This is a genomic window from Terrabacter sp. Ter38 (assembly GCF_024519435.1).
GTDB lineage: Bacteria > Actinomycetota > Actinomycetes > Actinomycetales > Dermatophilaceae > Terrabacter.
In genome coordinates this window covers 285,357-516,042 of the sequence record NZ_JALJRZ010000003.1, presented here as the reverse complement: position 1 = coordinate 516,042, position 230,686 = coordinate 285,357, and the positions used below count along the sequence as shown (strand labels likewise).

The window sequence follows — 230,686 nt, the reverse complement described above, 5'->3', positions numbered from 1 at the left end:
GAGGGCCACCCGGTCGTCGCCGATGAAGTCGGCACCCAGCACGAAGGCCTGGGCGAGACCCTCGGGACGCGGCTGGACGGCATACGTGATCGCCATCCCCCACTGCGAGCCGTCGCCGAGGAGACGCTGGAACTGCTCGGCGTCCCCCGGGGTCGTGATGACGAGGACCTCGCGGATGCCGGCCATCATGAGCGTCGACAGCGGGTAGTAGACCATCGGCTTGTCGTAGACGGGCATGAGCTGCTTGCTGATGCCGCGCGTGATCGGGTGCAGCCGGCTGCCCGTGCCGCCCGCGAGGATGATCCCCTTCATGGTCGGCCAGCGTATGCCGTGTGCGACGTCGCCGTGCACGACTCCGTCACGCGACGGCGCGCCACGTCTCGAGGTTCGTGTCGGATCGCCACGTCGCGTCGGCGACGGCCAACCAGCCGCCCTGGTCGACGACGCTGATGGAGACCTTGCCGTCGGCCCCGTCGAGCGAGGTCTTGACGCAGGCGACCTTCGAGGCGGCCGAGCCGGAGACCTTGGCGACCTCGACGCCGGCGCAGTCGTCGGTGGCCCGCGCGACGTAGATCTGGGCCGCACCTGCGCCGTCGCGGGCACCGACGGCGAGGGCGCCCTTCACGGTGGCCAGGGCGGTCCACTTCCCGCCCCCGTCGGTCGAGCGGACGAGACGGCCGTCCGCGCAGACGACGACGGCGCGGGTGGCGCTGACCCGGGCGAGGTCGACGACCGTGGTGGGGCCGCACGGTCGGGCGTCAGGACGTGTCGGTGTGATGACCCGGGTCGGGTCCCCGCCGGGACGGCGCGACCAGCCCCCCTCGACGTCGCGCGGCCCGCTCCACGACGCAGCGTCGTCGTCGGTGGCGTACTCTCCCACGGCGCACCCGGCACCCTTGGCGCCGATGACGAAGCCGCGGTCGGCGTCGACGGGCTGCACGCGCCCCATGGCCTGGACGGGTGGGGTACGGGTGGTCCACGTGCGTCCGCCGTCGGTGGTGACCGAGAGGGTCGCGCCGCCGTCGCGGCACGTGCCGAGCGTCCCGCGCCAGGCGCGTCTGTCGTCGACGGCCGCGATGACCTGACGCACCGGGGTCACGCCGACGACCGTCGCGGGCGAGGTCGTGGGCGTCGCCGCAGCGGTGGACGGCGTGGACACGGGCGTCTGGGGCTCCGCGGACGCCCCCGCATGGTCGGGCCGGAAGGCGAGCACGACGAGGAGCAGGTCCACGACGACGAGGGCCAGCAGGCCCACGAGCGCCAGCCGACCCACCGATCTGTCCGACATCCACCGAATCACGAGCGTCACTCTACGGACCCGCTGGACTCGATCCGCGCATTCGGGACGTCTCGCACTAGGATGCGCGGGAAGTGAAGTGTCGGATTGTCCGGCGAGGAGCCGTGTCACCGGGCGCGGCCGATGAGAAATGATGGCGATAGTGGAGCTGCAGGACTACCTCAACGTGATCCGGAAGCGGTGGATGATCATCGCCGCCGTCGCTCTCGTGACCCTCGGTCTGGCGGCTGCCTACACCGCGCTGACACCACGCACGTATGCCGCGACGACGCAGTTCTTCGTGTCCACGTCCGGCGACGACACGACATCCTCCCTCGCGCAGGGCAACACGTTCACGCAGGCCCGGGTCAAGTCCTACTCGCAGCTGCTCGAGTCGCCGAAGGTGCTCGACCCGGTCATCAAGAGGGTCGGCATCGACACGTCTGCCGACCGGCTTGCCGCACAGGTGACGTCGACGATTCCGCTCGACACCGTCATCATCGACGTCACCGTGACGAGCGGGTCCCCGGCCGGCGCCCAGCGCATCGCGGCGGCCATCGGCGACGTCTTCCCGCAGATCATCCAGGAGATCGAGCGCAAGCAGGGACAGGAGAGCCCGGTCAAGGTCACGGTCGTCAAGGAGGCGGCGGTCGACCCGACGCCGGTCAGCCCGAAGCCGGCCCGCAACCTGGCGCTCGGTCTCATCCTCGGCCTGCTGCTCGGCTTCGGCGTCGCGCTGCTGCGCGACGTGCTCGACAAGTCGGTCAAGTCCCAGCGGGACCTCGAGGCGGTCACCGACCGCACGATCCTCGGTGGCATCGCCTACGACAGCGACGCCTCTGCCCACCCGCTCATCGTCCAGGTCGACCCGCGTTCGCAGCGGGCCGAGGCGTTCCGCTCGCTGCGCACCAACCTCCAGTTCATCGACGTCGCCAACCCGCCCAAGTCGATCGTCGTCACGTCCTCGCTGCCCGGCGAGGGCAAGTCGACGACGACGGCCAACCTCGCCCTCAGCCTCGCCGAGACCGGTCTCAAGGTCGTCGTCATCGAGGGTGACCTGCGCCGACCGCGCCTGCTCGACTACCTCGGCTTCGAGGGGTCGGTCGGCCTGACCGACGTCCTCGTCGGACGCGTCGCGGTCGACGACGTCCTGCAGCCGTTCGGCCGCACCGGGCTGCGGCTGCTCGGGGCGGGCCCCATCCCGCCCAACCCGAGCGAGCTGCTCGGCTCGTCCAACATGGAACAGCTCGTCGAGGACCTCGCCGAGCGCTTCGACTACGTCCTCATCGACGCACCACCGTTGCTGCCCGTCACCGACGCGGCCGTGCTCAGCACGATCGTCGACGGAGCCATCGTCGTCGTCGGCGCCGGTGTCGCCCAGCGCGAGCACGTGCGCCGTGCGCTCGACTCGCTCGAGGCCGTCAACGGCTCGGTGCTCGGCCTCATCCTCAACCGGGTCAAGGCCAAGGAGGGCGGCGCCGGATACGGCACCTACGAGTACGACTACCGGCCGGAGAGCGAGCGCCAGCGCGCCAAGGGACGCTCCATCCGCCGCCAGCGCCGACCGGTGGCCTCCGAGGACGACCTCGGCCCCGTCACCCCGCGCCCGTCCACGACGGGCGCCCGCGGCGTCGCTGAGCCGGGTGCACCCGTGCCCGGCATCGCACCCACGGCCGCGGTGCCCGCAGGCCCTGCGGCTCCTGCCACTGCGCCGGCGCCGGCGCCGGCGGGGACGTCCCGTGCTCCGCACGCCGAGCACCAGCCCGGCTACCCCGCGGGCGACTCGATCTACCGGTGAGCCAAGCGGTCACCGTCACCGGCTGACATGCGCAGAGAAGGACCCCGTGACCATCCGGTCACGGGGTCCTTCTCTGCGTCTCAGCCCAGGGACTGTGCCCTGGAGGAGGCGGCGACCGTGCCGAGCGCGGCCACGACGACGGCGAGGAATTCCTCGATGCGGTCGAAGGCCTCCGTGTGCGTCTTCGCGGAGCGTCCGTAGGGGTCGACCACGTCGACGTCTCCCGCCTCGTGCGGCGCGACGGTGCCGCGGGCGGCGGAGGCCTCGGCGACGACCTGCGGCAGCCACGGGTGGGTCGGGACGATCGGCCGCCACAGCTGGGACGAGCGGCACAGGTCGGCGAAGTCGCCGAGGGCGAAGATCCGGCGCATCGCCGCAGGGTGGAGGCGCGCCACGTCGCCCCGGTGGGCGCGAGTCAAGGTCAGGACCAGCTCCGACCCGTCGAGGATCTGCGGGGTGACAGACCGCGCCGCGAAGTCAGTGACGTCCGCGCCGAGGCGTCGCAGCTGCTCGCTGGTCTGGGGCTCGATGTCTGAGCCGACGACGGCGCCGGTACCGGCGCTCGTGATCGGCACGGCGGCACTCGGGAGCAGCTGACGCAGGCGCCGCTCGGCATAGGGCGACCGACAGATGTTGCCGGTGCAGACGAAAAGGATGCCGCGGTCGCGAGGGGTATCCCCGGGCATCATGCCCTCATGTTTCTCTCGGCGTGGTCGGGTGAGACTCGATCCTAGATGTCGCTCCTGTGACGCACGTGGCCAAACGGCCGCATTGGCGGGTTTGTCTCAGGAACCTGACAGCCGGTGCCGAGGCTACGCCGCGACCTCACCAGATCGAGCTGGATCGTCGCCCCATGCCCCGGTAGTCCCAGCCCGCGTCCGTCCACGCGTGCGGGTCGAGCACGTTGCGCCCGTCGATGATCCGCGGGGTCGCCACGAGCGTCTTGGCGTGGGCCGGGTCTAGATGCACGTAGTCCTGCCACGCCGTGAGGAGCATGACGAGATCGGCGCCGCTCAGCGCCTCCTGCACCGAGTCCACGATGTGGAGGTCCGGCCGGGCCAGGCGCACGGCTTCCGTGCCCGCGGGGTCCGTGGCGACGACGTTGGCGCCGCGCCCCCACAGGCGGCCGGCGATGTCGAGCGCCGGTGAGTCCCGCACGTCGTCACTGTCAGGCTTGAAGGTGAGGCCGAGGACGGCGACCTTGACGCCGACGAGACGGCCGCCGGCCATCTCGGACGCCAGGTCGACCGCGTGGTCGCGCCGGCGCATGTTGATCGAGTCGACCTCGCGCAGGAAGGTCAGCGACTGGTCGACGCCGAGCTCGCCGGCGCGGGCCATGAAGGCGCGGATGTCCTTGGGCAGGCAGCCACCGCCGAATCCGATGCCCGCCTGGAGGAACTTCGAGCCGATGCGGTCGTCGTGGCCGATGGCCTCGGCGAGACGCGAGACGTCCGCTCCGGACGCGTCGCACAGCTCGGCCATCGAGTTGATGAAGGAGATCTTCGTGGCGAGGAAGGAGTTGGCGGCGACCTTGACGAGCTCGGCCGTCGGGTAGTTGACGAGCAGCCGCGGGATGCCGGCCGCGATGATCGGGGCGTAGACCTCGTCGACGACGGCGCGGCCGATCTCGCCGCGGTCGCGGTCGTCGGGCAGGCCGTAGACCACGCGGTCGGGGCGCTGGGTGTCCTGGACGGCATACCCCTCGCGGAGGAACTCCGGGTTCCAGACGACGACGGCGTCCACGCCCGCCTCCGCGAGGCGGTCGGCGACGCCCTGGGCCGTGCCGACGGGGACGGTCGACTTGCCGACCACGACGATGGGGCCGTCGGACGACGGAGTCGCGTTGGCGATGATGTCCTCGACGGCGCTCCACACGTAGCTCATGTCGGCGGCGTAGCTGCCGCCGCGCTGGGGGGTGCCGACCGCGATGAAGTGGACCCGGGCACCGGCCAGGGCCGTCTTGTCGGTCGTGAAGCGCAGCGAGCCGTCCGCGACGCCCTGGCGCAGCAGCGGCTCCAGGCCGGGCTCGTGGAACGACGGCACGCCGGCCGCGAGCTTGGCCACCTTCGCCTCGTCGATGTCGACGCCAACGACGTCGTGGCCGAAGTCGGCCATGCACGCCGCGTGCACCGCTCCGAGATATCCGCATCCGATGACCGAGATCTTCACGCCGGGCAGCATATCGAGCCCGCGAGAACGGCTGGTGGCCGTGAAGTCGCCCGCGCTTGGTTACCCTCGGCCTCATGCGGGTGCTCGTGACCGGCGGAGCCGGCTTCATCGGATCGAACTTCGTCCTGCGCGCCCGCGAGGTGCGGCCCGACTGGGGCCTGACCGTCATCGACTCGATGACGTATGCCGCCAACCGCCGCTCGCTCGCGCCGGTCCTCGCGGACCTCGGCGGTGACGGCTCGGTCGAGCTCGTCGAGGGCTCCGTCGCCGACGCGCCGCTCGTCGACCGGCTCGTCGCCGACCACGACGTCGTCGTCCACTTCGCCGCCGAGTCGCACAACGACAACAGCCTCGACTCACCGTGGCCCTTCGTCGAGTCCAACGTCGTCGGCACCTTCACCCTGCTCGAGGCGATCCGGCGGCACGAGAAGCGTCTGCACCACATCTCGACCGACGAGGTCTACGGCGACCTCAAGCTCGACGACCACGAGCGCTTCACGGAGTCGACGCCGGTCAACCCCTCCTCCCCCTACTCGGCCACCAAGGCCGGGGCCGACCTGCTCGTACGGGCCTGGATCCGGTCGTTCGGCATCAGGGCCACCGTCTCCAACTGCTCGAACAACTACGGCCCGCGCCAGCACGTCGAGAAGTTCATCCCGCGCCAGGTCACGAACGTCCTCGACGGCATCCGCCCCAAGGTCTACGGCTCGGGGCTCAACGTGCGCGACTGGATCCACGTCGACGACCACAACGACGCCGTCATCGCGATCCTCGAGCAGGGCCGCCTCGGCGAGACCTACCTCATCGGCGCCGACGGCGAGCGCGACAACCTCGAGATCGTCGGGATGATCCTCGAGCTGCTCGGCAAGCCGGACGACTGGTTCGAGCACGTCGACGACCGACCCGGCCACGACCTCCGCTACGCCATCGACGCGACGAAGCTGCGGCGCGAGACGGACTGGAGGCCGCGCTACGGCGACGTGCGCGCCGGCCTCGAGGCGACGATCGAGTGGTACGCCGCCCACCGCGACTGGTGGGAGGCCGCCAAGGTCGAGTCCGAGCGCACCTACGCGAGACTCGGGCGATGAGCGTCGCGGCCGGCGCCGGCCGGGCGCTCGTCACGGGCGCGGGCGGCATGCTCGGACACGACGTGGTCCCCGCCCTGCGTCGGGCGGGTTGGGTCGTCACGGCCATGGACCGAGCGGACCTCGACGTCACCGACCCGTCCCAGTGCGTGGCCGCGATCGACGGGCACGACCTCGTCGTCAACACCGCCGCCTACACGGCCGTCGACGCCGCCGAGACGGACGAGCCGAGCGCGTTCGCGGTGAACGCTGTCGGAGCCGCCAACGTGGCCCGGGCGTCCTCGCGAGCCGGTGCGCGCCTCGTCCACCTCTCGACGGACTACGTCTTCGATGGGACGGCCACCGAGCCGTATGCGGTGGACCACCCGCTTGCACCGCGCTCGGCCTACGGCCGCACCAAGGCCGCCGGCGAGTGGGCTGTCCGGGCCCTCTGTCCCGAGTCGTGGGTGGTGCGGACCGCGTGGCTCTACGGAGCCGCCGGCCCGAACTTCGTGTCGACGATCCTGCAGCTCGCCGGCGAGCGGGAGACCGTGTCGGTCGTCGACGACCAGGTGGGCCAGCCGACGTGGACCGTCGACCTCGCCGACCTCGTCGTGCGTCTCATCGCCGCCGACGCCCCATATGGCATCCACCACGGCACGTCGAGCGGGCAGACCACGTGGTTCGGGCTGGCGCGGGCCGTCTTCGAGCTGAGCGGGCTCGACCCCGCGCGAGTGCTCCCGACGACGACCGACGCCTTCCCGCGGCCGGCGCCCCGGCCGGCGTGGAGCGTCCTGTCGCACGACAGCCTAGAGCGTGCTGAAGTCGCCCCCCTCGCCGACTGGCGGGCTGGACTGGCGACCTTCAGCGCGTAATGTCGGGTTCGTCGTGACGTGCCCGTAGACTCACGGTGCCACTTCCGACGTAGACGAGGTTCTTGATGTTCGTGCACGACAGCGCCGACGTCGCTGCCGACGCAACGGTGGGTGACGGCTCGAAGATCTGGCACCTCGCCCAGGTACGCGAGGCCGCGCAGATCGGCGCCAACTGCATCATCGGCCGCGGCGCCTACGTCGGCGCCGGCGTCACCATGGGCGACGGCTGCAAGGTCCAGAACTACGCCCTGGTCTACGAGCCTGCGATGATCGAGGACGGCGTCTTCATCGGTCCCGCGGTGGTCTTCACCAACGACCACTTTCCGCGGGCCGTTGACCCTGACGGCGCGGTGAAGACCGGGTCGGACTGGGAAGCAGTCGGCGTGACGGTCCGTCGCGGTGCCTCCATCGGAGCCCGTGCAGTCTGCGTGGCGCCAGTGACGATCGGCAGCTGGGCGATGGTGGCCGCCGGAGCGGTCGTCACCAAAGACGTGCCTGACTTCGCGCTCGTCGCCGGGGTGCCTGCACGCCGGATTCGATGGGTGGGACGAGCGGGCGTCCCTCTCGAGCCGGACGCTGACCTGTGGCGTTGTCCGAAGACCGGGGAGACGTACGTCGAATCCGACGGCGTCCTCACCGCCACCAGCCGTTGACCACGAAGCAGATCAGAGGAACCTCCACGTGAAGATCACGACCGTCGGACTCGGCAAGATCGGCCTGCCCTTGGCAGTGCAGTTCGCCTCGATGGGCCACGACGTCCTCGGCGCCGATGTCAATGCATCGACCGTAGAGCTCGTCAAAGCGGGTTCAGAGCCCTTTCCGGGCGAGGCACACCTGCAGCAGAAGCTCAAGGAGGTCGTGGCGGGCGGACGGCTGGTCGCCACCACCGACACCACTGCGGCGGTGCGCCAGAGCGACGCCGTCGTGGTCGTGGTGCCCCTCTTCGTGGATGTCGAGGGCGTCCCGGACTTCGGCTGGATGGACTCAGCCACGCGCGACATCGCGAAGGGACTCCGTCCTGGCACCCTCGTCGCCTTCGAGACGACACTCCCCGTAGGCACCACACGTGACCGGTGGAAGCCGATGCTCGAGCAAGGCTCTGGGCTCACGGAGGGGGTTGACTTCCACCTCGTCTTCTCCCCCGAGCGCGTTCTCACGGGGCGCGTCTTCGCCGACCTCCGCAAGTACCCCAAGCTGGTCGGAGCCCTCTCCCCCGAGGGGGCGAAGGCGGCCATCGCCTTCTATGAGTCCGTGCTGGAGTTCGACGAGCGACCTGACCTCGAGCGCGGCAACGGGGTCTGGGACCTCGGCTCCGCCGAGGCCGCCGAGATGGCCAAGCTGGCCGAGACGACCTACCGGGACGTCAACATCGGCCTGGCCAACCAGTTCGCGGTCTACGCACAGAAGGCCGGTATCGACGTCTACCAGGTGATCGAAGCCTCCAACTCCCAGCCGTACAGCCACCTCCACCGCCCCGGCATCGCCGTCGGCGGACACTGCATCCCGGTCTATCCACGTCTCTACCTGTGGAACGACGGGGACGCCAGCGTGGTGCGTGCGGCCCGTGAGGCGAACGCCGCGATGCCCGCCTACGCCGTGGGCCTGGCACGAGGTGCTTTCGGGGATCTCACCGGAGCCCGGGCGCTGGTCCTCGGAGCGAGCTACCGGGGCGGGGTGAAGGAGACGGCTTTCTCAGGAGTCTTCGGGACGGTCGAGTCCTTGCGTGCAGAGGGTGCCGTCGTCACGGTGCACGACCCGATGTACAGCGACGCCGAGCTCATCGCACTCGGTTTCACACCACACACGCTGGGCACACCCGTCGACGTCGCCATCCTGCAGACGGACCACACGGAATACCAGTCCCTGACTGCCGACGACGTGCCCGACGTCCGGGTCATTGTCGACGGTCGCAACATGCTGTCCCCGGATTCCTTCCCGGACGCCGACCTACTCACCATCGGCAAAGGCCTGACCACCACATGACAGGGAACACCATGGAGTTCATCCCGCCCGCCAAGCCGATCATCGGCGACGATGAGCGCGGCGCCGTTGACCGCGTGCTGCGCTCGGGCATGATCGCTCAAGGCCCTGAGGTCGCCGCCTTCGAACAGGAGTTCGCGGATCACTTCCGGCTTGGTCGTCCCTGCGTGGCGGTGAACTCCGGCACCTCGGGCCAGCACTTGGGGCTGCTGTCATGCGGCGTCGGCCCCGGCGACGAGGTCATCGTCCCGTCCTTCACGTTCGCGGCGACGGCGAACTCCGTCGCGCTGACCGGCGCGACGCCCGTCTTCGCCGACATCGACGCCGATGACTTCTGCCTCTCGCCTGCCGCCGTCGAAGCCGCCATCACGGAGCGAACCGTGGGCGTCATGCCCGTGCACCTCTACGGCCATCCGGCGAAGATGGACCGACTGCTGGAGATTGCCCGGCGCCACGGCATCCAGGTCTTCGAGGACGCCGCTCAGGCGCATGGTGCCTCACTGCATGGCACCCCCGTCGGGGCCTTCGGCTCGTTCGCCATGTTCTCCCTGTATCCCACGAAGAACATGACGTCTGGTGAGGGCGGAATGGTGTCCGTGGCCAACCCCGAGATTGAGCGCCTCATGCGTCTCTACCGCAACCAGGGCATGGAGAGGCAGTACCACAACGAGGTCGTGGGCTTGAACAACCGCATGACCGACATCCACGCGGCCATCGGCCGTGTCCAACTGACGAAGGTCGACGCCTGGAACGAGGCACGCCGAAGCAATGCTGCCTTCTTGACCGAGAACCTCGAAGGCGTGATCACCCCGACCGTGGCCGACGGCGCAGTGCACGTCTTCCATCAGTACACCGTGCGGGTGCCTGAGGTCCGGGACGGCCTGTCCCGAGCCCTGCGAGAGGAGCACAACGTGGGGTCGGGCATGTTCTATCCGGTGCCGAACCATCGCCTCGCCCCCTTCAGCGTCGACGTGGACCTGCCGGAGACCGAGAAGGCGGCCGAGCAGTGCCTGTCGCTCCCCGTCCATCCGTCGCTCACCCCCCGTGATCTGGAACGCATCGTGACCGGCGTGAACGCCCTTGCGAAGGCGGGTGTCTGATGTCAATCCTCCGAGCTGGACTCATCGGTCTCGGGATGATGGGTCGTCATCACGCTCGGGTCCTGTCCTCGCTCGACGGCGTGGAGCTTGTCGCAGTCGCAGACCCCGGTGGCGATCCCCATGGCGTGTCGGGTGACCGACCGGTCCTCAGGGGAGTTGAAGACATCATCCGCGCGGGGGTGGACTACTGCGTCGTCGCCGTTCCCACCGCGTATCACGAGGAGATCGGCCTCGCCCTTGCCGATGCCGGCGTGCATGCCCTCATCGAGAAGCCCTTGGCTCCGGATGTGGCTTCCGCGCAGCGCCTCGCGGATGCGTTCGAACGTGCTGGTCTCGTGGGCGCTGTCGGCCACATCGAGCGCTACAACCCCGCACTGCAGAGCGCGAGGGCCCGCATCGAGGCCGGCGAGCTCGGCCGGGTCTACCAGGTGGCGACCCGCAGGCAAGGACCGTTTCCCGCGCGGATCGCGGACGTCGGCGTGGTCAAGGACCTGGCTACCCATGACGTCGACCTCACCGCGTGGGTGACGCAGCAGGAGTTCGTCCGCATCAGCGCCAACGTCGCATATCGCAGTGGGCGTGAGCACGAGGACCTCGTTGCGGCGACCGGCATGCTTCGGGACGGGACGGTGACGAACCACCTCGTCAACTGGCTGTCGCCCCTCAAGGAACGGGTGACCACCATCACGGGCGAGCGCGGGGCCTTCGTGGCGGACACACTCACAGCAGACCTCACGTTCTACGCCAACGGCTCTGTGAAGGTCGTCCGCGAAGAGATCGCGCAGTTCCGAGGTGTGTCTGAAGGCGACATGATCCGGTATGCGATCGCCAAGCCCGAGCCACTCCGAGTCGAGCACGAGCAGTTTCGCGACGCGATTAACGGCGTGGAGGCGGACATCGTCACCATGCGGCAGGGCCTCGAGACAGTGAAGGTTGCCGAAGCGTGTATTGAGTCAGCGCGCAGTGGCTCGATAGTGTCGCTGGTGTCCTTGTCGAGCCTCTGAAGAGCAATGAGATCAAGGATGAGACCGCGACGGGCTCTAGTGACGACCACGATCGCGTTGTCGGCGGACAAATTCCATCGAGAGCTAGTTAGACAACTCCAGTCGGACGGCTATGACGTCTGTGTCGTATCGTCCCCAGGACAAGGACTCGAGAACCTGCGTCGAGACCTAGGAGTTCGGACACGGGAACTGCGCATGACGCGCGAGATCTCCCTGTGGGCAGACGTCTGTGCGCTTGCGAAGTGGATGCGGCTCTGCCTGGCAGAGAGACCACAGCTCATCGTGGCTGCCACACCCAAGGCCAGCCTGCTGAGCATGATGGCCGGTAGGGCCACGGGTGTACCTCGCCGGCTCTACTCCGCGGTGGGCCTGAGGCTGGAAGGAGCCCGCGGAAACCGTCGGCGCCTGCTGGCGGCCGTCGAACGTGCCACGACGAGCGCCGCAACCGAGGTTGTGGCCAACTCCCCGTCCCTAGCGGCGCGCTACCGCGAGCTGCGTCTCGCGCCCGAACACAAACTCAGGCAGACATTGCCTGCGAGCAGCCACGGGGTCGACTGCTCGCACTTCCAACCCGGCCCTCCCGACCCAGACCTCGCGCAAGGCCTGGGGCTAGATCTGACGAGGCCTATCGTGGGCTTCGTTGGTCGGTTGACCCACGACAAGGGGATCCAGACTCTTTTAGACGCCATGGCGGAGCTGGCCGACGCTGGCTCCCAGGTTCAGCTCCTGGTAGTTGGACCGCAGGACGAGGCAGACTCCGATGACTATCTAGAGAAGTTGGCGACAATCGGGGGCTGCGTAGTAGCGGTCGGGGCAGTGGAAGATATCCGCCCATACTTCTCGCTCATGGACGTGCACGTTTTGCCGACGTTACGGGAAGGTTTTCCCAATGTCGTCCTAGAGGCGAGCGCTATGGAGATTCCCACGGTCACCACTGACGCAACGGGCTCGGTGGACAGCGTCCTGTCCGGACGCACGGGTCTGCTCGTGCGTCGTCAAGAGCCTGACGCCCTGGCGAAGGCCTTGCGCACCCTCATTGATGACCCGGAGACTGCAGAGCAGTACGGTCGTGAGGCCCGGCAATGGGTTGCGGAGGCGTTCCGACCTGACGCGGTGGTCCGATCACTGCTGACGTGCCCGGCCCCACGGTCCCGTCCGGAGGAAGGGCTGGGGACACCATGCGCATCTTCCTGACCCGCCTCACGGCGGCCAGCTTGGCGTTCTACCTTTTGTTCGGGCAGCGGCTGACCGTTGCCGCGTCGACGGGCGGCCGCGGAGCAGTGAGCCTGCCCGAGATGATGTTCTTGGGGCTATCGGCGCTCCTCTGGTTCACGCTCAAGATCCGAGTCGACGGCCCCCAGGCCAAGGGACTCTTCCTTTCCACGGTCGGGCCGCTGTTCACCCTCTTGGTGTTGCTGCCTTTCATCGGAGTGCTCGTCGGGGATTACGAGTTGCGAGCCCTCTACGGCTTCGTTGTCGTTCTGGTCCCCGTCTCCATCCTGGTGCTCGGGACGGCGGCATCGCGATGGCAGGTCGACCTTCGGGGACCTGTCTTCATCGCCGTGGTGGGGCAGGGCGTCTATGGACTAGGACAGCTGCTCGCGCGCGTCGGAGTTATGCCTGCAGGGCTGTGGAGCTCCGCCCTCAACTGGGACGCCGAGACCCAGGCGGCGTACAGCGAGTCCTACGTGATCTCGTCGCGGAGCACAGGCTTGTTCGTGAACCCGAACGAGTTCGGGTTGTGGAGTGTTCTGGCGGTCATCTTTGGTGCGCTTTACCTGCAGGGACGACGAAGGGCGATCGCGATAGGGCTTGGCACCATCGGCGTCTTTGCCTCCCAATCCAGAACGGCATGGCTGGCTTTCGCCCTCCTTCTCCTCACGATGATGGTGGCGAACCTCCTTCGGCCGCGAACCGCCAAGTTGAGCCTCGTCGCGATGGCGCTGGCTGCTGTCACTGCGGGCCTTGTGGCCCTTTTCGGGGGCTTTTCCAGGCTTGTCGAGGCTGGAGCCGTGAACCGCTTCAACTCAGGGCTGGGCGTTCTCACAGGAGCGGGCGCGAGTGAAGACGCCAACCTATCTGGGCGCTACGTCGGATGGGAACGGGCCAACGATTTCGTCAAGGACTATGTGTTCGGAACGCTTGGGCCGCCGCAGCTCAAGTTTGGCGGCTCGATCGACAACCAGTTCGTCAGCTACTACCTCCAGGGGGGTCTGCTGTTGGTGTGTGCCTACGTACTCGCGTTGGCATCACCGTTCATCGTCCTGCCGCGAGCGATTCACCAAGCATGGAAGCTAATGCTCGTCGCGGCCGCTCTCGCAATCTTCTCCTACACCGCCAGTCCCATGGACAGCCCCGCAGCCAGCTCACTCGCCTGGGTCTGCGTCATACTCACCGTCCAGTCCTCGCTGTTTCGCGGTTCGACACTCGCCAAGAACGACGGCGCCGAGTCGGCAGATCCAGAAACCGAGCCACCACCCGGCGTCAGGATCGGAAGGCAATTGTGAAGATGCATCCCAAGTACGTGCTGATCGGACAAGGCGGTTGGGTTCGAAAACTCTCAGCCGGTTTGCAGGATGTAGGTTTCAGGGTCGAGGGTGTGCCATTGGACTCCGCGCGAGAGGCCCTCAGCCCGACCACATGGGCGCGAGTGCAGGCGGCGGACGTCCTAGTGCGAGTGGGCTTCCGGCCTGGGGCACGGACGTGGCGAGGACTTGCCTTCGACTGGGCACTCAGACTCTTCGGTCGGGGAGCGACAACCGCCTGCTACTGGATCGGCAGCGACGTCCTGCATCTCACCTCAGACCTCGCGCGGGGATCTCAGGTGGCCGCTTGGCGGACCCCCGCACTGGGAGTGGACCACCACCTCTCAGGCTCGGAGCCCCTCCGGTCAGAACTCGCCCGGGCCGGGATCTCTGCACCGGTCGTCGGATTTCCCTGGCGGACGGTGCAAGCGCCAGACGTGCTCCCACCATTCCCGCCACAGTTCACAGTTCTGACGTACGTTCCGGACTCGAGATCGGACTTTTACGGTGGTGCCATCATCGTGGCTGCGGCTCGACAACTTCCCGAGGTCCGCTTCGAGGTCATGGGCGGCACAGGAAGTTGGGTGGAGGAACCTCCGCCCAACCTTCACTTCTTGGGATGGGTCGAAGACCCGGCTACCGCCTATGCACAAGCGACATGCGTGTTGCGGCTCGTTCAGCACGACTCCATTGGAGGCACGGCGGTCGAGGGGCTGCTCTTCGGGCGTCCAGTTCTCTATTCGCAGGCGCTAAAGCACACGCTCAACGTCGAATTAGACAGGGACGCCGTCTGTCGAGCGTTGGCCAAGGTGGCGCGGGAGTGGGCCGCCGGGCGACTCAAGCCCGACGAAGGCGCTGCCCGATGGGCACGCACGACCTTCGATCCAACCACGCGGTTCCAGAATCTCGCCCGTCACCTGTCCATGTTGTCAGACGAGCCGCCTGCCCCGCGCCTGACCTACCTGACGCTTCAGGCGACGAACGAGGGACAAGCCGCACATGCCCACGTGCATGAGATCGTCCGCGGCCTGGCCGCCGGTGGGTGGTCGGTTCGAGTTGTCAAGCCGGTCTATGGGCCAAAGCCGCCCTCCGTCATCACTCGCTTGGCACAGTTCGCACAGATCCAAAGGCGGGCGCTGGCAGGGCTCAGCCGCAGCGATGCCTTTTATGTGCGCTCGCACTTCGCCGCCTTCCCAGCCGCCATCGTCGCGAGACTGATCCGAACTCCAGTTGTCCAAGAAGTCAACGGACCACACGACGACGCGCTGGTCGCCTGGCCGGGGCTGCGCAGGATCCGATCTTGGGTCGAGAGGGCAGATCGAGTGCAGATGCGATCTGCCGATGCCGTCATCACCGTCACACCGCAGCTAGTGCAGTGGCTCAGGGCCGACGCCGGTATCGACGGGGGCCATCTGGTCTCCAACGGTGCTGACGTCGAGCTCTTCCGACCTGGCGCCGCGCCACCCACTGGCCTGCCCGACCGCTACGTCGTCTTCTTTGGAGCCCTCGCGCCCTGGCAGGGCATCGAGATCGCTTTGGAGGCGGCAAGCTCGGCCCCTTGGCCTTCCGACGTCGCGTTGGTGATTGCCGGCGACGGGCAGATGCGCGAAGAGGTCGAGCATAGAGCTGACGGCCTTCACGTCGTCTACCTCGGTCGACGTCCCTACGCCGAGATTCCCGGGCTCGTCGCAGGGTCCTTGGCCTCCCTCCTCCCAATGGCGGCCTCGGCGCAGGACCGTGGACAGAAGAGCACACGCGACCACACCTCAAGCGGTCTCGCGCCGCTGAAAATGTTCGAGTCCATGGCGTGCGGAGTCCCGGTCATCGCATCTGACCTGCCCGGCATGGCCGAAACGATCCGAGATGCAGACTGTGGACTACTCGTGCCTCCAGGGGACGTACCCGCTCTGGCTGAGGCTGTCCGGTCCATCGCAGCCGACCCCCAGAGAGCCGCTCGACTGGGAGCCCGCGGCCGTCAGAGCGCTGTCAAGGAGCATTCGTGGCGCAGCCGAGCTGACGACACCGCCGAAGTACTGAGGTCCGTCGTCGCTCGTTACGACAAGTTGCAAACCCCGTCTGAAAGGCCCCTTTAGACGGTATGGGGTGACCGCCCGGAATGGCTGAGGGGTCAGTCAATACGGGCTAGGCCGAGACCGGCACGCCACGAAGGCGCACTATCGTCCCCCATTGGTGCCGGAAAATCCATATGACGACCGGGCCCAGAACGGCCCAGCCGACGGCGTACCAATACCCGCTTGCTGGTCCCAAGACGACCGTCGCCAAGGCGCCCGCGACTGCGAAGCCTGTTACCGCGTATAGCCGCTTTCGTGGAAAATGACGCCACGTGTGTACCGACGCTTCCGTACGCGCTACGAAAAAGGCGAAGTATGCAAGAGTATTTGCCACAACGGCGCCCTTCGCACCGAGCGCCGGTGTCAGCGCGAGATTGAGACCCACGCTGACGATGAGGGCGAAAAGGGTGCACCACACCGACCACACTGTGCGCCTCGTGATGTTGATACCGATACCCGTCGCTTCCGACAGGGTGTAGAGCAGTGGCTGGAGGATGCTTCCGATCACCAGATACTTGACGCCGTCGTACGTGGGCGGCAGCACGACGTCCGTGAGCCAGGAAAGTGACCCGACGAGGACGAGGACGGCCGTGACAACAGCGAGAACCTGGTGCGTCACGACATCTACCCGTTCGAGATCGGCCCCCTGAGCCACCCACCGATACACGATCGGCGCCCAGACCACCGAGAAGATCGTCTGCACGACGATGGCTGCACCGGCAAAGGTGAGCGCGACGGAGTACACCCCTAGTTCGCTGAGGCTGGACAGGTAGCGCAACGCCATCGCACTCGTGGCCGTCAACGCCCAGTACGCAAGCCCAGCGAAGATGAGGGGGGCGCTGTAACGGATCAAGGACCGGACAAGGTCGCGGTCGGTCCGAACTCGAACTGCCTTCTGCCAGTGCGTTCTCGTGCTCCAGCCGGTGACCGCGGCGACTGTCACCCAGGAGGCCAGAAATGCATACGAGAGGGTAAGGAAGTCGCGCCGAACGACGAATATCAGGAGCAGTCCAATGGCGACGAGGAAGACGGCCTTGGGGATTAGCTGGCTCGCCGAGAACGCGAGAGCCCGCTCCTCCATGCGCAGGATGAGTGACAGAAATCTGGAGATTATTGCCGCTGCGGCACAGGCGATAGCGATAGGAAAGACTCTGGCGTCTGAACTGCCGAGCAGGAGGTCGGCGAGGGGGCCACTTGCAATTGCCGCCGGCACTGCCAAGGCGGCAAAGAGCAACGCACTGGGAAGAACGCAGCTTCGCAGAAGCACCGCCCTGTCGTGGGCCTCGTGGAAATGGCGTACGTATCCTTGGTCCAATCCGAGCGTCACCAAGAGAACCGCGAACGAGACGAAGATCTGCAGCAGGTTGTATCGTGCTACGTCTTCGGGGCTGAATGCCCAAGCTACGATCGGTACCGCGACCAGACTGATCAGTGCCGTTGTGACCGGGCCCACGGCAAAGCCGAGCGCAGTCCGCGTTCTCATCCGTCTTCCTCGGGTCGAGCGGTGGTGAGCGCACCGGACGGGATGGACATCGGGGTTACATGGTCAACGTTGCTGTCGGTCAGTTTGCGCGTCAGCAGCGGCATCGTGTCGTGGTCCGGCGCACTGATCCCCTGGCGCCGCCCCACCGACATGACGGTTCTCCAGAGGATGCTGACGTCGAGGGCAAACGACGCCCGATCGACGTATTCGACATCGAGCCGCAGACGGTCGTCCCACGAGATTGCGTTTCGCCCAGACACCTGGGCCAGCCCGGTGACACCGGGCCGGACGTCGTGGCGCCGGGCTTCCGTCGGCGTATACAGCGGTAGGTACGCCACCAACAACGGCCGTGGCCCGACGAGCGACATGTCGCCGCGGACGACGTTCCAGAGCGTCGGTAGCTCATCGAGACTGGTCGACCGGAGCCAACGCCCGCAGTCGGTCATCCGGGCACCGTCGTCGACCAGCCCGAGTGCCTCGTTCACGGGAACCATGGTGCGGAACTTATAGAGCGTGAATGGCTCACCCCCCAGTCCCGGCCGCTGCTGGCTGAAGAGGACTGGCCTCCCAAGTCGGCGTGCGACGACGGCCGCGACAACCAACTGGGCCGGCAGCGTGACAAGCAGCAGCGGCACGGCGACCACAAGGTCGAAACCGCGTTTGGCACGACGCCAGCGCACGGTTCAACCCTCCAGATGCGCGACCAGCGCGACGATGACCCTGTCGAGCTCGTCATTGCTCAGACCTGCACCACTCGGAAGCGTCACCCCCGTGCGGAAGAGGTCGTCGGACACTCCGTTGACGAACGAGCGGTGCGGCGCATAGACCGGTTGCAGGTGCATCGGTTTCCAGACGTGGCGCGCCTCGATGTCTGCGCCGTTGAGAGCCGACACGGCCTTGTTCGCCACGTCGGTGCCCTCACGGTCGATGATGATCGTCGTGAGCCAACAGTTGTCTTCGTCATCGGTGTCGGCGCCGGAGCGACCCAGCAGCCGCACGTCTCCGTGGGGCGCTAGCGCCTTGGCGTACCGGTCGCGGATCTCGCGGCGTCGGGCGATCATGGCGTCAAGCCGTTCAAGCTGTCCTCGACCCAGTGCCGCGAGGATGTTGGACATCCGGTAGTTGTAGCCGACGTCGGTGTGCTCGTACCAGGGCACAGGCTGGCGCGCCTGGGTGGAGAGGTAACGCGCTCGGTCCAGCAGGTCGAGGTCGTTGCTCAGCAGCATGCCACCCCCCGAGGTGGTCATGATCTTGTTGCCGTTGAAGGACAGGGCGGCAGACCGGCCGAAGGAGCCAGCGGCCCGCCCTGCGTGCGACGCGCCCAGAGCCTCGGCCGCGTCCTCGACGACGAGGACGCCTCGCGCCTCGAGCTCGGGCAGCAGACGGGAGTAGTCGACGCAGCGCCCGAAAAGGTCGACGGGCACGACAGCAGGCACCGTCTTGCCCTCCGCCTGCAGCGTGTCGACGGCGTGGACCATGAGGTCAACGTCGACGTTGCCGTCGCTGGGCTGCGCATCGACGAGGACCGGCTCGGCGCCCGTGTAGAGGATCGCGTTGACTGTCGCGGCGAACGTCAGGCTGGAGACGGGGACGTGCGTGCCCGGGCCGACACCGGCGTCGAGGAGTGCCAGGTGCAGGGCGGCCGTACCGGAGGACAGGGCCAGCGCCCCGGCGACGCCCACCCGTTCGGCGATCGAGGCCTCGAAGGCGTCGACGTGCGGGCCCAGAGGTGCGATCCACCCCGAGCGCAGCGCGTCCAGGACGTATGTCTCCTCGACCTCGGTGACCTCGGCCTTCGACAAGTAGATGCGACTCATCATCGGGCCGATTCCGTGGTGAGCTGGGCGTCGATCAAGGCCTCATGACGCATCCACTCGCGACCGCTCTCGGCACCGGCGAAGGTGGTTCCCAGGACGGTCTCGGGCTGGATCGAAGGAACGTCGACGCTGTCGACCAGGGGATGCCCCGTGGTCCGTCGCCGCTCGTTGGGAGAGAAGAGCTCCTCGCCGAGCTTCTCTCCCGGTCGCAGACCGGTGAAGACGACGTCGATGTCGCGGCGTCCGCTCATGCGGATCAGCGTGTTGGCCACCTCGAGGATCTTCACCTGCTCCCCCATCTCGAGCACCATGACCTCGCCGTCGACGCCGATGGACGCGGCCTCGAGCACGAGCTGGCAGGCCTCGGGAATGAGCATGAAGTAGCGGCACACGTCGGGGTGGGTGACGGTGATGGGGCCGCCGCGCTCGATCTGTGCCGTGAAGGCGTGGACCACCGAGCCGCGCGACCCGAGCACGTTGCCGAAGCGCACAGAGACGTAGCGCCCATCGGCTCGACGGGCGAAGTCAGCGGTCAGTCGCTCGGCGAGGCGCTTGCTGTACCCGAGCACGCAGGTCGGGTTGGCGGCCTTGTCGGTCGAGATGTTGACGAAGGTCGAGACGCCGGCCGCCTCCGCTGCCGTCAGGACGTTGAGGGTGCCCACGACGTTGCTCTTCCACGCCTCGAGCGGGTGGGCCTCGAGCAGCGGCAGGTGCTTGAGGGCGGCCGCGTGGAAGACGACCTCGGGGCGCGCCCGTTCGAACGCGTCGGCCAAGGCCTTCGGGTCCCGGATGTCGGCCAGGATGAGATCGTCCGAGTCGAGGAGCCCGTGCCCTGACAGGGTCATCTCGGTGGCCTGCAGGCCGGACTCGTCTCGGTCGAGCATGTAGAGGCGGGAGGGGCCGAACCGGGCGATCTGTCGGCACAGCTCTGACCCGATGGAGCCCCCGGCACCCGTGACGAGCACGCGCCGCCCCGAGATCTGGTCGGCGATGGCGGTCGTGTCGAGCTGCACGGGGCGACGTCCGAGCAGGTCGGCGACGTCGAGGTCCCTCAGGTCGTTCGGCGTCGGTCGGCCGCCGATGATGTCCTTGAGCGGCGGCAGGCTGACGACGTCGAGGCCTGCGTCGGCGGCACGGGCCGCGAGGTCACGCAACGTGGCTGCCTCGGCGTTCGGCAGGGCGACGACGAGGGTGTCGGCCTCGTAGCGCTCGGCGACGGCTGCCAGGTCGGCCCTCGTGCCGCGCACGCGCAGCCCTTCCAGCCGCAGGCGGTGCTTCGACGGGTCGTCGTCGAGGAGGGCCACGGGCACGAAGTGCCCGGCGCCGTCGTACTTCATGCTCCGCAGGAGACGGCGGCCGGCTTCTCCGGCGCCGAGGATGATGGCGCGACGCTCGGCGGCGGTCTGCATCGCGCGGTGCGACCGGACGGTGCGCACGACGAAGCGGAGCGCAAACATCAGGCCGATGGCCAACGCGCCGGCCGTGAGCGGCACACCGCGCGGGATGACCGGAGGCTGAACCATGAGGGACCAGATGAAGAGCAGGGCGCCGACGATGGCCGTCGTCGTCATCAGCTCGGCGACCTCCTCGAACGAGCCCATGACGTGGCTGATCGAGTAGGGCCCGACGAGGTAGCCGACGAAAATCTGCCCGGCCATGGCCGCCAGGGCGAAGTACGCCGTACCCTTGAGATAGGTGTCGTCGAGACCGAAATCGAGGCGGATCCAGAGCGCGGCGAAGAGCATGACGACCCAGATCAAGGCGTCGACGGCTGCCCAGCCGAACCGCACCCACCGAGCCCTGCGTACCTGCGCTGTCACTCTGCACTCACCACAATCCCTGACGTGCCCTGATTCACGTACGCGTCAATGGGTCTGCAACGGATCATGACCTCGTCCGAGAGCCCGACGTGACTGGCGACTTTGTGCACCGATCGGTCAAACCACGCGCATGCCGAATGATAGCGGCCCATCGCGCGATCGCCGGACATGTCGGGATCGTGGACACGTCGGGCCGCGGTGCGCAGAGTCCACCGCCTCCATCGCGCCTACCCCGTCGTGGAGGTGACCGTCCACTACGCTGCGTGCACCGGGAGCCCCCCGGGCGGTTCGGCCCCGACGTCTCTGCTGGAGGAGCCCGATGTACACCCCCAAGATGAGCTCGCGCCTCGCGGTCGAGGCGCTCGGGACCTTCTGGCTCGTCTTCATCGGCTGCGGCTCGGCCATCTTCAACGCGAGGTTCACCGTCCGGACCCTCGACGGACAGATCATCGACTACGGCATCGGGTACCTCGGCGTCGCCATCGCCTTCGGCCTGGCGGTCACGACGATGGCGTATGCCGTGGGGCACGTCTCCGGGGCGCACTTCAACCCCGCGGTCACGATCGGCATCGCCGTCGCGAAGCGCTTCGAGTGGCGCGAGGTGCCGGCCTACGTCGGCGCCCAGCTCGTCGGCGGCCTGCTCGCCGGCGGTGCCCTCGCCGGACTGCTCTCCTCGACGGGACGCCCGGTCACCGGCAACCTCGCCGCCAACGGCTTCGGCGTCCACTCCCCCGGCGGGTTCGCGCTCGGTGGGGTGCTCATCGTCGAGGCCCTGGTGACCGCCTTCTTCGTCTACATCATCCTCGGCGCGACGAAGGACGACGCCCCCAAGGGCTTCGCCCCGCTCGCGATCGGCTTCGGCCTGCTCCTCGCTCACCTCGTGGCCATCCCGATCAGCAACGCCTCGATCAACCCGGCCCGCTCGACCGCCGTCGCCTTCTTCAACGGCAACGGTGCCCCCGGGCAGCTGTGGGCGTTCTGGGTGGCGCCGATCGTCGGTGGCCTCATCGCCGGGAGCACCTACGCGTGGATCACCGGCGAGCGCCGCGACGACATGGACATCAGCGGCTCGACCGACGTGGTCGAGAACGCCGCGGTCGACGACAAGGGCCGACCTGTCCTCGATGTCGACTCGGATGAAGGTCAACGCTCCATTTCCTGAATATGAAGATATGATCTTCACATGTCAGATCTGAAGGCTGAACCTTCACCGGTGGCGCTCATCGGCGACATCGTCGAGTCCCGCACCCACCGCGAGCGCCAGGCCCTGCACGACGCCTTCGAGGCGGCCGTCGCCCGGGCCAACGCCGAGGTGCCGATCGACGACCCCGCCGTCATCACCGTCGGCGACGAGTTCCAGGGGGTCTACCCCACCCTGGGAGCGGCGCTGCGCGCCAGCTTCGTCGTGCGCAGCGAGCTCTTCCCCCGGGCGGACGTCCGCTTCGGTCTCGGCCGGGGCGCCGTCACGACCCTCGACCCCGTGCGCGGCATCCACGACGGGCCGGCCTACTGGGCCGCTCGTGAGGCGATCACGGCGGCGGAGGACCGCGCGCAGCACGCGCAGACGCGCACGTCCCGGACGGCATACGTCGCCCCCGACGAGCCGGCGGAGACGGTCGCGGCCCTGCGCGCCGCCCTGGACTGTCTGGACTTCATGGTTGGCTCCATGTCGACCACCTCACGCGAGATCCTCGGAGGACTCATGCACGGCCACGCCCAGCACGACGTCGCCGACCGGGTCGGCATCAGCCCGTCCGCGGTCTCGCAGCGGGTGCGACGTGACGGCATCGGGGTCGCGCTCGAGGCGATGACGACGCTCGGCGGCCTGCCGTGACATGGCTGTCGATCGTCCTGGCCGGCATCGGCGTCGGCGACATCATCCGGTCGACGTCGTGGCGACCGGGCCGCGCCCTCGGTCACGTGGCCGCCCCCGTCGTCATCCTCGCGCTCGCGCTCGTCGCCGGGCTGCACGGGTGGGCCGACCTCCTCGCTCTCGCGCTCGCCGCGGCTGCCGGCGCGGCATGGGCCGAGCTCTCACGCCGCACCCAGATGACGGGACGGGGTGCTCTCGCGCCGCTGGCGGTCTTCGCGGCCCTCGTCGTCGGACTTCTCGCGTTCTCCGGGGCAGCGTCACCCGCGGGCGGCGCCCTCGCGACGTGGCTCGCCTGGGCCGACCTCCCGGGCACCGGTCCACTCCCTGTCGGGCGCGTCCTGCTCCTCGCCGGGCTCGTCCTCTTCAACGTCGCGACCGCCAACGTCATCGTGCGCCTCGTCCTGCTCACCATCGGGGCCCTGCGCCCGTCCGACGTCACCAACGCCAACGCCGCCGCCGCGGCCGCTGCGTCCCTCACCGGACGCGCCGCTCCCCCGACCAGCGGACAGCCGGCCGACCGCCTCAAGGGCGGGCGCCTGCTCGGACCCATGGAGCGCCTCGTCATCCTCGGCCTCGGCGTGGCCGGGGAGTTCGGCGCCGCCGGTCTCGTCATCGCCGCCAAGGGACTGCTCCGTTTCCCCGAGATCCAGGCGGCCGCCCGCTCGGCGAGCGGCGACCCCACGGGGACGGGCTCCTACCCGGGCGGCCCCGCCGGCATCGACGACGTCACCGAGTACTTCCTCGTGGGCAGCTTCGTCAGCTGGCTCATCGCCCTCGGCTCACTCGCCCTCACCGTCTGAAGCACCACGCCGCGCCACCGCGCGTGATCGTCGTCACGCCCGTTGCGTACGCATGCGGCGGGCTCGCGCTGAGCCCGGGCGCCCGTCCGGGCAGACACGTGGCCACTGATAGCGTCGGAACGTCCAGCGCCACACCGATGTGAAGGGCCTACCTGTGAGCACTACCCCCGTCAAGGTCGCCGTCACCGGCGCCGCCGGCCAGATCGGCTACAGCCTCCTGTTCCGCATCGCGAGCGGTGCCCTGCTCGGGCCCGACACCCCGGTGGAGCTGCGCCTGCTCGAGATCACCCCCGCGCTCAAGGCGCTCGAGGGTGTCGTCATGGAGCTCGACGACTGCGCCTTCCCGACCCTCGCCGGCGTCCAGATCGGCGACGACGCGGCGAAGGTCTTCGACGGCGTCAACCACGCCCTCCTCGTCGGCGCGCGTCCCCGCGGACCCGGCATGGAGCGCGGTGACCTCCTCGAGGCCAACGGCGGCATCTTCGCGCCGCAGGGCAAGGCCCTCAACGAGGTCGCGGCCGACGACATCCGCATCACGGTGACCGGCAACCCGGCCAACACCAACGCACTCATCGCGATGAGCAACGCCCCCGACATCCCGACCGAGCGCTTCTCGGCCCTGACGCGTCTGGACCACAACCGCGCGATCAGCCAGCTCGCCGCCAAGCTCGGCGTGCCGGTCACCGAGATCAAGAAGATGACGATCTGGGGCAACCACTCCGCGACCCAGTACCCCGACCTGTTCCACGCCGAGGTCGGTGGCCGCAACGCCGCCGAGACCGTCGGCGACCAGGACTGGCTCGCCGGCACGTTCATCCCGACCGTCGCCAAGCGCGGCGCGGCGATCATCGAGGCGCGGGGCGCCAGCTCGGCCGCATCGGCTGCCTCCGCGACCATCGACCACGCCCGCACGTGGGTGCAGGGCACGCCCGATGGTGACTGGGTGTCGATGGCCGTGCGCTCCGACGGCTCCTACGGCGTGCAGGAAGGCCTGATCTCCTCGTTCCCCGTCACCGTCAAGGACGGCGCGTGGAGCATCGTCCAGGGCCTCGACATCGACGACTTCTCGCGCGGCAAGATCGACGCCTCGGTCGCAGAGCTCGCCGAGGAGCGCGACGCCGTCAAGGGTCTCGGCCTCATCTGAGCCGACCGTGCACGTCGAAGGGCGCCGTCCACCGTGAGGTGGGCGGCGCCCTTCGCGTCGGCAGGGACGCGGCACACGGCATACGCGATGGGGCCGGGTGCCACGCGCGGCGGTGACGCAGCCCGCGGACCCGGACGGGGATCAGCGGAGGTGGCTGCCGATGGAGGTGCGGCCCGACACGTCGGCACGGACGTTGACGGTGGCTGACGCGATGAGCACGCCGATGCCCAGCGTCAGCAGGATGACGACGTCGAGGGTGCGGGAGCGGACGGTGAGCCCGCCCGCCTTGCGCGAGGGCCTGGCCACGAACCGGATCAGCGCGCCGAGGAAGAACGCCCCGGCCATGATGCGCCCACCCCACCGCACGTCGAGGAAGGCCATGAGGAGGACACCGACGGCGGCCAGCCCTGCGACGAGGTACCACCAGCCGAGGACGACGAAGCCGCTACCCCGCCACTGCATCGGGGCTGCTCAGGCGCCGGACGTGACCGAGGACTCGGCCGCCTCGACGATGTTGGTGAGCAGCAGCGCCCGGGTCATCGGGCCGACGCCGCCCGGGTTGGGGCTCACCCAGCCGGCGACCTCGGCGACGTCGAGGGCGACGTCACCGGCGATCTTGCCGTCGACGCGGCTGACACCCACGTCGAGCACGGCGGCACCGGGCTTGACCATCTCCCGGGTGACGATGCCGGGCACGCCGGCCGCGGCGATGACGATGTCGGCCTGGCGCACCTCGGCGGCGAGGTCCTTCGTGCCGGTGTGGCAGAGCGTCACGGTGGCGTTCTCGCTCTTGCGGGTCAGGATGAGGCCGAGCGGGCGGCCCACGGTGAGGCCTCGCCCGATGACGACGACCTTGGCGCCGGCGATCGGCACGTCGTGACGGCGGAGCAGCTCGATGCAACCCATCGGCGTGCACGGGAGCGGGGCCGGCTTGCCGAGCGCGAGCCAGCCGAGGTTCATCGGGTGCAGGCCGTCGACGTCCTTGGTCGGGTCGACGCGCGAGAGGAGCGCCATCTCGTCGAGGCCGGTCGGCTGCTGGACGAGGAAGCCGGTGCACGTGGGGTCGGCGTTGAGCTCGTCGATGACGGCCTCGACCTCGGCCTGGCTGGCCGTCGCGGGCAGGTCACGGCGCAGGCTCGTGATGCCGATCTCGGCGCAGTCCTTGTGCTTGGCGTTGACGTACCAGTGGCTGCCCGGGTCGTCGCCGACGAGCACCGTGCCGAGGCCGGGCACGACCCCCTGCTCGCGCAGTCGAGCGACCCGCTGGGTCAGCTCGACCTTGATCGCCTTGAGGGTGGCCTTGCCGTCGAGGATCTGTGCCGTCACGGTGGACATCCTGCCACCCCCGACCGGGGGCAGGTCACGTCAGGTCGGCGAGGGGGACGTCGGGGTCGGTGAGCCGGGCGCGGTCGACGACGGTGCGGTCGCGCACGAGCCGCTGGACGTCGTCGATCGTGTCCCAGACGTTGACGTGCATGCCCGCCAGCACGCGCACACCGTCGCCCTCGGGCACGACCCAGAACGCCATGAACTCGTTGCTCGACGGCTCGCCGCGCAGCAGCACCTCGGCGTCGGACCCGCGCGGGACGTAGCCGGCGTACTCGAGGCCGATGTCGTACTGGTCGGAGAAGAAGAACGGGATCGGGTCGTAGGTGACGTCCTGGCCCGCCATCGAGCGACCCGCCGCGAGCCCGCCGTCGTGGGCGTTGGCCCAGTGCTCGACGCGGACGTTGGTGCCGAGGGTGACGCTGCGCCAGTTCGCGACGTCGCCGGCGGCCCACACGCCGTCCACGAAGGTGCGCAACGAGGAGTCCGTGACGATGCCGTTCTCTGCCGGGATGCCGGCGCCCTCGGCGAGGCCGGTGTTCGGGGTGATGCCGACACCGACGACGACGGCATCGGCCGGGAGGGTCTCGCCGGAGGTGGTGACGACCCCGGTCACCGAGGTGTCGCCCTCGATGCGCTCGACGCCCTCACCGAACCGGAACTCGACCCCGTGGCCCCGGTGCAGCTGCGCGAACCAGCCACCGACCTGCTCGCCCATGACCCCGAGGAGCGGCGCGGCCTGGGGCTCGACGACGGTCACGCTGCAGCCGGCGTCGCGGGCCGCCGCGGCGACCTCGAGGCCGATCCACCCGGCCCCCACGATGACGATGCGCGCACCGTCGGTGAGGCGCGCCTTGAGCGCCTCGGACTCCTGCATCTCCCGGAGGTAGAGCACGCCGTCGAGGTCCGCGCCGGGCACGTCGAGGGCGCGAGCCGACGAGCCCGTCGCGATGAGGAGCCGCTCGTAGGAGAGCACGTCACCGTCGGCGAGCGTCAGCAGGTGCTGCTCGGCGTCGAGGGACGTGGCGGGGCTTCCGAGCCGCAGCTCGACTCCCTGCTCGTCGTACCAGTCCCGGTCGTGGGTGAACGCCGTCTCCATCTCGTCCTCGCCCTTGAGCACGGCTTTCGACAGCGGTGGCCGCTCGTAGGGCAGGCGGTCCTCCTCCGTGACGAGGACGATCGCGCCGTCCGTGTCGCTCTCGCGGATCCCCTCGATGGCCTTGGCCGCGGCGAGCCCTCCGCCGACGATGACGTAGGCCGTGCGCCCCTGCTGTCCGGTCGTGTCAGTGGTCATGTCCACACCCTCACATGCGAGCCCGTGCCCGTCGAGACCCACGCCACGTCCGCTCGGTTCACCAGGTGACGTCGCGGCCCAACTCCCGCATCGTGGCGAGCATCGCGTCGAAGCGGGCCCGACCGACCTCGGCCCGGAGCCGGTCCTCGGCCTCCGCGATGAGCGCGAGCGTCTGGTCGACGACGGCGTCCCCGGCCGGGGTGCGTGCCACCCAGCGGACCCGTCGGTCCGACGTGCTCGGGGTGCTCTGCACGAGGCCCAGCTCCTCGAGGGTGTCGACGAGCTGACCGATGGCCTGCTTCGTGACGCCGGCACGGGACGCGAGGTCGGTGACCCGCATGCCGTCGACCGGGATGATCTGGAGCAGCCGGGCCCGGCGTCCACCGATCGCCTCGAGGTCCGGCGAGGCGATGGCCTTCATCTCCCGGGACAGCCTGCGCCCCAAGGCATCCGACCAGCGAAAGAGGTGGTCGGGGAGGTCGTCGTCCGCACCCACGGGATCGGCCGGCATACCCAAGCTCTTGCCTCGTGCCATGGACCGACCCTATCCTCGAATTGGTCAAGTTGCTTTACTTTCTGAGGGGGAAGCATGGCTGTCGACATCACCGGTGTGACGGCACGGCTCGCTGGGGTGCCCGTCGACGCCGTCACCCTCTCGCCCTTCGACTACGACTGGGGCTCGCCCGCGACGGCGGGGCTGTGGCACGCCTCGGCCGCGGGTCCGGACGGCCGCGAGGCGGTGTGGTTCGTCAAGCTGCTGCGTCACCCGCGCCTGTGGCCCGGTCTCGTCCACGTCCCCGAGGGGCCCCTCCGCGACTCGTTCGTCGACTTCTTCCCGTGGCGCTTCGAGCTCGACATGACGCTGTCGGGGATCGACGAGGTGCTGCCACCCGGCATGCGGATGCCCGCCCTGCACCATCACGAGGTCTTCGACGATGACCACATCGGGCTCTGGTGGGAGTTCATGGACGAGCGCCGCGGCCCGTGGACGATCGACGAGCTCGCCCGTGCGGCAAGGCTGCTCGGGCGGCTGGCCGCCCGTCGCCGGTCGGGCGCACCCGTCAACGACCGTCTCCCGGAGACGTGCCGACTCCCCGACGGTGCGGCGCTGCGCTACCTCGTCGAGGGCCGCGTCCTGATTGGGGCCGGCGGCGACCTCGCCGACGACGACCTCTGGTCGCGGCCCGCTCTCGCCGAGGCCCTCCGTGACTCGGGGGACACCGGTCTACGGGACGAGCTGCGGGGGCTCCTCCCGCTGGTCCTGGACGTCCTCGCCGAGCTCGAGGCCCTCCCCCAGACCTATGCCCACGGTGACGCGAGCATCCAGAACATCCTCATCTGCCACGGCGAGGACGACCTCGTCGTCATCGACTGGGGCTTCGGCTCGCCGCTCGCCGTGGGCTTCGACCTCGGCCAGCTGCTCGTCGGACCCATGCATGCGGGGCTGACCCCGGCGTCCGACGTCGCGCCCATCGACGCCGCGATCTTCGACGCCTACCTGGGTGGCCTCGCTGACGAGGGCTACGCCGCCGACCCGGAGGACGTGCGCTTCGGCTACCTCGGGTCACTCTTCGCGCGCTCGCTCTTCACGGCGCTGCCGACCGTCGAGCTGCGCGGCCCCGACTCGGAGTCGCTCCGCCGGGCGGTGCGCGAACGGGTGGCCCTGACCCGCGCCATGCTCGACCTCACCGCTCCGGTCGTACGCCGCCGGCTGGCCCGCGTGGACGCCTGACCTCCCGGGGTCAGGAGGTCCAGGCGCGCCAGAGGGCGGCGTACTCCCCGTCCTGCTCGACGAGCTCGTCGTGGCTGCCGAGCTCGGCGACCCGCCCGTCGATGACGACCGCGATGCGGTCGGCGTCGTGCGCCGTGTGGAGGCGGTGCGCGATCGCGACGACGGTGCGCCCGGTGAGCAGGGCGTTCATCGAACCCTCGAGGTGCCGGGCCGTGCGCGGGTCGATGAGCGAGGTCGCCTCGTCGAGGACGATGGTGTGCGGGTCGGCGAGGATGAGTCGGGCCAGGGCGATCTGCTGGGCCCGGCCCGGAGTCAGCACCTGGTGGCCCGAGCCGAGCTTGGTGTCGAGGCCCTCCGGCAGGTGCTCGACCCAGTCGAGGGCGTCGACGGCGCGCAGGGCCTCGCGGACCTCGTCGTCGGTCGAGCCCTCGCGCGCCAGCACGACGTTGTCGCGCACCGACCCGATGAAGACGTGGTGCTCCTGGGTGACGAGGGCGACCTCGGTGCGCAGCTGGTCGAGCGGGAGCGACGTCAGCTCGACGCCACCGACCGTCACCGACCCCGTGCGGGGGCCGTGGATGCCCGACAGCAGGCGACCCAGCGTCGACTTGCCGGACCCGCTCGGACCGACGATGGCGAGGCGCTCCCCCGTGCTCAGGTCGAGGTCGATGCCGTGCAGCACGTCGTGACCGGCGCGGTAGGCGTAGCGCAGGTCGCTGCCGACGAGCTCGGGCCCGGTGGGCCGGTCGACGCCCGCCTCGCGGTCCGGCGGAACGGTCGCGATGCCGAGCAGTCGGGTCGTCGAGGCGATGCCGACCTGGACCCGGTCGACCGTGTGCACGAGCATGTCGAACGGCCCCCACAGCGCCTCGGTGTAGAGGATGGCCGTGGTGATCTGACCGAGGGTGGCCCAGCCCTGGGCGTAGCCGATGGCGCCGAGGAGCAGCACGATCACCCGCGGCAGGCTGAAGGCGATGTCCATGACGGCGAAGAGCAGGTTGCGCAGCGTCATGGTGTAGCGCTCTGCCTGCCCGGACACCTCGATGTCCTCGTCGCCACGACGCAGCCGGTGACGCGTCAGGCCCAGGGCCTCGACGGTGCGGGCGCCCTCCACGGTCTCGGTGAGCGTGGTGTTGATGCGCGAGTAGGTGCCGCCCTCGGTGAGATAGCCCTTCGGCGCGCGCCCGAGGTAGCGGCGCACCTGGAAGAGCGCGAGCGACATGAGGACGATCGACGGCAGGGAGAGCAGGGGCGAATTGCTCACCATGGCGACGAGGGTCAGCACGACGGTGATGCTCGCGATGATGGCCTCGGGCAGCGCCCAGCGCACGCTCTCGCTCATCGTGCCGACGTCGCGGGTGACCCGCGTGACGAGGTCGCCGGAGCTCGCGCTCTCGACGCGCGAGAGCGGCAGCCGCAGGATCGCGCGCACGATGTACTCGCGAGCCGTCGCGAGGACGCTCTGGCCGAGCACCGTCGAGGAGATCTTGGCCGCGAACGTGAACGCGCTCTGCACGACCACGAGCCCGGCGACGACGAGCGCCGCGGAGTTGGCCCCGGCCAGTGCCGCGTCGACCCGGCCGGCCTCGACGTCGGCGACCGTCGAGTCGACGAGCTCACCGAGCAGCCGCGGCACGAGCAGACCCGCCGTGGCCGCGAGCGCGTTGGCGAGGACGACGGCGACGACGAGCAGCCGCTCCTGCGAGAGGAGCCCGCCGATGAAGCGCACGACGCGCGCGTTGTCGGCGATGGGCAGGCCGGTACGGGCGTTCATCGTGTCGGCGACGAACTCCTGGGCCCGCCGCTCGCGCAGCAGGTGGCGCCGGTGCAGGGCGCTGAGCCGCTCCCCGACCGAGGCGGACTGCGGCGGCCGCAGCTCGTCGGGCACGGCGGGTGCGTGGATGGCGGAGTCCCACGTGCGGGCGGACTCGGCGGCGAGCTCGTCAGGCAGCGGCGAGACCCACGTGGCGTCCGTGACGTACGTGCTCTCAGCGAGGCCGGTGGCCGCCGGGGCGTCCGGGGCGTCCGGGGCACCGGTCGTCGCGACCGTGCTGTCGGCGCGGCTCATCGGGACTCCTCGGCGAGGTGGGAGAGGACGGACGGGTCGGCGTCGCCGCCGCGGACGACGACCGAGCGGTATGCCGGCGAGTCGGCGAGCAGGTCGGCGTGCCGGCCCTGGGCGGTAGCGAGCCCACCCTCGAGGAGGATGACCTCGTCGGCGTGGTGGAGCAGCAGCGGTGAGGCGGTCATGACGACCGTGGTGCGTCCGGCCCGGTGCTTCCCGAGACGAGCGGCGATGCGGGCCTCGGTGTGGGCGTCGACGGCTGACGTGGGCTCGACGAGCACCAGGATGTCAGGGTCGGCGGCGAGAGCGCGCATCAGCACGAGCCGTTGGCGCTGGCCACCGGAGAGCCCGCGACCGCGCTCCTCGAGCTCGCCCTGCCACCCGCCCGGGAGGGCGTCGAAGACGTCGTCGGCGGCTGCGGTGTGCAGCGCTCGCTCGGCCTGCTCCCGCGTCAGCCGGCCGAGAGGGTCGACGGCCGAGCGCAGGGTCCCCGCGAACACCTGGGGTGAGGTGTCGCTCACGAGGACGTGACGGCGCATCTCGTCGAGCTCGACGCGGGAGAGGTCGATGCCACCGATCGTGACGCCCCACGGCTGTCGAGCCCTCTCCTCGTCGCGGCGGGCCTGCGCCTCCCGGGCCCTGGCGCGCGCCGAGCGCTCCCGCTTGGCGGCGCGGCCCTTGAGCTCCTCGGGGATCTCGTCGCTGACGAGCGCACCTTCGTCGCTCGGCAGGTACCGGCCGAGCCGGTCGGCGAGGGCCGCGGAGTCGTCGGGCGCGGCCGAGACGACCATCGTGAGGATGCCGGGTCGGATGGTCGCGCCGGAGTTGCCGTCGACGATCTCGGCGGTCGTGTCGAGGTCGGCAGGCTCGTCGGGCTGCACCCACGGCGGGCGCTGGGACAGCACGGCGACGGCCTTGCGTGCGGAGACGACCGAGCGGGTCCACTTCTGGGCGAACTCGACGAAGGTGCGCATGGGCTGGACGAGGAAGAGGCCGTAGCCGAGGAAGCTGACGAGCTGGCCCACCGTGAGCCGGCCCTGTGCGACCTCGCGCGTGCCGAGCCACATCAGGGCGACGACGAAGCCCCCTGAGAGCAGGACGCCGACGGACTCGACGGCGGCGAGCCAGCGACCGGCCGAGACGCCGGACTGGCGCACGCGCTGGGACTGCCCGGCGTAGTTGCCGCCGAAGGTCCCCTCGCCGCCGATGCCGCGCAGGATGCGCAGGCCGCCGACGATGTCGGTCGCCATCGACGTCAGCTCGGAGTTGCGGGAGCGCTCGACGCCCTGCCACCGCTGCATCGGCCGCAGCAGCGGCGTCCCGAGGACGACGAGCAGCGGCGCCGAGACGAGCACGAGGACGCCCATGCGCACCGACGTGCTGAGCACGATGGCGGCCACGACGAGGTAGGCGGCGAGCTGCGAGATGGCCCGCGTGCCGATCTCCATGAGGGCGCCGAACTGGTCGCCGTCGCTGCCCGAGACCGACAGCACCTCACCGGTCGGCGTGCGCCGGGTCAGGACGTGGCCGAGCTGGAGCGCCTTGCGGGTGACGAGCTTCGTCGTGCCGTAGAGGGCGATGAGCCACTCGCGGACGATGACCGTGTGGAAGAGGATGCCGCTGCACGCGCCGAAGACGGTGACGGCGGCGAGCACGAGGACCCACTGCATCGTGGCCGCGGGGTCGCCCGCGACGATGCCGGTGTCGATGGCCCGACCCACGATCCAGGGCCCGACCGTCTGCGGCACCATCCAGATGAGGGCGGCGAGCAGGCCGGCCCAGAACAGCCTGCCGTTCTGCCGCACCATCCACCAGAGGAAGGCCCGCGGCGAGCGGGTGTCGGGCGTCTCGGCGCCTCGGTCGGTGTAGGCCCGGATCTCGGGCGGAAAGTCTCGCATGGCCTGTCCACCCTAGGTCGCGCCACCGACAGCGCCCTACTTCTTTTCTCCCTCGGCAGACGCGTGTCGGGTCGGGGGATGTCGGGCCGCGCGGCCGACGACGACCGCGCGGCCCGAGCTGAGGGGCCAGCTCCGTCAGCCCTCGCCCACGGCCGCCGCGAGAGCGGTCAGAGCCTGGGTGAAGCACTGCTCGGGCGGGTTCACAAGACCCGCGCCGACCTGGCCCGTGCCCGCGACGCGTCCCGCCATGCCGGTGTTGATCTGCGGCAGGATGCCGGTGCGCGCGACGGCTGCCACGTCGATGCCGGTCGGCGTGCCACGGAACTCGAGGATCGGCACCTGGTAGGCCGTGTGCTCGCCGACGGTGATCTCGTACATCGTCTGCGTGGCCCGCAGCGCGAACGGCACGTCGCCGCCGACGAACTTCACGATCGCCGGCGCGGCGGCCATCGCGAAGCCGCCGATGCCCGCCGTCTCGGTGATCGCGGAGTCACCGATGTCGGGGTTCGCGTCGTCCGGGCCGTAGGACCCGAGGAAGAGGCCCTCGGGCGTGTTGGCCGGACCTGTGAACCACGCGTCGCCCGTCCCCGACACGCGGATGCCGAAGTCCGTGCCGTTGCGCGCCATCGTCGTCACGACCGAGGATCCCGGGATGCCATGGGCCGCAAGGGTGCTCAGCTTGCACGCCGGCATACCGAGGTTGAGGAAGAAGTGCTCGTTGGCACCCGAGAAGCGGACCGCCTCGGCGATGTCTGCGGAGGACGCGTCGGCGGTGATCATCGTCGGGAGCAGCTCGCGCAGGAGCATGAGCGAGCCCGCGCGGTTGCGGTTGTGGCCCTCGTCGCCCATCTGGAGCATCTGGGCGGTGATCGCCTTGACGTCGATGGAGCCCTGCTGCTCCACGCGGGCCCGGACGGCCTGCTGGAGGATCGGACCGAGGACGGAGTTCATCCACCGCAGCCGGTCGATGACCTCGGGACCGTAGGCGCCGTAGCGCAGCACCTTGCCGAGGCCCTCGTTGAGCGAGCACCACGACGTGTTGTCGTGCACCTCGTCGCGCAGCTCGTAGACCCACATCGACGGGCTGATGACGCCGGCCATCGGGCCGACCGCGTCACGGTGGTGGCACGGCTCGAGCGTGATGCCGTCGCCCTTCTCGAGCGTGGCCTCGGCCTCCTCGGCCGTGTCGGCGAGCCCCTCGAAGAGCATCGCGCCGATGAGCGCACCCTTGAGCGGCCCTGAGGCTCGGGCGAACTCGATGGGAGGCCCCGCGTGCAGGAAGGTGCCACGTTCGAGCCCGAGCACCTCGTGCGCGGGGCGGACGTCGACGAGGTCGGCACCTGCCGCGGTCATCCGGCGCAGGGCCTCGGCGTTGGCGGCGTCGCGGCGGGGGGCGGCCAGGACCCGACCGAGATCGGCCGCCGTGCCTGCCATCGGCGGCTGCCACGAGGCCTCGGTCACCGACACCGCCTGCGCCCGGAGGGCGTCTGCGAAGAGCGAGACCCCGGCGGCCGCGACCGTGACGTCCGCAGCGAGCAGTCCGTGGAGCGGCTCGGCACCGACGTCGGTGGCCGTCCCGGCCACGAGGGCGTATGCCGTGTCGCCCGTCGCACGCTCCGGTGCCGTCCCGTCGTGGCCGAGCAGCTGCAGGGCGCGGCGCGTGGCTGCTGCGTTGGAGAGCAGGACGTCCGCGCCGGCGTCCACGAGAGCCTGCGCCGACCGGTCGAGCCCCTGGGGGTCGGAGGTCGTGCCGGTGACCGAGACGACGACGGGCAGCTCACGGCCGCTCGCGGCGGCGGTCTCGCGGGCAGCACGGACGGCGGCAGCGAGCTCGGGAGCGGGATCGGCGTGCGCGCCGTGGCCGAGCACGAGGTCGAGGAGGAGCACGCCGCACGTCGGGTCGGCGGCCTCGACGGTGATGCGGTCGAGGCGCAGTGACGGGTCGATCATCGGGTGGGCGCGCCCGCGGGTCATCGTGTCGTCGCCGAAGTCGATGACGACGTGACCAGGGTCGCGCAGGTCATGGCCGAGGGCCAGCTCTGGGCGCAGCGGGGTGTTCGACTTGATGTCACCCAGCACCTCGCCGGCCACGAGCATCGCCTCGTCGGCGAGGGTGCCGCCGCAGAAGAGGCCACGCAGGGACCCGGAGGACGTGGTGGCCGACCGGTCGCCCGCAGCCTCCCACGTCGGCCAGACCGGCGCGTCCGCGCCGACGGCGGTCAGCACCGACTCGACGGCCGCCGTGAGGTCCGGTCGCCCGGCACCGAGCGTGGCCCAGTGGACCGGCTTGCCCAGCCCGGCGGCATACGCCTCCAGGTCGGCGAGCACCTCGGGAGCGGGTGGCTTGGAGACGACGACGACCGACGTGGTGTCCGGGTCGGCCGCGAGCGCGGCGAGGGCCTGCTTCGTCGAGCGGGCGGCGACGGCGGACGACAGGTCGCGGCCACCGACACCGAGGCAGTGGCTGATGCCGACGCCCGCGGCGTCCAGGAGGCACATGACCTGCTGGGCGCCCGTGCCCGACGCCGCGACGAGGCCGACGGAGCCGGGTCGCACGACGTTGGCGAAGCCGAGGGCGACGCCGCCGACGACGGCGGTGCCGCAGTCGGGCCCCATGACGAGCACGTCGGCAGCGGCGGCGGCGTCCTTGAGGCGCACCTCGTCCTCGACCGGGACGTTGTCGGAGAAGACCATGACCGACACCCCTGCGCGGACGGCGTCGAGCGCCTCGGTGACGGCGTGCTCCCCCGGCACCGAGACGAGCGCGAGGTCGGCGCCCGAGAGGCGGATCGCGCCACCGAGCGTGCGAGCCGTCGGCGGCTCACCGAAACCGGTGGACGCGCCTGCGGCAGAACGGCTCTGGGTGAGCGCGGACTCCAGCGCAGCCTGCCCGGCAGCGATGCCGGCCTCGTCACCGCGGATGGCGACGACGAGGTCGTTGGGCGCCGAGTCGGGCACGGCGAAGCCCATGCCCCGGATGACCTCGAGGTTGAGCTCGGTCGCCATCGCGACCTGCGCGGCCTCGACGCCGGGAGCGGCGGCGACGGTGCGCGAGACCTGCATGAGGGTCACGGAGTCGAGGTAGGTGCCGGTTCTCAGCTCGACGTGGTCAGCCACGGTGGAGTCCTTCCTGGGATTCGGGTCGTGGGGCATCTCGGGGTGCGGGGCGGGGGACGGGCTCGAGCGCGTCGACGGCACGCAGCGCACCGCTGACTCCCGACAGGAGGTCGCGACCGGACGTGTGGCCGATGGCGAGCACCCGGTCGACGAGGTCGCTGAGGTCGGCGCGGTCGCTGAGGTCGGTGCGGTCGCTCCCCCCCGGCGGGTCAACCGACAGGCTCGACGGTGCACCGGCGCGGATCGGGCCCGTGGTGGCGACGGCCGACCTGTTGGTCGAGCCGGGTCCGGAGACCAGACGAGTCACGAGGCGCGCGACGTCCGGGACGGCATACCCCGCCCCCGCGGCGACGAGGAGTGCGGCCGAGAGGCTCGTCGTCCACGGGAGCACCGTGCGGACGGCAGTGCGCAGGGCCGACACGGCTCGCCGGGCCTGCGGAGCGTCCACCGCAGCAAGGGTGAGCAGGACGCCGCAGATCGCGTCGTCGCCGCTCGGGGTCAGGCCGCGCCCGACACCGACGAGTCCGCGGACCCCCGGGTCGGTCGAGCGTCCGGCGAGGGCCGAGGCGGCGAGGTCGTGGGCGAGGTCGCCGAGGACACCGGGCTCGGGGAGCCAGCCGTCACCAGCGGATCTGCGCGGCGCGGGGCGCACTCGCGCCGGCCGCAGCAGCCGGGCCGCGACGACGTCGGCGCGCGGCAGACGCACCCGCCCCTCCCCCACGACGACGTGCCCGCCGGGCTCCACACCCCAGCGGACCTCGGTCGACGGCAGCGTGAGGCGGACGCCGATGGGCAGGGCGACGGCGTCGGAGGCGAGCACGGCGAGGACGCGCTCGTGTGCCCCGAGATCGAGGTAGACGCACGTCGGGAAGGCGGCGAGCACCCGGCAGCGCCGCGGGGCGCCGGCCAGCTCGCCCGCCACGAGAGGCGACACGGCGGCGGGCAGCAGCGTCAGGTCGAGACCGTCGTCCATGCCCGCGCGCACCTCCGCCGTCAGCCGCTTCCGTCCGTGCCGTCCAGCCCGGACCGGCCCCGTGGCGCTCCGCCTGCCGCGGACCGCTGACGTGACGCTACCGACGGTGGGTAGGGTGCGCTCATGGTGAAAGTTGCCAACGATCCGGCCCTCCCCGAGGGTGACTTGCCAGCCGCGGGGGGCTCCGGCGTGCCCGAGCCCGAGGTGTCCGGCATCTCGCTCCGGCTCATCGCCGGCCTCGCCGCGACGGCGCACGGCGTCGTCCGTGCCGAGGCCGCACGCCTCGACGTCAGCGTCGACAGCACGACGCCGCTCCGCTCCGCCCTGCGCGACGACGCCCCGGCCCGGCTGACCCACCGGCTCGTCCTCGCCGACGCGGCGGCCCTCGCGGAGCAGGACGGTGACGCAGCGTCGCTCGCCGACACCGTCGCCGCCCTCGACCGGGCCGGAGCCGCAGGGCTCGTCGTCTCCGGGCTGTCGGGCAAGCCGCTCACCGCCCTCGTCAGGGCCGCCGACTCGACGGGGCTGCCGCTCATCGACGTCCCGCTCGACCACATCGCGACCTTCACGACCGACGTGCTGAGCGCGATGCTCGAGCACCAGACCGCGATCCTGCGCCGGCTCGAGGACGCCGACCGGGCCCTCGTGCAGATCGTGCTCGCCGGCGGCTCTCTGGACGACCTGTGCGAGCAGGTGGTCGGCTTCCTCGACGGCGCCGTGATGGTCACGACGACCGACGGCCGCGTCATCGCCCGTGCCGGTTCGCAGCGCGAGCTCGACCACGCGCTGTCCCTCGAGTGCTTCGACCGCACGGGGCGTCTGCTCACCGAGGCCGAGCCGATGGGACCCCGACCCGACGGCCCGACCGCCAACCGCTCCGCCGTGCGCATCGTCGCCGGCCACCTCGACCACGGCGTGCTCATGGCGTTCTGCAGCCACCGTCACCTGACGGTCGACGACGTGCGCCTGCTCGAGCGGGCCGCGACGGTCGCCGCGCTCGCCATCACCAAGGACCAGGCCGTCTCGGCGGTCGAGAGCAAGTACCGCGCCGAGTTCCTCCGCGACGCCCTCGCCGGCCGTGCCGGCTCCCCCGTCGACGCCGTCGCCCACGCCAGCTCGCTCGGCTGGGACATCGACCGGCCCATGGTCGTCGTCGTGGCCGAGACCGACGAGGACGACGACCGCTCGACGCGCGACGCCGACGAGGTGCGCTTCCTCCAGCAGCGCTTCGCCCGCGCCTGGACGCACGCCGTGGCGGTGCGCGACGCCCGTTCTCCCGTCATGGGGTTCAGCCGCGAGGTGGTCGCCCTCATCGGCGTCCCCTCCGGCGCCGAGACCGATCAGGTCATGCGGATCGTCGGCGAGTACGTCCGGGTCGTGCGGGGCGACGGCGGCGGCGGTCGGCGCAGCTTCTCGGCCGGAGTCTCACGGCCCATCACCTCGGTCGCCGGGCTGCCCCACGCATACGACGAGGCGCTCTCGGCGGTCACCGTCGGACGCCAGATGCACGGCGACGGCGCCACGACCCACGTCGACGGCCTCGGCATCTACCGCCTGCTCGCGCTCATCCCCGACGGCGCCGACCTCCGCCGCTTCGTCACCGAGTCGCTGCGCGAGCTGGCCACCGACGACTCAGCGGAGTACGCCGGCCTGCGCCAGACCCTGAGCATCCTCATCGACACCAACATGAACGTCGCCGAGACGGCGCGTCTGCTCTTCTTCCACTACAACACGCTGCGCTACCGCATCGGCAAGCTCGAGAAGATCCTCGGCCCCTTCACGACCGACCCCGACCTGCGCCTCACCCTCGCCCTCGCGCTCAAGATCCACCAGATGCGTGGCATCTGACCGCCGCACCCACGTGCTCGCGTATGCCGTGTCGCGCGGTTCGTGGAACATCGGACCCCCTGTTCAGGGCCTGATCTTCCACACGGCTCGAGCCTGTGGACGGCCGCCGTGGCGCTCCGTCCGGCGCCGCCACCATCGGCGGATGGACGCGCTGCTCCGAGCCCGAGCCGCGGGGCAGTCGGGTCTGGTGAGCCGCGCCCAGGCCCTCAGCGGGGGCATGACCCGCAAGGCCGTCGAGTGCCGGCTGACGAGCGGGCGCTGGATCGCCGTGCACCCAGGGGTCTACCAGACGATGCCCGGCCGTCAGGACTGGGAGACCCTCGCCGTGGCGGCGCTGCTCCACGCCGGCCGCGGCTCGGCCCTGTGCGGCAGCAGCGCCGGCTACCTCTGGGGGCTCGTCCGGGCGGCGCCGGACCAGATCCGCGTCGTCGTGCCGGCCACCCGCCGCGTCCGCGACGTGCCCGGGGTGGTCATCTCGCGGAGTCGCCACGCCTTGGATCGGGTCGACCCCGTGAGCTGGCCGCACCGCACCACCGTCGAGCACACCGTCCTCGACCTGTCCGACCGTCGCCGCCCCGACCGCGCGGTCGCCGTGGCAGCCAAGGCGATCGGACTCGAGCTCACGAGCACCGACCGACTCAGGGCAGCCTTGGCCGGGCGCCCGCAGCAGAGCGACCGGGCCCTGCTCCTCGAGATCTTCGCCGAGGTCGCCGAGGGCTGCGAGAGCCCGGCCGAGCGGCGCTTCATCCGTGACGTGGAGCGTGCCCACGGCCTGCCGTGCGGGACGTCGCAGTCACCGTTCGGCAAGGCCGGGCGCCGCGACCGTGAGTACGACCACGGCGTCGTTGCGGAGATCGATGGCCGCCTCGGTCACGGCGGCTGGCTCGACGTCCAGCGCGACGGGCGCCGTGACCGAGCCGCCGCGGTCGCCGGGCGCACCACGCTGCGCTGCTACTGGAGCGACCTCGTCCCGACGGCCTGTGCCCTCGCGCTGGAGGTCGCCCAGGTCCTGCGGGCCAAGGGCTGGGACGGCCGGCCCCGCGGCTGCGGCCGTACCTGCCCCGTGGGCTTGGCTGCCCCGTCGTGGAACTTCGGACCCCCATGAGGGGGTGCGAACCTCCACTGACCGATCGTCCGACGATTGCAGGAGCACCCGGCGGGACCCGACTAGGCGGGCGCCCGGCATACGTCATCTCCTGCCAGAGGGGCTCCCTCGGCGTGTATCAACGTTTGACGAACGCAATCCCGTGCGGTGGGAGTAGTTTTCGCCCATCCCGGAGTGGGACGTGACCCACATCACCGCATGTGGCAACCATAGGAGTCGGAATGGCTTTGGGCTTGGGCTGGAAACTGCACGGGGACGGCAAGACGATGGGCCCCGACGACGTCGTGGCACCTGACGAACGACTCGCGTGGGGCAGGACGATCGGTCTCGGTGCGCAGCACGTCGTCGCGATGTTCGGGGCGACCTTCGTCTTCCCGCTGGTCATGGGTCTCAACGCCCAGCTCGCGATCATGATGAGCGGGATCGCGACGATCTGCTTCCTGCTGATCGTCAACGGGAAGGTCCCGAGCTACCTCGGCACGTCGGCGAGCTTCGTCGGCGCCGTCGCGGCCATCCGGGCGCAAGGGGGCACGTCCGCCGACGTGACAGGCGCGATCCTCGTCGCCGGTGTCGTGCTCGCACTCGTCGGTGTGGCGATCCACTTCGCCGGGTCCGCGGTGCTGCACAAGGTGCTGCCGCCGGTCGTGACGGGCGCCGTCGTCATGCTCATCGGCTTCAACCTCGCGCCGGTCGTCGCCAGCATCTACTGGCCCCAGGACCAGTGGGTCGCGCTGCTCGTCATGGCGTTCACGATCATCTGCGCGGTCGCCTTCAAGGGCTTCGCGTCGCGCATCGCGGTCTTTCTCGCCCTGATCTTCGGCTACATCATCTCGTGGCTCTTCGACAAGATGTTCGGCCAGATCACGTCCTTCGACGCCGGCGCCGGCAAGGTCACGACGCACTTCCGCACGAACTTCGACAACCTCGCGAGCCAGCCCTGGTTCGGCCTCCCGCCGACGTCGACGACAGGCGCTGACGGCAAGGAGATCGTCGGCATCCACGCACCGTCGTTCTCGGTCGCCGCCATCCTGCTCGTCCTCCCGGCCGTCATCGCGCTCATCGCGGAGAACACCGGCCACGTCAAGGCCGTCGCCGAGATGACGAAGTCGAACCTCGACCCCTACATGGGGCGCGCCATCGCGGCCGACGGCATCGGCACCGTCATCGCCAGCTCGGTCGGCGGCTCGCCGACGACGACGTATGCCGAGAACATCGGCGTCATGGCGGCCACCCGCGTCTACTCCACGGCGGCCTACTACGTCGCCGCGGTCGTCGCGATCATCTTCGGCCTCTCGCCGAAGTTCGGGGCGCTCGTGGCCTCCGTGCCGGGCGGCGTACTCGGCGGCATCACCGTCGTGCTCTACGGCATGATCGGCCTGCTCGGCGCGAAGATCTGGAAGGAGAACGGGGTCGACTTCGGCAACCCGATCAACCTCGTGCCGATCGCGGCCGGCATCATCATCGGCATCGGCGGCGTCTCGCTCGTCTTCACGTCGGACTTCACGCTCGGTGGCATCGCGCTCGGCACGATCGTGACCATCGTGGCCTACCACGTCGCCCGCGCCGTGGCCCCCGCCGACCTGCGTGACCGGGCCGATGCCACGGGAGGCACGATGATCGCACTGGGCAAGGCGGAGTACGGCGACAGTGACGGCATCGACGACCTCTACCAGGACGAGCCCAACGGGCCTGACCTGCGCCGCCGCTGACGCCTCACGCACCACCGGCCCGTGGGCTCCCGATCTCGGATCGGGGGCCCACGGCCCGTTCAGGGCAGAAGTTGCCAAAAGCCCACGGGCAGCGATGCACAACCGTCACTAGTCCCCACCGGGGGTCGGAAGGCAGGATCAGTTCGGTGAAGCCCGCCCCCTTCGAGCACCACGCACCGCTCACCGTCGAGCAGGCCGTCTCCGTCCTCACCGAGGTCGGGCACGACGGCAAGGTCCTCGCGGGCGGCCAGAGTCTCATCCCGATCCTCAACATGCGCCTGGCCTCGCCGGCGCACCTCGTCGACATCAACCGCGTCGCCGGCCTCGACACCGTCGAGGTGACACCCGAGGCCGTACGCGTCGGTGCCCTCGTGCGCCACGCCGGTCTCGAGCGCTCCGCGGAGGCGTATGCCGCCCTCCCCCTCCTGCGCCAGGCGCTCGTCAACGTCGCCCACCCGGCCATCCGCAACCGCGGCACGACGGTCGGCTCCATCGCCCACGCCGACGCGGCCGGTGAGATGCCTGCGATCCTGGCCCTGACCGACGGAGTCGTCGAGGTGGCAGGTCCGTCCGGGTCGCGCGAGGTCGCGTGGTCCGACTTCTTCCTCGGCGCCCTCGAGACGTCGCTCGCGGCCGAGGAGCTCGCCGTCGCGGTGCGTTTCGGCCGCTTCCCGGCCGGGACCGGCACGGCCTTCACCGAGGCGGCCCGCCGGCACGGCGACTACGCCATGGCCGGCGTCGGGGTGGCCCTGACGGTCGCCGACGGCGTCGTCTCCGGCGCTCGCGCCTCCTTCGTCTCCGTCACCGACGTGCCCTCGGTCCTCGACCTCGGGCCGGCCCTCGACGGGGTCGAGCCGGGCTCGGGCGAGTGGGACGCTGCGCTCGACACCGTTGCCGAGGCGGTGCGCGGGCACGTCGAGCCCGAGGGCGACATCCACGCGAGCGCCGACTACCGCCGCATGCTCGTCACCGAGCTGACCCGACGGGTCCTCCCCCAGGCCGCCGACCGTGCAGGAGCCATCGCATGACCGACACGACCCCCGCCACCGAGACCCTCCACGACGTGACCGTCTCCGTGAACGGCGTACGCCACTCCGCCGCCGTGCCCGCCCGACGCCTGCTCTCGGACTTCCTGCGCCACGACCTCGAGCTGACCGGCACCCACGTCGGCTGCGAGCACGGGGTGTGTGGCGCCTGCACGGTCCTCGTCGACGGGCAGCCGATGCGCTCGTGCCTCATGTTCGCCGTCACGGCGCAGGACCACGCGATCACCACCGTCGAGGGGCTCTGCTCGGCGCCCGACGCCCGCACCGCCCCGACCGGCGAGTCGATGAACCCGGTCCAGCAGGCCTTCGCCGAGTGCCACGGGCTCCAGTGCGGCTTCTGCACCCCGGGCTTCCTCACGACCGTCACGGCCTATCTCGAGGAGAACCCCTCACCGACGAGCGAGGAGGCGCGCGAGGCGATCTCGGGCAACCTCTGCCGCTGCACCGGCTACCAGAACATCGTCAAGAGCGTCCTGCGCGCCGCCGAGATCAAGGCCGAGCGGGCGGAGGAGCGCGCGTGACGACCCAGATGTTCGGCGCGCCGATCAGGCGCAAGGAGGACCCCCGTCTCGTCACGGGCGGCGGCCGCTACCTCGACGACCTCGGGCACGACGCCCTCGCCGCGGCGTTCGTCCGCAGCCCGCACGCCCACGCCCGCATCGTCGACATCGACGCCTCCGAGGCCACCGAGGTCGAGGGCGTCGTCGGCATCTACGTCCACGAGGACCTCCCGGGCCGGGTCGGTGAGCCGCTGCCCCTGCTCATCCCGCACCCGACGCTGACCCACGGCCGCACCGGCTACGCCCTGGCCAAGGACGAGGTCAACCACGTCGGCGAGCCGATCGTCATGGTCGTCGCGACCGACCGCTACGTCGCCGAGGACGCCTGCCAGCGCATCCGCGTCACCTACGACCAGCTGCCCGTCGTCGTCGGCATCGAGGCCGCCCGCTCCGGCGAGCTGCTCGTGCACGACGACGTGCCCGACAACGTCGCGGCCCACATGCTGCAGGAGGTGGGCGACGTCGAGGCCGCCATGGCCGCGGCGCCGCACACCCTGACCCTCGACCTCGACATCGAGCGCAGCGCCTGCATGCCGATGGAGGGCAAGGGCGTCTACGCCCGCTGGGACCGTGACCGCGGCGAGCTGCGGATGTACTCCTCGACCCAGACCTCGACCGGCGTGCGTGCCGCTGTCGCGGCCAAGCTCGACCTGCCGCTCGCGAAGGTCGAGTGCATCGCCCCCGACGTGGGCGGCGGCTTCGGCGTCAAGATCGTGCACCCGTGGCCCGAGGAGGTCCTCGTCCCGTGGGCCGCGATCCTCCTCGGCCGCCCGGTCAAGTGGGCCGAGGACCGGCGCGAGCACTTCATCAGCGCGGCGCACGAGCGCGGCCAGCTCCAGCAGGTCACCGTCGGCTTCGACGACGACGGCCACCTGCTCGCGCTCGACGTCAAGCTCTGGCACGACAACGGCGCCTACACCCCCTACGGCATCATCGTCCCGATCATCACCTCGACCCAGCTGCTCGGCCCCTACAAGCCCGGGACCTACCGCTGCGAGTTCTGGTCGCTCTACACGAACACCGTTCTCGTGACGCCCTATCGGGGCGCCGGCCGCCCACAGGGCTGCTTCGCGATGGAGCGCACGATGGATGCCATCGCCGACGAGCTCGGTCTCGACCGGGCCGAGGTGCGGTCGCGCAACTTCATCCTCCCGACCGAGATGCCGTGGGACCACGGCCTGCTCTTCCAGGACGGCCGCCCGCTCAAGTACGACTCGGGCGACTTCCCGGCGAGCCTCGCCAAGCTCAAGGACCTCGTCGGCTGGGACGACTTCGCCGACTACCGGCGCCAGGCCGAGTCCGAGGGACGCAAGGTCGGGCTCGGGATCGGCTGCTACGTCGAGGGCACCGGCGTCGGCCCCTACGAGGGGGGTCACATCCAGATCGAGACGAGCGGTCGGGTCAACGTCTCGACGGGCCTGACGTCACAGGGCCAGGGCCACGAGACCGTCTTCGCCCAGATCGTCGCCCAGGAGCTCGGCGTCCGGATGGAGGACGTCTTCGTCACCACGGGCGACACCCGCAAGATGGCGTATGCCGTGGGCACCTTCGCGTCGCGCGCCGCGGTCATGAGCGGCAGCGCCATCGCCCTCGCCGCCCGCAACGTGCGGGCCAAGGCGCTGCGCATCGCCGCCGACGCCCTCGAGGTGTCGCCCGAGGACCTCGAGATCGTCGAGGGCACGGTGCGGGTCAAGGGCGCTCCGGCGACGTCGATGACCCTCGGCACCGTGTCGGTGCTCTCCAACCCGCTCCGCTACGCGTTCGACGAGGCGGCCAAGGCCGCGACCCAGTTCGCCGGCACCTTCGACCCCGACAAGCCCCCGGTGGCCGAGGACGAGGAGCCGGGCCTCGAGGGCAAGGACTTCTACTCCCCCACCCAGGCGACCTTCGCCAACGGCATGCACGCGGCGATCGTCGAGACCGACCCCGTCACGGCCGAGATCCGCATCCTGCGCTACTGCGTCATCCACGACTGCGGCACGATGATCAACCCGATGATCGTCGAGGGCCAGGTCCACGGCGGCGTCGCGCAGGGCGTGGGCGGCGCACTCTACGAGCGAATGGCCTACGACGAGTCGGGCCAGCTGCTCAACGCGAGCTTCATGGACTTCCTCATGCCCTACGCGTCCGAGGTGCCCACCATCGAGGCCGACCACCTCGAGACCCCGTCGCCGCTGAACCCCTTGGGCATCAAGGGCGCCGGCGAGGCGGGCTGCATCCCCGTGTCGGCCGTCATCGCGTCGGCCATCGAGGACGCCGAGGGCTTCCCGATCACCCGGATGCCGATCTCGCCCTACGACCTCTGGGAGCTGCGCCGCCGCCACGCGGACGGCGAGATCCCGTCCCTGCACCGCACGAGCAGAACGACCAGCACGCCGAGCCCGTCATCGAAGGAGCCGACCGCATGAAGATCACCGGATCCGCCACCCTCGCGGCCGACCCGCAGCAGGTGTGGGACGCCTTCCACGACCCGGCCGTGCTCGCGCGCTGCCTGCCGGGCTGCGAGCGCCTCACCGAGCTCGGCCCCGACCACTACGCCATGACCGTGACGGCAGGTGTCGCCGCCATCAAGGGCACCTACGACGGCGAGGTGTCGCTGCGCGACCCGCAGCACCCCGGTTCCTTCACGATGAAGGCCTCGGGCGCGGGAGCCCCGGGCACCGTCGACGCCGACGTCGTCGTGCGGCTCGCCCCGTCGAGCGCCGGAGGCACCGACCTGACCTACGACGCGGACGCATCCGTGGGCGGCGTCATCGGCGGTGTCGGCCAGCGCATGCTCGCCGGCGTCACGAAGAAGATGGCGGGACAGTTCTTCTCGGCCGTCGACGCCGACATCTCGGGCGTCCGTGCGGCCACCCCGAGCGCCCCCGCAGCCCTCGCCCCGACCGCGGCACCCGGCATAGCTGCTGGTTCTGCTGCGCCCGGCACGGTGTCGTATGCCGGTCGGTCGGCTCCCACGGGGTCGTTCGCCGGGCGCGAGTACGCCCTCGGCGTCGTCACCGGCGGGGCCGTCGCGCTCGTCGGTGTCCTCGTCGGCTGGGCGATCGGTCGGAGGAGCTGACGATGCGCGCCTTCACCGCCGCGGCCGTCCAGGTCGCCCCCGTCCCGGCCCCCCTCAGCGCCGAGACCATCCGAGCCAACCTCGACACGTGCGTCGACATGACGCGGCAGTGTGTCGCCGCCACCGGGGCCGAGCTCGTCGTGCTGCCCGAGACCGCGACGACGGGCTTCACCCCCGGCTGCTCCAAGGAGGAGCTCTGGGACCTCGTCACCGAGCTGCCCGGACCCATGGTCGAGCCGATCCGCGCCGTGGCCCGTGAGCTCGGCGTGCACGTCTGCGTCGGCACCTACGAGCGCGGGCCCGAGCGCGGGGTCGTCTACAACTCCTCGGTGCTCGTCGGCCCGGCGGGTGACGTGCTCGGGACCTACCGCAAGACGCACCCGTTCTGCTCCGAGATCGTCAGCGGCGGCGGCTGGGTCACCCCGGGCGACACCGTGACGGTGTGCGACACCGAGCTCGGCCGCATCGGCATGATCATCTGTTTCGACGGCGACTACCCCGAGCTCTCGCGGATCCAGGCGGTCCAGGGCGCCGAGGTCATCTGCCGGCCGTCGGCCCTGCTGCGCTCCGCCGACATCTGGGACCTCACGTCGCGCGCGCGTGCCTACGACAACCACGTCTACGTCATCGGGGCCAACGCCGTCGGTGCCGACCCCGCGGGCGTGCTCTACTTCGGCAACTCGCACATCGTGACGCCGATCGGGCACATCGTCGCCAAGGCGGCGACGCACCCGGGCTGGGTCTCGGCGCGGCTCGACCCCGCCGACGCGCTCGCGTCGCTGACCCCGGGGTCCAACGTCGGGCAGGCCTTCGACCACCTGCGCGACCGCAACCTCGACCTCATCCGCAACCACCGGGCCGAGCTCGAGGGGCCGGCCGAGACGTCGTTCCCGCACGCCCCGATCCACCGCGGCGACGCCGGCTGACGCGTGGCCGCAGCCGACCGACGACCGTTGGTCAGGACCACCTCGCCGAGTCGGCGTGTCGTCCCGCGTGTCGCCACGCACGGACCACCAACGGTCGTCCGTCGGCGGGGGCGCCGTCGCTCAGTCGTCCTGGGGCAGCACGATCGCCCGCGGCGTCGACGTCGGCTCGTCGCCGCGACCGCCCTTCGACGTCCAGTCGTAGACGACGGACGTGCGCAGCAGCACGTCGGGCAGCGACCGGTTCTCGCGGCTGACGACGACCCAGAAGAGGACGACCGGGAACATGACGCACGCGGCGGCACGCAGGAACGCCCGCGTGAGACCGATCGTGCCCCCGCCGTCGTCGACGACCCGGAGGCCGAGCAGGCGGTTGCCGAAGGTGCGGCCCGTCGTGGCCCACGCCACCGTGAGGTATGCCGTGAGCAGCCCGAGCACGAGCAGGAGCAGTCGCAGGCCGCCCGGGTCGGGAAAGCGGAAGGACTGCGGACCGAGCAGGAAGATCGTCCCCGCCCACGCGGCATACATGAGGGCGACGCCGAGGAGCGCGACGACGAGGTCGACGGCTCCGGCGGCCACCCGGGTGACGATGCCGGCGCGGTGCCCCTGGACCGAACGCGCCGGGCCGGGCAGGACGATCCGCGAGACCGGGTCACGTCCGGGTCGCGACGGTGACGTCATGACGTCGCGCCGTTCATCCGGCGGTCCCGGGGAGCACGGGACGCGTGGCGACCTCGGCGGCGGGGAGGGCCGGACCCGGCGTCCGCGGCCGGCGCCGGAGCATCCGGTCGACGACGTGCGCGACGCGCTCGTCGGCCCCGACGCCCTGCCAACGGACCTCGCGCATCCCCTCTGAGGCCATGGCCCCGGACGAGCTCTGGATGATGCCGGGGAGGTCGATCTCCTCGACGACGTACTCGGCGAGGCCGATGAGGTCGAGTCTGCCCACGACGGCGTCGAGGTCCAGCCGCTGCGCGACGGCGTTGACGTCGACCCGGTCCAGGATCGCGTCGAGGTCGATGCGGGCGGCAATGGCGTCGATGTCGACCCGGCTGACGATCGCATCGATGTCCACACCCGAGACGGCCCGGTCGAGGTCCACCCGGGCGACGATCCCGTCGATGTCGAGCCGCTCGATGACCGCCCCGATGTCGACCCTGGACACGGCCCGGTCGAGGTCCACCCGGGCGACGATCCCGTCGATGTCGAGCCGCTCGACGATGGCGTCGACGTCGACCCGCGAGACGATCGCGTCGATGTCGACCCGGGCGACGATCGCGTCGATGTCGACCCGGGCGACGGCGCGGTCGAGGTCCACCGTGCTCACGACCGCATCGAGGTCGACGTGGTCGACGACGATGTCGGTGAGGTCCACGACGTCGAGGACGGCCTCGACGACGACGGCGGCCACCCGTTGGGCCGTCACCTCGACGCGTCGACCGAGCTCACCCCGTCGCGAGTGCCCACGACGGAGCAGCTCCTGGGACCAGTCCGCGCGTCGAAGCCGGGATCCCAGGCCGGTCACGGCCGTCCTCAGCGGAGCGGTCACGACCGCCGTGACCAGCGTCGGTGGCCGGATCCGCTCGACGACGCGGCCGGCGGTCTCGACCCCTACCGCGGCCAGCCCGAGCACGACCTCGGCGAGGTCCGAGGCCGTCAGCGGCTCGAAGCGCGTGACGGTCTCGTCCGTCCCGGCTGCCGTGGTCTCGTCCATGCCTCGTCCTCACGCCTCGGTGCGCCGTGACCCGCGCGGCCGGCGCCGCTGACTCGTTCCGTGTCCAGCATGCGTCCGCGCGCCCGGCCGGGACATCACCCCCGACGAGTGAAGGCCGCCGCCCCGGTCCCAGCCCCGGTCCCAGCCACGGTCCCAGCCCCGGTCCCCGGCCCCGGTCCCCGGCCCGGGTGGCTCAGGGCCGGGGCGAGCGCAGTCGAGCGGCCCGGGCGGCGAGATGCCGACGCTCCGCCTCGTTCGTCGCGGTCGCCGCCGCGCGGTCGAGCAGGTCGGCAGCCGGGGCCGTGTCGCCCGCCATCTCGAGCAGCTGCCCGCGCACCGCGAGCCAGCGGTGCGTCGTGCCGAGCCGGTCCTCGACCTCGTCGACGACCTCGAGGGCGGCCTCCGGGCCCTGGGCCATGGCCACCGCCACGGCCCGGTTGAGCGTGACCACCGGGTTGCCGGTGACCTGCTCGAGCAGCCCGTAGAGCGAGAGGATCTCGTCCCAGTCGGTGTCCGCGGCCGTGGGCGCCCGGTCGTGGACCGCGGCGATGGCGGCCTGGAGCTGGTAGTCCCCCACGGCGCCGAGCGCCAGGGCCCGGCCGAGCAGGTCGAGACCCTCGGCCACGAGCGAGACGTCCCACCTCGAGCGGTCCTGGTCGGGCAACGGCACGAGCGCCCCCGAGGCGTCACTGCGCGACGGAGTGCGGGCCTCGAGCAGCAGCATGAGCGACAGCAGGCCGAGGGCCTCGGGGTGGTCGGGTGAGCCGTCGATGAGCATCCGGGTCAGGCGGATCGCCTCGCGGGACAGCGAGGTGCGCTGCACCCTGTCACCGTGCGTGCTCGCATAGCCCTCGTTGAAGACGAGGTAGAGGACGTGGAGCACGGAGCGGGCACGCTCCTCGCGGTCGGCGCCGGACGGCATACGTAAGCCTGCGCCGGAGGCGCGGATCGTCGCCTTGGCGCGGCTGATCCGCTGCGCCATCGTCGACTCCGGCACGAGGAAGGCCCGGGCGATCTCCGCGGTCGTCAGGCCGCCGACGGCGCGCAGCGTCAGCGCGATCGCCGAGGCCGGGGTCAACGACGGGTGGCAGCAGAGGAAGAGGACCGTGAGGCTGTCGTCGTGGTCGACGGGGTCGCGCGCCGGGACCTCCCAGGCGATGACGCGCGCCTCGCGCTCGCGCCGGGCCGCGTCACTGCGCCACAGGTCGACGAGCCGCCGCGAGGCGGTCGTCACGAGCCACGCCCGCGGCTCGTCGGGAAGCCCGTCGACGGGCCAGCGCCGGGCTGCCGCGATCAGGGCCTCCTGGACAGCGTCCTCGGCTGAGTCGAAGTCGCCGAACCGGCGACTGACGATGCCGACGACCTGCGGCGCGAGCGTGCGCAGCAGGTCGTCGACTCCGGGTGCCGAGGTCAGCGGGTGCCACCCGCGGTACGCAGGAAGGCGTCCATCTCGTCGGTGTTCGCGGGCGCCTGCTCCATGACCTGGCGCACGTGGATCGGCTGCCGGGTGGGCACGCCGCCCCGACCCGGCACCGCGGACATGAGCGACGCGATCTCGAGGGCGCGCTCCTGCGAGTCGACCTCGACGACCTGGAAGCCGGCGAGCCACTCCTTGAACTCCTGGAACGGTCCGTCGGTGACGACCGGCGCGGCACCGTCGGACCGGACGATCTTGGCGAGGTCGGGGCCCGTGAGGATCGTCGAGGAGACGAGCTCGCCGTTGGCCTCGAGCTCGCCGACGAGCCTCTCGTAGTAGTCGAGGTGGGCCTGGACCTCCTCCGGGGTCCAGTCGGACATCGGGGCCGGGTCGTCGCCGGCCTGGAAGTCCACGCCGATGAGGTACTTCGCCATGTCTCACTCGCTCCTTCGTCGCGTCGTGCCAGCGTGGCACGCTCACCCGGGGGACGGAGCGGACGGCTCGCCCTCGACATCGACACGGCCCCCTCGTCGGTTCTGGCGAGGGTTGGCGCGGAAACGGTCAGGTGTTGGCAGCATGTGCCAACGCCCGGGAGGCGTCCCACCGGTTGAATCCTCACCATGACAGCAGGCACCTCCGCACGCCGCCGGATCCGCATCGGCATCGACACCGGTGGCACGTTCACCGACGTCGTCGCGCTCGACGAGGACACGGGCGAGCTCGTCACGACGAAGACGCCCTCGACACCGAGCAACCCCGCCGACGGCTTCCTCGCCGGCGTCCGCAAGGTCCTCGACCTCATGGACGCGAGCGGTGACGACATCAGCGCCGTCTCGCACGGCACGACCGTCGCGACGAACAAGCTCCTCGAGGGCAAGGTCGAGGCGCTCGGCTTCATCACGACGGAGGGCTACGAGTTCATCCTCGAGATCGCCCGCCAGGCCGTCCCCGACGGCTACGGCAACTCCTACTTCTGGGTCAAGCCCGCCCGCATCGTGCCGGCCGACTACGTCAAGACGGTCGGGGGCCGGTTCGACTTCGAGGGCAACGAGATCCGCCCCTTCGACGAGGAACGTGCCGTCACGGTCGCCCGCTGGTTCAAGGACCGCGGCATCACGACGATCGGCGTGTGCTTCCTGCACTCCTACGCCGATGACAGCCACGAGCTCGCGATGCGTGAGGTGCTCCGTCGCGAGCACCCGGACGCCGTCGTCTCGATCAGCTCGGAGGTGCTGCGCGAGTACCGCGAGTACGAGCGGTCGATGACGACCCTCGTCGACGCCGCGGTCAAGCCCAACGTGTCCCGCTACGTCGCGAACATCCACCACCGGCTCGACGAGTTCGTCGGCAGCACCGCGAAGCTGCCCTTCTACATCATGAAGTCCAACGGCGGCGTGCTCTCGGCCGACGAGGTCGTGCACCAGCCGATCACGACGGTCCTCTCGGGTCCGGCCGCCGGGGCGCTCGGTGCCGGTCTCATCGCCGGTCGCGCCGGCTTCGACCAGGTCCTCACGTGCGACGGCGGCGGCACGTCGACCGACGTGTCCGTCGTCCTCGCGGGTGAGCCGACCCTGACGACCGAGGGCACCGTGGGTGCCTACCCGAGCAAGATCCCGATGATCGACGTCGTCACCGTCGGGGCGGGCGGCGGCTCCATCGCCTGGATCTCCCCCGAGGGCTCGCTCAAGGTGGGCCCGCAGTCCGCGGGCGCCGACCCCGGCCCCCTCTGCTACGCCAAGGGCGGCACCGAGCCGACGATCACCGACGCCCACGTGACGCTCGGACGCATCCCCCCGCACCTGCTCGGCGGCGAGATCCCCCTCGACGTCGAGGCGGCCCGCGCGGGCGTCGCCGCGCTCGCGGACCGTCTCGGGCTCGACTTCGAGCGCTGCGCGACCGGGATCCTCGAGATCTCCGCGTGGAACCAGGCCAACGCGCTGCGCCAGGTGTCGGTCAAGCGCGGCCTCGATGTCCGCGACTTCATGCTCGCGACCTTCGGTGGCTCGGGATCGCTGCTCGCCTGCCGTCTCGTCGACATCCTCGGCCTCGCCGGCGTCGTCGTCCCGCAGAACCCCGGCAACGTCTCCGCCTTCGGCCTGCTCACCGTCGACGTCAAGAACGACTACGTCCAGACGTCCGTCGCGCGCCACCACGCGCTCGACCACGCCGCCGTGCAGAAGACGTTCGACGACCTCACCGCGAAGGCCGCGAGCGCCCTCGACGGCGAGGGCTTCGCGCGCGAGAGCCACCGGTACACGCGCACCGTCGACCTGCGCTACTTCGGCCAGGCCTACGAGGTCCGCGTCGCTGCGCCCGCGGGAGACGTCGACGAGGCGTATGCCGCGGGCGTCGCCTCGCGCTTCCACGACGAGCACCGCGCGCTCTACGGCTACGACTTCCGGGGCGACCCGACCCAGCAGGTCGAGTGGGTCAACCTCCGCGTCACGGGTGTCGGCCCCATCACCCGCCCGGAGCTGCGTGACCTCGCCCCGTCGGAGGGCGCGGCCGACGTCCGCGAGCGGGCCCACCGCAGCGTCCGCCCCGTGTGCTTCGACGCCGACGCCGGCTACGTCGACACGGACGTCTGGTGGCGACCCGACCTGCTCGCGGGCGACACGGTGGAGGGCCCTGCGGTCATCGAGGAGTTCGGGTCGACGGTCCCGGTGCACCCCGGCTTCGTCGTCCGTGTCGACACGCTCGGCAACCTCGTCATCACCCGGTCCACCGCCGCGGCGGCGAGCACCCCGACGACCACCCCGACGACCGCCACGACGACCACCCCGGAGGCCTGACATGTGTTTCTCCTGCCAGACCGCGGCCACCCGTCTCGCCCCCGTCGACGCCGCCACGGGGTCGCAGCACCCTGACGCCTCGGTCACCCACGACGGGCCGGTGCCGAACCCTGCGGGGCTCCCCACGGCATACGAGCACGGCAACCGGCTGACGGCCGAGGGCACGACGGTCGACCCGATCCTCGTCGAGATCGTCGAGGGCACGCTCGCGAGCGTCGAGACGGAGGTCGAGACGGCCATCGCGCGCACGTCGCGCTCCCCCATGATCCGCGACGCGCACGACTTCCGCGCCGGCATCCACGACCGCCAGCTGCGCAAGCTGACGGGTCGCTCGTACAGCGCGCTCGTGCACCCGATCGCCCGCGACTTCCCGCTCGCCGAGATGGCCGAGGGCGACGTCTTCTTCCACAACGACGTCTACGAGTCCGAGGGCGGCATCGGCCACCTGCCCGACCTCTGCGTCACCGTGCCGGTCTTCTCCGGCGGCGAGGTCGTCGCGTTCGTCCAGGCGTTCGGTCACCACGACGACATCGGTGGCGCGGTCCCCGGGTCGATGCCGAGCAACGCGCAGACGGTCTTCGAGGAGGGCCTCTCGGTCCCGCCGATCAAGCTGTGGGACAAGGGAGTTCCCAACCAGGCGGCGCTGCGCATCATGACACGCAACAGCCGCATGCCCGACAGCCTCGCCGCGGACCTCGACGCCGAGTGCTCGGCCTGCCTCATGGGCGCCCGGCGCCTCGGCGAGCTCTTCGAGCGCTACGGCCGCGACACGATCGAGGCGGCCTTCGACGCGATCCTCGACAAGACGACGGAGACCTACCGCCGCGAGATCCTCAGCAAGATCCCCGACGGCACGTACGTCTGGGAGGACTACGCCGAGCACGACGGCGTCGACGAGCCGAAGCTGCACACCCAGCGGATCACCTTGACCAAGCAGTCGACCGGCGGCCCCGGCCCCGGCGACGGCGGTCCCAAGCTCGTCATCGACTTCACCGGCACCGCGCCGCAGGCCAAGGGCCCGATCAACCACTGCGGCGACTACGTCGGCGGAAACTTCCTCAAGAAGTGGCTCGCGCCCGTCCTGCGCAACCTCGCCGACACCCCCGAGCGGATGGCCGAGCTCGACGTCAACGAGGGCATCGTGCCGCTCATCGAGATGAAGTTCCCCGAGAAGGGCACGCTCCTCACGCCGATCTACCCCGCGCCGACGAACGCCCGCACCTTCGTCATCCTGCGCCTGCTCGGCGTCCTCGCCGGCGTCGTCGCCAAGGCCGTCGACGGCAAGATGCCGGCCGACCAGGAGACGATCCGCTACACCGGCGTCTACGGCAAGGACCGCGACGGCAACGACTACCTCATGCGCGAGGTGCTCGGCGGCGGCTCCGGCGGGCGCTACTACGCCGACGGCGAGGACACGATCCACGTCGTCCCCGACAGCCGCAACCTGCCGACCGAGTTCACCGAGAGCCGCTTCCCGTTCATCGTCGAGCGCCTCGGTCTGGCCGTCGACTCGGGAGGCGCCGGGCGGCACCGCGGCGGCCTCGGCTACGAGAAGCACATCCGGATGCTCAAGGACGCCCACTTCATGTCGATCGCCGACCGGTCGATCCTCGCCTGCTGGGGCGTCAAGGGCGGCAAGGCCGGTCGTCCCTTCGAGGTCACCGTCGACGTGGGCGGTCCGGAGGAGCGCACCGTCGACGCCCTCGCCGACGCCGAGGTCGTCAAGGCCGGCCAGGTCATCCGCATCCGCACCACGGGTGGCGGCGGCTGGGGCGACCCGCTCGACCGGCCCTATGACGAGGTCGAGCGCGACCTGCGCTGGGGCAAGGTCTCCTTCGACGGCGCCCGCCGCGACTACGGCGTCGTCGCCGCCGGCGACCTCGACGAACCCGTCATCGACACCGCCGCGTCGGACGCGTTGCGTGAGCAGCTGCGCGGCGACCGCGCGGACGAGCAGCCCTTCTTCGACCGGGGCCCCGGCTACGCGACGCTCGCCGCAGGACAGACTGCGGCGGATGTCGACTGGGTCTGAGCGTGACGACGGTCCTCGTGATCGGCGCGGCCGGCAAGACCGGCCGCGCCGTCACGCGCTCCCTCACGTCACACGGCGTCACCGTGCGCGCTGCCGTGCGATCGCCGGCGCGCGCCGGGACAGCGTATGCCGCTGGGGCCCGGTCGATCTCGGTCGTTGACCTCGAGACCGGGCTCGGGCTCGACGACGCCGTCGACGGGGTCGACGGGGTCTACCACCTCGCACCCAACGTCCACCCCGACGAGGTCGCCATCGCCGACCGCGTGGCCCGTGCTGCAGTGCGGGCCGGCGTGACCCGCTTCGCCTTCCACTCGGTGCTGCATCCGCACGACCCGTCGATGCCGCACCATCTGCGCAAGGCGGAAGCCGAGCAGGTCGTGCGCACCCATCTGCCGGGAGCCACGGTGCTGCGCCCGGCGGCATACCACCAGAACCTCCGCGACGCGGCCCACGCCGGCCGGCTCCCGGTCCCCTACTCGCTCGACGCCCCGTTCACGGACGTCGACCTCGACGACGTGGCCGAGGTCGCGGCGACGGTGCTGACCCGACCGGGCCACGAGGGCGTGACCTTCGACCTCGCCGGACCCGAGGTGCTGTCGGTCCGCGACCAGGCCGCCATCGCGGCGGACGTGCTCGGACATCCCGTCCTGGCCGTCCGCGTCGACCTCGCGCAGTGGGTGGCCGGACCAGGCGCCCCGCTCACCGCCCAGGCGCGAGACGACCTGCTGGCGATGTTCGCGTCCTACGACCGCGGTGGTCTCGTGGGCGAGGCCGCTCCCCTTCGTCGGCTGCTCGGCCGCGAGCCGCGCTCGTGGGCCGACGTCCTCACGCGCGCTTGACCGTCGTGGACCGTCCGCGGCTCAGTCGATGTCGCGTTCCTCGATCGTCTGTCGCACGGTGCTCGTCGGGGTCGTCGCGCCGCTGGGGCGCTCCTCACGCGTGATGATGCGCTTGCGCCGGGTCCCCTTGCTCCCGTGCCAGATGAGCGCGGCGCCCGCGATCATGAGGATGACGCCGACGACGGGCAGGCTGATGACGGACGTGTTGGCCCGCACCGCGAAGGTCAGGATGGCCCCCACGACGGCGAGCAGTACTCCGACTCCCACGGTCCCCCACCTCTCGGCTCGGTCGGGGCGCCCCGGACGGCGCCCCCTCGGACATTATCTTCCTCGTACCCGGCCGGCCGGTATGCCGTGCGTGATCCGTGCCGCCCACCGCCGCCGGCTCGGCACGCTCGCGCGCGGCACGCTCGCGCACGGCACCCGACGGCATACATCTGCCAATGTGGGGGCCCGCGTTGGGCAGGAGGTGACAACGCGCCTGCTCGGCCGCGCTCCCTAGGCTCACGCCATGACGACCGCCCCGACAAGCAAGGACGCGCCGTGAGGGTGCTCGTGGCGCTGGGTGGCAACGCCATGACCGGGCCCGACGGCAGCGCGACACCCCAGGCCCAGCGCGAGGCCATCGCCACCGCGAGCCACCACCTCGCCGAGCTCGTCGCCGCCGATCACGAGGTCGTCATCACCCACGGCAACGGGCCCCAGGTCGGCAACCTCCTCGTCAAGAACGAGCTCGCCGCGAGCGTCGTGCCGCCGGTCCCGCTCGACTGGTGCGGCGCGCAGACGCAGGGGACCATCGGCTTCACGCTGCTCGACACCCTCGAGGCCGCCTTCGCCGCCCGCGGCATCGAGCGCCGCCTGGCCGCCATCATCACGCGCACCCTCGTCGACGCCGACGACCCGGGTTTCACGCACCCGACGAAGCCGATCGGACGCTTCCTCCCCCGCGACCAGGCGCAGACCCTCATCGACCACGGCGAGCGCTGGGAGGACCGCGGCGAGAAGGGCTGGCGTCGCGTCGTCGCCTCGCCCGAGCCCGTCGAGGTCCTCGAGACGCACACGCTCCACACGCTCCTCGCCGCCGGTTACGTCGTCGTCACCGCCGGGGGCGGTGGCATCCCCGTTGTCCGCGCCGACGACGGCAGCGTCCACGGCGTCGAGGCCGTCATCGACAAGGACCTCACCGCGGCGCTGCTCGCGCGCGCCGTCGACGCCGACGTCCTCGTGATCGCCACCGACGTCGCGCACGCGGTCGCCGGCTGGGGCACCCCCGAGGCCCACGACATCGGGCGCGTCACGCTCGAGCAGATGGAGGCGTATGCCGCCGCCGGCCACTTCGCGTCCGGCTCGATGGGCCCCAAGGTCGAGGCCGCCCTGCGCTTCGTCCGGTCGGGCGGGTCGCGATCGATCATCACGGCCCTCGACCAGCTCGCCACCGCCGTCGACGGCCACGTCGGCACCGTCATCGAAAACCCTGAAAGAGAAAGGTGATTCACGTGCCCGAAGCCATTGAGGTGCGCAAGGTCCCCATCCACTCGGTCGCCGACGCGTCGGAGCTCGCGAAGCTCATCGACGACGGTGTCATGGAGGCGAGCCGCGTCATCGCCATCATCGGCAAGACCGAGGGCAACGGCGGCGTCAACGACTACACGCGCATCATCGCCGACCGCGCCTTCCGCGAAGTCCTCGTCGAGAAGGGCGCCCCGGCCGACCAGGTCAAGCAGGTCCCGATCGTGTGGTCCGGCGGCACGGACGGCATCATCAGTCCGCACGCGACGATCTTCGCCACCGTCCCGGCCGAGAAGGCCGAGCAGTCCGACGAGCCCCGGCTGACCGTCGGCTTCGCGATGAGCGAGCCGATCAAACCCGAGGAGATCGGCTACGTCGCGATGGTCCAGAAGGTCGCCGACGCCGTGAAGGTCGCCATGGAGCGCGCCGGCATCACGGACCCGGCGGACGTCCACTACGTCCAGACCAAGACACCGCTGCTGACGATCCACACGATCCGTGACGCGAAGTCCCGCGGGCACGAGGTCTGGACCGAGCACACGCACGAGTCGATGGACCTCTCGAACGGCACGACCGGCCTCGGCATCGCCGTCGCCCTCGGTGAGATCGAGATGCCGACCGACGCCGACATCATGCACGACCGGTCGCTCTTCTCGTCGGTCGCCTCCTGCAGCTCGGGCGTCGAGCTCGACCAGGCGCAGGTCGTCGTCGTCGGCAACACCAAGGGCATCGGCGGCCGCTACCGCATCGGCCATTCGGTCATGCAGGACGCGCTCGACGCCGACGGCGTCTGGGGTGCGATCAAGGACGCCGGCCTCGACCTGCCGGAGCGCCCGCACACCAGCGACCTCCAGGGCCGGCTCGTCAACGTCTTCCTCAAGTGCGAGGTGAGCCAGGACGGCACCGTGCACGGTCGACGCAACGCGATGCTCGACGACTCCGACGTGCACTGGCACCGCCAGATCAAGTCGGCGGTCGGCGGCGTCACCGCCTCGGTGACGGGTGACCCCGCCGTCTTCGTGTCCGTGTCGGCGGCGCACCAGGGCCCCGACGGAGGCGGTCCGGTTGCCGCGATCGTCGACCTCGGCGAGGGGGAGCCCACCGGCTACCGCTGGACCCGCTGACCCGCAGCACCTCATCCGTCGAGAGGCCACGACCGGCCGCTCCTCAACCGTCGAGAGGCCACGACCGGCCGCTCCTCAACCGTCGAGAGGCCAGTTCTCATCCTGAGAACTGGCCTCTCGACGTGCACGAGGCGGCAGCAGGTGGCCTCTCGACGGTGTCAGTGGGCGAAGTGGCGGGTGCCCGTGAAGTACATCGTCACGCCGGCGGCCTTCGCGGCCTCGATGATCTCCTCGTCGCGGATCGAGCCGCCGGGGGCCACGACCGCGCGGACGCCGGCGTCGAGCAGGATCTGCAGCCCGTCGGCGAACGGGAAGAACGCATCGGACGCGGCGACGGAGCCGCGGGCCCGCTCCTCCCCCGCGCGTCGCACGGCGAGGTAGCACGAGTCGACACGGTTGACCTGGCCCATTCCGACACCGACCGCGGCGCCGTCCTTGGCGAGCAGGATCGCGTTGGACTTCACGGCGCGGATCGCGCGCCAGGCGAACTGGAGGTCGGCGACCGTGGCATCGTCCGCAGCCTCGCCGGCGACGAGCCGCCAGTTCGCGGCGTCGTCGCCACCGGTCACCGCGTCACCCTCACCGCGCACGACGGCGTCGACCTTGTCGACGGTCTGCACGAGCAAACCGCCACTGATGGCGCGCGTCTCGATCGGGTCGGCCGCCGCGGCCATGCCGGCGGGCAGGCGCAGGACCCGGAGGTTCTTCTTGGCCGTGAGGATCTCGAGGGCTTCGGGCTCGTAGTCGGGCGCGATGATCACCTCGGTGAAGACTGGCTTCGCAGCAGCCGCCATCGCAGCGGTGACGGTGCGGTTCGCCGCGATGATGCCGCCGTAGGCGCTCACCGGGTCGGTCGCGTGGGCCCGTTCGTAGGCTTCCTCGATGCTGTCCCCGATGGCGATGCCGCACGGGTTGGCGTGCTTGATGATGGCGACGGTCGGCTGGTCCCCGTGGTCGTGCGCGGCACGCACGGCGGCGTCGGTGTCGACGTAGTTGTTGTACGACATCTCCTTGCCGTGCAGCTGCTCCGCACTCGCGACACCGGGTCGCCAGTGGCGGTAGAGCGCGGCGCTCTGGTGCGGGTTCTCGCCGTAGCGCAGGGCGGCCGCACGGTCGAAGGTCGCGCCCGTCCACGCCGGGAAGCCGGTGCCGTCGCTCGTGTCGGCGACGACGTTGCCCATCCAGTTCGCGACGGCGTTGTCGTAGCTCGCGGTGTGGACGAACGCCTCGGCGGCGAGGCGACGGCGCTCGGCCAGCGTGAAGCCGCCTGCGCCCAGCGCCTCCGTGACGTGGGCGTATGCCGCCGGGCTCGTCACGATGGCGACGCTGGCGTGGTTCTTGGCCGAGGCGCGCACCATCGACGGTCCGCCGATGTCGATCTGCTCGACGCACTCGTCCTCGCTCGCGCCCGACGCGACGGTCTCCCGGAACGGGTAGAGGTTGACGACGACGAGGTCGAAGGCCTCGACGCCGAGGTCGGCGAGCTGCTGCATGTGGTCCTCGTTGCGCGTGTCGGCGAGGATCCCGGCGTGCACCTTCGGGTGCAGCGTCTTGACTCGGCCGTCGAGGCACTCGGGGAAGCCCGTCAGCTCCTCGACCTGCGTCACGGGCACCCCCGCGGCGGCGATCGTCTTGGCCGTCGAACCGGTCGAGACGATGGCGACCCCGGCGGCGTCGAGCGCCCGGGCCAGCTCGTCGAGGCCGGACTTGTCGTAGACGGAGACGAGGGCCCGCTTGATCGGGCGGCGGCCGTCGGTGTCGGTGGACGTCGCAGCGGACGGGGCAGCAGTCATGGGGCGCACTCCTGGTTCGGTGACATCGGTCGCGGCGCGTCCGGTCGGTCGGACCGGACGGCGTCCGTTCTCGCGAGGCACCCAGGCGGTCGATGCTCCCGACGTCACTCCCCGGTGGTGTCCCACCCGCGCCAGTCGTGTGCGACCAGCGTAGCGGTCAGGGCCGCCCGATCCGAACTCGTCGCCCGTCGACGGCGAAGCCCTCACGGGCCAGTCGGCTCACGACGTCGACGAGCAGGTCACGCTCCTGGACCTTGATCCGCTCGTGCAGGCTCTCCTCGGTGTCGTCGTCCTCGACCACCACGACCCGCTGCTCGATGATCGGACCGGTGTCGACGCCGGCATCGACGACGTGGCACGTCGTGCCGGTCACCTTGACGCCGTAGGCGAGGGCGTCGCGCACGCCGTGCGCGCCGGGGAAGCTCGGCAGCAGGGCCGGGTGGGTGTTGACGACGGGCTGCCCGCCGAGGGTCGCCGGCCCGAGGATCCGCATGAAGCCCGCCGTGACCACGAAACGCGGTCCGGCCACGGCGACCTGCTCCGCGAGCGCGACGTCCCAGGCGGCCCGGTCCTCGAAGTCGGTGGGCCGCACGACGAACGTCGGTATGCCGGCTCGCTCGGCCCGCTCGAGCCCCGGGCACGGGCGGTCGGCTCCCACCGCGGCGATCCGCACGCCGTAGTCCGGGTCGGACGAGGCGTCGACGAGGGCCTGGAGCAGGGTGCCGGAGCCCGACACGAGGACGACGACGGGCACCGCGCCGTCGGTCGTCACGGACGTGCTGGCGAGGGCGTCGGTCGTCACGCGCCGGAGTGTAGCGCTGCGGCCCGATGCGGGTTCGGGCTCATCCATGGGCGAGGATGGACCGCATGACCGAGCCGCTGCAGGAGCAGGAGATCGCGTTCGCCCGGGAGAAGGCGAAGCGCACGCTGCCCGTCGCGCTCCTCGTGCTGCTCGGCCTCGTGGCGATGTACCTCCCGCTGCCGAAGCGCTTCGTCGCCGTCCTGCCGCTCGTGCTCGCGATCGTCCTCACCGTGCGCCTGCTGCGCTTCCTGTCGACGCGCGGCGGCAAGGAGAAGATCTGGCCCGTCGTGACCCTCGTCATCTCCGGCATGCTGCTGTCGTCGCTGGCGCTCCAGATCGCCTTCTACGACTCGGTCCAGGCCTACGAGGAGTGCGTCGCCGGGGCGCAGACGAGCATCGCCGAGGGCGAGTGCGCGCCACTGAAGGACGCCGGGATGATCGGCCTCGTCGTCCGCTGAGAGCCGCCGCGACCGTCCCCCCGTCAGTCCCCCGTCGTCAGTCCTCGTCAGTCCTCATCGGGACTGAGGTCTCCGCTTCCGCACCGGCCTCCGGCGCGACTCCCGACTCGCGCTCGCGCTGCTCGGCGCGACGGTCGCGGAGCACGAGCACGCCGGTGAAGAGCAGCGCGCCACCGACGACCTCCGCCGTCAGGGCGGCCGCGAACGACCAGAGGTGCGCCCCCACGGCCGAGAGCCGCTCGACACCGACCGCACCGTTGCCGAGGGCCGTCAGTGCGACGACGACGGCGACCGCGACGAGCGCCGCGACCGCTGTGGCAGACAGCCGGGCCCGCACGTTGCCGAAGAACTCGAGCTCGGCATCGACCCGACGACCGAGCCACGCGCCGACGAGCACCGGAGCGAGCACGACGGCATACATCGTCGCCGGGTAGTCGCTGGCCTGCGGCAGGGCGCCGAGGACGGGCACGAGGGGCAGCAGCCCGGGCTGGGCCGCGCCGGCGGAGATCGTCGAGCCGAGGGCGACCTGGAAGCCCGGACCCGCGAGGAACGAGAGTGCCCACGTGGCCGCGTTGCCGAGGAGGGCGACCTGGGCGAGCGCGATGATGGCGACCGCGCCGAGGTTGGCACCGTACTGGTCCTGGATGTCGGCGATGGTCGACCACGACAGGACGAGCCTCACCACGACGACGACGAACCCCAGGGCGAGCAGCACGCCCGCCCCGCGCCAGCCGGTGCGCCACACCGTCGGCAGCCACGTCGGGCCGCGCCGGAACCACGTGCGCACGAAGGCCGGAGCGGTCTCGTCGTCGGGCCGGAGCATGACGAAGCCGAGCGCCGCGAGCGGCACGAGCAGGGACCCCACGACGGCGGCGACACCGGGCGTCGCCGGCCCCCCGAGGGTGAAGAGCGCGAAGACGGCCGACACGAGGCCGTACCCGATGACGAAGCCCGGCACGACGCCCCACTGCGCGACGCGGCTCCAGTCAGCCGCACCGACCCGCAGCCGCTCCGTCGCCGCGAGGCGACGGGCGAAGCGGTAGGCGATGAGGACGAAGACGAGCAGGAGCAGCAGCGGCGTCATGGAGATCGCCACGCTGCCGGCGCCGACGGACTGTCCGTGGCCGAGGAACCACACGGCGCTGGCGACCGAGACCGCCGAGAACCACCCGACCGAGCTCTCGGGCGCGGCCACCCAGCCGATGAGCGCGGGCAGGACGACGACCGACCACGTGCCCACGGCGGCGAGGGCCCCGGCACGTAGGGCGGCCGGCATCGCCGTCGAGGGGCTGGTCGACGAGGTCGCCGACGTGGTCGTCGACGTCGTGGTCGTGCTCGGCGGGGCCAGTGGTCTCACTCCTGCGCTGCGGGGGCTTGCGGACTCGTGCGTGGTCGCTCCCATGGTCACAAGATCCCCGCCACGGAGCGAGCGCCCACGCCGATGGAAGCCGAGAGCGCCGACGCGAGGCACCGCGGCGTGGCCCCGGACAGGACGCATCGCGTATGCCGTCCCGCTGGCCACGCGCCCGGTCGCCGGGTCGACGAGGGCCGGCCACACGGCATACGCCCTCGGGAGACAGCAGAGCGGGCGGCCACCCGGAGGTGACCGCCCGCTCGGAAAGGCTGCTGACGCAGGCTACTTCGCGAGGTCCTTCATGATCTCGCGCATGAGGTCGGCCGTCTCGGACGGCGTCTTGCCGACCCTGACACCCGCGGCCTCGAGGGCCTCCTTCTTCGCCTGCGCCGTGCCCGAGGAGCCGGAGACGATGGCGCCGGCGTGGCCCATCGTCTTGCCCTCCGGGGCGGTGAAGCCGGCGACGTAGCCGACCACGGGCTTCGTGACGTGCTCCTTGATGTAGGCGGCCGCGCGCTCCTCCGCGTCGCCACCGATCTCGCCGATCATGACGATCGCGTCGGTGTCGGGGTCGTTCTGGAACGCCTCGAGGCAGTCGATGTGCGTCGTGCCGATGATCGGGTCGCCACCGATGCCGACGGCCGAGCTGAAGCCGAAGTCACGCAGCTCGTACATCATCTGGTAGGTCAGCGTGCCCGACTTCGAGACGAGGCCGATGCGGCCGGTGCCCGAGATGTCGGCCGGGATGATGCCGGCGTTGCTGACGCCCGGGGTGATGAGGCCGGGGCAGTTCGGGCCGACGATGCGCGTCGTGCCCTTGTCCTTGGCGTAGTTGTAGAACTCCGCGGTGTCCTTGACCGCGACGCCCTCGGTGATGACGACGGCGAGGGGGATCTCGGCGTCGATCGCCTCGACGGCCGCGGCCTTCGTGAACTGCGCGGGCACGAAGATCACGGACACGTTGGCGCCGGTGGCCTCGATGGCCTCCTTGACCGTGCCGTAGACGGGGACGGAGACGCCGCCCTCGAAGTCGACCGTGGTGCCGGCCTTGCGGGGGTTGACGCCGCCGACGATGTCGGTGCCCGACTTGAGCATGCGCTGGGTGTGCTTCATGCCCTCGGAGCCGGTCATGCCCTGGACGATGACCTTGGAGTCAGCGTTGAGGAAGATTGCCATGGTTGATCGTTCTCTCTCTCGGACTCTGGGGTCAGGCCTGCGAGGCCAGCTCGGCGGCACGGCGCGCGGCGCCGTCCATCGTCGGCTCGATCGTCACGAGCGGGTGGTTGCGCTCCTGGAGGATGCGGCGGCCCTCCTCGACGTTGTTGCCGTCGAGGCGCACGACGAGCGGCTTGGTCGCCTCGTCGCCGAGCTTGTCGAGCGCGCCGACGATGCCGTTGGCCACCGCGTCACACGAGGTGATGCCGCCGAACACGTTGACGAAGACGCTCTTGACCTGCTCGTCACCGAGGATGATGTGCAGGCCGTTGGCCATGACCTCGGCGCTGGCGCCGCCACCGATGTCGAGGAAGTTGGCCGGCTTCTGGACGCCGAACTCCTCGCCGGCGTACGCGACGACGTCGAGCGTGCTCATGACGAGGCCGGCGCCGTTGCCGATGATGCCGACGGAGCCGTCGAGCTTGACGTAGTTGAGGCCCTTCTCCTTGGCCGCCGCCTCGAGCGGGTCGGCCGCGGCCTTGTCCTCGAGCGCCGCGTGGTCCGCGTGGCGGAAGTCGGCGTTCAGGTCGAGGCTGACCTTGCCGTCGAGGGCGACGATGTCGCCGTCCTCGGTCTTGACGAGCGGGTTGACCTCGACGAGCGTCGCGTCCTCCTCGCGGTAGACGGTCCACAGCTTCTGGATGACGTCGGCGATGGCGGCCTTGTCGCCCTCGTCGAAGCCGGCGGCGTCGACGATCTCCTGCGCCTTGGCGGCGTCGATGCCCGTGTTGGGGTCGACGGCGACGCGGGCGAGGGCCTCGGGGCGCTCCACGGCGAGCTGCTCGATCTCCATGCCGCCCTCCTTGGAGCACATGGCGAGGTAGGTGCGGTTGGCACGGTCGAGCAGGATCGAGAAGTAGTACTCCTCGGCGATGCGGGCGCCCTGGGCGATCATCACGGTGCCCACGGTGTGGCCCTTGATGTCCATCCCGAGGATGGCCTCGGCGGCGGCCTGGGCCTCGTCGGGGCTCTTCGTGACCTTGACGCCACCGGCCTTGCCGCGGCCGCCGGTCTTGACCTGCGCCTTGACGACGGTGACACCGCCCGACTTCGGTCCGATCTGCTCAGCGGCCGCTCGGGCCTGCTCAGGGGTGGTGGCGATGGCGCCGGCCAGCACGGGCACCCCGTGCTTCTCGAACATGTCGCGGGCTTGGTACTCGAAGAGATCCACGGGTGGGGTCCGTCCTCGTCGTCGATTCGAATCGTCGTCGATCGCGTCGCTGCGGCGTCCCGGGGCCCACGTGCTCACGCTCTCGCGCTCGGACGGGCCCTGCGCCGAGGCGCAACCGAATCAGGCTGTCCCTCGGACTCTAGTGGCTGCGACCTGCGGCGACCCCATCGGGTGCGCCGGACCGGACGAAGATCACACCGACGTCTCCCCTTGCGTCTCCCCTTGCGTCGCGTCAGGCGGCGTGGACGTGCTCGCGGACCCAGCCGACGATCTCCATCGTCGTCGCGCCCGGAGTGAACACCTTGGCCACGCCGAGCTTCTCGAGCTCGGCGATGTCGTCCTCCGGGATGATCCCGCCACCGAAGACGACGATGTCGCTCGCGTCGCGCTCGGCGAGGAGCTCGACGACGCGGGCGAAGAGGGTCATGTGGGCGCCCGAGAGGACGGAGAGCCCGACGACGTCGGCGTCCTCCTGGATCGCCGCCTCGACGATCTGCTCGGGCGTCTGGTGCAGGCCGGTGTAGATGACCTCCATGCCGGCGTCGCGCAGCGCCCGGGCCACGACCTTGGCGCCCCGGTCGTGGCCGTCCAGACCCGGCTTGGCCACGACGACGCGGATGACGTCGGTCGACGCCGCACCCGCTCCGGTCGCGGTCTCGTCGTCGGTCACGGCAACGGCGTCGGCGCCCAGGGACTCGCTCATGCCGGGCACTCTAGCCAGCCCCGCGAGACGCGACGCGCAATAGTGATGCATCGCCCACCGGTCAGGGTACGTTCGGCAGGTGGCAGTGGCAGCACGGGCGGCGACGACGCCGCGACCGGCCGACACCCCGAAGGGTGGCGCAGCGTGCCCTCGGGGCTTCGTGGCGACCGTCGGGGAGCTGGCCGGTGCGCTCCTGACCCCCACCGGGATCGCGGGCGCGGCCCTCGAGGCGACGTGGATGGGGCTGCACCTCGGGCTCTACCCGCTCGGGCTGCTCGGCTCGCGCGCCAGCGACCGCCGCCAGGGCTACCGCCTCGGTCACCTGCCACCGAGCCAGCGGGGACTCGCGATCCAGAACGTCGAGGCGGCCGAGACCCCGATCCTGCTCGTGCACGGCATGGTCGACAACCGCTCGATCTTCACCGTCCTGCGGCGCGGCCTCGTGCGCCGCGGCTTCGGGCGCATCGAGACGATCAACTACTCGATCTTCACCGGCGACGTCCGCGCTGCTGCGGCCGCCCTCGGCGCCGAGGTCGAGCGCATCGTCGAGGAGACCGGCTACGAGCGGATCCACGTCATCGGCCACTCGATGGGCGGCCTCATCGCCCGCTACTACGTGACCCGGCTCGGCGGCGACCAGCACGTGCACACGCTCGTCACGCTCGGCACCCCGCACCAGGGCAGCTACCTCGCCTACACGTGGAACAACGGGCTGACCCGTCAGCTGCGCCCCGGCAGTGCCCTCATGGACGAGCTCGCCGCCCCGGTCAAGGAGTGCCAGACCCGGTTCCTCGTCTACTGGTCCGACCTCGACCAGGTCGTCGTGCCCCAGCGCAATGCCGCCCTCCACCACGACGACCTCACGGTGCACAACGTCGCCCTGCACGGCGTCGGCCACATGAGCCTGCCGATCACGAGCAGCGTCGTGCACGGGATCTCCACGGCCCTCGCCCACCTCGACACCTCGGGGGCGACCGTCACCCCCGGGGTCAGCTCACTGGGGAGCCGGCGCACCAGCACGTCGACGACCCGTCGGGGTGGCACCTCGGGTCGCGTCGCGCCCTCGCGCTGAACCGGCCGACGCACTGTCGCGCGAGGCTGCGAATTCGCGCAGATCCTCCTGTGGACATCCCGCTCCAGGGCCTCGGCATGCCCTAGTGTCGTGCGGAGTCGCGACCCTCCACCGCGACGCGGGGACGTCCAGAGACGTGGCGTGATTTTGGATCACGAAATGGTCACGTTAGGCTGATGTCTCGCAATCTGTGACCGATAGGTATCGCTTTCGTGCCCAAAACCAGTTACGCCGGCCGGCACAGGCCGGCAGCCAAGCCTTCGCGGGGTCGACAGTTCGTCGTCCCCGTCGCGCTGCTCTCCTCGACCGTCGCCGGCGGCCTCGTCATCCGCGATGCCGGCGCCAGCGAGCTGAGCCCCGAGGCGGCTGCCATGAAGAACGTCTCCAACTCGGTCGCAGGTCTCGGTCTCACCGCGGACCCCGACGTCGTCGCAGCCGCTGCCGCGAGCCGCTCCGGCGCCCGCTCCTCGCGTGACATGGCCCGCGACGCCAAGACACTCATCGTCAGCGCGACCGCCTCTGCCCAGCAGACGGCCACGGAGGCCCAGGCCGCTGCCGACCGGGCCGCTGCCGTCCAGGCCGCCGCGGTGAAGGCGAAGGCCGACGCCGCCGCCAAGGCCAAGGCGGCGGCTCGCCAGCGTGCCCTCGCCATGGCACACCGCTGGGTCTCCCCGGTCGCCGGCTACACCCTGACCTCCGGCTTCGGCTTCCGCTGGGGCAAGATGCACCCGGCACAGGACCTCGCGTGCCCCACGGGGAGCACGGTCCGGGCCCTCTCGAGCGGCACCGTCGTCTTCGCCGGCTGGTCCAACGAGGGCTACGGCAACATGGTGAAGATCCGCTACTGGGACGGCACCGTCTCGTGGATGGCCCACAACAGCCGCCTGCTCGTGTCCGTCGGCGACGAGGTCTCCCCCGGGCAGCGCGTCGCCTACAGCGGCAGCACCGGCAACTCGACCGGGCCTCACGTGCACCTCGAGATCCACCCCGGCGACGGTTCGGCCGTCGTACCTCGCACCTGGCTCGCCGACCACGGCGTCCACCTCTGACCGAGGCCTCTCACGTCACGAGGCCCGTCCTCTTCGGGGGACGGGCCTCGTCACATGTGCAGGCCCGCCGCAGCCTCAACCCGCGGGTGTATGCCGTATGCCACTGTGCCGCAACGGAACCCGGCTGACCCTGGCGCCCGGGCAGACGGCATACGCCATCGGCTGTGACGGCAGGTCAGGCCGCGCCCGGGGTCGCGAGGATCAGAGCTTGACGAGCGGGGCGTAGCGCAGGAGGAGGCGTTTCGTGCCGGTCTCGGCGCCGAAGTCGACGTGCGCCATCGACTTGTCGCCGTCGCCCTCGACGCGCACGACGGTGCCGAGGCCGAAGGAGTCGTGGCTGACGCGGTCGCCCGACTGGAGCGCGATGACCGGACGCTTGCCGGCGCTGCGGACGCCCGGCCGGGCCGCCAGCGTCGCCACCGCCGGACGGTCGGAGCCACGGGCCCCGCTGAACGACGGGCCGAGGCGCTGCCAGTCGAGCAGGTCGCCCGGGATCTCGTCGAGGAAGCGCGACGGCGGGTTGTACTGCGGCGCCCCCCAGGCGGACCGGACGGCGGCGCGCGAGAGGTAGAGCCGCTCACGCGCGCGCGTGATGCCGACGTAGGCCAGACGGCGCTCCTCCTCGAGCTCCTTGGGGTCGCCGAGGGCGCGCATGTGCGGGAACGTGCCGTCCTCCATGCCGGTGAGGAAGACGACGGGGAACTCGAGGCCCTTGGCCGTGTGGAGCGTCATGAGGGTGACGACGCCCTGCGCCTTGGCCTCGGGCTCGTCGGGGATCTCGTCGACGTCGGCGACGAGCGAGACCTGCTCGAGGAACTCCTCGAGCGCGCCTGCGGGACCGACGTCCTCGGGCTCGACGCCGGGTTGCAGCTCGCCACCCGACTCCGCGAGCTCGGTGGCGCGGCGGTCGTCGTACTCCTGCGCGACGGCGACGAGCTCGGCGAGGTTCTCGACGCGGGTCTCGTCCTGCGGGTCGTGGCTCGCGCGCAGCTCGGCGAGGTAGCCGCTCTCCTCGAGCGTCATCTCGAGCAGCGCGGCGACGCTGTCGTCGGCCTCGTAGGAGGTACGGAGCTTCTCGAGCAGCGCCGTGAAGCCCTGGATCGCCGCGACCGAGCGCGTCGCGATGCCCGGCGCGTCCTCGGCCCGACCGAGCGCGGCGACGAACGGGATGCGCTCGCGCTCGGCGAGGGCCGCGACGCACGCCTCGGCACGATCACCGATGCCACGCTTGGGCGTGTTGAGGATGCGGCGCAGGTTGACGGTGTCGGTGGGGTTGGAGACGACCCGGAGGTAGGCCAGGGCGTCCTTGACCTCGCGTCGCTCGTAGAAGCGCGTGCCGCCGACCACCTTGTAGGGCAGGCCGACCCGCACGAGCACCTCCTCGATGGCGCGGCTCTGGGCGTTGGTGCGGTAGAAGACGGCCACGTCACCGGGCTTGACGCCCCGGTCGGCGAGGTCGTCGATCTCCTTGGCCACGAAGGCGGCCTCGTCGTGCTCGTTGTCACCGACGTAGCCGGTGATCATCGCGCCGTCGCCGGAGTCGGTCCAGAGGTTCTTGGCGCGGCGCCCCTCGTTGCGGGCGATGACGGAGTTGGCGGCCCGCAGGATGCGCTGGGTCGAGCGGTAGTTCTGCTCGAGCAGGATCGTGCGCGCGTCGGGGTAGTCGTTCTCGAACTCGAGGATGTTGCGGATCGTCGCTCCGCGGAAGGCGTAGATCGACTGGTCGGAGTCGCCGACGACGCACAGCTCGGCGGGCGGCACGGCATACGCGCCCTCGGGCCCCTTGACCTCGCCGACGAGCTCCTTGATGAGCTGGTACTGCGCCTGGTTGGTGTCCTGGTACTCGTCGACGAGCACGTGCCTGAACCGACGCCGGTAGTACTCCGCGACGTCCGGGAAGGCCTGCAGGATGTTGACGGTCATCATGATGATGTCGTCGAAGTCGAGAGCGTTGGCCTGACGCAGACGGCGCTGGTACTGGGTGTACGCGTCGGAGACGGTGCGCTCGTAGTGGTTGCCCTCGGTGACCTGACCGGCGTAGGTCTCCTCGTCGATGAGGTCGTTCTTGAGGTTGCTGACCTGCGCCGAGAAGCCCCGAGGCGGGTAGCGCTTCGGATCGAGGTCGAGGTCTCGCAGGACGAGGCTCATGAGCCGTTGACTGTCGGCGGCGTCGTAGATCGAGAACGTCGACTTCATGCCCACCTTGGCCGCCTCGCGGCGCAGGATGCGCACGCAGGCGGAGTGGAAGGTCATGACCCACATGGCACGGGCGCGGGGGCCGACGAGGGCGGCGACCCGCTCACGCATCTCGGCCGCCGCCTTGTTGGTGAAGGTGATGGCGAGGATCTGTCCCGGCTGGGCACCACGCTCGCCGAGCAGCCACGCGATGCGGTGGGTCAGCACGCGGGTCTTGCCCGAGCCCGCACCGGCCACGATGAGCAGCGGGGTGCCCTCGTGGACGACGGCCTCGCGCTGCTGGGGGTTGAGACCCTCGAGCAGCACCGTCGGGTCGAGGTCGGCGCGCCCCTGCGGGGCGGTCTCGACACCGCCGCGGGCCGCGGCCTCGGCCCAGGTGGGGACGCCCTGCTCGGTGACGTCCGCGCCGCGCCCGGGACGCCCGGACCCGCCGGAGGCCGCGCCCTGACCGCGCTCGAAACCGGGGATGGGGAGGTCGTCGAAGAGCGTGCTCATGATCGACCCAGCCTACGTCGAACCACCCACAGCGCCGGACCACGACGCACAGCCACGCGGGTCGGGAGAGGATGGCGGAGTGAGCGACTTCCAGATCCGTGAGGCCTCGGCCGACGACGTCCCCGACCTCATCCGCCTCGTCCAGGGGCTCGCGGCCTACGAGAAGGAGCCCGACTCCGCGACGGCGACACCCGAGCAGTTCCGCGAGGCACTCTTCCCCTCGCAGGGCGACCCCACGGCATACGCCCTCGTGGGGCTGCGGGACGGCACGGTCGTCGCCATGGCGATCTGGTTCCGGAGCTTCTCGACGTGGACCGGCCGGGCCGGGATCTGGCTCGAGGACCTCTTCGTCGACCCCGAGCAGCGCGGCCACGGGCTCGGCACGGCCCTGCTGTCGCGCCTCGCCGCCATCTGCGTCGAGCGCGGCTGGACACGCCTCGAGTGGTCGGTGCTCGACTGGAACACGCCGTCCATCGACTTCTACCGCGCCCACGGCGCCCGTTCGCTCGACGACTGGACGACCTTCCGTCTCGACGGCGACGCGCTCTCGCGACTGGCGGGCCCGTAGGTGGCACGCCCGCCGCGGCCGATGGGGTCGGCCGACGTCCTCTGGCTCAACATGGACCGCCCCACCAACCTCATGGTCATCGTCTCGGTCGTCCTCCTCGAGTCGCGACCCGACTGGGACCGCGTGCTCGACGTGGTCCGGGAGCGGATCATCGAGCCGTATCCCGTCTTCAGCCAGCGCGCGAGTCGACCCCAGGGACTGTCCGGACACCGCTGGGAGGACGACCCCGACTTCGACCTGGCCCGGCACGTGACCCGGGTGACGCTCTCCGGCGAGGGGACCGCCGCCGAGGCGGACGCCGAGCTGCAGGCGTACGTCGAGGAGCACCTCCCGCGGCCCTTCGACCGTTCGCGCCCGCTCTGGGAGGTCCACCTCGTCGACGGCCACGGAGCCGGCGCCGCCCTCGTCTTCCGCATCCACCACGCGCTCGCCGACGGCATCGCCCTGACCCGGGTGCTGCTCGGTCTGACGGAGGACGCCGAGGGGCGGCCCGGCGACCTCGTCGGCCCACCGGCGACGACCGACCTCGCGACCCTGCCGCTCGCTCCCCCGTCCGGCGGCGACGGCGGCACCGGCCAAGGCGTCGCCGCATCCGGGCTCCGGCTCGCCCGGGCCACGACGCGTTCGGGCTGGGAGCGCCTGCGCTCCAAGGGCGCCCGCGCCGCCGTGGCGGATGCCGCCGGGCTCACCCTCCGTACCGGACAGGTCGTCTCCGACCTGCTCCTGACGACGAACCCGAGGAGTGCCGTCGGCGGCGTCCCCGGGCACCGCAAGCGCCTCGTGTGGACCGAGCCGCTGCCGCTTCCCGGGCTCAAGCAGGCCGGGCGGCTCGTCGGCGCGACGCTCAACGACGTGCTGCTGAGCGCTGTCGCCGGCGCCCTGCACACCTACCAGGACGGGCGCGGCCACGCGCCGGTCGACCTCGTGACGATGGTGCCGGTCAACGTCCGACCGCTCGACGAGCCGCTCCCGCGCGAGCTCGGCAACCGCTTCGCGCTCGTCTTCCTGCGCTTCCCGAGCCGCGACGCCACGCCCCTCGGGCGCCTCGTGCTGTCGAAGGCGCGGATGGACTGGCTCAAGGCGTCGCCCGAGGCAGCGCTCACCTTCGCCCTCATCTCCGTCATCGGCCGCTTCCCGGCGGAGCTGGAGCGCCGGGTCGTGGACTTCTTCGCGGACAAGGCGATCGGCGTGACGACGAACGTCGCCGGACCGCGGGAGGTCCGCTACCTCGGGGGCGTCGCCGTGACAGGCGTGCTCGGTTGGGTGCCCGGGTCGGGGCGGCACACGCTCGGCTTCTGCATCGTCACGTACGCCGACGCCGTGCGCATCGGGATCATGGCCGACGAGTCCGTCGTCCCCGACCCCGAGTCGCTCCTCGCGGCACTCGAGGACGAGCTGGCGCTCCTCGTGCGCATCGGCGAGGCCGGGTCCGCGGGGCCCACCGGCCCGAGGAGGAGGCCGGCGCAGTCGTAGGGTGGCGAGCATGAACCGAGCGACCAGCGTCTTCGTCTCCGAGCCCGGCGACCGCAGTGTCCTGCGGGTCCGCGACCACGAGATCCCCGACCCCTCCGACGGTGAGGTCCAGGTCGAGGTGGCCGCCGCGGGCGTCAACTTCATCGACGTCTACAAGCGCCAGGGCGTCTACCCCGTGCCGACTCCGTTCGTCCTCGGCGAGGAGGGCGCCGGCACCGTGACCGCGCTCGGCGCGGGGGTGACCGACCTGGCCGTCGGTGACCGGGTGGCCTGGTGCCAGTCGTCCGGGAGCGAGTCCACGCTCGTCAACAAGCCCGCCCACCTCCTCGTCCCCGTCCCTGACGGCGTCGACCTCGAGGTCGCGGCCGCCGCCATGCTCCAGGGACTCACGGCCCACTACCTCGTCACGAGCACGTATGCCGTCGGGCCGGGCACCGTCGCCCTCGTGCACGCCGCGGCCGGTGGGGTCGGGCAGCTCCTCGTGCAGATGGTGACGGCCCGGGGCGGCACCGTGGTCGCGACGGCCGGCTCCGACGAGAAGCTCGAGATCGCCGAGGCGCTCGGCGCCCGGCACCTCATCAACTACTCGACCGTCGACGACCTCGCCGCCGCCGTCCGCGCGGCTGCCGGACGCGGCGTCGACGTGGCCTACGACGGCGTCGGGAAGTCGACGTTCGACGCGTCGCTCGCCTCGCTGCGCCCGCGCGGGACGATGGTCCTGTTCGGTGGGGCGAGCGGGCAGGTGCCTCCCTTCGACATCCAGCGCCTCAACAGCGGAGGGTCCCTCTTCCTGACGCGTCCGACGCTGGCGCACTACGTCGCCGAGCGCGACGAGTACGAGTGGCGGGCCGGTGAGGTGCTCGGCGCCGTGGCCGACGGCTCGCTGAAGATCGACGTCGGCGGCCGCTACCCGATGACCGAGGCGGCTGCGGCCTACGAGGCCCTCGAGGGTCGGCGCACGACGGGCAAGCTCATCCTGGTACCCACCGCATGAGCCGCACGCTCTTCCGGCACGACCGCATCTGGACCGGCGACGCCGGTGTCCCCTGGACGACCGCGCTGCTCGTCGAGGACGGCCGTGTCGTCGCGGTCGGTGGCGACGCCGTCGAGGCGGCGGGTGCGGCCACCGACACCGTCGACCTCCCGGGAGCACTCGTCATGCCCGGGCTCCACGACGCCCACATCCACACCGAGTGGCTCGCGCGCGACCTGTCGTCCGTCGACCTGCGCGAGGCCCGGTCGCTCGAGGAGACGCTCGAGCTCGTCCGGGCGCACGCCGAGACGCTGCCCGAGGGCGAGTCGCTGCACAGCGGACGCTGGAACCACAACCGCTGGGCCGTCCCCGAGCAGCCCGATCGACACGCGCTCGACTCGGTCTCCGGCGACCGCGTGGCCGCGCTGTCGAGCGTCGACGGTCACACGATCTGGGCCAACTCGCTTGCGCTGCAACGGGCCGGCATCACGCGCGACACTCCCGACCCGGCCGGCGGCGAGATCGTGCGCGACGCGTCGGGCGAGCCCACCGGGATCCTCCGTGAGTCCGCGCAGCAGCTGCTCGCCGTCATCCCGCAGGAGGAGACGCCACTGCGGCCGTGGCTCGAGCGGTGCCAGGACTGGCTCCTCTCCGTCGGCCTCACGAGCATCACCGACATCGACGGCGAGGACGCCCGCGCCGCCTACGCCGAGCTGCACGCGGACGGCGCCCTGCGGCTGCGGGTCACGAAGTGCACGCGTGACCCCGACCTCGAGCTCGCGATCGCCGAGGGGCGACGCTCGGGCCAGGGTGACGACGTCTTCCGCGTCGGGCCGGTCAAGTTCTTCAGCGACGGCGCCCTCGGATCGCACACGGCCCACATGACCGAACCGTTCATCGGCCACGAGGGCTGCGGCATCGCCGCGATGCCCTACGAGATGCTGCTGGAGCGCACGTTGACCGCCGCCCGCGCCGGCCTCGACGTCGTCACGCACGCCATCGGCGACGAGGCCAACCGACTCGTCCTCAACACCTTCGAGGCCGTGCGGGCCGAAGGACTGGAGCGGAGCCTGCGCATCGAGCACGCCCAGCACGTGCTGCCCGTCGACATCCCGCGCTTCCGCGCGCTCGACGTCGTGGCCTCGATGCAGCCCAGCCACTGCACGGCCGACCTCGAGCTCGCCGACGAGATCATCGGCCCGCGGCGGCTCGCGTCGTACGCGTGGCGCAGCTTCCTCGACGCCGGGGTGCGCGTCGCGTTCGGATCGGACGCGCCGGTCGAGGACCCGAACCCGTTCTACGGCCTGCATGCCGCCGTCACCAGGCAACGGCCCGACGGTCAGCCGCTCGGCGGCTGGCGCCCCGAGGAGCGGGTCACGCTGACCGAGGCCGTGCACGCCTTCACGGTCGCCGCCCACGAGTCGGTCGGGCGCACCGATGTGGGCCGCCTCGTGCCGGGCCAGCTCGCCGACCTCGTCGCCGTCGACCGCGACCTGTGGGCGCTCGAGGAGTCGGCGCCGGCCGAGATCCGTGACACCGTGGTGCTGCAGACGTGGGTGGGCGGCGACCTCGCCCACGAGCGCGGCTGAGCCACCCGGCATACGCCATCGGCCGTGAGCGGTGGTGCCGAGGGACGACCGTTGGTCACCGGCTGCCCGCGACACCCCGTCGCGACACGCGGCGACAGGCCGTCAGTCGCGACCAACGGTCGTCGGTCGGCGGAGAGGTCCACGGCGACGCAGCAGGTCTCCGCCGAGCCGGAGGTCCTGGCGGGTCGCCGCCCGGTGCAGCACGGACGCGACCCACGCCTGCTGGAACATGGCCTGCACCCACGAGACCCGGATGACGAGCCAGTCGTCGAGGACCAGCTCGTCGTAGCGCCAGCAGTCGGCGTCGATGGCGCGCTCACTGGTGTGGAACTCGTGGCTGTCGCCCTCGACGACGAGCCGCAGCTCCCGGTCTACGAGGTCCGGTCGGATCCGCCGGCCGCCCACGCGCAGTCGCACCTGAGGCACGAGCCGCAGACCGGGGACGTCGAGCGAGACCGCCCTGACCACCGACTCGAAGGCGTTGGCAGGCTGCTCCCTGGCAAACCAGGCCACCTCGAGCGCCGCGTCGCGGCCGCGTCCGGGCAGTTCCTCGGCTGCCCTCAGCAGGTCCGTCTGGGTGACCAGCCGCGACCTGAGAGCCGAGTCGGCGACGGCCAGCGCCTCGTCGAAGGGGAGCGTCGTCGCACAGTCCGTCACCGTGCGCACCGGGCTGGTGCGCCAGACGTCGACCTCCGAGGGATCGAGCCGCTGCCACCTGATCCTGGCCGTCGACTGGTCGCCGGCGCCCACCTTGCGCCCCCGCGGCACGACGAGCTCCGGACGGTCGGGAGGCGTCTTGAGCGACCAGCCGTAGGAGGCTGCGGCACTGCGCAGTCCGGCAACGGCGGAGAGGCGATGGGCCTCGACCCGGGCGCCGTCGACCACGTCGGGCAGGATGTAGCGCCCGCGCGCCACCCTCCGGACCACGCCTGCGCGGAGCGCCTGGTCGAGCGCCGGACGTCCGGCGGCCGCCTTGAGCTGGCCGTGGGTCGCCACCCCTCCGTGTCGGTGCATGGCCGTGATGATGTCCATCGCGGCAGCGTGCCCGGGGCGGGGCCGCCGTCGCCGCGCTCATCCACAGCCGACGGACGACCCATGGTCACCGAAAACCCGCGACACGCCGAACGACACGCCGCGACGGCCCGTCAGCCGCGACCGATGGTCGTCCGCCGGCGTCGGTCGGCCGTGACGCGTCGGGTCAACCGGGCACGACGGCCAGCAGCAGGGTGGCGAACCAGGTCAGGCCACCGACGGCGAGCAGGAAGAAGCCGATGACGGCCATGTTGCCTGCGCCCTCGGCCCGGGACTCGCGGGCGCGTCGACGCCCGACGACCACGAGCACGACACCCACCATCAGCCAGACGAGGCCGATGAGCAGACCAGCGAGAACCCCTGCGTTCCAACGCATCTCAGCAGCCCTCCGGGTGCGGAACCCTGGTCACCAGAGGACGGCGACGAGCACGTTGACGACCGCTGCGCCGCCCGCGATGTCGAGCAGGTTGCCGGTGTCCTGGCCCTTGCGGCCGCGGGCGGCGCCGATCTCGGCGGCGACGAGCACGACGAGGGCGATGACGAGCTTGACGGCGATCTTCGTGTTGTTGACCGTGTGGTCGTCGTCCTTGATCGCCGAGGCGATGCCGACGAGCGCGAGGCCGGTGACGAGCTGCGCGCGGGCACCCCAGACGATCGGCGCGATGACCGTGCGGCCGCTGCGCACGGCGATCCAGCCTCCGACGACCGCGGCCATGCCGAGCAGGTGGAGGGCGACGAGGAGGTTGTAGACGAGGTCCATGGCCGACATCCTACGGAGCGTCGTACGTCGCGAGACCCCGCCCCTCCCCGGCTAGGACCCCGGCTCACCGACCAGCCCGTGCAAGGCGGCCAGCTGCCGCCACGAGGACGTCAGGCGGTAGTCGCCGATGCGGTCGTACGGCACCCATCGGGCGTCGGACGTCGTGCCCCCGACGTCGTGGATGACGATGTCCGTCGGCACGGGACACGTTGCGGCATAGACGATCCGGACGGCGTGGAAGTCCTCGAGCACACCCGACGGCGCACGCCCGACCCAGTGCTGCGACTGGACCGTGAGCAGCTCGCCGAGCTCGATGCGCTGCCCCGTCTCCTCCCACACCTCACGGTGGACACCCTCGACCGGCGACTCTCCGTCGTCGAGGCCACCGCCGGGCAGCCCCCAGTCCCCCGAGACGTGGGTCTGCGCGTTGAACTGCGTCAGGAGCAGGCCGCGTCCGCTCGTCACGACGGCGTACGCCGCGACCCGCTGGTACGGCTCGCCCACCTCGTCGTCGCCGACCCCTGCGTCCCGGCGCACCGCTCCGGCCCGAGGGCGTATGCCGTCCAGCTCGCGCACGCGGTATCCGACCTCGAGCGCCCCGTCGTCCGCCACCGTCGCGAAGACCGGGGCCTCGACGAGCCAGCCTGCGGCGCCGAGCACGACGTCGGGGTGCTCGCCGTGGCCCAGCCGGGCGTCGGCGACCCGCGTGCCGTCGCCCCGGACCCCGACGACACGGAGCCCACCCGGCACGTTGGTCCTCATCGCCGCACCAGCCCGACGGCCCGCTCGTACTCCGACACGGCGAGCGCCGCGACACGGGTCCACCCCTGCTCGGGAGGGTGCTCGACATTCCACCGTCGCAGGCGGTCGACCTCGCTGACGTCCCTGGCCAGTCGGGCGATCGCACCAGACATCTCCGAGTCGCTCGACACGACAAGGCCGTTCACCCCATCGGCGACGAACTCGCCCACCCCGGAACCGGATCGCCCGATGACCGGCAAGCCCACCGTGCGCGCCTCGAGGGCTGCGATCCCGAACGACTCGAGACGGGCGGGCGACAGGTAGACGTCCGCGGCGGCATACCTCTCGCGCAGCTCGTCGCGCGACACACGCCCCGGCAGCGACACCCAGTCGAGCCCACGGTCTCGCACCAGGGCCTCGACCTTGCGCCGGTCGGGGCCCTCCCCCAGTACCGTCAGAGACACCGAGCCCGGACCCGACACCCGCTCGGCCTCCGCGACGAGCTCGACGAGTGCCGCAGGACGCTTGCGGGCTGCGAGGCGCATCGCGGTCACGAGACGCAGCGGGCCCGGCTCGCGCATGACGGGACCGACGGCCCAGCGCGCCACGTCGATGCCGTTCGGCAGCACCCCCACCGTCGCGTCGGGTCCGACGAGCCGACGCAGTGGCTGGGCGGCCACGTCGGACACGGCCGACATCGCGACCCCTCGTGCGGCCCAGCGGCGCACGAAGCCGGCCGCGTCGAAGACCGGTGCCATCCCGGCGAGCATGCAGTGCCACGTCATCGCGGTCGGCAGTCCCAGGCCCACGGTGACCCGGGTGCAGTCCCACGCGAAGGGCGAGACGACACCGGTCTGCACGTGGGCCACGTCGAAGGCCCCGGCCACGAGCCGTCGTCGCAGCTCCGCGGGGGCGAACGGGTTGATCGGCAGCTCCCACGGCATGCGGGCCGCGAGCCGGTGCACGCGCACGCCGTCGACGACTGTGACGGCGCCGTGCATCTCACCCCCGGCGCCGCGGGTCGCCGTGAACACCTCGACCTCGTGACCGGCCGCCTGCAGGTGCTGCGCGAGATCGTGCGTCTGGACCTCGATCCCGCCCAGTCGGGGCAGGTAACAGTCGGACAGGAGCGCCACCTTCACGGAAGACACTGTGCCATGGGCCAAGATGGGTGACTGTGCCGCACACGCTCCTCGCCTTCCACGCGCACCCCGACGACGAGGCCCTGCTGACCTCGGGGACGATGGCGCGCGCCGCCGCGGAGGGCCACCGGGTCGTCGTCGTCGTCGCGACCGACGGCGAGCTCGGCCTGGCCTCCACCGACTTCACCGGGGACGGGACGCTCGCCGCCACCCGGATGGACGAGCTGCGCGCGAGCGCCCAGGCCCTCGGGGTCGCCCGCGTCGAGCACCTCGGCTACGCCGACAGCGGCCTCGGCCCCGAGGTGGCGCCCGACCCGCCGGGCGCGACGCGCTTCGTCCGCGCCGACGTCGAGGAGGCGGCCCAGCGCCTCGCCGCGATCCTCCGCGAGGAGCGCGTCGACGTCCTGCTCCACTACGAGCCCAACGGCGGCTACGGACACCCTGACCACAAGCAGGTCCACGTCGTCGGCACGCGCGCCGCCGAGCTCGCAGGCACCCCGAAGGTGCTCGAGGCGACCGTCCCGCGCGACACGATCTGCCGCGCCATCGACCTCGCGGCGAAGGTCTACCGCTTCCCGCCGGAGTTCGACCGGTCGAGCTTCGACCGCGCCTTCTCGGCGCGCAGCGAGATCACCCACCGGATCAGCGTCCGCCGGCACATCGCGGCCAAGCGCGCCTCGATGCGCGCCCACGCCTCGCAGGCGAGCGCCGACGGGGGCGCCGACCGCACCCTGGCCGCCTTCCTGCGGATCCCCCGCCCCCTCTACGACCTCGTCTTCGGTCGCGAGTGGTTCGTCGACCGCTCGGCGCGCCCCGGTGACCCGATCCGCCGCGACGTCTTCGACGGGCTCGCCTGACCCGCCCTGCCACGGCGGCGTATGCCGTCCGCGCACCCCGGTGTTGCCCCGCCCCGTCGCGGTCCGCGGGTCCGGGGGCGTCGGATCATGGAGACGTGACCGACCGCTCCCCAGCGGTCTTCGTCACGGCGGGCCGCCTTCAGGCAGAGGGCGTCTCGAAGACGACAGCCATCGGCGTCTGCTCGGATCCTTGTCCCAGCGGGTTGTCGGCGAACATCAGCTCGTAGCGCTCCTTGGCTCCCGGCGCGTCCTTGCCGAGGACGTTGCGCCCGATGTCGTTGGCGTCCATGACGACCGTGCCGCCGAAGGTGTCGCGGTAGGCCTCGGGCACCCGCGCGCGGATGGCCGCCGACAGGTGTGCGGCCACGTCGTCGGGGTCCTTGGGTCCGAGCTTGGCCGACACGTTGGCCGGGTAGACGGAGTACTCGGTCGGACCGTCGATGGCACGGATGTCGCCGCCGACGAGGTCGTAGAAGAGGCCCCGCTTGCCGAGCACCTTGCCGACGGCACCTCCCGCGGAGGCGAAGAGCACCCGCGGCAGCCCCGCCTCCTCGATGGCGAGCTGCATGGTGAAGGGCGAGCCGAGGCCGATGCCGGCCGGGGTGCGCGTGACGTAGCGGCTGAGCACCCGGGCCGGGCGGCCGACCTTGATGTCCCAGATGAAGTACGAGCGGCCTTGGGTGATGGCGACGATCTTCTCGGAGATGAAGAAGTACCACCGACCGCTCGTGGCGGCCGCGTGCTCGGGGCCGGCGTCGGGCAGGCCGGAGAAGAAGCGCTCGATGTAGCCGAGCGTCTTGGCCTCGAGGTCGTCCTCGCGGGCGTAGAGCTCGGTGCGCAACGGGTAGCGGCGGACCGCGGTGCCGTCGTCCGTGACGAGGTCGAGCCGCTTGCGGGCGTTCGGCTCGTAGTCGGTCTTGACGTGCTCACGCTGGCCCGGGTCCTCCGGCTCACGCTCGTCGAAGAACTCCTGGAGCCAGAGCTCGAGGTTGAGCATGCGCCACACGGTCATCGAGTCGATCGAGTTCGTGCCCTTGATCCAGCCCTCGAAGGCGTGCAGCACCGCCGTCTGGTCGAAGTAGGGCCGGTTGGCGAAGGACTCGGAGAGGAACTCGCCGTAGATGTGGTTCTTGAGGCGCATGAACCACTCGCCCTGCGGCGTCGTCGCGCCGACCTTGTCGCGGCGGTCGAGGACGGAGTCCGGCAGCAGTCCCCGCATCGCGTCGCGGAGCACGCGCTTGCCGACGCCGTCCTTGACGAGGGCGTCGTCGGCGAGGCCGAAGACGAACCGCACGAGGTCGCGGTCGACGAACGGCATCCGCACGGCGACGCCGAAGCGGCGGGCGTTCTTGTCGGTGTAGCGCAGACGGGCCGGCAGCGAACCGGTGAAGACGTCGTCGACGAGACGGGCCCGCAGGTCGGCCGTCTCGACGTCGTAGCCCTCGGCGGCATGGGCTCGCGCGAAGTCCGCGTCGAGCAGCGACGCCACCGGCACGTCCTTGCGGCCGTGCAGCCGGTCGCCGATGAGCGGCCGGCCCCGGCGGTAGAGCACGTCGAGGGAGCGCCCGAGCTCCGAGGCGGCGCTCACCGCGCTGCGGTGGCGCAGCTCGCGCAGGTGGATCAGGTGGTGCGGACCGAAGCCGGCCAACGTCTCGTCGCCGCCGTGGCCGTCGAGGACGACGGCGTCACGCTCGGCCGCCTCCCGCAGCACGCGGTACTGCGTGTAGGCCCCGGTCGAGACGAGCGGCTCCTCCTGGGTACGGACGAGGTCGCGGAGGTCCTGCTTGAACTCCGTCGGCGACGGCTCGACGCGATGGTCGCGCACCCGCCCGTCGAGCGCTGCCACGACGGCGTCGATGTGCTCGCGCTCGTCGTTGCGCGAACCGGGGTAGATCGCAGACCACGTGTCCTGCGCGGCATCGGCTCCGGGCCGCCCCGACTCGTGCTGGACGACGTCGAGCAGCGCCGCGATCGACGCCGAGTCGAGACCGCCGGACAGCGCGGTGCCGACGCGACCCGACGACGTCGCACGGCGTCGCACGGCAGCCGTCAGCAGGGTCCGGAACTCGGCGACGACCGACGGGGAGTAGGCCCGCGGCGCCGTGCCGAGGGCGGCCAGCTCCTCGCGCAGGCGGGTGTAGGGACGACGCTCCACACCACCTGGCACGTCCGCACCGAGGGTGACGACCTCCCCGGCCCCGACCCGCTCGATGCCCGCGAAGAAGGTCGACCTGCCGTCGTCGTGGACGCGGAAGCGCAGGTAACGGTAGATGGAGCGGTCGTCGGGCCGGCGCTCGTGCAGACCGCTGTCGAGGATGCCGCGGATCTCGCCCGCCACGATCCACCCGTCGCCGGCGCGGGCGAGGTAGAGCGGACGCACACCGAAGTGGTCTCGCGCCAGAGTCATCCGGCGCGTGTCACGGTCCCAGACCGCGAGGGCGAAGGCCCCGTCGAGCCGGTCGAGGCCGTCGGTGCCCCATTCGGTGAAGGCTGCGAGGACGACCTCCGCATCGCTGCCCACACCGAAGTCGTGGCCGAGGCTCTCGAGGTCGGCGCGCAGCTCGGAGCGGTTGTAGAGCTCGCCGTCGAGGACGAGGGTGAACCGTCCTCCCCGCGAGACGGTGAGCCGTGCGGCGGCTGCCTCGTCCTGGTCGACCACCTGGGGAGGTCGTCCCTCGCGGACGCCGACGCCGGCGTCACCGTCCCGGGACGTCGCCGCCGCACCTGCACCGCGGTGCGTCGCCAGCAGTCGGTCGAGCAGGGCCTCGTCGGCCTCGAACCCGCAGTAGGCCGCGATTCCACACATGTCGTCAACCCTAACGGGACCTCGGGCGCCTCTCGCCCAGCCACGGCGGGCCGGCGACCGCCCCCAGGCGGAGCGGCCACCGGAGCAGCAACCACAGCACCAGTGCGCCCAGCAGCACCGAAGCCACGACGTCGCTGAGCCAGTGGAAGTGCAGCCAGACGAGGGACACGACGACGAGCCCGGTCCACACCAGGGCTGCAGCCCGCGCCAGGGTCCGGATCGTCGGGCGCAGGCACGACACCAGCTCCGCGGCGACACCCGCGCACACGAGGGCGGTGGCGGTGTGCCCGGACGGGTACGAGCCGTTGCCGCCCAGCATGCCGGGGACGTCCGGGGACGAGCGGGTGATGAGGTCCTTGCCGAGGAGGACCGCGGCCGACATCACCGCGATCGCGGGCCCTGCGAGCAGCAACGGCGCCCATCGCCCGCTCCGCAGGCAGACGGCGACCGTGACAGCCCCCACCACGGCGACGGAGAACACCGGGGTCGCGAGCTGCACGATGCCCAGGGCCAGCAGGTCAGGGACCACCGGACCGTTGCCCTGGCCGGGCGTCAGGGCGAGCACGCGGTCGTCGAGCCTGATCGCCGCCCCGCCACGGATGACGTCCAGCGTGAGGAGCACGAGACCCACGCCCAGCACCAGGGCCACCGCCGGGCCCGACAGTCGGCGCCGGGTGCCCTCGCTGGGCCCCGGCACCGGGCTCCCCCCGGGCGGTGCCGGCTCCCCCGCGGGCCGGGTGCTCGGGCGCGTCGTCATGGCACCACGCTAACGAGCAGATCTGTGTCCGAGCCCAAAGGGCCGTGAGCCCGGGGTGAACCCACCGGGCTGCTGCCGGCGTCTTCGGAGGAGGGGCCACCTGCGTGTCGACCACGGCCCCCGCCCCGAGCGGTCCACACCCACCACCACAGGAGTACGACATGCACGCGATCTCCCGTACCGCAGCCTTCCTCGCCGGAGCCGTCATCGGCGTCTCCGCCCTCGCCGCGACCGCGAGCGCCTCGGCCGACGCCGGCGGCGTGCCACGCAGCGACATCCTCCGCGCGCCGCTCCAGGGCAGCCAGCTGTCCGACCCGCCGCTGTTCGGACTGGTCCGGGGCGGGGCCCCGTGGGTCATCTCCGAGGGCACGGCCCGTCTGCGCGCCAACGGGGACCTCTCGGTGGAGGTCGAGGGGCTCATCATCCCGACGCGGGGCATCAACCCCCTGGCGACCCTGTCGGCCACCGTCGTCTGCAACGGCCAGGACCGGCGCATGACCGCTCCGGTGCCCTTCAGCATGGCCGGCGATGCCGTGATCGAGACGCACGTGAACCTGCCCATGCGGTGCCTGGCCCCGGCCGTCCTGATCAACCCGCTGAGCAGCGACGGCACCTACATCGCCGCGACCGGCCGCTGAGGCCACCCGCGAAGAAGGGGGCGTATGCCGTGTGGCCCGGCCCCACGGCCTACGCGGCCACCGCTCGACGGGGCCGCTCGACGGGGCCGCTCGACGGGCCGGTCGACGGGCCGGTCGACAGGCCCGGTCGAGGGTCAGGCGGCGGAGGGTCAGGCGGTGGAGGTCACTCCCACTCGATGGTGCCCGGGGGCTTGCTCGTGACGTCGAGGACGACGCGGTTGACCTCTTCGACCTCGTTGGTGATGCGGGTCGAGATCGTCGCGAGGACGTCGTAGGGCACCCGGGCCCAGTCGGCCGTCATCGCATCCTCCGACGCGACGGGGCGCAGCACGACGGGGTGTCCGTAGGTGCGGCCGTCACCCTGGACGCCGACCGAACGCACGTCGGCGAGGAGCACGACCGGGCACTGCCAGATGTCGCGGTCGAGGCCCGCCCGCGTCAGCTCCTCGCGGGCGATGGCGTCCGCGCGGCGCAGGATCGCGAGCCGCTCGGCGTCGACCGCGCCGATGATGCGGATGCCGAGGCCGGGGCCGGGGAACGGCTGACGCCACACGATGACCTCGGGGACGCCGAGCTCGAGGCCGACCTGGCGCACCTCGTCCTTGAAGAGCGTGCGCAGCGGCTCGATGAGCGAGAACTGGAGGTCGTCGGGCAGCCCGCCGACGTTGTGGTGGCTCTTGATGTTGGCCGCACCCTCGCCGCCGCCGGACTCGACGACGTCGGGGTAGAGCGTGCCCTGGACGAGCCACTTGACGGGGTGCTCCTCGTCGCCGCGGTCGTGGACGACGTCGCGCGCGGCCTGCTCGAAGACGCGGATGAACTGCTCGCCGATGATCTTGCGCTTCGTCTCGGGGTCGGTGACCCCGGCGAGCGCCTCGAGGAAGCGCTCACGGGCGTCGACGACGACGAGGTCCACTCCGGTGGCCTGGACGAAGTCCTGCTCGACCTGCTCTGCCTCGCCCTCGCGGAGCAGCCCGTGGTCGACGAAGACGCACGTCAGCTGGTCGCCGACGGCCTTCTGGACCAACGCTGCCGCGACGGAGGAGTCGACGCCGCCGGACAGGGCGCAGAGGACACGGTCCTCGCCGACCTGCTCGCGGATCGTCGTCACGAGGTCGTCGACGACGTGACCGGGCGTCCAGTCAGGGGGGATGCCCGCGCCCTTCCAGAGGAAGTTCTCCAGGACGCGCTGGCCCTGCTCGGAGTGGAGCACCTCGGGGTGCCACTGGACGCCGTAGAGGCGTCGGTCGTCGTCCTCGAACGCGGCGACCGGCGTGCCCGCGGTCGTGGCCGTGACCGCGAAACCCTCCGGTGCGGCGCTGACGGCGTCGCCGTGCGACATCCAGACGGTCTGGCTCGGCGGCTGGCCGGTGAAGAGCGTCGACTCGACGTCGCTGATCGCGGCGTCGGTCTTGCCGTACTCACGGGCGCCGGTGCGAGCCACGGTGCCGCCGAGAGCCTGGGCCATCGACTGGAAGCCGTAGCACATGCCGAAGACCGGGACACCGGCCTCGAGGAGCGCCGGGTCGAGGCGCGGGGCGCCGTCCTCGTAGACCGAGCTCGGGCCGCCGGACAGGATGATCGCGGCCGGCTCCTTGGCGAGCAGGTCGGCCACGGCCATCGAGTGGGGCACGACCTCGCTGTAGACCTGCGCCTCACGGACGCGCCGCGCGATCAGCTGGGCGTACTGGGCGCCGAAGTCGACGACGAGGACGGGGTGGCTCTGGAGGTCGGTCGGCTCGTTCGGCACGGCGTCAGTCACGCGCCAAGACTATCGGCCCGGTGAGGGCTCCTCCGACGACGTCGCGTCGCCTGCGACGTAGGCCCGCGACAGCAGCGCCTCGGTCTGGACGGTGTTGCGCCGCTCGGCGATCCACGGGAGCACCGGGACGAAGCCGGCAAGGAGGTTCTTGACGATGCGCACCGGGCCCCACGCGGCCTTGAGGCCGAGGTTGGCGACCGAGACGGCATACGCGAAGTAGATGATCCCGTGGATCGGGCTCCAGTACTCGGTGAGGAGGTTGGTCTGCTTGAAGACGTACTTCATGACCATCTCGAGGATGAGCACGAAGAGGGCGATGCCGGCGACGGTCGCGAGGACCCGGTAGATCGACAGCGCCGACCGGATCTGCTGCGGCTTGGCCAGGGTCTGGGGGTACGTGCTCACGTCGTCGCGCCTTCTCTCGGTGCAGTGACGGGTTCTTCCGCCTGCTGCTCTGCTCGGAACATCTTCCACCACATCCAGATCGCGAAGATCCCGAAGACCCACCACTGGACCGCGTAGGCCGCGTTGCGCAGGTTGAGCGGGGCATCGAGCGGGGGCGGCGGGACGCGGGTCAGACCGGCGGCCGCGAGCGGGGTGCCCACCGTGGGGCCGGCAGACTCGGCCGAGGCCAGCACGACGACGTTGTAGAGGTCGCCGGGCCACTCGTTGACGAGCGACGCGAGGTCGATCGAGCGCACCTGCGGCGCGGGCAGCGGGGCGCCGTCGCGCGGCGACTCCCCCGGGCCCAGCGTGCCCGTCACGGTGACGACACCGGTCGGCGGCGCCGGCACGGACGCCGGCGTGCCGTCGACGAAGCCGCGCAACACCGGGACCGTGCCACCCGCGGTCTCGAGCGGCGTCACGACCCACGAGCCAACCCGGCCGTCGAGCCGACGGTCGACGACGAGCAGGCTGCGCCCGGCGGCATACGACCCCGTGACGGTGACGGCACGGTTGGAGTAGTCGCTCTTGAAGTCGCTGTGCGGCGCGGTCACCTGCTCGAGGGGCGCACGCTCGAGCGTCGAGGCCGCGGCCACGGCGTCCTGGCGACCGGAGTCACGGGCCACGCCGAGCTGCCACAGGCCGAGCAGGACGCAGGCGGCGACGACGACGGCCAGGGCGGCGAGCATGCCGACCCAGCGAGGGGTGAGCAGGCGCCGGAACACGCCCCAAGGGTAGGTCACCTCCCGGGCTCCGACCTGACCCGGGGCGCCCATCCGTGCCAGACTCCTGCGCCATGTCCTCGTTGCGCCGACCCCGAGCAGGTATGCCGGGAGCCGCCGTCGTCGTCCTGGCCACCTTCGCCGTGGCGTCCCTGCTCGCCTCGTGCGGCGCGACCGACATCCCGACGCCGCGACGCACGGTCACCGTGACCGTCGACGCTCCGAGCACGGCGCCGGCCGGCACGCCGGCGGCGACGCCGACCCAGGTGCCGACGAGCACGCCGACCTCGACCGACGTGCCGACCGCCCTCGCGGTCGGCCGGCTGCGCGGCGCACCCAGCTCCTTCGCCGAGGCGAAGGCGCGCCTCGACGCCGCCCGTCCCGCGGCCTCCGTGGGCGACCGTTTCCGCAGCCCGAGCGGCAACATCGTGTGCCGCCGCAGCGCCGACCCGGCCACAGCCGCGTGCGAGGTCGCGAAGGGCCGCGTCGACCCGCCACTGCCCACGATCTGCCCCGCGAGCGGTCCCCAGGACATCGGCCGCGTCGAGCTCTCGGCCCGGGGCGCGCTGCCCGTGTGCAACTCGGACACGATCGGCACCGGCGGTGAGCCCGAGCTCGGTTACGGCTCACGCACGCCGCCGTCGGGCACGGTCTCCTGCCTCAGCGAGACCGTCGGTGTGACGTGCATCGACGAGGCGAGCCGCCACGGTTTCTTCCTGGCACGCGACACGTTCCGCACGTTCTGAACGTTCCTCATCACTGCGCGAGGTGTGACGAAGGACGCAAGTGCGCGCCTACCGGCGCAAACCCGAGCGGACGTGGCGAACCGGACGTCGAGAAGGTCTCGTTTTGATAACGACGGTGGATCAACCGGCCACAGACTTCTCACAGGGCCTTCAATGCCAAAGTCGGGCCTCGGGGGTCCAACCGGATGATCATCCGGCGAGCACGGCATCCCACAGGAAACTCACACTTCTAGGGACGGTCTCGTGAGGCAATCAGTGCACCCTCGGCGTAACAGGCTCATCGGCCTGCTCGCCACCGGAGCCCTCGTCACCGGCGCCATCGCGGCGTCACCGGTGCAAGCGGCTCCCAGCGTCGGCAAGACCAAGGTCGACAACGCGGCCTCGGGCAAGGGCCGCAACGACAACCTGCGCTCGCCGCTCGCGGTGAAGCAGGACGCCATGCGCCAGAAGGCGCTCGAGAAGCGCCTCAAGGGCGACCCGAGCGCCCAGGGCAAGGTCGCCAAGCTCGGCAAGGGACAGCACGTCCAGCTCGAGCGCGAGGGCACCGACAAGATCTTCGTCGTCATCGTCGAGTTCGGCGACCAGCAGTATCCCAACCCGATCTTCCAGGGGCCGCCGCCGGACGGCAGCGCGACCGACGTGACCGGCCCGCGCCACAACGAGATCCCGGCGCCGAACCGGGCCGTCGACAACTCGACGCTGTGGCAGACGGACTACAACCGGGCTCACTACCAGGACATGTACTTCAACCGGATGGCGAAGTACTACGAGCGCCAGTCCTCGGGCCGCTACTCGGTCGAGGGCGACGTCACCGAATGGGTCAAGGTGCCCTTCAACGAGGCGCTCTACGGCCGCAACTACTGCGGCAGCATCGTCTGCAACACCTCGACGGCGCTCGTGCGTGACGCCCTCGCCGTCTGGGTCAAGAGCCAGCTCGACGCCGGCCAGACGATGGCCCAGGTCCAGACGTACCTCAAGACGTTCGACCAGCAGGACCGCTACGACATCGACGGCGACGGCAACTTCAACGAGCCCGACGGCGTCATCGACCACTTCCAGATCGTCCACGCGGGTGGTGACGAGGCCGCCGGCGATCCCAACCAGGGCACCGACGCCATCTGGAGCCACCGCTCCTTCGCGTCCGTCCAGGGCGGCGGGCCGCTCGGGGCGGGGGTCAACGTCGGCAGCAACGCGGGCCTCGTCTCGAGCTCCCTGGTGCCGAACAACCCGACGGGCGTCTGGGTCGGCGACTACACGATGCAGCCGGAGAACGGCGGCCTCGGCGTGTTCGCGCACGAGTTCGGCCACGACCTCGGCCTGCCGGACCTCTACGACACCTCCGGCAACACCGGCGGCGCCGAGAACAACACGGCCTTCTGGACTCTCATGAGCTCCGGCGCCAACATCGGCGACGGCGGCCCGGACGGGATCGGCGACGACCCGACCGACCTCGGCGCCTACGAGCTCTTCCAGCTCGGCTGGCTCCAGCCGCAAGGCAAGCAGGGGCCCTTCTACGACGTCGCGAAGGCCGGCAAGCGCTCCTCGCACACCCTCGGCTCCAACGTGCCGGCGACGAAGCAGGCGCAGGCCCTCTTCACGGTGCTGCCGGACAAGATGGTGCCCCTCGAGCTCGGCGACCCCTACGAGGGCTCGAAGATGTACTACAGCGACGCGGCCGACGACCTCGACACGACGATGACGAGGTCGGTGGCCCTGCCCGCCGGCACGGTGAACCTCGCCGCCAAGGTCCGCTACAACATCGAGGAGGACTGGGACTACGCCTACCTGCGGGTCTCGGCCGACAACGGTGCCACGTGGAGCCAGGTGCCGACGAGCCTGTCGCGCACGACCGACCCGAACGGCAACAACCTCGGCCAGGGCATCACCGGCGTCAAGGCGTCGTGGACCGACCTGACGGCGAACCTCTCGCCGTGGGCGGGCAAGACCGTTCTGGTGCAGTTCCGCTACAAGGCCGACGGGGCGCAGGTCGGGCAGCCCGGGGTGGACACCCCGCCGCCAGGCCTCCAGGTCGACGCCATCGCGATCACGGGCCAGCCGCTCGACGGCGCCGAGACCGCGGCCGGCTGGACGTTCACGCCGGCGGACGGCAGCGGCTTCCGGGCCACGCCCGGATCGGTGCAGCGAGCCTTCTTCAACGCGTACATCGCCGAGAACCGCCAGTACGACGGTTACGACACCTCCCTGAAGACGGCCTACAACTTCGGGTTCCCGACGAAGCCGGACTACGTCGAGAGCTACCCGTACCAGAACGGGCTGCTCATCAACTACTGGGACACCTCGCAGAACGACAACAACGTCGGTGACCACCCGGGGTCCGGCCTCGTCCTGCCGGTCGACGCCCACCCGGAGTTCACGCACTGGGCCAACGGCACGCTGATGCGCAACCGGATCCTGTCCTACGACTCGACCTTCGGGCTCGAGGCCACCGACGCGATCACGCTGCACAACCCGGCCGACGGCACCGCCGGGACCGTGGCCTCGAAGCCGGCCCAGCCGGTCTTCGACGACACGAAGACGTGGTGGTTCAACAGCGACCAGCACGGTGCGACGGGCTCGCACCCGGGTCGCTACCAGCCCGGCTGGTACGGCGTCGACGTGCCGAAGACGGGCACGACGATCCGCGTCGTCGGCACGTCGAAGCAGGGCGGCTCGCTCAACGTCCTCGTCGCCCCGAAGTGACGGGACGTCCCGACCGGGACGATCCAGCACCGCGGTCCGGAGTCGTCCGGATCCGCGTCTGACAGGAAGGGCCCCGCCGACCAGTGGTCGGCGGGGCCCTTCGCTGCACTTAGGATTGGCTCACGACCGACGCAGAACTGGACCGAGCTCGACACACCCGACGACCGAGGGGCCGCCGTGGCGCAACTGTTGCTCCTGCACCTGCTCGCCGCCGCCCTCGCGCCGTGGCTGGCCAAGGTCCTGCGCACGAAGGCCTTCCCCGTCCTCGCGCTCGCCCCCGCCGTGTCGTTCGTCTGGCTCGTCTCCGTCTCGAACGACGTCCGCGCGGGCAACCTTCCGACACAACGGATCTCGTGGGTGCCCGGTCTCGGGATCGATCTCGACTTCCGGGTCACGACGCTCTCGTGGGTGCTCGGCCTTCTCGTCACCGGCGTCGGCGCGCTCGTCCTGCTCTATTGCACGTGGTACTTCACCGACCGCGATCCGACGCTGTGGCGCTTCACCTCGGTGTTCACGGCCTTTGCGGGCGCCATGCTCGGCCTCGTCCTCACCGACAACCTTCTCGTGCTGTACGTGTTCTGGGAGCTGACGACGGTCTTCTCCTACCTGCTCATCGGCCACAACCCGGCGAGCTCGACCAACCGGCGCGCGGCGATGCAGGCGCTCATCGTCACGACGTTCGGCGGCCTCGCGATGCTCGTCGGCATCATCATCCTCGGGGTCCACCACACCTACTCGATCTCGGCGCTGATCGCCGACCCGCCGCCGCTCGACACCCTCACCGTGACCGCCGTCGTGCTGCTGCTCGTCGGCGCCCTGTCGAAGTCGGCGCTCGTGCCGTTCCACTTCTGGCTTCCCGGCGCCATGGCCGCGCCGACGCCGGTCAGCGCCTACCTCCACGCAGCCGCGATGGTCAAGGCCGGCATCTACCTCGTGGCCCTGCTCGCCCCGGCCTTCGCGGGGGCCCCGGCCTGGCACGCCCTGACGGTGGGCCTCGGCCTCTTCACGATGCTCGTCGGCGGGTGGCGTGCCCTGCGCCAGCACGACATCAAGCTGCTCCTCGCGTACGGCACCGTGAGCCAGCTCGGCTTCATCGTCGCCATCGCCGGTCTCGGCACCAAGGCGTCCGCGCTCTCGGCGCTGGCCCTCGTCATCGCGCACGCCCTCTTCAAGTCGACGCTCTTCCTCACCGTCGGGGTGGTCGACAAGTGCACCGGCACCCGCGACCTGCGCGAGCTGTCCGGCGTCGGGCGTCGGCTGCTCCCGGTCGCCGTGCCGGCGACGTTCGCCGGTCTCTCGATGGCCGGCATCGTGCCGCTGGCCGGGTTCGTGTCCAAGGAGAGCGCGCTCGAGTCGCTCTGGGAGGACGTCCAGACCTCCGCGCCGCTCCCGGCTCCGTGGAGCTGGCTGGCGATCACCGGGGTCGTCGCCGGGTCGGCCCTGACCGTCGCCTACACGGCGCGCTTCCTCTGGGGCACCTTCGCCACCAAGCCCGGCGTCGCCCCGACGCCCGTCAAGGCCGCCCACCCCGGCTTCGTCCTCGCACCGGTGCTGCTCGGTGTGGCGTGCCTGCTCGTCGGCCTCCTGTCGCCACTCGAGTCCCGGTGGCTGCTCCCGTATGCCGTGGGCTTCCCCGTCGGAGCCGAGCCGCAGTCGCTCGCCCTGTGGCACGGCCTGACGGTGCCGCTGATGCTCTCGCTCGTGTCGGTGGCCGTCGGGCTCGTCCTCTTCGCCCAGCGCGACCTCGTCGCCCGGGTGCAGTCCGGCGTTCCGTCGCTCGTCGACGGCGAGCGCGGCTTCGCCCGCACGCTGCGGTGGGTCGACCGCGGGGCCGTCGAGACGACCGCCGTGACCCAACGCGGCTCGCTCCCGATCTACCTCGCCGGCATCCTCATCGTCTTCGTCGCCCTGCCGGGTCTCGCGGCCGTGACCCGCGGCACGGTCCCGGACGTCCGGCTCTGGGACAACCCGGGGCAGGCCGTCGTCGGGGTCGTCGTCGTGACCGCCGCGGTGCTCGTGCTCGTGACCCGCCGCCGGCTCACGGCGGTCATGCTCGTCGGCGCGACCGGCTACGGCGTCTCGCTGCTCTTCATCCTCCACGGGGCTCCCGACCTCGCGATCACCCAGATGCTCGTCGAGACGGTGGCGCTCGTCGTCTTCGTCCTCGCGCTGCGCCGCCTGCCGACGAAGTTCACCCGCCACCCCCACTCGCCTTCGCGCACGTGGCGCATCGCGCTCGGTGTGGCCGTCGGGGCCTCCGTCGGAGCCATCGCGCTGGTGGCCTCCGGGGGCCGCACCGCCGTGCCCGTGTCTGCCGGGTTCCCCACTGAGGCCTACGCGTTCGGCCACGGCAAGAACATCGTCAACGTCACGCTCGTCGACATCCGCGCCTGGGACACACTCGGCGAGGTGTCGGTCCTCGTGGCCGCCGCGACCGGCATCGCCAGCCTCATCTTCGTCCGCACCCGCAACACCCGGCTCTCCCGGGCGACGTCGAAGTCGTTGCCGTCGACCAATGCCAGCCGCGGCACGTGGCTGCACGGGGGGCGGACGATGCGCAAGGAGAAGCGCTCGGTCATCTTCGAGGTCGTGACGCGGCTCGTCTTCCACATCATGCTCGCGGCCTCACTCTTCCTCCTCTTCGCCGGCCACAACCAGCCCGGTGGCGGATTCGCCGGCGGGCTCGTCGCGGGACTCGCGCTCGTCGTGCGCTACCTCGCGGGAGGCCGCTACGAGCTCGACGAGGCCGCGCCGTTCGACGCCGGGCTGCTCGTCGGCCTCGGCCTGCTCGTCGCGGTCGGCTCCGCCCTCGCACCCCTCGCGTTCGGCGGGACCATCCTCGAGACGACGGCCGTCGACTTCACGCTCCCACCGTGGGGCGAGGTGCACCTCGTGACATCGCTCGTCTTCGACATCGGCGTCTACCTCATCGTCGTCGGCATGATGCTCGACATCGTCCGCAGCCTCGGCACCGGCATCGACCGGCAGATCGCCCAGGAGGAGGAGGACGCGGAGACCGAGGAGACCGACGCCTCCTGGGGCGATCGGGGGGAGGTGGCTCGCCCATGACGACGCTCGCCCCCGGCCTCATCGAGTCGACGCTCCAGCCCAACATCACCCTCGTCCTCGTCACCGTCGGGCTCGTCGCCGCCGGCACGGCGCTCGCGCTCGACCGCAGCCTCGTGCGCGTCCTGCTCGGCATGGTGCTCATCGGCAACGGCATCGCCGTGCTCTACCTCGTCATCAGCGGGCGAGCCGGGCGTGCACCGTTCGTCGGCGAGGACCCCGCAGCGATCAGCGACCCGCTGCCACAGGCCATGGTGCTGACGGCGATCGTCATCTCCCTCGCGACCATCGGCTTCCTGCTCGCCCTGTCCTACCGCCTGTGGCAGATCTCGGGCACCGACGACGTGCCCGACGACGCCGAGGACGCCCGCATCCAGCGCCTCGCCCTCGAGGACCAGACGTCCTCGACCTACGACCCGTCCGAGGAGTCGACGACGACGTCGGACGAGCTCGCGGACGGCGACGGGAGCCCCCGCCCATGAACCTCTCCGACATCGCCGTGCCCAACCTCGTGCCGCTGCCCGTGCTGCTCCCGCTCCTCGGCGCGGCCCTGACCCTCGCCTTCCGCCGGTCCCCGCGCCTGCAGCGCAGCGTCAGCATCGCCGTGCTCTCCGCCGTCGTCGCGGTCGCCGGCGTCCTCGTGTGGCAGACCGACGTCAACGGCCCGCAGGTGCTGTGGCTCGGCGCGTGGCAGGAGCCTCTCGGCATCTCGCTCGTCGCGGACCGCCTCAGCGCCCTCATGCTCCTCGTCTCGGGCATCGTCACGCTGCTCGTGCTCGTCTTCGCCATCGGGCAGGGCCAGGCCGACAGCGACGACGAGAGGGAGAGCGAGACCCCGCTCACGATCTTCCACCCGACCTACCTCGTGCTCTCGGCCGGTGTCGCCAACGCGTTCCTCGCCGGAGACCTCTTCAACCTCTTCGTCGGCTTCGAGATCCTCCTCTTCAGCTCGTACGTCCTCATCACGCTCGGCGGCTCGGCCGCGCGCATCCACGCGGGCACGACGTACGTCGTCGTCAGCCTGCTCAGCTCCGCGCTCTTCCTCGTCGCCATCGCCGCCGCGTATGCCGCGACCGGCACCGTCAACCTCGCCCAGCTGGCGATCCGCATCGGCGACCTCGCCCCCGGTGTCGCGCTCGTGCTCCAGCTCTCGCTGCTCACGGCGTTCGCCATCAAGGCCGCCGTCTTCCCGATGTCGGCGTGGCTGCCCGACAGCTACCCGACCGCCCCGGCGCCGGTCACGGCCGTCTTCGCCGGCCTGCTGACGAAGGTCGGCGTCTACGCGATCATCCGCACCCAGACGCTGCTCTTCCCGGACTCGCCGTTGCAGGGACTGCTCATGTGGGCCGCGCTGCTCACCATGGTCATCGGCATCCTCGGCGCCGTGTCCCAGTCGGGCCTCAAGAGGATCCTGTCGTTCACGCTCGTCAGCCACATCGGCTACATGATCTTCGGCATCGCGCTGGCGACGCCCGAGGGCACCGCCGGTGCGATCTTCTACGTCGCGCACCACATCACGATCCAGACGGCGCTCTTCCTCATCACCGGCCTCGTCGAACGCCTCGCCGGCACGACGTCGCTCGACCGTCTCGGCGGCCTCGCCGTGGCCTCCCCCGTGCTCGCGACCCTGTTCTTCGTCTCGGCGATGAACCTCTCTGGCATCCCGCCGCTCTCGGGCTTCCTCGCCAAGGTCGGGCTGCTGGGCGCCGGGATCGAGCTCGGCACGCCACTCGCCTGGTTGCTCGTCGTCGGCGGCATCGTCACGAGCCTGCTGACCCTCTACGCCCTGACCAAGGTCTGGAGCCAGGCGTTCTGGCGCACGCTCGCCGACGCCCCGCGCTCGACCGAGACGGCAGCCGCCATCGAGGCCGGCACCCGCGACGTCGAGCCGGGCGCCGACCCCGCCGGCACCGTCCTCGTCGACACCGTCCGCGTCGACACGGGCCCCCGAGCGCTGCCCCGCACCATGCTCGGAGCCACCGCCGCCATGACGGTCGTCGGGCTGCTCATCACCGTCGTCGCCGGACCGCTCTTCGCCTACACCCAGCGCGCGGCCACCGACCTCATGAGCCGCGACCCCTACGTCACGAGCGTCCTTCCCGTGGAGGTCCGCCGATGACCGACATCAGGACGGCCACGGCCCCGCAGGAGCCCGAGTCGCCGCGCCGTCGGCGGCGGGTGCTGCAGCCGCGTGCCGTTGCGACGATCGCCCTCGCCTGGGTGCTGCTGTGGGACCGCCTCACGTGGGGCAACGTCGTCAACGGCGTCCTCGTCGGCCTGCTCGTGACGTATGCGTTCCCACTCCCCTCGATCGAGTTCCAAGGGCGGCTGCGACCGCACCGCGTGCTCCTGCTCATCGCACACTTCCTCGTCGACCTCGTCGGCGCCTCGTGGCAGGTCATGCGCCTCGCCTTCGGGCGTCGGCGCCTGCGCAACGCCGTCATCGAGGTGCAGCTGCGCTCGCGATCGGACTTCTACCTCACCCTGACCGCCGAGCTCGTGGCCCTCGTGCCCGGCTCGGTCGTCGTCGACGCCCGGCGCTCGACGTCGGTGCTCTACCTGCACCTGCTCGACGTCACGGGCGAGAGCGCCATCGAGGCACAGCGGGCCCACGTCCTCGCGATCGAGCGGCGCGTCGTCCGGGCCCTCGGGTCGCGTGAGGAGATCGCGGCGCTCGAGGCGGGCGGTCCGCGGGCAACCGGCTCGGCGAGCGCCCCTCGGGGTGCAGGCGACCACCTCGACGCCACCGAGGGCCCGGGCCTCGACGACACCAGCCCCCGCGACGGGGAGGAGCGCCCGTGACCATCGTCCTCGGCATCTCGCTCGTCATGCTCGGCGCCGCGGCGGCGCTCGTCCTCGTGCGCCTCTTCCGTGGCCCGAGCAACCTCGACCGCATCATCGCCGCCGAGATCCTCCTCGTCATCGTCATCGCCGGTGTCGCGCTCGAGTCGGCCCGCCAGCGGACGACGACCTACCTGCCGCTGCTCATGATCCTCGGCCTCGTCGGCTTCGTCGGCGGCGTCGCCGTCACCCGCTTCATGTCCCGTGACTCCGACGAGCACGACGCCGTCGAGGTCGACCACCCGGAGCCACGACAGCAGCCCGAGGGGCGGGAGCAGTCATGACGTGGTCGTCCGCCCTCGACGTCGCCGGAGCCGTGTGCCTCCTGCTCGGCTCGTTCCTCTGCATGGCCGGGGCCGTCGGCCTCATCCGCTTCCCCGACACGCTCTCCCGCCTGCACGCGGCGACGAAGCCGCAGACCCTCGGCCTCATCCTCATCCTCGCCGGGCTCGCCCTGACGCTACGCACGTGGGCGGCGGTCACGACGCTCGTCCTGCTCGCCGCGACGCAGTTCTTCACCTCCCCGGTGTCCGCACACCTCGTCGCCCGGGCGGCCTACCGCAACCGCCTCGTCGACCCCGAGACCCTCGAGGTCGACGAGCTGTCCGAGGCCCTTGACCGCTCGGGTCAGGACCCCACGCCCTGACCTCGAGGCGGCCACACGGCATACGCCCTCGTGGTTGACCTCCAGCATGCTTGAACTCCTACGGTCGGCCCCGTGACCGTGACGAAAAATGGCATGAGGCATACCCGCGCCGAACGTACGATGAACCAAGTGATCTCGCTGCCCCACGCCGACCCCGGCACTCCCGACCTGACCAGCCCGACGGCCTACCTCCGCTGGGTCGGCAAGGGCCAGTGGCGCACCCTCGTCGTCGCCATCGCCTTCGGCATCGTGTGGCTCGTGAGCCAGGCACTCTTCCCCGCCGCGATGGGCAAGGCCATCGACGAGGGCATCATCGGTGGCGACCCGGGCTCGCTCCTGCAGTGGTGCGGCATCCTCCTCGGTCTCGTGACGATCAGCGCCCTGTCCGGCGCGATGCGGCACAAGTACGCCGTCGCCAACTGGATGCAGGGCGCCTTCCGCTCGGCCCAGCTCATCGGTCACAAGGCGGCCGACACCGGTGAGGCCCTGTCGCGCTCGGTCCCGACCGGCGACGTCGTCGCGACCGTCAGCTCCGACGCGATGCGCATCGGCGGCCTCTACGACGTGCTGGCCCGCTTCGCCGGCGCCGTCGTGTCCTACGTCGTCGTCGCGCTCATCCTGCTCGGCGCCTCGACCCCGCTCGGCCTCGTCGTCCTCATCGGCGTCCCGGTGCTCGTCGCCTGCCTCACCTTCATCGTCCGCCCGCTCCAGGCGCGCCAGCTCGCCCAGCGCGAGGAGTCCGGCAAGCTCATCGGGCTCGGCGCCGACACGGTCGCCGGGCTGCGGGTGCTGCGCGGCATCGGCGGCGAGCACACGTTCCTGAGCAGGTATGCCGTCCAGTCGCAGTCCGTGCGCCAGGTGGGCAACCGGGTGGCGGGCTACCAGGCGGCGCTCGACGCCGCACAGGTGCTGCTGCCCGGGCTGTTCGTCCTCGTCGTCGTGTGGCTCGGGGCACGCTTCGCCATCGCGGGCGAGATCACGGCAGGGCAGCTCGTCGCCTTCTACGGCTACACCGCCTTCCTCGTCATCCCGCTCCGCACGGCGACCGAGATGGTCGACCGGGCGACCCGCGCCCACATCGGTGCCCGCAAGCTGACGAAGATCCTGCGCATCCAGCCCGACCACGTCGAGACGCCGGACGCCCAGCCGCTGCCCTCCGGACCCGCCCGCCTCTACGACCCGCGCAGCGGCGTCACGATCGAACCCGGCCGGTTCACCGTCGTGGTGTCGGCACGCCCGGAGGAGTCCGCAGCCCTCGCCGACCGGCTCGGCCGCTTCGGTGCCGGAGAGACGGACGTGCGGCTCGACGGCACGCGCCTGGCCGACGCCTCGCTGGCCGCGGTGCGCCGCCGGGTCGTCGTGTCCGAGACCGACCCACGCCTCTTCACCGGCACGCTGCGCGACGAGCTCGACCCGTGGGGTGACCACGACGACGCCTCGATCCTCGACGCCCTGTCGGTGGCGAGTGGCGACGACGTGCTCGAGGCGCTGCCCGGCGGTCTCGACAACGAGGTCGAGGAGCGCGGCCGTGCCTTCTCCGGCGGCCAGCGCCAGCGGCTCGCCCTGACCCGCGCCCTGCTCACCCGGGCCGACACCCTCGTGCTCGTCGAGCCCACGAGCGCCGTCGACGCCCACACCGAGGCCCGCATCGCCGGTCGCCTGACCGCGGCCCGCGCCGGACGCACGACGGTCGTCATGTCGGCGAGCCCGCTCATCCTCGACCAGGCCGACCACGTCGTCTTCCTCCGGGGCGGCACGGTCGCCGCGACCGGCACCCACAGCCGGCTCATGGCAGATGTTCCCGACTACCGACGGACCGTCGTCCGAGGAGAGGAGGACTGATGTCGCTGACACCAGCGCCGTCCACGCGCACCCTTCCCGTGGCCGACATGGACTCGGTCAAGGACCACACGCGCGGCCTGCTCCGCCGCCACCGAGGCAGCCTGCTCACCGTCATCGGCCTGCATGCCGTCGCCGCCTGCGCGGCGCTCGTGGCGCCCCGCGTCATCGGCCTGCTCGTCGACGAGATCAGCCACGGCCGGTCCCTCGAGGTCGTCAACCGGCTCGCGCTCTGGATCGCCGGTGCGGTCGTCGTCCAGACCGTCGTCACGTGGTTCGCCCGGCGCGCCTCGTTCGTCATGGGCGAGACGATCTTCGCCGAGCTGCGCGAGCAGTTCATGGGCCGCGTCGTCGAGCTGCCCCTCTCGACCGTCGAGCGTGCCGGCACGGGCGACCTCGTCTCGCGGACCACGAACGACGTCGAGGCCCTCTCGCAGGTCATTCGCTTCGGCATCCCGTCGATCTTCGTCGGCGCCGTCACGACGACGATCACCGTCGTCGCGGCCTTCCTCACCGGGTGGCAGGTCGCGCTCGCCGTCGTCGTCGGGGTCCCGATCCTCGTGGTGTCGACGCGGCGCTACCTGCGGTACGCGCCGGACGGCTACCTGCGCGAGCGCGCGACGTACGCGGTGCTCAACGGTGTCGTGACGGAGTCGGCCGACGGCGCCCGCACCGTCGACGCCCTCGGCCTGCGCAGCCGTCGCCGGCAGCGCATGGACGACGCGCTGCACGACTGCTACGACGCCGAGCTGTACACGCTGAAGCTGCGGATGCGGTGGTTCCCCTCCGTCGAGTTCGCCTTCTTCGCGCCCGTCGCCGTGACCCTCCTGTGGGGTGGCTACCTCATCTCTCGTGACGTCGCGACGGCCGGCACCGTCACGGCCGTGGCCCTCTACGTCCAGCAGATGGCCGGGCCGCTCGACGAGCTCATCTCGTGGCTCGACGAGATCCAGGTCGGTGCGACCTCGCTCGCCCGCGTCATCGGCATCGCCGACGTCCCGGCCGACCGCTCCGCGACCGGCGAGGAGCCGGAGGACGACCACCTCGAGGTCGAGGACGTCCACTACTCCTACCGCGCGGGTCGTGACGTGCTGCGTGGCGTCTCGCTCGACCTCCAGCCCGGCGAACGCCTCGCCATCGTCGGGCCCTCCGGAGCAGGCAAGTCGACCCTGGGACGGCTCATGGCCGGCATCGACGGTCCGCGCCAGGGCCGGGTCGACGTCGGCGGCGTCCGCCTCGTCGACCTCGAGCTCGCGCAGCTGCGCGGCCAGGTCGCCCTCGTGACGCAGGAGCACCACGTCTTCGTCGGGTCGCTCGAGGACAACCTGCGTCTCGCCCGCCCTGAGGCCTCCCGCGAGCAGCTGCTCGAGGCCCTCGCCGCGGTCGACGCGCGCGGCTGGGCGCTCGAGCTGCCCGACGGGCTCGACACGGTCGTCGGCTCCGGCGGCCACCGGCTCACCGAGCCGCAGGCGCAGCAGCTCGCGCTCGCACGGCTCGTCCTCGCCGACCCGCACACGCTCGTCCTCGACGAGGCGACCTCGCTCCTCGACCCGCGGGCAGCCCGCCACCTCGAACGATCGCTCGCCGCCGTCGTCGACGGCCGCACCGTGGTCGCCATCGCGCACCGGCTCATGACCGCGCACGACGCCGACCGCGTGTGCGTCGTCGAGGACGGGCGCATCAGCGAGATCGGCTCGCACGACGAGCTGCTCGAGGCGGACGGGGCGTATGCCGCCCTGTGGCGCTCGTGGCGTGACGAGCCGCAGCCCGCTCGCTGACGCCGGCCGGGACGAATCGGCACTGGGCCGACGGGGCCACTCGACGATCACGTCGAGTGGCCCCGTCGTCACCCCGTGCGAGAAGAGTTCTGACAACTTCGGCAAATAAACGACAGATGCCGTAACCCCCTTCGGGCTGCGTCGTTGTCAGCGCGGTGCCGGGCTGTTTCTCGACCGGTTGCTAGCCCGCACCGCCGGGTGGGGCCGTCTCTGAGGGGTGACGGCCTCACCCTCCCTCACCTCCCGGGCGGGTGCGCCCCGATCCGAACGCCGGCGCTCCGCGCTGGGGTTGTCCGGTCGTGTGTGCGCCAGTGGGGGTCAGGACACCGTTGACCGCACACGGGGTGGCGGCCCGGCAGCGGGACGGGCTCAGGCGTCGACGAGTCGGTAGGCCTCGCCCTGGGCCGGGCGCCGGTCGGCCTCGCCGTTCACCGGCCACAGCGACACGGCCCGCTCGGCCTGCGCCGTGATGGTCAGGCTCGGGTTGACCCCGAGGTTCGCCGAGACGGCCGACCCGTCGAGCACGTGCAGGCCCGGGTAGCCCCACACCCGCTGATAGGGGTCGACGACCCCGTGCTCCGGCGTGTCGGAGATGACCGCGCCCCCGAGGAAGTGCGCCGTCATCGGGATGTCGAGCACCTCACCGACGGACGACCCGGGCCAGGCCCGCTCGCCCGTCGTGCGCTGGAGCCGCGACGCCATGGCGCGCACGGCCACGTTGCCCTCGGGGATGTAGGTCGGGTTGGGTTCGCCGTGGCCCTGCGTCGAGGTCAGGTGCCACCCGAGGAGCCCGCGCCGGCGTCGCACCTTGATCGAGTTGTCGCTGCTCTGCATGACGAGGGCGATGACGGTGCGCTCGCTCCAGCGCCGGCTCGACAGCGACCGGGCGAAGACCGACGGGTGGCGCGCGACGGTGCCGGCGAAACGCACCCAGCGCGGCACCCGTCCGCCGCCGTCGACCTGCATGACGGCGAGCGCTCCCATGAGGTTGGAACCCTTGCCGTAGCGGCAGTTCTCGACGTGTGTCGTGTCGGTGACGTGGAAGCTCGACGTGATCGCCACCCCTCGCGTCAGGTCGACGCCCTCGGGCACCCGGGCCGTCATCGCCCCACCGAGGGCCTCGGAGTTCGTCCGGGTCAGCTCCCCGAGCGTGTCCGACAGGTGCGGCAGCCCCCGCCCCTCGGGCTCGGCCTTCATGGCGTGGAGCAGCTGGGCCGTGCCCCACGCCCCCGCCGCGACGACGACCTGGCCGGCCGTGACGGTGCGCTCCCCCGCCCGACGCCGACCCCAGGAGCCGCTGCGGACGGTCGTGACGGCATACCCCTGCTCCGGCGCAGCCGGGTCGAGCGGCCGCACCCGGGTCACCGTGCGCAGCGGCTCGACGGTGACACCGCGTCGCTCGGCGAGCGCGAGGTAGTTCTTGACGAGGGTGTTCTTGGCACCGACGCGGCAGCCGACCATGCAGTTGCCGCACTCGGTGCACCCGGTGCGGGCCGGCCCCTCACCCCCGAAGTAGGGGTCCGGGACGCGCTTGCCGGGCTCGCCGAAGAAGACGCCGACCGGGGTCTTGCGGAACGTCCCGCCGACGCCGAGGTCGGTCGCCGTGTCGCGCATCAGCTGCTCGACCGGGCCGTCGCACGGGTTGACGGTCACCCCGAGCATCCGCTGGGCCGTCGCGTAGTGCGGCGCGAGCTCGGCCTGCCAGTCGGTGATGTGCCCCCACTGGCGGTCACGGAAGAACGGCGCCGGCGGCACGTAGAGGGTGTTGGCGTAGTTGAGCGACCCACCACCGACCCCGGCGCCCGCGAGGACGAGGCAGTCGGGCAGCCGGTGGATGCGCTGGACCCCGAAGAGGCCGAGGCGTGGCGCCCAGAGGTAGCGGCGCACGTCCCAGCTCGTCCGGGCGAAGTCGTCGTCCTCGAAGCGGCGGCCGGCCTCGTAGACGTGGACGCGGTAGCGCTTCTCGGCGAGACGCAGCGCGGCCACGGACCCGCCGAAACCGGACCCGATGACGACGACGTCGTGGTCGAACTCCATGCCCCCACCCTAGGCAGCGGACGAGCCGGAGGCTACTGACAGTAACGAGCGCCACAGCGGTGCGTCACGGCCGACGTGGGAGGACCTCGGGCGGCGCCTCATCGGCGCGCGTCACAGAGGCACGCCGTCCGACCGGTAGTGTGACCGGCGATCACCGAGTACGCAGAGTCGGCAGAAATGGAGAAGTGTGTCCGAGCTTGTCCCGGCGACGCTCCGTCGACCCGAGCAGTCTCCACTCAGGCCGGCCCGGAACGAGCCCCCGACACGCCGACGCGGTGACATCCAGGGGATGCGCGCCGTCGCGGTGCTCCTGGTCATGCTCAGCCATGCCAAGATCGCCGGCTTCGCCGGCGGCTACGTGGGTGTCGACGTCTTCTTCGTCATCTCCGGCTTCCTGATCACGGGGATCCTTGCACGCGAAGTCAGTCGGAGCGGCCGCGTCTCCATCGCCGGTTTCTACGCCCGCCGGGCGCTCCGCATCCTGCCGGCCGCCACGGTGGCGCTCGTCAGCATCTGCATCGCGTCGGCAGCGGTCTACACCTCGAACAACCTGCACCTGGTGCTCAAGGACGTCGGCGCGGCGGCGCTCTTCTCGGCCAACATCAACTACGCGCTCGCCGGCACCGACTACTTCTCGACCAGCGCCTTCGTCTCGCCGGTCCAGCACTTCTGGTCGCTGGCCGTGGAGGAGCAGTTCTACCTCGTGTGGCCGGCGCTCGTGGGGCTGGTCATGTACCTCGGCGCCCGGGGTCGCGGGACCGGGGGAACGTCGCGTCCGGCAACTCGTGCCGTGGCCCTCCGCCGCGCCGGAGCGCTCGTGCTGCTGCTGGCCCTCGCCTCGTTCGCCTGGTCGGTGTACCGCACTGACGCCAACCCGCAGATGGCCTACTACTCCACCTTCACCCGCACGTGGGAACTCAGCGTCGGGGCCCTGCTGGCACTGTCGGCAGCCGGCATCGCCCGCCTGCCGGATGCTGTCAAGGCGCTGGCCTCGTGGGGCGGGCTTCTCGCCATCCTGGTGGCCGCCTGCACCTATGACTCCACGACACCGTTCCCCGGCTCGCACGCGGCCCTTCCGGTGATGGGTGCCGCCCTGGTCCTGGGGGGTGGCATCGACGGACCGAGGACCGGCGCTCGCCTGCTGCTCGACACCCGCCCGATGCGGTTCCTCGGCAACATCTCGTACTCGCTCTACCTGTGGCACTGGCCCCTGCTGATCCTGCCGGAGGCCTACCTGGTCCGTGACCTCAGCCTGGCCGAGCGGCTGTCGGCCTTGGCCGTCGCGGTCGTTCTGGCGTGGCTCAGCTACCGATGGGTCGAGTCTCCCTTCCACCAGCCGATGGGCACCTCCAGCACCGACGCCCGGCGGTCCGCCGCCGCTCTCGCCGGCGCCTCACGCGCGGACCGGCGCCACGCCGTGCGCGCGGGCCGACGCCGGGTCACCCGTGCCCTCCTGCTGTGGCCGGCGGCCGTCGCCGTGGTGCTGGGCTGCGTGGTCAGCGTGCAGGCCTATGACGCCGGTCAGGCCCGGGCCGACGCAGCCCTGACCGCAGCGGCCTACCGGCAGCCGGCACGGTCAGCGGGCCAGAAGGGGCCGGGAGAGAAGGACCTGCTGATCTCCGACGTGGCTGTTGCGGCCGGACTCGCGCGAGCAGATGCCCCGCTGCCTCAGACACTGCAACCAACCCTGACGAAGCTCTTCAGCGACATCACGTTCCCGCCCGGCGCCTGCTCGGCCTCCAAGGCGCAGGACCTGACGAACCAGATCTGCCCCGTCGGGGACGTCACGTCGTCGCGGACGATCGTGCTCTGGGGAGACTCCCACATCGGGATGTGGATGCGGCCGCTCGAGGAGCTCGCCAAGGAGCGGGGCTACAAGATCATCACCTTCACCAAGGCCAGCTGCGTGCCGGTGGACAGCCTGGAGTGGTACAAGGGTCGGCCCTACGTCGAGTGCACCCAGTGGCGCTCGTGGGCGCTGGACCAGATCAAGGCCATCAAGCCGCTCAAGGTCGTCATCAGCGGCTACCTGGGAACGCCGCTGGTCGACGCGAACCGGAACGGACCGATCCCGGCGGGGCAGGACTTCGCTCAGTTCGCCGGAGGCGCCGAGCGGATGCTCTCCCGTCTGCACCGTGCGTTGCCGGCGGCCCAGGTGTCGGTGATCGGAGACGTCCGTGTGCTCGAGCAAGATGCCGGGAAGTGTCTCGGTTCGAAGAAGGCGACGATGAGCACCTGCGTCGGGCCGATGACACCGTCGATCGGCGGTCGCAACCAGGGCTGGAAGACAGCCACCGCAGCGACCGGTGCGCACTACGTCGATCTGCGCCCCTACTTCTGCGACGGCCAGACCTGCCCCCTCGTCATCCGCAACGTCATTGTCTACCGCGACACCAACCACATCACGAGCACGTATGCGCTCAAGCTCAAACCGGTGCTTAGTGACCAGCTCGGCTTGTGAGCCGAGATCATCAGGAGCGGACCGCGCTGATGGCCACCGACGGTGGCATCGCTGACCTCGAACCGAACCGGAGCACACAGCGACATCGGGCCGGCTCAGCCCAGGGCACAGGTGCACGCATGTCCGCCCGCCGGCGGGAACGGGCCTTGATCAGTTGCCGAGGTAGGGCGAGACGACGACCTCGACGCGCTGGAACTCCTTGACGTCGGAGTAGCCGGTCGTGGCCATCGCCCGCTTCAGGGCTCCGATGACGTTGGTGGCACCGTCGGCCTGTCGGCCCGGGCCGAAGAGGATCTCCTCGAGGGAGGCCTGGGTGCCGAGCGCGATGCGCTCGCCGCGCGGCAGCTGCTGGTGGTGGGCCTCGGGGCCCCAGTGGTAGCCGCCGCCGGGGGCGTCGGTCGCCCGGGCGAGGGCCGACCCGAGCATGACCGCGTCGGCGCCGCACGCGACGGCCTTGACGATGTCGCCGGAGGTGCCGACGCCACCGTCGGCGATGACGTGGACGTAGCGGCCGCCGGACTCGTCGAGGTAGTCGCGGCGAGCGGCGGCGACGTCGGCGACGGCCGAGGCCATCGGGGCGTGGATGCCGAGGGCCGTGCGGGTCGTGTGCGCCGCGCCACCGCCGAAGCCGACGAGGACACCGGCCGCCCCAGTGCGCATGAGGTGCAGGGCCGCGGTGTACGACGCGGCGCCGCCGACGATGACGGGCACGTCGAGCTCATAGATGAAGCGCTTGAGGTTGAGCGGCTCCGCGCGACCCGAGACGTGCTCGGCCGACACCGTCGTGCCACGGATGACGAAGAGGTCGACGCCGGCGTCGACGACGGTCTTCCAGTGCTGCTGCGTGCGCTGCGGCGACAGGGCGCCGGCGACCGTGACGCCGGCCTCGCGCAGCTGGCGCAGGCGCTCGGTGATGAGCTCGGGCTTGATCGGCTCGGCGTAGATCTGCTGCATGCGCGCGGTGGCGGCCTCCGGCTCGATCTCGGCGATCTCACGCAGCTGCGCGGTCGGGTCCTCGTAGCGGGTCCAGAGGCCCTCGAGGTCGAGCACCGGCAGGGCGCCGAGCTTGCCGAGCACGGTCGCACTCTCGGGCGACACGACCGAGTCCATCGGCGCCGCCATGACCGGGATGTCGAAGTGGTACGCGTCGATCTGCCACGACACCGAGACCTCCTCGGGGTCGCGCGTGCGCCGGGAGGGCACGACGGCGATGTCGTCGAAGGAGTAGGCGCGCCGTCCGCGCTTGCCTCGGCCAATCTCGATCTCGGTCACCGGCCGATCCTACCGACCCGCCCACGAGCGGACGTATGCCGTCCCGCGGGCTCCGCGGGACGGCATACGTCATCGGGTGGTGCGCCGGGTGGCCCGGCGGCGGGGTCAGCCGATCGAGTAGTTCGGCGCCTCGACGATGCCCTGGATGTCGTGCGGGTGGCTCTCCTTGAGCGAGGCCGACGTGATGCGCACGAACTGGCCCTTGTCCTGCAGCTCGGGGATCGTGCGCGCGCCGACGTAGAACATCGACTGGCGCAGGCCACCGAGCATCTGGTGGGCGACGGCCGCGAGCGGACCACGGTAGGCCACGCGACCCTCGATGCCCTCGGGCACGATCTTGTCGTCGGAGTCGACCTCGGCCTGGAAGTAACGGTCCTTGGAGTAGGACTTCTTGCCCCGGCTGCTCATCGCGCCGAGCGAGCCCATGCCACGGTAGGCCTTGAACTGCTTGCCGTTGACGAAGATCAGCTCTCCGGGGCTCTCCTCGCAGCCGGCGAGGAGCGAGCCGACCATGACGGCGTCGGCCCCGGCGACGATGGCCTTGGCGATGTCGCCGGAGTACTGGAGGCCGCCGTCCGCGATGACCGGCACGCCGGCCGGCTTGCACGCCTGGGCGGCCGCGTGGACCGCCGTGACCTGCGGGGCACCCACCCCGGTGACGATGCGCGTCGTGCAGATCGAGCCCGGACCCACGCCGACCTTGACGGCGTCGGCCCCGGCGTCGACGAACGCCTGGGCGCCGTCGCGGGTGGCGACGTTGCCGCCGATGACCTGGACGTGACGGGTCGCGGGATCGCTCTTGAGGCGCGCGACCATCTCGATGAGCAGGCGCACGTGGCCGTGGGCGGTGTCGGCCACGAGCACGTCGACGCCGGCCTCGATGAGGGTGGTGGCGCGCTCCCACGCGTCGCCGAAGTAGCCGATGGCCGCACCGACCATGAGTCGGCCGTCGGCGTCGTTGCTCGCGTCGGGGAACTGCTCGCCCTTGACGAAGTCCTTGACCGTGATGAGCCCGGCGAGGTGGCCCTCGGAATCGACGATCGGCAGGCGCTCGCGCTTGTGCTGACGCAGCAGAGCCGTCGCCTCGTCGCGGCCGATGCCGACCGGGCCGGTGATGAGCGGCATCGGGGTCATGACGTCGCTCACGAGCGTCGTGGCCCACTCGGCGACGGGCGTGAAGCGCAGGTCGCGGTTGGTCACCATGCCGATGAGCTTCTTGTCGTCACCGATGACGGGCAGACCCGAGACGCGGTACTCACCGCAGATCGTGTCGAGCTCCTCGAGGGTGCGGTCGGGGCCGATGGTGATCGGGTTGGAGATCATCCCGGTCTGGGTCCGCTTGACGAGGTCGACCTGGTAGGCCTGGTCCTGGATCGAGAGGTTGCGGTGCAGGACGCCGAGACCGCCCTGGCGCGCCATCGCGATGGCCATCCGGGCCTCGGTGACGGTGTCCATCGCCGCCGAGATGAGCGGCGACCGGATCGACAGCTCGCGCGTCAGGCGCGTCGTCGTGTCGATGTCCTGGGGGGCGAGGTCGCTGTAGCCCGGCAGGAGCAGGACGTCGTCGTAGGTCAGCCCCATCGGGGCGAAGGCGGCGGGCACGTCAGACGATCCGAGGCTCATTGCCCGATTCTACGGGCACGCGGAGGTCGGCCCGAACGGCCCTCGGGCGGGGCCCGCGAGGCCCCAGACGGGCCGCTCCACCCCGGGCCGACGCGGTTGCCCATCTGGCGAGACTCCCCGGGCGATGCCCGAATTGTCACTCCGAATCATCGTAATCTCTCTTTTCGGGGGGATGTGAGAAAGGTCGCTCATGATCACAACCCGACGCAGGCGTGCATTCGCATCGACAGCAGGGCTCGCAGCCCTGGCGGTCACCGCCGCGCTCGTCGTCGCACCCGCCGAGCCGGCAACGTCGGCGCCGAGCTGTGCGTCCTTCACGCGCAAGGTCTTCGACAGCATCAACCCCACAACCGGGGCGCAGCACCTCACGCGCGGCATCGACCAGACGCTCGGCGCGTACTCGGGCGGATGGACCACGGTGCGGCCGTACTCGATGTCCGCCGCCCAGGCGCCGGGCACGTCCCTGGCCGGGGTGCACCGGCTGTACCGGTCGACGAACCACGACTACCTCTACACGCTCGTGACGGCGGAGATCACGGCGGCAAAGCGCGGCGGCTACGTCGACCAGGGCGTCGTCTTCTACGCGGCGACGTCGGCGTCGACGTGCACGCTGCCGGTGTGGCGCTTCACGAGCGGCTCGGGGGTCCATCGCTACGTCACCTCGGCGAGCGACCGCTCGTCGCTGCGCGCGGCAGGCTGGAAGGACGAGCGCGTCGCCTTCGACCTCGGCAAGCCCTCGCTCGTGCCGGTCGTCTCGATCGCGGTCATCCCCGACACCCAGGAGGAGGTGTACCGCTCCACCGACCTGCGCTTCGGCCAGCGGATCAAGTGGCTCATCGCCAACAAGGACCGGCTCGGGATCGCGTACGTCACCCACACCGGTGACGTCGTCAGCTGGGACACGGCCGACCACAACCAGTACGTCAACGCCCGCGCGGCCCTGGCACCGCTCGCGGGTCGCATCCCCTACTCCCTGAGCCCCGGCAACCACGACACGGCCGCGGTCGGGATCGGCGGAAGTGCGGCCGACCCGCCGACGACCTACCTGACCGTGCGGGACACCAGGGTCTTCAACGCCTACCTGGGTGCCGGGCTCGCCGACATGGCCGGGCAGTACGAGTACGGCAAGGTCGACAACCAGTTCAACGTCTTCAGCGCCGGTGGCCGGCAGTGGCTCGTGCTGAACCTCGAGCTGTGGCCACGACGTGCCGTGGTCGACTGGGCCAGGTCCGTCGTCGAGTCACACCCGCACCACAACGTCGTCATCGTGACGCACAGCTACCTCACGGCCTCGGGGAGCATCTACAACCGTGTCGACTACGGGGCGACCAGCCCGCAATACCTCTACGACAACCTCGTCCAGCGCTACCCGAACATCAAGATCGTCGTCTCGGGACACACCGGCACGAGCGCCAGCCGGGTCGACACCACGCCGACCGGCAACGTCGTCAACTCGTTCCTGCTGGCGATGCACGACCGCGTCACGAACCCCGTGCGCATCATCGAGATGAACCCCGTCACCAACGAGGTCGACTCGGTCGTCTATGCCCCGTGGGACCGCAGGACCTACCCGTCGTACTGGATCGGTCCGCGGCCAGCAGCGTGGGTGCGGTGACGGACGGCTAGGGCCGACCTTTCGCCGGCCGCGCCGAGCGTCCGGACGACGTCGTCGACGCGGCTGGCGCCGGGGTGGACGTCGCCATCTGCGTCGGCGTGACGGGGGACGTGCGGCCCTTGGCACCACCGTTGCCGGTGCCGCCCGGCGTGCCCTTGCCGCCCTTGCCGCCCTTGCCGCCCTTGACCTTCGGCTGCGGGGTGCCGGTCGGGGGGTCGACCAGCTGCTCCGACACGTCGGCGTCAGCGGCCGCCGCAGCGTCGGCAGCGGCGTCTGCGCCGCCTGCGGCGCTCCGCTTCGGGTTGGTCCCGTTGTCGCCCCCGCCGGGCCCACCGCCCCGGACGACGCCCGTCCCCTTCCCAGGGACCCTGTTGACCCCCTGCTCCTGGGCCTCGACGGGCGACGATCCGCCGGGGGTGCCCCCCACGGCACCGCGGCTGGCGACCTCGGCTGCGGCGACCGCCGCGGGTAGCAGCACGATCCGACCGTCGTCGCGCCGCGCCAGCACGAGGCCCCGTGCGGAGGTCGTGCCGTCGGTATGGGGCAGGCCGAGCCTCGACAGGAGGACGCTCGGGGCGCTGCTGCGGGCGCTGTCGTCCATCTGCCGCTCGATGCGCGCCCGGTCCGCCTTGCTCGGGCCGTTGGTCGGGAGCGTGACGGCCGCCGCGACCCCGGCGCCGGACGCTGCGATCGCGAGGGCCGCGAAGGCGCCGAGGTAGCGGTGCTTGTTGGCGATCCGTCGTCGCCCGGTGCGAGCGGGCAGCGGGGTGTCGGCGTGGGCCGCGAGGGCACCCAGCAACGCGGAGACCGGCTCGGACCCGGCATCGACGCGGCCGGCGAGGCGGTCGAGCATCAGGTCGTCGGCGATGAGGTCGCTCATGGGAGACAGCTCGTTCATGCGACGCCACCTGCCCCGGCCGCGGCGAGCATCGCGCGGAGCCTCGTGAGAGCACGGTGCTGGGCGACGCGGATGGCGCCGGCAGACATGCCGAGCGCGGCCGCGGTCTCGTCGGTGCTCATGCCGACGGCGACGCGCAGCGTGAGGATCTCGCGCTGCGCGCTGGGCAGCTGCCGCATGAGGGCCATCGCCGTGGCGGCGTCGTCTCGCATGACGGCGACGGACTCGGGCGACGGACCGTCGTCGGGTCCGTCGGGGACGTCGGCCACGGGTGAGGGCCCGCGCATCGCGGCACGCTGGGCGTCGGCGAGCTTGCGGGAGATGATGGTGTAGACGAACGCCTCGAAGGGCAGCCCGCGCTCCTGGTAGGTCGGCAGGGCGGTCACGACGGCCATGCACACCTCCTGGGCGACGTCCTGGGCTGTGTCCTCGGCGCCGAAGCGGCCGAGGCGGACGCGGGAGTACCGCAGGGCCATGTCCCTGACGCGCGCCAGCAGCACGTCGCGCGCGTTGTCGTCACGCGCGGCGAGGGCCGCAAGCCCACGAAGCGATGGAGCGTCCATCCGCTCCATCGCGCCGACGCCACCCGGTGTTACGCCGGTGTGGGTGGCCCAACCAAGACCCATGTGAGTGCTCGTCCCCCCGAACTGTTGTCTGTGCAGGCGACGCCTTCGCCTGCGCCGCCGCCGATGCTCGCCCAGAGCGGGGCCATGGTAGTCCGAACAGACCCCTCGGAACGAGTACGGATGGTTGGATCCGCCTCCTTGGACGAGCATGCCATCCGGATGGCAATTCTTGAACAAGTCCTTAAGATTCCGCTCTTTATCCGTGATCGCGTGCCCGGTTAGCGTCGATTCCGCGGCCCCGCGACCCACACGCACCGAGCGGGCCGGTACGACACGGCGGGCACCCCCGCCCGACCGAGAGACGAGTTCATGGCCGAGATCACCCGCCTGCCCGGACCGGTAGCCGACCTCTGGGACTGGCAGCTGGACGGGGCCTGCCGAGGCGTCAGCCCCGAGGTCTTCTTCCACCCCGAGGGCGAGCGCGGCCCTCGCCGTCGCAACCGGGACGCCCAGGCCAAGGCCGTCTGCGCCGCCTGTCCCGTCGTGGCCCAGTGCCGCTCGCACGCCCTCGAGGTCCGCGAGCCCTACGGAGTCTGGGGCGGGCTGACCGAGGCCGAGCGCGAGGTCCTCTACGACGGCATCCAGGAGGCTTCCTGACCGTCTGACGGTCGCCGGCACACGCCGCCGACGACCGACGCAGCCGCTCGACCGGACCGCGAGACACGACGGGGTCGCGGAGGTCGAGACGCAGCGAGGGCCGCTCCCCGTCGGGGAGCGGCCCTCGCTGTCGTGCCGGGCGCGGGACCGGGGCCCGTCGAGGACCCCGGTCGTATGCCGTGTCGCGCGGTCGGTCAGTGACCGTGGCCGTGGCCGTGGCCGCCGGCCGGCTCCTCGTCCTCGGGCTTGTCGACGACGAGCGTGTCGGTCGTGAGGATCATCGACGCGATGGACTCGGCGTTGCGCAGCGCGGAACGGGTGACCTTGACCGGGTCGATGACGCCGGCGGCGATGAGGTCGCCGTACTCGCCGGTCGCCGCGTTGAGGCCCTGGCCGATGGCCAGCTCGGCCACCTTGGAGGTGACGACGTAGCCCTGGAGGCCGGCGTTCTCGGCGATCCAGCGCAGCGGCTCGGCGACGGCCTTGCGCACGATGGATGCACCGGTGGCCTCGTCGCCGGTCAGCTCGAGGGCGTCGATGGCGGACGCGGCGTGGATGAGGGCGGTGCCGCCACCGGCGACGATGCCCTCCTCGATGGCCGCGCGGGTCGCCGAGATGGCGTCCTCGATGCGGTGCTTCTTCTCCTTGAGCTCGACCTCGGTGTGCGCGCCGACCTTGATGACGCAGACACCGCCGGCGAGCTTGGCCAGGCGCTCCTGGAGCTTCTCGCGGTCCCAGTCGGAGTCGGTGCGCTCGATCTCGGCCTTGATCTGGTTGACGCGGCCGGAGACCTCGCCCGCCTCGCCGTTGCCGTCGATGATCGTCGTGTTGTCCTTCGTGAGGACGACGCGGCGAGCCTGGCCGAGGACGGTCAGGTCGGCCTGGTCGAGGCTGAGGCCGACCTCGGGCGCGATGACCTGGCCACCGGTGAGGATGGCGATGTCCTGGAGCATGGCCTTGCGGCGGTCGCCGAAGCCCGGGGCCTTGACGGCCGCGACGTTGAACGTGCCGCGGATCTTGTTGACGACGAGCGTCGAGAGGGCCTCGCCGTCGACGTCCTCGGCGATGATGAGCAGCGGCTTGCCCGACTGCACGACCTTCTCGAGGACGGGGAGCACCTCGGCGACCGAGGAGATCTTGCCCTGGTTGATGAGCACGTAGGCGTCCTCGAGGACGGTCTCCATGCGCTCGGTATCGGTGACGAAGTACGCCGAGAGGTAGCCCTTGTCGAACTGCATGCCCTCGGTGAACTCGAGCTCGGTCGCCGTCGTCGAGGACTCCTCGACGGTGATGACGCCGTCCTTGCCGACCTTGTCGAACGCCTCGCCGATGAGGCCACCGAGGGTGGCGTCCTGGGCGGAGAGCGTCGCGACGGAGGCGATCTCGTCCTTGCCGTCGACCTCGCGGGCGTTCTCGAGGAGGCGGTCGTTGACCGCGGTGACGGCCTTGTCCATGCCGCGCTTGAGCGCGGCCGGGGCGGCGCCGGCGGCGACGTTGCGCAGGCCCTCCTTGACCATGGCCTGGGCGAGCACGGTCGCGGTCGTCGTGCCGTCACCGGCGACGTCGTTGGTCTTGGTGGCGACCTCCTTGGCGAGCTGGGCGCCGAGGTTCTCGTAGGGGTCCTCGAGCTCGATCTCGCGGGCGATGGTCACGCCGTCGTTCGTGATCGTGGGGGCGCCCCACTTCTTGTCGATGACGACGTTGCGGCCCTTGGGGCCGAGCGTCACCTTGACGGCGTTGGCGAGCGCGTCAACGCCGCGCTCGAGCGACTTGCGGGCGGAGTCGTCGAACTCCAGCTGCTTGGCCATGGTGTTCCTTTGGCTCGGGTTGCTTTGTGGTTCTTGGGAATCCGGGCATCGGCGATGCCTGCCCGGTCAAACGAGACGCACCCCGGGGAGACCCCAGCGGGGCTCACCGGGGTGCGGTCACGGCATACGGCTGGGTCAGCCGACGATGGCGAGGACGTCGCGGGCCGAGAGGATCAGGAACTCCTCGCCGCCGTACTTGACCTCGGTGCCGCCGTACTTGCTGTAGATGACCTTGTCGCCGACCTTGACGTCGAGCGGGACGCGCTCGGTGCCGGTGTCGTTGAAGCGGCCGGGGCCGACAGCGAGGACCTCGCCCTCCTGGGGCTTCTCCTTGGCCGTGTCCGGGATGACGAGGCCGGACGCAGTGGTCTGCTCGGCCTCGAGGGACTTGACGACGATGCGGTCTTCGAGCGGCTTGATGGAAACCGACACGGTGGTGACCTTCCCTTCGGGACAGTCGGAAACTGACAACGGACTGTGGGCTCTTCGAGGTTGGCCGCCGTCGCGGGGGTCGACCTCCCTCGATGAGGGGTGTTGGCACTTTCAGGTCGAGAGTGCCAACAAGATGAAATCTAGGTTTGTCATTAGCACTCGGTCAAGTCGAGTGCCAGATTCGTGGCTGCGCCACGGTCGGACGGCCGTCCCCGCCGGCGCTGGCAGGATGAGGCCATGGACGCCGCCATGGTCGATCGCCTCTCCGCAGGTGAGGGCTGGGCCCTGCTCCAGTCGCTGCCCCCCTACGACGAGGAGAGCTCGCTGCACCTGCAGGGCCGACTGCGCGAGGCGGGTTTCGCGGCCGACCTCGTCGCGGCGGCCATGACCCAGTCGCGGCTGCGCTCGCGCGGCACCGAGAAGTTCGGCGACTTCGCCGCCGGCATGCTCTTCACCCCGGACGGGCTCGAGCAGTCGACCCGCCTCGCCATCGCTGCACGCCACGCGCACCGGTATGCCGCCGCCGGGGTCCGCGACGTCTACGACCTCGGGTGCGGGCTGGGTGCCGACGCGATGGCGTTCGCCGGCCTGGACCTGACCGTCCACGCGGTCGACGCCGACGACACGACGGCCCGCATCGCCGCGGTCAACCTACGGCACTGGGCGTCGGCACGGGTGACGCACGGGCTCGCCGAGGACGTACGCCTGCCGCAGGGTGAGGGGCGACGGCACCTCGGGCTGTGGCTCGACCCCGCGCGCCGTGTCACCGGGGTGGCCGACATCCGCGGGCGCACGAAGCGCGTCTTCTCGCTCGACGCGATCTCGCCGTCGTGGTCACAGGTCCTCGACTTCGCCGAGCAGGTGCCGGCGACGGGCACCAAGCTCTCCCCCGCGTTCCCCCACGGCTCGGTCCCGTCGGGGGCGGAGGCGCAGTGGACGTCGTGGCACGGCGAGGTGCTCGAGTGCGCCGTGTGGTGGGGCCCGCTCGTCACGACGGCCGGGCGCACTGCTGCCGTGTGCACGGAGACCTCGACGTCCGTCGTCACGGAGCAGGACGCCCTCGACGGCGGACAGAGACCCGGTCTCGGGTCGGTCACCGACATCGGCGAGTGGCTCTACGAGCCGGACCGGGCCGTCATCCGGGCCGGGCTCACGGGGGCGCTCGTGGCGGCCGTCGACGGCGCCGAGCTCGCCACCGGCGTCGGCTACGTCTCGAGCGGCATCGCACGCGAGCTGCCCTGGGCGCGGCGCTTCCGGGTCGTCGAGGCGATGCCCCTGTCGACGAAGCGCCTCGCCCGCTGGCTGCGCGACCACGGCCACGACCGGGTCACCATCAAGAAGCGCGGCGTGACCCTCGACGCCGACCTGCTGCGCCGGCTGCTGAAGATGACCGGCCGGGGCAAGGGGGGCTCCGAGGCGACGCTCGTCCTGACGCGCGTCGGCGGCGGCCAGGTCGCCCTCGTCGTCACGCCGGCCTGAGGCTCCGACCGCACCGACAGCCGGCCTCCGCCGACGGCGTGCCTGATGATGTGCTCGATCGTGCGGCCCCCGGAGGGGTGATCACCCCAAACCGTGGTCCGCACGATCAGCAGGTCCATGGCGGCCCGCGTCGCTCAGGCCGGGTCGGCGGCGTACAGCTCGTGCAGGGCGCTCCACGTGGCGACCCAGTCGGGTGCGGGCGTGCCGTCGACGTGGGCGTCGAGTGTGCGCACGTAGGTGTCCCAGCCGGCGGCATACCCCGCGACCTGACCGTCCGTGAGCCGCGCGTGGCGCAGGACGAGGCGCGACCCCTCGCCGTCCGCGCTCACCTCGGCCGTGACGACGGTCCGGACGTCGCCGATCGGCCACTCCCAGACGAGCCGCGTCGGCCGTTCGCACGTCAGGATGCGGCAGCGCGGGACGTCGCCGTCGTCGAAATGGATCGTGAACTCCCCACCCTCGGTCAGGTCCCCGGCCACCCGGGCGAACCAGCGGGCGAGTCGGTCAGGGTCGGTGCACGCCCGCCAGAGGTCGTCGGGCGACGTCGCGTAGTGCCGGTCGAACACGACCACCACCTCATCGCCGTCGCGGTCGATCCGGCCCAGCACCTGCGTCAGCTCGGTCATCACTGTCCCTGTCCCTGTCGTCGGGCCCGCGTGCCGCGGGCGATCTCGGTGTCGAGGGCGTCGAGGCGCTGCCCCCAGAACGAGCGGACCTCGCGGCACCACTGCTCGACCTCGTCGAGGGCACCCGGCGCGAGCCGATAGACCCGCCGTTGCCCGACGGACTCGGCCTCGACGACGCCGGCCTCCCGCAGCACCCGCAGGTGCCTCGAGATCCCGGGCCGCGAGGCATCGAAGAGCGCCGCGACCTCGCCGGCCGTCAGCTCCTCACGGGCGAGGTGCTCGACGATGGTCCGCCGCGTCGGGTCGGTCAACGCCTCCCACGTCCTGCTCATCCCCAGAGAGTAACCATTGAGTTACATAACTGACAAGGTGCATCCTGCTCCTGCAACACACCGAGCAGGTCACAACCCACCGCGTTCAGTCCCCGGTGTGTCGTGACCTGCTCGGTGTGTTGCGGGGTGGGTGGGTCAGAGGGCGGCGTCGGGCTGGGCGCCGGCCCAGCGCACGGCGGCGGCGCCGGCGCGGTTGGCAGCCTCGAGCGCCGAGCGGTTGTCGGCGCCGGCCGCGAGGGACGCGGCAAGCGCCCCACAGAACGCGTCGCCCGCGCCGACCGTGTCGACGACCTCGTCGGCAGGCACGGCCTCGCCATCCACCTGCTCGACGCCCCACCGGGCGCCCGCCGCGCCGAACGTGACCAGGAGCGAGCCCGGCATGAGGTCGGAGTCGGCGAGCTGGCGCATCTCGGACTCGTTCACGACCACGGGGTCGCACACGGCGACGGCGTCGGCCAGCACGGGAGCGTACGGCGCCATGTTGAGGACCACGCGGGCACCGGCCCGATGAGCGGCGAGCGCGAGCCGCGCCACGTCGTCGAGAGGCACCTCGAGGGAGCAGAGCAGCACGTCCCCCGCCCCGACACCGACCGACGCCATCGACGCGTCCTGGACGCACTGGTTGGCTCCGGGCACGACGACGATGGTGTTCTCGCCCGCATCGTCGACGGCGATGTACGCCGTGCCGGTCGGCGCATCGGGAGCCCGCGTCACGGCGGTCTCGACACCGGCGGCGTGCAGCCGCGCGAGGTACGCGTCACCGGCGTCGTCGGCGCCGACCGCGCCGACCATGACGACGTCGGCGCCGGCACGCCGTGCCGCCATCGCCTGGTTGCCACCCTTGCCCCCGGCGTACCTGCCGCCCGCCTCGCCGAGCAGCGTCTCGCCCGGCAGCGGGTGGCGCTCGACGCGGGTCACGACGTCGACGTTGAGGGAGCCGAGGACGACGACGCGGCCCATCAGCGCTCGCCCACCCGGCCGAGCACGGTGTCGGCCCAGAGCCGTGCGTAGCGGGGACCGTCGACCTCGAGCGCCACGTCGACGCGCACCGGCGCCTCGCCGTGCGGGTCGTGGGCCATGTCGCCGCTCCAGTCGCGCCGGTCGACGATGGTGCGTCCCCGTGACCACGTGCCGGCGAGCTCGACGCGCAGCGGCAGCGGTTCGGTCCGGATCCCGGCCCGGTCGATGACGACGCAGACGGCGCCGGCGTCACCGATGGTCGTCGCCGGTCGGTCGAAGCGGGCGTTCTGGAAGCGGATCAGGCTGCCCGCGAGCTCGGCAGGGCCACGCCCACCCACGGCGACCAGCTCGTCGGCCAGCTCGGCCGACACGACCGGCTCGTAGAAGACGTCGAGGCCGTACATCGTCACGGGGATGCCGAGGTCGGCCGCGGCCTCGAGGGCGATCGCCGCCGCCTCCGGGTCGTGGAAGATGTTGAACTCGGCCGACGCCGTCGCGTTGCCGACGTTGGCGGCGCCGCCCATGAAGACGATCTCGGAGATGCCCGACACGACGTCCGGATAGGTCCGGAGCAGCAGGGCGATGTTCGTCAGCGGGGCGAGGGGCACGAGCGTGATCGGACGGTCCTCTGCTGCAGCCTCTCGGCAGACGTCACGGAGCAGCTCGACGGCGTGCCGTGGGTCGGCCCTGACGCCTGCGGGGGGCCAGTGCAGGTCGCCCATGCCGTCGTCCCCGTGCACGTGGCGGGCGTCGACGGGCGGCTCCAGCAGGGGACGCTCGGCACCACGGGCCACCGGGACGTCGGTGCGTCCTGCGGTCTCGAGGACGAGCAGCGTGTTGCGCACGACGTCGTCGACGGGGGCGTTGCCCCCGACGCACGACACGGCGCGCAGGTCGAGGGCCGGGTGCAGGGCGGCGAGGAGCAGGGCGCAGGCATCGTCGACTCCGGTGTCGACGTCGAGCACGATGGGGGTGGGTTCGGTCGTCACAGCGGCAACGTACCGGTCGGTGGCCGCCGCAGCCCCGCTGGGGACCACCGTCGTCCGAGGATAGGCTCGGACGATGCGCCCGAGCCACAGCCGACGCCGCCCCTCCATCGCCCGGGGGGCCGTCCTCGCGGCCGCTGTGACCTCTGTCGTGACCGCCTGCTCCTCCGCCCCGCCGGCTGCCGGACCCACCTCGACGGGCAGCACGACCGTCCCCTCGACCGTCCCCTCGACCGTCCCCTCGACCTCGGCATCGAGCGCGCCCACGACGATCCCGCCGACGAGCGCCACCCCGTCGACGACCACCCCCGCCCCCACGACCACCACGTCGGCGTCGCCCTCCTCGTGCGCCCCGGCGATCGTCGCCGGCATGGACGACGACGAGCGCGCGGGGCAGCTGCTCATGGTCGGCCTCGACAACGGCGCGAGCCGCACGAGCCTCGACGCCCTCGTGGCGCGGCGCCACCTCGGCGGGGTCATCCTGCTCGGCGGCTGGGACGGCGGCACCGAACGCGTCCGTGCGACGACCCGCCACCTCGCGGCGCTCGCCTCGAAGGAGGACACCGCCGGCCTCGGCCTGCTCGTCGCCGCCGACCAGGAGGGCGGGGCCGTGCAGCAGCTGCGAGGCGACGGCTTCAGCCGTATGCCGTCCGCCCGCGTCCAGGACCAGGGCTCGGCGAGCGCCCTCACGGCCGACGCGTCGCGGTGGGCCGACCAGCTGCGCACCGCGGGCATCAACGTCAACCTCGCACCGGTCGCCGACACGGTCCCGACCTCGATCGGGCGCGACAACGGGCCGATCGGCCAGTACGACCGTCAGTTCTCGAGCGACCCGGAGCGCAACGCACGCATGGTCGGTGCCTTCATCGCGGGCATGCGCGCGGGCGGTGTCGCCTCGACCGTCAAGCACTTTCCCGGCCTCGGTCGCATCACCGGCAACACCGACGTCACGGCACGTGGCATCACCGACCGCACGACGACGGTCGACGACCCCTACCTCGAGCCGTTCCGCACCGGCATCCAGGACGGCGTCGAGCTCGTCATGGTCGGCTCGGCCATCTACAGCCGCATCGACCCGGGCACCAACGCCGTCTTCTCACGGCGGATCGTCACCGACCTGCTCCGCGACCGGCTCTCCTACGACGGGGTCGTCATCACCGACGACGTCGGCGCGGCGAAAGCCGTCGCCGACGTGCCCGTCGGCGCGCGCGCCACGCGCTTCATCGAGGCCGGGGGTGACATCACCCTGACCGCCCGCCCGGCAACGGTGCCCGCCATGCACGACGCGATCACGAAGAAGATGAACGCGAGCCCCGCCTTCGCGAAGCAGGTCCAGACCGCCGCGACGAGAGTCGTCGACCTCAAGCTCAGGATGGGTCTGGCCCGCTGCCCGTAGCCCCAGACCGCGACACCCCAGACCGCGGCCCCGGCCCAGTCACCAGCCCCACCGAACCCCAACCCTCCCAGGCGTGAGCCGACGGCCGAGCACGGGTGCACACCCGCTGTTGCTCGGTCACACCCAGCCAGGACGAGGGCGCCGAGCGGGCTCAGAGGGAGGGTGCAGGCTGCGCAGTGCGACGGCCCCGGGGGTGGGCAGCCGTTCGGCCGCGCGGCATCGAAGGCGGCACCGTGACGCTGGAAGGCGACGTGCCGGCATACTGGCGCCTTCGCTCCACACCGCGCGGACGAGCGGGTGCCCGCCGACAGCACGCCACGGAGCGTCACGGAGGGCGTGACGCGCCCACCTGCGGGGCGTGACGACACCTACGCCTGGACGAGCGTGACGGGCATGGACGAGTCGGTGGGAAGGCCGAGGTCGCTCGGATCGCGCCCCTTCGACACCATCTGCGCGCCCAGCGCCGCGACCATCGCGCCGTTGTCGGTGCACAGTCCGGGGCGCGGGACGCGCAGGGTGACACCGGCCTTGGCGCACCGCTCCTCGGCGAGCGCGCGAAGGCGCGAGTTCGCCGCGACCCCGCCCCCGATGAGCAGGTGGTCGACGTCGTGCTCCTTGCAGGCGAGCAGTGCCTTGCGGGTGAGGACGTCGACGACCGCCTCCTGGAAGCTGGCCGCGACGTCGGCGACGGGCACGGCCTCGCCGGCGCGCTGTCGCGTCTCGACCCACCGCGCGACGGCGGTCTTGAGCCCCGAGAAGGAGAAGTCGAAGCGGTGCCGCTCCATGTCACGCCCGGTGGTGAGCCCGCGCGGAAAGTCGATGGCGATCCGGTTGCCTTCTCGCGCAGCGCGATCCACGTGCGGACCTCCGGGGAACGGCAGTCCGAGCACACGCGCGACCTTGTCGAAGGCCTCCCCGGCGGCGTCGTCCATCGTCGAGCCGAGCGAGCGGACGTCGTTGGTGACGTCGGGCACGAGGAGCAGCGAGGAGTGTCCGCCGGAGACGAGCATCGCCATCGTCGGCTCGGGCAGCGGCCCGTGCTCGACGATGTCGACCGCGACGTGCGAAGCGAGGTGGTTGACGCCGTAGATCGGCGTGCCGAGGGCGAGCGCCAAGGCCTTGGCCGAGGCGACTCCGACGAGCAGGGCACCGGCGAGACCGGGACCCGCGGTCACCGAGATGGCGTCGAGGTCACGCAGCCGGACGCCCGCCTCACGGCACGCGCGCTCGATGGTCGGCACCATGGCCTCGAGATGGGCGCGGCTCGCGACCTCGGGCACGACGCCACCGAAGCGGGCGTGCTCCTCCACGCTGCTCGCGACGGTGTCGACGAGGAGCGTCTGGCCGCGCACGATGCCGACACCGGTCTCGTCGCAGGACGTCTCGATCCCGAGGACGAGGGGCTCGTCGCTCATGCGTCTCCCTTCGTGACGAGGAGGCGCATGACGAGCGCGTCCACGTCGCCTGGTCGGTAGTAGCGGCGGCGCACCGAGATGACCTCGAACCCGGCCCGGTCGTAGAGGCGCCGTGCCGCGTCGTTGTCGGCGCGCACCTCGAGCAGCACGGCGTCGACGCCACGCAGCGTCGCCCGGCGGACGAGCTCGTCGAGCAGGACCCGCCCCGTGCCACGACCCTGGTAGCCGGGGCTGGTGGCGATGGTCATGACGTCGGCGACGTCTCCCGCGACGTCGAGGCCGGCATAGCCGGCGATCGTGCCGTCGGACGTCGCGGCGACGACGTAGTCGCGACGCGGGCGGCCGGCGAGCTCGCTCCACCACGTGGCCTCGGACCACGCGTCGTCGGCGAAGAGCTGCTGCTCGAGCACGGCGAGGTGGGCGAGGTCGGTCCACTCGAGGTCGCGCAGCACGACCTCCTCGCCGGGGTGCGTGCGCGGCTGGGCCGCGGTCATCCGAGAGTCGACTTCGTCGAGGGCGGCGCGGGTGCCGCGTCGGGCCGGCGCAGGTAGAGCGGCTCGAGCCCGTCGAAGCCGTGGCCGGGGTCGACCCACTGCAACCCGCCGGGGGCCGGTGCGGTCTCGCGCAGTCGGCGCACCGCGAGGTCGGCGAGCGCTCCCCCGCTGACGTCGAGCGGTGCCACGGCGTGCGGGAGCGCCTCGGCGTAGAGGGTGGGACCACGACCCGCGGTCGGCAGGCCTCGGGTCTCGGCAGGCAGGTCGCCCGCGCGGGACACCGCGGGCTCGGTCACACGGTCGGCGCGGTCGTCCCCGAGGACGTACGCCGCGGCATACACCTCCTTGCGGCGGGCGTCGGTGGCGACCACCAGCTCGCCACGTCGGCCGCCGAGCCATGCCTCGTGCGCGATCGCGTCGAGACTCGTCAGCCCGCGCACGGGCAGGCCGAGCGCGAAGGCGAAGGTGCGGCCGGTGACGATCCCGACGCGCAGGCCGGTGAACGGGCCCGGGCCGATGCCCACGACGACGTCGGTGACGTCTCCGGGCTCCGCGCCGGCGGAGGCCAGGACGTCGCGGATGTTGGGGGCGAGGTGCTCGGCGTGCGCCCGGGCGTCGAGCGTCGCGGCCTCCGCGACGACCGAGCTGCCGTCGTGCAGGCCGACGGTGATGGCGGTCGTGGAGGTGTCGATCGCGAGCAGGAGCACGTCGGTCAGGCTATCCGAGCACCCGCCGGGTCCCCGAACCCGCACGCTCGCGTATGCCGTCCACCCGGCTTCCTCGTAGCGGTCAGGTCGCGGGCGCCACGGCGTCGAGGACGTCGTCCCACCGGTCGCCCACCCCGAGCAGCCGCGCCGTGCGCAGGTCGTCGCCGCTGATCGTCAGCTCGAGCCGCGTGTCGCTCAGCTGTTCGGCGAGACCCGCGCCCCACTCGACGACCGTCACGCTCGCGTCGAGGTCGGCGTCGAGGTCGAGGTCGTCGAGCTCGAGGGCGCTGCCGAGGCGGTAGGCGTCGACGTGGACGAGGAGCGGGCCGCCGACGAGCGACGGGTGCACCCGCGCGATGACGAACGTCGGCGACGTGATGGGTCCTCGGACGCCGAGTCCCTCGGCGATGCCCTGGGTCAAGGTCGTCTTGCCGGCACCGAGGTCGCCGGTGAGGACGAGGACGTCGCCACCGCGCAGCAGGGCGCCGAGCCGGCGGCCGAAGTCCTGGGTGTCCTCGGTGGTGGCCCAGTGGACCTGGCGCTCCACGTGCTCACGCCCCCTTGGTGCGCGCCTGCTTGACGCGACCGGACCGGACGAGCTCGGCCGCCTCCTTCTCGAGGCGGCGCTGGCGTCGGTTCTTGGCGACGTCGGTGACGATGCGGCGCACCCGCGGCTGCTGGGCGACCTCGATCTGCTCGGCTCGCGCCCGCGCCGACTGGTCGACGAGCTGGATGAGGTGCGCGTTGAGCAGGTCGGGGTGCTCGAGCATGATGACGTGCCCGGCGTCGTTGACGACGATGTGCTCGGCGCCCGGGATGCCCTCGACGATGAGCTCGCTGTGCGACGGCGGCGTGAGGATGTCGTCGCGTCCGTTGAAGACGAGGACGAGGGCGTGCCGGAACTCGAGCAGCGCGGGCCGTTTGTCGAAGCCGTCGAACGTCTGGAGATAGTCGTTGACGACGTCGAGAGGCGTGCCGAGGAGGATGTCGCTCGTGTAGCGCACGACCGAGCGCGGCACCGGCGAGGCGAACGAGTTCTGCTCGACCATGAAGTGCTCGATGTCTCGGCCGACGCGGCGGATCCGGGTGAAGAGCTCGGGCCGGTGGCTCAGCGGGCCGAGCACTCCCGGTCCGAGGCGCTCGAGCATGAGGCGGCCGAGGGTCGCGGTACGCCCGCCGTTGGCGAGCATGATGCCGCCCGGGCTCGTCGCGACGAACGCGGCGCCGACGACCCGGTCGAGGACCAGACGGGGGTGATGCTCGCCGAGGGCGAGCATCGTCATGCCGCCCATCGAGTGGCCGACGAGGACGAGGTCGCCCGCGGGCACGAGCTGGTTGATGACGGTGTGGAGGTCCTGGCCGAGCCGGTCGATCGTGTAGCTGTCCTTCTCGCCGCGTCCCGAGCGGCCGTGGCCGCGCTGGTCCCAGCTGACGACGCGGTAGCCGGCCTCCTTGAGAGCCCGGCGCTGGTAGACCCAGCAGCGCAGGCTGAGGCAGTAGCCGTGGGTCAGCACGACGGTGGGCAGCTCGTCGGGACGGCCGTGGCGGGTCGTGCCGTCGGCGGCCGCGGCGGCTGTCGCGGCGGAGGGCAGGTCGATCTCGACGTGGAGCGGGACGCCGTCGTCGGTGAGCACGACGTGCTCCTCGTCGGGCGTGATCTCGAGCAGCTCGGGGGTCTCCAGGGCCGCCATCGCCGCACGGTGCTTGCCCGCACGGTCGGCGGCGATGCCGGCCGCCACGCCGGCCGCGACACCGAGCGTCGCGGCGGCGATGCCGATGACGGGGTTGCGACGCGGACTCATGTGCCGGTCTCCGAGCCGCCGACGTAGAGCCGCGGCACGCGGGCCCCGAGTCGCGTCACGATCTCGTAGCTGATGGTGTCGGTCGCGTCGGCCCACTCCTGGGCCGTCGGCTCGCCCGGCGCGCCACCGAAGAGCGTGACGACGTCGCCGGCCTGGGCCGTGGACCCCGGTCCGAGGTCGACGACGAACTGGTCCATGCAGACCCGCCCGGCGATGGTGGTGCGTCGGTCGTCGACGAGGAGCGGCCCGACGTTGGTCGCGTTGCGGGGGACGCCGTCGGCGTAGCCGGCGGGCACGAGCCCGACGACCGTGTCGACGTCAGGGACGTACGCGTGGCCGTAGCTGATCCCCTGTCCCGCCGGGAGCGCCTTGACGAGGGCGAGTCGCGCACGGAGGGTCATGACCGGACGCAGCCCGAAGTCGTCGTCGACCTGTGGCACCGGCGTCAGACCGTACATCGCGATGCCGGGGCGCACCAGGTCGGCGTGCGCCGACGGGTGCACGAGGGTCGCGGCGGAGTTCGCGAGGTGGCGCAGCTCGGGTCGCAGGCCGGCCTGCTCGGCCTCGGTGGCGGCCTCGAAGAAGCGCTCCTGCTGGGCGAGCACCGTCGGATGCTCGGGCGAGTCGGCGTGGGCGAAGTGGGTCCAGATCCCGACGACCGAGAGTGCGCCCTCCCCCTCGAGGTGACGAGCGTGCTGCACGAGCGTGGTCCAGTCGGCGCCGAAGGCTCCCCCGCGCCCGAGGCCGGTGTCGACCTTGAGGTGCACGCGGGCGACGCGACCGAGCGCCGACGCGGCGGCCGCGATCTCGTCGAGGACCCACGGCGCCGAGGCCGAGAGGTCGATGTCGCGCCGGATGGCGCCGCCGACGTCCGATCCGGGCACCGTGAGCCACGTCAGCAGCCGAGTCGTGAGGCCCGCGTCGCGCAGCGCGAACGCCTCCGTGAGCTGCGCCGCGCCGAGCCAGGTGGCGCCGCCGCGCACAGCTGCACGCGCGACGGGCAGCAGGCCGTGCCCGTAGGCGTCCGCCTTGACGACGGCCATGAACTGGGAGCGGGGCGCGAGGGCGCGCAGCGTGCGCACGTTGGCCTCGAGCGCGCCGAGATCGATCTCGGCCCACACCGTCAGTCCGTGGGTCTCCGGCGCGGCGGGGCGCTCGCCCACGGTGGGCGTCGCGGTCCGCTCGGCGTCGGAGGCGTCGATCTGGCTCATCGGTTCAGTCTCGCAGTTCGTGTGGGAGGTCCGGGTGCAGGGCCCGCGCGGCGCGGGGGCCGGGCTCAGCCCGGCGCGGACCGTCCCCGGGCCAGCAGGTCGCGCACCGTCGGTCGTATGCCGTGGGCCACCGCGAGCGCCCGCAGCGGCCCTCCGCCCGAGACCCGGTCGGCGGTGACGCCGTGGACGAGCGCGCCGAGCGAGGCCGCGTCGAGCGGGGACAACCTCGCCGCGAGCAGGGCGCCGATGACACCGGAGAGCACGTCACCGGCTCCGGCCGTGGCGAGCCACGGCGGTGCGTCAGCCTGAGAACGCACCGGCAGGTCGCCATGGCTGACGACGAGCGTCGTGGCTCCCTTGAGCAGCACGGTGCCGCCGATGAGCCCGGCGAGGTCGCGGGCGGAGCGCAGTGGATCCGCCTTGACGTCAGCGGCGGTGATCTCCGGCTCGCTGGGGTCGGCGCCGGGCCGGACCATCCGGGCCAGCAGCCGGCCGAGCTCTCCCGCGTGCGGGGTGACCACGGTCGGCGCGTCGCGCCAGCCCTCGATGAGGTCGAGGCCGCCCGCGTCGATGACGACGGGCAGGTCGGAGGCGAGGGCGGCCCTGGCCACCGCGACCTGGGCCCGTGCCTCTGGGTCGGTGCTCGTGACGTCGAGGCCCGGGCCGATGACCCAGGCCTGGACCCGACCGTCGCCCATGACCGCCTCGGGCACGGCCTGGTGCACGAGACCCACCGGGGTCGGCGTGCCGACGTAGCGGAGCATCCCGACGCCGGCCTCTGCGGCCGACGTCGTGCACAGCACGGCCGCGCCGGGGTAGGCCTCGCTGCCGGCCACGACGCCGAGGACGCCGCGGGAGTACTTGTCGTCATCCCGGCCCGGCACGGGCCACAGGTCGGCGACGTCGTCCCACGTCAGGCGCTCGACGGCCGCGGGCACCCCGTCGACGTCGATCCCGATGTCGACGACCGTGAGCCGGCCGGTCGCGGCCTCTCCCGCCGGGAGCAGGTGCACGGGCTTCGGGGTGCCGAAGGTGACGGTCTCGTCGGCCCAGACGGCGTCGTCCTCTCCGGACTCACCGGCCGGGTCGAGTCCGCTGGCGAGGTCGACGGCGAGCACCCATGCGTCGTCGTCCACCGCGTCGACGAGGTGCGTCGCCTCGGGCCGGAGGCCGGGGCGACCCCCGATTCCGACGATGCCGTCGAGCACGAGGTCGGCCTCGGCGACGACGTCAGCAGCAGCGGCCGGATCGTCGGCGGCGGCGTGGACCATGACACCGGCCGCCTCGGCGGCCTCGAGACCGGCCGCGTGGACGCCAGCGCGGCCCGAGGCCGGCACGAGCACCACGGCGCACGCGAAACCCGCCTCCGCGAGGTGGGCGACGGCATACAACGTGTCGCCGCCGTTGTCGCCGGCGCCGACCAGCCCGACGACCGTGGTGCCCTCGACGTCGGCGAGGCGGGCCGCCGCGACCTCGGCGAGCCCGAGCGCCGCCCGGGACATGAGCTCCCCCTCGGGGAGCTGCGACATGACGGCGGCCTCGGCGGTGCGGACCGCGTCGACGGAGTGCGCGCGGATCATCAGCCCTCCGCGATGACGACGGCGGACGCCACTCCGGCGTCGTGCGACAGGGACACGTGGAAGGAGTCGACGCCGAGGTCGTTGGCTCGCGCGAGCACGGTGCCGCCGATCTCGAGCGTGGGCCGGCCGTCGTCGCTCGTCACGACCCGCGCGTCGGTCCAGTGCAGCCCGACCGGCGCACCGAGCGACTTGGCGAGCGCCTCCTTCGCGGCGAAGCGCGCCGCGAGCGAGGCGGTGCCGAGGTGGCGCTCCTCGAGCGTGAAGAGCCGCTCGCGCAGCGCCGGGGTGCGCTCGAGGGTGGCCTCGAAACGCGCGATGTCGACGACGTCGATCCCGACCCCGACGATCACGTCACTCGACCGTGACCGACTTGGCGAGGTTGCGCGGCTGGTCGACGTCGAGGCCCTTGGCCGTCGAGAGCCACAGCGCGAAGACCTGGAGCGGCACGACGGTGAGCAGCGGCGCGAGCAGCGACGACGTGGCGGGCACCCGGATGACCTCGTCGGCGAAGGGCTCGACCGAGTCGTCGCCCTCCTCGGCGATGACGAGGGTGCGGGCGCCGCGGGCGCGGATCTCCTGGATGTTGCTGACCACCTTGCCGTGCAGGCCGTGCTCGCTCGTCGGCGACGGCACGACGACGAAGACCGGCTGGCCCGGCTCGATGAGCGCGATCGGACCGTGCTTCAGCTCGCCGGCGGCGAAGCCCTCGGCGTGGATGTAGGCGAGCTCCTTGAGCTTGAGCGCGCCCTCCATGGCGATCGGGTAGCCGACGTGGCGCCCGAGGAAGAGGACCGCGCGGGTGTCGGCCATGAACTTGGCGATCTCCTTGACGCGGTCCATCTGGCCGAGCAGGGTCTCGATCTTGGCGGGAACCCCGCTCAGCTCCTTCATGACCGACTGCGCGTCGTCGGCGAACGAGCCGCCGCGCAGCTGCGCGAGGTACAGGCCGAGGACGTAGCAGGCGGTGATCTGGGCGAGGAACGCCTTCGTCGAGGCCACCGCGATCTCGGGACCGGCGTGCGTGTAGAGCACGGCGTCGGACTCGCGCGGGATCGTCGACCCGTGCGTGTTGCACACGGAGACCGTGATGGCACCGAGCTCGCGGGCGTGCTTGACGGCCATGAGGGTGTCCATCGTCTCGCCGGACTGGCTGATGGACAGGACGAGGGTGCGCTCGTTGACGATGGGGTCGCAGTAGCGGAACTCGTGGGCGAGCGCGACCTCGACCGGGATGCGCGTCCAGTGCTCGATGGCGTACTTCGCGACCATGCCGGCGTACGCGGCGGTGCCGCAGGCCACGATCGTGATGCGGTCCACCGAACGGAGCTGCTCCTCCGAGACGCTCATCTCGTCGAGGACGAGCCGACCCTCCGCGTCGGTGCGACCGAGGAGCGTGTCGGCGACGGCGTGTGGCTGGTCGTGGATCTCCTTCTCCATGAACGTCGCGTAACCGCCCTTCTCGGCAGCCGCGGCGTCCCAGGTGACCTCGTACGCCTTGCCCTCGGCCGGCGTGCCGTCGAAGTTGATGACGCTGGCACCCTCGGGCGTGATCGTGACGATCTGGTCCTGGGCGAGCTCGAGCGCGTGGCGCGTGTGGCCGATGAAGGCCGCGACGTCGGAGCCGAGGTAGTTGGCGTCGTCGCCGAGGCCGACGACGAGCGGGCTGTTGCGGCGGGCGCCGACGACGACGCCGGGCTGGTCGGCGTGGATCGCCAGGAGCGTGAACGCGCCCTCGAGCTCGGCGACGACGGCGCGCATGGCGTCGGTGAGGTCGTGCTCGCGCTCGTACGCGGCGGCGACGAGGTGGGCGACGACCTCGGTGTCGGTCTCGCTCGTGAACTCGACGCCGTCGGCCAGCAGGCCCTGCTTGAGGCTGTGGAAGTTCTCGATGATGCCGTTGTGGATGAGGGCGAGCTTGCCGTCCTTGCCACCGCGGTGCGGGTGGGCGTTCTGGTCGGTGGGGCCGCCGTGCGTGGCCCAGCGGGTGTGGCCGATGCCGGTGGTCGACGACGGCATGGGGTCGGCCTCGAGCTCGGCCGTGAGGTTGGCCAGCTTGCCTGACTTCTTGCGGGTCTCGACGTGGTCCCCGTCGACGAGCGCCACGCCGGCCGAGTCGTAGCCGCGGTACTCCAGACGCGCCAGACCCTCCATGACGACGTCGAGCGCCGTCCCGTCGTCGGTCCGCCCGACGTATCCCACGATTCCGCACATGAGGTCCAGCCTAGGGGACCGTTCGGGAGCCCCACGCCACCCCCGCCCGTGACGTCCGCAAGAATGTCGCACGTGTCGGAGACATCCAACGGTACCGAAGGGAACGGTGGCAACGGCGCCAACGGGACCGCGATCCCGTCGCCCTACGTCGAGTTCGACCGGGCCGCGTGGTCCCGGTTGCGCGAGAACCACCCGCTCAACCTCGACGATGCCGACCTCGCGCGTCTGCGCGGCCTCGGTGACCGCGTCGACCTCAACGAGGTCGAGGAGGTCTACCTCCCGCTCTCGCGCCTGCTCAACTTCTACGTCGGCGCCACCCGCCAGCTGCACCAGGTGACGAGCGACTTCCTCGGCGAGCGTCCGGCCAAGACGCCGTTCGTCATCGGCGTCGCGGGCTCCGTGGCCGTCGGCAAGTCGACGACGGCGCGCATCCTGCGCGAGATGCTCGCCCGCTGGCCGGACACGCCGCGGGTCGCGCTCGTCACGACCGACGGATTCCTCTTCCCCAACGCCGAGCTCGAGCGCCGGGGCATCCTGCAGCGCAAGGGCTTCCCCGAGTCCTACGACCGGCGCGCCCTGCTCCGCTTCGTCGCCGAGATCAAGTCCGGTCGGGCCGAGGTCACCGCCCCCGTCTACTCGCACCTGACCTACGACATCGTCCCCGGCGAGCGCATCGTCGTGCGCCAGCCCGACGTGCTCATCGTCGAGGGCCTCAACGTGCTCCAGGCGCCGGAGGTGCACCCCGTGCGCGGGACCGGTCTCGCGGTCAGTGACTTCTTCGACTTCTCGGTCTACGTCGACGCCTGGGTGGACGACGTGCGCAAGTGGTACGTCGAGCGCTTCCTGCGCCTGCGCGAGACGGCGTTCTCGGACCCCGACTCGTACTTCCACCGGTATGCCGTGCTGTCCGACGACGAGGCGGTCGCGACCGCCAACCGGATCTGGCGCGAGATCAACGGCCCGAACCTCGTCGAGAACATCCTGCCGACGCGCTCACGGGCCAGCCTCGTGCTGTCCAAGGGCGACAACCACGAGGTCCGCCGGGTGCGCCTCCGCAAGATCTGACCGACCGCCTCGGCCCGCTGTGCCGACGACGCACGTATGCCGTGTGGCGGCCTCCCGCTGGGAGCCGGCCACACGGCATACGGCTGGGTCAGGTCAGTACCAGTGCGGCGAGCGCGCCTGCCACGTGGACCAGGCGTTGCACGGGTTGCCGTAGGACATCTCGATGTACCAGAGACCCCACTTGATCTGGGTCAGCGGGTTGGTGCGGTAGTCGGCACCGAACTGCGACATCTTGCGGGCGGGCAGGGACTGCGGGATGCCGTACGCGCCCGAGCTGGCATTCTCGGCGAACCAGCGCCAGTCGCTCTCGCCGGTCCAGAGGTTGACGAGGCAGTTGTACTGCGCGTCGCTCGTCCAGCCGTGATCGGCCATGAGGACCCGGGCCGCGGCCTGCGGGTCGTCCTTGGCGTTGTCGATGGCGCGCTGGCGCTCCTTGGCACGCTCGGCCTTGGCCGCCTGCGCGCGGGCCAGCTCGGCCTGCTTGGCGGCTTCCTTCTTCTTCTTGACCTCAAGCTCCTTGGCCGTGCGGAGGCCGGTGGCCGCGATGGCGGTGCGGCGCTCGTTGCGCGACACCGAGGCGGCGGCGCGGTAGGTCGTGTCGACCGTCGAGGCGCGAGCCAGCTCGTCGGTCTGGGCGACGACGCCGCTGCCGACGACGAAGGCGGCGGCGTCGGCGCCGATGAGGTTCGTGGCCTTGGCGTAGGCGAGCCCGGAGGCGCAGAGGCCGAGGGCGAGCGCGCCGGCGAGGATCGGTCGGCCGACGTGACGCTTGCGCGCGGAGGGCTTGTGGTGTCGGCTGCTGCGCGTCGCGTGCGGCTGGGCCGACGACGAGCGTCGGGCCTCGGGGCCGGCAGCGCTCGTGGAGGAGGTGCCACGGTCGACGGCCGGGGTGACGGGGATGGCACGGGTGGGGTCGAAGGCCCGCCGGGCCGCCTCGGTCGCACCCTTCGCACCCGGAGCACCTGCCGCAACGGCCGCGCCGTGGCTCACCGGGCGGGGGTTGCCGGGGACGGCCGGAGCCGTCTGGGGGTGGACGCGGCCGGACCGCGCCGAGGCAGTGGCGGGGTTCGGGCGCGGAGCGGTCGAGGGAGCCGGTGCGTTGCGGTGCCGGCCTTCATACCGTGCCATGAACAGACGTCACGCCTTCCTGTGTCGAGGGGGGTGCCCGGCGCGTGCGTCTGCGGGCGCTGGCCCGTCGGCGGCTGCGCCCGACGTGGAGGTGACCCGGCCGGCCGCGCTCACACCCCGAGGTGAGCGTTACCGTTCCGAGATCTTCAACCTCACACGGTGCCATCCGACGCCCCCGAGGCGCAAATCGGGGCGAGGGTTCGCCGGGGTCATGGCCAGTGCTCCAGCGCACGGCGCTCCCCGAACCGCGTGCTCGGGGAGCGCCGTGCAGCCTGTGACTCAGGTCACATCTCGAGACCCTCGAGCATGTCGGTGACGAGCGCCGCGATGGGGCTGCGCTCGCTGCGCGTCAGCGTGACGTGGGCGAAGAGCGGGTGCCCCTTGAGCTTCTCGATGACGGCAGCCACGCCGTCGTGCCGGCCGACGCGCAGGTTGTCACGCTGGGCCACGTCGTGGGTGAGCACGACCTTGCTGTTCTGGCCGATGCGCGACAGGACGGTGAGGAGCACGTTGCGCTCGAGCGACTGGGCCTCGTCGACGATGACGAACGCGTCGTGGAGCGAGCGCCCGCGGATGTGCGTCAGCGGCAGGACCTCGAGCAGGCCGCGGTCCATGATCTCCTCGACGACCTCCGTCGAGACGAGCGCCCCCAAGGTGTCGAAGACCGCCTGGCCCCACGGGTTCATCTTCTCCTGCTCGGTGCCGGGCAGGTAGCCGAGCTCCTGCCCACCGACGGCGAAGAGCGGGCGGAAGACGAGGACCTTGCGCTGGGCCCGGCGCTCCATGACCGACTCGAGGCCCGCGCAGAGCGCGAGGGCCGACTTGCCGGTGCCGGCCCGACCCCCGAGGCTGACGATGCCCACGTCGGGGTCGAGCAGCAGGTCGAGGGCGATCCGCTGCTCGGCGCTGCGGCCGTGCAGGCCGAACGCGTCCCGGTCACCGCGCACGAGCCGGATCTGCTTGTCGGCGCCGACCCGCCCCAGGCCGCTTCCCCGCGGCGAGAGCAGGACGAGACCCGTGTGGCACGGCAGCTCGGCGGCGCCGGCGTGCTCGATGCGGCCACGGTCGTAGAGCTGGTCGAGCTCCTCGCTGCTGACCTCGAGCTCCTGCAGCCCGGTCCAGCCCGAGTCGACGCCCTGCTCGTGGCGGTACTCCTCCGCCTCGAGACCGCACGCCGAGGCCTTGACGCGCATCGGGAGGTCCTTGGACACGATGGTGACGTCGGCGCCCTCGTCGGCGAGGTTGCGGGCCACCGCGAGGATGCGGGTGTCGTTGTCGCCGAGGCGGAAGCCCGCCGGCAGCGAGGACGGGTCGGTGTGGTTGAGCTCGACGCGCAGCGTGCCCCCGTCCGTGCCGACGGCGACCGGCTTGTCGAGCCGGCCCTCGCTGACGCGCAGGTCGTCGAGCAGGCGCAGGGCCTGGCGGGCGAAGTAGCCGAGCTCGGGGTGGTGCCGTTTGCCCTCGAGCTCGGTCACCACGACGACCGGCAGGACGACCTCGTGCTCGGCGAAGCGGAGCATGGCCCGGGGATCGGACAGGAGCACCGAGGTGTCGAGGATGTACGTCTTGTGCTCGGGCTCGCGTTCGCGGGCCGTCGTGCGCGTGGAGGCGCGAGTCGTGGCGCGTGTGGAGGCCGCGGCCGGCTTGGTGTTCGTGCTGGCGGGGTCCGACGTGACCTGACGGGTCGTACGAGCCATGTGCCACTCCCAACGCGGCGCGCGTCGCGCGCCTAATCGCTCCCGAGATGCCGGGCGGTGACCACCAGAGGGTGGCGCACTGCCCGACCCTCCGTCCTGAGCGATCGCTCCATGGGTGGGCCTCCTGGCAACGCCCGACGGGTGTCGGCCGTTGGGACGACGGTACGACCCGGAGGTGACGGCGACGGGGATTGAGTGACGTCGTGTCGTCGTGTCGCCGGAGAGTTCACGCGGGCGTCACACGCCGGTCGCCGCCGGCCCCGGTCGTGAACCGGTACCGACGGCGACTCGGGCGCACTCTGGTGCTCGCGCCATGGTCGGCGCGGAGCGACGTCAGGCCCAGGGCGAGCGGCCCATGACGCGGACGTACTCACGCTTCCAGCGCCAGCGCACGGCCGCGATGGCTATGCCGATGACGCCGAGGCCGCCGAAGATCGCGAGGATGAGGTACGCGACGCCCATGGCGCCCTCGGCCCCCTGGTCGGCGCCCTTCTTGACCATGGAGAAGAAGATGACGCCGACCACGGTGAAGGCGAGGAAGAAGACGAACATCAGCGCGGGCTCGCGGATCTTGAGCGTGAGCAGCCCGCGCTGCTGGCTGACGTAGGAGAACGGCTCCTTCGGCGGAGTCTGGCCGGTGGGGTCGGTCTGGCGTGGCGTCGGGGCGCTCATGCGTCGACCTTCTCTGCGTAGAGGGCGGACACGGCGCCCTGGAGGCCCTCGGCGTCGACGACCCTGCCCGAGCCGGTGCCGGGCCCGGCGACGTCGGTGAGCGCCTCGAAGTCGGTGCCGGAGCGACGTATCGCGAGGTTGGTGCTGCCCTCGAGGGTCTGCACCTCGAGGAAGACGCCGGCCTCCGCGTTCGCGGCGAACCGCTCGCGCACGAGCCCGGTCACGAGGGCACCGGTCTTGCCGTCGCGCTCGCCGAGTCGGATGAACCACGACGCGAGCTGGCGCGGCTGCATGAGGGCGATGACGCTGTCGGACTCGACGAGGATCGCGAAGTCGGCCTGGCTGACGTTCTCGCCCACGAGTCCGATGCGGGTCCACCGCGTGGCCGCACCCACGGCATACTCGACGAGCGCGGCGTTCGAGCGCGACTGCGGCGTGCCGTCGTCGCTGACCGTGAGCCAGCCGCGCGACGCGAGGCTCGAGGCGCCGGCGAGCAGGGCGGCGTCGTCGGCCGCCCGTGGGTCGAGCATGAGCAGACGGCGTGAGCGCTCACCCGCGGGGGTCTCGTGGCGGGCCATCAGGTAGGCGAGCTCGGCGGCTCCCAGCCCGAAGACGTCCTCGGGGAGCTCGAAACCCTCGAGCGGGGTGCCCTTCATCGGGTCAGCCATGGTTCTCCTCGATCGTGGTCTGTGTGTCGTTCGCGGGATGGTCGTGCGGCCGGCGCGGCGGCCCTGTCGTCACGTCAACGATGCCGGGTGCCTCGAGATCTCGCCTCCCGGGGCCCTCGGGACCGGTCAGAACGGCCACGCCTTGTCGGCGAGGTCACCGATCGCGTCGCCGGCGTCGGAGGCGAAGTCACCCACCGCGTCGACGGCTTCACCGGTGAAGTCGGTGATCGTGTCCCAGTTGTCGTAGACGAGCTGGCCGACCGCCATGCCACCGGCGGCGATGCCGCAGACGACGTCGACGGGGGGCGGCGTCATGAGGGCCGCGGCCCCAAGGCCCGTCATGACGGAGTCGTAGCCGGCGCGGCCGTAGTTGCCCTCTGAGATGTCGTTGGCGACGGTGAAGCCACCGAAGGCCACACCGATCGGGCCCAGCGCCTTGCCGACGGTGCCGAGCGTGCGGGCGAGCGCCCCGCCCTCGGCGAGCGACGGCATGAAGCGCGAGAGGGTGCTCCAGTTCTTCGGGTTGAGCGCGTCGCCGAACTCGGCGAGACGGCCGGTGCTCCACGCGTTCTTGAGGTTGGCGAACAGGCCGGTCGCGCGGTCCCAGCTGCCGAGGTTGGAGAGGAAGTTCCTGATCTTCAGGCCGGTGCCGAGCAGGCCGACGGCCGTGCCGAGGCCCTTGATCGGGGTCCACAGCGACTTGAGCAGGTCGTAGCCCGGGATGCCACCATCGCCGCCGCTGCCGCTGCCGCTGCCGCTGCCGCTGCCGCTGCCACCGGACCCGCCGGGTGCCCCGCCCGAGCCGCCCAGACCGCTCGTGGTGTCCTGGGCGCCGGCGTTGCGGCGCAGCGCCTCGGCCAGCTTGCCGAGGTCGGTGCCGAACTGGGTCAGCTGCGCCTCCACCGGCGGCCAGCGATCCATCAGGTGGTTCAGGTCGGCGCCGCCCCACTGGCCCTTGAGGGCGTGGACGGCGCGGCTCGCCTCGCCCTTGACGGTGTCGCACTCACGGGCGTGCCCGGTGATGCGCTCGGCCGACGCCCGCAGGGCCACCGGGTCGGCACCCTTCTTGTAGATCGCCATCTCTCGTACTCCCCTGACGTCGTCGCCGTGTTCGTCGTGCTCGTGCCGGCCCGCTCGGAGCCGTGGTGCGTGCCCCGGCGTCTCGGCCCACCCGCAACCTACGCAACCACGCCAACCCGGACAATGGGGAGGACTCCCCGCGGCTGGGGGTGTCGCAGCCGGGACGGCCGGTCAGCCGCCGGTCAGCCGCCGAAGCGACGGTGCCGGCCGGCATACGCCCTGAGCGCGCGGAGGAAGTCGACGTGGCGGAAGTCGGGCCAGTAGGCCTCGCAGAAGTAGAACTCCGACGTCGCGCTCTGCCACAGGAGGAACCCACCGAGCCGCTGCTCGCCCGACGTGCGGATAACGAGGTCGGGGTCGGGCTGGCCCTTGGTGTAGAGGTGTCCGGCGATGTCCTCGACCGTGAGCTCCGCGGCGATCTGCTCGATGGTCTCGCCGTCGGCGGCCCGCGCGAGCAGCAGGTCGCGCACGGCGTCGGCGATCTCGCGGCGTCCGCCGTAGCCGACGGCGACGTTGACGATCATCCCGTCGACGTCCTGGGTGCGCTCGGCCGAGGCACTGAGGCTCGCGGCCGTCTCGGGCGGCAGGAGGTCCAGGGCACCGACGATCTTGAGGTGCCAGTGCCCCGACTCGGCGAGGTCGGCGACGGCCGTCTCGATGATCTTGAGGAGCGGTGCGAGCTCCTCCTCGGCGCGGCGCAGGTTGTCGGTCGAGAGCAGCCAGAGGGTGACGTACTCGACGCCGGCCTCACGACACCACTCGAGCAGCTCCTCGATCTTGTCGGCCCCCGCCTGGTGACCACTGGCCGTGCCGGCGCCGCGGGCCTTGGCCCACCGCCGGTTGCCGTCGAGCATGACGGCGACGTGCCGTGGGAGCGCCTCCCTGGGGAGATCCTTGAGGACTCGGCGCTCGTACGCGCCGTAGACCACATCGCGCCACCCCACGGGGCCTCCTCGTCGACTCGCTCGTGTCATCGCCGGTCACGGTCTGGGCAGCCCCGAGCGGGCCGCGGTCCCACCGTACCGCTCGCCCATGGGCGCGCCGAGGCGGTCCGGCGGGAGTCGTCGCGGGGCTTCGGTGACGACCTCGTGAAGGTCTCGTGAAGGTGGCCGGGGACCCACCGGCACCCAGGAGAGGTTCAACCTACGTTGCCGTAACTTACGGTTGCGTAGGTTACAGTGGGACCATGAGCAGCACCCCGGAGCCCACCGCTGGCCAGAGACGTGACCCCAGCACCGAGGACCCGTCGGGCACCCCCGTCGCCGACCTCGTCGCGATCGCCAAGCCCCGCCTGCGCGGCTGGCTGCACCTCGCCATGTTCCCCGTCGCCCTCATCGGCGGCCTGGTCCTCGTGCTCGTCTCCGACCCCGGCTCCGTGCGCACGGCCTCGATCGTCTTCACGATCAGCGCCGCCCTGCTCTTCGGCGTCTCGGCCGTCTACCACCGTGGCACCTGGGGCCCGAGGATGTCGGGCCTGCTCAAGCGGTTCGACCACTCGAACATCTACCTCATCATCGCGGGCACCTACACGCCGTTCGCCGTGACCCTGCTCCCGGCCGACCAGGCCCGGCTGCTGCTCCTCGTCATCTGGGGTGGAGCCATCGCCGGCGTCCTCTTCCGGGTCTTCTGGGTCGGCGCCCCGCGCTGGCTCTACACGGCGCTCTACCTCGCGCTCGGCTGGGCCGCCATCTTCTACGTCGTGCCCTTCTGGCGCGAGGGTGGCCCGCTCATCGGCTCCCTCATCGGCCTCGGTGGCCTCATGTACACCGCCGGCGGTGTCGTCTACGGCACGAAGCGGCCCAACCCGTGGCCCCGGTGGTTCGGCTTCCACGAGGTCTTCCACGCCTTCACGCTCGGCGGCTTCCTCACGCACTTCGTCGCCGTGACGCTCGCCGTCATCGGCTACCAGGCCGCCACGTGAGGCCGGCAGGCGCGTGAGCACCTGCGCCCTGAACGTCCGAACGCCCCGGCACCCGTGCCGGGGCGTTCGTCGTGTCCGAGGGCGTGCGCAGGGCCTCGGGCGTATGCCGTCCGGCGCGTCTCAGGGGCGCGGCACCTCGCCGTTCGGGTGGCGGTCGTCACCGGGCTCGCCCGGCGGGACGTCGCTGGTCGCGTCGGGCTCGGGGTTGCCGTCCGTGGCTCGGCCGCCCGGGGTTCCGTCGGCGTCCGCGACGAACTGCTCGGCCCGGTCCCGGTCGCGGTAGGCCATCCGACGCAGCCGGTTGTTCATGTTGCGCACGAGGAACCACAGGGCGACCGCGAGGACGAAGAACGCGATGAAGCCCCAGATGCCGGGACCGATCGGGAGGTTGCCGCCGCCGCTCATCGCGCGTCCGCCTTCTCGCTGTCGCTGTCGCTGTCGTTGTCGCGGTCGGCGTCGCCGTCCTCGTCGGTGTGCGTGTCGGAGCTGTCGCCGTGGGCGCGGCCGGACTCCTGCTCGACCTCCTCGGGCTCGGGCTCGTCCGTGACGCGGCCGTCGTGGACGAGTGCGAGGTCGGTGCGGGTCGCGAGTGCGTCGGCCTCCGCGGGGGTCCCGAGCCCGGCGAAGAGGTCGTCCTCCCCGTCGGCGATCTCGACGTAGGACAGGGCGGCCTCGAACTCCTCGACGCCCCAGACCCGCTTCTGGATCTCGAGCGGCACCTGGAACCAGAAGCCGTCGGGGTCCACCTGCGTCGCGTGCGCCATGAGCGCACGGTCACGCGTCTCGAAGTACTCGCCGCAGGCGATCGTCGTCGTGGGGCGTCCGGTCCGCCGCGGCTTCCAGTTGGCCAGCCACTCGGCATACGGGCTCTCGAGTCCCTCGGCGAGCATCGCGTCGTGGATCGCCTCGAGGCGGTCCTTGCTCCAGCCGCCGTTGTAGTAGATCTTGAGCGGCTGCCACGGCTCGCCGGCGTGCGGGTAGCGGGTCGGGTCGCCGGCCGCCTCGAAGGCCGCCATGGAGACCGTGTGGCACATGATGTGGTCAGGGTGGGGGTAGCCACCCTTCTCGTCGTACGTCGTCATGACGTGCGGCCGCCACGCGCGGATGACCCGGACGAGCGCCTCCGTGGTCACGTCGATGTCCTCGAGACCGAAGCAGCCGTCGGGCAGCGGCGGCAGCGGGTCGCCCTCCGGCAGGCCGGAGTCGACGAAGCCGAGCCACGTGTGCTCGCAACCCAGAACCTCCTGCGCGGCCTTCATCTCGTCGCGCCGCACCTGGGCGATGTCACGCAGGATGTGCGGGTCGTCCTTGAGCTTCTCGTTGAGGATGTCGCCACGCTCGCCGCCGGTGCACGACACGACCATGACGGAGGTGCCGGCGGCGACGTACCTGGCCGTCGTCGCGGCGCCCTTGCTCGATTCGTCGTCCGGGTGCGCGTGCACCGCCATCAAACGCATGCCCTCGGCCACGTGGCTCCCTGTTCGTCGTCAGTTTCGTGGGTGGGACGCGGGCGGCTGCTGATCTCCGGTGCCCCTCGGCGTCCGGGTCCGTGCGGCTCTCGCCGTGCCATGGGAGACACTGGACCCGTCTGCCATCCTCTCACTCCCCCGCACCTGACGATGCGGGGGCTCGAACCGCCAGGACTCCGTATGCCGTCCCGCACGACCCTGCCCCGCCCCGCCCCCGGCCAGCTGAAGTGGTGGGTCGTCGGCACGGTCGGCATCCTCGCCGGTGTCGGCCTCGCGATCTGGTTCGGCCTGTCGTCCACGCTGGGTCAGCCGTCGTGGCAGACCACGGGCTACAAGGTGGTCAGCGACGAGCAGGTGCGCGTGGACTTCCAGGTGTACCGACCCGGCGGCACGGCCCTGACGTGCACCGTCGAGGCGCTGGCACGCGACTTCGCCCCCGTCGGGACGAGCACCGTGCGGGTGCCGGCGAGCGCCGACGAGACGACGGACGAGTCGGTGACGCTGCGCACGACGTCACGGGCCGTGACCGGGCAGGTCAAGACCTGCTCCTGAGCAGGGCCCACGCGTCGGGCCGTGGCGTGGATGTGGGCCGTGAACTGCACGTTTGCCGTTCATTTTGTTATCCTTGTTCCTTCATCAAGGGTCCGGACCCGTCGCCGACCGGCATCGCGAGTCGACGACACCACCGTTCGGGCCCTTCTTTTTGTGCAGGCGCCCACGCGGAGCACCGCGTGGGCGCTGTTCATCCAAGGAGTGACAACCGTGACCGAGACTGCCGCTGGCTTCCTGACCCAGGAGGCCCATGACCGCCTCAAGGCGGAGCTGGACCAGCTCACGGGCGAAGGTCGCCTCGAGATCGCGCGCAAGATCGAGGAGGCCCGCGAGGAGGGCGACCTCAAGGAGAACGGCGGCTACCACGCCGCCCGCGAGGAGCAGGGCAAGATGGAGGCCCGCATCCGCCAGCTCACCGAGCTGCTCCAGACCGCGACGATCGGCGAGACGCCCCCCGACGACGGCGTCGTCGAGCCCGGCATGCTCGTGACCGTCGAGATCTTCGGCGACGAGGAGACCTTCTTGCTCGGCAACCGCGAGATCGCCGACGGCTCCGACCTGCAGGTCTTCTCCGAGAAGTCCGCCATGGGCGCCGCCATCAACGGCAAGAGCGTCGGCGAGAGCACGAGCTACGTCGCCCCCAACGGCAAGACCATCGGCGTCAAGATCATCGCCGCGAAGCCCTACACCGGCTGAGCACGGCAGACGCCTGAGCAACGGGCCGGGACCCCACGCCGGGGCTCCCGGCCCGTTCGCACACTCTCCCCCACCCGTCGAGAGGCCACGTCCGGCCTCCCACCACCCGTCGACAGGCCACGTCCGGCCTCCCACCACCCGTCGAGAGGCCACGTGCCGCCTCCCCCCGACCGTCGAGAGGCCACGTCCGGCCTCCCACCACCCGTCCAAAGGCCATTCCAGGCACCTACCGGCGGGGGCGGCGCGGCCTGGCGAACTGCGCCGGGACCAGGAACTGCGGGCCGGAACCCATGACGTCCAGGACGTGCGGGTTGACCCCGAGATGGCCGCCGAGCTCGCGCAGCTTCAAGGCGCGGCAGTGCGTCTCGAAGACGTCCTCGGCCGCGATCTCGACGACGATCCCGTCGCCGTGCTCGATGCGCTCACGCCTGACACCGTCGTGACGGCGGTCCAGCGAGCGCGTGTGGAACTCGACTCCTTGGAATTCCGTGACCACTCTCTGCTCGCGCCAGACGAGATCCCCGCACCCCAGCCATTCCCCCGAGCGACTCACGACGTCGTCGTTCAGCAACGGCTCCGGGAGTCCCGCTCGCACCACCATGAGCCGAGCTCGGGTCTCCATCGGAGACCACGAACCGACCCGGATGCGGGGGATCGCGTAGGTGAGCGTGACCTTGCCGCGCGGTCTGACGCGACGCTCGACCGCGCGGCGAAGTGGCTCCGCGCCTCCCACGATGTTGACCACTGCGTCTCCTGCGACGATGAGGTCGTCGAGCCCGACGGGTTTGCCGGGCCCGACGTACTCTCCGAGGTCGGCCCACGTGTCGGCCGGTGCGACGACCGGCAGTCCGTGGACCTCGACGACCTCGCGGCTCTCGAGCCCGCGATGCCCCTGGACCTCAGCCCTCCTGATGCGGTTGGCGGAGGTCGGCGTGACGATGTGGACGAGACACTCTGCCTCGACGGCATACGGCAGCGGGATCCCAAGCAGCTGCGCGGCGGTCACGTGGGAGAACGCGAACTCCGTGGGTGCCGCCGCCGCGAAGGCGCGGGCCTGCTCGACGATCGTCGTGGGCAGGTCGACGGCTCGGACCCCACGCGTCGGGGTCCACAGGTCCTGGGCGCGCAGCCGCTTGAGCGGCACTCCCCTGGCGACGGCCTCTGACGTCCTGAAGGGGCGACGGGTCAGGTCGAGGGGCAGGGGTGCGGCGTCCATGCACGGACGATCGCCGGGGTGCCCCCTCCACACCAGAGCTGGCACCGGCTCTGTGCACAACGCGGCCGCACGGGAAGGGGGGTGTGGATGAGCGTCGGCGTCGTTGTCGAAAGTGGCCTCTCGACGGTAGGCAGGGGGCCGGAGATGGCCTTTCGACGGTTGGGGCTGGGCCGGACGTGGCCCTTCGACGGTTGGGGCTGGGCCGGACGTGGCCTCTCGACGGTTAGAGGGTCTGGGTGGCGACGGCTCGGGCGACGCGCCCGTCGTCGGGGTCGTCGGCGAGCAGGCCGGCAGCGAAGAGAAGGTATGCCGTGTCGACCGTCGCGCGCGCGGCGCGCGGCACCTTCCAGCCTCCGGCGTGGTCGGCGAGGACCGCCCCGAGCACGTGGTCGCGCCCGGCGGCGTCGGTGTGGCGCAGCACTCCCCCGGACCCGACGAGCGCCGTGACGTTCGCCAGCGGTCGCGGCGACTCCGTCGGCTGGGCCGGGCGCGCGTGCCGGCGCACCGCGACGAGCGCCGCGAGCCGCGCGAGCTCGAGGTCGAGCGCACGCTCACCGTCGTCGACGGGGAGCGAGCCGGGGCGCTCGTGGACGCGGGCGGCATACGCGGTCAGGGCGTCGGGGTCGGCCACCGTGTCGAGCAGGTGCTCGGCCACGGCGGCCTCGACGACGTGCTCGGCGTTCCACCGCATGCCGAGGTCGCCCTCGACGGTGCGGGCGTGCCACAGGGGGGCGACGACGTCCTTGCGCAGGCCGGCGTCCTCACCCTCGGGCGTCAGGCAGGAGTAGACGTCGGTCGTCGCACCGCCGATGTCGACGACGAGGACGTCGCCGCCGTCGGTCACCGACGCCAGCACCTCGACGCCGCGCAGGACGACGTCAGGGGTCGCGGCCTCGACCATCGAGGCGAAGGCCGGGTCGTGCGAGAGCCCCTTGCCGCCGATGACGTGGCGCAGGAAGGCGTCGCGGATCGCCGCCCGCGCCGACTCGGGCGCGATGACCCCGATCTGCGGGAGGACGTTCTCGGCGAGGACCGTCGGCCGGCCCGTCGTCGCGAGGACGGCCGCCGCATCGTCGCGCGCGTCGACGTTGCCGGCGACGACGACCGGTACGGCGTGCGCCCCGTGACCGCCGATGGCCCCCTTGGCGAGCCGGGCGGCGTTGTGCAGCAGGACGTTGCTGTTGCCGCCGTCGGTGCCGCCGACGAGCAGGATCATGTCGGGCCGGGCCGCGCGGATGCCCGCGACGTCGCCGGTCGTCAGCTCCCCGGCCGCGACGTGGACGACCTTGGCCCCGGCCGACAGCCCGACCCGGTGCCCGGCCTGGGCGGTGACGGTGCGCTCGTAGCCGACGACGGCGAGCCGCAGCCCGCCACCCGCGCTCGAGCAGGCACGCACCGTCGCGTCGTCGGGGACGTCCAGCTCGTCGCGCACCGTCCGGTAGCCGTCGAGGATGTCGCCCCGGCCGTCGGTGCCGGTCGTCGGGGTCGATGCCGTGCCGAGCACGGCGCCGTCGTCGGCGAGGAGGGCACCCTTGGTGAAGGTCGACCCGAAGTCGACGGCGAGGATCGTCATGCGCGGTGGTCGCGGTCTCGTGGCGGAGCGTCAGCCGTGGATGTCGAGCGCCTCGCGCAGATCGGCGACGAGGTCGCCGACGTCCTCGATGCCGACCGAGAGACGGATGAGGTCCGAGGGCACCTCGAGCTCGGTGCCGGCGACGCTCGCGTGCGTCATCCGGCCCGGGTGCTCGATGAGCGACTCGACACCGCCGAGCGACTCCCCCAGCGTCCAGAGGCTGACGGCTGCGCACGCCTTGACGGCGGCGTCCTCACCGCGACGCATCCGGAAGCTGACCATCCCGCCGAAGCGCTTCATCTGGCGTGCGGCCACGTCGTGGTTGGCGTGGCCGGGCAGGCCCGGGTAGAGCACCTGCGAGACGCCGTCGTGGCCCTCGAGGAAATCGACGACCTTCTCGGCGTTGTCGCAGTGGCGCTCCATGCGGATCGCGAGGGTCTTGAGACCGCGCAGGGTCAGCCAGGAGTCGAACGGTCCGGCGACGCCACCGATGCTGTTCTGGTGGAAGGCGATCCGCTCCTCCGCGTCCTCGTAGCCCGGCACCGTGATGCTCGCGGCCGTCACGACGGCGCCGCCGACGACGTCGCTGTGCCCGCCGGAGTACTTCGTCGTCGAGTGCGTCACGACGTCGGCGCCGAGCGCCAGGGGACTCTGGAGGTAGGCCGTCGCGAACGTGTTGTCGACGACGAGGACGGCACCCGCCTCGTGGGCGATCGCGGCGATGGCCTCGATGTCGGCGATGCCGAGCAGCGGGTTGGTCGGGGTCTCGACCCAGACCATCCTCGTCTGCCCCGGGCGGATCGCGGCGCGGACCGCCTCGAGGTCGCCCATGTTCGCGATGGAGTGCTCGATGCCCTGGGGCTTCGCGACCTTGTTGAAGTAGCGGTACGTGCCGCCGTAGGCGTCGTTCGGGACGACGACGTGGTCTCCGGGGACGAGCAGCGCGCGGGCCACGGTGTCCTGGCCGGCGAGTCCGGACGCGAAGGCGAAGCCGCGGCTGCCGCCCTCGAGCGCGGCGATGCACTCCTCGAGCGCGGTGCGCGTCGGGTTGGCCGACCGGCTGTACTCGTAGCCGCTCCGGAAGCCGCCGATACCGTCCTGCTTGTAGGTCGAGACCTGGTAGATCGGGGGCACCACCGCTCCGGTGAGCGCGTCGGCCTCCTGGCCGGCGTGGATGGCGCGTGTGGAGAAGCCGTGCTCGTCAGACATGGGGACGAGCCTATGCCCTGAGCGTCACCTGCCCGACGGCCGCCCGGGCGTCTGCGATGCTGCCGTGGTGGCGCCCGACTTCGACTACAGCAACCGCAGTGAGCGGCCGCGCGGCCCCGTGCTGTCGGCGCTCGGGGCGGCCTTCCCCGGCATCCGCTCGGTCCAGGAGCAGGTGCTGCCGTATGCCGTGTGGTGGGAGTCCCACAACCGTGTGGCCGCCGAGGGCGACGGGCGCCTGTGGGTCGCTCTGGGTGACTCCATGACGCAGGGCATCGGGGCGAGTGCCCCGGACCGCGGATGGGTCGGGCAGCTGAGCGAGCGGCTCGCCGTGCGCGGGTGGGACCACCGCGTCGTCAACCTCGGGGTCAACGGCGCGCGGGTCGAGGACGTGCTCGACCGGCAGCTGCCGGCTCTCGAGGCCCTGGCCCCGGAGGGCCGGACGCCCGCTCTGGTCACGGTCGTCATCGGTTCGAACGACGTCGTCGTGCGTCGCCACCGTCGCGGGCTCGTCGAGCGCTTCGCGGCCATGCTCGATCGGCTGCCCGAGGGTGCGCTCGTCTCGAACCTGCCCAACCCGCACCGCGAGGCCCGCGCTGTCGACGCCATGCTGCGCGAACGCGCCGACGCCGGACGCCTCGTCCTCGTCGACATGCGCCGTGACGGGCCCCGGTCATGGCGGGGCCGGCTCGCGTCCGACAGGTTCCATCCCAACGACCGCGGCTACGCCGAGATGGCGACGGTGGTGGAGCGCGCCGTCGACCGGGCGCGCCTCGTCGCCTGAGCCGGCCGGACGGCATACGTCCTCGGATCCGGTGGCGCCGCAGGAGTGCTCAGTCGAGGGGGTCGAGGATGCGGTGGAGGAACTGGCGGGCACGCTCGGTGCGCGGCCGGGTCAGCACCTCGTCCGGAGTGCCGCGTTCGACGATGACGCCGCCGTCCATGAAGAGCACCTGGTCTGCGACCTGCTGGGCGAAACGGATCTCGTGCGTGACCACGACCATCGTCCAGCCCTGTGCCGCCAGGTTCTTCATGACCATCAGCACCTCGCCGACGAGCTCCGGGTCGAGGGCCGACGTCGGCTCGTCGAAGAGCATCAGCTGGGGCTTGATCGCGAGCGCGCGGGCGATGCCGACGCGCTGCTGCTGGCCGCCGGAGAGCTGGTACGGGTAGGCGTCGGCCTTCTCCTCGAGCCCCACGAGCCGGAGCAGCTCGAGTGCCTCCCGCGCCACCTCGGACCGGTCGCGACGCTGCGCGAGGACCGGACCCGCCGTGACGTTCTCGAGGACCGTCAGGTGCGGGAAGAGATGGTGCGACTGGAAGACCATGCCACTCTGGGCGCGAAGGGTCGCCACCTGCTGCTTGGTCACCGGACGCTGTGCGAAGTCGACCTCGACCTCACCGATGCGGACGACACCCGCGTCGGCGACATCGAGCGCGTTGAGAGAGCGAAGCACCGTCGTCTTGCCCGAACCGGACGGGCCGATGAGGACGGTGACACTGCCGGGGGCAACCTCGAAGTCGATCGACCGGAGCACTTCGTGGTGGCCGAACGACTTCGCGAGGGCCGACACCGACACGAGCGGGCCGGGCTGCAGCACAGCGGAGTTCGTCGTCGTGAGGGGCGTGGTGGGCTCGGTCATGTTGCGACGTACCTGTTCTGTCGTTCCTCGAGACGGGCCTGGGTGAAGGAGAGGACGAGGCACACCACCCAGTAGTAGATGGCGGCGACGCCGTAGAGGACGAAGAACTCGTACGTGGGCGCCGCGGCCTCCTGGGCCACGCGGAGCAGCTCGGTGACCTGGATGGTCGAGGCCAGCGAGGTGTCCTTGACGAGGGAGATGAGCGTGTTGGACAGCGGGGGGATCGCCGTCCGCGCGGCCTGCGGCAGGACGACCCGGCGCAGGGTCGTGACGTAGCCCATCCCGACCGTCGAGGCGGCCTCCCACTGGCCCTTGGGGACCGAGAGGATGGCCGACCGGATCACCTCGGCCGCGTAGCCGCCGACGTTGAGCGTGAAGGCGAGAACCGCCGCCGGGAAGGGGTCGAAGCGCACCCCGAGGGCGGGCAGCCCGTAGAAGATGATGAACAGCTGGAGCAGCAGCGGCGTGCCGCGCACCAGCGAGATGTAGATGCGCGCCACGGACGAGACCACCCGCACCGACGACAGCCGCATGAGGGCGACGCCGAGCGCGAGGGCCAGTCCGAGGACGAAGCTGATGAGGGTCAGGGGGATGGTCGTGGTCACCGTGGCCCGCAAGAGCGGGCCCAGCGAGTCGAGGACCAGCTGGGTCGTCTGTTCGTTCACGACCCGCTCACGAACCGGAGGCGCCGGCCGGCTGCTTCGAGACGTCGGCCGAGAAGTACTTCTGCGAGATCTTGCTCAGGGTGCCGTCGGCCTCGAGGTCGGCGAGCGCCTTGTCGATGGCGGCGACGAGGTCGGAGCCCTTGCGGGTCGCGACGACCTGCTCGGAGACGTCACCGGTCTTCGCCGCGATCTTCACCGTCGTGTCGCCCGTCGACTTCAGGTAGTCGAGGATCGCGAGGCTGTCGTTGACGGTCGCGTCGACCCGCGACTGCTTGAGGAGGGTGATGGCCTGGGTGAACCCCTCGACCGACTCCACCTGGGCGCCGGCGTCCTTGGCGACCTTGGCCCAGTTGCTCGTCAGGCTCTGCGCGGACTTCTTGCCCTCGATGTTCGTGAGCGAGGTGATGGACGCGTCGTCGGCCCGGGTCGCGATGACGCCCTCGGACCACGTGTAGGTGCTGCTCAGGCCGTACAGGCCGGCTCGCTCGGGGTTCTTCGTCACCTGGTTGACGACGACGTCGTAGCGGTTGGCGGCGAGGCCGGCGAAGATGGCGTCCCAGGGTGTCTCGACGTACTCGACCTTGACGCCGAGCTTGTCGGCGACGGCCTTCGCGACCTCGACGTCGTAGCCGGTCAGGGCGTTCGTCTTCGGGTCGTGGAACGAGAACGGCGAGTAGGTGCCCTCCGTGGCGACGCGCAGGACGCCCGCCTGCTTGACGGACTCGAGGTCCGAGCCGCCGGACGAGCCTGTGCTGCAGGCGGTGAGGACGACGGCGACGAGCGTGGCGAGCAGGGCGGTGAGGGTGAACCTCGAACGCATGGTGGGCACTTCCTGGTGGATCGGTCGGGTGGTGATGACCTCGGCAACCTATAAGCCCACCTTGGGATGGGCATAATCAAGCGTTGACGGTGTCATCGCGTGCCAACCCGGCGCGAGCCGCCGGCATTCCCGCCCGGCGTGTCGCCCACCGCCGGGGAGACGCTCAGTCGCCGAGCGATCGGACGTAGTCGGCGAGGGCGGTGCGGTCGGTGCCCAGCATCTTGACGTCGTGCCCGAGGGCCGCGGTCGCCTCACGCGCCGTCAGCGAGAACTCGCGGCCCGGACCGGTGACGTGGACGGCGTCGAGGTTGGTCACCGTGCCGAGCAGCAACGTGGCCGGTCCGGTGAGGTCGGTCGCATCGAGCGGCTTGGCCGGGTCGGTGACGGTGATCGTCACGGCATACGGAGGGCGAGTCGTCCACAGCGAGAGCGAGTAGCTGCCCACCGGCCCGAAGCCGGCGTCCTCGACGAGGGCGAGGACCCTGGAGTTGTCGCCGACGTACGCCGTCCGGTCGGCCCAGAGCGCCTGCGCGCGGACGTTCGCAGCGACCGACCCGGAGGCCCCGGGAGACGGGGCGTCGGCCGGGGACGAGGTGCACGCGGCGAGGGCGAGGACCCCGACGGCCAGCGAGGCGAAGACGTTCCGGACCATGAGGGGTCTCCTGTCTGCGGCACCGACCACCGGTGCGCCGCAGGGCAGGGACGCTGCGTGCCCTCCCCCGGTTCCGGCGCCGGGCTCAGAGGTGCTTGACCCACTCCCGCGTCCAGCCCGTGACGACGAAGCCCATCCGCTCGTTGATGGCGACCATGTGGGTGTTCGTGTCGGCGTTCCACGTGCGCACCGTCGTGACGTCGGGGCGCTCCCGCCGGAGGGCGCCGAGAGTCCTCCTCGTCGAGGTCGATGTCGCCGGACGGGGCGTCGGTGCTCATCCGTCGTGCGAGCAGCGCGCGGTCCTCGAGCCACTCCTCGGGGAGCCCGTCGACCGAGGTCTCGATGACGTATGCCGCCGGGTCTGGTCGGGGGTCGAGCGCAGTCAGCGCGGCAGCGTCAACCGGCAGGGCCAGGTCCTGCCGGAGGTCGAGGAGGGTCTGCCGGTAGCCGTTCGCGTGGGCGAATCCGGTTGCCGCGTCACCGTTCTCGACCGGCGCGCCACTGTGCTCGTGGACGCGTTCACACCCGTCGTCGCGCAGCACCTGCTCGCACCGGGCGAGGAGGGACGAGCCGATCCCCTGCCTCTGGCGGTCGGGGTGGACCGACAGCCAGAGGCCTGCGGTCCCGACGTTGTCGCGGGTCCGGCGGATCGTCTGGGCCGCGGCAGTCGGGAGGTCCGCCCATCCTCGATGACGAGGAAGGAACGCCGCACCTCGTGGCGGCGCTCCGCGACGTCCACGATCTCGGCGACCGACGTGCGCTCGGCGTCGTCGCCCCACACGTGACGGTTGGCTGCGTGGTGCACCTCGAGCCAGGCCTCGCTCGTCGGGTCGTCGACAGCGAGGTGGATCTCCTTGATCTGCAGGCTCATTCGCCGCCCCCGGTGATCTTCTGCCACTCCCGGCTGTAGCCGTCGACGGTGTAGCCGAGCTGTCGGTTGACCGCGAGCATGTGCTCGTTGGAGGCGGCGTTCCACGTGCGGACCGCCGTCACGTCGGGCAGCTCGTCCATGAGCCGCACCGCGTTGGCCGCCTTGAGCCGGAGACCGAGCCCGTGGCCGCGGTGCTCCTTGAGGACGAGGGTGTCCTGCTGATAGCCGAGGTCCGGGCTTCCTGCGGACACCCCGATCGTCGTGAAGGCGACGAGGCGGCCCGAGGGCGTGTGGCGCGCGGCCGACTCGACGATCCGCCGCCCGGAGGCCAGAGTGCGGGCGTGCGTCTCCCGCAGGCGGTCGGCGTCCCAGGCCTCCTCCTCGAGAGCGAGGTCGTCCGTGGGAGCGTCGGTGCTCATCCGCTGCTGGAGGACCGCGCGGTCGTCGAGCCACGCCTCGGGCATCGTGTCGACGAAGGTCTCGACGGTGTAGTCGTCGGTCACGGCCACCAGCGCCGAGAGCGCGTCGCGGTCGGCGGGAAGCGACATGGCACTGCGCAGCATCGTCTGCCCCACGACGTAGCCGTGCCGAGCCGCGAACGTCTCGGCGAGGTCGACACCTCCCTCGGCCCACTCCGTCTCGCCCATCAACGTGCGGCGGCCGTGCTCGCGGGCGATCGCCTCCCCCTCGCGCAGGAGGGCCTCACCGATGCCACGCCGCCGGTGCTCCGGCAGGACGGACAGCCAGAACAGGGCCAGATCGAGGTTGTCGGTCGTCGGCATCCTTGCCTCGAAGGCTCCGACGAGACGGTCCCCCACCCACGCCGCGCGGGCGACCCGCGTGCCCGACGGTGAGCGGTGGAAGCCCCTGATCTCCTCGAGCGTCCAGGCGCTGCCCGCGGAACCGAACAGCTCGCGCTGGACGGCTGCGTGGACGCCGATCCAGTCGCGGGCCGCGGCCTCCTGGACACGGTCGAGCAGGTCGATCGGCCGGATCTCGAGGTCGTCGCTCATGGGGGGAGTCTGTCGGTCCGGGCCCGCGCTCGGCGAGGGATTTGTCCGGGACCGCGCCTTCCGGCATACGCCGGGGGTCGCGGACGTTACAGGGACGTAAGACGCTCCCAGCACGAAGGATGTGACACTGGCATGGTGTTCGGATTCGGTAGGAAGTCCCAGATGCCCAGCCGCGACGAGGCCCTCCCGGGTCGTGCGGACCGCCCATATGCCGTGAACCCCACCCATGTCGTGCTGGGCACCCCGCTCGAGGGCCCGTGGCCCGACGGCTCCGAGGTGCTCTACGTCGCGATGGGCTGCTTCTGGGGGGTCGAGCGGATCTTCTGGAAGCAGGACGGCGTCGTCTCGACGGCCGCGGGCTACATGGGCGGCTACACGCCCAACCCGACCTACGAGGAGACGTGCACCGGGCGCACCGGCCACGCCGAGACCGTCCGCGTCGTCTACGACCCCGAGAAGACCTCGCCCGAGCTGCTGCTCAAGGCCTTCTGGGAGAACCACGACCCGACGACGTCCAACCGCCAGGGCAACGACATCGGCACCGCCTACCGCTCGGCGATCTACTGGACGACCGAGGGGCAGCGGCTCGCCGCGGAGGCGACGCGCGAGGCGTTCCAGAAGGTGCTCGACGACAACGGCTACGGACAGATCACGACCGAGATCCGCTCGGCCGACGACGCGGGCCCGTTCTACCTCGCCGAGGACTACCACCAGGGCTACCTCCACAAGAACCCCGGCGGCTACTGCAACCACGGCCCCAACGGCATGACGTGCCCGGTCGGGATCGTTCGCCAGGACCAGCTCCCGGCCCAGCAGGACATCGCGCCGCCGGCCTGACGCCGGACGCAGGGCTGCGGCGCTGTGGGATCTCGGATCCCACAGGGCCGCAGCCTTTTTCGGAGTGTTCGAGCGAGTCTCAGTTCTGGCAGGCCGCCTCGTCGAAGTGGCCGGGCGTGCCCGGGTAGGCCGCCCCTGCCCCGTGCTCCGTCTCGCCCGGGTGGACGAGGGCGAGCTCGCGGAAGGCCGACGTCCCAGCCGTCGTCACGTCCGTGGCGGACCGTCCGGCGCCCGTGGCCCACGCCAGCTGCTGCAGGAAGTCCTGCATCGCCGGCGAGTGCTGACGCACGTCGTTGAAGCCGCCGTAGGCCGAGTTGCAGTGCGAGAACAGGTTGTAGGCGCCGTTCCAGTCGATGAGCCGGTCACCGGCGTTCGGGCCGTTGGCCGTCACGTCGCCCTGCATGACGTCGCGGTCCCAGCCGCCGTAGATCCAGTCGGTCCCCTGGTGGTGGTTGTTGTTCGCGGGGTCGGCGTCGTCGGTCCCGGTCATCTCGAACCACAGGCACGGGTCGACCGTCGTGACGGCCTTCTTCGTGCCCGACGTCAGCGGCCAGTCGCCGAGCGTGCACCCGGTGCCCGGCGTGTAGCTGCCGCGCGGCCTGAGGTCGAGCAGGTCCGAGCCGAGCACGTCCTGCTTCGCGGGGTCGGACTCGCCTGCCCCACCGAAGAGGTGGTCGACGAACCGGTCACCCGTGCCGCGCGACGTCGGGTCGAAGGCGCCGTTGGTGCGGCAGTCGGGCGTGTTGCCGTCGAGCCCGGCGTCGCAGCCCTGACCGCCCCACAGCACGTCCTCGCCGTCGTCACCGAAGACGTCGTCACCGCCGCTGTCGCCGTTGGCGACGTCGTCGCCGTAGCCGGCGTGGATCGTGTCGTCGTCGGTGCCGCCCCGGATGAGGTCGCGTCCGCCCTCGTCCATGCCGTTGTGCGGCATGGACGCGTCGGTCGACAAGCCGATCCACTGGTCACCGTCGACGTCGTGGAGCAGGTCGACGCGCCGGTCGTACGCCGTCCGCGGGAAACCGGTGAAGCTCTCCTTGGGCGGGCTGTTGAGCGAGGTTGTGAACGCCGCCGGGCTGTCGCCGGCGCTGAGGTACTGGTTCACGATGCCGCCACGGTCGCCGACGATGGCGTCCCGACCGCTGTCGCCGGTCAGACGGTCGTTGCCGAGCTCGCCGTAGAGGTCGTCGTCGCCGGCCCCACCGGACACGGTGTCGTCACCGTCCTGGCCCCAGATGCCGTCGTTGCCGTCGTCACCCCAGATGACGTCGGCGCCGAAGGCACCGGCCACCTCGCACGTCGCCTGCGCCGTGGTGCAGAAGCGGGTGCTCGGACCCGGCAGGGCCGGGTCGTGCGTGCGCGACGCGGTCGCGTCGGCAGGGAGCGGACCGTCCGGGTAGCGGTCGGCATACGCCTTCTCGGAGCGAGTGCCCGCTGCGCCGACGAGCGTGCGGAGGAGCGAGCCGTTGTCGCCGAGGACGACGTCGTCGCCGCCGTTGCCCTCGATGACGTCGGCGCCGTCGCGGAAGCCGGGAGTCGGGGTGCCACCGACGATGTCGTCCTGACCCGCATCGGTGCTCGTGCCCCGGAGCAGCCCCACGGCGCTGGCCGACCCGGGCCAGGCGGCGCTCAGTGCCGTCGCCGCCGTGCCGTGCGCCGAGGCCGTGCCGAACGGCAGGTCACCGAAGAGCGCGTCGGCTCCCCCGTTGCCCTGCACGTGGTCGGCGCCGGCGTCACCGGTGATGACGTCGTTGCCGTCCTGTCCCTCGAGCACGTCGACGCCGTCGCCGCCGGAGAGGCGGTCGAAACCGTAGAGCGTCGCGGACGGGGTCGTGAGGAAGCCCGAACCCACCGAGCGGTCGTACGGCTCGATGACACGGGACGTCATCGCCGCGCCCGGGGTGCTCCCGAGGCGGACCGTCACCGAGGTGGGTGCCTGGCCCGCGCCCGGGCGCAGCACCTGACCGTTGTCGCCGAGGACGACGTCGTCGCCGGGACCACCGAAGACGGCGTCGTCGGTGTCGGGCTGGCCGGACGTCGTGTCGCCGGAGCCACCCGCAGGCGTCGAGCTGCCGCCGACGAGGTCGTCGTCGCCGAGGTCGCCCTCGACCCAGTCGATGTCGGGCCCACCCTCGACGTAGTCGTCGCCCGCGTCGCCCTTGAGTCGGTCGGTGCCACGCTGACCGAGCACGACGTCCGGGTCGTCACCGCCGAAGACCTGGTCGGCCCCCGAGTTGGCGAGGACCGGGCCGGCGCCGAGGTCGAGCAGCGTGATGCGGTGCGTGGTCGCGAAGCCGCGCATGCGCGTGATCGGCGTCGAGTCGGCCGCGCTGACCCCGGAGGTCACGACGGCGTTGTCACCGGCGACGATGTCGGGGCCGGCGTCGCCGAAGAGCACGTCACCGGAGTCCGGTCGCCCGACGCCGGCGGTCGCCTGCTGGAACGAGCCACCGACCACCTCGTCCTCGCCCCGGTCACCGTGGACGAGGTCGGAGCCGTTGTTGCCCTCGAGGTGGTCCGCGTCGTCGCCGCCGTTGACGCGGTCGTCGCCGAGCCCGCCGTACGCCGTGTCGTCGCCGGCGCCGCCGAAGAGCTGGTCGCCGCGACCGGCGTCGGGAGAGGTCCCGGCGAGGTCGAACGGGACGGCAGGCGCGTCGGCGGAGGACGACGGGTCGTCCACGGTGCCGTTGTCGCCGATGAGGATGTCGCGACCGGTGTCGCCCGAGAGCACGTCCCCGGCATCGGCCGGATCCGTGTCGGTGCGGCCCGCGGCCCGCGTGCCGCCGTAGACGAGGTCGTCGCCGTCGCCGCCGCTGGCCCAGTCGGCGCCGTCGTTGCCCTCGATGACGTCCGCGGCCTCTTGGCCGTAGAGCACGTCGGCCCCGGTGTTGCCGAAGAGCTGGTCGAGGCCCTGGCCGCCGTAGCCGCGGTCCTGACCGGTGCCGCCCCAGGCCCGGTCGGCGCCGTCGCCGCCGAAGAGGACGTCGTCGCCCTGCTGACCGCAGACGAGGTCGTCGCCGCCACGGGCGTCGACCCGGTCGGCCGCACCCCCGGCGGAGATGGTGTCGACGCCGGCGCCGCCGGTGATGAGGTCGGGACCGTCGTCGGTGCTCGGGTCGCTGCCACCCGACGTGCCTTCCGGCACGGGGTCCGAGGCGACGGGGGCGCCCGCGCGGCAGGTCTCGTCGGCTGCGGCTGTCACGGTCGCAGCGTCACGCAGGGTGTCGCCGAAGATCGTGGACGGTCCGTCGCCGCCGATGACGTGGTCGCTGCCCCGGCCACCGACGAGCGTCTTGGACGACGGTGCCGTGCCGGCAGGAAGGGCCTGGTGCTCGACGACGCGGGTGTGCCCGAAGGTGACCCCCTCGATCGTCTCGGTCGCACCGAGACCACCGACGCGGCTGGGCTCGGCGACGACGTAGTCGTCACCCGGGCCGCCGTAGACGGCGTCGGAGCCGTAGCCACCGACGAGGGCGTCCTCGCCCCCGCCGCCGAGGATGCGTGCGTGCTCGGACGGCGCCGAGTGGCTCGTGACGACGTCCTGCTCGCGGCTGCCGTAGACGACGTCGTCGCCGGAGCCGGTCTCGACGATGTTCGGCACCGTCGGCTGGCCGCTCGGCGTCGTGAGCGTGTCGGGCTGGCCCGCCGCGTCGACGCCGAAGGTCTGCTCCGACGACGTGTAGATCGTGTCGGGCCCGGTCCCGCCGGTCACCGAGTCGCTGCCGAGGCCGCCGACGAGGACGTTGCCCTTCGAGCGGATCGTCGTCCCCGAACTGTCGGGCCGATCCGCGGCGACGCCGACCTTGTCGTCGCCGGGACCGGCGTCGACGCGGTTGCGGCCGAGGCCCACGCTGATGGTGTCGGCGCCGCCCGTGGTCTGGGCGCGGGTCGTCGGGTCGACGCTCAGCTGGGCCGGGTCGACGAGGTCGCCGAGCGTGATGGGCGTCTTGCCCGGCCAGTTGGCGTCGTCGACGCCGTTGAGCGTCGCCGAGAAGGACTTCGGGGGCGAGGGCAGGCTGCCGTCGCCCGTGATGAAGTCGTCGCCCTGTCCGGTCGTGATGGCGTCGGCGCCGAGCCCGCCGGCGACGCGGGCCACCTGGCCCACGACGTCGGCCGTGACGATGCGGTCGTCCCCGTCGCCGCCGTCGACCCAGGAGCTGCCCGTGCCGGTCTGGATCTGGTCGTTGCCGGGGGTGCCGAAGACGATGGCGTCCTTGTCGAAGGACCTCAGGTCTCCCGCGCCGCCCGCCGACGACGGGTCGGAGTCCTTCTTGCCGTCACCCACGAAGCTGACGACGAGGGGCGTCGACGAGCCGCGGCCGTCGACGACGACACGCTTCAGCGTCGGGTCGAGGTACTCACGCCGCTCGCCGAGCATCTGGATCGCGAACCCGTCGAAGCCCGCGTCGGCGCCGTCGGGGTCGGCGGCCGTCTGGGCGAAGTGCAGGGCCGTCACCTTGACGACGTCCGCCTCGGTCTCGCTCGTGTTGCCCCAGGGCTCACCGCGCTGGGCATCGGTGCCGAAGCGTCCCGCGAACACGGCGAGCGTGCCGTCCGAGGTGCCGCCGAGTCTGGGTGGTGGTGGGGTGCAGTTGGGTTGCGCCGTGAAGTCGAGCAGGGTGATGTCCGCGAGGTTGATCGAGAACGACACGCTGAACGGGGAGAACCCGAGCGTCACGTAGAGGCGCAGGAAGAGGCTGAGCCGACCCGTGGTCGTGAAGAGGCAGAGCGGGTTGTTGACCGCGGCGTGGAGGAACTCGCTGACCCGGAACTTCCCGTCGTTGTTCGGGTCGTTCCAGTGGAAGCCGATGGTCAGGTGCAGCCCACCCTCGATGCCGACGGTGATGATGACGGCCGTGACCGCGGCCCCCGCCGCGATCTCGCCGTCGAGCTGGACGACCGGCACCGGCCGCCCCTCGGAGTCCGTCGTCTTGAAGTAGAGGCCGTCGAGGAGCTTGACGGGGTTGACCGCAGCCCCCTGCTGGGCGGCTTCGACGGCATACCTGATGCCGGCCGTGTCGAGACCGGCCATGAAGCGCAACGTCACCGAGGCGGACCCCGACAGCGTCACCATGACGGGCGGCGGGGCGTAGACCGGCCCGAACGACTGGCGCCACGTGAAGCCGAGGGTCAGCGGGCCGCTGTCGAACTCGACGAGCGAGACGTCGCTGCCCATGAGCAGGCTGAAGACCGACGACGGGTTGTCGAGGATCGGGAAGGTGAAGCCGGACTTGCTGGCGCTGCCGGCGGCGCCGCCGGCACCGAAGACGTTGCCCTTGCCGCCCTTGGTGTTGAGGGCGGACTTCACGGTGTCCGGGCTGGCGGCGCTGGCGGCCTTGATGAGGGAGCCCGCGGTGCCCGGCGCGAGGCTGCTCGTCGGGGACACGTCGGTGTCGAGAGCCTTGTCACCGCTCACGGTGAAGCTGCCGATCGGGATGAGGCACGACGGCCCCCCACCGCCGCAGTCGGGCAGGTTGTTGATGAGCGTGGTGAGTGCGGCGATCTTGTCGACGAAGTCGAGCTTCGGGCCGCCGGCCAGGGTGTTGAACGTCTTGGCCAGCGTCATGAGGCTGACGTCGCCGCCACCTGCCATCCGGCTGAGGTCGGACAGGACGGGGATCGGGGCGTAGAGCGTGTCGAGCACCGGCTGGAGCGGGCCCGTCACGGACTTGACCTTCTTGAGCACCGGCCCGAGCAGGTTGGACAGGAAGCCACCGGCGTCGATGGCGACGTCCTTGAACTCGATGGACGGTGCGCCGAGGTGCTTGAGGTCCTGGTTCGTGAACTCCCAGCCCATGACGAAGTTCGCCTGGACACCGGGAAGCACCGAGTCGACCGACGCCTTGACGATCCAGTCGGCCTTGACCTTGGCCGTGAGCGAGATGCCGAAGAGCGACGACGCGTCCCCGTCCCCGATGTCGGCGACCGTCAGGACCGAGCCGTCGGACTCGGTCGTGTCGCGCGACTTGAGGTCGACGAGGAAGGCGCCGGCGAAGAGCGGCGCGGTGCCGTTCTTCGTGACGTCGATGTCGAGGAACGCGAGCTGGGCCTTCATCGACGCGGGCATGTCGAAGCGGGCGCCGAGGCCGAACTCGGGCGCGGGCGCCCCGTCCTGCCAGGCGTCGTGCGTGTAGATGACGAAGCCCTTGGTCGTGTTGACACCGGCCTTGAGGTGCAGCTGGAGACCGACGCCGTAGGTGATGGCGTCCGTGTCGCCCGCCTTGAGGGCGAGGCCCGGGATGCCGATGTCGAGCGGCAGCTTCTTGCCGTCACCGAGACAGCCCGAGCCGGCCACACAGCCCTGCTCGGGGGTGACTGTGCCCGCCTTGATGGTGAACGACAGGCTGATCCCGTTGATGCTCGTCGTCGGGCAGTCGGTGCGGTCGGGCTTCGTGCTCACCGGGGCGTATGCCGTGGCCGTGGCGGTGCCGTCGTCGGTGAAGGTCTGCGCGCTGCCGGGCGCCGCGTCGACGACCTTGACGAGCTCGTAGGCGCCGCCGTCCTTGCTGCGCAGCACCTTGTACTTCGTGGCACCCGCGGCCGCCGACCACGAGACCGTGATCGAGTTGCCGCCGCCGAGGGTCGTCCACGACGTCGTCGCCGAGGCGCTCGCGCCCGAAGGGACGGTGTCGCCGCCCGTGCCGGTGCCGCTGCCCTGGCTGGCGACGATCTCGTAGCGCCATGAGGTGGAGCCCGTCGTGGACGGCGTGGCAGCCAGGGTCGGTGCGCCGGTCGGCTCGAGCTTGAGCTTGCACTCGTAGTTGACCTCGAGCGTCGTCTTCTGCAGACCGGCTGCGGTGATCGCCTCGGCGAGCTTGTCGTTGACGTAGGTGCGGGCCTCGGCCGGGCTGGCCGGCACGTTGCCGAGCTTGGACTTGATCTCCGTCCGGAGCCGGCCGATGGAGTCGGCGCCCTGCTGGAGGTCCTTGCCGACGAACGGCAGCTTGCCATCGAAGGTGGCCAGGCGCATGGCCTGCTCGATCTTCTCGAGGTAGCCGTCGAGGCCAGGCCCGATCTGGGTGAAGTCGGCGAAGGCGCTCGCGAACGCCGCGGACAGGTCGGGCACCTCGAAGCGCTTCTTGGCGGCATCGGGGGCCGGGAGGTTCCCGGTCAGGGTGGCCAGGTCGGCGGGGTTCGTCGAGTCCGGGAGCCGCAGCGCGATGGAGCCCAGGGAGGCCGCCGGGCTGCCCGGCACGGTCGCGTAGAGCGGGACGGTGCCACAGACCATGAGCGGGGTCGCGAGGCTCTCGCCGCAGTCGACGGGGGTGTTCGTGGCGTTGAAGCTGACGTCGAGGCCCGAGAGGAACGTCGAGAAGCTCACCGGGGTGTCGGCCGTGGCGCTCGCGTCGGCCAGGTCGAGGCTGACGTCCGCCTTGAGGGACACCTGCTTGGATGCATCGCCGCCGGGGTCGCCGGCCGAGACGGTCAGCGGTCCGATGGTGCCCGCGACGCGGCCGTCGAAGCTGGCCGCGGCCGCGACGCTGACCTTCGAGTCGGCGAGGACCTTGAGCGATGAGGCGTCGCCCGGCCCGGTACCGGGCGCGAGGGGCACGACGAGGCCGACGTCCACGCCGCCCTTGACGTGCACGGAGCCCTGGCCAGTGGCGGCCGCCGAGACGAGCGACTGGTCGCCGCCGAGGTCGAGGCGCAGGGGCGCGTTCGTCTGGTAGTCGCGCTTCCAGTCGAGGTCGAGCACGACGCTCGGCGTCCCGCCGTCGTCGAGGTAGCGGAAGTGCAGCGCGCCCGTGCCGAGTCGCTCGTCGAGGAACGCGACGAGGTCCTGCATGTTCTGCGGCGGGTGCACCGACATGATGTCGATGGCGTCGTCGAGGGGCGAGCGGAAGGTGTATGCGGTGTCGTCGGCCGGCTTGGTCGTCCAGTTCTCGGTCAGGGTGACCGTGTCACCCGCGACCGACGCGACGACGGCCACCTGGGTGCCGACGATGACGGTGCGTCCGACGAAGGACGCGTCGAACGTGCGGCCCACGTGCTGGAGGGTGTTCGTGCCGTAGTTGACGTCGCTGCCGACACCCGACGAGTCGCGCTGCATGAGGTCGCGCAGGGACGTGCCGATGCCGGGGATCTCGCGGCTGTAGACGCCCGACGCGCCGCCGGGTTGGGCGTCGGCGAGCTGGGCGGCGAGGGTCTGGAGGGTCTTGAGCACGATCGCGAAGAGCTCCGCCTGCGAGCCCGGCTTGATGTCGAGCGCGAAGATCCGGCTCAGTCGGCTGAGGTCCAGCTGCGGACCGTCGGTCCCGGTGAGCTGGGTCAGGTCGTTCCACGAGGCGGAGACGCCGACGTCGGTGCCGGCAGGCAGGAAGCCGTCGGCCTCGGGGATCGAGGCCGACAGGTCTGCGGTGGCACGGACGTTGACGTCGACGTCGAGCAGGTCACCGGCCTTGCTCGGCCCGGTCGGGCTCGCCGTGACGAGCTGGTCGAAGAGCTGGCGCAGGCGGATGTCGTGCTGGGCATCTCCGGCCTGCTTGAGGCCGATCGAGAGCATGTGCCCCGAGCCGGGGGCCGAGCAGCCGGCGGGCGCATCGCTGTTGCACACCGCGAGGTGTCCCTTGAGGCGCACCTGGAAGAAGCCGGCGTTGGCGGTGAAGTCGACCGCGGTGTCGATCGGGAAGTCGGCCGTGAGCAGTGGACTGCCGGTGCGGATGAGCACGCGGTCGGCGCCCAGCGGGAGCGAGGTGACGTTGGTCTTGAAGGCCCCGGTCGTCTGGAGGAAGGGGCAGGCCTTCGTGTTGCCCTCGAAGCCGATGCACGCGGCGCCGGTGCGGGCATCCTGCAGGTCGAGGACGAGGGTCAGGTCCGCCGCGAACGACGGCTTGACGGTGGCGAAGGTCTGGGCGGAGTTCGCCCGGAGGATCCCGCGGCGCGGCCCACCGGCGACGGGCTGGTCGGTCAGTCGGTCACCGAAGGTCACGGCCCCGAGCTGTGCCTCCGGACCGACGATGACGAATGGCGTCCCGGCAGAAGGCTGCCCGCCGATCCAGGGACCTGAGAGGGTCAGCGCGTTCTTGGTGTTCGAGGCGATCTCTCCGGCGGACGTGCCGGCCATGACGCGCATGCCCGTCCACTGGTTCGCCTGCCAGGGCTGGGTGCCGTCGTCGAGCGTGAGGCCGGTGGCGGCATACGTCGCCGTGGGCCGGGACGTACGGGCACTGCCGGCGTCCATGGCGACGCCGGTGTCGGGTGCCGCCTTGACCATCCGCATGCGGAAGACGAGCTTGCTCGTCGTCGGGTCCCACGCGAGGTCGTCGAGGCCGATGCCGGCTGCCTTGAGCTTGCCGATGAGGTCCTGGAGCGAGTCGAAAGTCGGGTTGCCGACGGTCGTCGCGTCGAACCCCGGCGGCGTCGGCTGGTCGGGGTCGGGCTGCTGGACGACGTTGGCCTTGAGGAAGTCGACGAGGACCTGGTTCGCCTTGATGGCGTCGGACACGGTGCCGCGCAGGAACGGCAGGTCGAGGTTGCCGGTCGTCGGGAGGGGCCCGGCACCGTCGGGGTCGAACTTCGCCTGTTGGATGCCGGTGAGGGCGACCGCGACCTGCGCGAGGCCGTCGGCGAGGTCGCGCAGGCTCATGTTCTGGAACCTGCCGACGAGGGTGGCCAGGCTCGGCGCCGAGACGGTCGGCGTGCCCGTCGAGATGTTCGGCCACGTCAGGGTGACGTCGGCGGCGACGTTGGCCGGGAAGCTGACACCGGCGATGCCGCTCGTGTCCGCGGCGACCGACAGGGTGCCGCTGACCGAGCCCGGCGTGCCGGGGTCCGAGGGCGAGCCCGTCGGGTCGAGGTCGGCCGAGGCGAGGCCGGCCAGGGAGCCGTCCGCGGCGAGCTCGCCGTCGCCGACCCCGGCCGCGTCGAAGGCGAGGATCCCGTCGTTGTTCGGGTCGTTGACACGGGCGTACGCGTGGGCCTTGACCGTGAAGTCCGTGCTCTTGAGCGTGACGCCGAGGATGCCCACGGCCGCCTTGGCGGAGCCGGACAGCTGTGCCGTGACGTCGACGTCGAGCCGCGGCGCGTGGGCCGTGTCGCTGGCGAGATAGACGCGGTTGGTCGTGGGTCCGGTCCAGACGACCCAGAGCGAGAGCGTGGCCTCGACGGTGGCCGTGACCCCCTTGGGTGAGGACAGCTCGACCTTGGGGCTCGTGGAGCTGACGGCGAGCGCCTGCTGGGTGGCCGTCCGGGTCACGACGAGGTTCACGTGGACGCGCTTGCCGTCGCCGAGGTCGTCGACGGAGACGTCGAGCGTCCCGGCGCGGCCTCCGGGCAGGGCGACCGACTCGCCCGACGTCGCGAGGCCGGCCCACGTCGTCGTCCCGGCGAGGGCCGGGGCCACGCCCTTGTCGATGAGGTCGTCGGCGCCGGCGAGGCCACCGGGGCTCGCCGACACGAAGGGGATCGGCTTCCCGAGTGCGCCGATGTCGGCGAGCCCGGAGGTCCAGGCGGCGAGGTTCCGCGTGCCTCCGCTACCACCCAGGAGCGCGACGACGCGGTCGACACCGGGATCGGGGTCCGCGGCATACGCAGGCGACTGGCCGGCCAACGCTCCCACGACGACGAGGAGCGAGGTGAGACCGGCTCCGAGGGCACGACGAATCGACTTGCGCACCATGATTCTCCCCATGAGGGGGCGTGTCGTGTGCCCGTTCCCTGCGCGGGCCGTGTCCGCCACGCCATCCCTCGGCCCAAGGTATTGAGGAACACGTCACATGTCCGGAAAACCCCCCGAACTCATTCTGAATCGGTGATATCGGGGCGCATGTGACACATGGGACATAGGGGTCGTCCGACCCGGCGTACGCCCTACCGGTGGCTCGCGATGGCAGGATGCGGGCCATGGCCGACAAGAGCTTCCACATCAGCCGCGAGACGACGATCGCCGCTCCCCCGGAGCGGATCCACGCTCTCGTCAACGACTTGCACGAGTGGCAGGCCTGGTCGCCCTGGGAGGGCCTCGACCCGGCGATGGAGCGCACGTACGCCGGCCCGACGTCCGGCGTGGGCGCCGTCTACGCCTGGCGCGGCAACAGCAAGGCCGGGGAGGGCCGCATGGAGATCCTCGAGTCGGAGCCGCGGCACCTCGCCGTGGACCTGCTCTTCGCCGCCCCGATGAAGGCGCACAACCGCGTCGACTTCACGCTGACGCCCGTGGGCGACGGCACCCGGGTCGAATGGGCCATGACCGGCCCGCAGAACCTCGTCATGCGTCTCATGAGCAAGGTGTGGTCGATGGAGAAGCTCATCGGCCCCGACTTCGAGAAGGGGCTCGCGCAGCTCAAGCGCACCGCGGAGAGCGCCTGATGGAGGTCACGATCCGGCCGGCGATCCGCGGCGACGTGCCGGCGATCGTGGCCATGCTCGCCGACGACCCGCTCGGCGCCGCCCGCGAGGACCTCGGTGACCGGCAGACGTACGACGCGGCCTACGACCGGGTGGTGGCCGACCCTGCGCAGCACCTCGTCGTCGCGGAGCGCGACGGCAGGGTCGTCGGCACGCTCCAGCTCACCGTCATCCCCGGGCTGTCCCGTCGCGGAGCCACGCGCTCGGTCGTCGAGGGAGTGCGCGTCTCCCGCGACGAGCGCGGCACGGGTCTCGGGACCGAGCTCGTCACGTGGGCCGTCGAGGAGTCCCGCCGTCTCGGGTGCACCCTCGTGCAGCTGACGAGCGACGCGAGCCGCACGGACGCCCGCCGCTTCTACGAGCGGCTCGGCTTCGTGGCCTCGCACATCGGCTTCAAGCTCGCCCTCGACGACTGACCCCGCGGGCACTGCCCACGGGGTCGGTCGTCACGCGGCGGCGCCACTCGGGCGGTCGCCGCACGCGCGCGCTCAGAAGATGCGGACCCGCTCGGCCTCGTCGAGCCACAGGGCGTCGCCGGGCTTGACCGCGAAGGCCTCGTGGAACTCGCTGAGGTTGCGCACGGCATTGCCGCGTACGTCCTGCGGCGAGTGCGGGTCGATCGCGAGCAGCCGGATGGCCTCGGCCTCGCGGGCCTTGCCCTTCCAGACCTGCGCCCAGCCGATGAAGAAGCGCTGAGGGCCGGTGAACCCGTCGAGCTCGAGCATCCCGGAGTCCTCGGTCGCGATGCGGTAGGCGGAGTAGCCGATCTGCAGGCCGCCGAGGTCGCCGATGTTCTCGCCGACGGTCAGACCGCCGTTGACCTTGTGGTCGTCGGACAGCCCCGCCGGGGTGTAGCCGCTGAACTGCTCGATGAGCCGCTGCGACAGCGCGTCGAACCGCTCGCGGTCGGCCTCGGTCCACCAGTCGCGCAGGGCTCCGGTGCCGTCGTAACGAGAGCCCTGGTCGTCGAAGCCGTGGCCGAGCTCGTGACCGATGACGGCGCCGATGCCGCCGTAGTTGACGGCGTCGTCGGCGTCGAGGTCGAAGAACGGCGGCTGCAGGATCGCGGCCGGGAAGACGATCTCGTTCATCGACGGCATGTAGTAGGCGTTGACGTGCTGGGGCAGCATGAACCATTCGGTGCGGTCGATCGGACCGCCGATCTTGGCAAGGTTGCGGTCGACCTCGAAGGCCGAGCTGCGGCGCACGTTGCCGATGAGGTCGGTCGGGTCGATCTCGATGGTGGAGTAGTCCCGCCACACGTCGGGGTAGCCGATCTTGGGCGTGAACGCGTCGAGCTTGTCCACGGCCTGTGCGCGGGTGTCGGGACCCATCCACTCGAGCGACGAGAAGGACCGGCGGAAGGCCTCGACGAGGTTGGCGACGAGCTGCTGCATGCGCTCCTTGGCCGCCGGCGGGAACCAGCGCTCGGCATACAGCTGCCCGACGGCCTCGCCGACACAGGACTCGACGACGGAGACGCCACGCTTCCACCGCTCCTTGTTCTCCGGCTGGCCCGAGAGCGTGCGGCCGAAGAAGTCGAAGTCCTCGTCGACGAACGACTGTGGGAGCGCGGACGCGAACTCCGAGAGGACGTGCCACGTCAGCCACGAGCGCCAGTCGGCCACGTCGGTGGACTCGAGCGCCGCGCCGAGGCCCGCGACGAAGCTCGGCTGGCGCACGACGACCTTGTCGAACGAGCCTGCGGGCGCGCTGAGGCCGGACAGCCATGCGTCCCAAGGAAACTGGGGCGCGAGCGCCTTGACCTCATCCAGCGAGTGGGCGTTGTAGGTCTTGATCGCGTCGCGGTTGCTCACGGTGTCCCAGTGCGAGGCCGCGAGGAGGGTCTCGAGCGCCATGATGCTCGTGGCCTTGGCTGCGGCATCGGGGATGCCGGCCAGACCGAGCAGGCGCTCGATGTGCGCGACGTAGGCCGTGCGGATGTCGGCGTACTTGTCCTCACGGTAGTAGGACTCGTCCGGCAGACCGAGACCCGCCTGCTCGAGATAGACGACGTAGTCCTCCGGGGAGCGCTCGTCGGGCGACACGAAGTGCTGCAGGGCGCCGGCGACGCCGTCACGGGCGACGCGGCCGAGGGCCGCTCCGAGGGACTCGACGTCGTCGACCGCAGCGACCTCCGACAGCACGACCTGCAGGGGCGCGAGCCCGAGCTCCTCGATGCGGTCGGTGTCGGTGAAGCTGGCGTAGAGGTCGCCGACCTGGCGCTTCGGCGACCCGGGCACGCCGGCCTCGTCGGCGGCCGCCTCCTCGATGAGGTCACGCACCCGCGCGGTGGACTCCTCACGCAGGATGTCGAAGGTGCCGAAGCGCGCGCGGTCGCCCGGGATCTCCGTCGTGTCGAGCCAGGTGCCGTTGACGAACCGGAACAGGTCGTCCTGCGGCCGGGCCGACCGGTCGAAACCTTCGAGCGTGATGCCGGACTTCATGAGCACGTTCTCTCCCCACTGCGAGTGCCGGACCTGACCGGCGAGCGTGCTCCCGAGCCTAGTCACGACCGCCGACGCCACGGCCGGCGACCACCGATGAGGAGGTGTGCCGTGCGCTGGCGTCGGCGGCCGCGGCTCAGCGCCGCATCCGGCCGGCGACGACCCCTGCGAGGCCGACGAGCAGCAGCATGCCGCCGAACGCGCCGATCATCGACGGGCCCACCATCCGGAAGCTGAGGTCGGCGTCCGTGAGGTTGGCGACGAGCACGTAGGCCGCCACGAGCATCGTCAGCAGGCCGAGCATGATCGACCCGGGTCGCGGGCCCTTGCGGACCGTGACGAGGGCCGGACGCGGGGCCGGCTGCGGTGCCGGCGTGGGCACCACCGGTGCCGGCCACGAGGGGTCGGGCGCCGAGGTCGTCGGCGGCGGCAGGTGCGGCAGGCGGGCCCCCTCGGCGACCGCGTCGTCGGGGACCGGCGTCGCAGGTTCGACGCGGAAGGGCGTCGCCGCGGGCAGCGCCTGGGTCGACGTGGCCGGGATCGTCGTCGTCTCCGCCGGGTCGGGCGTCGGGTCAGGCGCCGGGTCGGGCGTCGGGTCGGGCGCCGGATCGGCCGTCGGATCGGCCGTCGGGTCGGGCGCCGGATCGGCCGTCGGGTCGCGGAACTCCACCGTCGGGTCCGGGGTGTCGTTGCTGCTCATGTCGCTGCTCTCCGCTGGGTTCGTCGTCGGGTGGTTCGTGGGGTCGTTCGTCGGGTTCTGGGGTGCGGCGCTCATGACGCGCTCGCCGTCGTGATCGTGATCTGGCCGACGCCGAGCTCGGCGTCGACGACGATCTCGGGGGCCTTCGTGGTGTCCCCGAAGGTCACCGTCTGCGTCCAGCCCGTGCCCTCGTGCTGGAGCTGGTCCGGCCCTTCGCTTCGCATGCCCTCGCCGGCCACGCCGGGTCCCGTGGCGATGATCTCGCCGGCCCGTGCCTTGGTGTTGACGACCACGCTGACGCCCTCGGGGACGACGAGGTCGAGCTCGCCGACGCCCAACGTCGTCGTCACGGTGTCCGTTCCGTTCGTGCCCTTCCAGTTCGCGTCGCGCAGGTCGACCTTCATCTGGCCGAGGCCGAGCTCGAAGGCTGGGGCCGGCGTCATCGAGGTCACCGTGTACGTGCGGTCGCCTGCCTGCCAGGGCTGCGAGAGACCCATCGGTGCAGCCGTCGTGGCTGCGGCCGCGATCATGCCGGTCACGGCGAAGAACGCGAGCCCTCCGGCCCGGCGGCCGGCGATGCCGGCCACGAGGATGCCGAGACCGAGCACGCCCAGCCCGGAGGCGATCCCGACGGCCACGTGGTTGCCGGGCCAGCCGGCGCCCTGGGCGACGGACGACATGACGACACCGACGACGATGGCGAGTCCGAGGACGAGCAGCCCACCGGCGAAGCCGATCGCGCGGGTCCGCTCACGGACCGGCGTCGGTGCGGGTGGGCGCGGCGTCGCGAGGGTCGCGCCGGCGTTGGCTGCCGCGTTGCCCGTCGAGCCGTATGCCGTCGGGGCCGCAGGTGCCGACGTGCCGGTTCCGGTGCCGGGCTGGCCGACGCCCTGCCCGGTCACGGGGTCGACGGTCGTCGCGCCCGCCGCACCCGGTCCTGAGGTGCCGCGGTTGCGCCACGGCGCCTGCTCCATCAGCTCGCGGCCGGTGGCAGTCCGCGTTGCGAACCACCAGACACCGACGACGAGGAGCCCGAAGCCGAAGAAGCGGAAGCCCCTAGAGTCGCCGCCCCACCAGGGCCCACCCCCGAGGACGGAGATGGCCGTGACGACGAGGAGGAAGATCGAGCTGCCCTCGCCGTGCTTGAGGGCGCGCTCGACGTGGATCTCGCCACGCTCGTCGGGCATGAGCAGCCACAGCACGAGGTAGAGGGCGACGCCCATCCCGAAGAAGATGGAGAAGAGGATGAAGCCCGCCCGGACGACGAGCGGGTCGACGCCGAGCCAACGGGCCAGGCCCGTCGCGACGCCGGCGAACCAGCGACCGTCTCCCTGACGCACGACCCCCGGGCGTCGCAGAGCGGTGTAGAAACCGTCGAGGCCGTGCCCCTGCGGAGGGGCGTCATTGCATTTCGTCATGCCACCACAGTGGCGCGCCGGACACCCTCCAACCATGAGGGTCGACCCTGAGCGCACCCTGACGCGACCCCCAAAGGAGGCCGGGATGGTCGCCCTCGCCCGCCGGGTGGGTCAGGATGGAACGGTGCAGACGGCATACGAGAACGGAACGGGCCCCGTGCGCCCGGCCTGGCGGGCGACGCCACGGCCCCCGCTCGTGCGCCAGCGGCAGGGCAAGGTCATCGCGGGAGTCGCCATGGGGCTCGCCGAGCACCTCGGCCTGCCGGTCGTCGCCGTGCGCGTGGCGCTCGTCCTGACGAGCATCCCCTTCGGCGCGGGGCTCGCGGTCTACGTCTTCCTCTGGGCCACGATGCGCGAGGTCGGCGACGTCGACCCGGCCGTCGCCTCCACCCCGACCCTGTCGCCGGGCAGCCCGACAGCCGCCGGCGCCGCCGGCACCGGGAGCGCCGGCACCACGTCCGGCTCCCCCGGAGCCGGACAGCACCACGTCGACCTCGCCGGCCTGCGCACGTGGCTGCGCAGCGGCAACCAGGCCGTCATCATCACCCTCCTCGGCGTGGCCGCCCTGGCCGTCGCGGGGGCGCTCTGGCTCGGGGGTGCCGGTCTCGACGTCCACGCCGAGCTCGTCCTCCCCGTCGTCGCCATCGTCATCGGCGCGATCTTCTTCTGGTCGCAGCTCGATGACACCGACACCCTCGGCGCCCGCCGCCCGGTGCGCTGGATCTGGCTCGTCGTCGGCCTCGGCCTCACCATCCTCGGCCTCGTCGGCCTGCTCGTGCGCGGTACCAACCTCACCGAGCTGTGGCAGGTGGCGGGTGCCGTTCTCGCCGCCCTCGTCGGGGTCGCCGTCCTGTCGGCGCCGTGGATCCTGCGGCTCTGGAGCAACCTGCGCCTCGAGCAGGCTGCGCGCATCCGAGCCACCGAACGCGCCGACATCGCCGCCCACCTGCACGACTCCGTGCTCCAGACCCTGGCCCTCATCCAGCGCCAGTCGGGCGACGCCGCGACCGTCGCGCGACTCGCCCGCGCACAGGAGCGGCAGCTGCGCAGCTACCTCTACGACGAGGATGCCCGCGCGGGCACGCTCGGTGCCGCCCTCACCGCGGCCATGGGCGAGGTGGAGGACCTCCACGGCGTTCCCGTCCAGCTCGTCGTCACCGGCGACCGACCGATGGACGAGCACCTCGACGCCCTCGTCAAGGCCGTGCGCGAGGCCACGTGGAACGCCGTGCGCCATGCGAGCCCGCCCGTCAGCGCCTACGTCGAGGTCGGGCCCGACGCCGTCGAGGCGTTCGTCCGCGACCACGGCGCTGGCTTCGACCTCGACACCGTGCCCGACGACCGAGCCGGTGTGCGCGAGTCGATCATCGGCCGCATGGAGCGCCACGGCGGCACGGCCCGCATCCGGCGTCGCGCCGACGGCACCGAGGTCGTCCTGCGCCTGCCGGTCCGGCAGCCGCACGAGCCCGACGCGTCCGCCGCCGCCGTCGGGCCCGTTGATCCCCTCGCAACCGCCACCAGCCCCAGCAGGACGCCGGACCCCGACCTCAGCAGCACGCCGGACCCCAGCAGCACGCCGGACCCCGACCCCCAGGAGCAGGCTTCATGACCGACCCGCGGACCATCCGCATCGTCATCGTCGACGACCACCACATGTTCCGCACCGGCGTGCGCGCCGAGCTGACCTCCCTCGCCGCCACGCCGCGGGCCGGGGCCTTCACGCTCGAGATCGCCGGTGAGGCCGGTGCGGTCGAGTCGGCCGTGCAGGTCATCAAGGAGCAGCGACCCGACGTCGTGCTCCTCGACGTCCACCTGCCGGGCGGCGACGGACACGGTGGTGCCGACGTCATCCGGGCGTGTGCCGGCGTCCAGTCCGGCGCCGACGTGCCGGTGCGCTTCCTCGCGCTCTCCGTCTCCGACGCCGCCGAGGACGTCATCGCGGTCATCCGCGCCGGCGCTCGGGGCTACGTCACGAAGACGATCAGCGCCGAGGAGCTGCTCACCGCCATCGGTCGGGTGGCCGACGGCGACGCCGTCTTCAGCCCGCGGCTCGCCGGCTTCGTCCTCGACGCGTTCGGTGCGACGGCTGGCGAGGTCGCCGAGATCGACGAGGAGCTCGACCGCCTCTCGGCGCGCGAGCGCGAGGTCATGCGCCTCATCGCGCGCGGCTACCAGTACAAGGAGGTCGCGAAGGAGCTCTTCATCTCCGTCAAGACCGTCGAGACCCACGTCAGCTCGGTGCTGCGCAAGCTCCAGCTCAGCTCGCGCCACGAGCTGACCGCCTGGGCCATGGGCCGCCGCCTCCTCTGAACCCGCCGCACCCTCTACTCTGCACCGAACGCGGCCTTCGGTCGCGAAAGCCTTGGTCGAACAGTGAGTTCGCGACCGAACGCTGCGTTCGGTCGACGTGAGCGGTCCTGAGGCGTATGCGTCAGGCGGGGTCGGTGACGAAGCGACGCAGGGCGGTGACGATGATCTCAGGCGCGTCGGTGTGCACCCAGTGACCGGCGCCCTTGATCGTGAAGAGCCGCGTGCGCGGGAAGTGGCGTCGCATGCGCTCGCCGTCCTCGCGCTTGATGTACCGCGAGTCGCCGCCGGCGACCCACAGCACCGGGCCCTCGTAGGGAGGGAGGTCGTCGGCGTCCTGAGGCCAGTCGGCGATGCGTGAGTCGACCCCCAGCGCGGCGTCGCCGGCGACGAGGTCGAGGTTGACCTGCCAGCGCCACGTCTGCCCGTCACGGCGCAGGTTCTGCAGGAGGAAGGCCTTGACGCCGGGATCGGGCTCGCTGAAGCGGGCCTCCGCGTCACCGCGGCTCGTCAGCTCGCCGAGCGGCAGGGCCTGCATCTCGCGGATGTAGCCCTCGAAGCGCTCGAGCGAGCCGTAGCCCTTGGGTGCGATGTCGACGACGACGAGCCGTTCGACGAGCTCGGGGTGGCGCAGCGCGAGCACCATGGCGACCTTGCCGCCGAGCGAGTGGCCGACGACGGCCCACTGCTCCCCCGCGGCGACCGCGCGGAGCGTCGCGGCCACGGCATCGGCATACGCGTCGAGCGAGAACTGCTGCGACCACGGGGACCGGCCGTGGTCCGGGAGGTCGACGAGCAGGCAGCGGGCGTCCGTGCCCTCCGCGCCGCTGACCGCCTTGGCGATCTGGTTCCAGTTGCGGCCCTGGCCGAAGAGCCCGTGGAGGAAGGCGATGCGGGGCCCGGCCGTGCCCACGGACAGGGTGTTGAGGGAGGCCTGGTCAGCAGCCGTGGTCATGAGCGCGAGCCTACGCGGCGTCCCACCTCACGCCGCTCTCCGCTCCTCTGAGCGCGCTGGCGCTCGCGGTCCGACCGGGACGGCGACCGCGCGAAATGCGTCGCTCCACCGTCGAGAGGCCACCATCTGCCCGATCGCGCCCGTCGAGAGGCCACGATGTGCCGGGTCGCGCTTGTCGAGAGGCCACGATGTGCCGAGTCGCGCTTGTCGAGAGGCCAGTGCCATCCGCTCGGTGAGATGCACGAATTGACCTCTCGACGGCAGGGAGGCGGCCGAACGTGGCCTCTCGACGGCAGGGAGGCGGCCGAACGTGGCCTCTCGACGGCAGGGAGGCGGCCGAACGTGGCCTCTCGACGGTTCAGGTGGTGACGAAGGCGGCGCGGAGGGCGTCCTCGAGGCTGGTCGTCGGCCGACCGGTGAGACGCGACAGGTCGCCACTGTCGGTGAACAGGGCGCCCTCGGCGATCCCGCGGTCGCTGTCGGCGAGCACGCCGGCATACCCCTCGGGGACGCCGGCCGCGACGAGGGCCGCGGTGTAGTCGGGGACGGACAGGTCGCGGTAGGCGACCTCGCGCCCGGCGACGCGACCCACCGTCTCGGCGAGCTCGCCGAGGGTGAACGCGTCGTCGCCACCGAGCTCGTAGACGGCCCCCTCGTGGACCCGTCCGTCCTCACCCGCGAGCACGACGGCCGCGGCGTGGGCATAGTCGGCCCGGGTCGCGGCGCTGACCCGGCCGTGGCCGGCGGCACCGAGGACGGCGCCGTGCTCGAGGATCGTCGGCAGCTGGCCGGTGTAGTTCTCGAGGTACCAGGAGTTGCGCAGCAGGGCGTGCGGCAGGCCCGACGCGGCGAGCAGCTCCTCGGTCGCGCGGTGCTCGGCGGCGAGCACGAGGTCAGAGGTGTCGGCACGGGTGATGCTGGTGTAGGCGACGAAGCCGACCCCGGCGCGGGCAGCCGCGTCGATGACGTTGGCGTGCTGGGGGATCCGCTGGCCGACCTCACTTCCGGAGACGAGGAGGAGCCGGTCGACACCGACGAACGCAGCATCGAGCGACGCCGGGTCGGTGTAGTCGGCCCGGCGCACCACGACACCACGGTCGGCCAGGTCGGCGACGGACTCGGGGTTGCGGGCGATGGCGACGACGTCGGCGGCAGGCGTGCCGCGCTCGAGGAGGGACTCGACGACGAGACGGCCGAGGTGGCCGCTGGCACCGGTGACGAGAAGGGTCATGACGTTCCTTTCGGGTGGGGCTGACACCCTCGAGAACGACCGCGCGCACGGCATACTTCCCAGAAGTTAGTACCCACTTTGAAGTAAGGTACTGACATGACGGTTAGTCCCATCTTGCGTCGGCACTTCCCCGACGGCGTCTTCGCCTCCGACTGCCCCAGCCGCGTCGTGCTCGACCACGTGACGAGCAAGTGGGGCACGCTCGTCATCCTCGCCCTCGCCGAGGGCGAGCCGCTGCGGTGGAGCGAGCTGCGCCGTCGCGCCGAGGGTGTCAGCGAGAAGATGCTCGCCCAGACGCTGCGGATGCTCGAGGCCGACGGGCTCGTCCACCGGGACGCCCGGCCGGTCGTCCCGCCGCACGTCGAGTACTCCCTCACCGCGCGGGGCGCCGACCTCGCCGAGCGGATGGTGCCGCTCATGGACTGGATCGCCGACCACGCGCCCGCCATCGTCGGTGACGCCGAGGCGGCGGCCGCTACACGTTGAGCCGGTAGCCCGGCGCACGCCGGCCTTCCGCCGCGGCTCCGACCTGACAGAGTGAGCCCATGACCAGCCCCGTGCCCGCGCCCGTGCTTGTGGCCGTGGCGCACGGCACGTCGTCCGCCGCCGGCCGGTCGGCCATCGGCTGCCTCGTCGCGGCCGTCGCCGCGCGGCGCCCGGACCTCACCGTCCGAGCGGCCTTCGTCGACGTGCAGCCCCCGGACCCTGCCGCCGTGCTGTCGTCCCTGCACGACGACGCGCCCGCCCGGCTGGTGCCACTGCTCCTGTCGGCCGGTTACCACGTCTACGTCGACCTCGCCGAGGCGGCCGCGGGAGTGCCCGGCACCACGGTCGCACCGGCTCTCGGCCCCGACGACCGCCTCGCCGACCTGCTGCGCGAGCGGCTCGTGGCGGCCGGGCTGCGCGACGACGACACGGTCGTGCTCGGGGCGGCGGGGTCGTCCCAGGCCTCGGCGATCGCCGACTGCGAGCGCGTCGCTGCCGCCCTCGGCCGGCGCCTGGGGCGACCCGTCGTCGCCGGCTACCTGTCGGCCGTTGAACCGAGGCTCGCCGACGCCGTTGCAGCACAACGCGTTCCGGGGCGTCGCGTGGTCGTCGCCACCTACCTGCTCGCGCCCGGATTCTTCGCCGACCTCGCCGGCAGGTCCGGTGCCGACGTCGTCACGCCACCGCTCCTGCTGCCCCATGAACCCGCGCCCGAGGCCCTCGTCGACGTCGTCGTCGAGCGCTACCTCAGCTGACGAGCGTCCAGGCGGCCCAGGCCGCGAGGAGTCCGAGTGCCACGTTGACGGCGACGTTGCCGACGGCGTCACGGCAACGGTTCTCGAGCCACAGCTCCACGGTGTCGGCCGCGAGCGTCGACAGGGTCGACAGGCCGCCGCAGAAGCCACCGATGAGGACGAGCGACCACGTGGCGCCCAGCTCGACGCGGTCGGCCACGACGGCTCCCCCGACCACCGACGCCACGACGTTGGCGGCGAGCACCCCGAAGGGCAGCGGTCGCTTCGACAGCGTCCGCACGAGCCACGTGCGCAGGAGGGCGCCGATCGAGCCGGCTCCCACGGCGAGCGCCCAGCCCCACCACGCGACCGCGGTCACGCGGTCTCCCGGTCACCGGCGGTGAGCAGGCCACCGAGCCACATGCCCAGCGCCGCCGCGGCCACCCCGAGCACGATGCTCGTCAGCAGGCCGAGCGCGACGGCATACCCGGGGGTGCCGTCGACGAAGGCGATGCTGAGCGCCGAGAAGGACGTCAGCGAGCCGAGCCCGCCCGAGGCGAGCATCGAGCGGAGTCGAGGCCGCACGGGAAGCCGGACGAGCACCCCGAGCAGGAAGGCGCCGACGACGTTGATGACGCTGATCCGTGGGTCCCAGCCGGCCGCTCCGCTGCCGCCGGCCGTCAGGAGCAGCCTGAGCAGCGTGCCCGCGGCACCACCGAGGGCCACTGCGAACGGGTGCATGGCGCCAGTCTCTCAGCCCGGGCACCGCCGTCCGCGCGAGGCCACGGTCCGGGCGAGCCGCGACACGAGCGTGCCGAGCGGTCCTCGGCGGGTCCGGGCGCCTCAGCGGATCGGCAGACCGAGGCCGTGCGCTGCCGCGGCTGCCACGTCGGCAGGAAGGGTCGGGCCGTACGTCGCGTCGAGCGGCTCCGACCCGGCACCGTCGAACGGGCTGCCGAACCAGTGACCCCAGCCCATCCCGTGCAGCGGCTGCGGAACGCCCGGCGTGACCACCGGTCGACCGCCGTCCGGGCCCCACCCGACGAGGGCCCGCGACCACACGGCGGCAGGCGCAGCGTGCAGCGTGGGTCGCCCCCCGTGGGCACCGGGGCGGCCATCCGTCTGGCCGCCGCCCGTGCGAGCCACGGCACCACTGCCCCCGCCGACCACGCCGTGGCGCGACCCACCGTCGCCGACGGACGTGCCGCTCGAGCGCTGCTGGAGGTCGGCGTTGTCGTGCAGGCGTCGCGACAGCCGGTCGAACTCGGTGCTGAGGCGCGTGAGGTCGTGCTCGACCCGCCGCCACCGCTCGACGAGGTGGTGCAGGTCCGGCCCCTGCCAGGCCCGCTGCATCGTCGACACGGCTCGCTCCCCACGCGCGCGGACGACGTCGACCTCACGGCCGAACGTCGCCATCCGGCCCGCCGAGTCGCGCAGCGCGTCGACGTCAGCACCCTTCGAGAACACAGATCTCCCCTTCACCCCTGCACACCGGGCCCATCCTCACCTGCCGGCGGCGCGCCGTGCAATGGGGAGCCTTCCCCCGGTTGCACGGCATACTCGGAGCGTCCCGCCCACCGCCCGAGAAGGTATGCCGCTGAGCCCGCCGCGTCGCTACCTCACCCTCGCGTCCCCGGCCTCCGCCGAGCTCGAGGTGAAGCGGTCACGCTTCGCCTGCGACGTGGCGCCGGTGCCGACCGAGGACGATGCCCGGGCGTTCGTCGAGACGGTGCGGTCGGCCACGCGGGACGCGCGCCACCACTGCACGGCGTTTGTGCTGGGGCCCGACGCCGGCACCCAGCGCAGCAACGACGACGGCGAGCCGTCGGGCACGGCCGGGGCGCCGATGCTCGACGTCCTGCGCGGCCGCGGGCTGACCGACGTCGTCACCGTCGTCACACGGTGGTTCGGCGGCACCCTGCTCGGCACGGGCGGCCTCATCCGCGCCTACGGGGACGCCGTCTCCGCCGCCGTCGACACCGCGACGGTGGTGGCCTACGCGCGGCGCGACGGGCTCGTCGTCACGGTGGGCAGCGCCGACGGGCCCCGCGTCGAGAACGCCCTGCGCGGCCTTCCCGGCTGTGCCGTCACCTCCACGTCGTGGGGCGCGACCGGCCTCGTCCTCGCCCTCGCGGTCGAGCCCGGCACCGGGGAGTCCGTGCGCGGCCTCGTCGGCGCCCTCACCGCGGGCGCGGGAGAGGTGACCGCCGGCCCCGGGTCGTGGGTCCGGGTCCCGACGCGGTAGTCGTCGCCTCCGGTCCTCGCCGGTCCCGCCGGCAGCCGGCGGACGCGTGAGAGCATGCCTGCATGGGCTTCCAGATCGCCAACGAACCAGCCGCTGACCAGGTCCTCGACGAGTACCCGTTCGCCGTCGTCGTCGGGATGATGCTCGACCAGCAGTACGGCATGGAGCACGCGTTCCGCGGCGGCTACAAGGTGCTGAGCCGCTTCGGCACGCTCGACCCCGCCGCGATCGCCGCCGCGGACCCCGCGGAGTTCAAGGCCATGGCGAGCACCCCACCGGCCATCCACCGCTTCCCCGGCTCGATGGCGGCCCGCCTGCAGGAGCTCGCCGCCCTCGTCGTGGACCGCTACGACGGCGACGTGACCCGGCTCTGGACCGAGGCGACGACCGGCAAGGAGCTGTTCAAGCGGGTCCAGGAGCTGCCGGGCTTCGGCAAGCAGAAGGCGCAGATCTTCGTCGCGCTGCTCGCCAAGCAGCTCGGCGTCCGGCCCGAGGGCTGGGAGGCCGTCGCCGGTGACTACGCGCTCGACGGCTATCGCTCGGTGGCCGATGTCGTCGATGGGGACTCCCTCATCAAGGTGCGGGAGTTCAAGCAGGCCAAGAAGGCCGAGGCGAAGGCCAAGCAGGAGGCCTGAGCCACAAGACCTTTCGCACGTATGCCGCTGGGCTCGCTTCTCGTGGAAGCGAGCCCAGCGGCATACGTCGCCTCAGGCAGCGCCTGACGGAGGTCAGTCGGCGAGGAACCCGAGCAGGTCGGCCCGCGTCAGCACGCCGATCGGCTTGCCGTCCTCGACGACGAGGATCGCGTCGGACTCCTCGAGCTCCTTGCGCGCGGCCGAGACGGGCGAGCCGGCACCCACGAGGGGCAGGCCCTTCTCCATGTGCTTCTCGACGGAGTCGGCGAGGTGCGCCTGACCGGTGAAGAGCGCTGCCAGCAGGGCCCGCTCGCTGACCGAGCCGGCGACCTCGCCGGACATGACGGGCGGCTCGGCCTTGACGACCGGCATCTGCGAGACGCCGTACTCGCGCAGGATCTGCACGGCGTCGCGGATCGTCTCGTTGGGGTGGGTGTGCACGAGGGCCGGCATGTCACCGGACTTGCCGTGGAGCACGGACCCGACGGTCGCCTCGGTGTGGTCGTTGAGGAAGCCGTAGGAGTGCATCCACTCGTCGTTGAAGATCTTGCTCATGTAGCCGCGGCCCGAGTCGGGCAGCAGCACGACCATGACGGCGTCCTCGGGCAGGTCCTTCGCGGCGCGCAGGGCGGCCACGACCGCCATGCCACACGAGCCGCCGACGAGCAGGCCCTCCTCGCGGGCGAGGCGGCGGGTCATCTCGAAGGAGTCGGCGTCGCTGACGGCGATGACGTCGTCGACGACCGACGGGTCGTAGGCGCCCGGCCAGAAGTCCTCACCGACGCCCTCGACGAGGTAGGGGCGGCCCGTGCCGCCGGAGTAGACGGAGCCCTCCGGGTCGGCCGCGATGATCCGCACGGCGCCGTCGCTGACCTCCTTGAGGTACTTGCCGGTGCCACTGATCGTGCCGCCCGTGCCGGCGCCCGCCACGAAGTGCGTGATGCGCCCGTCGGTGTCGCGCCAGATCTCGGGCCCGGTCGTCAGGTAGTGGCTGTTCGGCCCCTCGGGGTTGTAGTACTGGTTCGGCTTCCAGGCCCCGTCGATCTCGCGGACGAGCCTGTCGGACACGGAGTAGTAGGAGTCGGGGTGCTCGGGCTCGACGGCCGTCGGGCAGACGACGACCTCGGCGCCGTACGCCTTGAGGACGTCACGCTTGTCCTGGCTCACCTTGTCGGGGCAGACGAACACGCAGTGGTAGCCGCGGCGCTGCGCCACGAGGGCCAGACCGACACCGGTGTTGCCGCTCGTCGGCTCGACGATGGTGCCCCCCGGCTCGAGCAGACCGTCGCGCTCGGCGGCCTCGACCATGCGCAGCGCGATGCGGTCCTTCACCGAGCCGCCGGGGTTGAAGTACTCGACCTTCGCCAGCACCGTGCACCTCACCCCCGCGTCCGCGACGACGGAGCCGAGCTTGACCAGGGGCGTGTTGCCGACGAGATCGGCGACGTTCTCTGCGTACTTCACGCGTCCATCCTAGGAGCGTGGTCCCACGGTCCGAGACACGCGGGTGCCCACCACCGCTCCGGCCGGACCTTCGAAGCGGTACGAAGCGGCACGGAGCGTCCGGCCCGGGCGTTACCGTGGTGGACCCGGTCGAGAAAGCTCGACACGGCACAGGAAGGGGGTCCGGCATGGGGCGTGCACGACGCGCGCGCAAGATCGCCCAGGCGGCGGCCTACGGCGGTGGGATGGGGGTTGCCGGTCTCGGCGCGCTCGGAGCCCTCGGCTACGGCATCCTGCGCGGCGAGGCGATGATGGCCCGGCGGATCGTCGGCCAGCACTTCGAGGGTGCGCCGTCCGACAGCGGCACCTACGGGTCCGGCTCGGGGTCGCCCGTGCGGTTCCTCGTGCTCGGCGACTCGTCCGGCGTCGGGATGGGCGCCGAACACCCCCACCAGACCGTCGGGGCGACGATCGCGACCGGCATCGCCGCCTTCAGCGGCCGCCCGGTCGAGCTGACCAACGTGGCCGTCATCGGCGCCGAGTCGACCGGCCTCGACGAGCAGCTCGAGCGCGGCCTCGCGGCCGTCCCCCGGCCCGACGTCGCCGTCATCATGGTCGGCGCCAACGACGTGACCCACCGCATCGACCGCTCGATCGCCGTGCGCCACCTCGAGATGGCCGTGTGCGGCCTGCGGGAGGCCGGGGCCGAGGTCGTCGTGGGCACGTGCCCCGACCTCGGAGCCATCGAGCCCGTGCCGCAGCCGCTGCGGCTGCTCGCACGCCGCTGGTCGCGCGACCTCGCAGCTGCCCAGACCGTCGCAGTCGTCGAGGCGGGCGGACGCGCCGTGTCGATCGGCGACCTGCTCAGCGAGGCGTTCTCGGCCGAGCCGCACGTCATGTTCAGCAAGGACCGCTTCCACCCGAGCCCGGCGGGCTACGCCCGCGTCGCCGCCGCCCTGCTCCCGACCGTGAGTGCGGCGCTCGATCTCTTCGGCGAGGGCAGTGCCTCCGCCGAGCCCAACCCGCGGCGCGGCGAGAGCGTCGGGCCGCTGGCCGTGGCCGCGACCAAGGCGGTCGCCCAGCCGGGCACCGAGGTGGCTCCTGCCGAGGTGGGCGGTCAGGCGCGCGGTGCCCACGGTCGCTGGGCCGTCCTGCTGCACCGCATCCGGCCGGCCGTCCCCCTGCCGGCACTGCCGGGCCGACCCGCCGCCCCGTCCGCGGCGCCCGCCTCCGCCGCGACCGCGCCGGACGCAGGGGCATCCGGGACGGCATACGCCCTCGGTGACTCGGACCCGGACGCGTCGGACGGCTCCGACCGGACGGAGTCCGCTGACCACACCGGCCGAGCCGACGAGCGGCCGGGCGGCGGCCGTGCCGAGGACCCCGTCCTGCACTGACCGGGCCACGCCGAAGGGGCCGCCCGCTCGTGCGGACGACCCCTTCGCTGGGTGGGCGAGCTCAGCTGATCTTCATGATCTGGCTGGCATCGGGCGCCTTGATGCCGAGGTCGGCGTTCCACTGCGAGAAGTCGAGCTGACCGGGGCTGGTCGAGGAGCCGGTGAAGCGCACGACCTCGAACTTGTCCTTGGAGACGTAGAGCGCACCCTCGGACTTGCCCTTCTTGTCGGTGAGGACCCAGCAGTCCACGCCGCCGACGTTCTCGCTCGCGACGTCGGTGGCCAGCTGCTGCGGCGTGACCGCGCCGAAGGCCTTCTGGAGGAAGTTCTTGAGGCTGAGGCTCTGGGTCATCGAGGCGGCCGAGGACGGTGCCTTGATGAACTTGTCGCCGGCGTTCTGCACCGACGCCGGAGCGCCCTGCTTCTTCCAGAAGGTCGCGTCGCCCTGGATGTAGACCGCGTCGTCGACGGAGATGACGCGTGCCTTGCCGTCGCCCTCCATCTCGATGGCGATGTCGGCGGTCTTGCCGTCGCTCGCGCCCTTGAAGTCGATCTTGATCGTCTTGCCGCTCTGGTCGACCTGGCCGACGAAGGCGCCCGACGTCGCGGCGAGCGCGTTCGTCTTGGCCTTGTCGAGGATCTCCGACGCCTCGGGGGCGTCGGTGGCGGCGGACGTGGACGAGCTCTCCGAGGCTGCGGGCGTGGACGCACTCGAACTGGTGGAGCCGGTGGCCGGCGTCTCGGACTTCGAGCACGCGGCGGCGCCGAGGCTGATCGCGATCGCGCCGGACACGGCGACGACGCGGGTCGTGAAGGTCTTCATGGTGGGCGGGCCCCCTGATCGTCGGAGGGTCCGGCGTGAGCGTCCGGACCCGGCCGGCGCGCGGAGGCGCCGACAACTCATCCACCCTAGCGGTCGCCCTGACGGCCCCCGGAGTCGTACCCGCTCGGCGGAGGCGTCCTCGGAGCCCGCTGGCGGGAGGAGCGGACCGAGCGCGCGCGTGGGGGTGGCGGTGGGCCTGGGTGGGCGAGACGCACGTCATGGCCGGTGGCCTGTCCAACGGGTGCGAGGACGTCCTACCATCGTGGGGACTGAGCAAGCGCTTAGTCGCCCGTCGCACCGCCGCACGGGCCGTCGATGCTGCACCAGGAGATCCCCCGTGACCGAAGCCGTCATCGTCTCGACCGCCCGCTCGCCGTTCGGCCGGGCCTTCAAGGGCTCGCTCAAGGAGGTCCGTCCCGACGACCTCGCCGCCACGGTCATCCAGGCTGCGCTCGACAAGGTGCCCGCGCTCGACAAGCGCCTCGTCGAGGACCTCTACCTCGGATGCGCCGAGCCATCGGGCCGACACGGCTCCAACATGGCCAAGGTCGTCGCCACGCTCCTCGACATCGACGCGACTCCCGCGGCGACGATCAACCGCTTCTGTGCCTCCTCGGCCCAGACGACGCGGATGGCCTTCCACGCGATCAAGGCCGGGGAGGGAGACATCTTCGTCTCGGCCGGTGTCGAGTGCGTCTCGCAGTACACGGACTGGGCCGGGGCCGGTGGCGCCAAGGAGGACCAGCAGAACGGCCGCTTCGCCGATGCCCAGGCCCGCACCAAGCGCATCGCCGAGACCAACGAGACGTGGACCGACCCCCGCGAGGAGGGCCTGCTCCCCGACATCTACATCGCGATGGGTCAGACGGCCGAGAACGTCGCGACGGCCTACGGCATCTCGCGCGACCGTCAGGACGAGTGGGGCGTCACGAGCCAGAACCGCGCCGAGGCCGCCATCGGCCGTGGCTTCTTCGACTGGGAGATCACGCCCGTCACGACGCCCGACGGCACGGTCGTGAGCAAGGACGACGGCCCGCGCGCCGGCGTCACCCTCGAGGCCGTGCAGGGCCTCAACCCCGTCTTCCGTCAGGAGGGCACCGTCACGGCCGGCAACTGCTGCCCCCTCAACGACGGCGCCGCGGCCCTAGTCATCATGAGCGACACCAAGGCGAAGGAGCTCGGCCTCGAGCCGCTCGCCCGCGTCGTCTCGACGGCGGCGACAGGCCTCTCCCCCGAGATCATGGGCCTCGGCCCGGTCGACGCGACGAACCTCGCGCTCAAGCGCGCGGGTCTCTCGATCGGCGACATCGACCTCTACGAGATCAACGAGGCGTTCGCCGCGCAGGTCATCGGGTCGGCCGACCAGATCGGCATGGACTACGACAAGCTCAACGTCAACGGCGGTGCCATCGCGATCGGACACCCCTTCGGTGCCACCGGCGCCCGCATCACCGGCACGCTCATCAACGCGCTCCGCGAGCGTGACGGCCAGTTCGGTCTCGAGACGATGTGCGTCGGCGGCGGCCAGGGCATGGCCGTCATCTTCGAGCGCCTCAGCTGACCTCGCGGGCTGCGGCCCGCCAGAACCACGTCGAGTGGGCACCCTCCCCGCGGGAGGGTGCCCACTCGATGCGTTCGCGGCGTCCGGGACCCCGCCCGACTCGGGTCACAGGGAGCGGCGTATGCCGGCCAGGGCGTCCGTGACGACGCGCGCGTCGGCGTCCGGCTCGGCCCGGAAGAGGTCGAAGACCAGGACGGACAGCTGGTCCATGACGACGGCCGGGCCGAGGTCGGGCACCGGCTGCGCGTGTGGGTCGGAGGCTCCGCGAGCCGCGGCCACCCGGTCGGCGAGCCACTGGACGAGAGCCCGGACGGACGGAAGACGCGAGAGCGCGTGGTCGAGCGGCAGCTGGTGCCACCGCTCGACCACGCGCCGGAGCTCGTCGGACACCTCGTGCGGGGTCGGCGAACCCACGCTCGGAGGCGTCACGAGCGCGTCAGTCGCGCAGACGCGCGAAGAGCCGGACGAACTCGATGTAGAGCCAGACGATCGAGACGATGAGGCCGTGGGCGAGCAGCCACGAGTACTTCTTGGGGGCGCCCATCTGGACCGCACGGTCGATCGAGTCGAAGTCGACGGCGAGGGAGTACGACGCGAGGCCGACACCGAGGATCGACAGCCCGATGCCGAGCGGGCCGCTGGCGCCGAAGCCCCAGCCGTCGATGACGCCGGTCATGAGCAGCACGACCTGGAGCAGCGAGAAGAGGCCGTAGCCGACGATCGCGAAGAAGAACATCCGGCGCGTCTTGTCGTTGACCTTGACGAAGCCGGTCGCGTAGCCGACGTACATGGCCACGAAGACGCAGAGGGTGGCGAGGACGGCCATCTGCACGACGCCGTCGTACTCCGGGATCGCCGCGATGTACTGGCTGAAGGCACCGAGGAAGGCGCCCTGCAGCACGGCGTAGACCATGAGCAGCGGCACCGAGACCTTCTTCATGAAGGCGATGACGAAGCCGAGGATCAGGGTGCCGAACATGCCGCCGAGCCAGAACGGCAGCGTCATGGCGGTGTTGGCCTCGGTCCAGAACCACGACACGAAGGCGACGGCGATCGTGACGACGAAGAGCGTGATGCTCTTGACGACGACGTCGTCGACCGTGACGCGACCGGTGTCGGCCGGGCCGGCCGGCGGCTGCGCATACATCTCGTTGAGCTGCTGCGCCGTCATCGCGTCCTGGGTCGCGTAGCCGGTCGTCGCAGCCTGGGTGCCCTGCTGCGCCTGCTGTGGGCTGCCCTGCGGCGAGCCGAAGCCGGCGTAGCGCTCCTTCTCGATCTGCTTGTTGAGCCGGTCGAAGACCGGGTTTCCACCTGCCATGTGAGTGCGCTCCTAAAAGCACTGGGTGCCACGACCCGCGACTGGGCGTGGCGACTGTCCCCAAGAGTAAGCGAACGCACCCCACCGGAAGGTTCCCGCGCGCGAGAAGTGCTCGCCCGACACTGGATCGTGACGCGCGCCGCGGTGGCGCCGGCGCCCCGGCACGACGGCATACTGGGGGCCCCGCCCCCGTGGCCCAATCGGCAGAGGCAGGCGACTTAAAATCGCCACAGGTGAGGGTTCGAGTCCCTCCGGGGGTACGTCACGGGCGTCGGCTGTCCGCCACGGTTCGGTAACACGCCGCTCACGCCTTGGCGTGGCACGGCACGCACGCACCCGCTCCGCCTAGACTGGCCGTCGAGACCGAGGTCCAGGGGCCCTTCCGATGCGCTCCTGCACGACCTGTACCGCACCTCGAGTGCGAACCCCTCAACACACGAAGGAGCAGCGGGTGCTGGAGCATCGTGTCGCCGGCGCGACGACCGCTGCTCCGCCGCGCGCCGGGTGGGTCGTCGACCCGCGCCTCGTTGCCTTCGGTGAGCGCCTCTCCGCCTCGCTCCGGCGCACGTGGGCCGACCCGATGGTCCGGCGCGGCACGCTCGGTACCACCTTCGTGGCCGCCGGCTCCGTCAGCCCCGCCTTCCTGCCCGCCGACACCTTCGAGCTGCCCGCCTCGCCGCTCATCGAGCGCTTCGGCCTCGTGTGGCTCGGCTCGGGGGCCGGACGGGTCCTCACGACGATCCTGCTCGCCGTCGGCATGGCCCTGCTCGTCGACGCGTGGCTGCGGATGCGCCCCGTGCACGGCCGCAAGGCCCCGTCGATGGCGTGGCTCTTCTGGAGCCTGCCGATCATGCTCGCGCCGCCGCTCTTCAGCCGCGACGCCTACAGCTACGCAGCGCAGGGACAGATCGTCCTGCGCGGGATGGACCCGTATGCCGTGGGCCCCTTCTGGGTGCCCGGCCCCTTCGCCGACCAGGTCGATCCGATGTGGATCGACACGCCGGCGCCCTACGGTCCGCTCGCGCTGCAGGTGCAGCACCTCGTCGTCAGCATCTTCCCGGAGAACGCCTACGTCTCGGCCCTGGCCATGCGCGTGCCTGCGCTCCTGGCCGTCGGGCTGCTCGCCTACGCCCTGCCGCGCCTCGCCGAGCGCTACGGCGTCAGCGGTCGGCACGCCCTCTGGCTCGGCGTGCTCAACCCGCTCGTCCTCATGCACTTCGTGGGCGGGGGCCACGGCGACGCCGTCATGGTCGCCCTCGTGACCTTTGCCCTGCTCCTCGCGAGCCGCGGCCAGTTCGTCGTCGCAGCCGTGACGATCGCGGCGGCTGCCGCCTACAAGCAGACGGCCGTCCTCGCGCTCATCGGCGTCGTCGGCATGGCCCTGCAGGCGCAGAGCGATCTCGAGCCCGGAGCCCCGGCACGGTTCAAGGCGATGGTCCGGCACGGCCTCGTCTGCGGCGGCATCACCGCGGCCACCTTCACGGCCATCACCGCGGTCTCCGGTCTCGGCTGGGGCTGGATCCCCAACCTCTCCGTGCCCGTCTCACTGCGCTCGATGCTGTCGCCGCCGACCTTCATCGGCAGCGCCGTCGAGTGGCTGCTGAGGCTTGCCGGCATGCCCGAGAGCGTGACCTCGGCGCCCGTCCCGATCGCCCAGACGATCGGGCTGCTCCTCGGCCTGGCCGGCATCGCCTGGATCACCTGGCGCGTCGCACCACGCAACCCGGTGCTCGCCACGGCCGGCGCCCTGCTCGTGCTCTGCGCCTCGGGTCCGGTCATCCACCCGTGGTACCTCCTCTGGGGAGGGCTGCTCCTCGCGGCCGTGCGCCTCTCGGCGAAGCACGTGCGGGCCGTCGTCTTCGTGACGCTCTTCTTCGTCACCTACGGCGTCGTCGACGCGACGGTCTCCAACGGCACGTGGGCGCTCGGCGTCTCGGCCGCGCTGTGGATGGCGGCGCGCCTGCGCGCCAACCGCCGTCGCGTGCACGAGCAGGCCGACGAGCCCGTGCTCGCTGCCGCGCTCCCCCGCCGCTGACTCGCCGCTGACCCGCCGGTCAGGCGTGGTCAGCTGCGCCGGGCCGCGCTGAGGGCGATGCCGTCGAGGATGTCGTGCTCGGACGTGACGACCTCGGTGACACCTGCACGGTCGACGACCCGCTCGACGATCCGGCGCCACACGAGCGCACCGGCGCCGATGACGTCGACCCGGCCCGGGTGCATGTAGGGCAGCTCGGCACGCTGCGCGCGCGGCATCGCCAGCAGGTCGTCGCAGGCCGCGACCATGTCGGCCGGGGCGGAACGAGCCAGGTGGATGCGCTCCGGGTCGTATGCCGGCAGGCGCAGCAGGTGCGCCGTGATCGTCGTGACGCTGCCGGCCAGACCGACGAGCGTCGCGACGCCCTCGAGCGCGACGACGGACTCAGCGACGTCGAGTGCGGCGTCGATGTCCCGCGTGGCGGCCGCGACCTCGTCGTCGGTGGGAGGGTCGGACACGAGGTGTCGCTCGGTCATCCGGACACAGCCGATGTCGACCGAGCGGGCGGCCTCGACGCGGTCGGTGCCGCGGACGAGCTCGGTCGAGCCGCCGCCGAGGTCGACGACGAGGTAGGGCCCGGAGACGCCTTGGGCCGCGAGGCCGCCCGTCGCACCGGCGAACGACAGTGCGGCCTCCTCGTCACCGGAGACGACCTCGGGCGAGACCTCGGAGCCGAAGTGCTCGACGAAGGCCGCGTGCACGCCCTCGATGAAGTCCGAGGCGTTGCGCGCGTCGCGGGACGCCGAGGTGGCGACGAAGCGCACGTGCACGGCGCCCAGCTCACGGCACGAGGCGGCATACTCCCGCGTGACGGCGAGCGTGCGCTCCATCGACTCGGGGGCGATGACACCGGTGCGGTCGACCCCGTGGCCGAGGCGGACGATCTCCATCCGGCGCAGCACGTCGGTGAGCGTCCCTGTCTGCGGGTCGACGTCGGCGACGAGCAGGCGGATCGAGTTGGTGCCGCAGTCGATCGCGCCGACGCGGACGGTCCCGTCACTCATCCGTGGCTCCCTCGACGGCGGCGTCCTCGGCCGCGTGCAGGGCTGCGCACGACGTCGGCAGCCACCAGTCGTCGAGCATCGCGAGGGCCTCGTCGCCGAGCGGGTTGACCCCCGGGCCGGCGGCCAGGGAGTGTCCGACGAGGACGTGGAGGCACTTGACGCGGGTCGGCATGCCACCGGCCGAGATGCCGTCGATCTCGGGCACGTCGCCGAGCTCGGCCCGCTGCGCGAGGTAGTGCTCGTGCGCCCTCGCGTAGGCGGCCGCGAGGTCCTCGTCGTGAGCGATCCGCTCGGTCATCTCCTTCATGACCCCAGCCGTCTCGAGGGTGCTCACCGCGCCGGTGAGGCGCGGGCACGTCGCGTAGTACGTCGTCGGGAACGGGGTGCCGTCGGGCAGGCGGGGTTGGGTGCGCAGGACGTCGGGCTCCCCGCACGGGCAGCGGTGGGCCACCTCGGCCACACCGCGCGGGCGGCGTCCGAGCTGGCGCTCGACCGCATCGAGGTCGGCGACCTCGACGTGGTGGGCGGCGGCCGGAGCGGACGGACGGGAGGGGTCGCTCACGCGGGACTCACTTCTCGGGCTCTCAAGGGCGCCGTGGTTGCCGTGGGTGACGACGGGGTCATTGGGGGCGGCTGACCCCGGCGGTGGGTCGGTCGGCGATCTGGATGGACTGCCACACCTTGCCGTACCACGGCGATGCGGCGTTGGCCATGGGCGCGGCGACGACGGGACGCTCCGCGGCGGGAGCGCTCGCCTCGTTGGTCGACGGGTCGATCACGGTGTAGGCGCGGTCGCCGACCCGCACGAACTTGAGGCGTTCGCGGGCCTGGACCTCGATGTAGGCGGGGTCCTTCCACAGCGCGGCCTCGCGCTCGAGCTGTGCCACGGTCGCACGCTGGGCGGTGACCTTGTCCTGCAGGGCCGCGGCGTCACCCCGCTGCTGGACGAGGGAACGAAGGGTGGGCACGATCGTCACGGCGAGCATGACGAGGATGCCGAGCAGGATGGCACCGCGCACCCAGGCGGTCGAGGCCGACGGCGGGGCCGCCTGCTGGCTGCGGGGGCGTGCGGCGAGGGCGGGACGCTCCTTGCCGGCCCCGGGACGGTTCGCGCGCGCAGCCCCGGGACGGGACTGACCCGGGCGGGTGGCCGACGCGCGGCTCGCGCCCGCGCGGCTGGCCGACCGAGCTGAGGACGGGCGACCGGTGGACGCCGAGCCCGACGTCCCGGCGCCGGCCCCCGGCTTGGACGTGCTCTTCGGACCGGCCTTCGGACCGGGCTTGGGACCGGGCTTGGGACCGGGCTTGGGACCGGGCTTGGGACCGGGACTCGCGCCGGGGGCCTGCCGGGGGGAGGCCGGTTGCGCGCTACCGCCCGAGCGGCCCGTCGACGACGGGCGGCCCGGGCGGGACGGCGTGCGGTCGGCCACGAGGTCAGCCCTCGGCGCCGAAGCGGCTCGCGACGAAGCGCGGGAAGGCGCCCGTGCCGGCGTACACGGCGGCGTCGTCGAGCTCCTCCTCGATGCGCAGCAGCTGGTTGTACTTCGCGACGCGCTCGGAGCGGGCCGGGGCGCCGGTCTTGATCTGGCCGCAGTTGGTGGCGACGGCGAGGTCGGCGATGGTGACGTCCTCGGTCTCGCCGGAGCGGTGGCTCATCATGCAGCGGTAGCCGTTGCTCTGCGCGAGCGTCACGGCGTCGAGCGTCTCGGTGAGCGTGCCGATCTGGTTGACCTTGACGAGCAGCGCATTGGCGGTGCCGGTCGAGATGCCGCGACCGAGACGCTCGGGGTTGGTGACGAAGAGGTCGTCGCCGACGATCTGCACCTTGGAGCCGAGCAGGTCGGTCATGGACTTCCAGCCGTCCCAGTCCTCCTCGTTGAGGGGGTCCTCGATGGAGACGAGCGGGTAGGCCTCGACGAGCTCGGCGTAGTAGGCGATCATCTCGTCGGCAGACTTGCTCGCCCCCTCGAAGGCGTAGGAGCCGTCCTCGAAGAACTCGGACGCCGCGACGTCGAGCGCGAGGGCGATGTCGCGGCCCGGCTCGTAGCCGGCGGCCTTAATCGCCTCGAGGATGAGGTCGAGAGCGGCACGGTTGGACTCGAGGTTCGGGGCGAAGCCACCCTCGTCACCGAGGCCGGTCGCGAGACCGCGCTCGTGCAGGACCTTCTTGAGCGCGTGATAGACCTCGGCGCCCCAGCGCACGGCCTCGCGGAAGGTGGGCGCGCCGACGGGCGCGATCATGAACTCCTGGATGTCGACGTTGGAGTCGGCGTGCGACCCACCGTTGAGGATGTTCATCATCGGGACCGGGAGCACGTGGGCGTTCGGGCCACCGACGTAGCGGAAGAGCGGCAGGCCGGCCGACTCGGCGGCGGCGTGCGCGACGGCGAGCGAGACGCCGAGGATCGCGTTCGCGCCGAGGTTCTCCTTGTTGGCCGAGCCGTCGAGCGCCATCATCTCGGCGTCGATGAGGCGCTGCTCGCTCGCGTCGAAGCCGACGAGGCGCGGGTTGATCTCCTCGATGACGGCATCGACGGCCTGCTCGACGCCCTTGCCGAGGTAGCGGCCCTTGTCACCGTCACGCCGTTCGGAGGCCTCGAAAGCCCCGGTCGAGGCGCCCGACGGGACGGCCGCGCGAGCGAACGTGCCGTCGTCGAGACGGATCTCGACCTCGACGGTGGGGTTGCCGCGCGAGTCCAGGATCTCGCGGGCGCCAATCTCCTCAATGCTGGCCACTTGGCTCTCCTGTGCTGGTGCTGCTCATGGTGCTCATGGATGCTCGGCGAGGACGAGTCGCAGCGCTGCAGACCCCGCGCGCCGAGCACAGGTACGTGGGGACGAGCCTAGCCCGTGGCGTCTCCGGGCCGGTGGAGCGACCCGGCATACGGGCCGGTGGGTGGATCCATCACTGCAGCCGGCCGAGGGGCGTGGGACACACCGGGAGACACCGGGGCATACCGGTCAGGCGACCAAATTTGTGCTCCCGAAGACCGCCCTATTTACCGTTTCCTGACCCCGCACACCTCCCGGACCTGCATACTCGCAACTAGCCATCCGGGGGGGTGGAGCAGTACGTGATCGCGCCTGGGGGCGCTGGGGGTGGGTGGTGTCCATGGGTGTTCCCATGCGCGAACCAAGGGCTTTGCTGCTCGGAGTCAGTGCGCGTCCTCGAACGCACACGGCCAGCGACCGAGCTCGGGAACACCGTCTGCTGCAGCTGGGGCTGGCACTCGGCGACACCGTGATCATCGCCGTTGTCGTGGCTGTGGCGGGCGTGGGGCACTTCGCCTCGCCGGTCTTCCCGCGCACGAACGACGTCGACGAAGCAGCCATGTCCGTGGGGCCCTGGGTCGTGATGGCATGGATGCTCGCCAACATCCTGCGCGGCAGCTACGCGCAGTCGCACCTGGGGGTGGGCTCGAGCGAGTATGCGCGGGTGCTGAGTGCGGCGGGCATCACCGCCGGCCTCATCGGCATCACGAGCTACCTCACCAAGGCCGACCTGTCGCGGGCCTTCTTCGTGCAGCTGTTCCTCATCGGCGTCCCGCTCCTGCTCCTCTGGCGCTGGTCGGCACGACGGATCATCTACCGGCTGCACGACCGGGGCCTGTTGCTCACTCGGGTCCTGCTCTCCGGTGCCGCGTCGCACGTCGATGACGTGGCTCGGGTGCTCGACCGCGAGCGGTGGCTGGGCTACCGGGTCATCGGGGCCCTGCTGCCCGACCTTGCTCCGGGCACCCTGACGCCCGGTGGTGTGGCCGTGATCGGCTCGACGGAGAACACGGCGTCCGAGGCGCTCGCATCTGATGCCGACCTCGTGCTGCTGACCGGCGGCGCGTTCTCCTCACCCCAGGAGTTCCGGCACATCGCCTGGGACCTCGAGGGCCACGACGTCCAGATGGCGGTGGCGCCCAGTCTCAACGACATCTCCTCCGAGCGGATGGCCATGCGTCCGGTTGGAGGCCTCCCGCTGGTCCACGTCGAACAGCCGCAGAGCCTCGCGGCCTCCCGCAGCTTCAAGCGCATCTTCGACATGGTCGGTGCCAGCACCGCTCTCGCCCTCGCCTCGCCCGTCATGCTCGTCTTCGCGATCCTGACGAAGATCCATGACGGCGGCCCCGTGCTGTTCCGCCAGATCCGGGTCGGCCGTGACGGCGAGCTGTTCGAGTGCCTCAAGTTCCGCAGCATGGTCGTGGACGCCGAGGCTCGCCTGAGTGGCGTCAGCCACCTGAACAAGAATCCGGAAGGCGTGCTCTTCAAGGCCAAGGACGACCCTCGGATCACCCGCGTCGGCTCCATCATGCGCCGCTTCTCCATCGACGAGCTGCCGCAGCTGTTCAACGTCATCAACGGTGACATGAGCCTGGTTGGCCCGCGGCCTGCGCTCCCGTCGGAAGTGCGCCGCTACGAGCCGGACGTCCAACGGCGGCTGCACGTGCGGCCGGGACTCACGGGTCTCTGGCAGGTGTCCGGTCGCAGCGACCTGTCCTGGGACGACACGGTCCGCCTCGACCTCTACTACGTCGACAACTGGTCACCCGTGCAAGACCTCTCCATCCTGGTGCGCACCGTCCGAGCCGTCTTCGCCTCACGCGGCGCGTACTGACCGATCCCACGAGCAGCGAGGACGTGGTCCCTCAACCGCCCTCGCACCCGGGCGGCGCGCACCAGCGCCACCCGAATGCGGGGTCGGCGACGTTCACCCCCCTGACCGGACGTCGCCGATCCCGTGCCCCTCCGCGAGCACGGGTGGCGTCGTCGCCGGACGGCGGACCTCACCCGCGACGCGGTGCCTCGGCGCTGTGCTGCTCGAGCTGGGCGAGCGTCCGGCGAAGGGCGCTCTCTGCGTCGATGCCCTCGTCCCGTGCCCGGCGCACCAGGTCGAGCAGCTGCGCGCCGAGCCCGCCACGCGCGACGGCATCGTCGACGAGGTCCTCGCGGCCCGCCCGACGCAGGCGCGAGACGTACTTCTCGGCCCGGGCCAGGGCCGGCAGCGAGCTCGGGACGCCCTCGACCGGGTGCCTGCGGTGCTGCTTCTCGTCGGCCTTGATCGACTCCCAGTTGGCCTCGACGGCGTCGGCCGTGTCGGCCTCGATGTCGGAGAAGACGTGCGGGTGTCGTCGGACGAGCTTGTCGACGAGCGCACCGGCGACGTCGTCGATGTCGAACGGCTCGCTCGGGTGCTCCTGCGCCACCCGTGACTGGAAGGCGACCTGCAGCAGCAGGTCGCCGAGCTCCTCCTGCATGTGCGCCGGGTCGCCGCTCTCGATGGCCTCGATCGCCTCGTGCGCCTCCTCGAGGAGGTAGGGCACGAGCGACTCGTGGGTCTGCTCGGCGTCCCAGGGGCAGCCGCCCGGCGAGCGGAGCCGGTCCATGACGGCGACGACGTCCAGCAGCCGCGCACCGGGGACGTCGAAGGAGCCGATGAGCAGCTCCACCTCAGGCGGTTCGGGCAACCGCGTCACCTCCACGGCGATCGAGTCGCTGAGACCGGGGTCACCGTCGGACGAGCCGACCCAGACGACGTCACCCCCCTGGGAGGCGGAGACGAGGTCGCGAGCGAGGTCGGCCGGGTGACCGTCCCCACGGGGAAGCACCGTGATGCCGGCCTCGACGAGCGCGGCAACCTGCGGCTCGTCGGGACGGCCCCACACGGCATGGGCCCCCGCGAGGCTCTGCCACGCCTCACGGGTCAGCAGACCCGGAGCGATGCGTGGGGTCGTGACGAGGAGGACGACGCGGGCGGTCACGACGGAGGGCTGCTGAGGTCTACTGGGCCGGGGCGGTGGCCGGGGCGGTGGCCGGGGCGGTGTTGCCGCCCGGCTTGACCCAGTTGGGCGTCTGCTGGCCGATGGTGAAGTAGACGGGCCCCTCGGCGGACGGCACGACGGAGCCGTACTTGGGGTTGACGCTGATGTCGGCCTTCTTGAGGTCCGCGCGGTAGGCGGCGACGTCGGCGGGTGTCATCTTCTGCGACTGGATGAGGGCGACCGCGGCGACGAACTCCTTCGTCGTGTCGGTGGCGTCGGGGATCGAGGAGATGACCGAGGCGTACGTCTCGTCGGGCTTCCAGCTGCCGGACTTCTCGACGGCGTCCTTGAGCAGCGGCGCCGCCACGAGCGCTGTGACGACGATGTTCTCGGCGAAGTCGAGCTTGGCCGCCTTGAGCTGGTCGTACGTCTCCCGCACGTCGGACTCGTGGATGACCTCGCCGTTGACGACGGCGGCAGCCTGCTGGCGCGTCTCGAAACCGCACCCGCCGAGCAGCGACACGGCGCCGAGCGCGGCGATGCCGACGACGGCCACGCGCCTCGCGGGTTGAGCAGACCAAGCCTTCACTGATTTCCTCCTCTGGCGGATGCGTCTGACATCCTACGGTGCTCCCACACGGGTCGCCGCCGCCCCCGACGACCGGCCCGTCGACGCGCTCGACGACGCGCCTGACGAGGCCGCGGCGACCGACGCGGCGGCGATGTCGTCGAGCAGGACGGCGGTGATCAGCTGCCGCGCCCAGGTCAGCACCTCGACGTCGCGCAGCGGCTTGCCACCCACCCGGGCCGTCATCGGGGCCGGGACGAGGATGGTGCCGAGGGCCTCCTTGACGATCGTGCCCGGGTAGAGGCGCATGAGCCGCAGCTGCTGGCTGTCGCGCAGGTCCTTGACCGGCCCGAAGCGCACGACCTTGCCCTGCAACCCGATGTCGCCGATGCGCGCCTCGCGGGCCACGACGCGCAGCCGCGCGACCTCGAGGAGGTTCTCGACGGGCTTGGGCGGTGCGCCGTAACGGTCGCGCAGCTCGGCCTCGATCTCGTCGACGGCCTCGAACCTCTCGACCGTCGCGAGCTTCTTGTAGGCCTCTAGACGCAGCCGCTCCCCCGGCACGTAGTCGTGCGGCAGGTGCGCGTCGACGGGCAGCTCGATCTTGATCTCGGCCGGAAGGTCGACGGCGTCGCCGCGGAAGTCGGCCACGGCCTCACCGATGAGGCGCACGTAGAGGTCGAACCCGACGCCCTGGATGTGGCCGGACTGCTCGCCGCCCAGCAGGTTGCCGGCGCCGCGGATCTCGAGGTCCTTCATGGCCACGGCCATGCCCGAGCCGAGATCGGTGTTGCTGGCGATCGTGCGCAGACGGTCGTGCGCCGTCTCGGTCATCGGCTTCTCGGGCGGGTAGAGGAAGTAGGCATATGCTCGCTCGCGGCCACGGCCGACGCGACCGCGCAGCTGGTGCAGCTGGGACAGTCCGAGGACGTCGGAGCGCTCGACGATGAGGGTGTTGGCGTTGGAGATGTCGAGGCCGGTCTCGACGATCGTCGTGCAGACGAGCACGTCGAAGCGCTTCTCCCAGAAGTCCTCGACGACCTGCTCGAGCTTGTGCTCGCCCATCTGACCGTGGGCGGTGGCGATGCGCGCCTCGGGCACGAGCTCGCGCAGTCGCGCCGCCGCCTTCTCGATGCTGCTCACCTTGTTGTGGACGAAGAACACCTGGCCCTCGCGGAGCAGCTCCCGCCGGACCGCAGCCGTGATCTGTTTCTCGTCGTAGGCGCCGACGAAGGTCAGCACCGGGTGGCGCTCCTCGGGCGGCGTGGCGAGCGTGGACATCTCGCGGATGCCGGTGACGGCCATCTCGAGCGTGCGTGGGATCGGCGTGGCAGACATCGACAGGACGTCGACGGCGGTGCGCATCGTCTTGAGCAGCTCCTTGTGCTCGACGCCGAAGCGCTGCTCCTCGTCGATGACGACGAGGCCGAGGTCCTTGAACGTCACGTCCTTGGCGAGGAGGCGATGCGTGCCGATGACGAGGTCGATCGTGCCGTCTGCCATCCCGGCCATGACGTCCTTGGCCTCCTTGTCGCTCTGGAAGCGCGAGAGGGAGGCCACCTTGACCGGGAACTGCGAGTAGCGCTCGGCGAAGGTCTGCTGGTGCTGGCTGACGAGGAGGGTCGTCGGCACGAGGACCGCGACCTGCTTGCCGTCCTGGATGGCCTTGAACGCCGCACGAACGGCGATCTCGGTCTTGCCGTAGCCGACGTCGCCGCAGATGAGCCGGTCCATCGGGACCTGCTTCTCCATGTCGGCCTTGACCTCGTCGATGCTGATCAGCTGGTCGGGGGTCTCGACGTAGCCGAAGGCGTCCTCGAGCTCGCGCTGCCACGGGGTGTCGGGCGCGAAGGCGTGTCCCTTCGTGGCCTGCCGGGCGCTGTAGAGACGGATGAGGTCGGCCGCGATCTGCCTGACGTAGCGCTTGGCCCGCGACTTCGTCTTGGACCAGTCGGAGCCACCCATCTTGTTGAGGGTGGGCTCCTCACCGCCGACGTACTTCGTCACCTGGTCGAGCTGGTCGGTGGGGACGAAGAGACGGTCACCGGGCTGGCCCCGCTTGCCCGGGGCGTACTCGATGACGAGGTACTCGCGCGTCGCGCCGGCGACGGTGCGCTGCATCATCTCGACGAAGCGGCCGACACCGTGCTGCTCGTGGACGACGTGGTCGCCCGGGCGCAGCTGCAGCGGGTCGACCTGGTTGCGGCGCCGCGACGGCATACGACGCATGTCCTTGGTGGACGTGCCGCTGCCGGGCTGGCCGGTGAGGTCGGTCTCGGTGAGCACCTCGACGCGGGCGCCCTCGTGGACGAAGCCGCGGCCGAGCGTGGCGGTCGTGACGTGGACCCAGCCCGGCTCGAGCGCGTCCTCGCGGGTGGTGTCGAGGGGACGCACGGCGACCTCGTGCTCCCCGAGCACCTCGGCGACGCGCTTGGCGAGACCGGGGCCCTCGGTGACGACGGCGACGGCCCAGCCGTCGGCGACCCGCTCGCGCAGGTGCTTGACGGCGCGGTCGGTGTCGCCCCGGAAGGCCTCGGGGTCGGTGGTGCGCACGGCGAGCCGCTCGTCGACGTCGTCGTCCTCGATGACGAGCTCGTCATCGGCGGCGAACGGGCTGAGCGTCCACCAGGGGCGGTCGTGTGCGGCGGCGTGCGCGCGCACCTGGGCGAGGGTCCAGTAGGACGCGCTGCCGAGCAGTGACTGCAGGTCGACGGGGACCTCGTTGCCGGCGGCGGCGTTGGCCCAGCTCGCCTCGAGGAACTCATCGCTCGTCGCGACGAGGTCGTGGGCGCGGCGTCGGATGCGCTCCGGGTCGGCCAGCAGCACGAGAGCGGTCGGCGGCAGGACGTCGAGGACGGACTCCATGCCGTCGACGAGGGCCGGGGCCAGCGACTCCATACCCTCGACCGCGATGCCTTCGGCGACCTTGGAGAGCATCTCCGAGACCCCGGGGAGCTGGTCGGCGAGGGCTCGGGCACGGGCTCGGACGCCGTCGGTGAGCAGCAGCTCGCGACAGGGCGGCGCCCACAGTCCGTGGTCCGCCATCTCGAGGGAGCGCTGGTCGGCGACCTTGAACCAGCGCACCTCCTCGACCGTGTCGCCCCAGAACTCGATGCGGACCGGGTGTTCCTCGGTGGGCGGGAAGACGTCGAGGATGCCGCCGCGCACGGCGAACTCGCCACGCCGCTCCACGAGGTCGGTGCGCGTGTAGGCCGCGGCCACCAGGGCGTCGACGACGTCAGGCAGGGCCCGCTCGTCACCGGGCCGCAGCGCCACGGGCACGAGGTCGCCGAGACCCTTGGTCAGCGGCTGCAGCACCGCGCGCACGGGGGCCACGACGACCGACAGCGGGCCGTATGCCGTGTCGCTGGGGTCGGGGTGCGCGATCCGGCGCAGCACGGCGAGGCGCCGGCCGACGGTGTCGCTTCGCGGTGAGAGCCGCTCGTGGGGCAGCGTCTCCCAGGAGGGGAAGACGGCGATCCGGTCGGCGGAGAGGAGGAGCCCGAGCGCGCTCGCGAGGTCCTCGGCCTCGCGCGTGGTCGCCGTGACGACCACGACCGGGGCGGCCTCGTTGACGGCCGCGGCGGCGGCCTCGGGGCCGCGCGCTGCGGAGTTATCGCCCGGAGCGTCCGCTCCGGAGCGGTCGGCCTGCTGGGCCAGCGCGGCGACGAGGAACGGCCGGGTGCCGTCACTCGCGGAGACGTCGACGAGACGGGCACGCCCGACCTGCTTGAGGACGTGGCGGACATCGGGAAGCGCCCTGAAGGCGGACATCAGTGGGTGCGACATCAGACTGCCAAGTCTAGGTGCGCCCGGTGACAGGTCCGGACCCCGGTTGGCACGTGCATACCGGGAACGGCTTCGGCGCCGAGAAGCCGTCGGCCGGCCGCAACCCTTCCCGTTTCGTCGTTTCGCGACGGTGCGGCAGAGGCGCCCGTAGCATCAGCATCGGGGATCTCAGCGATAACAGTCGGCGCCTTCGGGACGGCACCGACGAGTGGGGGACATTTCATGGTGGGTCAACGCGGGGTACATGACGCGCGGCTTTCGATCGCGATGCTCGGTACGCGGGGTGTGCCGGCACGATATGGCGGCTTCGAGACAGCCGTGGAGGAGGTGGGCAGGCGCCTCGCCGCTCGCGGCCATCACGTGCGGGTCTACTGCCGCGAGGGTAACGTCGAGGAGCACCTGACCTCACACCTCGGGATGGAACTCGTCACGCTACCGACACTGAGGCGACGCACGCTCGATACGCTTGCGCACACCGGTGTCTCCACGATGCACCTGCTCGCTCACCGCACCGACGTCGCCTTCGTCTTCAATGCGGCCAACGCGCCGTTTCTGCCGGCGCTTCGAGCCGCCCGCATCCCGGTGGCGACGCACGTCGACGGCCTGGAATGGAAGCGCGCCAAATGGGGCCAGGCCGGTCGGAACTACTACCGCCGCGCCGAGGAGATGAGCGTGCGGCTGTCCGACGCGCTCATCGCTGATGCGCAGGGCATCGCCGACTACTACGACCGCGAGTTCGGCGCCCTGACCGAGCTGATCGCCTACGGGGCGCCGATTCTCGAGAACGTCGGCTCCGACCGGCTGCTCGAGATGGACGTACGGCCGGGCCAGTACCACCTCGTCGTCGCCCGCTTCGAGCCTGAGAACCACGTTGATGTCATCGTCGAGGGCTACGTGCGCAGCTCGGCCGAGAAGCCGCTCGTCGTCGTGGGGTCCGCCCCCTACGCCTACGAGTACATCGCCAAGGTACGGAGGCTGGCCGGTCACGATACGCGCGTGCGTCTCGTCGGCGGCATCTACGATCAGGAGCTGCTCGACCAACTCTACGGCAACGCTCTCACCTACCTCCACGGCCACTCGGTCGGCGGCACCAACCCGTCGCTGCTGCGTGCCATCGGCGCCGGCGCCCCCACCATCGCCTACGGCGTCGACTTCAACCGCGAGGTTCTGCGAGAGGAGGGTCGCTACTTCCTCGAGGCCGACGACCTGCCCGAACTGCTGGCCGACGCCGAGTTCTTCGATGACCTCACCAACGAACGCGGCGACCGGCTGCGTCGGCGGGCCCGTGACTACGATTGGGACCGCGTCGCCGACGAGTACGAGAATCTCGCTTTCGCGCTGGCCGCGCGCGAGACGAGCGGACCGCAGCGCCGACGTCGTCGGCCTTCCCTCGCCGTGACCTCCAGCGATGTCATCGGCCACGCCCCTTCCGCTGCACGAACCAGTGTCACGCCCGTCCCCCCGCCCGATCTCGACGTGTCCGCTGCGAGGGTTCATGGACCGGCCGGTGAAGGGGCGGGGCCGTCGCCTGACACGGCCGCGGCCAACACGCAGCCGTCCTCGCTCACCTAGGAACAGCCGTGAATCGTCACCTGCGCCACGCCGTGCTCGCCTTCAGCGTGCGAAGCCGCACGAAGAAGGCCCGGACCATCCGGGCGTTCATGCAGGAGGTGGGCGTCTCTGACGTGATCTTCGTCGGCTGCAGCCCCGGTAGCAACGTCAACGAGATGATCGTCGAGCGGTCGGTGGCCCAGCAGTCGAGGGTTCTCGCCGCCGTCGACGTGCTGGCGTGCCCAGCGCTCGAGTGGCCGTTCGTGCGCGCGGACGGACGATCCCTTCCGTTCGCCGACCGCCAGACCGACTTCATCGTGGCCCAGGCCGTGATCGAGCATGTGGGTGGCATAGAGGACCAGCGGCGGTTCGTCCAGGAGCAGTCGAGGGTCGGGCGCAGCTGGGTCATCACAACCCCCAACCGCTGGTTCCCCATGGAGTCACACACCGCCACCGTGCTGCTGCACTGGCTCCCTCAGTGGCGGCGCAGGCGGTCGGAGTTCACCCGGCTGCTGAGCCTCTCCGAGTTCAAGGCGCTGCTCCCAAAGGGCACCCGGGTCGTCGGTTCGCCCTGGTCGTCCACCTTTCTCGCGTTCTACGTGGCACCGCCGGCGACGCAGGCCCGACAGCCGGGCGGCCATCACGTCGTCGGGAAGCGAACCAATTGAGCATCAACGTGATTCGCGCGCGCACACGCCCCGACCGGTCAGGGCCTGCACGGTCGTCGACCGTTGTCGACCCCGAGGCCCGAGGCACCAGCACCTTCCGGCGCGACATCGAGGGCCTGCGCGCCATCGCGGTGCTGATCGTGGTGCTGGGCCACTTCTTCCGGCTGCCCGCGGGGGGCTACATCGGGGTCGATGTCTTCTTCGTCATCTCCGGCTACCTCATCACCGGCATCCTGCTGCGTGGTGAACGCCGGTTCGGTCGGGTCAGCCTCACCGCCTTCTACGGCCAGCGCGCCCGTCGCATCCTGCCGGCCGGCACCCTCGTCCTGCTCGTCACGGTTGTGGCCGCCTTCGCTCTATGGCCCACGCCACGAGCGACTCAGACGCTCCTCGACTCCGCCGCCGCCGCGGCCTTCGTCGGTAACTGGCACCTGATCGCAATGGGCACGGACTACCTGCAGGCAGCAGACGCCGTGTCGCCGGTGCAGCATTACTGGTCCCTCGCCGTCGAGGAGCAGTTCTACATCGTCTGGCCCCTGCTGCTCATGGTCCTGCTCTGGGTGTCGCGCCGGTGGGAGGCTCCCGCACGACGGCGACTCCTGCTCGTCGCCCTGGGCCTGGTTGCCCTGGCCTCCCTTGCCGTTGCCGCCTACCGGCAGGCACGCGACCCCAGCGTCGCGTACTTCGACAGCGTCGGACGTGCCTGGGAGGTGGCGGCAGGTGCGCTCGTCGCCGTCGGTACGTCCACAGCATCCCGCCGACGTCCAGACGACGGACGTCACCGGGGGCGCCTCGCCGCGATCGGACTGCTCGGGCTCGTCGCTGTGTTCGCGGCCGCGTTCACCCTCGACACCGGCTCCAGCTTTCCCTATCCGTGGGCGCTCGTACCCGTGCTCGGCACCGTCGTCGTGATCTGGGCGCGGGATGAGAACGGCCCGGTGGCAAGGCTGCTCGGGCTGGCCCCCCTGCAGTTCGCCGGGCGGATCTCCTACTCCCTTTACCTGTGGCACTTCCCGATCGGCATCTTCGGGGCGGTGCTGCTGGGCGATTCCGTCTTCGCAGGTCTGGTGCTCCTGATGATGAGCATCGGCGTTTCGGTCCTGTCCCAGCGGTGGGTAGAGACGCCTTTCCGGGCACACCGTGCCGCACCAGGCCCGCTGCGTCTGGACGTGGTCGTCGCCGCGGGCGTCGCGGTGCTCATCGTCGGGATGATCGGCGTGCAGCTGAAGGGGCCGGCTCTCGTGCGCTCGTCCGCGGCCGCCCTCGACGCGCTGGGCCGCTCGGCGCCCCAGCGCACCTTCCCGACGACGGGCGAGCCGCAGGCCGCTCGCCTGCAGGCCATGATCGCGCAGGCGGCCGATGCCACCAGTTGGCCGAACCTCTCGCCGTCGGCCGACGAGCTGACCGCTGCCCAGGCACCGCCCCAGATGTCACTTGCGCCAACCGGATGCCGCAACGACGTCGCCTCGCCCGGCATCCCCCGCACCTGCGAGGGCGGCACCACCGCGGCCACCCGCACTGCCGTGCTGGTCGGCGACTCGGTTGCGCTCTCGTGGGCACCCACGCTGGAACGAGCCCTCGTGCCGCAGGGCTGGCGCGTCGTGTCACTGGGCTATGCGAGCTGCCCGCTCGTCGCGGTCGACGTCAACCAGCGGGCGGCGAACTCCCGCTTCCCAGCCCAGTGCCGTGACGCGAGACAGCGGATGCTCGACGAGGTCGGTCGGCTCCAGCCCGATCTCGTCGTGGTGTCCTCCTCGGAGGGTTCGCTGCTCTACCTCGACAGCGGCGCCACCGGCTCGGCCGCCCAGGCGGAGTGGCAGCGCGGGACGGCGGCCACCCTGACGGCGCTGTCCCGTCTCGACACCGACGTCGTCGTCCTCGGCGCGCCACCACGCGTCGACGACCCGGCGACCTGCCTATCGCGTGTCGGGGGCCCTTCGCGCTGCCTCAGCCATCGGGGTGAGCTGACCGACGAGGCGGCCGCCGCCACCGCGGCCGCGGTGGCCGAGACCCGGGCGAGCTTCGGCCAGCGGTCGGTGACGTCCGTCGACGTGCGCGCCTGGTTCTGCACCCCCGACGGCCGGTGCCCCGCGTTCGCCGGCGACACGATGCTGCGCACCGACTCGACCCACCTGACGATGCGCGCGGCACAGATGCTGGGCACGGTGTTCGCCGCGGCCGTTGCTCCGGCCCTGGCCGAGTGACCGGGTGAGGAGAAGCGGCGGATGTGGCCAAATACCTCAGACGCCTCCGGCGGCGCCAGTACGATGGCAAGCGGGGATGACGACACACGGCGGGGGCAGACTGATCATGGGGGACATGGTGGGTAAAGACGCGCGCGTCGGGTACGCGCCGGGGGTCTACGACCTCTTTCACATCGGGCATCTGAACATCCTGCGGATGGCCAGGTCGCAGTGCGACCACCTCATCGCCGGCGTCGTATCCGACGAGATGGCCGAACTCGCCAAGGGGCGACGTCCCGTCGTCCCTCTCTCCGAGCGGCTGGAGATCGTCGACCACATCCGGTTCGTCGACCAGGTGCACGCCGAGACCGTTCCCGACAAGCTCGAGACCTGGTCGGAGCTGAAGTTCGACATCTTCTTCAAGGGCGATGACTGGAAGGGCACGCGCAAGGGAATCGAGCTCGAGCGGCGATTCGGGGACGTCGGGGTCGAGGTCGTCTACTTCCCCTACACCCGCGAGACGTCGAGCACGATCCTGCGCAACTTCCTTGCGGCTTCCTGACCAAGGTCGCTGCAGACATTGAGTTCTCGCACGGTCATCATCCGGCGACCAGCGACACCACGCCTTTGGGGGCAGATCACGTGACCGCTAGAGAAGGTTCCACCGAGACGCTCGGCGAGACCGTCGACCGGCTGCGCAGCCACCAGAAGCCAAACCGCGGAGCGCCCGCGTACTCGCGGTTCGTGAACCGGCCTGCGGGCCGCGTGCTCGCGGCCGCCTCATACCACGCGGGATTGACCCCGAACGGTGTCACCGCGATCAGCGCCGGCTTCTCCCTCACCGGCATCCTGCTCGTCGGTGCGCTGCCGCGATCTGTCCCCCTCGGCATCCTCGTAGCTCTGCTGCTCGCTGTGGGTTACGCGTTCGACTCCGCCGACGGGCAGCTCGCCCGCCTCCGCGGCTCGGGTGCACCGTCAGGTGAGTGGCTCGACCACGTGGTCGACTGCGCGAAGATCACCGCCCTGCACCTGGCGGTGCTTCTTGGTGTTCACCGCACGTTCGGGGACTCCGCCGTCAGCCTCCTGCCGATGCTCTTCCTGCTCGTGGCGAACATGCTCTTCTTCACCTTCGTCCTCACCGACCAGCTGAAGCGCAACCAGGGGGGCCGGGGCGCCACGAAGGATGAGCCGGCGTCCACCCTGCGCTCCATCGTCGTCATTCCGACCGACTACGGCCTGCTCTGCGTCGTGTTCGTGCTGTGGGGCCTCCCCAACGCGTTCGTCGCCGTGTACGGGCTGCTGCTGCTCGGCAGCCTCGGCTACCTCGTGCTCGGGTTGCCGAAATGGTTTCGCGACGTCGACCTCTCCCCGGACGCCGCGTGAGCCCCGCAGCCGACAACCGACCGGTCGTCGTTGTCGCACACCCGGGGGCCGAGCTCTATGGGTCGGACCGGATGCTTTGTGAGTCGGTCCAGGGTCTGGTCGAGTCGGGTCACCGCGTCGTCGTCGCCCTTCCGTCCGACGGTCCGCTCGTCGCCCAGCTGGAGAACCGCGGCGCCGAGTGCCGGGTGCTGGCCATGCCGGTGCTGCGCAAGGCGGCCCTGCGACCTCGCGGGTTCCTCTCCCTCGTCGCCACCCTCCTGCGCTCCGCGGGGCCGACGGCCGCCCTGCTGCGCGAGGTGCGGCCCGTGGCCGTCTACGTGAGCACCCAGACCATCCCCTCGTGGGTGCTGGCCGGGCGGCTCGCCCAGGCACGCACCGTGTGCCACGTGCACGAGGCCGAACGTCACCCGTCGGGCATGATCGAGCGCGGCATGGTGTGGCCCCTGGCTGCGGCCCACCGTGTCCTCGCGAACAGCGAGTACTCCGCCAGAGTCCTCACCGACGTCCTGCCACGGCTGGCCGGGCGCAGCCAGGTCGTGCCGAACGGGGTCGCGGGTCCCGACTCGTCCCACTCCAGCCCGGCCCGCGCCGACCTGGGCGGGACGGTCCGTCTGTTGTTCGTAGGTCGACTGTCCCCGCGCAAGGGTCCCGACGTCGCTGTGCGCGCCGTGCGCGAGCTGCGCGGACGCGGCATCCCTGCCTCGATCGGGCTGCTCGGCGACGTCTTCGCCGGCTACGAGTGGTTCGAGCGCGACCTGCGCACCCAGGCGGCCGACCTCGTCGACGTGGATGCCGTGTCGTTCCTCGGCTTCCGATCCTCCGTCTGGGAGACCATCGAGAGCCACGACGTCGTCGTCGTCCCCTCGACCCAGCCCGAGCCGTTCGGGAACACGGCCGTCGAGGCCGTGCTGGCCGGGCGCCCCGTCGTTGTCAGCCGCACGGGCGGCCTGCCCGAGGCCGTCGCCGGAGTGGCGAGCGCCGTCGTGGTCGAACCCGGTGACGCCGAGGCCCTTGCCGATGCCGTGGCGCAGGTCGTCGCCGACTGGCCCGGATTCGTCGAGCGCGCCGAGGCGGCCCGCAAACCCGCGGGAGAGCGATTCTCCCCCCAGCGCTACCGTCGCGCCGTCGCGCAGGCGGTCGACGGCGGCCCCGGAGCCGACGCCCCGCTCGCCACCGAGCGGCTGGTCTCAGCCGACTCGTAGTCGGCGCACCGACAGGGCGCCGTCGATGGCGGACCGTCCCACGTGCACGTAGTCTCCGCGGAAGCGCGAGTCGGCGACGGTGACGCTCGCGCCGGTGTCGAGCCTCGTCCAGATGAGCGCCGTCGGTGTGACCACCAGTCGCAGCGGCACCCAGGTGCCGACCACGGGAGCACCACCGGACACCGGCTTGCCGAGTGGCACCCCGTCCTGCGACCCGGCGGCGTGGGCCCAGAGCTCGAGGCTGCCGTCCATGCGCAGCAGCGCGTGGTAGCCGTTCTGGGTGCCCTGCCGGTGCTCGTAGTACCGGTCGTCGGCGTGGCCGAACGCGACCGTGAAGTTCGTGGACGACTGGGTCGGCATGCGATCGACTCGCACCTCGAGCGAGAGCTCGTAGGGGCCTGACGGCTGACGCAGCGGAGCGAGCTGGCCGAACGTCACGAACGACTGTCGGTCGGCAAGCGTCAACCCGATCGCACCCTCACCCGGCCAGGCCAGGGCGTAGTCGTTGCTCTCGGGTCGGTGCGTCATCTCCCCCGGTGAGATGGCGCCCGATTCCCACACGTCGGCGCGCAGCGCGGTCGTGGTTCCCCCGAGGTAGCCGATGCTCGACACGACGGCCCCGGCGGCCCCATTGCCGAGGTGGTGGGCCAGCTCGGAGCGTCGGTGCACCCCGAAGACCCAGACCGGCACCTTCGTCGCGACGGCGGCGGCGAGCAGCTTGTCCGGGAGCCACTCGGCGTTCTCGTTGCTGGGAACAACGAGGTAGTCGGTCCGTGGGTCGAGGCGGGCGGCCAGCTCCTTGATGCGGGCCGGCGTGGTCTCGAAGAAGCTGCCGAGGTAGCCGAACACGGGGTAGCCGGCCTCCTTGGCCTCGGCGAACCGGGTCGAGCTGACGTGCAGCTTGATCACCGCCGACTCCTTGAGCCGTTGCTGCTCCACCATCTCGACCATGGCGGGGTAGGCCTCGTGGTCCTTGGCCTCGAGGCACAGGACGGCTCGGGAGCCGACCTTCGCCAGCACGTCCTCGAGGCGGCTCAGCCGTGGCGCCCGCTCGCCCGACCAGCGTGGCCCGAGTCGTGGCACCTGCAGCCGGGCGTTCTGAACCTGCGACCAGGGCAGCTTCGAGATCGTACCGGAGAGGTCGGTGGTGCGGTCGAGCGTGAGGTCGTGCTGGCAGACCAGCACGCCGTCGAGGGTCCGCACGACCGAGATCTCGAGGGCCTTGGCGCCCCAGCCGAGGGCGGCCTCGTAGGCCTCCAGGGTGTGCTCTGGGACGACGTCGCCGGCACCACGGTGGCCGATCAGGTACCCAGTGCCGCGCTCGGCCACCCACCTGGCAACCGTGTAGTCGCCGGCCCTCACCGGTGCCTCGCCCTGGCAGCCGGCGGTCGCGGAGGCGACCACCACCGCACCACCGAACGCCCGCAGCAAGGAGCGCCGGGACACCGCCCGGTCGCCCCACGTCGCGAACGGCAAGGAGCCCTGCCGCCCGTAGCGTGGGGGGTCGCTCATGGTCGTCTCATCCCAGGCTCAGGGCTTCCTCTGACTCCTCCGGAGTCGTGAGCACCAGCCCGATCTCCATCTGCACGCGGCTCATGCTGGCGCTCACGGCCCGGTCGATCACGATACCGATGGCTGCGGTGGTCATGGCGCTGAGACCGTTGATGGCGGCCCGGGTCTCGGCGGCCGGCGTCTCGAACTGGTCGATGACGAGTATGACGCAGTCGGCGATCTCGACGGCCGTCGGGATGTCCGCCTGGGACAGCACCGGGGAGGCGTCGACGAGCACGGTGTCGTACTGCGTCCGGGCGTAGTCGAGCAGCTCGGCGAGCTTGTGTCCGGCGCCGATCTCCAGCAGCTCTTCGTGGCTGTGGCCGAGCTGGAGCAACCGCAGGTTCGGGAACGGGGTCTTGGTCACGGCCTCGTCGAGGCCCAGCACCCCCTTGACGGCCTCGAGCCCGTTGCCGTTCGACGCCACCTCGAACGCCTCGGCCGTGCCGTGGCCGCTGAACGAGGCGTCGACCACGAGCACGGCGTCACCGCGCTGGGCCAGCGCTCGTGCCAGCCCGATGACGGTCGGGGTGGCTGACGGCTCGCCGGCCGGCGAGCACGCAACGACGAGTCGATGCCTGGTGGTGGCGAGGTGGCTGAGGTTGCGGGCCAGCCGGTGGTAGGCAAGACGGCGGCCCTCCGGCAGCATCGAGTCGTTCTTCCGCCTCCCCCGGTCTCCCCCGGGGATGATGCCGACGACGGGCATCCCGGTCATGCCGGTCACGCCCTGCGGTGTCCGGGTGGCCATCCGCCTGAGTCGGATCGAGGCGATGGCAAGCCCGATGGCGGCTCCCAGGATGAGACCGAACACGGTCGAGACGACGAGCTTGGTCAGCGACGAGTTCTTCCTGACGAAGGGCCCGTCGACGATCGTGAAGGTGGTCGCGTTGTCGTTGGTGACGGGCAGGTCCACGAGCTGGTTCACGAGCGCCGTGAACTCGGAGGGCAGGACCTCGATCACCCGGCGAGCCTCGTCAGGGGTGGACCCCTGGACGTTGAGCGTCATGATGACGGTGTCCTTGTCGAGGGTGGCCGAGATCCGGTCGGCCATGGCTGCCGCGCTCGAGTTGCCACCGAGGCGTGCAATCACTCGATCGGCGAGACGTGTGCTGTTGGCAAGCCGGATGTAGCTCTCCATCCGCTGGACGGCCAGCGAGGTGGACTGCGAGACGGCCACGTTGTCGGCGCGCTTGCTGTTGGCGAAGACCCGAGCTGAGGCGAGGTAGCCCGAGGCGTCCTTCAGCTGCATGAAAGCCCCGATGGCACCACCAAGAAGGCTGCAGGCGACGATGAGCACGATGTAGCGCTTGATCAGTGACCAGTAGCTGGAATGCTCCATCCCCAACCTCCTGGCGTCGGGCCGGACTGCGGCTCGTGGTTTCCGGATCTCATCGACGTTTCCCTATCATGTCGCTAGCCATCTGCTCTACCTGCCCGTTTTGTCGTATTCCGGTGAAGACGATGCTGCGCACGAGGGCGCCGTCCTGCAGCGCCGAGCCCAGCGACCTGCCTCGGAGACCCCGGCGACGGTGCTCGTCCAGCACCTGGTCGAGCAGCGCCGCCCGTTCGAGCAGGGGCGGGGGCGCGTCGGTCACGCCGTCGTCGGCTCCGGCGATCCCGTCGTGGGCGAGCAGCAGGGCACCCGGCCGGGCACCCTCGATCGCCTTGTCCAAGCGTTCCGACTGCGTGACGTTCTTCCAGTCCCAGGTGGTGCTGTCCCACAGAACCGGCACGAGACCGGCGCTCCTGGTGGCGGCCCAGGTCACGGGCGTCTGGCTGCCGTACGGCGGACGGAACCATCGCACCGGCACCCCGGCGAGCTGCTCGAGCTCGGCGCGAGCGGCCCGGGTGCGACGCCGCGCCTCGGTGAAGCCGAACGTCGTCAGGGGCCGGTGGTCGGGGCCGTGCAGCGCGATCTCATGGCCGGCATCCCGGATGCGGGTCAGCAGGTGTGGATGGCGCCGAGCACGGCCCACGAGCACGAAGAACGTGGCGGTGGCCTCGTGTCGGGCGAGCACCTCGAGCACCTTCGGGGTCTCGACCTCGTCGGGTCCGTCGTCCAGGGTGATGACCACGGAGGCGCCCGTCGTGCCCGTGACCGAACCGAGCATCCAGCCCTGCCCACGCACCCATCGTCTGGCGGCGGCCGCCGGCCCCCGCTTCGTCGTGACATTCACCGTGCGTACTCCTCGACGGTGCGGCCGAGGGCTCCGTAGACCATCCCCGCTCCTCGGTAGGCGAGCCGAAGCCCCTTGGCCTGGCCGGCGACCGACCGAGTGAGCATCCCGAGGGCGTAGCGACCCAACCCGGCCACGACGCGGCCGGCGCCTCCTCCGGCGCACCGGGCGCGAGCCCGCAGCCGCGCGGCGCGACCGGCGGTCATGGCCCGCTCGACGAGTGACCACGTGTTCCCGTGGCTGAACGAGCGATTGAGGACCCACGTGCGGTTCATTCGGTTCGTCGGCACCTGGTCGATGACGTGCGACTCATCGCACCACACGATGCGGCCACCGCTGTCGGAGAGCTGACGGGTGAAGAGGGTGTCCTCCCCCCCGGTGAGCCCGAAGCGCGGGTCGAAGTCGAGACCCAGGGAACGCACCGCGTCGAGGTCGAGCAAGAGGTTGCCGGCCGGGGCGACGGGCACGACCGTGCGGGTGGGCAGACTGCGGCGGCGGAAGAAGCCTCCGGCGACCAGCCATGCGTCGGGTTCGCTCTCGTAGCTCTCGAGCACCCGACCCGCGACGGCCGCGGGCTCGTCGATCATCCACGCGTCGACCAGGAGCGTGAGCCAACCCGGCCCGGGCCGGCCGTCGTCGTCGATGAAGGCGAGCAACCGGCTGGAGCCGCTCTCGGCGATCGCCCGGCTGCGCACGGCGCTCAGGCCCGGAACAGGCTCATGTACATAGTCGACGCCCTCGCCCATCGAGCGCACGATGACCTCGGCTCCACCCGCCGGGTCGTTGTCAACGATGAGCACGCGCACGGCGAAGCCGGGTCGCTGCTCGAGGGCGGCCGCCGCATCGCGCAGCATGGGCACGAGCTCCAGGAGGTCGTCGTTTCGGCGAAAGGTGGGCACGGCCACGGTGACGGTGATCACGCGAGAGACCCGCTCGCCGGCGCGATCGTCGTCGTCGTAGGGCTGTTGGACGGTCCGAGGCCGACCACGTCGTCGTAGAGCGCCTCCAGCCGCTCCATCTGGCGCTGGCCGTCGAAGCTCTGCACCGCGCGCTGTTGCCCTGCCCGACCCAGCGACTGCGCCAGGGCGTGGTCGCCCAGCACGCGGACCATAGCCGCGGTCAGCGCGGCGATGTCCCCTTCTGGCACGAGCAGGCCGCTCTCGCCGTCGGCGACGGCCTCGGGGACGCCGGCGTAGTCGTACCCAATGACAGGGGCGCCCGCCATCGAGGCCTCAATGATCGTTAGACCGAAGGCCTCAGCCGCGCCGTCGGACGAGCGCTTGGACGGAGCGACGAACAGCCGCGTCGACGAGAGCAGGTGGGTCACCTCGGCCGACGACCGCGGTCCGAGGAATCTCACGTCACCGTCGGGGAGCAGATCCGTCGCCAGCGCCCCGAGCCGGGCCCTTTCGGGTCCGTCGCCAACAATGCTGAGCGACGCAGCGGCCCGCATGTCGGGCGGCAGAGCGGCATACGCCCGGATAAGGTCTTCGACGCCCTTCTGGGCGGTCAGCCGCCCCACGTAGGCGACGCCGGAACGCTGATGTGACGGGTCGGGCAGCATGGCCGCAACCGGGGCCCCAAGGTAGTGCACGCGAACCTTCTCGGGCGGGGCGCCGAGCTCAAGCAGGCGACCCGCGAGGAAGCGCGACACCGGGAGCAAGAGGTCGGCGTAGGCGAACACTTCGCTGAGGCGGCGGCCGTAGAAGCCGTCAGCGTCCTCCGACGGCGCCCGGTTGACGTCGTGCCCGTGGAACGTGACGACGAGCGGCAGCCCAGCCCGTTTGGCGATCGGCAGGGCCTCAGCCGCACCGGTGCCGTAGTGGGCGTGTACGAGGCTAGCGCCGCCGCGGCGGAGTAGGGCGTCGTAGATCAGCGGGTGCCCAACCCGGCTCGAGGCTCGAGCGAGACGGCGGCCGAACGGGGTGTAGGGGAACGGCGCCCTCAGCGGCCGCACTCCCATCCCTTGGTCGGCATGGTGCAGCCCGATGGGCAGGACTGACCAAGTACGCAACCCGAGTACGTGGTCGCGTACGAAGGTCTCGGATGTAGGCAGCCACAGATTGCGCCAGACAGCCACCACCCGACGTTTCCCCCCAGACACGCCAGCCCCCCTCCACGATTTTGCGACTTCGGCAGATGTTCTCCCCAAGTGCCTGAGGCGATGGTACCTGCGCACTACGATCGACTATGCAGAATGGCGCATGATGAAGGGAATGCACGGTGTCGACCAGCGAGCAGAAGCCCACCGGCCAGCCACAGGCGACGCAACCGGTGCCCGCTGACACCGACACCCGGGACCCGGTCGAGGGCGCCGAGCTGCATCCCACCGTCGTGGTGGGCATGGCGACGTACCAGCGCAACGACGACATGGCCCGGACGGTGCCACTACTCGTCGCTCAGGTCGCCGCTCTGCGCGGCGCCAGCGGCACGGTCGTCGTGATCGACAACGATCCTGAAGGAGGCGCTCGCAAGGACTTCGAGCGACTGGACATACCCGGCGCCCGTTACGTTCATGAGCGGCGTCCCGGCATCTCGGCCGCCCGCAACCGGGCGATCGACGAGGCCGAGGGGGCGGACGCGCTCGTGTTCATCGACGACGACGAGATCCCCGACGACGGCTGGTTGCAGAGCCTGCTCGACAGCTGGAAGGCGTGGGGGTGCGCGGCCGTGACCGGCCCGGTGACCTCGGTGTTTGTCGGCGAGGCCGACGATTGGGTGCGCGCGAGTGGGCTGTTCGACCGCGCCCACCGCACGACCGGCGCCCTCAACCCCGGGGCGAGCTCGGCCAACCTCCTGCTCGACCTGGCAGCACTGAAGCGGCACAACATCCGCTTCGACGAGCAGTTCGGGCTCAGCGGCGGCAGCGACACCATGCTCGCCCACGCGCTACGCGGCCGGGGTGAGCAGATCCGCTGGTGCCAGGAGGCATCCGTGACCGAGTTCGTGCCGGCCGCTCGGTCGCGGCGCAGGTGGGTGTTCACTCGGACCATGCGCACGAGCAACACATGGAGCCGAGTCGCGGTAGTTCTGGCGCGCCAAGACGGCTCGATCTGGCGGGCCCGGGCCGAGTTGACCGCACGGGGCGGGTATCGGATCGCACGGGGCAGCGCACGTCGGGCACTGGCCCGCTTGCGCCGGGACGTGCCGGGCGATGCCCGCGGCGCCGTCGACGTGGCGAGCGGGTTCGGCATCCTGATGGGCGCCTACGGGGCGGTGCGCTACGAGTACCTGCGGCCCGTGCCCTCAGGCCGCGGAACGCACGGCCCGTAAGGCTACGCTTACGAGCGGCGCCGCGGAGCGACGCACCGGCGGGATCAGAGCTGTCGAGACAACCGCCCACAACAGGCCGGCCGCCACCCCGGCGGCGAGGCGCAGGACGGGGCCGGCGACGATCTGGGTTGCTGCCCACGCGACCAGTCCGGCCGGGCCGATCACGAGCAGCATGGTGCGGACCGACTGCCCGAGGATGGGGCGCCAGTCGGTGCCAGCGAGCACACACACATAACGCAGGCCGACTGCCCAGTGGGCGACGGCCACAACGAGGTGTGCGAACGCCACCCCGATCGGGCCCCAGGGCAGCCCAGCGAGGATGCACAGGATCATGATCGGGCGGGAAACGAGATAGAACTTGAGCAGTTTGCCGGTGAGCCCCTTGGCCACCCACAGCTGGTAGTTGGCGGAGTCGATGCCTCGGAAGATTCCGCTGCACGCCAGCACCGCCAGGATGGGCGCGGCGCCTGCCCATGCGGGCCCGAACAACACGTGGACGAGGGGGTCGCTCACCCCGGCGAGCACGGCGAAACCGAGACCAAGGGCGTAACAGAGTGCGAGCTGAAATCGCTGGAAGAACCGGTCAAACACCTCCGGCTGGTCGTGCAGCTGGGACAGCACGGGCAGCACCACCCTCGACAGCGGCGCGTTCACCTGCTGGAGGGGCACCTGCAGCAACTGGAAGGCACGGCTGTAAAGGCCGACCGCGGTTGGGCCCCACACTGCTCCGATGCCGACGTTGTCGATGTTGTTCACCGCGAACCCAAGCAGGTTGGTACCAAGGAGGTGCGACCCTGTGCGGGCGAACGCACGCACACTGACATCCCGGCGAGGGCGCCCTGGCAGCCAGCTGCACTGCACGAGGTTGATGGCAAAGGTGGAGATCACGAAGGTCGCCTGCTGCAGCACGATCGCCCAGTAGCCAGCGCCGGAGAGGGCCGCCACGATGGACACGATGACGCTCACTGATTGGGCGCCGATGTCGGTGATCGCCAGAGCCGAGAAGCGCATCGCCCGGCTGAGGTCGGCTCGGTACTGGGTGTTCGCGCCGGAGACCACGAAGAGGCCGGCAAGAGCGTAGGCGATGCCCTGCACTTCCGGCTCTCCGTACAGCCGTGCGAGCACCGGGGCCAGAGCGACGGCCACGACCGAGCATGCGGTCCCGATGGCCAGGTTCAGCCAGAACAGGTTGCTGCGCTCGGCAATCGAGACGGTCTTGGCCGATACCGCTGCCGCCGAGAGACCGAAGTCGCGTACGATTTCTGCCACGTTGAGGATTGCCGTGACCATGGCGACCAGCCCCACCTGGGCGGGGGTGAGGATGCGTGAGAGCACCGCGAGCGACACGATCTGCAGTGCGAAGCGGGTTAGCTGAGCACCAAAGGTGACACCCGCCCCACGTGCTGCCAATCGGCCGAGGCTCGCCATGACCGAAATCCTCCCGCCGTGTAGCCAGACTTGGTCAGGAATTGGATCAACGCGTTCGGACCGTTCCTGAGGAGAACGTATCTTCGTGCGCGGATCGGCGCAGGGGAACCGAGTGACGCTGGGGGCCGCGCTCCAGGAGCACGCCGAACCCTGTCATCGCGAAAATGGCCCAGACGATCATGGGCGCTGCCGTATTGCCGGACAGGGCGCTGAACGACTGCGGGATGAGCAAGGCGGCAACGCCCGACCCGACTGGCCCCGCCATCACCATGCGCCCGAACGCTCGGATCACTGTCATGAGCATGACCCCGAAGTAGAACGCTGTTGCCACGATCCCGAGGTCGATGGAGTACATCAGGACGGCGCTCTCGAAGCTCGTGCCCAGGCCGGCGTTGTCGGAGACTGCGAAGCTGCCGTTGAGGCCCTGCCCCATCCACGAATACTCGCCGATGTGGTCGAGGAAGTAGCCGAGGGCGTTGGCTCGCGCGCTCGTGGACCCCGTGTCGTCGACGACCCGGGCCTGGATCGCGTCGGTGACGCCGTTGGCGACGGCGATGGCCGCCCCCGCCACGAGCGGGAGGAGGAGCAGGACTCGCTGCCAGGCACCTCGCAGCGCGGCCCGGCGGATGACGTAGATCACGCCGACGATGGCGACCCCGACACCCACGCGCGACTGGGTGACGACGATGCCGCCCAGCATCGTGAGCATGAGCGGCAAGATGACCCACCAACGTCGGTACGAGGCGAGCAGGAACAGTGAGAGGACGAGGAAGAACGAGAGGATGAGCGGGTGGTCCAGCGTGCCCATCCACCGGTTGAGGTCCTGCCGGAAGAAGCGCTGCTCGGCGAACTCGGAGGTGAAGAAGATCGAGCTCTGGAGTCCGAGCTGCGCGATGGCGAGCAGCGCCTCACCCGTGGCGGCGACGACGAACCAGGTGCGCAACGTCTGGAGCCGCTCGGGCCGCTCAAGGAGGCAGGCCCCCAGCAGGAAGAAGAGCACGAGAGGCCAGAGCACCTGGTCTCCAGCCGCCGCGATCGAGTCGAAGCCGAGGCCGCTGTAGATGCCGATCACGCTCGAGATGCCGGCCACCGTCGCGAGCAGCACGGTCCACTCGGGTCGGTGCTGGAGGGCAGCGAGAACACGTCTCGGGCGCTCGACCACCTGCACCGCCGCACTCGTCATGATGAGCACGGCGGCCGGGTGGATCGCCAGGGGTCCGGTGGCGACACCGGTGAGCACGTGCCCGGCGGTGCCGGGCACGAGCACCCATATGGACATGGCCGTGATGAGGGGGACCATCGGGCGACGCACCAGCGCCACCGACAGGATGAGGCAGGCGATCGCCCACGCGATGAACTGCATGCCGACCCACCTCCCCGCTCTCGCCCGCCATCATGCCATCAGGCGGGCGAGAGCCGGGCCGGTTCGTCAGCGTTCGTGCACGTTGGTCAGCGCCACGCCCCCAGGTACTTGGCCCCGGTGGCGCGGCCGGTCACCGAGGCAACATCTGAGGGCAGCGACTGGGCGACCGACCCCACCTTGTCCAGCACAGACTGAAGGGGGACATTGTCGCTACCTACGGCGGTCGGCACAATGAGCGACAGGCTCTGGCGTTCCTGACCCGTCGCGGTCATGAAACCGGCCAGGGTGCCGTAGACCGCCGGGTCGGTCCCGGGCCGAGCCCACACCACCAGCCACCCGGGCACGCCGGCCCGCTGCTGGCTGTAGACATTGCCATTCGCCACGATCCCGAGCTGGCTGGCGCCCTTCTCGTGGGTGTAGTCCTCGACCGAGAGCAGATAGCTGGCACTCGACTGCTGGATGTTGTTGCTGACCTGGCTGTTGCCGATGCTCCACGGCATCTCGGGGTCCGGGAAGGGGCGCCGGGTGTCGCGCGCGTAGGCGGTGTTGGACTGGTTGCGCGAGTCACGAACGAACTCAACCGCTTTCGATGACCCGACGAAGGTGTTGTTCCACACCTTGACGCGGTCGGTCTGGCGCGAGGTGAGCTGCTCGCCGCCGTTGTCGCGCAGCACGTTGTTGGCCACGACGGCCTTCGACGACAGCTCGAGGAAGATGCCGCGCCAGGAGTTGTTCGCGATGGTGTTGCCCACGACGGTGAGGTCGTAGCAGGCCATGTCGCTCCAGAAGGCGCTGCCCACTCCGCCGGTGATGACGCTGCCCGAGAGCAGCACCTTGCGGCTCGAGGTCAGCTTGATGCCGCCGGCTGCCGGGATCTGGTTGAACCGCTCGTCGTTGCTGTTAGTGATGCGCGAGTCCGTGATGGCGATGTCGTCGGCGAAGTGGCCCTGAATGCCCTGCTGGCCGCTGCCGGACACGGTGATGTGGCGCAACCGTGCACCGGGGGCGAACACGCCCACGCCGCCGGTCGAACTGTCGGCGACGACGACGTTCTCGAGCACGAAGTTCGCACCGCTGGTGCGCACGGCACCCTGGTCGGGCACGGACGTCGCGTAGTTGCGCACGCCGATGCCGCGGATCGTGGTGTTGGCCGACTGCACGCTGAAGGCGCGCCCCAGGACGCTGCTGCGCACCGACTTGCCGGTCGGGTCGGTGCCGAGGTAGAGCCGCTCAGCCCCTTCGTCGAGGTAGAACGAGCCGGACCCGACCAGCGAGAGCGACTTGACCTGACGTTGCTCGACCCCGCCGACCCACACCTGCTCGGGGTAGGGGGCCATCGGGTAGGCCGGGTTGACGAACTGCCAGCCCGGGGTGGTGTAGTCGGGTGCTCCGCGCGTGTCCGTCGGGCTGTGGTCGAGGTGCACCCGCCAGGAGGTGGCCCAGACGTTGCCCGTCTTGGCCAGACCGGAGACGGGGACCGTGGCGTCGAACCAGACCGCCTCACTGGGGAACGACTGGATGGTCAGCGACTTGTTCGACGGGACGGTGACGCTCTCGTAGTACGTACCGCCTCGGACGACGATCGTGCCACCCGACGGGGCGACGGCGATCGCGGCGGTCACCGTGCGCTTCGGGGCGGACAGGCTCCCCGAGCCGGCATCCGAGCCGCTCGTCGAGACGTAGACGGCACCTGCCGGAGCGGCGTAGGTGGTCGTGCCCACCGGGGCGCTGCCGCTGGAGCCGACCGGGGCCGGAGTGGGCGGCGGCGGTGTCGGTGTCGTCCTGGTGGTGTCGGTGGCCGAGAGGGCCGTGGTGCGGAGCACCACCGACTTCGCCGCGCCTCGGGAGAGGTAGGCGTGCATGCCGGAGGTCCCGGCGCCGGAGATCTGCTGGGCCGTGGTGTCGGTGGCTGTCAGCTGCCAGGCGTCGGTGACCGGTGCGCTACCGACTCGGGTGCGGGCCTGCAGGGTGACCGGGTTCGATCCCGAGATGGACAGGTCGACGTCCACGGACGTTCCGACCAGCGCCGGCGCGGTCAGCAGGCTCTCCTTGAGCGTCGTGACGGCGCCGCCGGGCTCGACCCGCAGGATCTGCAGCAGCTGCCGGCCGGTAGCCGGGATGACGACGCGAGCCCGATAGGCCCTGCCGTCGGCCTGGCGACGGGCCTGCGCCGAGTAGTAGATGGGGTACGCGTCGGGCACGGTGAACTGGGTGTGCACGAGGACGTCGGTCAGGGACGTGGTACCGGCGGTCTGCTGTGTCTCGGTGCCCGGGGCGAGGGTGACATCGGTGGTCGTGGCGCTCACGACGGAGGCGCTGACGGCCTGTGGGGCAGCCACGGCGCCGGCGACCGGGGCCAGCCCGGCGACCGCCAGGGCCGAGGCCACGAACGCGCCGGACCATGGGAGCGACCGCCGGCTCAGAGGGGTGCGGAAGTGGACAGGAGTCATCGATGAGTTGCCCTTCAGGGGGTGGGGGTTGGTGGGTGGGGAACCCACGTCGGGGGGGAGCCGAACACGTTAGCCCCGAGACACCGCCCAAATGGGTTTCAGCCGTTGCCGTTTCATGACCATACCCGGACATTTGCGGGCAAATAGGGGCGAAGTTCCCTGATCAATTCGTACCGACGAGCCACCCGGGCTCGGGCCGCAGTCTGGGCCCGCGGCGTCCGGGAACGACAGGAAGCCGCCCGTCCGGGTGGACGAGCGGCCTCCTGGGCCTGCGGTCGAGCTACCTCAGTTGCCGGTCTTGCGAGCGACGAGGTCGGCGATGCGGAACGTCACAGGGGCGTTCGTGGCCGTGCCCGATTCGTAGCAGGTGGCGACGATGCCGCCGGCCACCTGCAGCGAGGCAGTCGCATCGGTCGCGCTGACCGTCCATGCGGTGGGCTCGGTGTCCGAGCTGCGCCAGACCTTGGCGGTAAGGCGCGTGGGGCTGGTGCCCCACGCCTGCATCCGCACCGAGTACGACGTGCCCGGCACGAACGTGACACCAGTGAGCGTCTGCGACGCGAACGTCGTCTCCGCCCCAGCCACGACCTTGGTGAGGGCGACCGTCATCGCGCCGTTGGCCGCGACGAACACCTTGGTGCGGTAAGCGTCGTTGAAGGAACCACGAGCCGTGAAGTAGCCGTAGTGACCGCCACCGGTGGGCGCGGTGTCGAAGGTGAAGCGCATCGAGAGGTCGGTGTCGGTCGAGGACACGCCGGCCAGCGAGGCCGCAAGACCCTTGCCGGCTGTGGCGACCCGCATGTTGCCCCATCCGTTGGCCACCGAGAACGCCGATGCCACACCCGACAGCGTCCAGGCCCCACCGGTCTGTGCACTGCCCAGACCGGTCGCGAGCGTGCGGGCGAAGGTGTCCTTCGCGAACGGCCCGGTCACGACGACCGACTTCGTCACCGTGTCGACGGCACCGACGTTGTCCGTCACCTTCAGGGCCACGGTGTAGGTGCCGGGTGCCGCGTAGGTGTGCGAGGGCTTGACCACGGATGCCGTGTCGCCGTCACCGAAGGTCCAGGCGTACGCCGCGATCGTGCCGTCGGGGTCGGACGAACCGGACCCGTCGAGCGCGAGCACCAGGTCGTTGGCCGTCTGGGTGAAGGCGGCAGTGGGCGACTGGTTGGCCACCACGGCCACGCTGCGGGTGGTCGACGTCGACGTGCCGTCGTTGTCGGTCACCGTGAGCGTGATCGTGTAGGTGCCGCCGGCGGCGTACGTGTGGTTCGCCGTCGGAGTCGGGGTCGTGGCCGTGCCCCCGTCACCGAAGATCCAGGCGTACGTCGCGATGGTGCCGTCGGGGTCGGTGCTGGCCGATCCGTTGACCGTCACCACCAGACCGTTGGTACCGGTCGTGAAGGACGCGACCGGAGCCGCGTTGCCGGAGACCGTGACCGTATGGGTCACCTCCGCCGTGGCGCCGTCGTTGTCGGTGACGACGAGCTTGACACTGAAGGCGCCGGCGGCGGCGTACGTGTGGTTCGCCGTCGCGGTGGAGGCCGTGCCTCCGTCACCGAAGGTCCAGGCGTACGACGCGATGTTGCCGTCGGGGTCGGTGCTGGCCGATCCGTTGACGGTCGCCGTGAACCGGTTGGAGGTCGAGGTGAAGGAGGCGGTCGGGTCCTGGTTGGCTATGTTGACGGCGCGGGTGGTCGTGTTGCTGCCACCCTTGTCGTCGGTCACCTTGAGCGTCACGGTGTGCGGCCCCGCGGCGGTGTAGGGGTGGGCCGCAGTGACTCCGGTATCGGTCGCACCGTCGCCGAAGTCCCACTCGTATGTCGCGATGTTGCCGTCGGGGTCGGTCGACGCCGAGGCGTCCACGGCTACGGTGCGGCCGGTGAGCGTTGCCGTGAATGAGGCAACAGGCGGATCGTTGGCCACCACGCCGCCACCCTTTACGAAGTGGTTCTGCACCTGCGCCGAGCTCAGCGTCTTGGAGTAGACGGCGACCTCGTCGATCTGGCCCGCGAAGAAGTTGCTGTCGGCCCACGAGCTGTCGCCACCCACGCGCCAGTAGCCCGAGTAGGGCTGTGCGGCGGTCTGCGGGTCGGTACCGACGAGCGCCCCGTCGACGTACAGCTTCATGCCGTCCGAGCCTTGCATCGCAGCGATGTGGTGCCACTGGCCGTTGTTGTACGACCGCGGCGAGGTGACGACGTTGAGCGCACCGGTGTAGACGCCGAAGTTCAACTGGCCCGACGCGGTCATGTAGACGTGACGGTCGTAGTTGCTGCTGAACCCATTCTGCCGGTCGCCGAAGCCGATGAGCTTGCCTCCAGAGGTGGTGGTTGTCTTGAACCAGAGCTCCTCTGTGTAGGTGGTCGGGTTGTCGACCGCCGACGTGGATCCGACACCGGAGACGTTGCCGTCGAAGCCGACGGACGTGTTGGTGCCTGGCACCGCGCCCACGCCGCCGTAGCTGACACCGCCACCGAAGTAGGTGCCACCGTTGCGGCCCATGGCGTCAGCAGCATCTACGCCGCCGCTCTCACCGAGTCTCCAGTAGAGGTCGGGATTGGTCGCGTAGACCGCAGCACCGTAGGCATCGGTCGGTGGGGCCACCGTGACGACCGAGCGGGTCGTCGCGACGGCGGCTCCACGGTTGTCCGTCACCGTCAGAGTTACCGTGTAGGTGCCTGACGCAGCGTAGGTGTGTGCCGCTGTCTCGCCACTGCCCGTCGCCCCGTCACCGAAGTTCCAGACGTAGGAGGCGATGCTCCCGTCGGGGTCGCTCGAGCCCGAGCCGTCCACCGTGAGGTCACGCCCGACCGTAGATGCCGTGAATGACGCGACCGGCGGGGTGTTGACCACGGTGCCGCCGTTGGCGGAGTAGTGGGCCTGCACCTCGGCCAGCGGGAGTGCGCGCGAGTAGATCGCGACCTCGTCGATTCGGCCGTTGAACCACTGGCTGTCGGCGTCTCCCCAGTGAGTGTCGCCGCCGACCCTCCAGTAGCCCGTGTAGTCCTGGGCCTGGGTTTGCGGGTTGGTGCCGACGAGCACGCCGTCGACGATCAGCTTCATGCCAGCGGCACCTTGGGTGGCGACCATGTGGTGCCAGCCACCGTCGTTGTACGGCCTGCTGCTGTCGATGGTGTTCGGCTGACCGGTCCAGGTGCCGAAGCGCAGCCTGCCGTCGTTGAGCATCCAGACGTGCCGGTCGTACCCGCCGCTGTTGCCGGTGGGCTGGTCACCCATCCCGATGAGCTTGCCACCACGGGTCGTGGTCGTGTTGAACCACAGCTCCTCGGAGTAGGTCGTCGGGTTGGTGACCGTCGTCGCGGCGGTGACGTTGCCGTTGACCCCGTCCAGACCCACGGACTTGTCACCGGCCTGACCGGGCACGGCACCGGCCACACCGAGGGTGAACCCGCCGGTGAGGTTGCCGTTCGTGCTGCCCATCTCGTCACGGGCGACAGAGCCCGTGGCCTCGTTGAGGCGCCAGTAGAAGTCGGGCGTCGAGCCGTAGACGGCGGAACCGTAGCTGTCGCTCGGCGCCGGCGGGACGTTCACGGTGCGGCCGCTCGCCGTGTAGTGCGCACGCACCTTTGCCTCAGTCAGCGGCGCACCGTAGACGGCGACCTCGTCGATCGCTCCCGCGAAGAAGTTCGAGCTGGGCTGGTCCGGCCAGCCGCCGAGGCTGTCACCACCGACGAGCCAGTAGCCCTGGTAGGGCTGGCCGGCCGTGACGCTGGGCTGCTTGCCCTGCAGGAGGCCGTCGACGTACAGGCGCATCCCCTCGCTGCCCATGGAGGCCACGATGTGGTGCCACTGCCCGTCGTTGAACGAGTCGGCCGTGGTGATGGTCCGGGTGCCGCCGTCGTAGATGCCGAAGACGAGCTTGCCCGCGCTGGTCATGTAGACGTGACGGTCGTAGCTACCGCTGCCGCCCTGGTTCGAGTTGCCGAACCCGAGGATCTTGCCGCCACTGGCCGTCGTGGTGTTGATCCACGCCTCGGTGGCGAAGCTGTCGGGGCCGCTGATCAGCGTCGAGGTGCCCGCCTGGCCCGTGCTGGTGCCGTCGAATCTGGCAGCGGTGTTGCCGCTCACCGCGCCGGAAGCGCCCCACGTCACGCCGGCCTTGGTCGACTGGTCGAGCCCGGCCGAACCGCCGTCGAGCGCGAGGTTGCCACCAGCCTCGCCGAAGCGCCAGTAGTCGACCGGGTCATCTGCGATGACCGCGTCGCCGTAGGCGCCGATGGTGTTCGAGACGGCCACCTGGTTCGACACAGGGCTGAGCAGCAGGTTGCCGAACGGGTCGGTGATCCGCACCCGGTAGGTGTGGTTGCCGGCGGGCACGTTGGTGTCGGTGATGGAAAGCGACGGGAGGGTCCAGAAGTTCGACTTCTGGGTGATCGGGGCGCCGACGTTGGTGTTGCCGTCGCGGACGACCTGGTAGGTCAGGGTCTCGTTGTCATAGTCCCAGGCCGAGCCGAAGCCGACACGCACCGTTCCGGGCCGCACCGAGCCGGCTGTCGTCGACGGCACGTCGCGTGGCGGCTTGGTCTCGTAGGTCGGGCCGGACGTGTTGTTGGCGGTCGTTCCGATGCCGAAGCGAACCAGGCCCTGTTGCGCGCCGCCGTTGACGTAGGGGAACTCCCCCGCCACGGCGACGTACTGGCTGTTGCCGGTGACGCTCCAACCAGCCTGGTACTGACCGGTGAAGCTGCCGTTGGACCACTGCGGGAACCAGTGGAGCAATTTCGGCGCAGGGAGACCGTTGTAGTTCCAGCCGTAGACGTCCGGGCCCCGGTTGGTGCCCCGAGCGTCCTTCGTGAAGGCGAGTGAGTTCTGCCAGCGAACGCGCGGGTTCGTGTCGGGGAACTCGTCGATCATGGTGCAGTCGTGGCTGTGCCCGACGGAGTAGATCGCATCCCCTGCGGCAGCCGCGCTGTAGGTGTCGCCGAGGCAGTCGTAGATCCAATGGATGGAGCCGTCGGCCGGGTTGGCAGCGTACGTGCCCTCGAACGAGGAGCCGGCGCCGAATGCCCAGCCCGTGCCGTAGATGTAGGTCCCGTCGGTGGTCAGCGAGCCGACCGCTCCGTTGGTGGCGTCGTGCACGTACTGGTTCGCCAACCAGGGCAGGATCCCGCCCGTCGAAGCCGACACGGCACCGTGGCCATTGACGACGGTGGCGTTCAGATTGACGAACTGGCCGCCGATGACGACCTTGCTCAGGTCGGGCGTCAGCACCATCGACCAGACGGTCGCGTCGACGCCCGGGGCCCAGCTGCGCAGCGAACCGTCGGACGTGTTCACCGACGCGAGACTGCCGCGCGCTGTGCCGTTGACGTTGCTGAAGGACCCTCCGAAGTAGACAGCCGTATTGGTGGCCGTGACGGCACGCACGGCGCCGTTGACGTTGGGTGCCAGGTTCGTCACGAGAGCGCCGGACACAGTGTCGAAGGCGGCGACGTGGCCGCGCGCCGCGCCGTCGACCGTCGTGAAGTCGCCGACGACATAGACCCTTGAGCCATCGGGTGACGCGGCGATGCCGCGTCCTTGGGCGTTGAGAATGTGGTTGAACGAGGCGATGCGGTTGCCGGTAGTGATGTCGTAGGCCAGAAGGTGGCCGACGTTCACCTGGCCGGCGCCGCCGATGCCGACCCCCGGGGGGCGCGCTGTCGTGAAGTTGCCGGTGACGTAGACGGTGTTGCCCACCACGACCTGTGCCCAACCGACGCCGTTGATCTGCCAGGTAGGCAGGGCCTTCGCCGAGGCGGTGGCAGGCACGCCGGCCGGCGGCCGCGTGTCGGCCACGGCGCTGCTCGTCGAGAGCGCGACCGGCAGGGCGGCGCCGAACATTCCGATGACGACCGGCAGCGCCACTCGACGCCGCCACGAGCCCGACAGCCGGACCCTGCTCTGACCGTCGCGACCCGCCTGAACCGTGCGCGAGCGCCGGGCGCCACCGAATGGAGACTTGAAGGAGAGCATCGTTGATCCTCAGTTGCCGGTCGCGCGAGCGACGATGTTGTCGAATGAGATGTTTGCCGGGAGGTTGGTGGCCGTCCCCGAGATGTACGTGCGCAGGCCGATGGCTCCTGGCACCTGCAGCGTGGCCGTGGCGTCGGTGATGCTCGCCGCCCAGTCGGCGGGCTGAGTCTGGCCGGTTGGCCAGATCTTCGCCCGGATCGTGGTGGGTGAGGTCCCGAAGGTCTGAGTGCGAACCGTGTACGCCCCTTGCGGGGCGATGGTCAGCCCCGCCACGACCTTGGTGGTCAAGGTCGTCTCAGTGTTGCCAACGACCTTGGTCAGTGCGACGACCACAGCACCGCTGCTCGTCACCTGGATCTTCGTGCGGTAGGCGTCGGAGAAGGAACCGCGGCCGGTGACGTAGACGTACTGTCCGCCACCGTTGACCAGCTTGTCCGTGGACAGCTGCAACGAGAGGTCGGTGTCGGTCGAGGAAAGTCCGTTCAGCTGTACGGCCGCGCCGGCTCCGGCGGACGCGTGCTTGATCGTGCCCACCCCGCCGGCAACCGTGAAGGTGCTGGCAGCACCTTGGAGGGTCCACACTCCACCCGTGTCAGCGGTGCCCCAACCGGTTGCCTGCGTGCGGCTGAAGGTGTCGGCGCCGGTCGGGCCCGTGATGACGACCGCCTTCGAGGTCGTCGCCGAGCCGCCTCGGTCATCGGTCACGGTGAGACCCACCTGGTAGGTGCCGATCGCCCCGTAGGTGTGCTGCGTCGTCGCACCGGTGCCCGTCTGGCCGTCGCCGAAGGTCCAGGCGTAGGTGACGACCGAGCCGTCGGGGTCGGCCGACGCCGAGGCGTCGAACGCACCGAGGAGGTCGGACGGCGCGGTGGCCGCGAAGCCGGCGGTCGGCAGCTGGTTCGCCGCCCGCACCGTCACCTCGTTGGTCTTGACCGCGACGGCGCCGTCGTCGTCGGTCACGGTGAGGGTGATGGTGTACGTGCCGCCGGTGGCGTACGTGTGGCTCGCCGACACCGAGCTCGCCGTGCCTCCGTCGCCGAAGTCCCAAGCGTACCCAATGACCGATCCGTCGGCGTCGCCCGACGCGGCCGCGTCGACGTCGACCGCCAGGTCGGTCACCGCCTTGGTGAAGGCAGCCGTGGGGGTGGCGTTGACCGCGTCGACGGTCGAGGTGGTGGCCACCGCCACGCCGTCACTGTCGGTCACCGTGAGCGTGACCTGGTAGGAACCCGCGTGTACATACACGTGGTTGGCCGTCACGCCGGCGTCCGTGGCTCCGTCACCGAACTGCCAGACGTAGCTCGATATGGGCGCATCGGCATCCGACGAGCCGGACGCGTCGAGTGCCACCGCCTTGCCCGTGACGGCGCTCGTGAAGGAGGCCACGGGGGCGGCGTTGTCCACCGTGACCACTGCGGTCTTCGTGGCGACAGCGCCGGCGGAGTCGGTGACCTTCAGGGTGACCGTGTAGTTGCCGGCCTTGCTGTAGGTGTGCTGTGCCGTGGCGCCGGAGGCGGTGCCGCCATCGCCGAAGTCCCACGCGAGCGACGTGAGGGGACCGTCGTCGTCACGGGACGCCGTGGCGTCGAAGGAGTAGACCCGCTTCGCGTGCGTCGAGGAGAAGTCAGCCGTGGGCAGGGCGTTGGGCAGGGCTCGACCCGACGCGCGGTAGTGGGCCCGGACGTCGGCGATGGACAGCGCGGAAGGGTACACCGCGGCCTCGTCGAGCGTTCCGCCGAAGTAGCTGCTCGTGCTGCCACCCCACGTGAGGTCGCCACCGAAGCGCCAGTAGCCGACGAAGGACGTCGTGGCGGATGCCGTGTTGGAGGCCACCCGCGCGCCGTCCACGTACAGGGCCATCCCGGCTGCGTCCTGGGCGATCACCGCGTGGTGCCACTGGCCGTCACGGTAGGTGGCAGGCGAGTCGAGCACCGCAGTGTTGTTGTTCGTCGAGAACCGCAACGCCCCGCTGTTCACCATGGTGAGGTTGCGGTCGATGACCGCACTGGCGCCGGTCGCCTTGTCGCCGTAGCCGATGAGCTTGCCACCCTTGGTCGTCGTGGTCTTGAACCAGACCTCGGCGCTGTAGGCGGGGGGGCCCACCGAGTTGAGCGCACTGGCGACGAACCCGTTCGACCCGTTCGCCAGCACTGCGGTGCCCGAGCCGACCGCGCCGGCCTGCGAACGCGTCAGTGTGCCGACATAGGTGCCGGTCTCGTTCGCGCCGCTCGCGTCGGACGCGAGGGTGCCGGAGGCCTCGTCGAGACGCCAGTACGACGACGGGTGGGAAGCGGTCACGGCAGCGCCGTACGGGTCGACCGGCGCAGGGGCCACCGCAGCGGTACGACCGCTCACGACGTAGTGCGAGCGCACCGTGGCCGGGGAGAGCACCGACGGGTAGACGGCGACATCGTCGATCGAGCCCGCGAGGTACCGGCTGGTCGGTGCACTCGCGGCTCCGGTGAGGGTGTCACCACCAAGGACCCACTGGCCCACCACGCCCGCTTGGGCGCTGGTCACGGCGACGTTGCGGGAGACGAACTGGCCGTCCACGTAGAGCCGCTGGCCGTCAGTCCCGAGGGTCGCCACCACGTGGTGCCACTGTCCGTCGTTGTAGACGCCCGTCGAGCTGACGGTCTTCACCGACCCGGGGTTGACGCCGAACAGGACGTGCCCGGTGTTGTCGAGGTAGACGTTGCGGTCCGTCACCGTGCTCGAGCCGTTGGTCTTGTTGCCGAAGCCGATGATCTTGCCGCCTCGCGTGGTCGTCGTCCTGAACCACGCCTCCACGCTGAAGGTGTCGGGGGCGGTGATCGGCGTCGCGCCGGCGAGCAGCCCGGTGCTGGTACCGGAGAGGGATACCGACGTGTCGGGGGCGGCCGATGCCTCGGTGGCGCCGGCACCGCCGAACGCCACGCCTGCGAGAGCAGTCGCCTCGTTGCCGTTTCCGGTGTAGTCGTAGGCGGTCGGACCGGCGGACTCCCCGAGACGCCAGAAGGCACTGGGTGAGCCGTCGAGCACCGCACCGGCGTAGGCCGGGGCCGCGGTGGGCACCACGACCTGGTTGGAGCCGGTCGTGTAGTTGCTGTTCCCCAGCGGGTCCGTCACCCGGACCTTGTAGACATGCGTACCGGCCGGCACCCCGGTGTCCGTGAACGACACCGACGGGGTGGTCCAGAAGTTCGTCCGCAGCGTGGTTGTGCTGACGATGGTCGAGTCGCGGAACACCTCGTAGGTGAGGAGTTCGTTGTCGCGGTCCCAGGCCGAGCCGTAGGTGAGGCGCACCTTGCCGGGTTGGAGCGCCGCGGCCACCGTCGGGACGACCTTGGCGGGCACCACGTCGAACCGTGGGCGGGCCAGGTTGGGGGCGACGGCGCGCTTCGCGAAGCGGGTCAGTCCCTGCTGGTAGGCGTTGTTGACGATCGGGAACTCACCCGCGAGGGCGACGTAGTCACCGGTGCCGACGACGCTCCAGGCGGCCTGGGACTGGCCGGAGGCGGCGCCGTCCTCGAGCCCGGGGTACCAGTGCAGCAGCGAGGGCGTGCCCTGACCCGTGAAGTTCCAGCCGTAGGCGTCGGGCGCGGCGATCGTGCCGGTGGCCGTCTTCGTGGTGGCCAGGGCGCGCTGCCAGCGAACGCGCGGGTTCGTGTCGGGAAAGCCGCCCGCGTTGCTGCAGTTGTGCGCGTGGCCGACGCTGTAGACCGCGTCGGCGTCAGGGTAGACGGCGTACGTGTCGCCGAGGCAGTCGGCGATCCAGATGACCGTACCGTCGGCGGGGTTGGCCGCGAAGCTGCCTTCGAAGGTGCCCCCGGTGCCGAATGCGAAACCGGAGCCGTAGATGCTCGTGCCGTCGGTCGTCAGTGAGTTGATGCCGCCGTTGTCGTAGTCCTTGATGACCGAGCTTGCGGCCCACGGGAGCACGGTGCCGTCGATCGGGTCGACCGCGCCCATACCGTTCGCGGTCACGTCGCTCAGGGTCAGGAAAGACCCTCCGATGATGACCTTCGACCGGTCGGGGGCCATAACCATGGCGCGCACGTCGGAGGTCGAGGCCCGCGGCGCCCACGTCGAGGAGATGCCACCGTTGACAGCCGCAAAGGCCACTAGGCGCTGGCGGTAGACCTCACCGGCATGGAAGAAGCCACCACCGGCGTAGACCCACGTGCCGTCGGTGGTGATCGCCTTCACCGTGCCGTCGAGAGTCGGCGCGAAGTCGGACACGAGGGCGCCGGTCAAGAGGTCGAAGGCCGCGATGTGGCCGCGCGGCTGACCGTCGACGGAGGTGAAGTCACCACCGACGTACAGGCGTGAGCCGTCCGAGGTGGCGTGCACGACCAGGCCCTGCGCGTTGAGCACGTGGTCGAAACCGGGCACGCGGTTGCCGGTGCGGATGTCATATGCGAAGAGGTTGCCGACCGGGACCTCCCCGGCGCCCCCGACAGACACACCCGGCGGTCGGGCGGTGGCGAACTTGCCGGTGACGTACACGGTGTTGCCGACGATGACCTGCGACCAGACCACTCCGTTGACCTGCCACGTGGGCAGTGCGTCGGCGGTTACGGTGGCGGGTACGCCCGCTTCAGGCGCCGTGTCGGCGTGGGCGACCGTGGCACCGCTTGGGGTGAGACCGAGGCAAGTAAGGGCCACTGAGACGGCGATGGCGGTGGCACGAAGGCCGCGACTGGCAGTCCAGCTGCGCCGAGGGGCGAGGTTCATCTAACGGACCCTTTGAACGTCGCCGCCGCATGCTTGCCGTCGAAGTCGACGTTGAGCGACACACGGGAGAGCTGGGCGGTGGGAACGGAGAACATGTAGCGTCCGGTCTTGGACTTGCCACCCGCGACAGCCCCACCCAGGTCCACGGCGCCGTCCTCGTAGACGGCTGCAGCGAGCCGCTGGGGCGAACCGTAGACCATCGAGACGACGACCTGGTCGAGGACGAGGTCGGCGGATGAGTCGTTCGTCACTTCGACGTCCAGCTGGGTCAGCGGGGAGCCGACGAAGACGCCGGGACCCTTGCCGGACGTCACGGTCTGCTTGATGGCGACGATCTTCACTTTGACGCCGTCGGCGTAGACGACAGCTTGGTCGAAAGCCTTGGCTTCCGCCTGCGCCCGCCCCCTGCCGAGGCCGCCGGCGCGTTTGAAGCTTGGCAGTGAGGCAACTAGCGGGTCCGGAGGTCTGACGGCAGTGCCCGTGGGTTCGTCAGCGGCTTTCGCCGTAGTGCTGGACGCAGCATTGGGCGTGGTGGGTGCGGCGGAGGGCGAGACGGAACTCGCGGTGGAGCACGCGCTCAGGACGAGGGTCAAGCCAGCGGCCCCCACGACCAGTCCGCGCACATGACGAGGTGCTGCTGCCAGCCTGGACCGTGCACCGTTTGGTCGCACATCAGTGAATACCCGACTAACCCAGGACACGCGACCCCCACAAAAGGTGCGGAGGACCAGCCTCCAAAAAGATTCAGCGCCCCGAGCCAGTTCCCCCCGGCCCTCGGCACCCCGGAGAGGCTCCTAGTCGGCGCCTCCACTCGAGTGAGTCTAGGGCTACATCTCCAAGATGTGTCGGGGATGCCAAAACTTCCTGCGGGTAAACGAATCGCGGTCCAGAACACTGCTCAGCGTGGGGCGTGGAACCGCTGCTGGGCCTCGAGCAGGCCCACGTCGATGAGGGCGGCGACGGCGTCGGCGCCCCCGTCGAGGAGGAACGGCAACACCTCGGTGCGCTCGGCCTTCGAGAAGTCCTTAAGGACGAAGTCGGCGGGGTCCTGCCGGCCCGGTGGCCGACCGATGCCTAGCCGGACCCGCAGGAAGTCCCGCGAGCCGAGCGAGCGCGACACCGACCGCAGGCCGTTGTGGCCGCCCTCGCCCCCACCCTGCTTGAGTCGGACGAGTCCGGCGTCGATGTCGAGCTCGTCGTGCAGGACGACGACGCGATCGATGGGGACGTCGTAGTACTTCATGAGTCCGGCCACGGCGCCACCGGACTCATTCATGTAGCTCGAGGGGATGGCGAGCACGACCTTGGGACCCGGCACGCGAAGGCGCACCTCGGCCACCCTGGCGCGAACCCTGTGCGCCTTGAACGAGGCACTGCCAGCGCCGCCGGAGGCGTCGCGGCCAGCGAGCTCGAGGGCGGTCATGGCGCCGACGTTGTGGCGGTTACCGGCGTACTCCGGACCGGGGTTGCCCAGTCCGACGACGAGCCAGGTGTCCATGACCGTCCTCGAGAGGTAGTGCGGATGGTGCGTCCCGGGCAACTGCACGGCATACGCCGTGCCGTTGCGCGGGGTGGATCAGTGCGAGACGCCTCAGGCCTCGTCGGCCTTGGCGTCGGCGTCCTCGGCGCTGTCGCCGTCGGCGGCATCGGCGGCCTCCTCGTCGGACTCCTCGCGCTCGATGCCGGCCTCGGCCTCCGCCTCGGCGAGCTCGGCCTCGAGGGCCTCCTCGGAGATCGCCTGCGTGACGTTGACGACGAGAGCCTCCTCGTCGGTGACGAGCGTCGAACCCTCGGGCAGCTCGACGGCGCCGGCGAGGATCTGCGTGCCGGCCTCGAGGCCCTCGACGGAGACGACGACGTTCTCGGGGATGTTCGTGGCGAGCGCCTCGACCTGGAGCGTGTTGTGGTCGAGCGTGACGACGGTCTCGGGAGCGGCCTCGCCCTCGAGGTGCACGGCGACGTCGACGACGACCTTCTCGCCCTTGCGGACGACGACGAGGTCGACGTGGTCGATGACCGGCTTGATGGCGTCCCGCTGGACGTCCTTGGCGAGGGCGAGCTGCTCCTTGCCGTCGACGACGATCGTCAGAAGGGCGTTGGCCTGCTTGAGGGCCATCATCGTGTCGTGGCCGGGGAGCGAGATGTGGACGGGCTCCGTGCCGTGGCCGTACATGACGGCGGGGATGTTGCCGGCGCGGCGGATCTTGCGGGCGGCGCCCTTGCCGAAGTCGGTGCGCTTCTCGGCGACGAGCTTGGTGTTGTCGGACACGGGGTCTCCTGGGTATCTCGGATGAGGCGGTCTCTGTGGTCGGCCTCGACGCGGGACGACGCGCGGTCTTCGGCAGTGACGGAGCGGGACGGTCGTTCAGGGCCGCACGCAGAGGCGAACCCGACCAGGAAGTGCTCCACGTCAGGCCACCGCGTCGATCACGGACCTCGTCACGCCCTGCCGTGGCAGCCGTGCACCGTCCCTCGCCGAGGCAACTGCTCGATCTTACGGGACGGACGCCCGGGGGGTGAAATCCGCGACCCGCGGACGTCCGGACGACCGCGGGTCACCCGGGGGGCGTACGCCGGAGCACCCATGAGTCCGTGAAGCTGCCCCCGGCTCCGCGCACGAAGGAGAACCGCAGCTCGCCCGAGGTGACGCGGAGGTCGGCGAAGCCGTAGGTCGGGTTGGTGGCGGCACCCGAGGTGGCGGCGAAATAGCCGCGCTCCGGATCGGTCGCCGCGACCTGGCGCAGAGCCACACCACCGGTCCCGATCGTGGCGAAGACGGTGCCCGCTCCGGCGACCATGGAGGTGTCGGCATCGGCGACGCAGGCCGGCACGTAGGACCCGACGGCGATCCGTGCACACCCCGTGCCCTCGCGCAGCTGCTTCGTGCGCTGGTAGAGGTGCTCGTGACCGGACAGCACGAGGTCGACGTGCTTGGAGACGAGCAGGTGCTGGAGGTCGGGCCCGCTCGAGCAGCCGTAGCGGCCCATCGAGAGGCACGGTTCGTGCATGGCCACGACGACCCAGCGGATGCCGGCCCGCCGCGCTCCGTCGATGGCCGCCGCGGTCCACGCGTAGCGGGCCGAGCCCGCCGCATAGCTCCACGTGCCGTCGGGGAAGGTGAGCCCCGGCGAGACGAGGACCACGCGGACGAGTGGGCTCGAGCGTGGGAGGTCGACGTAGTACTGGCGGGCGTAGTCCCCGACGGCCCCGCCGAGGCGGTTGGGCAGGCAGCTGGCGAAGCGGGCGATGGAGCCGTTGGTGCCGTTGCTCTCGTGGTTGCCGGAGAGCAGCTCGAACGGGAACGACGTGCCGACGCGCGAGGTCACGAAGGAGCACCACGCGCTCTCCCCGCCCGGCGATCCGTAGGAGAGGTCGCCGAGGGCCAGGTGCGCATCGGAGCCGGAGAGCGCCAGGGCCCGCAGCACGCCACCGGTCGTCGCGACGTTCGCGGCGTAGTCACCGGCCGCGGTCAGGTGCACGCGCGCCGAGGGTGCAGGAGCCCCGGCGGTGCCGGGCGGTCGCAGGCCGCCCGTCACCGGCGGCGCCACGGACGCCGGGCCCGGGTCGGAGGTCAGCGCGGCCACGGAGGGGGGCCGTGGGGTCGTCGGGGACGGCGAGGTACAGGGAGCGCCGCCGGCCAGGGCGAGCATCCCCAGCGCGCACACCACGCCGCGACGCCACTGCATGCCGGTCACTCTAGGGCGCACCGGCGGAGGCGGCGCGCCTGACCGAGTCCGGGTGCCAGGGCCGAAGGCTAGGGCCGCGCGGCCGGGCCGGTGACGGGCTCGTCGACCACGAGGCCCGGGCCGCGGGACTCGTCCGCACGGACCGCCACGAGGCCGGCGACGATGAGCAGTCCACCGACGATCTGGACGGGCGTCGGCAGCTCGGCCAGGACGAGCCACGCGAAGAGCACCGCGAAGAGCACCTCGGTCAGGGCCACGAAGGAGGCCACCTTGGGGCCGAGCATCCGCACGGCCGCGATGCCGGTGACGTAGGCGAAGGCGGCGGCGACGATCGCGATGACGAGGACCGGGACCCACCAGTCCACGACGACGCCCCCGAGCGGCACGCGGGCCGCACCCCGGGACATGTCGAGCACGCCGACCAGCCCCGCCAGGCCGAGCGAGGCCGCTCCGACGACGAGGCCACCGCCGGCGAGGGCGAGCGGCGGCACGTCGTCGTCGACGTGGTCCGCGAGGAGGAAGTAGAGCACGAGGCAGACGGCAGCACCGAGCCCCCAGAGCACCCCGACGATGCTGACGTTCCCGCCACCACCCACGACGTCGAGGACGAGGAGCAGCCCGGCCACGGCGAGCGCCACCCCGGCGAACGTGAGGCGGCGCGGGGTCTGCCGGTGGCGCATCCAGAGCCAGCCGACGATGAGCACCGGCGCGAGGTACTCGAGCAGCAGGGCCACCCCGACCGACAGGTGCGTCACGGCGTTGAAGTAGGCGAGCTGGCAGCCGGCGACGCCGGTGAGGCCGTAGCCGACGACGACCCAGCCGTTGCGGCGCAGCGCCCCCCACCGGCCCCGCAGCGACCACAGGGCGGGGCCGAGGAGCACGACAGCGGCCAGGGTGATGCGCATCGTCACGACCGCACCGGGCGACCAGCCACCGACGAGCAGCGACTTGCCGAAAGCGCCGGACGTCGCGAAGGCCGCGGCCGACGCGAGGGCGACCCCGAGGCCGACGAGCGGGTGGCGGACCGGCCGCGACAGCGGCACGGCAGCCCTTCCCGGCCCGGCGCTCCCACCGGCACCGACCACCGCTGGCCCTGCGACCACGACCCGCTCCGCCATGACAGCTCCTCGCCGCTCCGGCCGACCGGCTCGTCTCGAGCGAGCAGATGTCAGCACCGAAATTGATTACACTCATGACGGTAGCGACCGCACCCGTCAGGAGTCAACATGCTTTTCACCCATGACACCGATGTCGCCCTCGGCGGTGCCGCAGCCCTCGTCAACACGATGCCCGGCTCGGTGCCCGGCGACACTGACCCCGACCGCCTGACCTGCCTCGAGGAGCTCGAGTCGCTCTACCGCGACCAGGGGTGGACCGGCCGCTTCGACCGCGATGCCGCGGAGCTCGCGGCGGTCCGGGCGCTGCGGCCCCGGCTGCGCGGCTTCTGGGACGAGGACGAGGCCGGCGTCGTGGCCCTCGTCAACGAGCTGCTCGCCGAGGCTGGCGCCGTCCCCCAGCTCGTCGACCACGACGACGTGGGGTGGCACGTCCACGCCACCCCGTCCGACGCCCCGCTCGCCCGCCGGATGGCCGTCGAGGCCGCGATCGCGGTCATCGACGTCGTGCGCGCCGGCGAGCTCGCGCGGCTGCGCGTCTGCGAGGCCGCCGACTGCGACGACGTGGTCGTCGACCTCTCCCGCAACCGCTCGCGACGCTTCTGCGAGGGCGGCTGCGCGGCTCGCGCCCACACCGCCGCCTACCGCGCCCGCAGAGCCGCGCACGCCTGACCCGTCACGTACG

General features: G+C 71.3%; 187 protein-coding genes, 1 tRNA gene and 1 pseudogene (1 of these 189 running past the window's edge). 79 read left to right on the top strand and 110 right to left on the bottom strand.

Going from position 1 to position 230,686, the window contains the following annotated elements:
- Together rfbA and NR112_RS09625 are read right to left on the bottom strand one after the other, a co-directional pair.
- Window positions 1–312 carry the 5' end (the start) of a glucose-1-phosphate thymidylyltransferase RfbA gene (gene rfbA, locus NR112_RS09630; protein WP_256793831.1) on the bottom strand. The gene continues 570 nt to the left of window position 1, outside the view, so only the first 312 of its 882 coding nucleotides appear in the window; the start codon lies at window positions 310–312; its stop codon lies off the left edge, out of view.
- A gap of 46 nt (window positions 313–358) precedes the next feature.
- Entirely contained in the window at window positions 359–1,288 is a 930-nt protein-coding gene (locus tag NR112_RS09625; RefSeq protein ID WP_256793829.1) for a hypothetical protein, read from the bottom strand.
- A 151-nt stretch (window positions 1,289–1,439) separates the two neighbouring features.
- On the opposite strand from NR112_RS09625, the gene NR112_RS09620 reads away from it, so the two are divergent.
- Window positions 1,440–3,074 (top strand): polysaccharide biosynthesis tyrosine autokinase, encoded by a 1,635-nt coding sequence (locus tag NR112_RS09620; RefSeq protein ID WP_256793827.1) that lies wholly within the window; start codon window positions 1,440–1,442, stop codon window positions 3,072–3,074.
- Window positions 3,075–3,154: 80 nt separating this feature from the next.
- Here the strand turns inward: NR112_RS09620 and NR112_RS09615 are convergent, their stop codons facing one another.
- Window positions 3,155–3,763, bottom strand: a complete 609-nt coding sequence (locus tag NR112_RS09615) for a low molecular weight phosphatase family protein (RefSeq protein WP_306216944.1) — start codon at window positions 3,761–3,763, stop codon at window positions 3,155–3,157.
- Between the two features lie 136 nt (window positions 3,764–3,899).
- Window positions 3,900–5,243 (bottom strand): UDP-glucose/GDP-mannose dehydrogenase family protein, encoded by a 1,344-nt coding sequence (locus NR112_RS09610; protein ID WP_256793825.1) that lies wholly within the window; start codon window positions 5,241–5,243, stop codon window positions 3,900–3,902.
- 74 nt (window positions 5,244–5,317) lie between these two features.
- Here NR112_RS09610 and rfbB point away from each other — a divergent pair, with 74 nt between their 5' ends.
- The 9 genes from rfbB (at window position 5,318) to NR112_RS09565 (ending at window position 15,884) form a co-directional block, all read left to right on the top strand.
- Window positions 5,318–6,331, top strand: coding sequence for a dTDP-glucose 4,6-dehydratase (gene rfbB, locus NR112_RS09605; protein WP_256793823.1), 1,014 nt, complete (start codon window positions 5,318–5,320; stop codon window positions 6,329–6,331).
- The gene (rfbD, locus tag NR112_RS09600; protein WP_256793821.1) at window positions 6,328–7,182 is read left to right on the top strand and encodes a dTDP-4-dehydrorhamnose reductase; all 855 of its coding nucleotides are present in this window, start codon (window positions 6,328–6,330) and stop codon (window positions 7,180–7,182) included. Before rfbB ends, rfbD begins: the two co-directional genes overlap by 4 nt.
- A 65-nt stretch (window positions 7,183–7,247) precedes the next feature.
- Window positions 7,248–7,835: an acyltransferase gene (locus NR112_RS09595; RefSeq protein WP_256793818.1), complete on the top strand. Its 588-nt coding sequence runs from the start codon at window positions 7,248–7,250 to the stop codon at window positions 7,833–7,835.
- Between the two features lie 28 nt (window positions 7,836–7,863).
- Window positions 7,864–9,165: a nucleotide sugar dehydrogenase gene (locus tag NR112_RS09590; RefSeq protein WP_256793816.1), complete on the top strand. Its 1,302-nt coding sequence runs from the start codon at window positions 7,864–7,866 to the stop codon at window positions 9,163–9,165.
- Window positions 9,166–9,176: 11 nt separating this feature from the next.
- Complete coding sequence (locus tag NR112_RS09585; RefSeq protein ID WP_256793815.1) at window positions 9,177–10,262, top strand: DegT/DnrJ/EryC1/StrS aminotransferase family protein; 1,086 nt, start codon at window positions 9,177–9,179, stop codon at window positions 10,260–10,262.
- Window positions 10,262–11,266, top strand: a complete 1,005-nt coding sequence (locus NR112_RS09580) for a Gfo/Idh/MocA family protein (protein ID WP_256793814.1) — start codon at window positions 10,262–10,264, stop codon at window positions 11,264–11,266. The genes NR112_RS09585 and NR112_RS09580 overlap by 1 nt, the downstream gene beginning before the upstream one ends.
- A gap of 6 nt (window positions 11,267–11,272) precedes the next feature.
- Window positions 11,273–12,460, top strand: coding sequence for a glycosyltransferase family 4 protein (locus NR112_RS09575; protein WP_306216942.1), 1,188 nt, complete (start codon window positions 11,273–11,275; stop codon window positions 12,458–12,460).
- Window positions 12,445–13,773 carry an O-antigen ligase family protein gene (locus tag NR112_RS09570; RefSeq protein WP_256793812.1) on the top strand — a complete coding sequence of 443 codons (1,329 nt, stop codon included), beginning with the start codon at window positions 12,445–12,447 and terminating at the stop codon, window positions 13,771–13,773. The genes NR112_RS09575 and NR112_RS09570 overlap by 16 nt, the downstream gene beginning before the upstream one ends.
- A 347-nt stretch (window positions 13,774–14,120) precedes the next feature.
- Window positions 14,121–15,884, top strand: a complete 1,764-nt coding sequence (locus NR112_RS09565) for a glycosyltransferase family 4 protein (protein ID WP_256793811.1) — start codon at window positions 14,121–14,123, stop codon at window positions 15,882–15,884.
- 49 nt (window positions 15,885–15,933) lie between these two features.
- Here NR112_RS09565 and NR112_RS09560 read toward each other — a convergent pair whose 3' ends face one another.
- The 4 genes from NR112_RS09560 to NR112_RS09545 are packed head-to-tail and all read right to left on the bottom strand — an operon-like array spanning window position 15,934 to window position 20,908.
- Window positions 15,934–17,346 carry a lipopolysaccharide biosynthesis protein gene (locus tag NR112_RS09560; protein WP_256793810.1) on the bottom strand — a complete coding sequence of 471 codons (1,413 nt, stop codon included), beginning with the start codon at window positions 17,344–17,346 and terminating at the stop codon, window positions 15,934–15,936.
- Window positions 17,343–18,026, bottom strand: coding sequence for a sugar transferase (locus tag NR112_RS09555; protein ID WP_256793809.1), 684 nt, complete (start codon window positions 18,024–18,026; stop codon window positions 17,343–17,345). Before NR112_RS09555 ends, NR112_RS09560 begins: the two co-directional genes overlap by 4 nt.
- A gap of 3 nt (window positions 18,027–18,029) precedes the next feature.
- A complete protein-coding gene (locus tag NR112_RS09550) occupies window positions 18,030–19,163 on the bottom strand; it encodes a DegT/DnrJ/EryC1/StrS aminotransferase family protein (protein WP_306216940.1) in 1,134 nt (377 codons plus the stop codon).
- The gene (locus tag NR112_RS09545) at window positions 19,163–20,908 is read right to left on the bottom strand and encodes a nucleoside-diphosphate sugar epimerase/dehydratase (RefSeq protein WP_306217025.1); all 1,746 of its coding nucleotides are present in this window, start codon (window positions 20,906–20,908) and stop codon (window positions 19,163–19,165) included. The genes NR112_RS09550 and NR112_RS09545 overlap by 1 nt, the downstream gene beginning before the upstream one ends.
- Window positions 20,909–21,302: 394 nt before the next feature.
- On the opposite strand from NR112_RS09545, the gene aqpZ reads away from it, so the two are divergent.
- From aqpZ to NR112_RS09525, 4 genes are all read left to right on the top strand, one after another.
- Window positions 21,303–22,145, top strand: a complete 843-nt coding sequence (gene aqpZ, locus NR112_RS09540; RefSeq protein WP_256793805.1) for an aquaporin Z — start codon at window positions 21,303–21,305, stop codon at window positions 22,143–22,145.
- Window positions 22,146–22,166: 21 nt separating this feature from the next.
- Window positions 22,167–22,817: a SatD family protein gene (locus NR112_RS09535; RefSeq protein WP_256793803.1), complete on the top strand. Its 651-nt coding sequence runs from the start codon at window positions 22,167–22,169 to the stop codon at window positions 22,815–22,817.
- Entirely contained in the window at window positions 22,814–23,656 is an 843-nt protein-coding gene (locus NR112_RS09530; protein ID WP_256793801.1) for a hypothetical protein, read from the top strand. The genes NR112_RS09535 and NR112_RS09530 overlap by 4 nt, the downstream gene beginning before the upstream one ends.
- 154 nt (window positions 23,657–23,810) lie before the next feature.
- Window positions 23,811–24,800: a malate dehydrogenase gene (locus NR112_RS09525; protein WP_256793796.1), complete on the top strand. Its 990-nt coding sequence runs from the start codon at window positions 23,811–23,813 to the stop codon at window positions 24,798–24,800.
- 141 nt (window positions 24,801–24,941) lie between these two features.
- Here NR112_RS09525 and NR112_RS09520 read toward each other — a convergent pair whose 3' ends face one another.
- The 4 genes from NR112_RS09520 to NR112_RS09505 are packed head-to-tail and all read right to left on the bottom strand — an operon-like array spanning window position 24,942 to window position 27,955.
- Window positions 24,942–25,262 (bottom strand): DUF3017 domain-containing protein, encoded by a 321-nt coding sequence (locus NR112_RS09520; protein ID WP_256793795.1) that lies wholly within the window; start codon window positions 25,260–25,262, stop codon window positions 24,942–24,944.
- 9 nt (window positions 25,263–25,271) lie between these two features.
- Window positions 25,272–26,126, bottom strand: a complete 855-nt coding sequence (locus tag NR112_RS09515) for a bifunctional methylenetetrahydrofolate dehydrogenase/methenyltetrahydrofolate cyclohydrolase (protein ID WP_256793794.1) — start codon at window positions 26,124–26,126, stop codon at window positions 25,272–25,274.
- 34 nt (window positions 26,127–26,160) lie between these two features.
- A complete protein-coding gene (locus tag NR112_RS09510; RefSeq protein WP_256793792.1) occupies window positions 26,161–27,420 on the bottom strand; it encodes an NAD(P)/FAD-dependent oxidoreductase in 1,260 nt (419 codons plus the stop codon).
- 58 nt (window positions 27,421–27,478) lie between these two features.
- Entirely contained in the window at window positions 27,479–27,955 is a 477-nt protein-coding gene (locus tag NR112_RS09505; protein WP_256793790.1) for a MarR family winged helix-turn-helix transcriptional regulator, read from the bottom strand.
- 54 nt (window positions 27,956–28,009) lie between these two features.
- Between NR112_RS09505 and NR112_RS09500 the strand changes: the two genes are divergently transcribed.
- Window positions 28,010–29,152, top strand: a complete 1,143-nt coding sequence (locus NR112_RS09500) for a phosphotransferase (protein ID WP_256793789.1) — start codon at window positions 28,010–28,012, stop codon at window positions 29,150–29,152.
- 10 nt (window positions 29,153–29,162) lie between these two features.
- On the opposite strand, the gene NR112_RS09495 is transcribed toward NR112_RS09500, so the two are convergent.
- The 4 genes from NR112_RS09495 to NR112_RS09480 form a co-directional block, all read right to left on the bottom strand.
- Entirely contained in the window at window positions 29,163–31,220 is a 2,058-nt protein-coding gene (locus NR112_RS09495) for an ABC transporter ATP-binding protein (RefSeq protein WP_256793788.1), read from the bottom strand.
- Window positions 31,217–33,115: an ABC transporter ATP-binding protein gene (locus tag NR112_RS09490; protein WP_256793786.1), complete on the bottom strand. Its 1,899-nt coding sequence runs from the start codon at window positions 33,113–33,115 to the stop codon at window positions 31,217–31,219. The genes NR112_RS09495 and NR112_RS09490 overlap by 4 nt, the downstream gene beginning before the upstream one ends.
- A 135-nt stretch (window positions 33,116–33,250) precedes the next feature.
- Window positions 33,251–36,232 (bottom strand): DUF1116 domain-containing protein, encoded by a 2,982-nt coding sequence (locus tag NR112_RS09485; protein WP_256793784.1) that lies wholly within the window; start codon window positions 36,230–36,232, stop codon window positions 33,251–33,253.
- Window positions 36,225–37,205: a DUF2877 domain-containing protein gene (locus NR112_RS09480; protein ID WP_256793783.1), complete on the bottom strand. Its 981-nt coding sequence runs from the start codon at window positions 37,203–37,205 to the stop codon at window positions 36,225–36,227. Before NR112_RS09480 ends, NR112_RS09485 begins: the two co-directional genes overlap by 8 nt.
- 123 nt (window positions 37,206–37,328) lie before the next feature.
- On the opposite strand from NR112_RS09480, the gene NR112_RS09475 reads away from it, so the two are divergent.
- From NR112_RS09475 to NR112_RS09440, 8 genes are all read left to right on the top strand, one after another.
- Window positions 37,329–39,053: a helix-turn-helix domain-containing protein gene (locus NR112_RS09475; RefSeq protein WP_256793782.1), complete on the top strand. Its 1,725-nt coding sequence runs from the start codon at window positions 37,329–37,331 to the stop codon at window positions 39,051–39,053.
- A 142-nt stretch (window positions 39,054–39,195) separates the two neighbouring features.
- Entirely contained in the window at window positions 39,196–40,158 is a 963-nt protein-coding gene (locus tag NR112_RS09470) for a hypothetical protein (protein WP_256793781.1), read from the top strand.
- Between the two features lie 221 nt (window positions 40,159–40,379).
- On the top strand, window positions 40,380–41,867 hold the full coding sequence (locus NR112_RS09465; protein ID WP_256793780.1) for a uracil-xanthine permease family protein: 1,488 nt from the start codon (window positions 40,380–40,382) through the stop codon (window positions 41,865–41,867).
- 146 nt (window positions 41,868–42,013) lie between these two features.
- Window positions 42,014–42,895 (top strand): xanthine dehydrogenase family protein subunit M, encoded by an 882-nt coding sequence (locus tag NR112_RS09460; RefSeq protein ID WP_256793779.1) that lies wholly within the window; start codon window positions 42,014–42,016, stop codon window positions 42,893–42,895.
- Window positions 42,892–43,434 carry a (2Fe-2S)-binding protein gene (locus tag NR112_RS09455; protein WP_256793778.1) on the top strand — a complete coding sequence of 181 codons (543 nt, stop codon included), beginning with the start codon at window positions 42,892–42,894 and terminating at the stop codon, window positions 43,432–43,434. Before NR112_RS09460 ends, NR112_RS09455 begins: the two co-directional genes overlap by 4 nt.
- Window positions 43,431–45,881: an aerobic carbon-monoxide dehydrogenase large subunit gene (gene cutA, locus NR112_RS09450; RefSeq protein WP_256793776.1), complete on the top strand. Its 2,451-nt coding sequence runs from the start codon at window positions 43,431–43,433 to the stop codon at window positions 45,879–45,881. Before NR112_RS09455 ends, cutA begins: the two co-directional genes overlap by 4 nt.
- Window positions 45,878–46,534: a carbon monoxide dehydrogenase subunit G gene (locus NR112_RS09445; RefSeq protein WP_256793774.1), complete on the top strand. Its 657-nt coding sequence runs from the start codon at window positions 45,878–45,880 to the stop codon at window positions 46,532–46,534. The genes cutA and NR112_RS09445 overlap by 4 nt, the downstream gene beginning before the upstream one ends.
- 2 nt (window positions 46,535–46,536) lie before the next feature.
- Complete coding sequence (locus NR112_RS09440; protein ID WP_256793773.1) at window positions 46,537–47,460, top strand: carbon-nitrogen hydrolase family protein; 924 nt, start codon at window positions 46,537–46,539, stop codon at window positions 47,458–47,460.
- Between the two features lie 120 nt (window positions 47,461–47,580).
- Here the strand turns inward: NR112_RS09440 and NR112_RS09435 are convergent, their stop codons facing one another.
- The 4 genes from NR112_RS09435 to NR112_RS09420 all read right to left on the bottom strand — a co-directional run bounded on the left by NR112_RS09435 (window position 47,581) and on the right by NR112_RS09420 (window position 51,022).
- Window positions 47,581–48,138: an RDD family protein gene (locus tag NR112_RS09435; protein ID WP_256793772.1), complete on the bottom strand. Its 558-nt coding sequence runs from the start codon at window positions 48,136–48,138 to the stop codon at window positions 47,581–47,583.
- Window positions 48,139–48,151: 13 nt separating this feature from the next.
- Window positions 48,152–49,171: a hypothetical protein gene (locus NR112_RS09430; protein ID WP_256793771.1), complete on the bottom strand. Its 1,020-nt coding sequence runs from the start codon at window positions 49,169–49,171 to the stop codon at window positions 48,152–48,154.
- Window positions 49,172–49,364: 193 nt separating this feature from the next.
- The gene (locus tag NR112_RS09425; protein ID WP_306217021.1) at window positions 49,365–50,555 is read right to left on the bottom strand and encodes an RNA polymerase sigma factor; all 1,191 of its coding nucleotides are present in this window, start codon (window positions 50,553–50,555) and stop codon (window positions 49,365–49,367) included.
- A 26-nt stretch (window positions 50,556–50,581) separates the two neighbouring features.
- Window positions 50,582–51,022, bottom strand: coding sequence for a YciI family protein (locus NR112_RS09420; RefSeq protein WP_256793770.1), 441 nt, complete (start codon window positions 51,020–51,022; stop codon window positions 50,582–50,584).
- A gap of 186 nt (window positions 51,023–51,208) precedes the next feature.
- On the opposite strand from NR112_RS09420, the gene NR112_RS09415 reads away from it, so the two are divergent.
- The 3 genes from NR112_RS09415 to NR112_RS09405 are packed head-to-tail and all read left to right on the top strand — an operon-like array spanning window position 51,209 to window position 56,251.
- Complete coding sequence (locus NR112_RS09415; protein ID WP_256793769.1) at window positions 51,209–53,380, top strand: hydantoinase/oxoprolinase family protein; 2,172 nt, start codon at window positions 51,209–51,211, stop codon at window positions 53,378–53,380.
- Between the two features lies 1 nt (window position 53,381).
- Complete coding sequence (locus NR112_RS09410) at window positions 53,382–55,412, top strand: hydantoinase B/oxoprolinase family protein (protein ID WP_256793768.1); 2,031 nt, start codon at window positions 53,382–53,384, stop codon at window positions 55,410–55,412.
- 2 nt (window positions 55,413–55,414) lie between these two features.
- Window positions 55,415–56,251, top strand: coding sequence for an SDR family oxidoreductase (locus tag NR112_RS09405; RefSeq protein ID WP_256793767.1), 837 nt, complete (start codon window positions 55,415–55,417; stop codon window positions 56,249–56,251).
- Between the two features lie 21 nt (window positions 56,252–56,272).
- Here NR112_RS09405 and NR112_RS22885 read toward each other — a convergent pair whose 3' ends face one another.
- Window positions 56,273–56,518, bottom strand: a complete 246-nt coding sequence (locus NR112_RS22885) for a hypothetical protein (protein WP_256793766.1) — start codon at window positions 56,516–56,518, stop codon at window positions 56,273–56,275.
- A 276-nt stretch (window positions 56,519–56,794) separates the two neighbouring features.
- On the opposite strand from NR112_RS22885, the gene NR112_RS09395 reads away from it, so the two are divergent.
- Both NR112_RS09395 and NR112_RS09390 read left to right on the top strand, forming a co-directional pair.
- Complete coding sequence (locus NR112_RS09395; RefSeq protein WP_256793764.1) at window positions 56,795–57,742, top strand: carbamate kinase; 948 nt, start codon at window positions 56,795–56,797, stop codon at window positions 57,740–57,742.
- Between the two features lie 5 nt (window positions 57,743–57,747).
- On the top strand, window positions 57,748–58,884 hold the full coding sequence (locus NR112_RS09390; RefSeq protein WP_256793762.1) for a ring-opening amidohydrolase: 1,137 nt from the start codon (window positions 57,748–57,750) through the stop codon (window positions 58,882–58,884).
- Between the two features lie 158 nt (window positions 58,885–59,042).
- Here the strand turns inward: NR112_RS09390 and purH are convergent, their stop codons facing one another.
- Window positions 59,043–60,677 carry a bifunctional phosphoribosylaminoimidazolecarboxamide formyltransferase/IMP cyclohydrolase gene (gene purH / locus NR112_RS09385; protein WP_256793759.1) on the bottom strand — a complete coding sequence of 545 codons (1,635 nt, stop codon included), beginning with the start codon at window positions 60,675–60,677 and terminating at the stop codon, window positions 59,043–59,045.
- Between the two features lie 157 nt (window positions 60,678–60,834).
- Window positions 60,835–61,431, bottom strand: coding sequence for a phosphoribosylglycinamide formyltransferase (gene purN, locus NR112_RS09380; protein ID WP_256793886.1), 597 nt, complete (start codon window positions 61,429–61,431; stop codon window positions 60,835–60,837).
- Between the two features lie 113 nt (window positions 61,432–61,544).
- On the opposite strand from purN, the gene NR112_RS09375 reads away from it, so the two are divergent.
- The gene (locus tag NR112_RS09375; protein WP_256793757.1) at window positions 61,545–61,937 is read left to right on the top strand and encodes a hypothetical protein; all 393 of its coding nucleotides are present in this window, start codon (window positions 61,545–61,547) and stop codon (window positions 61,935–61,937) included.
- Between the two features lie 37 nt (window positions 61,938–61,974).
- Here the strand turns inward: NR112_RS09375 and NR112_RS09370 are convergent, their stop codons facing one another.
- The 4 genes from NR112_RS09370 to NR112_RS09355 form a co-directional block, all read right to left on the bottom strand.
- A complete protein-coding gene (locus NR112_RS09370) occupies window positions 61,975–63,339 on the bottom strand; it encodes a DUF6350 family protein (RefSeq protein ID WP_256793756.1) in 1,365 nt (454 codons plus the stop codon).
- Between the two features lie 234 nt (window positions 63,340–63,573).
- Window positions 63,574–64,467, bottom strand: a complete 894-nt coding sequence (gene sucD, locus NR112_RS09365) for a succinate--CoA ligase subunit alpha (protein WP_256793755.1) — start codon at window positions 64,465–64,467, stop codon at window positions 63,574–63,576.
- A 31-nt stretch (window positions 64,468–64,498) separates the two neighbouring features.
- On the bottom strand, window positions 64,499–65,677 hold the full coding sequence (gene sucC, locus NR112_RS09360; protein ID WP_256793754.1) for an ADP-forming succinate--CoA ligase subunit beta: 1,179 nt from the start codon (window positions 65,675–65,677) through the stop codon (window positions 64,499–64,501).
- Between the two features lie 232 nt (window positions 65,678–65,909).
- Entirely contained in the window at window positions 65,910–66,380 is a 471-nt protein-coding gene (locus NR112_RS09355) for a cobalamin B12-binding domain-containing protein (RefSeq protein ID WP_256793753.1), read from the bottom strand.
- A 79-nt stretch (window positions 66,381–66,459) separates the two neighbouring features.
- Between NR112_RS09355 and NR112_RS09350 the strand changes: the two genes are divergently transcribed.
- Together NR112_RS09350 and NR112_RS09345 are read left to right on the top strand one after the other, a co-directional pair.
- Window positions 66,460–67,452, top strand: coding sequence for an alpha/beta fold hydrolase (locus tag NR112_RS09350; RefSeq protein ID WP_256793752.1), 993 nt, complete (start codon window positions 66,460–66,462; stop codon window positions 67,450–67,452).
- Between the two features lie 212 nt (window positions 67,453–67,664).
- Window positions 67,665–68,501: a M23 family metallopeptidase gene (locus NR112_RS09345; RefSeq protein WP_256793750.1), complete on the top strand. Its 837-nt coding sequence runs from the start codon at window positions 67,665–67,667 to the stop codon at window positions 68,499–68,501.
- Window positions 68,502–68,702: 201 nt separating this feature from the next.
- On the opposite strand, the gene pcrA is transcribed toward NR112_RS09345, so the two are convergent.
- Window positions 68,703–71,192, bottom strand: coding sequence for a DNA helicase PcrA (pcrA, locus tag NR112_RS09340; protein WP_256793748.1), 2,490 nt, complete (start codon window positions 71,190–71,192; stop codon window positions 68,703–68,705).
- Between the two features lie 79 nt (window positions 71,193–71,271).
- Between pcrA and NR112_RS09335 the strand changes: the two genes are divergently transcribed.
- Genes NR112_RS09335 through NR112_RS09320 form a run of 4 tightly spaced genes read left to right on the top strand, consistent with a single transcriptional unit; the run spans window position 71,272 to window position 75,795 of the window.
- A complete protein-coding gene (locus NR112_RS09335) occupies window positions 71,272–71,760 on the top strand; it encodes a GNAT family N-acetyltransferase (RefSeq protein WP_256793747.1) in 489 nt (162 codons plus the stop codon).
- On the top strand, window positions 71,761–73,233 hold the full coding sequence (locus NR112_RS09330) for a wax ester/triacylglycerol synthase family O-acyltransferase (protein ID WP_256793746.1): 1,473 nt from the start codon (window positions 71,761–71,763) through the stop codon (window positions 73,231–73,233).
- 10 nt (window positions 73,234–73,243) lie between these two features.
- Entirely contained in the window at window positions 73,244–74,227 is a 984-nt protein-coding gene (locus tag NR112_RS09325; RefSeq protein ID WP_256793744.1) for a quinone oxidoreductase, read from the top strand.
- Complete coding sequence (locus tag NR112_RS09320; RefSeq protein ID WP_256793743.1) at window positions 74,224–75,795, top strand: amidohydrolase; 1,572 nt, start codon at window positions 74,224–74,226, stop codon at window positions 75,793–75,795. Before NR112_RS09325 ends, NR112_RS09320 begins: the two co-directional genes overlap by 4 nt.
- 102 nt (window positions 75,796–75,897) lie before the next feature.
- Here NR112_RS09320 and NR112_RS09315 read toward each other — a convergent pair whose 3' ends face one another.
- From NR112_RS09315 to NR112_RS09295, 5 genes are all read right to left on the bottom strand, one after another.
- Window positions 75,898–76,827 carry a hypothetical protein gene (locus NR112_RS09315; protein ID WP_256793742.1) on the bottom strand — a complete coding sequence of 310 codons (930 nt, stop codon included), beginning with the start codon at window positions 76,825–76,827 and terminating at the stop codon, window positions 75,898–75,900.
- 166 nt (window positions 76,828–76,993) lie between these two features.
- Window positions 76,994–77,203: a hypothetical protein gene (locus tag NR112_RS09310; protein ID WP_256793741.1), complete on the bottom strand. Its 210-nt coding sequence runs from the start codon at window positions 77,201–77,203 to the stop codon at window positions 76,994–76,996.
- A gap of 30 nt (window positions 77,204–77,233) precedes the next feature.
- Window positions 77,234–77,587, bottom strand: a complete 354-nt coding sequence (locus NR112_RS09305) for a hypothetical protein (RefSeq protein WP_256793740.1) — start codon at window positions 77,585–77,587, stop codon at window positions 77,234–77,236.
- Window positions 77,588–77,638: 51 nt separating this feature from the next.
- The gene (locus NR112_RS09300; protein ID WP_256793739.1) at window positions 77,639–78,349 is read right to left on the bottom strand and encodes an NUDIX hydrolase; all 711 of its coding nucleotides are present in this window, start codon (window positions 78,347–78,349) and stop codon (window positions 77,639–77,641) included.
- Window positions 78,346–79,470, bottom strand: a complete 1,125-nt coding sequence (locus NR112_RS09295) for a glycosyltransferase family 4 protein (RefSeq protein WP_256793737.1) — start codon at window positions 79,468–79,470, stop codon at window positions 78,346–78,348. Before NR112_RS09295 ends, NR112_RS09300 begins: the two co-directional genes overlap by 4 nt.
- Before the next feature lie 35 nt (window positions 79,471–79,505).
- Between NR112_RS09295 and NR112_RS09290 the strand changes: the two genes are divergently transcribed.
- Complete coding sequence (locus NR112_RS09290) at window positions 79,506–80,327, top strand: PIG-L deacetylase family protein (protein WP_256793735.1); 822 nt, start codon at window positions 79,506–79,508, stop codon at window positions 80,325–80,327.
- 139 nt (window positions 80,328–80,466) lie between these two features.
- Here NR112_RS09290 and NR112_RS09285 read toward each other — a convergent pair whose 3' ends face one another.
- Together NR112_RS09285 and NR112_RS09280 are read right to left on the bottom strand one after the other, a co-directional pair.
- Entirely contained in the window at window positions 80,467–83,133 is a 2,667-nt protein-coding gene (locus NR112_RS09285) for an asparagine synthase-related protein (RefSeq protein WP_256793732.1), read from the bottom strand.
- Window positions 83,134–83,143: 10 nt separating this feature from the next.
- Window positions 83,144–83,890, bottom strand: a complete 747-nt coding sequence (locus tag NR112_RS09280) for a phosphatase PAP2 family protein (RefSeq protein WP_256793731.1) — start codon at window positions 83,888–83,890, stop codon at window positions 83,144–83,146.
- Window positions 83,891–84,051: 161 nt separating this feature from the next.
- Here NR112_RS09280 and NR112_RS09275 point away from each other — a divergent pair, with 161 nt between their 5' ends.
- Window positions 84,052–84,528: a hypothetical protein gene (locus NR112_RS09275; RefSeq protein ID WP_256793730.1), complete on the top strand. Its 477-nt coding sequence runs from the start codon at window positions 84,052–84,054 to the stop codon at window positions 84,526–84,528.
- 163 nt (window positions 84,529–84,691) lie between these two features.
- Here NR112_RS09275 and guaA read toward each other — a convergent pair whose 3' ends face one another.
- Genes guaA through NR112_RS09260 form a run of 3 tightly spaced genes read right to left on the bottom strand, consistent with a single transcriptional unit; the run spans window position 84,692 to window position 87,459 of the window.
- Complete coding sequence (gene guaA, locus NR112_RS09270) at window positions 84,692–86,290, bottom strand: glutamine-hydrolyzing GMP synthase (RefSeq protein ID WP_256793729.1); 1,599 nt, start codon at window positions 86,288–86,290, stop codon at window positions 84,692–84,694.
- A gap of 9 nt (window positions 86,291–86,299) precedes the next feature.
- Entirely contained in the window at window positions 86,300–86,695 is a 396-nt protein-coding gene (locus NR112_RS09265) for a DUF3817 domain-containing protein (RefSeq protein WP_256793727.1), read from the bottom strand.
- Window positions 86,692–87,459 (bottom strand): SURF1 family protein, encoded by a 768-nt coding sequence (locus NR112_RS09260; protein ID WP_256793726.1) that lies wholly within the window; start codon window positions 87,457–87,459, stop codon window positions 86,692–86,694. Before NR112_RS09260 ends, NR112_RS09265 begins: the two co-directional genes overlap by 4 nt.
- Before the next feature lie 71 nt (window positions 87,460–87,530).
- Here NR112_RS09260 and NR112_RS09255 point away from each other — a divergent pair, with 71 nt between their 5' ends.
- The 10 genes from NR112_RS09255 (at window position 87,531) to NR112_RS09210 (ending at window position 101,072) form a co-directional block, all read left to right on the top strand.
- Complete coding sequence (locus NR112_RS09255) at window positions 87,531–88,202, top strand: hypothetical protein (RefSeq protein ID WP_256793725.1); 672 nt, start codon at window positions 87,531–87,533, stop codon at window positions 88,200–88,202.
- Window positions 88,203–88,445: 243 nt separating this feature from the next.
- A complete protein-coding gene (locus tag NR112_RS09250; protein ID WP_256793724.1) occupies window positions 88,446–90,902 on the top strand; it encodes an immune inhibitor A domain-containing protein in 2,457 nt (818 codons plus the stop codon).
- Window positions 90,903–91,079: 177 nt separating this feature from the next.
- Window positions 91,080–93,971, top strand: a complete 2,892-nt coding sequence (locus tag NR112_RS09245) for a Na+/H+ antiporter subunit A (RefSeq protein ID WP_256793723.1) — start codon at window positions 91,080–91,082, stop codon at window positions 93,969–93,971.
- On the top strand, window positions 93,968–94,450 hold the full coding sequence (locus tag NR112_RS09240; RefSeq protein WP_020144849.1) for a Na(+)/H(+) antiporter subunit C: 483 nt from the start codon (window positions 93,968–93,970) through the stop codon (window positions 94,448–94,450). Before NR112_RS09245 ends, NR112_RS09240 begins: the two co-directional genes overlap by 4 nt.
- Window positions 94,447–96,087 carry a Na+/H+ antiporter subunit D gene (locus NR112_RS09235; protein WP_256793722.1) on the top strand — a complete coding sequence of 547 codons (1,641 nt, stop codon included), beginning with the start codon at window positions 94,447–94,449 and terminating at the stop codon, window positions 96,085–96,087. The genes NR112_RS09240 and NR112_RS09235 overlap by 4 nt, the downstream gene beginning before the upstream one ends.
- On the top strand, window positions 96,084–96,770 hold the full coding sequence (locus NR112_RS09230) for a Na+/H+ antiporter subunit E (protein WP_256793721.1): 687 nt from the start codon (window positions 96,084–96,086) through the stop codon (window positions 96,768–96,770). Before NR112_RS09235 ends, NR112_RS09230 begins: the two co-directional genes overlap by 4 nt.
- Window positions 96,767–97,093 (top strand): monovalent cation/H+ antiporter complex subunit F, encoded by a 327-nt coding sequence (locus NR112_RS09225; protein WP_256793719.1) that lies wholly within the window; start codon window positions 96,767–96,769, stop codon window positions 97,091–97,093. Before NR112_RS09230 ends, NR112_RS09225 begins: the two co-directional genes overlap by 4 nt.
- Window positions 97,090–97,455, top strand: coding sequence for a monovalent cation/H(+) antiporter subunit G (mnhG, locus tag NR112_RS09220; RefSeq protein WP_056778258.1), 366 nt, complete (start codon window positions 97,090–97,092; stop codon window positions 97,453–97,455). Before NR112_RS09225 ends, mnhG begins: the two co-directional genes overlap by 4 nt.
- 129 nt (window positions 97,456–97,584) lie before the next feature.
- Entirely contained in the window at window positions 97,585–99,297 is a 1,713-nt protein-coding gene (locus NR112_RS09215; RefSeq protein ID WP_256793717.1) for an ABC transporter ATP-binding protein, read from the top strand.
- Window positions 99,297–101,072: an ABC transporter ATP-binding protein gene (locus NR112_RS09210; RefSeq protein ID WP_256793716.1), complete on the top strand. Its 1,776-nt coding sequence runs from the start codon at window positions 99,297–99,299 to the stop codon at window positions 101,070–101,072. Before NR112_RS09215 ends, NR112_RS09210 begins: the two co-directional genes overlap by 1 nt.
- Before the next feature lie 369 nt (window positions 101,073–101,441).
- Here NR112_RS09210 and NR112_RS09205 read toward each other — a convergent pair whose 3' ends face one another.
- Window positions 101,442–103,109, bottom strand: coding sequence for a GMC oxidoreductase (locus NR112_RS09205; protein WP_256793715.1), 1,668 nt, complete (start codon window positions 103,107–103,109; stop codon window positions 101,442–101,444).
- Window positions 103,110–103,398: 289 nt separating this feature from the next.
- Here NR112_RS09205 and NR112_RS09200 point away from each other — a divergent pair, with 289 nt between their 5' ends.
- On the top strand, window positions 103,399–105,570 hold the full coding sequence (locus NR112_RS09200; RefSeq protein ID WP_256793713.1) for an acyltransferase family protein: 2,172 nt from the start codon (window positions 103,399–103,401) through the stop codon (window positions 105,568–105,570).
- Between the two features lie 150 nt (window positions 105,571–105,720).
- Here NR112_RS09200 and NR112_RS09195 read toward each other — a convergent pair whose 3' ends face one another.
- Both NR112_RS09195 and guaB read right to left on the bottom strand, forming a co-directional pair.
- The gene (locus NR112_RS09195) at window positions 105,721–106,842 is read right to left on the bottom strand and encodes a GuaB3 family IMP dehydrogenase-related protein (protein ID WP_256793711.1); all 1,122 of its coding nucleotides are present in this window, start codon (window positions 106,840–106,842) and stop codon (window positions 105,721–105,723) included.
- Between the two features lie 105 nt (window positions 106,843–106,947).
- On the bottom strand, window positions 106,948–108,465 hold the full coding sequence (gene guaB / locus NR112_RS09190; protein ID WP_256793709.1) for an IMP dehydrogenase: 1,518 nt from the start codon (window positions 108,463–108,465) through the stop codon (window positions 106,948–106,950).
- Between the two features lie 190 nt (window positions 108,466–108,655).
- Here guaB and NR112_RS09185 point away from each other — a divergent pair, with 190 nt between their 5' ends.
- Window positions 108,656–110,080: a metallophosphoesterase gene (locus tag NR112_RS09185; protein ID WP_256793708.1), complete on the top strand. Its 1,425-nt coding sequence runs from the start codon at window positions 108,656–108,658 to the stop codon at window positions 110,078–110,080.
- A 7-nt stretch (window positions 110,081–110,087) separates the two neighbouring features.
- Here the strand turns inward: NR112_RS09185 and NR112_RS09180 are convergent, their stop codons facing one another.
- Together NR112_RS09180 and NR112_RS09175 are read right to left on the bottom strand one after the other, a co-directional pair.
- Window positions 110,088–110,978: a hypothetical protein gene (locus NR112_RS09180; RefSeq protein ID WP_256793706.1), complete on the bottom strand. Its 891-nt coding sequence runs from the start codon at window positions 110,976–110,978 to the stop codon at window positions 110,088–110,090.
- Entirely contained in the window at window positions 110,975–111,604 is a 630-nt protein-coding gene (locus tag NR112_RS09175) for a sigma-70 family RNA polymerase sigma factor (protein WP_256793705.1), read from the bottom strand. The genes NR112_RS09180 and NR112_RS09175 overlap by 4 nt, the downstream gene beginning before the upstream one ends.
- Before the next feature lie 309 nt (window positions 111,605–111,913).
- On the opposite strand from NR112_RS09175, the gene NR112_RS09170 reads away from it, so the two are divergent.
- Entirely contained in the window at window positions 111,914–112,201 is a 288-nt protein-coding gene (locus NR112_RS09170; RefSeq protein WP_020144864.1) for a WhiB family transcriptional regulator, read from the top strand.
- A 194-nt stretch (window positions 112,202–112,395) separates the two neighbouring features.
- On the opposite strand, the gene groL is transcribed toward NR112_RS09170, so the two are convergent.
- Window positions 112,396–114,009, bottom strand: coding sequence for a chaperonin GroEL (gene groL / locus NR112_RS09165; RefSeq protein ID WP_256793703.1), 1,614 nt, complete (start codon window positions 114,007–114,009; stop codon window positions 112,396–112,398).
- A 135-nt stretch (window positions 114,010–114,144) separates the two neighbouring features.
- Window positions 114,145–114,441: a co-chaperone GroES gene (gene groES, locus NR112_RS09160; RefSeq protein WP_020144866.1), complete on the bottom strand. Its 297-nt coding sequence runs from the start codon at window positions 114,439–114,441 to the stop codon at window positions 114,145–114,147.
- Between the two features lie 237 nt (window positions 114,442–114,678).
- Between groES and NR112_RS09155 the strand changes: the two genes are divergently transcribed.
- Window positions 114,679–115,920 (top strand): class I SAM-dependent methyltransferase, encoded by a 1,242-nt coding sequence (locus NR112_RS09155; protein WP_256793700.1) that lies wholly within the window; start codon window positions 114,679–114,681, stop codon window positions 115,918–115,920.
- 134 nt (window positions 115,921–116,054) lie between these two features.
- Here the strand turns inward: NR112_RS09155 and NR112_RS09150 are convergent, their stop codons facing one another.
- From NR112_RS09150 to NR112_RS09135, 4 genes are all read right to left on the bottom strand, one after another.
- Window positions 116,055–116,546 carry an SRPBCC family protein gene (locus NR112_RS09150; RefSeq protein WP_256793698.1) on the bottom strand — a complete coding sequence of 164 codons (492 nt, stop codon included), beginning with the start codon at window positions 116,544–116,546 and terminating at the stop codon, window positions 116,055–116,057.
- The gene (locus tag NR112_RS09145; RefSeq protein WP_256793696.1) at window positions 116,546–116,878 is read right to left on the bottom strand and encodes a metalloregulator ArsR/SmtB family transcription factor; all 333 of its coding nucleotides are present in this window, start codon (window positions 116,876–116,878) and stop codon (window positions 116,546–116,548) included. Before NR112_RS09145 ends, NR112_RS09150 begins: the two co-directional genes overlap by 1 nt.
- Window positions 116,879–117,013: 135 nt before the next feature.
- Window positions 117,014–117,838 carry a PfkB family carbohydrate kinase gene (locus tag NR112_RS09140; RefSeq protein WP_256793695.1) on the bottom strand — a complete coding sequence of 275 codons (825 nt, stop codon included), beginning with the start codon at window positions 117,836–117,838 and terminating at the stop codon, window positions 117,014–117,016.
- A complete protein-coding gene (locus tag NR112_RS09135) occupies window positions 117,838–119,229 on the bottom strand; it encodes a nucleoside hydrolase (RefSeq protein ID WP_256793693.1) in 1,392 nt (463 codons plus the stop codon). The genes NR112_RS09140 and NR112_RS09135 overlap by 1 nt, the downstream gene beginning before the upstream one ends.
- On the opposite strand from NR112_RS09135, the gene NR112_RS09130 reads away from it, so the two are divergent.
- A complete protein-coding gene (locus tag NR112_RS09130) occupies window positions 119,195–120,220 on the top strand; it encodes a glycoside hydrolase family 3 N-terminal domain-containing protein (protein ID WP_256793692.1) in 1,026 nt (341 codons plus the stop codon). The genes NR112_RS09135 and NR112_RS09130 overlap by 35 nt on opposite strands.
- A 368-nt stretch (window positions 120,221–120,588) precedes the next feature.
- Here NR112_RS09130 and tsaD read toward each other — a convergent pair whose 3' ends face one another.
- The 9 genes from tsaD to glmS form a co-directional block, all read right to left on the bottom strand.
- Complete coding sequence (tsaD, locus tag NR112_RS09125) at window positions 120,589–121,635, bottom strand: tRNA (adenosine(37)-N6)-threonylcarbamoyltransferase complex transferase subunit TsaD (protein ID WP_256793691.1); 1,047 nt, start codon at window positions 121,633–121,635, stop codon at window positions 120,589–120,591.
- Window positions 121,632–122,129 carry a ribosomal protein S18-alanine N-acetyltransferase gene (gene rimI, locus NR112_RS09120; RefSeq protein WP_256793690.1) on the bottom strand — a complete coding sequence of 166 codons (498 nt, stop codon included), beginning with the start codon at window positions 122,127–122,129 and terminating at the stop codon, window positions 121,632–121,634. The genes tsaD and rimI overlap by 4 nt, the downstream gene beginning before the upstream one ends.
- The gene (gene tsaB / locus NR112_RS09115; RefSeq protein ID WP_256793689.1) at window positions 122,126–122,836 is read right to left on the bottom strand and encodes a tRNA (adenosine(37)-N6)-threonylcarbamoyltransferase complex dimerization subunit type 1 TsaB; all 711 of its coding nucleotides are present in this window, start codon (window positions 122,834–122,836) and stop codon (window positions 122,126–122,128) included. The genes rimI and tsaB overlap by 4 nt, the downstream gene beginning before the upstream one ends.
- A gap of 82 nt (window positions 122,837–122,918) precedes the next feature.
- Complete coding sequence (tsaE, locus tag NR112_RS09110) at window positions 122,919–123,383, bottom strand: tRNA (adenosine(37)-N6)-threonylcarbamoyltransferase complex ATPase subunit type 1 TsaE (protein WP_256793688.1); 465 nt, start codon at window positions 123,381–123,383, stop codon at window positions 122,919–122,921.
- A gap of 4 nt (window positions 123,384–123,387) precedes the next feature.
- Window positions 123,388–124,638, bottom strand: coding sequence for an alpha/beta fold hydrolase (locus tag NR112_RS09105; RefSeq protein WP_256793687.1), 1,251 nt, complete (start codon window positions 124,636–124,638; stop codon window positions 123,388–123,390).
- The gene (gene alr, locus NR112_RS09100) at window positions 124,635–125,849 is read right to left on the bottom strand and encodes an alanine racemase (protein WP_256793685.1); all 1,215 of its coding nucleotides are present in this window, start codon (window positions 125,847–125,849) and stop codon (window positions 124,635–124,637) included. Before alr ends, NR112_RS09105 begins: the two co-directional genes overlap by 4 nt.
- Before the next feature lie 65 nt (window positions 125,850–125,914).
- Window positions 125,915–127,429 (bottom strand): bifunctional ADP-dependent NAD(P)H-hydrate dehydratase/NAD(P)H-hydrate epimerase, encoded by a 1,515-nt coding sequence (locus NR112_RS09095; protein ID WP_256793684.1) that lies wholly within the window; start codon window positions 127,427–127,429, stop codon window positions 125,915–125,917.
- Window positions 127,429–127,779: a holo-ACP synthase gene (locus NR112_RS09090; protein WP_256793683.1), complete on the bottom strand. Its 351-nt coding sequence runs from the start codon at window positions 127,777–127,779 to the stop codon at window positions 127,429–127,431. The genes NR112_RS09095 and NR112_RS09090 overlap by 1 nt, the downstream gene beginning before the upstream one ends.
- Window position 127,780: 1 nt before the next feature.
- Window positions 127,781–129,640 carry a glutamine--fructose-6-phosphate transaminase (isomerizing) gene (gene glmS, locus NR112_RS09085; RefSeq protein ID WP_256793682.1) on the bottom strand — a complete coding sequence of 620 codons (1,860 nt, stop codon included), beginning with the start codon at window positions 129,638–129,640 and terminating at the stop codon, window positions 127,781–127,783.
- Window positions 129,641–129,712: 72 nt separating this feature from the next.
- Between glmS and coaA the strand changes: the two genes are divergently transcribed.
- On the top strand, window positions 129,713–130,705 hold the full coding sequence (gene coaA, locus NR112_RS09080) for a type I pantothenate kinase (protein ID WP_374512036.1): 993 nt from the start codon (window positions 129,713–129,715) through the stop codon (window positions 130,703–130,705).
- Window positions 130,706–130,798: 93 nt separating this feature from the next.
- On the opposite strand, the gene NR112_RS09075 is transcribed toward coaA, so the two are convergent.
- From NR112_RS09075 to NR112_RS09050, 6 genes are all read right to left on the bottom strand, one after another.
- Window positions 130,799–131,695 (bottom strand): lytic transglycosylase domain-containing protein, encoded by an 897-nt coding sequence (locus NR112_RS09075; RefSeq protein WP_256793678.1) that lies wholly within the window; start codon window positions 131,693–131,695, stop codon window positions 130,799–130,801.
- Between the two features lie 422 nt (window positions 131,696–132,117).
- Window positions 132,118–133,353, bottom strand: a complete 1,236-nt coding sequence (locus tag NR112_RS09070) for a PhoH family protein (RefSeq protein ID WP_374512089.1) — start codon at window positions 133,351–133,353, stop codon at window positions 132,118–132,120.
- Between the two features lie 510 nt (window positions 133,354–133,863).
- Window positions 133,864–134,202 (bottom strand): hypothetical protein, encoded by a 339-nt coding sequence (locus NR112_RS09065; RefSeq protein ID WP_256793676.1) that lies wholly within the window; start codon window positions 134,200–134,202, stop codon window positions 133,864–133,866.
- Window positions 134,199–134,870, bottom strand: a complete 672-nt coding sequence (locus tag NR112_RS09060) for a hypothetical protein (protein WP_256793675.1) — start codon at window positions 134,868–134,870, stop codon at window positions 134,199–134,201. Before NR112_RS09060 ends, NR112_RS09065 begins: the two co-directional genes overlap by 4 nt.
- 126 nt (window positions 134,871–134,996) lie before the next feature.
- On the bottom strand, window positions 134,997–135,950 hold the full coding sequence (locus NR112_RS09055; RefSeq protein ID WP_256793674.1) for a WXG100 family type VII secretion target: 954 nt from the start codon (window positions 135,948–135,950) through the stop codon (window positions 134,997–134,999).
- Window positions 135,951–136,132: 182 nt separating this feature from the next.
- Window positions 136,133–136,924, bottom strand: a complete 792-nt coding sequence (locus NR112_RS09050) for an isoprenyl transferase (protein WP_374512031.1) — start codon at window positions 136,922–136,924, stop codon at window positions 136,133–136,135.
- Window positions 136,925–137,136: 212 nt separating this feature from the next.
- Between NR112_RS09050 and NR112_RS09045 the strand changes: the two genes are divergently transcribed.
- Window positions 137,137–137,871 (top strand): hemolysin III family protein, encoded by a 735-nt coding sequence (locus NR112_RS09045; protein WP_256793672.1) that lies wholly within the window; start codon window positions 137,137–137,139, stop codon window positions 137,869–137,871.
- Window positions 137,872–137,991: 120 nt separating this feature from the next.
- Here the strand turns inward: NR112_RS09045 and NR112_RS09040 are convergent, their stop codons facing one another.
- Both NR112_RS09040 and mca read right to left on the bottom strand, forming a co-directional pair.
- Window positions 137,992–138,276, bottom strand: coding sequence for a hypothetical protein (locus tag NR112_RS09040; RefSeq protein ID WP_256793671.1), 285 nt, complete (start codon window positions 138,274–138,276; stop codon window positions 137,992–137,994).
- A complete protein-coding gene (gene mca, locus NR112_RS09035; protein ID WP_256793670.1) occupies window positions 138,273–139,340 on the bottom strand; it encodes a mycothiol conjugate amidase Mca in 1,068 nt (355 codons plus the stop codon). The genes NR112_RS09040 and mca overlap by 4 nt, the downstream gene beginning before the upstream one ends.
- A gap of 180 nt (window positions 139,341–139,520) precedes the next feature.
- Between mca and NR112_RS09030 the strand changes: the two genes are divergently transcribed.
- Together NR112_RS09030 and greA are read left to right on the top strand one after the other, a co-directional pair.
- Window positions 139,521–139,892 (top strand): DUF4307 domain-containing protein, encoded by a 372-nt coding sequence (locus tag NR112_RS09030; protein WP_256793669.1) that lies wholly within the window; start codon window positions 139,521–139,523, stop codon window positions 139,890–139,892.
- A gap of 210 nt (window positions 139,893–140,102) precedes the next feature.
- Window positions 140,103–140,588 (top strand): transcription elongation factor GreA, encoded by a 486-nt coding sequence (gene greA / locus NR112_RS09025; protein WP_256793667.1) that lies wholly within the window; start codon window positions 140,103–140,105, stop codon window positions 140,586–140,588.
- A gap of 226 nt (window positions 140,589–140,814) precedes the next feature.
- On the opposite strand, the gene NR112_RS09020 is transcribed toward greA, so the two are convergent.
- The 3 genes from NR112_RS09020 to NR112_RS09010 all read right to left on the bottom strand — a co-directional run bounded on the left by NR112_RS09020 (window position 140,815) and on the right by NR112_RS09010 (window position 144,586).
- Window positions 140,815–141,804 (bottom strand): hypothetical protein, encoded by a 990-nt coding sequence (locus NR112_RS09020; protein WP_256793665.1) that lies wholly within the window; start codon window positions 141,802–141,804, stop codon window positions 140,815–140,817.
- Between the two features lie 223 nt (window positions 141,805–142,027).
- Window positions 142,028–143,377 carry a glutamate mutase L gene (locus NR112_RS09015; RefSeq protein WP_256793664.1) on the bottom strand — a complete coding sequence of 450 codons (1,350 nt, stop codon included), beginning with the start codon at window positions 143,375–143,377 and terminating at the stop codon, window positions 142,028–142,030.
- A 30-nt stretch (window positions 143,378–143,407) separates the two neighbouring features.
- Complete coding sequence (locus NR112_RS09010; RefSeq protein ID WP_256793662.1) at window positions 143,408–144,586, bottom strand: cystathionine gamma-synthase; 1,179 nt, start codon at window positions 144,584–144,586, stop codon at window positions 143,408–143,410.
- Window positions 144,587–144,653: 67 nt separating this feature from the next.
- Between NR112_RS09010 and NR112_RS09005 the strand changes: the two genes are divergently transcribed.
- Entirely contained in the window at window positions 144,654–145,367 is a 714-nt protein-coding gene (locus NR112_RS09005) for an SGNH/GDSL hydrolase family protein (RefSeq protein WP_256793661.1), read from the top strand.
- Between the two features lie 49 nt (window positions 145,368–145,416).
- Here the strand turns inward: NR112_RS09005 and NR112_RS09000 are convergent, their stop codons facing one another.
- From NR112_RS09000 to NR112_RS08980, 6 genes and pseudogenes are all read right to left on the bottom strand, one after another.
- Window positions 145,417–146,226, bottom strand: coding sequence for an amino acid ABC transporter ATP-binding protein (locus tag NR112_RS09000; RefSeq protein ID WP_256793660.1), 810 nt, complete (start codon window positions 146,224–146,226; stop codon window positions 145,417–145,419).
- Window positions 146,223–146,891 carry an ABC transporter permease subunit gene (locus tag NR112_RS08995; RefSeq protein WP_256793659.1) on the bottom strand — a complete coding sequence of 223 codons (669 nt, stop codon included), beginning with the start codon at window positions 146,889–146,891 and terminating at the stop codon, window positions 146,223–146,225. The genes NR112_RS09000 and NR112_RS08995 overlap by 4 nt, the downstream gene beginning before the upstream one ends.
- 7 nt (window positions 146,892–146,898) lie before the next feature.
- Entirely contained in the window at window positions 146,899–147,711 is an 813-nt protein-coding gene (locus NR112_RS08990; RefSeq protein ID WP_256793658.1) for an amino acid ABC transporter substrate-binding protein, read from the bottom strand.
- Window positions 147,712–147,874: 163 nt separating this feature from the next.
- Window positions 147,875–148,363 carry a DUF4825 domain-containing protein gene (locus NR112_RS08985; RefSeq protein ID WP_256793657.1) on the bottom strand — a complete coding sequence of 163 codons (489 nt, stop codon included), beginning with the start codon at window positions 148,361–148,363 and terminating at the stop codon, window positions 147,875–147,877.
- 452 nt (window positions 148,364–148,815) lie between these two features.
- Window positions 148,816–149,142 (bottom strand): annotated as a pseudogene (locus NR112_RS23185) (GNAT family N-acetyltransferase); the annotation flags it as partial.
- Window positions 149,143–149,230: 88 nt separating this feature from the next.
- A complete protein-coding gene (locus NR112_RS08980; protein ID WP_256793656.1) occupies window positions 149,231–150,247 on the bottom strand; it encodes a GNAT family N-acetyltransferase in 1,017 nt (338 codons plus the stop codon).
- 162 nt (window positions 150,248–150,409) lie between these two features.
- Between NR112_RS08980 and msrA the strand changes: the two genes are divergently transcribed.
- Window positions 150,410–151,084, top strand: coding sequence for a peptide-methionine (S)-S-oxide reductase MsrA (msrA, locus tag NR112_RS08975; protein ID WP_235508719.1), 675 nt, complete (start codon window positions 150,410–150,412; stop codon window positions 151,082–151,084).
- Window positions 151,085–151,163: 79 nt separating this feature from the next.
- Here the strand turns inward: msrA and NR112_RS08970 are convergent, their stop codons facing one another.
- Window positions 151,164–161,699, bottom strand: coding sequence for a calcium-binding protein (locus tag NR112_RS08970; protein WP_256793655.1), 10,536 nt, complete (start codon window positions 161,697–161,699; stop codon window positions 151,164–151,166).
- Between the two features lie 224 nt (window positions 161,700–161,923).
- Between NR112_RS08970 and NR112_RS08965 the strand changes: the two genes are divergently transcribed.
- Window positions 161,924–162,388: an SRPBCC family protein gene (locus tag NR112_RS08965; RefSeq protein WP_256793653.1), complete on the top strand. Its 465-nt coding sequence runs from the start codon at window positions 161,924–161,926 to the stop codon at window positions 162,386–162,388.
- Complete coding sequence (locus NR112_RS08960) at window positions 162,388–162,843, top strand: GNAT family N-acetyltransferase (RefSeq protein WP_256793652.1); 456 nt, start codon at window positions 162,388–162,390, stop codon at window positions 162,841–162,843. Before NR112_RS08965 ends, NR112_RS08960 begins: the two co-directional genes overlap by 1 nt.
- A gap of 72 nt (window positions 162,844–162,915) precedes the next feature.
- On the opposite strand, the gene NR112_RS08955 is transcribed toward NR112_RS08960, so the two are convergent.
- The 3 genes from NR112_RS08955 to NR112_RS08945 all read right to left on the bottom strand — a co-directional run bounded on the left by NR112_RS08955 (window position 162,916) and on the right by NR112_RS08945 (window position 166,992).
- Window positions 162,916–164,874, bottom strand: coding sequence for a M13 family metallopeptidase (locus NR112_RS08955; RefSeq protein ID WP_256793885.1), 1,959 nt, complete (start codon window positions 164,872–164,874; stop codon window positions 162,916–162,918).
- Between the two features lie 136 nt (window positions 164,875–165,010).
- Window positions 165,011–165,649, bottom strand: a complete 639-nt coding sequence (locus NR112_RS08950) for a hypothetical protein (protein WP_256793651.1) — start codon at window positions 165,647–165,649, stop codon at window positions 165,011–165,013.
- The gene (locus NR112_RS08945; RefSeq protein ID WP_256793650.1) at window positions 165,646–166,992 is read right to left on the bottom strand and encodes a PspC domain-containing protein; all 1,347 of its coding nucleotides are present in this window, start codon (window positions 166,990–166,992) and stop codon (window positions 165,646–165,648) included. Before NR112_RS08945 ends, NR112_RS08950 begins: the two co-directional genes overlap by 4 nt.
- A 34-nt stretch (window positions 166,993–167,026) precedes the next feature.
- Between NR112_RS08945 and NR112_RS08940 the strand changes: the two genes are divergently transcribed.
- Window positions 167,027–168,601, top strand: a complete 1,575-nt coding sequence (locus NR112_RS08940) for a PspC domain-containing protein (RefSeq protein WP_256793649.1) — start codon at window positions 167,027–167,029, stop codon at window positions 168,599–168,601.
- Window positions 168,598–169,302 (top strand): response regulator transcription factor, encoded by a 705-nt coding sequence (locus NR112_RS08935; RefSeq protein ID WP_056778093.1) that lies wholly within the window; start codon window positions 168,598–168,600, stop codon window positions 169,300–169,302. The genes NR112_RS08940 and NR112_RS08935 overlap by 4 nt, the downstream gene beginning before the upstream one ends.
- 121 nt (window positions 169,303–169,423) lie before the next feature.
- On the opposite strand, the gene NR112_RS08930 is transcribed toward NR112_RS08935, so the two are convergent.
- Both NR112_RS08930 and NR112_RS08925 read right to left on the bottom strand, forming a co-directional pair.
- Window positions 169,424–170,254, bottom strand: coding sequence for an alpha/beta fold hydrolase (locus tag NR112_RS08930; protein WP_256793647.1), 831 nt, complete (start codon window positions 170,252–170,254; stop codon window positions 169,424–169,426).
- A gap of 358 nt (window positions 170,255–170,612) precedes the next feature.
- Window positions 170,613–171,485: an SDR family oxidoreductase gene (locus tag NR112_RS08925; RefSeq protein ID WP_256793646.1), complete on the bottom strand. Its 873-nt coding sequence runs from the start codon at window positions 171,483–171,485 to the stop codon at window positions 170,613–170,615.
- A 96-nt stretch (window positions 171,486–171,581) separates the two neighbouring features.
- Between NR112_RS08925 and NR112_RS08920 the strand changes: the two genes are divergently transcribed.
- Both NR112_RS08920 and NR112_RS08915 read left to right on the top strand, forming a co-directional pair.
- Window positions 171,582–171,971 carry a helix-turn-helix domain-containing protein gene (locus NR112_RS08920; protein WP_256793644.1) on the top strand — a complete coding sequence of 130 codons (390 nt, stop codon included), beginning with the start codon at window positions 171,582–171,584 and terminating at the stop codon, window positions 171,969–171,971.
- A gap of 59 nt (window positions 171,972–172,030) precedes the next feature.
- A complete protein-coding gene (locus NR112_RS08915) occupies window positions 172,031–172,726 on the top strand; it encodes a sirohydrochlorin chelatase (protein WP_256793643.1) in 696 nt (231 codons plus the stop codon).
- Here the strand turns inward: NR112_RS08915 and NR112_RS08910 are convergent.
- The 3 genes from NR112_RS08910 to NR112_RS08900 form a co-directional block, all read right to left on the bottom strand.
- Window positions 172,719–173,084, bottom strand: coding sequence for a CrcB family protein (locus NR112_RS08910; protein ID WP_256793642.1), 366 nt, complete (start codon window positions 173,082–173,084; stop codon window positions 172,719–172,721). The two genes, NR112_RS08915 and NR112_RS08910, sit on opposite strands and share 8 nt — an antisense overlap.
- Window positions 173,081–173,446: a CrcB family protein gene (locus tag NR112_RS08905; protein WP_256793641.1), complete on the bottom strand. Its 366-nt coding sequence runs from the start codon at window positions 173,444–173,446 to the stop codon at window positions 173,081–173,083. Before NR112_RS08905 ends, NR112_RS08910 begins: the two co-directional genes overlap by 4 nt.
- A 102-nt stretch (window positions 173,447–173,548) precedes the next feature.
- Window positions 173,549–174,172, bottom strand: coding sequence for a WXG100 family type VII secretion target (locus NR112_RS08900; protein ID WP_256793640.1), 624 nt, complete (start codon window positions 174,170–174,172; stop codon window positions 173,549–173,551).
- 124 nt (window positions 174,173–174,296) lie between these two features.
- Here NR112_RS08900 and NR112_RS08895 point away from each other — a divergent pair, with 124 nt between their 5' ends.
- Both NR112_RS08895 and NR112_RS08890 read left to right on the top strand, forming a co-directional pair.
- Window positions 174,297–174,950 carry a YigZ family protein gene (locus NR112_RS08895; RefSeq protein ID WP_256793639.1) on the top strand — a complete coding sequence of 218 codons (654 nt, stop codon included), beginning with the start codon at window positions 174,297–174,299 and terminating at the stop codon, window positions 174,948–174,950.
- A gap of 62 nt (window positions 174,951–175,012) precedes the next feature.
- A complete protein-coding gene (locus tag NR112_RS08890; RefSeq protein WP_256793638.1) occupies window positions 175,013–175,585 on the top strand; it encodes an HhH-GPD-type base excision DNA repair protein in 573 nt (190 codons plus the stop codon).
- A gap of 93 nt (window positions 175,586–175,678) precedes the next feature.
- Here the strand turns inward: NR112_RS08890 and NR112_RS08885 are convergent, their stop codons facing one another.
- Entirely contained in the window at window positions 175,679–177,049 is a 1,371-nt protein-coding gene (locus tag NR112_RS08885; protein WP_256793637.1) for a cystathionine beta-synthase, read from the bottom strand.
- 167 nt (window positions 177,050–177,216) lie between these two features.
- Here NR112_RS08885 and NR112_RS08880 point away from each other — a divergent pair, with 167 nt between their 5' ends.
- Window positions 177,217–178,425: an SGNH/GDSL hydrolase family protein gene (locus tag NR112_RS08880; protein WP_256793636.1), complete on the top strand. Its 1,209-nt coding sequence runs from the start codon at window positions 177,217–177,219 to the stop codon at window positions 178,423–178,425.
- A gap of 61 nt (window positions 178,426–178,486) precedes the next feature.
- On the opposite strand, the gene NR112_RS08875 is transcribed toward NR112_RS08880, so the two are convergent.
- Entirely contained in the window at window positions 178,487–179,248 is a 762-nt protein-coding gene (locus NR112_RS08875) for a hypothetical protein (protein ID WP_256793635.1), read from the bottom strand.
- 337 nt (window positions 179,249–179,585) lie between these two features.
- On the opposite strand from NR112_RS08875, the gene NR112_RS08870 reads away from it, so the two are divergent.
- Complete coding sequence (locus NR112_RS08870; protein WP_256793634.1) at window positions 179,586–180,809, top strand: acetyl-CoA C-acetyltransferase; 1,224 nt, start codon at window positions 179,586–179,588, stop codon at window positions 180,807–180,809.
- Between the two features lie 105 nt (window positions 180,810–180,914).
- Here the strand turns inward: NR112_RS08870 and NR112_RS08865 are convergent, their stop codons facing one another.
- Together NR112_RS08865 and NR112_RS08860 are read right to left on the bottom strand one after the other, a co-directional pair.
- Window positions 180,915–181,223: a hypothetical protein gene (locus NR112_RS08865; RefSeq protein WP_256793633.1), complete on the bottom strand. Its 309-nt coding sequence runs from the start codon at window positions 181,221–181,223 to the stop codon at window positions 180,915–180,917.
- 22 nt (window positions 181,224–181,245) lie between these two features.
- Window positions 181,246–182,127 carry a Bax inhibitor-1/YccA family protein gene (locus NR112_RS08860; protein WP_256793632.1) on the bottom strand — a complete coding sequence of 294 codons (882 nt, stop codon included), beginning with the start codon at window positions 182,125–182,127 and terminating at the stop codon, window positions 181,246–181,248.
- Window positions 182,128–182,312: 185 nt separating this feature from the next.
- Between NR112_RS08860 and NR112_RS08855 the strand changes: the two genes are divergently transcribed.
- Both NR112_RS08855 and mptB read left to right on the top strand, forming a co-directional pair.
- A tRNA-Leu gene (locus NR112_RS08855) sits at window positions 182,313–182,387 on the top strand.
- Between the two features lie 191 nt (window positions 182,388–182,578).
- Window positions 182,579–184,162: a polyprenol phosphomannose-dependent alpha 1,6 mannosyltransferase MptB gene (gene mptB / locus NR112_RS08850; protein ID WP_256793631.1), complete on the top strand. Its 1,584-nt coding sequence runs from the start codon at window positions 182,579–182,581 to the stop codon at window positions 184,160–184,162.
- 29 nt (window positions 184,163–184,191) lie between these two features.
- Here mptB and NR112_RS08845 read toward each other — a convergent pair whose 3' ends face one another.
- Genes NR112_RS08845 through eno form a run of 4 tightly spaced genes read right to left on the bottom strand, consistent with a single transcriptional unit; the run spans window position 184,192 to window position 187,902 of the window.
- Window positions 184,192–185,166 carry a Ppx/GppA phosphatase family protein gene (locus tag NR112_RS08845; RefSeq protein WP_256793630.1) on the bottom strand — a complete coding sequence of 325 codons (975 nt, stop codon included), beginning with the start codon at window positions 185,164–185,166 and terminating at the stop codon, window positions 184,192–184,194.
- A complete protein-coding gene (locus NR112_RS08840; protein ID WP_256793629.1) occupies window positions 185,159–185,728 on the bottom strand; it encodes a DUF501 domain-containing protein in 570 nt (189 codons plus the stop codon). The genes NR112_RS08845 and NR112_RS08840 overlap by 8 nt, the downstream gene beginning before the upstream one ends.
- 58 nt (window positions 185,729–185,786) lie before the next feature.
- Complete coding sequence (locus NR112_RS22880; protein WP_256793628.1) at window positions 185,787–186,596, bottom strand: septum formation initiator family protein; 810 nt, start codon at window positions 186,594–186,596, stop codon at window positions 185,787–185,789.
- Window positions 186,597–186,600: 4 nt separating this feature from the next.
- Window positions 186,601–187,902, bottom strand: a complete 1,302-nt coding sequence (eno, locus tag NR112_RS08830; RefSeq protein ID WP_256793627.1) for a phosphopyruvate hydratase — start codon at window positions 187,900–187,902, stop codon at window positions 186,601–186,603.
- A 505-nt stretch (window positions 187,903–188,407) separates the two neighbouring features.
- Here eno and NR112_RS08825 point away from each other — a divergent pair.
- Window positions 188,408–189,772 carry a sugar transferase gene (locus NR112_RS08825; RefSeq protein WP_256793626.1) on the top strand — a complete coding sequence of 455 codons (1,365 nt, stop codon included), beginning with the start codon at window positions 188,408–188,410 and terminating at the stop codon, window positions 189,770–189,772.
- 169 nt (window positions 189,773–189,941) lie between these two features.
- On the opposite strand, the gene NR112_RS08820 is transcribed toward NR112_RS08825, so the two are convergent.
- The 3 genes from NR112_RS08820 to mfd are packed head-to-tail and all read right to left on the bottom strand — an operon-like array spanning window position 189,942 to window position 195,273.
- Window positions 189,942–190,916, bottom strand: a complete 975-nt coding sequence (locus tag NR112_RS08820; protein WP_256793625.1) for a MazG family protein — start codon at window positions 190,914–190,916, stop codon at window positions 189,942–189,944.
- Between the two features lie 19 nt (window positions 190,917–190,935).
- A complete protein-coding gene (locus NR112_RS08815) occupies window positions 190,936–191,505 on the bottom strand; it encodes a SurA N-terminal domain-containing protein (RefSeq protein WP_256793624.1) in 570 nt (189 codons plus the stop codon).
- A gap of 33 nt (window positions 191,506–191,538) precedes the next feature.
- A complete protein-coding gene (gene mfd / locus NR112_RS08810) occupies window positions 191,539–195,273 on the bottom strand; it encodes a transcription-repair coupling factor (protein WP_256793623.1) in 3,735 nt (1,244 codons plus the stop codon).
- A gap of 222 nt (window positions 195,274–195,495) precedes the next feature.
- Here mfd and NR112_RS08805 point away from each other — a divergent pair, with 222 nt between their 5' ends.
- The 6 genes from NR112_RS08805 (at window position 195,496) to NR112_RS08780 (ending at window position 202,260) form a co-directional block, all read left to right on the top strand.
- On the top strand, window positions 195,496–196,845 hold the full coding sequence (locus NR112_RS08805) for a DUF1972 domain-containing protein (RefSeq protein WP_256793622.1): 1,350 nt from the start codon (window positions 195,496–195,498) through the stop codon (window positions 196,843–196,845).
- Between the two features lie 8 nt (window positions 196,846–196,853).
- Window positions 196,854–197,492: a methyltransferase domain-containing protein gene (locus NR112_RS08800; RefSeq protein ID WP_256793621.1), complete on the top strand. Its 639-nt coding sequence runs from the start codon at window positions 196,854–196,856 to the stop codon at window positions 197,490–197,492.
- 8 nt (window positions 197,493–197,500) lie between these two features.
- The gene (locus NR112_RS08795) at window positions 197,501–199,696 is read left to right on the top strand and encodes an acyltransferase family protein (RefSeq protein ID WP_256793619.1); all 2,196 of its coding nucleotides are present in this window, start codon (window positions 197,501–197,503) and stop codon (window positions 199,694–199,696) included.
- Between the two features lie 115 nt (window positions 199,697–199,811).
- Window positions 199,812–200,237 carry an adenylyltransferase/cytidyltransferase family protein gene (locus tag NR112_RS08790; RefSeq protein ID WP_256793618.1) on the top strand — a complete coding sequence of 142 codons (426 nt, stop codon included), beginning with the start codon at window positions 199,812–199,814 and terminating at the stop codon, window positions 200,235–200,237.
- Window positions 200,238–200,470: 233 nt separating this feature from the next.
- Window positions 200,471–201,058: a CDP-alcohol phosphatidyltransferase family protein gene (locus NR112_RS08785; RefSeq protein WP_256793617.1), complete on the top strand. Its 588-nt coding sequence runs from the start codon at window positions 200,471–200,473 to the stop codon at window positions 201,056–201,058.
- A gap of 71 nt (window positions 201,059–201,129) precedes the next feature.
- A complete protein-coding gene (locus tag NR112_RS08780) occupies window positions 201,130–202,260 on the top strand; it encodes a glycosyltransferase family 4 protein (protein WP_256793616.1) in 1,131 nt (376 codons plus the stop codon).
- On the opposite strand, the gene NR112_RS08775 is transcribed toward NR112_RS08780, so the two are convergent.
- From NR112_RS08775 to NR112_RS08755, 5 genes are read right to left on the bottom strand one after another with little or no spacing between them, the layout of a single operon-like run.
- Window positions 202,246–203,772 carry a glycerophosphodiester phosphodiesterase gene (locus NR112_RS08775; RefSeq protein ID WP_256793615.1) on the bottom strand — a complete coding sequence of 509 codons (1,527 nt, stop codon included), beginning with the start codon at window positions 203,770–203,772 and terminating at the stop codon, window positions 202,246–202,248. The two genes, NR112_RS08780 and NR112_RS08775, sit on opposite strands and share 15 nt — an antisense overlap.
- Window positions 203,773–203,779: 7 nt before the next feature.
- Complete coding sequence (locus tag NR112_RS08770) at window positions 203,780–205,150, bottom strand: AAA family ATPase (protein ID WP_256793614.1); 1,371 nt, start codon at window positions 205,148–205,150, stop codon at window positions 203,780–203,782.
- 49 nt (window positions 205,151–205,199) lie between these two features.
- Window positions 205,200–205,988, bottom strand: coding sequence for a polysaccharide deacetylase family protein (locus NR112_RS08765; protein WP_256793613.1), 789 nt, complete (start codon window positions 205,986–205,988; stop codon window positions 205,200–205,202).
- Window positions 205,985–206,908, bottom strand: coding sequence for a glycosyltransferase (locus NR112_RS08760; protein ID WP_256793612.1), 924 nt, complete (start codon window positions 206,906–206,908; stop codon window positions 205,985–205,987). The genes NR112_RS08765 and NR112_RS08760 overlap by 4 nt, the downstream gene beginning before the upstream one ends.
- Entirely contained in the window at window positions 206,905–207,945 is a 1,041-nt protein-coding gene (locus tag NR112_RS08755; protein WP_374511994.1) for a glycosyltransferase, read from the bottom strand. Before NR112_RS08755 ends, NR112_RS08760 begins: the two co-directional genes overlap by 4 nt.
- A gap of 266 nt (window positions 207,946–208,211) precedes the next feature.
- Between NR112_RS08755 and NR112_RS08750 the strand changes: the two genes are divergently transcribed.
- A complete protein-coding gene (locus NR112_RS08750; RefSeq protein WP_256793610.1) occupies window positions 208,212–209,261 on the top strand; it encodes a glycosyltransferase in 1,050 nt (349 codons plus the stop codon).
- Here the strand turns inward: NR112_RS08750 and NR112_RS08745 are convergent.
- From NR112_RS08745 to NR112_RS08700, 10 genes are all read right to left on the bottom strand, one after another.
- Window positions 209,235–210,689, bottom strand: coding sequence for a lipopolysaccharide biosynthesis protein (locus NR112_RS08745; protein ID WP_256793609.1), 1,455 nt, complete (start codon window positions 210,687–210,689; stop codon window positions 209,235–209,237). The genes NR112_RS08750 and NR112_RS08745 overlap by 27 nt on opposite strands.
- A gap of 46 nt (window positions 210,690–210,735) precedes the next feature.
- Window positions 210,736–212,052, bottom strand: a complete 1,317-nt coding sequence (locus tag NR112_RS08740; RefSeq protein ID WP_256793608.1) for a hypothetical protein — start codon at window positions 212,050–212,052, stop codon at window positions 210,736–210,738.
- A gap of 86 nt (window positions 212,053–212,138) precedes the next feature.
- A complete protein-coding gene (locus NR112_RS08735) occupies window positions 212,139–214,502 on the bottom strand; it encodes a right-handed parallel beta-helix repeat-containing protein (protein WP_256793607.1) in 2,364 nt (787 codons plus the stop codon).
- Window positions 214,503–214,787: 285 nt separating this feature from the next.
- Window positions 214,788–220,484: a PKD domain-containing protein gene (locus tag NR112_RS08730; RefSeq protein ID WP_256793606.1), complete on the bottom strand. Its 5,697-nt coding sequence runs from the start codon at window positions 220,482–220,484 to the stop codon at window positions 214,788–214,790.
- Between the two features lie 9 nt (window positions 220,485–220,493).
- Window positions 220,494–225,200, bottom strand: a complete 4,707-nt coding sequence (locus tag NR112_RS08725; RefSeq protein WP_256793605.1) for a PKD domain-containing protein — start codon at window positions 225,198–225,200, stop codon at window positions 220,494–220,496.
- Window positions 225,197–225,541 (bottom strand): hypothetical protein, encoded by a 345-nt coding sequence (locus NR112_RS08720; RefSeq protein WP_256793604.1) that lies wholly within the window; start codon window positions 225,539–225,541, stop codon window positions 225,197–225,199. The genes NR112_RS08725 and NR112_RS08720 overlap by 4 nt, the downstream gene beginning before the upstream one ends.
- Before the next feature lie 557 nt (window positions 225,542–226,098).
- On the bottom strand, window positions 226,099–226,698 hold the full coding sequence (gene pth / locus NR112_RS08715; RefSeq protein WP_256793603.1) for an aminoacyl-tRNA hydrolase: 600 nt from the start codon (window positions 226,696–226,698) through the stop codon (window positions 226,099–226,101).
- A gap of 93 nt (window positions 226,699–226,791) precedes the next feature.
- A complete protein-coding gene (locus tag NR112_RS08710; protein ID WP_256793601.1) occupies window positions 226,792–227,469 on the bottom strand; it encodes a 50S ribosomal protein L25/general stress protein Ctc in 678 nt (225 codons plus the stop codon).
- 286 nt (window positions 227,470–227,755) lie between these two features.
- A complete protein-coding gene (locus tag NR112_RS08705) occupies window positions 227,756–228,886 on the bottom strand; it encodes a metallophosphoesterase (RefSeq protein ID WP_256793600.1) in 1,131 nt (376 codons plus the stop codon).
- A 68-nt stretch (window positions 228,887–228,954) separates the two neighbouring features.
- Window positions 228,955–230,004, bottom strand: a complete 1,050-nt coding sequence (locus NR112_RS08700) for a DMT family transporter (protein ID WP_256793598.1) — start codon at window positions 230,002–230,004, stop codon at window positions 228,955–228,957.
- Between the two features lie 108 nt (window positions 230,005–230,112).
- On the opposite strand from NR112_RS08700, the gene NR112_RS08695 reads away from it, so the two are divergent.
- On the top strand, window positions 230,113–230,673 hold the full coding sequence (locus NR112_RS08695) for a CGNR zinc finger domain-containing protein (protein WP_256793597.1): 561 nt from the start codon (window positions 230,113–230,115) through the stop codon (window positions 230,671–230,673).
- The last annotated feature ends 13 nt before the right edge of the window (window positions 230,674–230,686 follow it).

Bases quoted from the DNA above. Each gene is read 5' to 3' on its own strand.
- NR112_RS09625 (WP_256793829.1), bottom strand. From the start codon at position 1,288: ATGTCGGACAGATCGGTGGGTCGGCTGGCGCTCGTGGGCCTGCTGGCC.
- NR112_RS09615 (WP_306216944.1), bottom strand. From the start codon at position 3,763: ATGATGCCCGGGGATACCCCTCGCGACCGCGGCATCCTTTTCGTCTGC.
- rfbB (WP_256793823.1), top strand. From the start codon at position 5,318: ATGCGGGTGCTCGTGACCGGCGGAGCCGGCTTCATCGGATCGAACTTC.
- rfbD (WP_256793821.1), top strand. From the start codon at position 6,328: ATGAGCGTCGCGGCCGGCGCCGGCCGGGCGCTCGTCACGGGCGCGGGC.
- NR112_RS09595 (WP_256793818.1), top strand. From the start codon at position 7,248: ATGTTCGTGCACGACAGCGCCGACGTCGCTGCCGACGCAACGGTGGGT.
- NR112_RS09585 (WP_256793815.1), top strand. From the start codon at position 9,177: ATGGAGTTCATCCCGCCCGCCAAGCCGATCATCGGCGACGATGAGCGC.
- NR112_RS09580 (WP_256793814.1), top strand. From the start codon at position 10,262: ATGTCAATCCTCCGAGCTGGACTCATCGGTCTCGGGATGATGGGTCGT.
- NR112_RS09575 (WP_306216942.1), top strand. From the start codon at position 11,273: ATGAGATCAAGGATGAGACCGCGACGGGCTCTAGTGACGACCACGATC.
- NR112_RS09570 (WP_256793812.1), top strand. From the start codon at position 12,445: ATGCGCATCTTCCTGACCCGCCTCACGGCGGCCAGCTTGGCGTTCTAC.
- NR112_RS09560 (WP_256793810.1), bottom strand. From the start codon at position 17,346: ATGAGAACGCGGACTGCGCTCGGCTTTGCCGTGGGCCCGGTCACAACG.
- NR112_RS09550 (WP_306216940.1), bottom strand. From the start codon at position 19,163: ATGAGTCGCATCTACTTGTCGAAGGCCGAGGTCACCGAGGTCGAGGAG.
- NR112_RS09545 (WP_306217025.1), bottom strand. From the start codon at position 20,908: ATGCTCTTCGCCGCGCTCTGGATCCGCCTCGATTTCGGTCTCGACGAC.
- aqpZ (WP_256793805.1), top strand. From the start codon at position 21,303: ATGTACACCCCCAAGATGAGCTCGCGCCTCGCGGTCGAGGCGCTCGGG.
- NR112_RS09535 (WP_256793803.1), top strand. From the start codon at position 22,167: ATGTCAGATCTGAAGGCTGAACCTTCACCGGTGGCGCTCATCGGCGAC.
- NR112_RS09520 (WP_256793795.1), bottom strand. From the start codon at position 25,262: ATGCAGTGGCGGGGTAGCGGCTTCGTCGTCCTCGGCTGGTGGTACCTC.
- NR112_RS09510 (WP_256793792.1), bottom strand. From the start codon at position 27,420: ATGACCACTGACACGACCGGACAGCAGGGGCGCACGGCCTACGTCATC.
- NR112_RS09505 (WP_256793790.1), bottom strand. From the start codon at position 27,955: ATGGCACGAGGCAAGAGCTTGGGTATGCCGGCCGATCCCGTGGGTGCG.
- NR112_RS09500 (WP_256793789.1), top strand. From the start codon at position 28,010: ATGGCTGTCGACATCACCGGTGTGACGGCACGGCTCGCTGGGGTGCCC.
- NR112_RS09495 (WP_256793788.1), bottom strand. From the start codon at position 31,220: ATGAGCCGCGCCGACAGCACGGTCGCGACGACCGGTGCCCCGGACGCC.
- NR112_RS09490 (WP_256793786.1), bottom strand. From the start codon at position 33,115: ATGCGAGACTTTCCGCCCGAGATCCGGGCCTACACCGACCGAGGCGCC.
- NR112_RS09480 (WP_256793783.1), bottom strand. From the start codon at position 37,205: ATGGACGACGGTCTCGACCTGACGCTGCTGCCCGCCGCCGTGTCGCCT.
- NR112_RS09475 (WP_256793782.1), top strand. From the start codon at position 37,329: ATGGTGAAAGTTGCCAACGATCCGGCCCTCCCCGAGGGTGACTTGCCA.
- NR112_RS09470 (WP_256793781.1), top strand. From the start codon at position 39,196: ATGGACGCGCTGCTCCGAGCCCGAGCCGCGGGGCAGTCGGGTCTGGTG.
- NR112_RS09465 (WP_256793780.1), top strand. From the start codon at position 40,380: ATGGCTTTGGGCTTGGGCTGGAAACTGCACGGGGACGGCAAGACGATG.
- NR112_RS09455 (WP_256793778.1), top strand. From the start codon at position 42,892: ATGACCGACACGACCCCCGCCACCGAGACCCTCCACGACGTGACCGTC.
- NR112_RS09445 (WP_256793774.1), top strand. From the start codon at position 45,878: ATGAAGATCACCGGATCCGCCACCCTCGCGGCCGACCCGCAGCAGGTG.
- NR112_RS09440 (WP_256793773.1), top strand. From the start codon at position 46,537: ATGCGCGCCTTCACCGCCGCGGCCGTCCAGGTCGCCCCCGTCCCGGCC.
- NR112_RS09435 (WP_256793772.1), bottom strand. From the start codon at position 48,138: ATGACGTCACCGTCGCGACCCGGACGTGACCCGGTCTCGCGGATCGTC.
- NR112_RS09430 (WP_256793771.1), bottom strand. From the start codon at position 49,171: ATGGACGAGACCACGGCAGCCGGGACGGACGAGACCGTCACGCGCTTC.
- NR112_RS09420 (WP_256793770.1), bottom strand. From the start codon at position 51,022: ATGGCGAAGTACCTCATCGGCGTGGACTTCCAGGCCGGCGACGACCCG.
- NR112_RS09415 (WP_256793769.1), top strand. From the start codon at position 51,209: ATGACAGCAGGCACCTCCGCACGCCGCCGGATCCGCATCGGCATCGAC.
- NR112_RS09410 (WP_256793768.1), top strand. From the start codon at position 53,382: ATGTGTTTCTCCTGCCAGACCGCGGCCACCCGTCTCGCCCCCGTCGAC.
- purH (WP_256793759.1), bottom strand. From the start codon at position 60,677: ATGACTGCTGCCCCGTCCGCTGCGACGTCCACCGACACCGACGGCCGC.
- NR112_RS09375 (WP_256793757.1), top strand. From the start codon at position 61,545: ATGACCGAGCCGCTGCAGGAGCAGGAGATCGCGTTCGCCCGGGAGAAG.
- NR112_RS09370 (WP_256793756.1), bottom strand. From the start codon at position 63,339: ATGGGAGCGACCACGCACGAGTCCGCAAGCCCCCGCAGCGCAGGAGTG.
- sucD (WP_256793755.1), bottom strand. From the start codon at position 64,467: ATGGCAATCTTCCTCAACGCTGACTCCAAGGTCATCGTCCAGGGCATG.
- NR112_RS09355 (WP_256793753.1), bottom strand. From the start codon at position 66,380: ATGAGCGAGTCCCTGGGCGCCGACGCCGTTGCCGTGACCGACGACGAG.
- pcrA (WP_256793748.1), bottom strand. From the start codon at position 71,192: ATGAGCACGCTCTTCGACGACCTCCCCATCCCCGGTTTCGAGCGCGGT.
- NR112_RS09325 (WP_256793744.1), top strand. From the start codon at position 73,244: ATGAACCGAGCGACCAGCGTCTTCGTCTCCGAGCCCGGCGACCGCAGT.
- NR112_RS09320 (WP_256793743.1), top strand. From the start codon at position 74,224: ATGAGCCGCACGCTCTTCCGGCACGACCGCATCTGGACCGGCGACGCC.
- NR112_RS09315 (WP_256793742.1), bottom strand. From the start codon at position 76,827: ATGGACATCATCACGGCCATGCACCGACACGGAGGGGTGGCGACCCAC.
- NR112_RS09310 (WP_256793741.1), bottom strand. From the start codon at position 77,203: ATGCGTTGGAACGCAGGGGTTCTCGCTGGTCTGCTCATCGGCCTCGTC.
- NR112_RS09305 (WP_256793740.1), bottom strand. From the start codon at position 77,587: ATGGACCTCGTCTACAACCTCCTCGTCGCCCTCCACCTGCTCGGCATG.
- NR112_RS09300 (WP_256793739.1), bottom strand. From the start codon at position 78,349: ATGAGGACCAACGTGCCGGGTGGGCTCCGTGTCGTCGGGGTCCGGGGC.
- NR112_RS09285 (WP_256793732.1), bottom strand. From the start codon at position 83,133: ATGTGTGGAATCGCGGCCTACTGCGGGTTCGAGGCCGACGAGGCCCTG.
- NR112_RS09280 (WP_256793731.1), bottom strand. From the start codon at position 83,890: ATGACGACGCGCCCGAGCACCCGGCCCGCGGGGGAGCCGGCACCGCCC.
- NR112_RS09275 (WP_256793730.1), top strand. From the start codon at position 84,052: ATGCACGCGATCTCCCGTACCGCAGCCTTCCTCGCCGGAGCCGTCATC.
- NR112_RS09255 (WP_256793725.1), top strand. From the start codon at position 87,531: ATGTCCTCGTTGCGCCGACCCCGAGCAGGTATGCCGGGAGCCGCCGTC.
- NR112_RS09240 (WP_020144849.1), top strand. From the start codon at position 93,968: ATGACGACGCTCGCCCCCGGCCTCATCGAGTCGACGCTCCAGCCCAAC.
- NR112_RS09235 (WP_256793722.1), top strand. From the start codon at position 94,447: ATGAACCTCTCCGACATCGCCGTGCCCAACCTCGTGCCGCTGCCCGTG.
- NR112_RS09230 (WP_256793721.1), top strand. From the start codon at position 96,084: ATGACCGACATCAGGACGGCCACGGCCCCGCAGGAGCCCGAGTCGCCG.
- mnhG (WP_056778258.1), top strand. From the start codon at position 97,090: ATGACGTGGTCGTCCGCCCTCGACGTCGCCGGAGCCGTGTGCCTCCTG.
- NR112_RS09210 (WP_256793716.1), top strand. From the start codon at position 99,297: ATGTCGCTGACACCAGCGCCGTCCACGCGCACCCTTCCCGTGGCCGAC.
- NR112_RS09205 (WP_256793715.1), bottom strand. From the start codon at position 103,109: ATGGAGTTCGACCACGACGTCGTCGTCATCGGGTCCGGTTTCGGCGGG.
- NR112_RS09200 (WP_256793713.1), top strand. From the start codon at position 103,399: ATGCGCGCCGTCGCGGTGCTCCTGGTCATGCTCAGCCATGCCAAGATC.
- guaB (WP_256793709.1), bottom strand. From the start codon at position 108,465: ATGAGCCTCGGATCGTCTGACGTGCCCGCCGCCTTCGCCCCGATGGGG.
- NR112_RS09185 (WP_256793708.1), top strand. From the start codon at position 108,656: ATGATCACAACCCGACGCAGGCGTGCATTCGCATCGACAGCAGGGCTC.
- NR112_RS09180 (WP_256793706.1), bottom strand. From the start codon at position 110,978: ATGAACGAGCTGTCTCCCATGAGCGACCTCATCGCCGACGACCTGATG.
- NR112_RS09175 (WP_256793705.1), bottom strand. From the start codon at position 111,604: ATGGGTCTTGGTTGGGCCACCCACACCGGCGTAACACCGGGTGGCGTC.
- NR112_RS09170 (WP_020144864.1), top strand. From the start codon at position 111,914: ATGGCCGAGATCACCCGCCTGCCCGGACCGGTAGCCGACCTCTGGGAC.
- groL (WP_256793703.1), bottom strand. From the start codon at position 114,009: ATGGCCAAGCAGCTGGAGTTCGACGACTCCGCCCGCAAGTCGCTCGAG.
- NR112_RS09155 (WP_256793700.1), top strand. From the start codon at position 114,679: ATGGACGCCGCCATGGTCGATCGCCTCTCCGCAGGTGAGGGCTGGGCC.
- NR112_RS09150 (WP_256793698.1), bottom strand. From the start codon at position 116,546: ATGACCGAGCTGACGCAGGTGCTGGGCCGGATCGACCGCGACGGCGAT.
- NR112_RS09145 (WP_256793696.1), bottom strand. From the start codon at position 116,878: ATGAGCAGGACGTGGGAGGCGTTGACCGACCCGACGCGGCGGACCATC.
- NR112_RS09140 (WP_256793695.1), bottom strand. From the start codon at position 117,838: ATGGGCCGCGTCGTCGTCCTCGGCTCCCTCAACGTCGACGTCGTGACC.
- NR112_RS09130 (WP_256793692.1), top strand. From the start codon at position 119,195: ATGGACGACGACGAGCGCGCGGGGCAGCTGCTCATGGTCGGCCTCGAC.
- NR112_RS09135 (WP_256793693.1), bottom strand. From the start codon at position 119,229: ATGAGCAGCTGCCCCGCGCGCTCGTCGTCGTCCATGCCGGCGACGATC.
- tsaD (WP_256793691.1), bottom strand. From the start codon at position 121,635: ATGAGCGACGAGCCCCTCGTCCTCGGGATCGAGACGTCCTGCGACGAG.
- rimI (WP_256793690.1), bottom strand. From the start codon at position 122,129: ATGACCGCGGCCCAGCCGCGCACGCACCCCGGCGAGGAGGTCGTGCTG.
- NR112_RS09105 (WP_256793687.1), bottom strand. From the start codon at position 124,638: ATGAGTCCGCGTCGCAACCCCGTCATCGGCATCGCCGCCGCGACGCTC.
- alr (WP_256793685.1), bottom strand. From the start codon at position 125,849: ATGAGCCAGATCGACGCCTCCGACGCCGAGCGGACCGCGACGCCCACC.
- NR112_RS09095 (WP_256793684.1), bottom strand. From the start codon at position 127,429: ATGATCCGCGCGCACTCCGTCGACGCGGTCCGCACCGCCGAGGCCGCC.
- glmS (WP_256793682.1), bottom strand. From the start codon at position 129,640: ATGTGCGGAATCGTGGGATACGTCGGGCGGACCGACGACGGGACGGCG.
- NR112_RS09070 (WP_374512089.1), bottom strand. From the start codon at position 133,353: ATGCTCCGCTTCGCCGAGCACGAGGTCGTCCTGCCGGTCGTCGTGGTG.
- NR112_RS09065 (WP_256793676.1), bottom strand. From the start codon at position 134,202: ATGAGCGCCCCGACGCCACGCCAGACCGACCCCACCGGCCAGACTCCG.
- NR112_RS09060 (WP_256793675.1), bottom strand. From the start codon at position 134,870: ATGGCTGACCCGATGAAGGGCACCCCGCTCGAGGGTTTCGAGCTCCCC.
- NR112_RS09055 (WP_256793674.1), bottom strand. From the start codon at position 135,950: ATGGCGATCTACAAGAAGGGTGCCGACCCGGTGGCCCTGCGGGCGTCG.
- NR112_RS09050 (WP_374512031.1), bottom strand. From the start codon at position 136,924: ATGACACGAGCGAGTCGACGAGGAGGCCCCGTGGGGTGGCGCGATGTG.
- NR112_RS09045 (WP_256793672.1), top strand. From the start codon at position 137,137: ATGAGCAGCACCCCGGAGCCCACCGCTGGCCAGAGACGTGACCCCAGC.
- NR112_RS09040 (WP_256793671.1), bottom strand. From the start codon at position 138,276: ATGAGCGGCGGCGGCAACCTCCCGATCGGTCCCGGCATCTGGGGCTTC.
- NR112_RS09030 (WP_256793669.1), top strand. From the start codon at position 139,521: ATGCCGTCCCGCACGACCCTGCCCCGCCCCGCCCCCGGCCAGCTGAAG.
- NR112_RS09020 (WP_256793665.1), bottom strand. From the start codon at position 141,804: ATGGACGCCGCACCCCTGCCCCTCGACCTGACCCGTCGCCCCTTCAGG.
- NR112_RS09015 (WP_256793664.1), bottom strand. From the start codon at position 143,377: ATGACGATCCTCGCCGTCGACTTCGGGTCGACCTTCACCAAGGGTGCC.
- NR112_RS09010 (WP_256793662.1), bottom strand. From the start codon at position 144,586: ATGTCTGACGAGCACGGCTTCTCCACACGCGCCATCCACGCCGGCCAG.
- NR112_RS09000 (WP_256793660.1), bottom strand. From the start codon at position 146,226: ATGACCGAGCCCACCACGCCCCTCACGACGACGAACTCCGCTGTGCTG.
- NR112_RS08990 (WP_256793658.1), bottom strand. From the start codon at position 147,711: ATGCGTTCGAGGTTCACCCTCACCGCCCTGCTCGCCACGCTCGTCGCC.
- NR112_RS08985 (WP_256793657.1), bottom strand. From the start codon at position 148,363: ATGGTCCGGAACGTCTTCGCCTCGCTGGCCGTCGGGGTCCTCGCCCTC.
- NR112_RS08980 (WP_256793656.1), bottom strand. From the start codon at position 150,247: ATGAGCGACGACCTCGAGATCCGGCCGATCGACCTGCTCGACCGTGTC.
- msrA (WP_235508719.1), top strand. From the start codon at position 150,410: ATGCCCAGCCGCGACGAGGCCCTCCCGGGTCGTGCGGACCGCCCATAT.
- NR112_RS08970 (WP_256793655.1), bottom strand. From the start codon at position 161,699: ATGGTGCGCAAGTCGATTCGTCGTGCCCTCGGAGCCGGTCTCACCTCG.
- NR112_RS08965 (WP_256793653.1), top strand. From the start codon at position 161,924: ATGGCCGACAAGAGCTTCCACATCAGCCGCGAGACGACGATCGCCGCT.
- NR112_RS08960 (WP_256793652.1), top strand. From the start codon at position 162,388: ATGGAGGTCACGATCCGGCCGGCGATCCGCGGCGACGTGCCGGCGATC.
- NR112_RS08955 (WP_256793885.1), bottom strand. From the start codon at position 164,874: ATGAAGTCCGGCATCACGCTCGAAGGTTTCGACCGGTCGGCCCGGCCG.
- NR112_RS08950 (WP_256793651.1), bottom strand. From the start codon at position 165,649: ATGAGCGCCGCACCCCAGAACCCGACGAACGACCCCACGAACCACCCG.
- NR112_RS08945 (WP_256793650.1), bottom strand. From the start codon at position 166,992: ATGACGAAATGCAATGACGCCCCTCCGCAGGGGCACGGCCTCGACGGT.
- NR112_RS08940 (WP_256793649.1), top strand. From the start codon at position 167,027: ATGAGGGTCGACCCTGAGCGCACCCTGACGCGACCCCCAAAGGAGGCC.
- NR112_RS08935 (WP_056778093.1), top strand. From the start codon at position 168,598: ATGACCGACCCGCGGACCATCCGCATCGTCATCGTCGACGACCACCAC.
- NR112_RS08930 (WP_256793647.1), bottom strand. From the start codon at position 170,254: ATGACCACGGCTGCTGACCAGGCCTCCCTCAACACCCTGTCCGTGGGC.
- NR112_RS08925 (WP_256793646.1), bottom strand. From the start codon at position 171,485: ATGACCCTTCTCGTCACCGGTGCCAGCGGCCACCTCGGCCGTCTCGTC.
- NR112_RS08920 (WP_256793644.1), top strand. From the start codon at position 171,582: ATGACGGTTAGTCCCATCTTGCGTCGGCACTTCCCCGACGGCGTCTTC.
- NR112_RS08915 (WP_256793643.1), top strand. From the start codon at position 172,031: ATGACCAGCCCCGTGCCCGCGCCCGTGCTTGTGGCCGTGGCGCACGGC.
- NR112_RS08905 (WP_256793641.1), bottom strand. From the start codon at position 173,446: ATGCACCCGTTCGCAGTGGCCCTCGGTGGTGCCGCGGGCACGCTGCTC.
- NR112_RS08895 (WP_256793639.1), top strand. From the start codon at position 174,297: ATGCCGCTGAGCCCGCCGCGTCGCTACCTCACCCTCGCGTCCCCGGCC.
- NR112_RS08890 (WP_256793638.1), top strand. From the start codon at position 175,013: ATGGGCTTCCAGATCGCCAACGAACCAGCCGCTGACCAGGTCCTCGAC.
- NR112_RS08880 (WP_256793636.1), top strand. From the start codon at position 177,217: ATGGGGCGTGCACGACGCGCGCGCAAGATCGCCCAGGCGGCGGCCTAC.
- NR112_RS08875 (WP_256793635.1), bottom strand. From the start codon at position 179,248: ATGAAGACCTTCACGACCCGCGTCGTCGCCGTGTCCGGCGCGATCGCG.
- NR112_RS08860 (WP_256793632.1), bottom strand. From the start codon at position 182,127: ATGGCAGGTGGAAACCCGGTCTTCGACCGGCTCAACAAGCAGATCGAG.
- NR112_RS08845 (WP_256793630.1), bottom strand. From the start codon at position 185,166: ATGAGTGACGGGACCGTCCGCGTCGGCGCGATCGACTGCGGCACCAAC.
- mfd (WP_256793623.1), bottom strand. From the start codon at position 195,273: ATGTCGCACCCACTGATGTCCGCCTTCAGGGCGCTTCCCGATGTCCGC.
- NR112_RS08805 (WP_256793622.1), top strand. From the start codon at position 195,496: ATGGTGGGTCAACGCGGGGTACATGACGCGCGGCTTTCGATCGCGATG.
- NR112_RS08790 (WP_256793618.1), top strand. From the start codon at position 199,812: ATGGTGGGTAAAGACGCGCGCGTCGGGTACGCGCCGGGGGTCTACGAC.
- NR112_RS08780 (WP_256793616.1), top strand. From the start codon at position 201,130: ATGCTTTGTGAGTCGGTCCAGGGTCTGGTCGAGTCGGGTCACCGCGTC.
- NR112_RS08775 (WP_256793615.1), bottom strand. From the start codon at position 203,772: ATGAGCGACCCCCCACGCTACGGGCGGCAGGGCTCCTTGCCGTTCGCG.
- NR112_RS08770 (WP_256793614.1), bottom strand. From the start codon at position 205,150: ATGGAGCATTCCAGCTACTGGTCACTGATCAAGCGCTACATCGTGCTC.
- NR112_RS08745 (WP_256793609.1), bottom strand. From the start codon at position 210,689: ATGGCGAGCCTCGGCCGATTGGCAGCACGTGGGGCGGGTGTCACCTTT.
- NR112_RS08740 (WP_256793608.1), bottom strand. From the start codon at position 212,052: ATGCAGTTCATCGCGTGGGCGATCGCCTGCCTCATCCTGTCGGTGGCG.
- NR112_RS08735 (WP_256793607.1), bottom strand. From the start codon at position 214,502: ATGACTCCTGTCCACTTCCGCACCCCTCTGAGCCGGCGGTCGCTCCCA.
- NR112_RS08730 (WP_256793606.1), bottom strand. From the start codon at position 220,484: ATGCTCTCCTTCAAGTCTCCATTCGGTGGCGCCCGGCGCTCGCGCACG.
- NR112_RS08725 (WP_256793605.1), bottom strand. From the start codon at position 225,200: ATGAACCTCGCCCCTCGGCGCAGCTGGACTGCCAGTCGCGGCCTTCGT.
- pth (WP_256793603.1), bottom strand. From the start codon at position 226,698: ATGGACACCTGGCTCGTCGTCGGACTGGGCAACCCCGGTCCGGAGTAC.
- NR112_RS08705 (WP_256793600.1), bottom strand. From the start codon at position 228,886: ATGCAGTGGCGTCGCGGCGTGGTGTGCGCGCTGGGGATGCTCGCCCTG.
- NR112_RS08700 (WP_256793598.1), bottom strand. From the start codon at position 230,004: ATGGCGGAGCGGGTCGTGGTCGCAGGGCCAGCGGTGGTCGGTGCCGGT.
- NR112_RS08695 (WP_256793597.1), top strand. From the start codon at position 230,113: ATGCTTTTCACCCATGACACCGATGTCGCCCTCGGCGGTGCCGCAGCC.